A 230686-nucleotide genomic window follows, 5' to 3' on the forward strand; every position below is an offset into this window, starting at 1 on the left:
CAATTCTTTTAACGAACCATTAATTATTCCAAACCATTTGATTATGAATCTAACGCTATCAGCCAAGCAATGGGTGGCGATCGGGATTGTGTTGATGACGCAATCCTCGCGGGTCGTGCATTCACAGGTCATTGCCTTTGCGTCGGTGCCTTCCAGGCAGCATATGTCCATCGGGCAGGAAATGAAGCTCAAAAACGTGCTCCTCGATCTGCAAAGACATTACGGGGTGGAAATTATCTTCGAAGACCGTCTGGTAGGTTCCGTCAATGTCGCTTCGAGCAACCTGGATTTTAACCAGCCAATTGAGAAAAACCTCGACCAGCTGCTGCGGCAGAACGGCCTGAAATATAAAAAGACCAGAAAGAATACATTCGTGATCACCGAGGGCAAAGGAAAGGAAGCCCTGCCGGGAAAGGATAACCGGGAAGAGGCGCTGGCGCTTCCCGAACAGGCGCTGAACCAGGAGAACCTGACGGCCCAGGCATCGGCGGGCCAGGAGGCGGTGGACCGGACGATCAAAGGGAATGTGACCGATGAGGGCGGCGCTGGCCTCCCCGGCGTGAGCGTGGTGTTGAAAGGCACGCAGCGCGGTACATCCACCGGCGCATCCGGGGAATTCAGCCTCGAAATCCCCGATGGCGGACAGCCGGTGCTGGTTTTCAGTTTTGTGGGATACAAATCGCAGGAGGTGACGGTGGGAAACCAGTCGGCCGTGAATGTGACCATGGCGCCGGACGAGAATGCATTGGAAGAAGTGGTGGTGGTAGGTTATGGTACGGTTAAAAAGTCCGATCTGACGGGCGCGGTAGGGACCCTCAAAGCGGAAGTTTTGCAGGAACGCCCGGCGTCGTCCCTCAACCAGGGGCTTTCGGGCCGCATTACAGGCGTGAACGTGTCGTCCAACTCGGGCCGGCCGGGTGGGCGCGCGAACATCCGCATTCGCGGGGCGAGCTCCATCAGCGTGTCCAACAACCCGCTTTACGTGATCGATGGCGTGATCCTGAATGCGGTTGACCTGCAAAACGGCAGTACGCCCATCGACTACCTCAACCCGAACGACATCGCGTCCATCGAGGTGTTGAAAGATGCTTCGTCAACGGCCATTTACGGTGCGCGCGGTGCAAACGGGGTAATCCTCGTAACAACCAAACGCGGTACATCGGGCGGCGGAAAGGTGACTTACGACACTGATTTCAGCATTGGTGTGGCTCCCCGCAAGCTGCCTGTTTTGAATTCGAGGGAATTTTTGCAGGTAGAAGAAACCCTTTATGCCAATGCAGCCAAATATGATCCCGTGGGCTGGGCTACCGGCACCAAATACACCGATCCCAAACTGAAACGGACCAATCCGCTGCTTTTCGACTCGAACGGCAACCCGCTTTACGACACCGACTGGCAGAAAGAAGCTTTCCAGAAGGCATTTACTCAAAATCACCAGCTGGGCTTTACCGGCGGCAACGAAAAAGGCAGCTTCGGGGCGTTCCTGAACTACCGCAACGAGGATGGTATCATCAAAGAATCGTGGCAAAAGCGCTTCTCAGGCCGTTTGGTGTTTGATTCCCAAATCAAAAGCTGGCTGAAAGTGGGCGGTACGCTGGGCTACACCGATCAGAACGAAAAGCAGATCGACCAGCTGGGCGGCGGTGGTATCACGGCCATGCGCCAGGTGCTGGAAGCGTTGCCGATCATCCCGGTGAAATATCCCGACGGAAGATGGGCCAGCAACCGCGATTACCCGGGAATGGAAGGCGGCGACAGCCCGCTGCGCGTGGTGAATGAGCGCCTTTTTTACCTCAAAACACAAACCATGCTGGGGAATATGTATGCCAATATCCGTCTTGCCGACGGTTTGGAACTGCGTTCGACGGTGGGTGCCAACGTGATCAACCAGCGTAACGACTATTTCGCGGCTGCCGGGTTGCAGTACATTACCAGCAATGGCGAGGCCTGGGTGATCAATAACCGCTATAATTCGTGGCAATTTGAAAACTACCTGACGTATTACAAAGACTTCGGCAAGATCCACTCGATCAATGCGATGGTCGGTTTGTCGTGGCAGCACGTCGATCGTTTCGATAACCAGGCACGCGCCCAGAACTTTACGGACACTTATTTCCAATACAATAACCTCTCCGCGGGGGCCATCGCCATAGCACCGACTTCCCGCGCCGAAGCGTACGGTTTGAACTCTTACTTCGCCAGGATCAATTACAGCCTGATGAATAAATACCTCGTAACGTTTACAGGCCGTATGGATGGCTCGTCCAAGTTTGGTGATGCCAACCGGTATGCATTCTTCCCGTCGGCGGCAGTGGCCTGGCGTGTGAATGAGGAAGAGTTTCTCAAAAACTCGAACTCGATCTCCAACCTGAAAATCCGCGCGAGCTACGGTGCTACCGGTAACTCTGAAATCCCCGCCTACCGCGCGCTTGCCGGTATGGCCAGCTCGGATGTCATTTTTGGCGGCACGCGTAATATCGGTATCGGCGTAGGCCGGATGTCGAATGCGAACCTGCAATGGGAAAAAACACAGCAAGTGGATTTGGGGATTGAATTGGGATTGTTTCAGAACCGCGTGAGCTTCGAACTCGATCTCTACCGCCGCAAAGTGAATGAAATGTTGCTGGATGCGCCACTACCGTCGAGCAGCGGCTACACGAGCATTTTTACCAATATCGGCAGCATGGAAAACAAAGGGGTCGAATTCGCGGTGAACTCGACCAATATCAAAGCCGGGGACTTCTCTTGGAATACCACATTCAATATTTCCGTGAATAAAAACAAGGTGCTGGCGCTTTCGGGCGGCAGCGATATCTTCTCCGGCGCAACGGTAATACGCGTAGGTGAGCCCGTCGGGTCGTTTTTCGGACGCGTGCACCAGGGAATCTGGTCTACTTCGGAAGCGGAGGAAGCCAAAAAATACAACATGCTGCCCGGTGACGTGAAGTACGCAGACCTGAACAAGGACGGCGCGATCAACGACAACGACCGTGCGATCATCGGTAAAGGTATTCCCGACGGCTTCGGTACGTTCCTGAACACATTCAGCTACAAGCAATGGTCGCTGACCGTCGATTTGCAATACATGTACGGCAATGACGTGCTCGACAGAAGTATCCACTCCGCGGAGGACCGCCAGGGTATCGCTAACAGCTACAAAACAGTGCTGAATGCATGGACGGAAACCAACCAGAACACGCCGATTGCACAGGTACGCCCGATTAACGCCTACTACACGACCAACAACGACAGCCACAAGGTAACCGACGCTTCGTTTATCCGCGGCCGTAACCTTCTGTTGGCCTACGTGTTCCCGACCAATGTGGTTTCGAAGTTGAAGCTGGACCGTCTGAGAGCTTATGCTTCCATTCAGAACTTCTTCGTGGCGACCAAGTACAAAGGCTATGACCCGGAAGTGTCCAACTCCTCATCGCCTTTCGACCAGGGATTGGGTTTGTATGACTATCCAAAACCAAGAGTATTTATGCTCGGCTTGAATATCGGTTTATAACAATATTGACTCTTACCGACGGCAACAATGACAATCCTATCAAAAAAAATCGGCCTGCTCGCGATATTGAGCTTATTTGGGGCAACCAGTTGCTCCGACTTCCTGGACGAGTCCGACCCCAGTAACTTCACCGAAGAAAACTACTTTACGCAGCCTGCGCACGCGAGAAGTTCGGTGAACGCCATTTATACACCCCTGCGCGAACCGATGGTGGGCAGTTTCAACGGGTCGGCGTGGATGATGCCCGAGTTTGCAACGGGCCTGGCCAATACCGACCTTGGTCAGGCTGTGAACAGTTATTTTATCAAGGACCTGCGGAACACTTCCGACAATACTTACGGACAAACCTACTGGACCCAATACTATAAGGGAATCGCCGGTGCCAACCTGTCGATAGCCAGGATTCCGGGCATTACGATGGATGCCGCCGAAATGAAGCGGGTGCTTGGCGAGGCTTATTTCCTTCGCGCATTTTACTACTTCCAACTGGTGCAGATGTTCGGCAACATTCCGCTGATCACCGAGCCTGTAAACCTGCAATCGGAGCAGCTGCGTCCGGATGCGGCTACGCCGGAGGCGATTTATAACCAGATCGTCGAAGACTTGAAAACTGCCGAAGCATCGGGCTTGCCCATGACCGAAAACAGTGGAAAAGTAACCCTCGGAGCGGTGAAATCGCTGCTGGCGAAGGTGTATCTCACCATGGCCGGTTATCCATTGCAAAAAGGCGCGGCCTACTACGATCTGGCGGCGAAAAAAGCGGAAGAAGTGATCGATTCCAAGCAGTTTAAGCTGTTTGCGAGCTACGACGACCTTCACAACCCCGCGAAAAAGAACATCGAGGAAAACATTTTCATGATCCAGTATAAAACCGGATTGATTGCTTCGAACTGGCAGGTTTCCATTATTCCCTACAACAAAAATATTTCGGCCTATTCCGATGAAACAGGCGGGATTTACGCCACGGGCGATTTTGTGAAGTCTTACGATGCCAACGACCTGCGCATTAAGGAAAAGCAATTTTTCTTTACAAAATTCACCAACGAGTCCGATCGTAACAAGGAGGTGGATCTGGGAGGCTATTTTATCTACAAACACTTTGATAATGTGGCACAAACCAGCTCCGCAAACAGCGACCTGAACTGGCCGATCCTGCGCTATGCCGATGTGCTGCTCATGTACGCGGAGGCATCCAATGAGGTATCGGGACCGTCGGCGAAGGCCTACGAGGCCGTGAACGCGATCCGCACCCGCGCGCAGCTGCCTGCATTGGCCGGGCTCACAAAGGATACGTTCCGCGAGGCAGTTTGGAAAGAACGCTGGCATGAGCTGTGCTTCGAGAACATCACCTGGTTCGACATGGCGCGCCTGCGGAAAGCATTCAATGTGAAGACGAAAAAGTTTGAAAATTACGTAGGTCACAAGTTTTCATACGGCCCGGAACTGACCGAGCGCGAACTACTCTTCCCGATCCCGACCGCCGAAATACGTAATAACACCAAACTGAACCAGAACAAAGGGTATTAGCAGAACAGGTTAATCATTAAACTTAGTCAGTTTAATAGTAGATAGTAATGAATAAGCCGCCGGAGTTTTCCGGCGGCTTATTTGCTTGTAAGCTGTTTTCGGGAGGTTATTTAACAACCATAATGTCTTCCCAGCGGTAGAGGTGGAATGTCTTATCGTCGCTCATGGCCACGAACAATCCGTTTTTGAATTGGGCATTGAGCGGAACCGATACGACGTCGGAGCCGTCGCTATGGTTGGCACTCACGGTTACTTTTCGCAGCAGCGGATGTGTGTGGGGTTGGCCGTCGGTGCCTTCGCGGGGGAAAATGTGAAAACTGTTGGCTCCCTGGTCCGATACCAGAATGTACCCCGTGCTATCCGTAAGCTGGTAAATCGAAATGCCTTCGTGGTCTTCCGTGAAACCGGTGGTGGCGAAAAGGGCGAGTTCTTCGTTGCCTTTTTCGGGGTCGGCGTAGTATTTGCGGACGCCCTGGCCTTCGTCGGAATAGTAAACGTAGCCTAGCTGGTCGTCCACCACTATGGCCTCTATTTCTTTCAAACCACTGTATTTTCCGAACTTACGCACCAGCGAAGCCTTCACGCGGCCTTTGCCATCGTCTTCCAGCAGGTATTGCCAGAGGTAGGTGCCGTCGGTAGGGCCAGCTTTGCGTCCCACCACGGCATATATTTTGCCGGCCTTGCTTTTGTAAAGGGCTATACCCATCAGATCGCGCATGTTTTCGCCCTTTTCTCCTACAAAAACTTCGATACCGCCATTGTCGACCGGCTGCATGTCCGGCAGGCTGTAAATGCGGAGCTTATGCGTGAACCGCTCGGTGGTAACGGCAATGTCGGTCGGTCTGCCGCCCAGCATCAGGCCATATTCTACGTCCACATTATCGGGGCGTTTCAGGCCGGTTACGGTTTTGTCGCGCTGCACCTTGCCTTGCAGATCGAACACGTACAAGCCGCCGTCCTGATCCTTATCGGTGCCGATGATCAGGCTTTGGGCGGGGTCGGCAGGGTTGATCCAGATCGCGGGATCGTCGGTGTCGTGGGCGACGGTATCGGTGATGAACACCGGCTGAACGACCGCATTAACGGTGTCGGCCTTTGCGGACTGGATCGGCGTGCCGGTATTGGATTGGCAGGCCACGAGCGATGCGGCCAGGCCAATGGCCGGGAGAATGAATGCTTTCACTGGTGTTAGAATAAAAGTATGATTAGAAGCGATGCACGTTATGTCATGTTGAGCGCACCGGGCCGCCGGGCGGTCGAAACATGGCTTGCATTACGCCAATTGTCTTCGGCGGCCCGGTGCGCTCTGGCTGACATTACCGTCGTGCCGTGGCTAAAAATCTGAATGGATAAGATTACTTCGCACCAAACGCCCCGATGTAATCGGCCGGTGCTGGGGATTTGTAGGTGACGCCGTTTACCACGAGGCCGTCCGCATACAAGCGTGAGAAGCCCGTTTTGCCCTTGCCCAGCGCGGGCGAGCCTGCCTGCACGTGGAAATCCCAGGCGGTGTTGAAGGTGGCGTTTTTGCTGTCGGTCGTTAATGGGTAGTTCACGAATTTCGGGTCGTTGTCGCCCACTTTGGCGGAAATAAGGTCGTTTGCGCCTTTCAGGATTTCGGCCGACGGCTGGAACTGCTTCACGCCTTCCTCGGTAGCGCCGTAGTATAATGTATTGGCAATTACCGAACGGTCATCCACAGACTTGTCCACATTCTCCGTCTTGATACCGAAGCGGTCGTTGGCGAGCAGGTTGTTGTAAAGGTCCGCGCGGACGCCTTTTTCAAGCCAGATGGAACCGCCTTTGGTAGTGGGCCTTCTCCAACCGGCGTTGATGATCGTGTTGTTATAACCCACCACATATGCCTGCGGCGAGCGCTCGCCGGAGTTCGAGAGTTTCAATGCATTGGTATTGGGGCTGTAAATGAGGTTGAATGCCACATCCGCCTGCACGCCCGATTTGATATTGATCGCATCGCCGCCCGATACGCCCGTAGTGTTGAACGTGTTATTGGCGATGAGCACCTTGCCGCCTTCGATGTAGAAGCCGTCTTCATTGAAATTGCGGATAATGCTGTTTATAACTACCAGCTTTCCGTTGATGTTGGAATAGTAGATAACCGGCACGTGCTCGCCCGCTTCGGCTTTGTACAATTCCGCTTTCACCGACGGCGATTCTTCCGTGGTAACGGCGCCGCCATATTCGAGTATGGTGTTGCTCAACACGAATTCAGCCGAGTTCGGACCGGCGATCAGACCGCCCCAGAGGTTACCAAACTCGTTGGCCGGCGTTTTCCAGGCATCGGGCACAGTGAATTTCACAGGCGCCGCGGCTGTGCCAAGGCTGTACAAGTTGCCTTTTACAACCACTTCCGGCTTAATGATCGAGTCGCTGAAAAGCACTGTCACGCCTTCCTCGATCGTGAGTGATTTGCCGTCGGGGATCTGGATGTGGCCGGTTACTTTGTAGGTATTGCCTTTGGTCCAGGTTCCGGACACTTCGCCGGATACCGATTCTTCGGTGGGCTGTGGGTTTACCGGCGTGGGTTCTGATTTGTCGTCGCTGCAACCGGTGATCAGGAATGCGGCAAGCGCTGAGAGCATAAATAGCTGTTTCATTCTGGAATTGTTCATGAGATTTAAAAATTTTGATGACTGATTAAAATTTGTATCGCACACCAAGCAGATAGGAGCGCTGGTAGCGGTCGCGGCGGATGAGTGTCTTGCCCGGCAGGTCCTGGTTCGGAATGCGGGCATTGGAGGCATTCACATTGTTGATATACACTTCCATCGGGGTGTTGAGCAGGTTATTGGCTTTCACGAACACGCCCAGGCCATTACGGAATGTCTTTTCGAGGGAGGCATCCATTTGGATAAATCGTTTTTGACAGAGGTCGTTGTCGATAAACTGCGAAACCGTGTTGATACGGTCGCCCGTGTATCCACCGGCCAGCTGGGCATCGATGCCATTCTGCTGGTTTTTATATAGTACCGAGAGGTTGGCTACATGCGCCGATTGTCCGTAAAGCGGCCGCGTTTGCTCGACATTAATCGTTTCGAGGTCGCCGCTTTCGTTGCGGATGCGCCTGGATTTCGTGGTGGCAATGCGCGAATGCGTGTAAGTGTAGTTGGCCTTGATCCCGAATTGCTTCACGTATTTGATGTAATCGATTTCCAGACCATAGTTTTTCGCATTCCCGAAATTGCCCGGCGAGTAGTAAATGTCCTGCCCGCGAACGGCGTCGCGCCGGAGGGTGTATTCGATCGGGTCTTTAATCATTTTGTAAAAAACACCCACCATAAATTGCTCCGAAGCGCGCGGGAACAGCTCGTAACGCAGGTCGATATTGTCGGCAACGGCGCGTTTCAGATCCGGGTTTCCGCGTTCCTGGTATTCTTCCAGCACAATGCGATAGGGTACGATTTCGAAGAAGCCGGGGCGGTTGATCGACCGGAAGTAGGAGGCGCGGAGGTTTACATTGCCTTCCGGCTTGTATTTGAAATGCAGGCTCGGCAGGATGTCCGTGTATTGCTGGTTACCATTCGGCCGGTCTTCACCGATCGGGAAAAGCATTGAATAGCCCTGGTGGGTCGCCTCGGCACGCACGCCGCCGAGGATTTCGAGATTTTTCGTTTCTGCTTTGAATTGAATGAAACCCGCTTTGATCTGTTCGGTAGCGTTGTAGTTCAATGCACTCGCTACCGAGCCGCGTGGGTTTTGGATTGTCCAGCGGATCTGCGTGTAGTCCGTGAAATCCTTTCCGAATTCGGCAAATGGGTCGGCCGGGCGGAGCTGGTAGTTGTTGTAAAAATTGGAGCGGGACTTGTCGCGGAACAAGCCGCCGGCCGTCCATTCGAGCTGCGTGGAGCCGATGGTGGTGTTGTAGGTCAAATTGAGATAGGCCGAAAGGTCCCGGTCGGAGTTGTGCTCCCAGCGCCTGGATGCGTCGCCTACGGTTGTCTTCCTTTCCCGGAAATTCTCCCGGAAGCCAATGAGCGGCACGGTTACATTGTCGGGAACCTCGTTGGTGGCTTTGGAATACACCGCCGACCATTGCAATGCGAGCGCGTTGAGCAGCTGGTGCTTGCCCTGCAATGTGCTGTTGAAGATCTGCTGCCTGGTCAGCCGCGAGCGGGTAGAGAAGCCGAGGGTCGCATTGCCCGCTACCGGATCGTAGCCGCCAATGGTAAGCTGGGTCGATTTTACATCCCGGACCTGCACATTCGTCAGGTTCATAAATGCATTGTAAAGCTGGATTTTATGCTTGTCATTCACCCGAAAATCGATTTTGGAATGCAGTCCATAGCGGATCTGCTGTTCGGAATACCGGCGTTCGCTCATTTTGGTGAGCGCTTCGCCGCGCAGGGTGTCCACGGTTTCGGAGTCGAAGAAAAGGCTGTTGCTGCCGCGGTGGGTGTTTTGGTAACTTCCCGCGAGGAGAATGCCGAGTTTGTCGTTCAGAAAACGGTTCCCTACCGCAATGCTGCCGAGCAGGTTGGGGGCCGGTGTTTTGAGCTTGTAATCCACGGTGGCGGTAGAAAAGTCGGCCGCGGTAGCATTGTAGAGGTTGCCGTTCCGCTCGTAGGGTGATTTGGATTGAATGTTTTTAAAATCATAACCCATGAACTTACGGTCCACAAACAGCTCGTTGTAGCCGGTAGACACGTTTGCCGAGAACGTAAATTTGTCGGGTGCGTCTTTCATCACCATATTCACCGCCCCGCCGATCGCGTCGCCTTCCATGGCGGGCGTGAGGGCCTTGTACACTTCGAGGCGGTCGAGCAGGTCGGAGGGGAAGATATCCAGCGGCACGTAGCGGTACTTGTTATCGGGGCTCGGGATTTTGACGCCGTTTACGAGCGTGTAGTTATATCGTTTGTCCATCCCGCGCAGGATCGCATGCTGACCGTCGCCATTGCTGTTGCGTTCAATGGAAATGCCCGAAATGCGCTGGATCACATTGGCGACGGTCAGGTCGGGTGAAATCTGGATAGTTTTGCCGGAGACGATATTCATGACCTGGCTGGCATTGCGCTCCATGAGCCGCGCCGTATTGTCGCTCGCGCCGTCGCGCTTGCCGGTCACGGCCACTTCGGCGAGCTTCACGTCGGCAGCTTCGAGGGAAAGGTCCATTTGGATTACCTCGTTGCCATTCACCGCAAATTCCCGTTGGACGGGTGCATAGGAAATATGCCGGATCGTGAGCCGGTAGGAGCCCTTTTGCAGGTTCGGGATGGAGAACGAGCCATCGAGGCCGGAAATATCGTGGAGGCTCGTACCTTCGATCGAGATCACCACGCCCAGCGCGGGTTCGCCGGTGGCGGCTTCGAGCAGCTTGCCTTTGAGGGTGCCGGCTTGGAGCATGGTGGTGCTCGAAACGAGCAGCAGGATATGGAGTAATGTACGGATCATCGCATCAAAAAATACTGGTCGGGTCGACCGGTTATACTGTCAGCTGGCCGCCGTGCCGGTTGACGATGCGAATGTGTGCAGAACCCAACGAGTGATCCAAATCAGGCCCGTTAACAAAAGGGCAACAGGCAGTTTTCAGGCGTTACATCAAGGCAACAAGTGTTAAAAATAAGCGTTAATCGTTTAATATCCAGGGATTTAAATCCCTGGTTGGTGGCATTATGTTTGCGTTACGGCACTGTTAAGAAATCGTTAACGGCTCAGATGGACTGGATGTAGGCGGAAAGATTGTCCCCGGCGGTGAGGTTCAGTTTCTTGCGCAGGCGGTGGCGGATCACGCGCAGGCTGTCCTGCGATATGCCGAGTAGCGTGGCAATGTCGGCGGAGGTCAGGTTCATTTTAATCAATGCGATCAGCCGGAGGTCGTTCGCGGTGAGCGGGCCGGTTTGCTGTTGCAGCCGGTCGAAAAACGACTGGTGTACCTGCTCGAATATGCCCCGGAATTCTTCCCAATGCTGGTTGTCCTGCAAGCCTTCGCCGATCTGTTCGGACAGCGCCCTGATTTGCTTCCGCTGGTCGCGCTTATCGTCTTTGATCATCTCCTCGAGCTTCGTGCGGAGGTCTTCGAGCAATTGATTTTTGCGGATCACATGCAGGGTGTAGCTGCTCAATTCCTGGGTTTTGGTTTCGAGCTGCTGTTTGAGGTGCTCTTCTTCGAGCTTTTTGTTTTTCAATTCAACCTCCATCAACTGGTTTTGCGCTTCGTACACCTGCTTGTGCTGCGCGCGGAGCTTTTGTTCATTTCGGATTTTGAGCCGCTGCCGGCTAATAATCAATGCGGCGACTACGATAACCAATATGATTACAACACCTGTTGCAATAGAAATCAGCGTGTCAATGCGCCGGGCCTGGGTGAGCTGGGCTATTTCACTATCCTTTTTTTCGATTTCGTAGAGCGTTTGGAGCAATGCAAGTTGCTTGTTGCTTTCTTCGGAATAAATATCGTTGAGCAGGCTGCGGCTCAGCGCCAGATAGTGGAATGCGCTGTCGTTGCGGTTCAGGAGGTTGTAGGCTTTGGAAATATCATAATAGGCGCTCGAAATCTGGTAGCGTTCGCCATGCGTCCGGGCGAGGTTCAGACTTTGGATGCTATGCGCCAGCCCTTCGCGGAAGCGGCCGGTTTTCCGCAATACATCGCCGAGGTTATTCACCACTTCCACCTGGGCGCGTGCATTGTTCGTTTGCGCATTCAGCACGTAGGCTTTGTTGAAATAGAAATAGGCCGAGTCGTATTCTTCGAGGTCTTCGTAAATGCTGCCAATGTTTTCGTAAATCTTCGCGGCGCCATCGGTGTGGCGATCGAGCTCGTAGGATTGCAGGGCTTTTCTCTGAAAATAGAATGCGCTGTCGTACATCTCGCGCTTTTCGTAAAGGTGGCCGATGCGCCCGTAAATTTCCGCCTTGCCGGATTCCATTTTAAGGCTCTGGTAAATGCCCAGGGCCTCGTCGTACTGTTTTCGGGCAAGCTGCGGCCGGCGCGAGCGGTAGTAGAGCTCGCCGAGCATATCCAGGTTGGCGGCGAGCATTTTTTTCCGGCCGGTGTGGCGGTAGGTTTTTTCGGCTTGCAGCAAATAGTCGAGCGACTGCGGGTAATGTCCCGAAATAAACAGCAGCCTGCCGATCTGCTGCAAATAACCCGCCGCTTCCCCCTCGTTATTTTTCGCGATTGCCGCGTAATAGTTTGCTTTAAGGCCGATCAGCAGGGAATCCGGGTTATGCGGACTGGCGGGAATGCTGTGCTCGGGCTCTGGCAATGGGTGGGCGCTTTGTGCAAACAGGTGTTGGGTAACGAAAAGAAGGAAAATAGCCGTCCCGCTCAGAATCCGGATGGCAGCGGAATGGGTAGGAGGGGAAAAACGCTTTCGGGCGCGGCCGGTATGCATGGCTGGTAGCGCTGGGTTAATTTCACGCAAGTTACGCCGATGCCCCCGCTATGAATGCCAAAAGCCATTGAAATACATCAATGGCTTTTGAAAAATAATATTGAGGTAATATTGGGGTTACACTCAAAGGAAACGGTTGATCAGGTTTTCGAGGTACTCCTGCTTGCCGGAAGTCGTTGCAGGCTCGCCTTTTGTAGCAGCCAGTTCAAACAGGTCTTCCAGTTTCAATGCACCTTTTTCGAAATCTGCACCTTTGCCGCCGTCGAAGCTTGCGTAGCGGTTTTTGCGGATTTCGTCGTAAGCGCCGTTCTGGATGATCTTGTCGGCGATTACCAGCGCACGTGCCACGGTGTCGATACCACCGATGTGCGCATGGAATACATCGTCTACGTCGGTCGAGTTGCGGCGGCGTTTCGCGTCGAAGTTGATACCGCCTCCCTGCAATCCGCCTGCATTCAGGATCACGAGCAATGCGCGGGTCCATTCGGCGATGTCGTTCGGGAACTGATCGGTATCCCAGCCGTTCTGGTAGTCACCGCGGTTGGCGTCGATCGAGCCCAGGATGCCTGCGTCGGCAGCAACTTGTAGTTCGTGCTCGAAAGTGTGGCCGGCCAATGTGGCGTGGTTTACTTCGAGGTTCAGGCTGAAATCGGCCAGCAGGTCGTGCTGACGAAGGAAACCGATTACCGTTGCCGCATCGTAGTCGTATTGGTGCTTGGTAGGCTCGCAAGGCTTCGGTTCAATGAAGAATTTACCTTTGAAGCCATTCGCACGGGCATAAGCCACGGAGATTTTCAGCATTTGGGCAAAGTGCTCCTGCTCACGCTTCATATCGGTGTTCAGAAGGCTCATATAACCTTCGCGGCCACCCCAGAACACATAGTTTTCACCGCCCAACGCGATGGTAGCGTCCAGAGCCATTTTGATTTGTGCACCTGCATGTGCTACCACGTCGAAATCAGGGTTGGTGGAAGCACCGTTCATGTAGCGGTGGTGACCGAACAGGTTGGCAGTTCCCCAAAGGAGTTTCACGCCCGATGCCTTTTGTTTTTCACCCAAATAGGCAGTCAATGCTTGCAGGCGTTTTTCGTTGGTGCGTACGTCGTCGTCGTAGTCAACTACGTCCACATCGTGGAAACAGTAGTAGGGCAGGCCCAGCTTCGTGATGAATTCGAATGCGGCGTCGGCCTTGTCTTTGGCGCGGTCAACGGCGTCGGCCTTCTTGTCCCAAGGGTAGAAAAGCGTCGGTCCGCCGAATGGGTCCAGACCTGCGCCACAGAATGTATGCCAGTAGGCCACTGCGAAGCGCAGGTGATCTTTCATCGTTTTACCGGCTATAACGCGGTTTTCATCGTACCAGCGGTAAGCCAGTGGGTTGTCGGTTTCGGGGCCTTCGAAAGAGATCTTTCCGATACCCTTAAAATACTCCTGTTCTCCGAGTAGAATGCTCATTTTAATGTAGTTAATCGTTTTCTAATGGTTAAATAGATAGTCCGGTGCAGTAGGACGAGAAGTACATCCTCCGTTCCTCCATCCTCCTTTCTCCCTTATTGATTTAATAAGTGTAAAATTGACATTTCATACTGCAATACTATCACTTTTTTCTGAAAAATTTGCAGTGCAAATAAAAAGAGGAGCAGATTTAATTTCTGCTCCTCTTTTGGCAAGTTATTCCAGGAATTTGATCAGAAGAATTTCGCGCGGCGGTCTTCGATTTTGGCGTTTTCGCGGATGGCTTCGTTCACCAGGTACGACATGCGGCTTTCCAGCGATTGCGTTACCTGCGTTTTATACTGCGTGAAGTCGGCGATTTTCGGAGCGTCGGTCTTGTTCACCAGTTCCATGATGAACACGCCGTTTTCGCCGGTGAACACACCTGATTTCTGGCCTGCTTTCAAGCCGAATGCTTTTCCGAGTGCGATAGGATCGAAACCTGCGCTGGTCAGGAAGCCTGTTGCGAGTGAAATGTCGCTGGCCGATTCCACCAATGCACCTGCACCGTATTTTTTCGCGATGTCTTCGAGTGAGCCGGTAGCGCCTTTGAGTTTGGCAGAGATCTGCTCGGCCTTGATCTGGTTGCGCACTTTGGTCGTGAGCTCGTCGCGGAAGTCATCCACTTTTACATCTTTCGCGTCCGATTTGCCTGTCAGCACCGCCACTACATATTGTTCTTCGGTTTCGAACACGGGAGAAACGGTTGAAGGCTTGGTATCTTCCTTGAAGGCCCATCTCACGATTTCACGTGCATTCTGGATGGCGTTGATATTCGTGGCCGATTCCGGAATGCGGTTCGCATTAGCCAGTACCAGCGCTTTGTTTTTCTTTACAGCCTCTTCGAATTGCTCACGGCTTTTCACGGTGTTGGCAAATTCATCGGCTCTTCTGTAAGCTTCGTCACGGGTTGCCTGGCTTGGAGCGATCGTTTTACCGATGGTAGCGATGCGGTACAGGGTGTTCGATTTCGGAGCGGTTACTTTAATAATGTGGAAACCAAACTGGCTTTCTACCAAACGCGGGATCAGGCCGGGAGCAGAAGCGGAGAAAACTGCTTCTTCGAATGGCTTCACCATCGCGCCGTTGTTCTGGAAGTAACCCAGGTCACCGCCACGCTGTGCCGAACCGGGGTCCGCGCTGGAAGTAGCAGCCAATGCTTCGAAGTTAGCACCTGCTTTGATTTGCGCCAGGATGCCTTCCGCTTTGACGCGAGCCGCCGTTTTCGCCGAGTCCGACTGGTTTTCAGCGCGGATCAGGATGTGGCTTGCTTTGGCAGAAGAAACGCTATCGCTGCGTGTGCCGCCGTATTTGTAGATATAATAGGTATTGCCTTCACGGTATGGTCCGTAAACACCGCCCGGAACGAATGTCTTCACGGCTTCTTTCAACTGGTCGCTCATGGTAGCGTACGACTGGTTGATCGGCGTCGGGATGTCGGTGTTCATGGCCGCAAATGCAGAGTCGCTCTGAGCGGTAGCAAGGCCGCGTGCGAGTTCTTTGATCTCGTTATACAGCGCCGCGCTGTCGTCTTTCGCAGGCTGAACAGGGAACGTCACGTATTCGATCGAGCGGGTGTCGGTTCCTTTGTATTCTTTTTTATGCGCGCTCAGGTATTCTTCGAGCTGCGCGTCGGTTACTTTAATGGTAGTATCTACAACCGAGAAATAAGGTACGTAGAGGTAACGCAGGTTGGCTTTGGTGTTTTGCGCTACGTATTCTTTTTCAGCCTGTGCTTTTGGCGTGTAGGTCGAGAGGCGAAGCATGTTTTCATATTTCGCACGGGTACGCTCTTCCCGAAGGCTTTTTTCGAAGTTCTCCCAGGATTTTTGCTGTTCCAATGGAAGGGTTTTCAGGTTTTTCAGGTAGTTAACCACCGCATTCTTGTCGAAGCGGCCAGTGGTAGGGTCTGAAAATGCTTGCAGAATCGAAGGGCTGATGTGGTTACCCTGTACCATGTCGTACAGTTCCTCGTCGGTTACTTCAAGGCCCAGTTTGTCGTATTGCTTTTTGTAGGCAATGTCCACCACGAACTGGTTCCAGGCCTGGTCTCTCAAAGAAGCCAGCTCGCCTTCGTTCAGGCTGCGGCCCGACTGCGCCTCGTAGTTTTGACGGAAACCGTCCACCCGGCTTTGAAAATCTTTGATATTAATTTCTTTCCCGGCAATCTCTCCCACAATCTGGTTGTCATTGCCGCCCAGAAGGGAATTAGGGCCCAGCAAATCGCCTCCAACCATAAAAAGAATTAAACTGATAGCGATAACCGTGACGGCTACCCCGGATTTTTCTCTGATTTTGTTAATTAAAGCCATTTTCTCGATTCAAATTAGTGCGCAAAATAAAAAGTTTTCTTCGTGGAATGCAAGACCTTACATTCCTATTTACAATTATTGGTAGCATCCGGACGTTGCGCGGCGCGCCGGAGCGATCAAGAGGATGGTTTTGAGGCTTTAATACATGTGTTTCAGGTTGAAAGCGTAGAGAATCGCCATGAATACGCTGAAAAATATGCCGGCCATGGCGGTGATAGCGCCCATCCAGCCACCGATCATCAATAAAGGTGCCAGAAATGCGACCGCCATGCCGCCCAGGTAGAGGTAATAACCCCGCTTTTGCAGGTTCCACATCAGATAGGCCGCGTACAGCGAAAGCGATTCGAAAATGAGCATGATAATGGCGCCGGTTTTGATGTTCTCGGCGGTGGTTTGCTCGATCATGGCTTCAAACATCTTGTCCATCGAGTTATCCTTTGCCGCGGCGGCCTGGTTTTCCAGGTTTTCGCGCACTGCTTCGAAGGTCTCCCGCGTTTTGTCGGCGGTGATGCCTGGGTTCCATAGCCGTTCGGATTGCGTCCAAAGGCCGGAAACGGCGCTCATAAATGTAAGAAAACACAAAATAGTAAGGAACGTGGGGCGATTCACAGGTGCACTCATTCAGTTGAATATGACTCAGCAGGTTTTCTGATGAAGAATGTAAAATTTGTCGTTTTCGGTGAAAACACCAAAGGCATTTGAATATTCTTCCGGTGCGCCTACATTTGTCGTTTTTTAATCCAATAAAACTCAAACTTTCTAACAAACGGTACTTATGAGCCTTCAAATTCTGACTGATCGCATTGCAAATATTCTGGGAACGGACAGCGGACTCGATGCCACAGCCAAGTTTGTAACCGACGAGGGCGTGTTGTTCGTGGACGGCAAATCGGTACCCAACAGCGTTTCCAACACCGATGCCGAAGCCGATTGCATCTTTGAAGTATCGGTAAAAAATGCATTGAAACTCATTGACGGCGACCTGAATGCCATGATGGCCCTCATGACCGGCAAGTTGAAAATAGACGGCGATATGGGCGTAGCGATGAAGATCGCAGAAACGTTCGGACGGCGATAGTAGGCTTTCCCGCCGGGTGCCTTTTTTCGTTACCAGCAGTTTTCAACAAACGATCACACCAGCATGGATAATCACGAAAAGGCATCCGGAATTACTACAAAAAGAAGGGATTTTATCAAAGCAGGTGCATTGGCAGCCGGCAGCTTCATGATCGTCCCGCGCCACGTGCTGGGGCGGGGTTTCACCGCTCCGAGCGACAAGCTCAATATCGCCGCGGTGGGGTGCGGCGGCAAGGCGGATTTCAATATCAAACAAGCCTATAATAATGGTACGGAAAACATCGTGGCGCTCTGCGATGTTGACGACCGGCAATCCGAAAAATACCGGAAACAATTCCCCAAAGCCCCTTACTACAAAGATTTCCGGAGGATGTTCGAAAAGGAGGCGAAGACGTTTGATGCCGTCATTGTCACCACGCCCGACCATATGCATTACCCGGTGGCCATCGCCGCCATGGAGCTCGGGAAGCATGTGTATGTGGAAAAACCTTTGACGAAAGATATCTGGGAGGCTCGCATGCTCACCGAAGCCGCCAAAAAATACAAGGTGGTAACCCAAATGGGCAACCAGGGGAGCAGCAGCAACGGCACGCGCAACACGGAAGCGCTCGTACAATCGGGCGCGATCGGCGATGTGCATACCATTGAAGTCTGGACCGACCGGCCCGTATGGCCGCAGGGCGTGCAGTCGCCGAAGGATAAAGGTGAGTCGCAGCCCGTACCTGCGGGCGTGGACTGGGACCTATGGCTCGGCACCGCCCCGAAACGCGACTACCACGAAGCCTACATGCCGTTCCGGTGGCGCGGTTACTGGGATTTTGGCACGGGCGCATTGGGCGATATGGGCTGTCACTTCCTCGACGTGCCCTTTCGTGCATTGAAACTCGGCTATCCCACATCCGTAGAATGCAGCGTAGGCTCCGTGTACGCCGATTTCTTTCAGCAGGCATTCTTCGACGACGTTGCGCCGCCTTCCGCCAATATCCATTTAAAATTCCCTTCCAAAACCGCCGGCAAGGAGATCAATCTCAACTGGTACGACGGCGGCATGCGCCCGCAGCTGCCCGACGGCTGCGATTACAAAACCGTTTTCGGAAGCGTCGATGGCGGGATATTATTTATAGGTACAAAAGGCATTATCAGTGCGGAAATGTTCGGGGAAAACCCGCGGCTGTGGCCCGAGAAGAAATTCGAGAACGTGCGCATTGCCACCAAGCCAAGGGCATTGGTGCAGGGCGGTTGGGAAGGGCATCAGCAGCAGTTTGTGCAGGCTTGCAAAAAAGGCTTCGGAGCGTACACGAGTTCGTCATTCGACCAGTCGGGGCCTTTGACGGAGATTGTGCTCATGGGTAATCTGGCGGTGCGTTCGTACCTGCACCGTGAGGCCAAACCTGATGGGAAGGGTTTCAATTTCCCGGGTCGCCAGCGGTTGATGTGGGATGGTACCAATATGAAGATCACCAATTTCGACGTGGCGAACCGGTTTGTGAAAAGGGAGTATCGGACGGGGTGGTGACAAACCCTGCATTGTTGTTGCATGCCTACGGCATTCGCGATCAGCGGTTATTTATTTTCCTACCAACGTTACGTCGCTAACGCGACTGGGCACCTCACAGCGAAGTGCCGCTAGGCACGTAATATTGGTAGAACGGTAATGTTAACCCACAAACTTAAATCCCGTAGGGATGTAACATCAATACGAATTTTACAACTCCAACTCCCGCAAATACATCTGGATCGTATTTTCCAATCCTATATATAATGCATCGCAGATCAATGCGTGGCCAATGGATACTTCATCCATCCAGGGAATGCTTTGTTTCAAAAAATGCAGGTTGTCCAGGCTCAAATCGTGCCCTGCATTTAATCCCAAACCTACTTCGCGCGCTTTTTCAGCGGCTTTGACAAACGGCAGCACGGCTTTCTGACGGTTTTCGAAATAACCTGCCGCAAATGGCTCCGTGTAAAGTTCCACGCGGTCTGCGCCGCAGATTTTCGCGCCTTCCACCATGTCTTCATCCGGGTCCACAAACACCGACACGCGGATACCGGCGGATTTGAATGTTCCTACGAGGTCGGTGAGGACGGAGCGGTGGGTGATCGTGTCCCAGCCTGCATTGGATGTAATGGCGCCGAGCGCGTCGGGTACGAGCGTTACCTGGTCGGGTTTGTTGGCTAAAACCAGTTCTACGAATTTCTTTTCGGAAGGGTTGCCTTCGATATTGAACTCCGTCGTGACAAGTTCGCGGAGATCGTACACATCCTGATACCGAATGTGGCGCTCATCCGGCCGCGGATGCACGGTAATGCCCTGTGCCCCGAACCGCTCGCAGTCCAGCGCTACTTTCAATACATTAGGATTGTCACCGCCACGGGAATTGCGAAGGGTGGCGATCTTGTTGATGTTGACGCTTAGACGGGTCATATTTGGAATGATTGAATGAGTGAATGATTGAATGGGACTTTGCTAATGAGTGAATGTGTGAATGAGTGAATGTGCCGCCGTGGAACGGGGAATGAGTGAATGTGCCACCGTAGAACGGGGAATGTGCGAATGATTGAATGATTGAATGATTGAATGATTGAATGATTGAATGATTGAATGACCGAATAGATCGTTTATAAAACCGAGTTTTCAAGTGAATCACTAACTTTGCCGGTCTGTTACAAATTTAGCATTCGAGTGTAGAAAAACACTTTTAGTGCCAATTTTTAACCTAAATCAATAAAACAAACAACAAATGACCGAATGACAATACCTGACTTTCAACATTCACTCATTCCCCGTTCCACGGCGGCACATTCACTCATTCGCTCATTCGCTCATCGCACCGGCGACCCGGTCAAAATTCTGACATTCAATCATTCAACCATTCAATCATTATAGTCCCATGTCACTAAAAACCCAAGTAGAATCCGGTATCAAAGACGCGATGCGTGCGAAGGATCAGGATACATTGCGTGCGTTGCGCGCTATTAAGTCGTTGATTTTGTTGGAAGAGACCAAAGGCGGTGCCAGCGGTGAGCTTTCGGCGGACGATGAGCTGAAACTTTTAACCAAAGCCGCGAAGCAACGCCGCGAGTCTGCGGACATTTACAAAACACAAGGCCGTGCCGACCTGCTGGAAAAAGAAGAAGCGGAACTCGCCGTGATCGAGCAATTCCTGCCCAAGCAGCTGACCGAGGACGAAGTGAAAGCCAAATTGCAGGAAATCATCGCCCGCGTGGGCGCGTCGGGGCCTTCTGATATGGGCAAAGTAATGGGCGTTGCCACGAAAGAACTGGCCGGACAGGCTGAGGGACGTGTCGTTTCAACCTTGGTGAAGGCATTGCTCGCATGAAATTACTGGATGTTCTCATCCTTCTTCCCCTGCTATGGGGCGCATTACATGGCTACCGCAAAGGCCTGCTGATCGAGATTATCGGGATTCTGGGTATGGTGGTAGCCATGGTTTTGGGTTTCAAATTCCTGGGCCTGGGGATGGAGATTCTCACGCCGTATTTCAGTGAGGGCGTCGCGCGGAGAATCCTCCCTTATGTGGGTTTTTCGGTGATTTTCTTTCCCACCATTTTTTTGTTGAACCAATTCGGTTACACTATCCGGCGGTCGCTGCGGTACTCGATACTCGGTACATTCGACAGTTTCGCCGGCGCGATGGTGGGCGTTTTTACTTGGGTTTTCGGCATCAGCGTGTTCTTCTGGCTCGTGGATGCGATTGGCGTGAAAATCCCCGCGCACCGCACGGACGATACTTATCTGTACCCGCTCGTGGTACCCGTTGCGCCCACGGTAATCACCAAAGGATTGTCACTCATGCCCAAAGGCACCGACATTATCCGCGACTGGAAACGCGATTACCTCGAAGATTGAACTTTCGATTTTCCTCTTGGGTTAAGCATTCGTTATTGACTTTCAGTACCTTTGCAGAAAATTTACAGTTGAATGCCCTGTGTGTTTGACAGATTATAGCAGAAAATGACCACGATACAGCAAAAGCAGGACATCCGTAAACTGAATGTCGACCAGATCAAAACCTGGATGACCGAACACGGAGAGAAGGCTTTCAGGGCAAAACAGATATATGAATGGATCTGGAAAAAATCCGCCCATTCATTCGACGAAATGACCAACCTCTCGCTCGCTACGCGGGAGCTGATGAACGAGCATTTCGTGATTCACTCACTCGACGTAGCCAAAAAACAGCACAGCAACGACGGCACGGTCAAATCCGCATTCAAACTATTTGACGGAAACCTCGTGGAAGGCGTGCTCATTCCCGCCGCCGACCGCATGACCGCCTGCGTGAGCAGCCAGGTAGGATGCTCGCTCACGTGCAAATTCTGCGCGACAGGCTACATGGACCGCAAGCGCAACCTCGAAGCCGGAGAGATTTACGACCAGGTGGTTGCCATTGCGCGGCAGGCGGAGGCGACATTCAATGCACCATTGACCAACATTGTATATATGGGAATGGGCGAGCCGTTGCTGAATTATGCGAATGTGCTCAAATCCATCGAATACATTACTTCGCCGAAAGGTTTGAACATGTCGCCGAAGCGGATTACCGTTTCCACGGCGGGCATTGCGAAGATGATCACCAAGCTGGCCGACGACGAAGTGCGGTTCCGGCTTGCATTGTCGCTGCACGCTGCGAACGATAAAAAGCGTAACCAGATCATGCCGATCAATGAATCGAACTCGCTTGATAACCTGGCTGACGCATTGAACTATTTTTATAAGAAAACCGGTAACCGCATTACGTTCGAGTACATTGTTTTTAACAATTTCAACGATAGTTTGCAGGACGCCAAAGAGCTTTGGGAATTTTGCAAGCGTGTTCCGGCACGGGTGAACATCATTGAATATAACCCGATCGCCGAGGCTGATTTTAAAAATACGGAGGCCGACCGCCTCGATAAATTTGCCGCATTCCTGGAAGATAGGGGCGTTTCGGTGCACGTGAGGAGGAGCCGGGGCAAGGATATCGACGCTGCTTGCGGGCAGCTTGCTAACAAAGAAACAAACTGAGATAACTCCGGCTTAACAATTTCTTAACATTGCGTAGGCCGATTATAAGTAGTTTTGTGCCAATTAAATCACCTATCATCTGCTTCTATGTTTGGTCTTGAAACCGACATTTTCATCCTCCTCGCGTTTAGTATTTTAGCGGCCTGCGCATTCGAATTTGTCAACGGTTTCCACGATACCGCCAATGCGGTGGCGACCGTGATCTATACCAACTCGCTGAAACCCAATGTGGCGGTGGTATGGTCCGGCTTTATGAACTTCTGCGGGGTTTTCTTCGGCGGAATTGCCGTGGCAATGGGGATCGTGAACCTGCTGCCGGTGGAACTGCTGATCGATCAGAACGTCTACCATAGTGCCGCGATGGTCTTTGCATTACTTTTCAGCGCCATTATCTGGAACCTGGGAACGTGGTACTTCGGCTTGCCGAGTTCCAGCTCGCATACGCTCATCGGCTCTATCCTCGGCGTGGGCCTTGCATTTACATTAATGCCTGAAAACACGCAGGGAACCGGTGTGAACTGGTCGAAAGCGCAGGAACTGTTTATGTCGCTCCTTACTTCACCGATATTCGGTTTTGCGCTGGCGATCATCATTATGTTTATTTTGAGAAGATCGCTGTCCAAGCCGCTCCGCGAGATCGTTTTCAGCGAACCTAAGAAAAACGAAGCGCCGCCGATCTGGATCCGCGGGATTTTGATCCTTACCTGTACGCTTGTAAGCTTCTTCCACGGTTCGAACGACGGCCAGAAAGGGGTGGGGCTCGTGATGCTCATCCTGATCGGTATCGTGCCTGCCCACTTTGCATTGGATAATTCAAAAGACCCGATCGAAATGAAAACCGACCTCGTCGGTATTGAGCGGGCTGTCAATACCATTGACTCGACGCGCCTTTCGATCTCCGACCGTGCGCATTTGCATACCATTAAAACCGAACTCACGCATTTGCAGGCGCAGATCAACCATCCGCTGCCTGAGCACCGCCTTCCCAAAGAAGAGCGTATGGAAGCACGCCGCTCGTTGTTGCTCGTGAGCCGTAACATCAAAACAATCCTCGACAACGGCCAGGCTAACCTGAATGCGGCCGACTTCGCATTCCTGAAAAAGCAATCGGGCAGCGAGCACGGTATCAGAAGGTACACCGACTACGCGCCTGACTGGGTTATCCTCATGATCTCACTTTCGCTTGGCCTGGGTACCATGGTGGGCTGGAAACGCATTGTGGTGACGATCGGCGAGAAAATCGGAAAGCAGCATTTGACTTACGCACAGGGCGCTTCGGCTGAGCTTGTGGCGGCGAGTACCATTGGCGTATCGTCCTACCTGGGCCTTCCGGTAAGTACCACGCACGTGCTTTCTTCCGGTATTGCGGGGTCGATGGTGGCCAGTAAGGGTGTGAAAAACCTGCAAGGCGGCACGATCCGTAACATCGTGATAGCCTGGGTTTTGACATTGCCCGTAACGATGCTGCTATCGGGTACGTTGTACGCATTTTTCCGTTGGGTGTTGTAGGACATTCAAGGATAGCGATATGAAAAAGCCGCCGGGACCGTTCCCGGCGGCTTTCGTTTTCATGCGGCAGCCGCACTTTCTTTGCTTTTCATTGGTTTAATATCGTAAATTCGGCATGGATTTTAGTGTTAAATAAAAGCCAATTATTCACCATAATGACTACAATTGAAGCGCAGGTTAACCGCTACGGATATGTGACGGAGGCAGTTGCGGACGATATCGATCTGGTTGCGGAGATCAACCGCCTGAAAAAAGAGAAGAATGCGGTCATCCTCGCACACTATTACGTGAACGAGGATATCCAGGACCTGGCCGACTACATCGGCGACAGCCTTGGCCTGTCCCAGCAGGCAGCGGCCACCGACGCCGACATGATCGTTTTCTGCGGCGTGCACTTCATGGGCGAAACGGCCAAGGTACTCAGCCCGCAAAAAAAGGTGGTAATCCCCGACCTGAATGCCGGCTGCTCGCTGGCGGATTCCGCGCCGGCCGACAAGTTTGCCGCATTCAAAGCGCAATATCCCGATCATATCGTGATCAGCTATATCAACTGCTCGGCGGAGATCAAAGCTTTGACAGACATTGTTTGTACTTCCTCCAACGCATTGCAGATTGTAGAAAGCCTGCCGAAAGACCAGAAGATCATCTTCGCACCGGATGCCAACCTGGGCCGCTATGTGGCACATAAGACGGGCCGCGAAATGGTGCTTTGGGACGGAGCGTGCATTGTACATATTGATATTTCAAGGGAAAAGCTCGCGCAGCTGCGTGAAGAACACCCCGATGCATTGCTGATCGCCCATCCCGAATGCAAAGAGGACATTTTGAAGCAGGCTGATTTTGTCAGCTCCACAACCGGTCTTTTGAAATTTGTGAAAGACTCGCCGCACGACAAGTTCATCGTGGCCACGGAAGCGGGTATTTTGCACAAAATGAAACAATCGGTGCCAGACAAAAAGCTGATCCCGGCTCCCGGCTCCGACAACAATACCTGCGCTTGCTCCGAATGCCCGTATATGAAAATGAACACCCTCGAAAAGGTCTACAACGCGCTGCTTTATGAGCAACCGGAGATCTTCGTGCCCGAGGACATCCGCCTGAAAGCCTACGATTCGGTAGCGCGTATGCTGGAACTGAGCAAAGGCATCTGACACCCGATATAAAACCCTATTCCTGAAATTATGCCCCAATTTGATTTTCTGATTATCGGTTCGGGAATTGCCGGACTTAGCTACGCAGCCAAATTAGCCCGCCATTTCGATGACCTGAAACAGGAAGTGTCCATCGCCGTGATTACCAAGGTCCAGGCCGATGAAACCAACACCAAATATGCCCAGGGAGGCATTGCGGTGGTATGGGCGGAGTCCGATTCGTTTGAAAAACACATTCAGGACACGATGGACGCGGGGGATGAGGTCAATAAAAGGAATATTGTCGAAATCGTGGTACGGGAAGCGCCGCAGCGCATTCAGGAGCTGATCGATTACGGAACGCGGTTTGACAAGGAAAAAGACGGGGAATATGATCTGGCCAAAGAAGGCGGCCATTCCGACCATCGCATTCTGCATTTCAAGGACATTACCGGTGCGGAAATCGAGCGTGCATTGCTGGAAGAGGTGAACCGTCACAAAAGCATTCAGATCTTCACGCATTACTATGCCGTAGAACTGATCACCCAGCATCATCTGGGCGAAACCGTCTATCGCTACCGTGAAGATATCAAGTGCTTCGGGGCCTACGTGTTGAACCGCCAAACCGGCGAAGTGGAGAAGTTTTTAGCCAAAACCACCCTGCTCGCTACCGGCGGGATCGGCAACATTTACCAAAGCACCACCAATCCCACCATCGCCACCGGCGACGGTATCGCGATGGCCTACCGCGCTAAGGGCATTTGCGACAATATGGAATTCATCCAATTCCACCCCACGAGCTTTTACCAGCCGGGGCAGAAGCCTTCATTCCTCATTTCGGAAGCCGTACGTGGTTTTGGGGGAATATTGAAACGGGCGGATGGCAGCACATTCATGGAAAATTATGACGCCCGCCTGTCACTCGCCCCGCGCGACATCGTGGCCCGCGCGATCGACTCCGAAATGAAAAAGAACGGGGTGGATCACGTGTACCTCGACGTGCGGCACTGCGATTACGAAAAGTTTCTCGAACACTTCCCCAACATCACCGAATACTGCCTCCAACAAGGCATCGACGTTCGGAAGGACATGATCCCGGTCGTACCCGCGCAGCATTACATGTGCGGTGGCGTGCGGGTGAATGAATGGGGTAAAACCAATATTGAATTTCTGTACGCGGTAGGCGAATGCGCCTGCACGGGCCTGCACGGCTCCAACCGCCTCGCTTCCAACTCCCTGCTCGAAGCCGTCGTTTTTGGTCACCGCGCCTACGAAAGTACCATCGTACATTTCGAAAATGCGGTGATCGCCCAAAACATTCCCGAATGGGACGATTCGGGCACGACACACCCGGAGGAGCAGGTGCTGGTAACCGAAATGACCCGCGAGCTGAACAGCATCATGTCCAATTACGTGGGCATCGTGCGCACCGACCGCCGTCTTAAACGCGCCTACGACCGCCTCGAACTTCTGCATCAGGAGCACGAGGAACTGTACCGCGAATCAAAAGTGTCGGTAGCGATTTGCGAGCTGCGGAACATGATCTCGGTTTCCTACCTGATCATCAAAATGGCCATGGCCCGCCGCGAAAACATCGGCCTGCACTACAACGCCGATCATGTGCCTGCTTAGAGCTTAGGGCTTATAGCTTAGAGCTTAGGGCTTATAGCTTAAAGCTTACCTCAGGGCTTAGGACTTTGCGCGAGAGTGTTCCGGCTCCGGCGTGTTACTGCGCGCTGCCAGACGTTTGTACCGATTTTTTCGCCCAGATGGGTGCCTTCTTCAACGCCGTCGCGGTAATGGATACCGCCGTAAACGCGGCTGATGGACGCATCCCAATAGGCCTCTTCAAACGATTTGAAGGATTTGACGCCGTGGCCGTATTTCTTCTCGGTCGTATCGGTAAAAGCCACATTGCTTCCCATCAGTTGCGTGAGCACCACGCCGCAGGCTGCTGAAATGGAGCTATGCCCGCTCACGTATTCAGGAAATGCCGGGGTTTCGAGAAAGGGGCGCCAGTTAGGGTCCCAATTGTTGTTGATCACCGTTTCCGGGCGGATGCGCACCGTGCGGTACTTCTCGTCCCAGCAGGCTATGAATGCGTCGTAAATGGACAATGCCCCGAGCGTATATGCCTCCACCGATTGCATCAGGTTCAGCTTCTTGTCCGTCGCGACAGTTCTGACGATTGCCATCCAGTGACCGGCAGGGGTCATTTTTTTATTGGCAAACATGGCATGACCCACCACATTGGTTACAAATGCATTGTCGTCCCAGAAGTATGCGGTAGCCTTCTGGGCATCCGTCAGTCCATTTCCGATGTTGTACACTTCCATGGCGAGCTGCATAAACTTACTGCTTTTGGCGAGGTCGTATTGGGCCGGCGCCGGGCAGCGGAACTGCGTCACCGAGTCGAGCGTGAAAGTTCTGACGGTATTCCATTTCGGCTCGCACGCGTCCGCGTAGGCGGGAGGGGTGGGGACCCATGTGCCCGGTTTGTTGGTCACCGTATAGCGGTAGCCGCGTATTTCCTTGTAATGATCTTTGGCCGAATAGGCCAGCACGTGTTTGGCTACCGTATCTCCGTATGTGATAGAGCGTTCATATACGTCCTCCGGAATGCCCATTTCCTGGTACTTTTTGAAAAGCCCCTTTTCGTAATCGTCCCACATGTTGCCGGAAAAAGTGAGCGTCCTGGCAATAACGGTAAACGCCCGGATACTCGCGAGCGGGTAGCAATATACGAGCGCAGTATCCGGCTGCGGCGGCGTTCCGAATTTAACTAGTTGGTTTCCAAGTGATTGGTATTCAGGGTAGCCGGGTGCCAGTGCCTCGTAGGCTGCCAGGAACGAATATCCGTAAATGCGGCTCGCCACAGGCGGTTTGAAAATATCGTGAATGATGACGTCGGTGAGGTGAGTTGCCGTTTCATGAAACAGTTTCGGATCAGCGGCCCTGGCGTTGTATTCATCCGGCGACGATTCTTTTTTACACCCGAAAATGAGCAAAACGAACACGATGGAGAGTAAACGAAATTTCATTCGATGTAAAGGGGGATTTTGTAACTGAATTGCTTCACGAATATAATAAGAATTGAAAGTTTGCCGGCATTAATGGATAAAAGAATGATTTTTTGTAACTTATATATCACTAAATCATAAAAATTGTTCGATTGGTACCAATATTTATTGTTATTTTTTAAGAATGCATATTCATTAACCGGGAAATCTTTTTTTTGTAAAAAAATTAATATCTTTTTGTACAATCAAGCGAGTGTATAGAGTCTCATGGTACTCCCCCAACATAGAAATGGAGTATCTGAATACGCAAGAAATTGTGTACGATATACACTGATTGGATGTCCTGAACTCTTACTCGATGAAAGTGATCACCCTAACTGCTAAAATTATTCTATGCCAAATTTCTCCTAGCTACAACTTTACTACTCCGCCGCAGCAGATTTCCGGAATGGAAATCCCAGCCTGACGCTACGTTCCGTGCTTACACGGTTAAGCATTCTTTATTACTTCAACTTAATTTAACTATTAATCTATGAGATTTTCTACTGGATGGACGCCTCGTGCTGTATCACGAAGTGTTTTTTCTCTTTGTCTCGCGCTGGTGACCGTCATGGGAGCATTCGCCCAGAACAGCATCAAGGGTAAGATCAAAGACGAACAGGGACAACCGCTGCCTGGTGTGAGCGTTGTCGTGAAAGGAACCACAGCAGGTACAGTGACCGACAATGAGGGGCTTTATACAGTTAATGCCGACAAAAATGCTACGCTTGTTTACTCATTTATCGGTTACCTCACGCAGGAAATTTCGGTAGGTGGCAAAAGCATTGTCGATGTAACCCTCCTCGCCGATACCAAAGCACTTGAAGAAGTGGTGGTTGTGGGTTATGGTACTGCTAAAAAAGCAACACTGACCGGCTCGGTAACCGCTGTAAAAGGGGCCGAACTGCAAAAAGCGCCTGCGGCCAACTTATCCAACACGCTGGGCGGACGCTTGCCCGGTATTTCGGCGGTACAATCGAGCGGTGAGCCTGGCTACGATGGCTCGGCGATCCGTATCCGCGGTACCAACTCACTGGGTAACAGCAATGCGCTCATCGTTGTGGATGGTGTGCCCAACCGTTCCGGTGGTTTGGACCGTATCAACCCGGCCGATATCGAAAGTATTTCCGTATTGAAAGATGCTGCCGCGGCGATCTACGGTTCGCGTGCAGGTAACGGCGTTATCCTGATCACCACCAAGCGTGGTAAGTCGGGCAAGCCGCAGCTTTCTTATGATATGAACCTCGGTGTGTCGCAGCCAACGCGTACGCCGGAAATGTCGAACGCAGCTGAATATGCGACGATCCGTAACGAGTTGCAGATCTATGATAACCTGCCCGTAGGACAGTGGCAGGGCGCATTGCAGGGCTTCAATACGAATGGCTCTTACACCAGAACGGATAACGGCAACGTCATCAACGCGGTATTCAACCCGGATGATATGCAGAAATTCCGTGACGGTTCCGACCCATTCCTGCACCCGAACACCGACTGGTACGGCTCTGTGATCCGCAATTGGGCACCTCAGCAACGCCACAACCTGCAACTCACAGGTGGCAGCGAAAACATCAAGTACCTTGCATCTGCGGGCTACATCAACCAGGATGGTTACTATGTGAATTCTGCGACGGGTTACAAGCAATATGATTTGCGTTTGAACCTTGACACGAAGATCAACAAATACGTAACTGCCAATTTGGGTGTGACTTTGCGTGAAGAATACCGCCACTTCCCAAGCGGCGGCAACAGCGCGGGAGCGATCTTCCGGATGCTGATGCGTGGTAAACCGACTGAAATTGCTATCTGGCCGGACGGACGTCCTGGTCCTGACATCGAAAACGGTCAGAACCCCGCGGTAATCACCACCAATACAACCGGTTATAACAACGACAAGCGGGATTACATTCAAACCAACGGTGGTCTGGAAATCCTGATCCCGGGTGTGCCAGGCTTGAAAGTGAATGCAATGGCTGCCATCGATAAGCAGCTGCGTCGTCAGAAAAACTTCGAAACGCCGTGGACATTGTATTTCTGGGATAAAAAGACTTACGAAGCAGACGGCAAAACGCCATTCCTGACAGGAACCGTTCGTTCGACATTCAAAGATCCCCGTTTGAGAGAAAGCTCTTCACAGGAATTGTCTATCCAGCTGACTGGTCAGGTTTCCTACGAAAAATCAATCGACGGTCACAATTTCAACGTAATGGCCGGTATCCAGCGTGAGAAAGTAGATGCAGACGGTTTCTTCGCATTCCGCCGCTACTACATCTCCGACGTGGTTGACCAACTCTTCGCGGGTGGTACGCCTGAGCAGGATATGAACAACTTCGATTTGTTCAAAAGAGCACGTTTGAGCTACTTCGGTCGCGCGGGTTACAACTTCAAGGAAAAATACCTCGCCGAGTTCCTGTGGCGTGTGGATGGTTCCTACGTATTCCCGAAAAACGGCCGTTTCGGTTTCTTCCCGGGGGTATCGGCCGGATGGCGTATTTCGGAAGAAGGGTTCTGGAAAAACAACATTTCGCGCTACGTAAACAATGTGAAGCTGCGCGGTTCGTGGGGACAAATGGGAGCTGAGCCTTACTTCCTCGGAACGGAAACATTGGCTGAGTACCAGTACCTGTCGACCATGGGCTTCGGTACCTACATTATCAACGACCAGGTGGCTAAAACCCTGCTCGAAACCCGCGTAGCCAACCCGAACTTTACCTGGGAAGTGGCGAACAACTCCAACTTCGGTATCGAAGGAACGTTGTTCAACGACAAGCTGGCATTCGAATTCGACTACTTCGTAAACAACCGTTCGAAAATCCTGATCCCGAAAGCAGGCTCAACGCCTTCGTCGGCAGGTATCGACGGCAAGCTTCCACCTCAAAACCTTGGTAAGCTGCAAAACAAAGGATGGGAATTCAAAGTGAGCTACGACGGCAATGCAGGCGATTTCTCTTACTCTGTGAGCGTGAATGGTGGTTATGCCAAAAACAAAATCAAGTACTGGGATGAAACTCCGGGCGCACCTGTGTACCAGCAGTCGACCGGCATGCCTTACGGCTCGTTCCTCGTGTATCAATTTGATGGCGCATTCAAAAGCCAGGAAGAGATCGACGCCAACAAAATCGACTACGGCCCGATCACCGGTAACCTTCGTCCGGGTGACATGAAGTTCAAGGATGTGAACGGCGACGGCAAAATCAGCGCTGACGACCGTATCCGTTCCGAAAAAGTACAACGCCCATGGTTTACAGGTGGTGCTTCGGTGAACCTCGGTTACAAGCAGTTTGATCTTTCATTGTTGTTCCAGGGTACATTGGGCGGTCTTCAGATCGTAGGTCTGACCGAATCCGGCGACATTGGTAACTACCTGAAATACGATTTCGACCACCGCTGGACGATCGATAACCCAACCGACAAATACCCACGTCTGACCAACCGTAACAACCGTTACTACACCAACACAGGCCAGGCGGGTATCAACAACTACTTCCTGAAAAGCAACAACTACCTGCGTTTGAAAAACATCGAACTCGGCTATAACCTGCCTTCGGAAATCGGTTCGAAAATCGGTTTGAGCAACCTGAGAATTTATGTGAATGGATTGAACCTGCTGACTTTCGACAAAATCAAAGTTTGGGACCCGGAAGCAACCACCAACAGTGGCCAGTACTATCCACAAGCAAGAGTTGTCAGCGCAGGTGTACGTCTAGCATTTTAACGAATAAGAAACATGAAATTGAGATATAAAAGTCTATTGCTCATAGCGCTGCTGGCCGGAGGACTTTCGTCATGCGATACAGAATTTCTGGATGTAACGCCGCCAACGGAAATCCCGAGCGAAGAAGCATGGAAAGACGGCGCATTGGCCGAAGGTTTTGTAACAGGTATTTATGCAGGTTTGCAACAGGGCGGTTTCAGTGAGCAAATGCTCGCGTCGCTTACCGACGAAGCTGTATTTACCCACACAGGCCGTAACATCAACACCGTGACAGAGGGCAGTTTGAGCCCTTCTAACCTCGGCTGGGTGGATGCGACCTACGGGTGGAGCCAGATGTACCAGTTTATCCGCGCATCCAATATCGCGCTCACCAACCTGACAACGGCTACATTCGCCGACGAAACGCTGAAAGCCCGTTTGAAAGGCGAAGCCTACTTCATGCGTGCATATTACTACCAGCAGCTGGTTCGCTACTATGGCGCTGTGCCGATCATCAAGAAAGTGTATGCCCTGAACGAAGATTATTCCGTTCCTCGTAACACTTTTGATGAATGTATCAAACAAATCGTAAGCGATGCCGACAGTGCTGCGTTGCTGCTCGACGGCAAAACGCTGGCCAAAGGCCGCGCGACGAAAGCAGCCGCATTGGCATTGAAATCACGCGTGCTGTTGTATGCAGCCAGCGATTTGTACGATGTTCCTACTGCGAAAGCGAAATCTGCCGTCCTTGCCGGTTTCTCGAATCCTGAATTCATCGGCTACGTTTCCGGCGACCGCAAGGCGCGCTGGACAGCCGCACAAGCTGCTGCAAAAGCTGCATTGGATGCGAGCGGAGGCGGTTACAAGCTGAACCTTACCGCACCCGTAACCGCGGAACAAGGTAAGATCAACTACATTTCAATGGCGATGGCCGGCGCGAGCGGTGACAAAACCCTCGACGCATCTGGAGCAAGCGAGCTGATTTTTGCCCGTTACTTTACCCCAAGCCAGAACGAAGGCGCCCGCCAGACTGGTTTGAACAACGGTCCGAACGGTTACCACAACTGGGCGGGTAACACGCCGATCGGAACGCTGGTGGACGATTACGAAATGATGGACGGAACGAAGTTCTCATGGACCAATCCTACTCACAAAGCCAGCCCGTACACTGGCCGCGACCCGCGTTTCTACGCCACCGTTATGTATGACGGTGCACCGTGGAAACCACGTCCTTCCGATGCGAAAGACCCTGCTAACCAGATCCAGACCGGTGCCTATGACCTGCTGGATGACAAAGGTGCGCTGTTCAACCGCAAAGGACTCGATACCCGCAGCAGCACGATCGAAGACTGGAACGGTAGCCGTACCGGTTACTACATGCGCAAGTTCATTGATCCGAACCCTGCATTGTACGACAACACCGACCGCCAGAACATCCCATGGCCGTTCCTGCGCGTGACCGAGCTCGTATTCAACTACATCGAGGCGAGCATTGAAGTGGGTGACGAAGCCATTGCATTGGAATGGCTGAACAAAATCCGCTTCCGCGCCGGTATGCCTGCATTGAAAGTTTCAGGTGCCGCTTTGAGAGATGCTTACCGTCACGAAAAACGCATTGAAATGGCTTACGAAGAGCAACGCTACCACGATGCACGTCGCTGGATGATCGCTTCCACTACATTGGGACGTCCATTGCAGTACATCAACGTGATCGGCAAGTTCAAGGCAGGCAAGTCGATGAAGGAACCATATCACTACGACCCAACGGTTTACGATTACACTTACACTCCGGTGGAAGAGAAATCGCACGAAAACCGCACTTGGGTGGACAAAATGTACTTCCGTCCATTCAGCCGCGATGAAATGAACCGTAACTCCAAACTGGTTAACAACCCCGGTTACGATAAATAGTTATATTTTATTGACTAATTTTACTGAAACTATGCCTTGGCGTACAAGGCATAGTTTCTTTTTTATCCTCTAAAACTCTTCATTCCTGTCATGAAGCAATTATGGCCCTGGAAAGCGGGCAGCATTGTTCTGATCGCTGGACTGGTACTTTCCGGTTGTGACAAATCCTCCGATTCCACCAAAGACGAAAAGAAAGACGGCCCGGCGCTCTTCACGCTCCTGGGCCCGGAAAAGACGAAAATCGATTTCGCCAATACACTGACCGAAGGTTTAAATACCAACGTATTGATGTATGAGTATTTCTATAACGGCGGCGGCGTAGCGGTGGGCGACCTGAATGGCGATGGCCTGGAAGACATTTACTTCACCGGGAATATGGTACCCAACAAGCTCTATCTCAACAAGGGCAGCATGGTGTTCGAGGACATTACGGCCATTGCGCAGGTAGGCGGGCATGAGCGGCCCTGGAAAACGGGCGTTACCATGGCCGATGTGAACGGCGATGGTAAGCTGGATATTTACGTTTGCTACTCCGGCGCGGTGTCGCCCGAGAGCCTCAAAGACCAGCTATTTATCAACAAAGGCAACAATGCTCAGGGCGTGCCGCAGTTTGAAGAAGTGGCGGAGCAATACGGCCTGGGCGTTTCGAGCAACAGCACACAAGCGGCATTTTTTGATTTCGATAAGGATGGGGACCTGGATATGTTCCTCCTTAACCACAACCCGAAAGCACTCCCGATCCTCGACGAAGCGAGCACCGCCGATATTCTCAAAAAGGAAGATCCGGTAACAGGCGTAAGGCTGTTCCGCAACGACCCGCAAAACGGCGTGCCGCATTTTACAGACATTACCAAAAAAGCGGGCATCCACAGCTCGCAGCTGACCTACGGCCTCGGTATCGGCATTGCCGACATTAACCAGGACAGCTGGCAGGATATGTACATTTCCAACGACTATTCGGTCCCCGACTTTTTATATATCAACAATGGCAACGGCACGTTCACCGACGCGCTCGATGCCAGCATCGGCCACACGTCGCATTCCTCGATGGGTAACGACATCGCCGACTTCAATAACGATGGTCTGCCCGACATTTTTACGCTCGATATGCTGCCCGAGGATAACCGCCGCCAAAAACTGCTGACGGGCCTGGACAACTATGAATTGTTTGATTTTAATGTCAAAATGGGCTTCCATCACCAGTATATGCGCAATATGCTGCAACTGAATGAAGGTATCACCAAAGGCGCCAAACACCCGGTATTCTCCGAAATAGGCCAGCTTTCGGGCGTGTCGAATACCGATTGGAGCTGGGCATCGCTCTTTGCAGACTATGATAACGACGGCTGGAAAGACCTTTTCATCACAAACGGCAACCTCCGGGACTTCACGAATATGGACTTCGTGAAATTCATGGGCGATCATTTGAAGCGCATCGAAGGCCAGGTGAAGCGGGAAGATGTATTGCAGCTGGTGTATCAGATGCCTTCTTCCAACATGAAAAACTACCTTTTCCAGAATAAAAAAGACCTCACTTTTACCAATGTCGCCGACAGCTGGGGCTTGGGCGAAATCTCCAACTCAGGCGGAGCCGCCTATGCAGACCTTGATAACGACGGCGACCTCGACCTGATCGTCAACAATATCAATAAACCCGCATTCATTTATCAGAATGACGGGGACAAGCATTTGAAGAACAATTACCTGAAAATCAAGCTGACCGGAAGCCGCCAGAATACCCTGGGCCTGGGCGCCAAAGTGACCATTTACCAAAAAGGCCAGCACCAGTACCTCGAACAAATGCCGACGCGCGGTTACCAATCCAGCGTGTCGCCCGTGCTGCATTTCGGTCTGGGCAAGGACGCGGCCGTGGATTCGCTGGTGGTGACCTGGCTGAGCGGCATGCAGGAAAAAGTCATTAATCCCAAAGCAAACACCACACTCGCGCTTTCGGAAGCGAACGCAAAAGCAGGCCCGGGTGCCCGCAAAGGAGCGGCGCCGCTGTTTGCTCCCGTGGCTTCGCCGGTCGCATTTAAAGGCCCGATAGTGAAACTGAACGACTTCAAGCGGCAGCCGCTGCTCATTAATCCGCTTTCATTTTCGGGGCCATGCCTGAGAAAAGGGGATGTAAATGGCGATGGGCTGGAAGATGTATTCATCGGCGCGACGGCCGGAGAGGCTGGTAAACTGTACATCCAACAGAAAAGCGGCGCATTTACGCCCAAGCCAGTGCCGGCGTTTGAAGCCGACAAGCAAAGTGAAGATACCGACGCATTGTTTTTTGATGCCAATGGCGACGGTGCATTGGATATTTTCGTCGCCAGCGGTGGCTATGCGAGCTTCATGCCCGAAGATCCGCTGCTGCAAAGCCGCCTCTACCTGAACGACGGCAAAGGGAATTTTACCAAAGCCGCAGGTGCATTGCCCGCCATGCTCACCAGCACGAGCTGCGTGCGCTCCGCCGATGTGAATGGCGACGGTAAGGCCGACCTTTTCGTGGGCGGTCGCGTGATTCCCGGCCGCTATCCCGAGGCGCCGCGGAGCTACCTGCTCATCAATGACGGCCAAGGCAAATTCACCGACCAAACCGCCTCCATTTCGAAGGAACTGGAACGCATCGGCCTGGTTACGGACGCTGCGTGGACGGACCTGAACGGCGACAAGAAAGCGGACCTCATATTGGTAGGAGAGTGGATGCCGGTTACGGTGCTGATCAACAACAACGGGAAGCTGGAAAACCAGACAACCACCTATTTTGACAAACCCTACAATGGCTGGTGGAACAAAATCCTTGTCGAAGACCTCAATGGCGACGGGAAGGACGACCTCGTGATCGGAAACATGGGAACCAACACCCAATGCAAAGCGAGCGACGCCGAGCCGGTGGAAATGGTTTACAAAGACTTCGACGACAACGGCTCCGTTGACCCGATCATGAGTTTTTACATTCAGGGCAAAAGCTATCCGTACGTCACACGAGACGAGCTTCTGGATCAGATGAGCATCATGCGCACCCGTTTTCAGGATTACAAAAGCTACGCCGATTTGACGGTCAACGAGATTTTTACCAAAGAAGAACTCGAAGGCGCGAAAGAGCTGAAAGCCACTCACCTTCAAACAGCCTATTTTGAGCGGAACGCAAATGGCAAGTTCACCGAAAAAGCATTGCCGCTGCAAGTGCAGGTCTCTCCGGTGTACACCATTACTTCGCTGGATTACAATGCCGATGGTAAAAAAGACCTGCTGCTCTGCGGCAATGTAAGCAAAGCCCGGCTTCGTTTCGGGAAATACGATGCCAACTACGGCGTATTGCTGCAAGGCGACGGCAAGGGCGGTTTCACGTACGTCAACCAGTACAAATCGGGTTTTGCCTTGAAAGGCGATGTGCGAAGCGTGCTGCCGCTGGGAGATAAACTGCTGTTCGGAATTAATCAACAGGAAATAAAAGCGTATCAAATTGGTAAAGTTCAGTAACCTTCTTCTGGCAATGCTACTGTCCCTGAGCTGGGCGGCTTGCACGAAAAGTGAATCTAATAAGGAAATCAGCCCGTCTGTAATCGGGCAGGTCACGTTGCAAATGACCGACGTGATGGTACACGACGTGACAAATCCGCCGCTGGGTGCGCGCTTCTATTCTTATGCCTGCCTGGCGGGATATGAAGTGGTTGCGCTTCATGACAAAGCGTACCCAAGCATGCACGGGGTCCTGAACGACTTTCCGGCGATAGAAAAGCCTCAGGTAGCAGATTATTCCTACCAGCTTGCATCGGCGCTCGCCATCCTTGAAACAGCGAAAAAAATGCAGCCTTCGGGCGCAATGCTTCAAAAGTACCAGCAAACCCTGGTCGATTCGTGCAAGAAGAACGGTTTTACGGACGCGGTGATCGCTGGTTCGCAGGAATATGCATTGGCGATCAGCAAGCAGATTTTGAAGTATGCCAAAGCCGATCATTACAACAAGATCAGCAACTTTCCCCGGTACGAGCCGCATGGCGGGCCGGGCACATGGTATCCAACGCCTCCGGGCTACTTCCCGCCCGTGGAGCCGTATTTCAAAACGGTACGCCCGTTCACCCTCGATTCGGCAGCGCAGTTCAGGCCCGCGCCGCCCGTTGCATTCTCGGAAGCCGAAAATTCGGAGTTTTTCAAACTCATGAAGCTGAATTACGACGACGACCAGTCGGCACAGGAACACCGGGTGATCGCCGCATTCTGGGATTGCAACCCGTTTGCGCTCGAAAATAAAGGACATTTATTGGTAGGCATGAAGAAAATATCGCCGGGCGCGCACTGGATGGGCATTACCGATATTGCGTGCCTGAAAGCCAAAACGGATTTTTCCAAAACCATGCTCATCAATACCGCTGTGGCGATCGGCCTGATGGACGGTTTCATGGCCTGCTGGGACGAAAAGTACCGAAGTAACCGTATCCGCCCCGAAACCGCCATCCGCAAGTACATCGACCCTACCTGGAAGCCATTCCTGCAAACCCCGCCATTTCCCGAATACCTGAGCGGGCATTCGGTGATTTCCACCGCGGCGGCCGTGATCCTGACGCATTATTTCGGCGATAACTTCGCTTACACCGATACGGTCGAGGAACGCTTTAATCTGAAAGCCAGGCCATTCAAGTCGTTCATGGCTGCGGCGGAGGAATCGGGCATGTCGCGTTTTTACGGAGGCATTCATTTCATGGACGCCATCGAAAACGGCCAAAAGCAAGGCCAGCAAGTGGGCCAATGGGTGGTGCAAAAGCTTGGAAACAAAGCAGTGGCCGTGTCAGGGAAATAACGTACCGGGCTGTTCAAGCAAGGTTTCGGTATAAGTATAACCAGCCTCGAAAAGCTGATCAGCCTTCCTGAAATCGAAAATACTGAAACGGCTTAATACCGGTGGCTCAATGAGTAAATCGCATTGGGCGCACCGGGATTTGGTTTTGGTGTGCATCGCGAGAATGAGGCTGCGGTACACGATTTCGGTTGTGCGCCGCAAAGGCCTGTCGAGGCCGAACGGATTGCAATGGCTGCCAATGAGGTAGTCCGCCTCGCCGAGCACCGGTTCCACGGGCAGGTTGTTCAACACCCCGCCGTCCACAAGCTCGTGGCCATTGTAATGCATCGGACTGAAAAGCCCGGGAATGCAGCACGACGCCAGTACGGGCAGCGCCAGCTCACCGCTGCGAAAGCGAATCTCCTCGCCCGAGACGATGTCGGTAGCAGTCACCACGAGCGGTGTTTGGAGTATTTCAAAACTGTTTTCCGGGATGAATTTGCAGAAAACATCCTCCATTTTCCTCAAATGCAGCAACCCGCTCTTCCCGATCGCAAACCGGAAATAGGGGAAAAAACTCGTTTCACGAATAATCTTCAAAACATCCGCCGGCTCATAGCCATAAGCCAGCAAAGCCCCCACAAACGCCCCCGAACTCGTAGCGCTGATCACATCCGGCCTCACGCCCCGCTCACGCAAAGCCTGCGCCACCCCCAAATGCGCAATCCCCCGAGCCCCCCCGCCTGAAAGGATAAGAGCTGTTTTCATGATGCTATGAAATCCCGTAACGCCCCCCGTTCGTGAATCCGGATTCCCTTCTCCGTTTGCTCCACCAATGCAGCTTCATAAACAGGGTCGTGCTCGAAAAAGAGGATGCATTGCTCGTCCAGGGCCTGTTGAAGGACGCGCTGTTTTTCTTCCATTGTTTGAAGCGGCCGCATGTCGTAGCTCATAATCCAGGGAATGGGGACGTGGTAGGACGAGGGGAACAGGTCTGCGCAGTAGATGATCTTCTGGTTCTTGTACTGAATTACGGGCAGCATCATTTGCTCGGTATGGCCGTCGACGTGCAGCAGGCCGATGTTTTCAAAAGGCGATTCGCCTTGCCCGATAAACCTTAGCTGCCCCGATTCTTCCAATGGAAGGATATTCTCTTTCAAAAAAGAAGCCTTTTCGCGCGGATTTGGATTGGTAGCCCATTGCCAATGCGCTTCGTTGGTCCAGTACACGGCATTCGGGAAAGTCGGGTCGAGGCGGGAGCCGTCGCGGCTGAATTGTACCGCGCCGCCTACGTGGTCGAAATGCAGGTGGGTCAGGAGCACGTCGGTGATATCGGCAGGGCTGAAACCTTTGTCCTCAATCGAAGAAAGCAATGTGGCGTCGCCGTGCAGGTCGTAATGGCTGAAAAATTTATCGTCCTGTTTGTTACCCATGCCGGTGTCCACGAGTATCAGCTTTTCACCGTCCTCGATCAGCAGGCAGCGCATGGCCCATGAGCAGAGGTTTTTTTCGTCGGCCGGGTTTTGTTTGTTCCAAAGCGTTTTGGGGACAACCCCGAACATCGCTCCGCCGTCGAGTTTGAAAAAGCCGGTATCGATGATATGGATTTTCATAGGGTTTTTAGGATTTAATTCGTCTTTTTCAAAGGAATATCAACATTCTGTCGACCTAACATACCATTATTTTTTCGATCTTCCGCCCATAATTGATAACAACCCTAACTATGCGCGTACCTTTCCTTCCTGTCGGTTTACTGTTTTTATCGACGCTTTTTATTGATAATCAATCCCATGCGCAGAAGGCACCGGTGGACTATGTAGCCACGATGATAGGCACTGCACCGTCGGCAACGGAGAGCGCCAGGGCGCATAGCGAGGCGGGCAGCGAATTGAAGGGACAGACGATTCCGGCCGTGGGCGTCCCGAACGGGATGACGCAATGGACCCCGCAAACCCGCGCCACCGAAACCAAATGCATTGCGCCATTTTATTATAACGACAACCAATTCCAGGGATTCCGCGGCACGCATTGGCTCAATGGCTCCTGCGTGCAGGATTACGGCTCTGTGACAATCATGCCGCTATCGGGCGAACTCATCACCGATGCGGAAAAACGGGCCAGCGTTTTCAGCCACGATAAAGAACAAAGTTTGCCCGACCATTATAGCGTGTGGCTGCCTGATCATCAGGTCAATGCCGAGGTGACCGCCCTTGCGCGCACGGCCATCATGCGTTTCAGGTATGATAGCGGCGAAGAATCATTTCTCCTGATCGAGCCCAACAGCGATGAGGGAGAGGGCTTTGTGGAGGTCCTGCGCGAACGTGGCGAGGTGGTGGGCTACAATCCCGTACACCGCATTTACCAGGGATCGGGCCAGCCTGCGGGTATTAGCGGTTATTTTGTGATGAAGTTTGATAAAAAAATCATTCAGTCGGGCGTTTGGCTGGGCGATACGATCACTCCTATGGGCCGGATACTCACCGGAACCGGAAAACGGGAGAAACTGGGCGCCTATGTGGGCTTTGGCGACGCGAAACAGGTGGTTACCGTGCGTATCGGCACGTCGTTCACGAGCATTGAAGGCGCGCGCGCGAACCTTGAAAAAGAAATGGGCGACAAGAGTTTTGAAGTGGTTCAAAAGCTGTCGCGCGATACCTGGAATGCATCGCTCGGAAAAGTGAAGGTGAGCGGAAGCGACAATGACAAGGTGCTTTTTTACAGCGCATTATATCGCACAAAACAGTCGCCGAGGCTGCTATCGGATGTGGATGGGAGCTATCCCTCTTTCGCAGGCGGCACCCCGGTGCAGAAAACCGACGGCTTCGATTACTACTGCGATTTCAGCCTCTGGGATACGTTCCGCGCCGCCATGCCGCTGGAAATACTGCTCGAACCGAGGACGGCGGGCGATATGGTCCAGTCGCTTGTGAAAAAAGCGGAACAGGGCGGTTGGATGCCCATTTTTCCCTGCTGGAACCATTATACGGCGGCTATGGTGGGCGACCACGGCATGTCGGTCGTGGCGGATGCCTATGCCAAAAACATCCGGAACTTCGATGTGAACAGCGCTTACAATTACCTTCGGAAAAATGCATTTGAAGTAAATACCAATGCGAAAAGCTACGAAGCCGGACAAGGCCGGAGGGCATTGAAATCATACCTTCAATATGGCTATGTGCCGTTGGAGGACAGCGTTTGGCAGGCATTCCACAAGCGCGAGCAGGTATCGCGCACACTCGAATACGCGTACGACGATTTCTGCCTGTCAATCCTCGCGAATGGCCTCAGTAAAAAGGAAGACGCGGCCCAGCTGCGTGAAAGGGCGCTCAATTACCGCCACGTGATCGACCCGTCGACCGGCTACGCGCGCGGGCGCCATGCGGACAGCCGCTGGATCGGCAATTTCGATCCGTTCGCAAAGCGTGTAAGCTTTATCACAGAGGGCTCGCCGGCGCAGTACACGTGGTTTGTGCCGCAGGACATGGCCGGATTGCAGAAAATAATGGGAGGAAAAGACCGGTTTGTCCAAAAGCTCGACACACTGTTCGACCAGGGGCATTACTGGCACGGCAACGAGCCCAACCATCAGATCGCCTATTTGTATGCATTCGCAGGCGAGCCGTGGAAAACCCAGCAATGGACGCGCACGATTATCCGCAACGAATACGATAGCAGCGTAGGCGGACTGAGCGGAAATGAGGACGGCGGGCAAATGTCGGCCTGGCTGGCATTCAGCATGATGGGTTTTTACCCGGTTGCACCCGGCACGGATCAGTATGTGCTCGGAAGCCCGGTATTCGAGGAAATGTCGGTGGAAACGGGCAAGAACCGGAGGTTTACCGTCACGGCCAAAGGTGTTTCCGACAATGCACGCTACATTCAGTCGGCTACTTTGAATGGAAAGCCCTTCACGCGTACTTACCTCACGCACGGTGAGTTGCTGAAAGGCGGCAGCCTGGTGCTTCAAATGGCGGAGGAGCCCAACAAGCAATGGGGCGCACAGGCAACGGACCGGCCATTTTCGCTTTCTAAAAACTGATCGGGAATAGGTAGTTTAGTTTCATAAAATTGTATTTTATGAAAGAATATTTCGACATTTTTTAATACTACAATACAAAATTTGCATTCATAACGGTTGGTTCCTAAATTCCACAATCCCATTACTTTTCACTCCAACCCTTATGAACCGCAGAAATTTCTTCGAAAAAGCCATCCCGGCAAGCTTCGCGTTAGGCGCAGTAGCAACTTCCTGTGCCCCGAGGACCGAAATGAGGTATCCCGACAAGCATTTCCACATCGGCAGAGGGTATCACCAGATTCCCAAACTGCGCCTGTCGATGGACCGCATCGTGAAGGAAACCGTAGGGTTGCGGCCATTCCGCGCCTCGGGACCGCGGCTTGACGTGGAGCAGCTCGGCAACAAAACGATCGTTCACAACTATGGTCACGGCGGCAGCGGCTGGTCGCTCTCGTGGGGGACGGGCAACATTGCCCGCAAGAACGTGCTCGCTACGGGCGAGAAGCAAATCGCCGTACTGGGCTGCGGCACGGTGGGCATTGCCACGGCGCGGCTGTTGCAGGAAAGCGGCTGCGAGGTGACTATCTATACGAAGGACGTGCCGCCCAATGTCACGAGCAACCTCGCTACCGGCACCTGGTCGCCGGCGTCGCGGGTGTGCGATAAGACAGTAGCGAAGCCCGAATTCCAGGCCATTTGGGAGGATGCCACGCGGTTTTCCTTCCGACGGTTCCAGTTTATGCTCGGTATGAACGACATTGCCTGCTGGGCCGAAGAATACGGCGTTTTCAGGGAAGCGCCGGTGTACATTCCCGGAGCGGGCGGGGAAGATTTTGAGATAGAAGGCTTGCTGCCCGAGCGCGTGCGGCTGACTAAAAAAGAACATCCTTTTAAAGCCGATCACGTGACGCGGCGCACGAATATCATGTTCAACATCCCGACTTACCTGCGGCACCAGTTGCAGGATTTTACCATGTTTGGCGGGAAAGTAAAGATCCAGGAGATCAAAAAACCGGAAGATATCGACGCATTATCCGAAAAAGTGGTCGTGAACTGCATGGGGCTGGGCGCCAAGCCGGTTTTCAACGACCAGGAGCTGACGCCCGTGTCAGGCCAGCTTTCCTGCCTTATTCCGCAGGGCGATGTGAACTACAAGTTATACACGAAAGGCGCCAACTTCATTTCCCGGAAAGACGGCATTTACATTGGAAGCAACGGGATTGTCGGCAACTGGGACACCACGCCGAGCAAGGAACAAACCGAAAAGACCGTCGGGATACTGATGAAACTGATGGAGGAAATGAAGGGGTAAGCCTATTCCTCTTTGAGAAGGTAACGTCTGCGTGTTTCGTTGATCAGGAATTTTTTGTGGGCCGTGAAACTCTCGGGATGCATGGTTTCAAAAAGGCCGCTCCATTCCCGGTAGCGCAGCGTATCGCCTTTCCGGAATGCTTCCGCATCTATTTTTTTCGATTTGAGGTATTCTTCGAATTCCATATTGCTTGAATTTGGGTGCAATATACCCGTTTAAAGTAAGCAATGCCCGCCCGCAAATCAGCTTTAAGCATTAATTTCGGCCAAAATTGCACTGATCATCCCTTGAATGCTTTTGAAATGAAAATAGACCTGCGCAGCGACACCATCACCAAACCTACCCGGGAAATGCAGGAAGCCATGTGGGCGGCAGAAGTGGGCGATGATGTTTTCGGCGACGATCCAACCGTGAATGCATTGCAGCAAAAGGCGGCTCAGCTTTTCGGAATGGAGGATGCGCTTTTCTGCCCTTCCGGCACCATGACCAACCAGCTCGCTATCCGCGTGCACACCCGGCCCGGAAGCGATGTGATCTGCGATAAGTATTCGCACATTTATCTGTACGAAGGCGGGGGCATTATGCTCAACGCGTTTTCATCGGTAAAACTTCTCGACGGCGATCGCGGAAGGCTGAGCGCAAGCCAGGTGACGGAGGCGATCAGTCCGGAACACGATGTGCATTCTACGGTCACGCGGCTCGTTTCGTTGGAAAACACGATGAATAAGGGCGGCGGCTGCTACTATGATTTCAGCGAGATAAGGGCGATCCGCGATGTTTGTCGCGAGCGGAACATCCCGCTGCATCTGGACGGCGCCCGGCTTTTCAATGCATTAGTCGAAACGGGCGAGACGCCCGCACAATACGGCGAAGCGTTCGATAGTATCAGCATTTGCCTTTCCAAAGGTCTGGGATGTCCCGTTGGGTCGTTGCTCATAGGAACGCGTGCGCTGATCCGCGAAGCACGGCGCTTCCGCAAGGTAATGGGTGGCGGCTGGCGCCAGGCTGGTTTTCTTGCAGCGGCCGGCCTTTACGCGCTCGATCACCATGTAGGCCGCCTGAAAGAAGATCATAGCCGCGCAAGGTCCGTGGGCGAATGCTTTTCGGCGCGGGCGGAGGTTGCGGAAGTTTTTCCGGTGGATACCAACATCGTGATCGTAAGGCTTCACGACGACATTTCCGAAAAAGAATACGTCAGCCGCCTGGCCGATGCCGGAATACTGGCTGTCACTTTTGGAAAAGGGCTCGTCCGGTTTGTCACGCATCTCGATTTTACCGACGACCACCTCGACATCATGCGGAGCAAAGTGAGAAACCTTTAAGCTTCCGGGATCATTTCCTCGTATTCGTATTCCGAATTGGGGCCCTGGTAAATCACTTTCATGCCCGTGAGATCGGCTACGTAGGTATGAATGCCTGCGGCGCCGATCTCGTGCAGGAAAGTAGGATAGTCGGTAAGGCCATCCTGTGTGCGCTTGATAGCCGCCTTGACCTCTTCCAGTTTGAATGCTTCCGCACATTCGAATTCGGGCAGGTCGCCGGCGAGGATCAGCTTGTCGCCGTTAACGGAAGTATAGGTACGTTTGCGGTTTTTTACCTTCACCTCGTAGTTATCGACACCGATCGCTTTCAAATTCTTGACAAGTTGCGGGTAGGGCAGGCCGGCAGACCGTTGCTCGGCTGATTCAATGAGTTCTTCGGTCAGTTCGATCATTTCCATGGTCAGTTCACTTTAATTGTCGGTATAAAAATTTAAAATACCCATGCCAGGCCGCTGAGGGTAGTTTTTTGATGATTTTTTCAAATATAAGCACAAAAAAATGTTGCTTCGCCCGTCGGTCAAAGCAACATTTGTGCATCGCTAAAACAGCAGGCTGATCAATGAGCCATATCGTCGTCTTCGGGATGATGAACGATGAGGGAGCTCCGCGTGTCCAGTTTCTTGATCATCTCGTTGGACATCGCATCGGCATACACGCCGTAGCTGCTCACCAGCGTCCCTTTCAGCCCGTCTTTCGATTCAATTGCGTACAGGATCGACATATCCGATGGGTCGGTCATGCCTTCGAAGCGGTAAACCTGCACAATATCGAAATCTTCCGGTGACAATGTGAGACAAATTCCGTCGTCTTTATGTACTTCCAGGGCATGGGCCGTGAGATTGAAATCGTATGTATAGCCTTGCTCCTGTAAGTCTTCAAGCGTTTCGATGAGTGTGTCGGGCTCACTCATGTTTTTGTTGGAGGGATGCGGCTTCTTAGCCTTATCCCGGTCTGTTCCTTGCAAGTCCATAGTATTGTTATTTTTAAGATTGATGTTCGGCTCAATGGAACACTGATATCAGAATGATCATGCAACGGGAAAAAAGCATGCCTTGTAAAACCGCGGTTTTCAGTCGTAAAAACGTAATCCGGCGATGTACATTTTGAGGTACTTTGACCTCAATTTGCCAGATTTTGTAGAACCAGAATAGGAGTTAAACCAGATTATTTGGGACGATATATTAAATGCCCGGAATTGTATGCGCCGAAGCAGCCCAGGCCGCCGTTGACGTTGGTGTAGATCAATGAAGGCTCTACAAACGGATTGTCTGAATCGCCGCGCGTTTGCACCGAGCGATGGTATCTGAAATAATGCTCATCGGTGTGGTAAACCTCCATGGTGACGGAAACAATCTTGTTTTTTGGATAAACAATGTATTCCCTGCCATTGAAATTGTAATACAGCGGATCGGGCAGGTTGACGCGCCCGATGGGCGAATTGAAAGTGGTGCCGTCCAGGTTTACGTCGTTCCGGTAATCGTTCCGCCCGATGGTGTCGTCCCAGTTGAAATTGAACCGGTTCCTGATCCTTTTCTCCGTCAGCGGACTGGTATTGTCGTGAAGCCGGTCGGCGATGCTGTATTCCAGATCGAGCGAGGCGCGCACGCGGTAATAGTTGGCCTGGCCCGGAATGTCGTTCCAGGTCATTTTAACGGTGAGCGACGTATCCCGCGCCGACAAGCTGCCCGAATAGGACGTGTCTATTTCATAAGAAGCCGGAACAACAGCGTTGGAAGGCACGGTGCACGTGGCATCCACCTTGCGGACGCCCTGAGTTACCGAAAGGAAATATGTTTTTCCGGGCAAAATAGCGAGAGCTCCCTTCTCGATGGAATAGAGCTGGTTGGCGGTATCGAACGGAAACACCACTTCGCGCACTCCATCGGACATTTTAACGACAGCATTGGGGATCACGCCGCCTTTCAGGTCGGGCTCGGCAAATAGCGGAATAGATTCCGTAACCACCACATTGATGCGCGCGGCCTGCGGGGAAATAAACGATTGCACGACAAGCTTCGACTCGATCTGCGGGAGATCTGCCTTGTCGACATCCGTTACAAGCGACTCGCATGCTGTAAGGAACAATGTCAGTAAGAACAAAATGACGTATCGGGGAAACATGGCCGCTTGTTAGAATTTGAAATTATAGCTGAAATAGGGCAGTACCGGAAACAGCGAGTAACGTTTCAGCGTGTATTTCGGCACCGGCGTCGCGGGCATTACATTCGGCAGGATCACCATTTCCTCGTCTATGTTGTAGAAAAACGGGTTCCTGCGATTATATGCATTGTACACCCCAAACTCCCACGTGCGTTCATGTCGTTTCTTCTTCTTGTGGAATTGAATGGCGATATCCATGCGGTGGAACGGTTCGGCGCGATAGCTGTTTTTTTGGCCATATTCGTTTACCGTGGGGCCAAACCAGCTGATGGCCGGTTTCCCTTCGGACGTTAGCCGGGTCACGAAATTATCGGTAGCGGCCCGGTAGCTCGACACGGGCAGCGTAAGCGCATTGCCGGTTCCGTACACCCACGTGGAGGACAGCGTAATGCGCTTACTGATTTCGTAAATGCCCACCACCGAAAGGTCGTGGCGGCGGTCGTAGCGCGGAAAGAAGGTTTGGCCGAAATTCAATTCACGGAATTTCCAATAAGTCCATGATAATGTATAACCGATCCATCCGGAGAATCTGCCGGTTTTCTTCTGTATCAAAAACTCTCCGCCGTACGACCAGCCCTTTCCCGAAGTTACATTGTCCTCCCAGCTCAGTTCGTTGGCATTTTCGCCATTCAGGCTCAGGAACGACGACCCTTCCTTGTAGTTCAGGATGTTGTTCATTTTTTTATAATAGCCTTCCAATGTAATGGTGAGCGCCGGCTGTTCGAGGTCTTTGGCAAAACCCGCCGCCACCTGCTCCGACTGCTGGGGCGCTACCTTCGCGGTGGTGGGCACCCAAAGGTCGGTAGGGAGGCCAAGGCCGGTGTTGGAAAGCAAATGCACATACTGGTTCATGCGCGCGTAAGAGGCTTTGAACGAAAGGTTTTCGGCCAGGCGCAATGCGGCCGAAAGGCGAGGCTCGGGGCGGACATAAGTTTTCACGTCGGTCTGAAACGTGCTAAGCCGCAGTCCCGCATTGATTTTCAGCGCGTCCAATGCCTGCCAGGTATCTTCAATGTAAAGCCCTGTTTCCAGAGAATAAACCGGCCTTACCGATCGCTCAATCGGATTGTCTGTAAATGTACCCGCAATGGCCAGCGCGGACGGGACGAACTTGTGAAAGGTGGCCTGCCCGCCGAATTTAACGGCATGTTTGGGAGATGGGTAAAAATCGAAATCTGTTTTAATGCCCAGGTCGCGGATGCGTGAATCGTATTCGAGGCTGAACTCGTCGTCGAGCGAGCCGTCGCCGTTCAATTCTTTGGAATAACTGGATACGCCGAACTTGAAGTTGCTGAAAATGAAGGAAGTATTGACGAAGAGCTTCTGATTCAAAACATGGTTCCAGCGCATGGTGGCTGTTGCATTGCCCCAATCGAGGCCGGCGCGGGTTTCGGACGTGCTGCTTTTCTCATTGGCGTGGAACTTGTCGCGCCCGAAATAACCACTGATGTAAAGCTTATCCTTTTTGCCCAGATCGTAGTTCATTTTGGCATTAAGGTCGTAAAAATAATAGCCCGGCTTCACCTGGCTGTCTGCGCCCCGCTGCTCGCGCGCGATGAGCGGAGCCGCGAGGACATCAATGTAAGTCCGCCGCCCCGAAATGAGGAAGGAAGATTTGCCTTTTGAAATCGGCCCTTCTAGCGTCAGGCGGGAGGAAATGAGGCCGATACCGCCTTCGCCGTGTAGCTTTTCCTTGCTTCCCTCTTTCATATTCATTTCCAAAACCGACGACAACCGGCCGCCATAACGTGCCGGAAAGCCGCCCTTCGTGAGTTCCACACTCCTGAGGGCATCCGAATTGAAAATGGAGAAAAATCCGAAAAGGTGGTTGGCATTGTACACCACGGCATCGTCGAGGATGATCAGGTTCTGGTCGGGCCCGCCGCCGCGTACGTAAAGGCCCGTTTGGCCTTCGTTGCCTTTTTGCACGCCGGGCATGAGCTGCAAAACGCGGAGGACGTCTTTTTCGCCGAAAAATGCAGGTACTTTTTTCAGTTGCTGGATCGGGATCTCAACCTTGCTCATCTGCACTGTGCGACTCACATAATCTTCCTGGCGGCGCGCCGAAACCACCACTTCTTCGAGCTGGGTAATGGTAGGAAGCAGGATATTCAGGTCGGTATCGGCGCGAAGGGCCACCCGCTTCTCCTGTTTTTCATAGCCGACAAATGAGAACGAAACCGTTGCGGAGTCCTGGGCAGGCAATGTAAGCGAGTAAAATCCGTAGGTGTTGGTCACTGCGCCGTAGGGTGTGTTCCCGATGTACACATTCACGCCGGGGAGCAACTCCTGGCTGCCTTTTTCCCGCACGAAACCGCTGATCGTGACGCGGTCCTGGGCCCATGCGGTGATATGTAAAAGCAAGAGGAAAGCCGTAAAAATCAGACGCATAGAAGGACGTGTGGGTTAGTTTTGTAACGAGCCGGCCGGGAATCTAGTATGAATTGTTGTATTTGAACTAGACGATATATGGCCCGTTTCCGTTGCAGAAAGGCAAAAAAGAATGGCGGAATTTGCCGGTACACCCGGAAAATGCCGCCATTCGAAAGGTTAAGCTGCAATTATTTTACACCTTTAACCTTCATTTTTAAACCATACACAGCTGTTTCGGCCGTGATAAAGAGCAGATCGCGGTTTTTTCCACCGAAGCAAACGTTGGCCGTCCAGCCCTTATGCACGGGAAAATGGGCGATTTGTGTGCCCGATTTGTCGAACACCGTCACGCCGTCGCCGGTAATGTACAGGTTGCCTTCTTCGTCCAGGATCATGCCGTCGGACCCTTTGGAGACGAAAAGCTGCCGGTTGGTAAGTTTGCCGTCCTTCTGGATGTTGTACACATAGGTTTTGTTATCACCGATGTCGGCTACGTACAGTTTTTTGCCGTCGGCTGTTCCGATAATGCCGTTGGGCTTTTTCAGCTTTTCATCCACGCGGATAAACTGCTTCCGGTCGGGACTGAGGTAGTACACATGCTGGCCGTCCTGCTGCATTTCGGGATCACGCTTCCAGTAATCGCGTTTGTAGAGCGGATCGGTAAGGTAAATACCGCCTTTGGCGTCGATCCAGAGGTCGTTGGGGCCATTGAGCAGCTTGCCTTCGTAATCCTTCACGAGCACGGTCGGGTTACCGTTTTTGTCAAAAGACCAGACCTGATTTTCTTCATCTGAACAGGCAACGAGGTTGCCTTTCTGATCGAAGTACATGCCGTTCGCACGGCCTGCCTTGTCTGAAAATGTACTGAATGCGCCCGTTTCGGCATTCCAGCGAATGATTTTGTTATTAGGCTGATCTGTAAAAAACACATTACCGTCTTTATCGGGAACAGGCCCTTCGGTGAATTTGTACCCATCGCCGAGTTTCTCGACCTGCGCGCCGGGCGCAACGATTGACTTCGAATCCATAATTTGTGCGGATAGTAAAACAGGAAAAAACAGTGCAGCGAGCCCCGCCAGCACCGGAATCATGACTTTTGATTTTTGCATAATAAAACCGGGCCCGGTGTTGCGTTCGAACCGGGTTATTGTTTAAAAGTCTTTGTAGGGGGCTGCTTTACTGATCTGAGGTGCGCAGGTTCAGGTGTCGCGAGGTTCCATCATTGCCGGAAACTGGGGCAAAAATGCGTCTTTTGCAATCACTGGCAAGGAATGTTCCTTTCCAAACCATGGTTCGATGTGTACCTTTGCGACGTAAATCGCGTTGCTTTGGTTGCTGGTAAATGCCTCGTAGCTGTCTTTGGGAATTTGGGAAAAGTACCGGTCGAAAAAGTAGCTCATTGCCTGCATTCGCTCCTGCTCGTTTTCGATGATGCTGATTGTTCCATAAATAATTACGCTTTGGTACTCACAGCCAAAATCAACTGCCTTGGCCGCTGTATAGAGCCTTCCATATTTATAAACTGAAATGCTCGCTTTCTTCTCGTCGGTGATTTCCTCGCCCGCGTGACCGTACTTTGAGAAATGAAAGATGATATCATTATTCGCCTCATCGAAATGATAAAATGCGACGTGGGGCAAAGGGTAACCATTCTTTTCAATGGCTATCGAACAAGAAACGGTATTGTTCAGCATTTCATGAAGAACGCGATGTCGGTTTCCTGGCGGTCCTTTCTTCTGACGGACTGGGGATAATCTTTCATGACTTAGATTTTGACGGACACATTATCAGGGGCACTAGCTAATAGCTTATTTAAGACTTCCATAATTCAATTGTTCGCAAGGAAGTCTTAAAAACTGATTTAAAATTTTTGTGGTATTCAGAGTTTTCTAGAAATAATGGGATTGTTTTCCAATGTTCAAATGACTTGTCTCCGCTCAAAAAAGTGTTAAATAGTATTGTTCGAAATAAGAATGGAAAGCTGTTTTCGTAAGCGTCAACAACTCCATTAGATATCCCCACCGGTAGAATGAATTCGTTCTTCATTTTTTTTTAAACAGGTAATAACTCTGGTTCGCTGATCAGAAAATCAAGAAGCCCACCTCCCCGGGCATTTTTATAACAATCAAATGACTCAAAAAGCCAATTTATACCCGGCCTGTAATTACTGTATAAATGGTATTCGTATAAATCTAACGACTTTGCTAGTTGTCTACGGAAATCCGGATTTTTATGCCCAAAATCGACAAGGTTTTTGACTACTTGTGGCGTTTTTTTGGTATGTGGACTAAGCGCTTGCTCATAGAGATCTGCGAGACCCGTGTAACCCATAAATGCAGCTACCGATCTTCGCAAAGTAGTATCATTAAAACACATTAACAATAGCGGGAAATGATCGGGAAGGGTAGGGAGTCTCCGTATAATGTCTTGTTGGTATCCGCACTTGATGAGTATGTAGAGAAGGTTTGCGAAAATTCCTCCGGTTCCATAATATATCTGTCGATCTGTGTTGACAAGTAAATTTGTTCCAACGAGAGATGCTACGGACTCTGTGTGCAATGGTTGAGCCAAATAAGGCGTAGGATGAACGGGAGGATTGGCAATAATTTGCAATATAGCATCCAGATCAAATCGATCCAGTTGATTCCAGAAACTGCTTACAAGTGGATGAGTATAGTCTGTTTTGAATGCGTAGTCGTTTAACCGATAACTATTGGACCTATAATTCTCGATATTCAGCATAGCTGACTTATTGCTGTTTACAGCATCTCCATGAGCAAAAAAAGTATTACTTGGGGTGTCATGAGAGCCATTGAAAAATTGGAACTCGTATACTGGTTCACCCTTTTTTAGTTTCTTTTTAGAAATGTAACACCTTACATTTTCACGACGAAGCGGAGCCTGCCGAAGTAAGCAGAGAGGTGTTTGCGTAATGTCAAAGCCCCATGGAATTATTTGAACAGAATAATGCTGGGCTATCCATTTCTGAATTTCTGTATTGTGATGTATCGGGTTCAATAAGATATAGTCAGGATCAGAATGGTCTACCCAAGCCTTCGAGTTGCGATCAAACTTCCAAAATGTTTTAAATCCATGAGATAACGCTTTTTGAATAGTGGATAAACCACCATTCAAATCCTCATTCATAACATTTGCTAGCGCTTTGTATACGATAAAGTCGCTGGCATTATCTGGTAAATCAAATTGATCAACTTCTTCAATGAAGGTGAGTGCCTCGGTAACTTCTTTGCGAGCTAAGTAGGTTTTTAATTTCTCCGTGTAGCCTTTCCACGTCGATACTAAGGTTGGGTCGAGATTGAGCGCATCCATTTGAATATCCCTAATGATTTGAGGCTCAAAGTAATCGTCGACTATGGCGGTACCGAAAATAATTATTTAGTGGTAGATATGAATTAATCAATTTCTGATAGCAACGATGTATCGGCGTCGCGTCGCAACTTTACCCAAAGTTGTATCGGTTTTATCCTGCCAGCATAATCTTCGCCCCGCCTTTCCGGATGGATTCATACACAGCGTCCACCACGATCATGTCCTTCAATCCTTCCTCGCCGCTCACGTTCGGGTCGGGTTTGTTGTTGAGGATAATGTCGGCGATGCCGTCCATTTGAAGGGTTTGGTGCGTGATGACGGGCTGGTTCATCGGGCCAAGGTGCGTGCGGCCTTTGATGGGGCCGTAGCTGAATGCAGGGCTGAGTTCCACGAATCCTTTTTCTCCCACCACATACAGCCGCTCGTAGTTGTTGAATGCGTAGGTGGTGCCGCAGCTGGCCACGACGCCGCTCGGGAAGCCGAGCTGGAACATGATCGTTTCGTCCACCTCTTTGAATTTCACGGGGTCGTTCTTCGTTTCCTGCGCCGTAACCCAGATCGGCTCTTCGCCGGTGGCGTAGCGCGCGCCGTTCAATGCGTAAATGCCCACATCCATCATCGCACCGCCGCCTGCCAGCGCTTTTTTGAGGCGCCATTGGTTGGGATCGCCGGATTTGAAGCCCATGTAGTTGTTGACATGCATGATCTTACCCAGCTCGCCAGACTCGCGCATGCGGATGAGCTCTCGCGTGTGAGGCTCGAAATGCATTCTGTAACCGATATAAAACTTCACGCCGGCCTTCTTGCATGCAGCGATCATCTCGCGGGTTTGCTTGGCATTATCTGCGACGGGTTTTTCACAAAGTACGTGCTTGCCCGCGGCGGCAATTTGCAGCACGTGCTTGTAATGCAGTGAGTTCGGTGTAGTGATATAAACCAGGTCGATATCCGGATTGTCCTTGATTTTACTGACGGTATCGTAATTATAGGTGTTCTTTTCGGGGATATTGTACTTCTGTTTCCAGGTATCGAGCTTGGAAGGCGTGCCGGAGATTGCGCCGGTAAGCGTGGCCATTTTGCAGTCTTTCATAGCCTCGGCCACGCGGGTTGCATAGCTCCCCAGGCCCATCAGCGCCACACGTAATTGTTTATCGGCCTTTGGACCGGTATAAAGCTCACGCGCCGACGCAGGAAGGTCGCTCAATGCCGTAACTCCGAGGCCTAGTGTCATTTTTTGCAAAAAATCCCGACGGGTATCCATGTGAATGAGTGATTTTCAGTGAGTATCTAAATGGCAAAAAGTGGTCAGGTCTGATGTTCTAACCGGTGATTTGTAACTCATTTATTTGAAAGTGATAATTTGGTATAAACGTGTTCTTCATTTCCGGCTTCTTCGTGCGCATCTTCGTCAAACCAGTCATCCGGTAGTAAACCCTTTGCCACCGGGCGATTCGCGAGCGTTTCGCGCAGCGTTTTGGCCTTTGGATTCAAGGACGAGATTTTTTCTATCGCATTTTCCAACCGGTTCAAGGTCTCCTGCGATGGAATGGTAATGATGAGATCGGTTAGCGGAATTTCGAACAGTAAATGAATCATTTTCAGGTCATTCGTCGAAAATGGCCTGATTCCATTCAGCAATTCGGACGTGTAGGATTTACTGTGATTCAGCAAAAGCGCAAGGTCTTTTTGTTTCAATGAAAGCGCTTGAAGCTTTGCAATGATCAGCATATTCCGTTTCCAGAGGAAGGCATATTCTCTTTCAGCCTGAATCTCCGCAGCCTCGCTCTCTTCCATTTTGGCGTCGGTTACCAGGTTTTCGTCCGACCAACATCTGGATTCATATTCCACTATCATATCGCTTATAGCTTTCCGGGTAGCCCGGAGATCAGGTTGTGTCTTTTCCTGGTGCATCAACTCCCTGTCCGCCAGTGAGATTCGTTCCAGGTCCAGCTCCGTTTTAATCCGGCCAGCTTCCAATATTCTTCTGATATCCGGTTCGCTTAATTCAGCAGTTTTTTTTCTCTGAGCCATTTTTCGATTGTGTTTGTATTGTTTTTGAAAGTCCTCACATATTCATCGTGGGTTCCTACCCACACAATTTTTGCTTGGTTTTCAACCAGCTGAATGAGTACCAATGCCCTGTGTGCATGGAGGTCAAAAAAATAAAACCCCTGACTGTGAACTCGATCGGCATCTTTTCTGAGTTTAAGTAACTCGTCTATATCATTGATAGAACTTACTTCAAGATCAAAGATGAGCTGGTCGATTGCCTGACCTAACCGCTTATTTCCGAGATTTTTCTTTTTAAGCTGTGTAAGCTTCCTTTTACCATCAATAACCATCACTCGCCAGTACAATTTAAAAAAGTTCTACTAAAAAGTGAACTTTCAGTTTTGGACTTTCTTTTAATACGGCGGATTTGAAAAAGGTAACGGAGAAATTATTCTGAGGTTAAACAAAAAGCGGCACCTCCCGCAATGGGAAGGTGCCGCTTCAACGGATATGGTGAACCTTAATTAACTGTCAGGATACGTTCCACTTTCTGTTCTGCCAATTCGAATGTTTTGGTCTGGATCTCATTGCCGCTGATGATGTCCAGCTTGTATTTGCCGGGTTCCATGGCGTCGAGGTTCAGGGTGCGTCCGAATTTTTGATAGTCTTTCGAAATTGTTTCGCGGTATACGATGCTTCCTTCGGCGTTTCTGAGCAACAAAGTGGTTTTGGAGTCGGAGTTGGCTTTGTCGATCAGGACGTTGATTTTACCTGTTTTGGTGGCGTAAATGCCGGTTCCGAATGTGGAAGCTTTTTTGGCTTCTTTGTCTGCGGCCTGGGCGGTGAAAGAAGCGGTAGCAAGCGCAAAGGCGCAAATGAAGGTTTTAACTGATGTTTTCATGGCTGTTTTTTATTTTTTATGGCTATTGATTTTGTTCTATTTCAAGAACACGACAAAAGTAAGAGTGGCGTGGCGTTCCGCGGCACGCAAAGTACACGAGCGGAATTTCAGGTGGGACAAGTGGTTGATTCCCAGCATAAGCAATTAAGCGGTTTCTCATGGCTATTTGAAATTGGTAACCAAGAGATGGAGATCGGTGCCGGAGCGTTGCTTGGAAAAGTGTTAATATTTGTAAAAAAAACGGCCCTCCATCTGTGGGGGCCGCTTTTAACTAAAACTAAAACCGAAACTATTCTTTTTCTACAAAGTCCATGTCCTTTGTAAACGTCTCTTCGAGGAAGTACAAGGCCAGCAATGCGATTACTGCCGTGGCAACCCCTATCACTAAACCGCTCTGGATCACGCCCAGGTCGGGTCTGAAACTCACAAACAATGCGGCCAGCGGAATCGTCGCGCCGCGTACAAAGTTGGGAACCGTGGTGGCTACCGTCGCCCGGAGGTTGGTGCCGAACAGTTCCGCGGCAATGGTGATGAACAATGTCCAGTAACCATTGCAGAATCCGAGCAAGGTACAAAGCAAGTAGAACGAGAACAAATCCTGCATCGGAATTAACAGGTAACCGACCACCATCGCCAGTGACAGGATGATGAACAACCGGATCACTTTCTTCCTGCTCCGCATATACTGACTTAGTAAACCACTGACGATATCTCCGCCTACCTGCCCTGAAAACGCCAGCATTACCGCCTTGCCCGCATTAATGCCCTCGATGCCCTTTGCCGAGCCGAATTCCGGCGAAAATGTGATCAGGATACCCACCACAAACCAGATCGGAAGTCCTACGATGATCGCCATCAGGTATTTACCGAGGCGTTTGCCGTTGAGCAGGATCATCATAATGTTACCGCGATCCACCGAACGTTCCTTGGCGTGCTTGAACATCCCGGATTCAAATACATTGAAACGCAGTACCAAAAGCAGCAAACCCATGCCGCCGCCCACGAAATATGAGATACGCCAGGCAAACAAGTCGGCAACAAAGTAAGCCAAAATCGCACCCAATACCCCTAATGTAGCCACCAATGTGGTTCCATAGCCGCGTATTTCTTTGGGCAAAACCTCGGTAACGAGCGTAATTCCCGCACCAAGCTCTCCCGCAAGTCCCACACCCGCAATAAAGCGAAGAACTGCATACTGATCAAGCGATGTGACGAAACCGTTGCCGATATTGGCCAGCGAATACATGATAATCGATCCGAAAAGCACCGAAAGCCGACCTCTTTTATCCGCGATCACCCCCCACAATACGCCGCCGATCAGCATTCCAGCCATTTGGTAATTCAATAAACTAATGCCCTCGGTGAGCAGCTGGTCGTCGGGGACGTTCAGCGCTTTGAGACTGGGCACCCGCACCACACTGAACAAAAACAGGTCGTACATATCGACCAGATAGCCCAATGCAGCCACTATTACTGGCACTTGCAACAGCTGCGAGAGCAGCGAAGGTTGCGAATTGTTGGTTGTTGACATAGGGTTAGGTTTTACTTCGGCTTTCGGCTGTCAGCCGTCGGCTTAGGGTTTGTTTAAATGTCAATCAAATATTTTTGACCGCCGACTGCCGACCGCCGATGGCCGAGGTCACAGCCTGTCGATCAGCATCCCGCCGTCCACGCCGATCACCTGGCCGGTGGAGTAGGGGAAGTCGCCCCGCGTGAGCGACGCTACCGCCTTGCCGACGTCCTCGGGCGTGCCCCAGCGCGGCTGTAATGCAATCCCGCTTTCGAACAGGTTGTCGTATTTCTCCTGCACTTTGGAAGTCATGTCGGTGGAAATAATACCCGGGCGGATCTCGTAAACCGGAATGTTGTACTCGGCCATTCTCACAGCAAAAAGCAGGTTGGTCATTGCCAGTCCTGCTTTTGAAATACAATATTCCCCACGGTTAATGGACGCCACGGTGGCCGAAATAGAGGTCACGAAAATGATCATCGCCTCGAATGCATGGTTGTTCTCCTTCGCATGGGCCATTCTTTTTCCAATGGCTTGTGTAAAAAAGAAGGGGCCTTCGAGGTTGGTTGTCATCACTTCCTGGTAATTCTCGACGGTCGTTTCGAGGATGTCGAGCCGCACTCGAGGGGCTATGCCGGCGTTGTTCACGAGCAGATGGATCTGCCCGAATACGGAATAGGCCTTTTCGATAATGGCTTCGCGGTCGGCGGCGCTGGCGATGCTTCCCTGGCAATAGGCCACTTCGGCACCGAGCTCACGCAGTTCGTTGAGGGCATCGGCGGCGCCCGCTTCGTCACGGACGCCATTGATAGCCAGATTATATCCTTCTTTGGCAAGGGCTTTGGCAATGCCAAAACCGATGCCGCGACTTCCGCCGGTGATTAATGCGGTCTTTTTCATAGTTCCTGTACGTCAACCCATTGGCGTTTCTCCCAGCTTTCGAGGCCTTTTTCGGCCAGTTGCACACCGCGAGCACCCGCTTTCAGGTCCCATGGGAATGGTTCGTCTTTCACAATATGTTTCAGGAAAAGCTCCCATTGCGCCTTAAACGCATTGTCGTAAATCTCCTGTTCAGGCACTTTCGACCACCCATCGAAGAATGGGATCGGCTGAGGAATGTCGGGGTTCCAGACAGGCTTTGGCGTATTCCCGTAATGCTGAACGTAGCAATCGCGCAAACCGGCCACCGCCGAGCCGTGCGTGCCGTCCACTTGCAGCGTAAGCAGGTCGTCGCGGCGCACGCGTACCGTCCACGATGAGTTGAAATGCGCGACCACGTCGCCTTCCAGCTCGAATGTGGCGTAGCAGGCGTCGTCGGCGGTACATTTATAGGTGTTGCCATTCTCGTCCACACGCTCGGGAATATGCGTGGCGCCGAGGCAGGATACCGCCTTTACTTTTCCAAACAGGTTATCCAGCACATAACGCCAGTGGCAGAGCATATCTACGATGATACCGCCATCGTCTTCTTTGCGGTAGTTCCATGATGGGCGCTGTGCCGGAATGCTGGTTCCTTCAAAAACCCAGTAACCAAACTCGCCGCGTACGGAAAGGATCTTGCCGAAGAAGCCGGCTTCCATCAGTCTTTTCAATTTTACCAAGCCCGGCAGCCACAGCTTATCCTGCACCACGCCGTTTTTCAGGCCCGCTTTGGTAGCGAGGTCATAAAGCTCCAATGCCTCCTCGGTAGTAGTACCGGTCGGTTTTTCACAATAAATGTGTTTTCCGGCTTCGATTGCCTTCTTCACAGCCGCAGCCCGGCGGCCGGTCACCTGCGCATCGAAATAGATCTGGTAATGCGAGTCGGACATCACCGATTCGAGGTCCGTTGTGTACTTCTGCACGCCCGATTGCTTGCAAAGTGCCTGCAATTTTGCTTCGTTGCGTCCTACGAGAATCGGGTCGGGCATGATCACCTCGTCGGAAGAAATTTTCACGCCGCCTTGCTCGATAATGGCTTTAATAGAGCGCAGCAAATGCTGGTTGGTTCCCATACGGCCGGTTACGCCGTTCATGATAATGCCAATGGTATGTGTCGTCATTGTTTGGATATGTTATAATTGAATGGCGCGAAGCTGCTGCTTTGCGCATTAAACCGTTCTTACAAATGCTTCGGTAATCTCGCTGAGGAAGAGGTGCTGGTCCTTTGCCCAATGGATATTCGAGAAAATCTCCACCTCGCAGAAGCCATTGAAGCCCGTTGCTTCCACCCAGCCCCTGATTTTTTTCAGATCAATACATCCTTCACCCATCAATCCGCGGTCGTTGAGCAGGTCGATCGTATTTACCTTCCAATCGCACACGTGGTAGGCGAGCAGGTTGCCGTTGGCGCCACAGCGGGCAATCTCTTTTTCCAGATCACCATCCCACCACAAATGGTACACATCCACAGCCACGCCGACAAACGGCGATTTGAAATACTCTGCCATGTCGTTGGCCTGCGCCAGCGTGTTAATGGCCGAGCGATCGGCGGCGTACATCGGGTGCAGCGGCTCGATGGCCAGCTTCACGCCCAGTTTTTCGGCCAGCGGCAGAATAGCGGCAATGCCTTCGCGGATCTGGTCGCGCGACGTTTCCAGCGACTGGTCGGGTGACGCCCCGCATACGAGCACGATCATGGGCGCTCCCAAAGCCGCCGCTTCTTCGAGCAGCTTGCGGTTGTGATCAATCGCCTGTGCGCGCCCGGCACTGCTGGTGTGCGGGAAAAAGCCGCCGCGTACGTAAGAGACTATTTCCAGCCCGGCCGCCCGGATGATCTCGCCCGCACGGCGCGGCCCGATGCCTTCCGTGGCATTTTGCCAGACGCTGATGCCTTTTACACCGGCAGCAGCGTAGTTTTCCACCGCCTCCGCAAGTCCCCAGGGCTTGGTCGTGATGGTATGGATGCAGCACCGGTCGAGTGTTATGTTTTCCAATTCGGAGATTTGGTTATTGTTGTGGTGAGATTGCTTTTTGAAAAATTAAATATGCGGGCTCCTACCGTCAGGCTGACAGTAACATTCTGGATTACAGTTGTATTTTACTTCACCGCGCCCAGATACGTGTAATAAGGCAACCCCTTATTGATCCGGTGGAGGTAAAGCGCCACTTCTCGGGCGTGGTAATCTCCCCACATGCTCGATTCGCCATTCGGGATTTTCTGTCCGGCGGGCACATTGTCCCAGCCATTCGGCCGGTGGTAAATCGAATGCAGGATCAGCCCCTGGTGTGTTGGGTCGGTGGAAAGGTAAGGCTCGGCGAAAAGCGTATCCACGGCGGTGAGACCAGCCTGCCAATAGCGGTTTCCAGCTTCGTTTTGACCTTTTTCATTCAAATATTTACCCAAACGGAGCAATCCCTGCGCGCCAATGGCCGCCGCCGAGCTGTCGATCGGCTCGAAATCATTGTATGGATCGGACGTTCTCGATGTGTAGTCGCCGAGTTTGTGCAGGTGCGGAGCGCCGGTATCCCAGTAAGGAATGCCGTCGGAAGCGGTGTTTTCAATGTAAAAATCACAAGTGGCTTGCGCGGCTTTCAGGTAAATGCGCTCGATTTCGGCGCGGCCGCCCAGCGGCGCCAGTTCGTCGTCGGAGAAGCTGGCTAGCGGCTCGAGCTGTTCGGCAAAACCCAGCATGGCCCATGCGAGGCCGCGCGTCCAGGTGGTGAAACCCGAGAAGCCCTGCTGCGAGTTGGGGCAGCGGTAATTGCCGTCGTTGGTGTTGAAAACGCTTTCGTGCGCCGTGCGACCCCAAAGATCGTAGCTGTCGCGGCCCTCGCCGTAATACACCGAATAGTTGGCCGTAGCAATAGAGTGCAGCGTTCCGCGTTCGAGCAGGCTCGTTTTCAGGTCATTTTCGCCCATGTAACTATGGCCGAGCAAATGCGAAACCATCAGCGCTCTTACCGACCGGATTGTATCCACAAACAACGAGTGCGGCCCGTTGAATGAATGGATGAAGCCCTGGCCGTTTTTAATGCTCGTCCAGCGACGCGCCTGCACCGCTCCCGATACTTTCAATGCGATTTCGTAGAAGTTGCGTTCCCATTCGTTTTCCGGGATCACCCCTTCGTTCATCAGGCGCAGCAGGTTGCCGTACGTGCTCACATTGTTGAACCCATGATCGTGCACGCCGAAATGCCCCACGTGCGAGGCCATGAAACCAACCGTATTTTTACGGGCACTGGCGAGGTAGCTTTCGTCGCCGGTGGCATCAAATTGTAGCACTTCGGCACCATACTGGAAGCCTTGGGTCCATTCGGTCCAACCGCGCAGGGTGTACTTGCCGTTCACGGTGAATACGGGCGTCCCTTTCGAGTTGTCGTATTCCCTGTTGATGAGCTTGATTTTTTCACCCGAAACCTCCCAGAACCGGTCGAGTTTGGCTTGGAGCGACGACGCATTCAATTCATTTTTTATCTGCATAATGGATATCGATAGTATTATTTAGCCATTTTAATTTTGGATAATACAAAGATATTTGCGGATAAAAGGGATAGCAAGGTACAAATTTGCTATTAAATGGTACTTTTCCGAACATGCTCGCGGTACTCATTCGGGGTCAGTCCGGTTTTCTTTTTGAAGATCCGGCTGAAATACGAAGGGTCGTCCATGTGGATGTGGTAGGCGATTTCCTTACTGCTGAGATTGGTGAAAACGAGTAGCCGTTTCGCTTCGAGGAGGAGTTTTTCGAGGATGTATTCCTGGCAGGAGATGCCCAAAGATTTCCGGATGATTTTACTCAGATAATCGGGCGTTACCGCAAGCTGGCTGGCATATTGCTGCACCTCGTGCATTTGCCTGAAATTCTTTTCCACCAGTTCCTGAAAACGGCCTGCCAGTTCAGGAACAGAAAGCGCGGGCGACTCCGCCGGCTGCGCAAGATGGTGAGTCAGCAGCGCACATTTCTGCAACAACAAACCCAGATACCGCCCGATGAGCGTCTGGTCGGTTTCTGCATTCAAATGGTCGGTGACCATGTTTTCAAGGATATTGTGGAAATAGTGCTTGTCGCTTTCGGAAAGCGTAATAATGGGCTGTCTGCGCGCGGGCTGAAAAAACGGTAGCTGCGAGAGTGACGGGTTCATAGGATTATAGAACGTGTAAAAATCCTCCGAAAACGCGACGATATAACCCTGGAAAGAGCTCGAAAAAGTGAGCAAATGCACCTGGCCGGGCGTGAGGAAATGCAGTCCGGCGCCGTGGATATTGTAGGAATGAAAGTCGATTTCGTGAAAACCTTCGCCTTCTTCGATAAACAGGATTTCGTAGTAAGTATGCCGGTGTGGGGTGTCGGTCGGGAGCGGCGTGATGGGCAGAGACACCGGGCCGTCCTTCAGGGCGCCGGGGCTATTACCTAGGCTGTTTTTGAACCGGAATATCTTTAATGCGGGTACCTGGCTGGGCGTTTTGGGAAGCGAATGGACCGGGATTGCATCAGACACGAAAACCATGCAACTAGACTTTTTCAGGTTCAATAATCGTTTCAAAAGCAGCAATATCACGAAAACTACCAGTAACAGCCAGACCGGTTACCAGTTTTTTTACACCCTCTGTGACATTTTCTACCTTTGCATTGTTGATCCAAAACAACCACTGTACTACCCAAAAAGCTACCCGGTGAACCAGGAAACCAAAAGCGGCCAGATATTCGATCTTCCTACTCTAAGGCGTCTATACACATTCGTTCGACCTTACCAGAAGCAGTTTTACCTGCTTATTGCCATTATATTGCTCAACGCGGTACTCGCGCCGCTCACGCCCCTGCTGATCAAATACACGATCGACACGCCCATTGCGAACGGCGATTACTCGCAGCTGACGGTAATGCTCGTGGTAATGCTGGTCGTTACCGTTTTGCAAGGTATTGCGCAGTTTTGGAACACCTACATGTCGGGCTGGCTCGGGCAGTACATTATCCGCGACATCCGCGTGCAGTTGTACGAGAAAATCATTGGTTTAAGGCTCAAATTCTTCGATAACACGCCCATAGGCCGCCTCGTAACGCGCACCATTTCCGACGTCGAAACGCTTTCCAATGTGTTCAGCGACGGTATGGCCGCCATTGCCGGGGACATTCTGCAACTGGTGCTGATCATCGCCGTCATGTTTTACACCGACTGGAAACTTTCGATCATCAGTCTGTCGATGATCCCGCTGATGCTTTTCTGTACCTATATTTTCAAGGAGAAGATCAAAGATTCGTTCAATGAAGTGCGGGCAGCGGTTTCCAACCTTAATGCATTTGTGCAAGAGCACATTACCGGGATGGGAATCGTGCAGATTTTCAGCAGTGAGGACATAGAATACAAGAAGTTCAGGGAGATAAACAAGGTGCACCGGAATGCGAACATCCGGTCAATTCTCTATTATTCCGTGTATTATCCGGTGGCGGACGTGATCGCCGCGGCGGGTACGGGTCTGGTGGTTTGGTACGGGTCCAAGCAAATCCTGGGGGCAGAAATCACATTCGGTACGGTTACGGCATTCGTGATGTTCATTAATCTCTTCTTTCGCCCGATCCGTCAGCTCGCCGACCGTTTCAACACCCTGCAAATGGGTATCGTGAGCACCGACCGCATTCTGAAACTGCTCGACAGCGACGAGTACACGGCCAACGAAGGCACATTTGCGCCGGATTCGATCAAAGGGAATGTGGAGTTTAAAAACGTGTGGTTCGCTTACAATGACGAAGAGTACGTTTTAAGGGATATTAATTTTAATGTAAAAGAAGGGGAAACGATCGCCTTCGTGGGTGCTACCGGGGCCGGGAAATCTTCGATCATTAACCTGCTTACCCGCTTTTACGACATCAACAAAGGCAATATTTACGTAGATGGCGTTGAAGTGCATGATTATGAGCTGAATGCATTGCGCAAGCACATCGGTGTGGTGTTGCAGGACGTGTTCCTGTTTTCAGATACCATTGAAAATAATATCCGCCTCGGCGATCAGAGCATTACCCACGAAAAAATCGTGGAAGCGGCCAAATTGGTGGGCGTCCATGACTTCATCGAGCGCTTGCCCGGCGGCTATACCTATAATGTAATGGAACGCGGCGCGACGCTCTCGGTAGGGCAGCGGCAGCTCATTTCTTTCGTCCGTGCAATGGTCCACGAACCTAAGATCATCGTGCTCGACGAAGCAACTTCGTCGGTCGATAGCGAAACGGAGGAATTGATCCAGCACGCCATTGAAAACCTGATGCACGGTCGCACGGCGATCGTGATTGCGCACCGGTTATCGACGATCCAGGAGGCTGATAAGATTATTGTCGTGGACAAAGGGCGCATTGTGGAGGAAGGTAACCACGAGCAACTGCTTGAAAAAGAAGGCGCTTATGCAAACTTGTACCGGATGCAGTACAAGGAGGTGCATAAGATTGGGACTTTGTAGCAGTTTGGCTTTAAGCATTAGGCTGTAAGCTTTAAGCAATAGGCTATAAGCTGTAAGCATTAGGCTATAAGCTGTAAGACTAGTGCTTGTGGCTTAATGCTTACAGCTTATAGCTTAATGCTTATAGCTTACAGCCTCTATCAATTCCTCTTCCCGGTATCCAGAGGAATCGGCGGCGGGCCGATCAGGAATTCGTCTTCGACGTTCCTGCTGGCAGGGGTGCTATCGCCTTCAATGCCCAGTGAATCGCTTTCGGCAGGCGCCCATTGCGTAGGGCAGTTGTATGTTTTGGAAACTTTGAAGCTCGGTTTCGGGAACGGGCCGGGTTCGATTGATTTGTTTTTATATACTTTTTCCAAAAATGCGCCCACCAGCGGCAATGCGGTTTTGGCGCCTTCGCCAAGGTTGGTCGTTCGGAAGTGAATGCTGCGGTCGTCGCCGCCTACCCACGCGCCTACTACGAGGTCGCGCGTGACGCACATGAACCAGCCGTCGGAGTTGTTGGAAGTCGTTCCGGTTTTACCGCCCAGCTCATTGCCATTCATCGTCACATTGAACCGCCAACGGATGCTTCCCGAGGTACCGCCCGATTCTTCGACCCCGGCGCGCAGCATTTGCAGCATCAGAAACGCCGACTCTTCGCTGATAGCCTGCCGGTGTTCCGGCTGGAATTCCTCGATCACTTTTCCATTGCTATCCTCGATTTTAGTCACCAGAATAGGCTGCGTGTAAGTGCCATTGTTGGCAAACACACCGTAGGAAGCCACCATGTCGTAAAGCGACACATCAAATGGCCCCAGGCCGATGGACGGAACGGGTTTCAAAGGCGTATTAATACCCATTTTCTTGGCATAGCGCACCACATTTGCCGCGCCGACCTGGTCCGTCAGCTCTGCGGTAACCGAGTTGATAGATTGCGCCAGCGCTCGCCGGAGCGTCATAGGCGCGTAGGTGTAGGTGCCGGTGGCATTGCGTGGTTTCCAGGTTTTCTCCTCGCCGTCCTCTTCATAGGTTTTTTCAAAAGGCTTATCTACAATCTCGTCGCAGGGCGCCATGTTGAATGTCGAGTCGTCGATGGCGGTTGTGTATACAAACGGTTTGAAAGTTGAGCCGGGCTGCCTTTTGCCTTGCTTCACGGCGTCGTATTTGAAATAATTGTAATCCAAACCGCCCACCCAGGCCTTGATCTGGCCGGTTTGCGGGTTCATGGCCATCATGCCGGCGCGGAGAATGCGCTTGTAGTAATCGAGGGAGTCCATGGAGCTCCAATATTTCTTCATTTCCCCGCTGTTCTTCCAGTCGTAGACCGTCATCGTGTCTTTTTTATTGAGGTAATAGGTCACGCTGTCGGGGTTATTCGGGAATTTGGCGGCCAGCGAGCGGTATTTGCTGGTCCGTTTCACGACGGTCGGGAGGAAGTCGGTAATTTCGTTGCCCTGCTCGTCTCGCCAAGGGTTCTGATTGCGCCAGTGGTCTTCGAAAACGCGCTGCAATTGCTTCATTTTCTGTGTCATAGCCTCTTCGGCATCCTCCTGCATCCGCGAGTCGATGGTCGTGTAGATTTTCAAGCCATCGGTATAAAGGTCATAGCCATTCTCGTCGCCCCATTTTTTGACAAAATCCACCACCGCATTCTTGAAATAATTGGCATTGCCGTCGTATGGTGTCTCGAACTTGGTTTTCAGCTCAATGGGCAATGCGCTGATAGAATCGGCCTGTTTGGCGCTCAGATAGCCATATTTACGCATCTGGTCGATCACCACATTGCGGCGTTCGAGCGAGCGCTTCATATTGCGGATCGGGTTGTAGGTCGTGGTTGCTTTTTGAAGACCTACAAGCACCGCCGATTCCTGGACGTTAAGACTATCCGGCGATTTGCTGAAATAGGATTTGGCGGCGGTGTTGATCCCGTATGTATTATTCCCGTAATCGACGGTATTGAAATACATTGTCAGGATCTCCTCTTTCGTAAAGTTCCTTTCGAGCTTGATGGCCGTGAGCCACTCTTTGGTTTTATAAATCAATGTGCTTAGTCCGGGAACGTAGCCCAGTAAACCTCTCGCGCCCGATTTCCGCGTTTTGAAAAGTTTCTTGGCAAGCTGCTGGGTAATGGTGCTGCCTCCGCCACGGTCGGTAGCGCCGGTGGCCAGTCCCCAGGCAACGCTCGCCATGGCCTTGTAGTCGATGCCCGAATGGCGGTAGAAACGAATGTCCTCCGTAGCAATAAGCGCTTTTACGAGGTTGGGTGATATTTGTTTGTAAGGAACGGGCGTCCGGTTTTCGGTGTAAAACTTACCGATCATGACGCCGTCGGCTGTGTATATTTCCGAGGATTGCGCCACTTTCGGGTTCTGCAGGTCTTCTACGCTCGGCATGCTGCCCATGAGCCAGAGGAAGTTGGTCTCGACGCAAAAAATGTAGAGTGCAAATGCGACAAATCCGTAAACGATTGTTTTCCAGACCGCCATAATCGGGCGGTAATATCTCGAATTGGTGTCGACCTTATTCTCCCACCAGCTGCGCGCGGATTTCTTGTTCTGCCGGTACGAATGGAAGAGCCGGTCGGCCTTCGCTTTGCCGGTGAAAAGCGCGGTAATTTTATATGCAATCCTGTTGATGAGTGAGGCGAGCCATGCTCTGAAAGCCCGGAACAGCGTTCTGATTTTGGTAAAAAACGATCGGATAACTTCCATCAAACGTTTTGGTTCGTAATGGGTCAAAGATAAGAAAAGCCGGAAAGATATGATTCAATCCGGCTTTTTCTGAATTTATTCTATTCTGCTTTATGGAATTTCAATGCGGCGCCATTCGTGCAGTAGCGGAGGCCGGTGGGTTTGGGGCCGTCGTTGAAAACGTGTCCGAGGTGCCCGCCGCAGGTTCTGCAAACGACTTCCGTGCGGATCATTCCGTGACTTTTGTCCACTATTTCTTCCACATTTTCTTTCGCTACCGGCATAAAAAAGCTCGGCCAGCCCGACCCGGAATCATACTTCGTTTCCGAGCTGAAAAGCGGCGTGCCGCAGGCGGCGCATACGTACGTGCCTTCTTCTTTGTTGTCGTTATAAGGATGTGAAAACGGCCTCTCAGTGCCTTTTTCGAATAGCACGAAACACTGCTGGCTGCTCAGTTCCTGCTGCCATTCTTCCCTGGTTTTTTGAACTTCTCTCATGGATTTGTTTTTTAGGAATGGTCTGAAAAATCGTACCATATCCTCTCATAACGTTGAAGCGGAAATTATCGTTTGGAGAAAATGCGGCGAAGCCAGGAGTCTTCCGGCGGCCAGCATTTGTTCTGCGATTCGGGCGGTCGGCGGAACAGTCCGCCGGAGATGCCGAAGTAAAGGTTAAATGCCCTGGGATTACCGATATTGAGCAGACCGGTGAGGTGGTCCGTACCGATCCACAATGGTCCGATCCGTCCGGCAAGGCCGATGGCCGGCGAGCGGTAGCGGTTCATCAATGAAATCGGCACCGATACTTCGTACCACTTATGCTCATAGCGCGGCGTAATGCCGACGTACGATTCGGCCTTCATTCCGAAAGCTCCCTGCGAGATCAGGTTTTGTACCCATAATCCATTCACGTACACATTCGGCTGCACATTGTAATCCACACTGGCCTGAAATGCCATGGGCAGCACCGATTTGAAGTTCGGGGCGATCGGCGGTCCGCCGTCGAGCGACGAGTTGATCGCATTGAAAATGCCTTCCGAGCCTTTCAGTTTCTGAAATGTATCGTAGCGGAATTCTTTGTTTACCGTGTGCGTCTCCTGTTGCAGAATGTACGCCGGGTTTTTGAAATGCACGCGGCCGATGTCGGTGAGCGAAACGGCTATCCGGTAGAGGTATTTGTTTTTCGACGCATCGCGTTTCCGTTCGCCTCTTTCGCGGTAGGTGGCTTTGTGAACGTCGGGCCGGTACTCGTACACCGCGCCAAGGTCGAAGCCCCAGCCGCTGCCCGGAGGTGCGTCGCCGAGCAGCCAGGCGGGCGAAGGTTTCACATTTTGGAAGCCCTCGTCGCGCGTGATCGCGTAGCGCACGTTGATTTCGTTTACATTAATGTACTGCCGTTTGTTCTCCCAGTTCTCATCCGGGCGGATGTCATACGACGAGTTTTCGATGATCGCATGGGCATTGTAGAGTCCGATAAGCCTTTTGACCGTAAAGCCGACTTTCAGGTAATCGGTTTCATTGTCGAAAACGGTGCCACCGAGCGTTAGCGCTACCTCGCCGAGGCCGTTCAGGTGCAGCTGGCCCGACTGGTTTTCAAATACCTGCTCTTGCAGCTCTTTCAACTGCGTGGTTTTGCTGATCAGCCTCGCCAGCGGTTCGGTAACCTGGCTGGTGTTGAGCATATAGCGCACGCGTGAGGAAACTCCGACCCCGATTTTGCCTTTAAACATATTGAACATGATCGACGGCAGGCGCGTGTCGCCACCGGCATTCAGGTACTTTTGGTTGCCGTTCAGCTTTTCGCCCAGGTACGAGCGCGGGAAGAGGAGCATTCCTCTTTCATTGTGGTATTTGGCCGGGACGGTGTTGGTGATCAGGCTCAGAAACGAATACGGGGCTTCGTACTTGACGTGGTTGTTAGCCGTGTAAAATTGTGTTCCCACAAGATTTACATATACACTGTATCGACTATCGGCGACAAACGCCGGGTTGTGGTATAGCGCATTGGTTCCGGCAAAATTGCTCATGGCGGTGCCCGGCAGATGCTGGGCTTGGGCGTCGATGGTTAATCCGCAGACCAGTCCTAATATGGATAACCAGCTTTTTTGCATAGGGAACGTGATTCGGTGGGGTAGCCGACAATTAGATCAGGTTACAAAGAAAATGCTAACGGCATTGACTTGCAACATTGTTTACTGATTGGATAAATAATATTGCATAACGTTTGTCGGCACGATTTTAATACGGAGGGAGAGCGTAAAGGGTTGCCTGAGGCAGCCAACGCGGCGAATGTGATCTGGCGGCAGTTGTACTTTTCGTGGAACGCGGAAAGTACAAGCGGGTGCAGTGAGGATAGGTATTTGTTTTGTTAATTCATACATTGACCATATATTGTTCTGTGAACTACCGGTATTGACTTATTCAAATTTTGAATTGTATGAATTTTTCATTTTCAAATTATCAAACAGAGAATTTCTTCGATGAGATGTTCGGCCCGTCGGGTGAAATACGTCCGGGTTACGAGCATTTGAAGAATAAATTTGAAAACCTCACGCACGAAGACCTTACCAACCGCCAGCTCGCGACGGAGCGGGCGCTGCTTTCGATGGGCATTACCTTTAATGTGTATTCGGAAGGCGAGGGGACCGAGCGGATCATGCCGATAGACATTATTCCCCGCGTATTGTCCAATGCCGAATGGGAATGGCTGGAAAAAGGATTGAAACAGCGCATTAAAGCGCTGAACATGTTTATCGACGACGTTTACAACGATCAGAATATCCTCAACGACGGCATCGTGCCGCGGGAGCTGATCGAGTCGAGTAAATGCTTTCTCAAACCGTGCATCGGCCTGAAACCTCCCAAAGGCATTTGGTGCCACATTACCGGCACCGACCTTATTAAAGGCGACGACGGCACTTTTATGGTGCTGGAAGATAATCTTCGCTGCCCATCTGGTGTCTCCTATATGTTGGAAAACAGGGAGCTATCGAAGCAGATTTTCCCCGACGTGCTCGCGCGTACGGGCGTGCGTCCGGTGTCCGATTACCCCACGCGCCTGCTGCAAATGCTGCAACACCTCGCCGATCGTCCCAACCCGACCGTCGCCGTACTGACTCCGGGTAGTTACAATTCCGCCTATTTCGAGCATTCCTATCTCGCGCAGCAAATGGGCGTTGAGCTGGTGGACACCCGCGACCTTGTGGTTTCTGACGGCTACGTGAAAATGCGCACCACCAACGGATTGCAGATCGTGGACGTGATCTACCGCCGCATCGACGATACTTTTATGGACCCCGACGCATTCCGCGAGGATTCGCTGATCGGCATTCCCGGCATTTTCGAGGTGTACAAAAAAGGACGCGTGGCATTGGCCAATGCGCCGGGCACCGGCGTGGCCGACGACAAGGTGGTGTACGCCTACGTCCCGCGTATTATAAAGTATTACCTCGGCGAAGAAGCCATTATCCCCAACGTGCAGACGTACATCTGCGGGGAAGAGGAGGATATGCAATACGTTCTTGAGAATATTTCAGAACTCGTTGTGAAAGAAGCGAATGAAGCGGGCGGTTACGGCATGCTCATCGGCCCGAAAGCAACCGAAGAAGAGCACGAACTTTTCCGCCAGAAAATAAAGGCCAATCCGCGGAATTATATTGCGCAACCAACGATTTCACTATCAAGAGTGCCTTGTATGGTGGATGGACACGCCGAAGGACGCCATGTGGACCTCCGGCCCTACATTTTATACGGCGACGACATCAGCGTGATCCCGGGTGGACTCACCCGTGTAGCGCTGCGTAAGGGGTCACTCGTGGTGAACTCGTCGCAGGGTGGTGGCGGAAAAGATACGTGGGTATTGTATTAAGTTATCATTAACAGTTACTGGCAGGCTGTTCGTGATAACGGTTTATGGATTTTGGATAAACCTTATTTGAACTGCCTGAATATTACTTGAATAGTCAGTAACTTAAATGATTAAACAATGCAACGCCATATAACCGGATGGTTCAGTCCGGCGCTTAACAAGGAAATGGAAATTGCCGTATACGGGCATTATGGAGTTGCCCTCCTGCTCATTCCCACGGCGGCATCCGATTACCTGGAATACGAAAGACATGGGTTGATCGACGCCATCGAGCCTTACATCTATGCGGGCAAGGTGAAAGTGTATTGTATCAACAGCATCAACTCGGAGAGCTGGCTGAATCCCTACATGCATGGCTACGACAAAGCCGCGCGCCACCAGGCATTCAACGATTATGTGATCAAGGAAGTGGTGCCGTTTATCAAAGAGGATTCCAGCCCGAACAACGAAATCATCGCAGGCGGAGCATCGTTCGGGGCGTTGCATGCGGCTAACCTGTTTTTCAAACATCCCGATTACATCCACGGCGTGATCGCGATGAGCGGCTGCTACGACCTGAGTGTGTATACCGACGGTTATTATGATGATAATGTGTATTTCAATTCGCCGGTGCATTATCTGCCGAACCTGAAAGCCGAGTGGCACCTGTCCATGTACCGCGACAGTCGGCATATTCACTTCATCACTGGCTCGGGCGCGTATGAAGTGCCGGAATATTCAAGGCACATTTCCTCGATCCTGGCGTCCAAGAACGTCCCCCACGAGCTCGACATCTGGGGAAGCGACGTCCCGCACGAATGGGATACTTGGAAGAAAATGCTTCCTTATTATCTGGAAACACGGTTTTAATATTCCTTGAAAAAGCAAAAGCCCTGAAATGCGATCATTTCAGGGCTTTTGCTTTTTGTATTTCAAATCAGGCGCCTTCGAATTGCCGAAGGAACCTCACGTCGTTTTCTGTGAACAAACGAAGGTCGTTGATGCCGTAACGAAGCATCGTGATCCGCTCGATACCCATTCCGAATGCAAAACCAGTGTATTCTTCGCTGTCGATGCCGCAGTTTTCGAGCACGTTCGGGTCGACCATGCCTGAACCGGCGATTTCAACCCAACCCGTGTGTTTGCAAACATTGCAACCTTTTCCTTTACATATAAAGCACGATACGTCAATTTCCGCACTCGGTTCTGTGAATGGGAAGTAGGAAGGGCGGAGGCGGATTTTAGAATCCTTTCCGAACATCTCTTTCGCGAAATGGTATAACGTATCTTTTAGATCTTTGAAACTCACATTTTTATCCACATAAAGCCCCTCAACCTGGTGGAAAACGCAATGCGCGCGGGCAGAAATGGCTTCGTTGCGGAATACGCGGCCGGGCATAATGCTGCGGATCGGCGGTTTCTGGCGCTCCATGAGGCGCACCTGCACGTTGGATGTGTGTGTGCGCAGGAGCACATCGTCTTTTACATCGCCCTCGCTTTTGGAAATGAAAAAGGTATCCTGCATTTCACGCGCCGGGTGGTTGTCGGCAAAGTTTAATGCGCTGAAGTTGTACCAGTCCTTCTCGATTTCCGGGCCGTAGGAGACATTGAAACCCATTCTTTCGAAAATCTCGATGATCCTCCGGCGAACAATAGTTAGCGGGTGGAGGCTTCCCTGCAAGTTCGGGGTAACGGGCAGGGTGAGGTCGATGAGCATCTCGGGATTGCTGTCGGCAGCATTTTCGAGTGCAGCCTGGAAATCCTGGAAGCGGTTCTGCGCCAGGTTTTTCAGCGTGTTCAATTCCTGTCCCACAGCGCGGCGGTCTTCCTGCAGGATATTTTTCAAGTTGTCGAAAAGCTCGGTTACCGCGCCTTTCTTGCTGATATATTTTAATCGGAAAGCTTCCAGTTGCTCTTTATTGCTAACTGTCGCTTGCTCAATTTCAGAAACTAACTCTTTTACCCGGTCGGTAATCATAAAAGCTGTTGTTATTGGTGACTCATCTGCGCGCGGGGCAGCAGGGGCGGTATTCAAGGGCCGCGAAATTCGTGCAAAGATAAGGAAAGTTAGCGCGCAGGCGGAAGTGAAATGCCTGGTAATGGCTTAATGCGCAGATTTATTAGAATAGTACACCTTTTTGGTACTACGTAAAATTACGCATTTTACTAAGTTCCGTTACGTCATTTGATATATTATCAATTTGTTAAAGTATTGATTATGAGATAAATATATCGTGATGCGTACTTTTACGTATTTTCTGGACACTACTCAATGTGCTAATTTTGAAACAAGAAATCACAACAATATTAGCGTAGTTACCATGAAAAATTATCCCAGCTTTACTCGCCCCAACCTGTCAGAAAGATCTTACAACGACAGCCGTTCCTACATTTCAGTCCAGTCAATGGGCAGAACGATCTTTTTGACTCCCGATGTCATCACTTTCCTGGAAGGTGAAGGAAACTACACTTTTATATATACGAACACGGGGAAGAAGTACCTGGTTTCAAAAACGTTGAAGTCTCTTGCGGAACAGTTGAACGCTAAATTTCTCCGCGTTCACAAATCTTACCTCGTTAATGCCGATTACGTGGTGGAACGTCTGGAAGACGATCGTATGCTGAAACTATCCTGCGGTAAAGAAGTAGTGGTTTCACGTAGAAAAATCAAAGAGGTGTCCGGTCTGCTCGACCACACCAACCTCATCCGCATCAGCGCATAAAAGATATTTGGTGAATTAAATTAGTGGGTTATTCATAAAAACAGCAGCCATCGCTCCGATCGAAGGCTGCTCGTTTTGTTTTTGGGGAATTTGAATGAGTGAATGAGTGAATTTCGAATGATTGAATGACTGAATGATTGAATGATTGAATAAAAACCCTGCTAGTGATATTTTGCGCAAGCAAACGAATTATTCACTCATTCACTCATTCGGTCATTCACTCATTCACCTATTCAATCATTCAATCATTCAATCATTCAATCATTCAAAATTAAAACAACTTCAACCCCAGCGTCACCTGCCAGCTGCTCACTTTTTGCTTTACGGAACCGCCGGCTGCTTGTTGGCCGCTTACCTGAAATGAGGCCAGGTTGGTGAAGGAGCCTTCTTTTCTTACGTCGAGACTGAAACTGCCCAAATCCAGGCCGGCCCCGAGCTGGTAACCGAATGTCGCTTCCGACATCGCATTGTTGAGATCGGAAGTGTAGTAACGGAATGCATCGCGCAGGCGCTGGTTGTCGCCGATGCGGAACGACGTTACCGGCCCCGCGAGAATGCGGAACGGCCCGCCTTTCAGACCGATGAGCAACGGTACATCAATATTGCTGTATTTGATGTTCACTGTTTTTTCAACTGGTATTTCCTGGTCATTCTGGATTATTTTGAATGATCCGCCTTTTGTAGAAACCAGCACTTCCGGCTGGATAAATATCGTCCGCCCGAAGCGCATCCACACGCCGCCGACCGCGCCGGTCCTTGTATTAAAACTCTCTTTCAGGTTATCTCTCACCTCTTTACCATCGTACCCGAGGTATGGATTGCCACTGTCGTCATAGCGTGTCGTAAACACATCGCCCATGGTTAGCCGCGACAGGTTCACCCCTCCCTTGATACCGAACGCGAAACCTTTTTTCTGGGCCTGCACATTGGTGAATGCCAAAATGCATAGCAGACAGCCGCAGGCCACTTTTGTCAGGATGTTCATGGATAATATGATTTTTTAAGTAAAACAGGTTAATAACGCCAATTTGCAAAAAACTATACCCATCCTACATTTTTTTTGATTTTATGGCCAAAACATCCAGATATTGGATTAATATCGTCGGAAATACGTTAGTCACCACGGGAATCTAAATTAGACTATTCTATTATGGCCAAAGCCAAAACGGCATATTTTTGTCAGGAATGTGGGTATAATTCGCCAAAATGGGTCGGCAGATGTCCGTCGTGCGGCGAGTGGAATACTTTCGTTCAGGAAGTGATCGAGAAGGACGACAAGAAGACAGCGGTGTCGTGGAAATCGGTGAACCTGGCGAACAAGCCACGGTCGATTGCCGAAATTGTCTACGAAAATGAGCCGCGCATCCGCACATTCGATGAGGAACTGAACCGTGTGCTGGGTGGAGGTATCGTGCCAGGGTCGTTGGTGCTGATTGGCGGAGAGCCGGGCATCGGCAAATCTACGTTGATGCTGCAAATCGCATTGACGCTTTCTAATAAGAGGGTTCTGTATGTTTCCGGCGAAGAATCCGAGGCGCAGATCAAAATGCGGGCGGAGCGAATGGCGGCCAAAAGCGACAACTGCTTCATCCTCACCGACACACAAACGCAAAATATTTTCAGACAAATAGAAGATTTCCAGCCCGAAATCCTGATCGTCGATTCCATTCAAACCATGCAATCGACCTACATCGAGTCGGGTGCGGGCAGCGTGTCGCAGGTGCGGGAATGCACGGCGGAGTTTATGAAATATGCCAAGGAAATGGGCGTGCCGGTGTTTTTGATCGGCCACATTACCAAAGACGGCTCGCTGGCCGGCCCGAAAGTGCTGGAACACATGGTGGATACCGTGCTGCAATTCGAGGGCGACCGGCACAATACTTACCGCATTCTGCGAACGATGAAGAACCGCTTCGGAAGTACCTCCGAGCTGGGTATTTATGAAATGCAGGGAAATGGCCTCCGGCAGGTGAGTAACCCTTCGGAAATCCTCATTTCGCAGCGCGACGAGCCGGTGAGCGGCATTGCGATCGGCTCGATGATGGAAGGCAATAGGCCATTGCTGGTGGAAATTCAGTCGCTGGTGAGCGTGGCGACTTACGGCACGCCGCAGCGTAGCAGCACCGGTTTCGATGCCAAACGCTTGCAAATGCTGCTGGCCGTGCTGGAAAAGCGCGGCGGTTTCCGGTTAGGCGTGCAGGATGTGTTTCTCAATGTGGCCGGCGGCTTGAAGGTCGAAGATCCGGCGATTGATCTGGCGGTGATCGCCTCGCTGGTGTCTTCCTATGAGGATAAATTCATCCCGCCATCGGTATGTTTTGCGGCGGAAGTCGGGCTGGGTGGGGAAGTTCGTGCGGTGAATCGCATTGATAGCCGCGTTTCGGAGGCGGAAAAGCTGGGTTTTAAGAAGATTTATATTTCAAAATACAACAGCAAAGGGCTGGATTTGAAGCGGGGTAAAATTGAAGTGATCCCGGTGGCGCATTTGGATGAACTTTTTATGTCGCTCTTTCTGAATCAGTAGCTGAGCTTACTGCCATTAACACGGCATGCATCAGCGCATTTTAGAGTGCTTCACCAGATAGGCGAGCAGTACAGGGTCGAAACCTTTGGCAATATCCGCTTCGATGAAGTCGATTTTGTATTGCCCGCATTTCAGTTTCAGTTTTTGATAAAAATCGCCCACAAACTGCTGGTACGATTCGCGCACCTGGTCCGGCTGGACTTTGATTTTTTCGCCTGTTTCGAGGTCGATAAACTCATAAGGCCGGTTTTCAAATGCAAAGTTTTCTTCCGTTTCGCGGTCGGTGACGTGGAAAAGCAGTACTTCGTGCAGGTTATGGCGTAAATGCTGTAAGGCGGAGAAAATCCTTTCAGCTTCTTCAATATTATCGAACATATCGCTGAAAATGACCACGAGCGAGCGCTTATGGATCTTTTCGGCGATCTGGTGCAGCACGTCGGCGACCGATGTTTTCATCAATGGCCGTTTGGTCTGCAACTGTTGTTCCAGTTCGAGCATGATTTTGTGCACATGCGAGGGCGTAGATTTGACGGCCGTTTGCACTTCAATCTGCTCTGTAAACGTGCAGAGGCTCACGGCGTCTTTCTGGCGTTGCAGCAAATACGTAAGGCTCGCAGCCGCCATCACGCTGAACGTCATTTTGCCGAAATTATCTTCCGGATAATACATCGAGGAAGATGTGTCGAGCAGGATGTGGCAACGGAGGTTAGTCTCTTCCTCGTAGCGTTTGACGTAAAGCCGGTCGGTTTTGGCAAAAACCTTCCAGTCGATATTCCGCGTGGATTCGCCGGTATTGTAAAGCTGATGTTCGGCAAATTCGACTGAAAAGCCGTGAAAAGGGGATTTGTGAAGACCGGTGATGAAACCTTCTACCAACTGTTTCGCAAGAAATTCCAGGTTTCCGAATTCTCTGACCTTGGCCAGATCCAGTTGGCGGACACTCATGTTAGCATCAAGGCTTACTTCATGGAAATGACTTTGCCCGATTTAGGGTCGATTTCTTCGTTGGGGGATAAGAGCACCATTCCTTCCATTCCGACCACCCTCACCGACACATTAGCGACACCTTTGGCAAGAATGCCCAGCAGGCGGGCTGCTTCTTTGCTGAGATCGATAACCCGGTGTTTGGAAAACGGGCCGCGGTCATTGACTCTAACAATCACCTTCTCGTCATTTTCAAGATTCGTCACTTCAAGCATCGTGTTGAGCGGGTAGCTCCGGTGGGCGCAAAGCAGCTCGCTGCTTTTATGTACTTCGCCGAAGGAGGTTTTCCGGCCATGGAATCGCGCCGAGTAGTAGGAGGCGTTTCCGGTTTCCGTCTTGCCTAACTTTACCTGTGCAAATGCTTCTGGTAACAGCGCGGCAAACGCTAACATGGTGAGAATCAGAATCCGACGATAAGTCATTTTTCTGGATTTAAGTGAAACATAATAAGGTAAATGTCCCTTATTTCATATCTTAACTTTGGTGTTTCAGGTCAATTTTAAAACCCACGAATTTCAAAACTAGTGAAAAGAATTTAAACATCCAGCAAAAGTTGCACTTAATTTGAAGGCAGTTAGCCCATCGGATTGTAACCCGCGTATAACAAACAGGTAATATATTCCGGTTTTTTTGGAACCAGCAATAAACTTTATATTTTAGCGTTTGGAAACCTATTTAAAACTAAACATAGTGGAAGACAGAGAGCAAATCTACTCCAAAAGGGTCAGGGCGGGAAAACGGACTTACTTCTTCGATGTTCGCTCTACGCGATCTAACGATTACTATCTTACCATCACAGAAAGCCGTCGCCACCCTCAGGGAGACGGATTTACGTACGAAAAACACAAAATGTTTTTGTACAAAGAGGACTTTGACAAGTTCGTGGAGGCATTGAGAGAAGCGGTTGATCACGTGAAGACGGAATTGATGCCAGAGGTTGACTTCTCGCAATTTGAATCCAAAGGAGACGAGGTAGACGTAGTAGGAGAGTCGGACCTAAAGTGGGATTAATAATTTAAGATATTGGATAGAAGCCTTCGCAATTGATTACGAAGGCTTTTGGTTTTTGTACCTGCTAAATAGTAATTTTGCCAAAATTATTATTCAGCAGGCGGGCATGCTTTGCTTCACCGATCGGGCATGCGGCCGCCATTCACTGCTTACCATTCAAATATGAGTCTTCAATGTGGGATTGTCGGATTGCCGAACGTTGGGAAATCCACCCTTTTTAATGCCATTTCTACCGGCAAAGCCGAAGCTGCCAACTATCCATTTTGCACCATAGAGCCCAATGTGGGCGTTGTGACCGTTCCCGACGAACGGCTGGATGTCCTCACCAAGCTGGTTAATCCCCAGAAAGTGATCCCGACGATCATCGAGTTCGTGGACATTGCCGGCCTCGTGAAAGGAGCGAGCCAGGGAGCAGGTTTGGGAAACAAATTTTTGGCTAATATCCGCGAGGTAGATGCGATCGTGCACGTGGTGCGCTGCTTTGCAGATGATAACGTTGTGCACGTGGAAGGCCGCGTAGACCCGGTTTTTGACAAAGAAATCATCGACGCAGAGTTGCAGCTGAAAGACCTGGAATCGATTGAAAAGAAAATCCAGAAGACGGAAAAAGGTGCACGCGCCGGGGATGCCAAAGCCAAAGCAGAGCTCGAATGGTTGAAAAAATATAAGTCGACGCTGGAAGAAGGCAAGAATGCGAGAGCCGTTGAAATCGACCCCGAAACAAGGGAATCGGTGATCGGCGACCTGCAATTGCTTACTGCTAAACCGGTTCTTTATGTAGCCAATGTGGACGAAGGTTCGATGCTAACCGGTAATGAGTATTCGGAAAAGCTCCGGGAAGCCGTGAAACACGAAGGTGCGGATGTGATTGTGCTTTGCGCGGCCATTGAATCGCAGATTTCGGAAATCGAAGATCCCGAAGAGCATGAAATGTTCCTGAGCGAGTACGGCCTGGCAGAATCGGGTTTGAGCAAGCTGATCAAAGCTTCTTACGCGCTTTTGAACCTTATTACCTATTTCACAGCAGGCGTAAAGGAGGTTCGCGCCTGGACGATCGTGAAAGGCTGGAAAGCCCCGCAGGCTGCCGGCGTGATCCACAGTGATTTTGAAAAAGGTTTTATTCGCGCCGAAGTAATTAAAATTGCTGATTATGAGCAGTATAAAACAGAACCCGCGGTGAAAGAAGCCGGTAAGATGGCGGTGGAAGGCAAGGAATACGTGGTTGCGGATGGTGACATTATGCACTTCCGGTTTAATGTGTAGTTGCTGATCATGCATTCAGATACAGAAAGAGCGGCCATCGGCCGCTCTTTTGTTTTGCAATCCAGTGTCTTATAATCCAGGTATTTACCGCCGCCTGTTCCATTCGACCGTCCGGTAGCCGATCAGCAAATCGGCGCGGCTGGCTGGCGGACGGTGGTAGATCAATATGTCGTAGTCGTTTTCGGTTGCGGCAAAATCCCCTTCCAGGGCCGCTTCGTCGGGCTTCTGGTTGCCTCTCACGACGGTGTAGTTGTAGTTGATCACGCCCTGTTTCACCATCAATTCGGCCTGGTATGCCTGTGCCGTCGCGTCGTAAGTCATTTTGTTGCGGTCGGTGAGCTGCCACAGGTTGAATGCGCCGTTCACATAAAACGTAGCCTCGGGATCTTCTTGGGTTTTTAATGTAAATACGACAGGCGTGTAATCCGCCTCAACGCTGCCGCGGCCCGATTCGCGCTGATCTACAATGTACTGACCATTGAAATCGTCCATTTGCACGTACGGCACGTGTGCCCGCGGCTTGTCGGGAAAGAGAAAGAGCTTCGTGTATTCGTCTGTTCGCTCAATTTCATTTACCCCATAGCCGCGCCCGGTGAGCGACCGGCTGTCGAAGTACCTGAATTCGTTTCCGCCTTTGAAGGTATTTTCGAGGTCGAAGAAAGTGTATTCCAATAGCTGGTCGAACGGGCGGACGTTGGAAGGTTTGAAATTTGTCTTGGCCTCGTCCCAGCGGAAATTTTTGCGGATCACCACTTTCAGGTCGGTTTGCGGCGCGATGAGCTGATAACCTTTGTAATCGACCGAAAAATCAATCTGCTGATCCGAAAATTGCTGTTCGATGCCCTGAGAAAAGCGCGCCTTCGCCGCCACATTCACGCGCGTTTGATAATGCATAAAGCGCCGGCTGATCATTAGTTTTCGATCCCGCTCCGAAAAAACATAGATTACATAATTCCCCGGAAGTTTCAATTTGGGCAACTCGAAGCGGTAGTGCGTGTAAGGCACCTTCGTGCTGAACGACTGCTCGTACACGCTGATCGGGTATTCGTTGAACTCGAATGTGAACTCGATATCGTTCAGGTTGGACTTGGTCCAGTCGGCATTGCAATGGACGATTTTGGCACGGTAACCCTCCGGCTGGCCGCTCATATCGTCGAATTCCAGCACCAGCGGAGCCGGATTGTTGAGCGGTGTGATGGGTGGTGTGAGCAGTCGGGTGGGATTTTCGGGATCGTCCAGGGCCGGGTACAGCAGTACGGTTTTGATCTTGTCCTGATAAATAAAATCTTCCAGGCGGAGCCCCTGCGGCTGCGCGTAAGCGTGTGTGCAAATGAGAAAAAGAACGATCAGCAGTATGGGACGCATTTCGGGATTTTTAAATGGGTAACGTAACTTTTTACTGAAAGGTACATATAGTTTATAAAAGGTGATTTGAACATTATTAACTATTTTTGATTAGAAACCATGACAGCAGTAGCGATCAAAATGTACACGCAGGAAGAATATCTCGAACTGGAACGCGCCGCCGAGTACAAGAGCGAGTACTACCGCGGGGAAATTTTTGCGATGTCGGGAGCGAGCAGGTATCACAACCGGATCACGGAGAATTTGTCCATAGAAGTTGGCGGATTTCTGAAAGGGAAGCCATGCCAAAGCTTTTCCCGCGACATGCGCGTCCACATCCCTGAGAATACGCTCTATACGTATCCGGACCTGCTTATTGTCTGTGGCAAGCCGGAGTTCCTGGATAACCAAACAGACACATTGCTCAATCCATCGGTAATTATCGAAGTGCTTTCACCCAGTACGGAAGGCTATGATCAGGGAAAGAAATTTCATTTGTACCGAAGCCTCAAAACGCTTACTGAGTATGTGCTGATCGATTCTCAGGAGGAGAGAGCTGAGGTGTACCGAAAGGGAAGCGACGGTGTGTGGCGTCTGGCGTCGGAGGCGGATGATTTGGAAGGTAGCATTGAAATCGCACATATCGGGCTGACACTCAAAATGGCAGACATTTACTCCCAGGTCGACGCGCTGAGGCAATAAAAAAGGGAGCCATTGGCTCCCTGCATATTCTTTCTATTTCCCCGAAAGCTCTTCCACTTCGAGCATCAGATTTTCCCAATCCTCCGTGTTCTTTTCCAGCTTCTGCTTGATGTCCGTATAAAACCGGTTCATTTCTGCGAGTGCAACGGAGTCATTGTAAATGCCCGGCTCGGCCAGTTTTCCTTCGGTTTCCGCTTTTCTGATTTCGAGGTTGTTAATGGTCTCTTCCAGTTCCTCAATCTGCTTTCTCGCTTTTTTGAGCTTTTGTGCGTCTTCGTTGGACTGCGGTTTGGACTTGGTCTGATTGGCGGGGCCCGGCTGGCTTTTCTGCGGCGGGGCGCTGCTTACCTGCACTTTTTCGCTAACCGCCGATTGCAACCCGCGCTCTTCTACCCAAATCTCATACTCCTCATAAGTGCCCGGATATTCCTTGATCTGATGGTCTTCGATATACCAGATCTTGTTCGCAATGTTCTCCACAAAGTAGCGGTCGTGGGAAACGACAATGTAGCTTCCTTCGTACTGCTGTAACGCCTGGATCAGAATATTGACCGACTGCATATCCAAGTGGTTCGTTGGCTCATCGAGCAGGAGGAAGTTTGCTTGTGAAAGCAATACCTTAGCCAATGCAACCCGCGATTTTTCACCCCCGGAAAGCACTTTGATTTTCTTGAAAACATCATCCCCCGTGAATAGGAAACAGCCCAACACCGTTCGCAATTCGGTTTCCGTTTTTGTCGGGTTGGCGTATTTCAATTCCTCAATGAGGTTATGCGCCACATTCAGCGATTCGAGCTGGTGCTGGGCGTAGAATGTAAACGATACATTATGTCCCAACCGACGCTTACCCTCGATGGGCTCGGTGCCGGCCACAATGCGCAGCACGGTAGATTTACCGCGACCGTTCGCCCCGATGAGCGCAATCTTGTCACCTCGTTCCATGCTGATGTTCGTCGCGTCAAGGATCACCTTGTCGCCATAAGCCTTCGAGGCGTCTTCAAGCTGGAACACGTGGCGGCCCGGCTGGGTCGTAAACTGGAAGCGGAAATGCACTTTGGCATTCTCGTCAATAACCTGATCCACCACATCCATTCTATCCAATGCCTTTACGCGGCTTTGTACCTGGCGCGATTTGGTCGCTTTGGCCTTGAACCGCTCGATAAACCGCTCGGTCTGACGGATTTTGGCCTGCTGGTTTTCGTAAGCACCGCGCTGAATGTCGTTGCGGAGCGCTTTTTCTTCCAGGTAATAGGAGTAGTTTCCGGCGTAATAATTGAGTTTTCCACCCGAAACTTCCACCGTCGTGTCGATCGTATTGTCTAGGAACTGGCGGTCGTGGGAAACGACGATCACCGCGCCTTCGTAGTTCTGCGTGTATTTTTCCACCCACTGGATCGACGGAAGGTCAAGGTGGTTGGTAGGCTCATCGAGCATGAGCAGCGATGGTTTTTGTAAAAGCAGCTTCGCGAGCATCACGCGCATACGCCAGCCCCCTGAAAATTGCCGCAGCGGCAGGTTAAGGTCGGCTGTCGAGAAGCCCAAGCCTTCCAGAATGGCTTCTGCCTTTGATTGAACCGAATATCCGTCCAATGCCTCGAATTCTTCCTGCACGCGGGCGAGTTTGTCAACGAGGTCGTCGGTATAATTATGCTCCATGTCGTGCAGGATTTTATCCATTTGCACTTGGAGAACGTTCTGTCTTTCAAATGCCTGCATGGCTACCGAAAGGATCGAATCTTCGGTTTGGTAGGAGAGCAGGTCCTGGTTGAGGAAGCCGATCGTACAGTCGCCGGCCTTGGAGATCGAACCGCCGTCGGGCTGGAATTCTCCGTTGATCATCCGCAGGAGCGTCGACTTGCCGGTTCCGTTAAGCCCGATAAGCCCTATTTTTTGTTTGGGCTTGATATGAAGTGAAGCGCCGTCATACAATGCACGGTCGCCCAGAAAATAGCTGAGGTTCGTAATCGCGATCATGGTGCAAAGGTACGCCGAAAGAAGCAGATAGTAAAAGTGTGATGTTGGAATAGTTATAAAGGCGCTGAGTGCATCACAATGAAAGGGTTATTTGTGTAAATTTGATCAATGAACAATCTCTTCCCGATATTCCTGAAACTTGAAAACCTGCACACGCTCATTGTAGGCGGCGGCTACGTAGGTTTGGAAAAAATCACTGCTGTGCTGGACAATGCACCGCTCGCCCTGGTCACGCTCGTGGCGCCTGAAATCCGTGAGGAAATCAGGGACATCGCTGCGGCCAATTCTCGAATAAATCTAATTGTGCGAAGGTTTGAAGACGACGATTTGCTGGAAAAAGACCTGGTGATCGTCGCCACGAACGACAAACCGGAAAACAAGCGTATCTGGGAAACCGCACGTGCCCGGCACATGCTCGCCAACGTAGCCGATACGCCCGATATCTGCGATTTTTACCTCTCTTCGGTTGTCAGAAAAGGGAATTTGAAGGTGGCTATTTCTACCAACGGAATGTCCCCGACCTTCGCGAAACGCCTCAAAGAAGTGCTCGGCGAAGCGCTTCCCGACAATCTCGATACCGCCATGGAGCAGCTCAAAGCGGTACGAGATATGCTCAAAGGTGATTTTGCATCCAAAGTCGATGAATTAAACCGGATTACGTCGGTTTTGACGGAAAAGAAAAAAGATGCTTCGTAAGACACCTTTAATCCTGGTTTGGAACAATAAAATGTGATTACCAGGTGTTTTTAGAAGGATAATTTGTTAAAATCGCGCTGTACCCCTCCACAGTACCGGCATCCGGTGCGTAACAAATATATTCTTCCGGATTTGCGAAATTAGTAGCTGTTAAATTTTGTCACCGCTGGTGGTAGAATGTTTTCGCTTTTCGTGCGATAATACGTATTATTGAATGTAGGATTTTAAACCCGCCCCGGGCGGAACGGCAAATATTTGGAGTTAGACTTATACTTATTTATATGAATCTTTTCTATCGGATCAGTGGCCCGAGTCGGCTGGTTGTGTTGCTCCTGGGTGTCTTCTTTCTGTCCGTTTCCGCCTCTCCGTTTTCTTCTTTTGCATTTGCCGCCGATATCGACGTGCGGGGCGTGGTGAAAAGCGTGGCCGGCGAGCCGCTGATCGGTTCCACGGTGCGGGTGAAGGGCTTGCAGAAAGGCACAGTCACCAATGAGAAAGGCGAGTTTTTGTTGCAGGGTGTGAATGAAAATGCGACGCTCGTCATCACCATGATCGGTTTCCTGCCGAAAGAAGTCAAAGCCGCCCGTAACCTGACGATCGAGCTTGCCGAAGATGCCGTAGGCTTGCAGGACGTGGTCGTGACCGGTTTTCAACAAATCGACAAGGATAAATTTACCGGATCGGCTGTGACGCTGAAAACGGATGATGTGAAGATCGACGGTCTGCCCGACGTGAGCCGGATGCTCGAAGGCCGTGCCGCAGGCGTGTCGATCCAGAACGTTTCCGGCACATTCGGGGCGGCGCCCAAGATCCGTATCCGCGGGGCCACTTCGCTGAATGGCGCCAACAAGCCGCTCTGGGTAATCGACGGCGTGGTGCAGGAGGATATTGTGAACATTTCGAACGATCAGCTTTCCAGCGGCGACCCTACCACCTTGCTGGGCTCGGCCGTAGCGGGCCTCAACCCGAATGATATCGAAACATTCGACATATTAAAGGATGCCGCCGCCGCCGCATTGTACGGCGCCCGTGCGATGAACGGCGTGATCGTGATCACCACCAAAAAAGGAAAGAGCGGCAAGCCGGTGATTACCTATTCGGGAAATTTCAGCACGCAGCTCGTGCCGTCTTACCGGAACTTCAACATCATGAACTCGGCGCAGCAAATGTCGGTGCTGGGAAATTTGGAACGGGACGGTTATCTAGGTACGAATGTCCTTTCCAAGCCCGACTACGGCGTGTATGGGAAGCTTTATAATCTGATCCAGGTAGGTAACGACCAGGGCGATTTTGACCTGATGAATAACCCGGCCAAGAGACGTGAGTTTTTGTTAGGCTACGCGAAAGCCAATACCGACTGGTTCGATGTCCTTTTCAAGCAAAATTTTATTCATGAACATTCGCTGAGCGTTTCGTTTGGGACGGATAAGTCTAATTCGTACGCCTCGGTAAGTTACCTGGACGATAACGGCTGGACGATCGCGGATAAGGTTAAAAGATATACCCTCAATTTTAATAACAACTACCAGCTCTCCGACCGCCTCAGCATTGGCTTGACCACGCTGGCCTCGGTAAGGCGGCAACAGGCGCCAGGCTCTTTGAGTAGAAGAAGTAACCCGGTCGAGGGCAAGTTCGACCGCGATTTTGACATTAATCCGTTCAGTTATGCATTGAATACGAGCCGAACGCTCACTGCTTACGACCAGAATGGCAATCTTGAATTCTTTCGGAGGAACTTCGCTCCGTTCAATATAGTCTCCGAGCTGGCCAACAACCGGCTTAACCTGACATTGGCCGACATTAAATTGCAAGGCAACCTTTCCTATAAGATCACGGATAACCTGAGCTACGATTTCCTGGGCGCATTGAGGTACATCCAGACGGGCCGTGAGCACATGATCACCGAGCACAGCAATATGGCGAATGCTTATCGCGCGGCCGACAATGCTACCATTGCAGCGGCTAATAAGTATCTCTACGTCGATCCCGATGACCCGAATGCGAATCCCGTGGTGGTGTTGCCAAGCGGGGGGTTCTACAACCGCAATGAGGACCAGATGCTTTTTTACAACGTCAGGAACAACCTGCGCTACAACCAGAAGTTTGGTGAAAGGCACGAGGTCAATGCATTGGTGGGCCAGGAAGTGAAATTCACTAACCGCCAGAACTCCAATAATACCGGTTACGGGTTCCAGTACGATCAGGGCAGCACCCCATTTGTGGACTACCGCATTTTGAAACAAACCATTGAAACCAACTTCCAATACTACGGAATGCAGATGGACTATGAGCGGTTTGCAGCATTCTACGGCAGCCTTGGTTACACGCTGGACGGAAAGTATAACGTGACGGGTTACGTTCGTTACGACGGATCGAACCGCTTCGGCAAGTCGGCTATCGCGCGGTGGCTGCCTACCTACACCATTGCCGGTTCCTGGAACTTCGATCGCGAGAATTTTTTCAAAAACCTCAGTTGGCTGAGCATGGGGCGCTTGCGGTTGAGCTACGGGCTTTCGGCGGATACCGGTCCGGCGACCAATGCAGCAGTATTATTGCAAAGTATCATCACGCGCCGGCCGTATGCGGACGAGAAGGAGTCGGCGATACAGCTTGCTGCGCTGCAAAATACCCAGCTTACCTGGGAAAAATTGTACAGCGGCAACGTCGGGTTGGACGTTGGATTGTTCGCCAATCGCATCAATTTCACATTGGACGGCTACATTCGAAACAGCTTCGACCTGATCGATCAGATTAAAACTTCCGGAATCGGTGGGCAGATTTACAAGGTCGCCAACTACGCAGATATGGAGTCCTATGGTGCCGACTTTTCTGTGGATGGGGTGCTGTTGAAAACCCGCGATTGGGATTTCCGCTCCCGCATTACGTTCGGCTACTCGCACACGCTCATCACGAATGTGGATAACAGCCCGGGCATATTCGATCTCGTGAAAGCCGAAGGCGCGAATGTGCAGGGCAAGCCGGTGCGCAGCCTTTATTCGATCGATTATAATGCGCTGAACCCTAAAACAGGTGTGCCGATTTTTATCAATGAAAAAGGAGAAGTAAGCCAGGATGTGTATTTGCAGGATCAGAATATTCAGTACCTCAAATACGAAGGTCCGGTGGACCCGCCATTTACCGGTGGCTTTAATAATACATTGACTTATAAAGGATTGACGCTGAACGTATTCTTTACCTATCAGGCAGGTAATAAGATCAGGCTCAACCCGCTGTTCCGCGGCACATTCAGTGACCTCGATGCGACGCCCAAAGAGTTTTACGACCGTTGGGTAATTCCAGGCGATGAGCGTTATGGCGCCAATCCCTCGATTTCGGATCAACTGGAAATGCTATATCTGCAAGGTACTTATCCCTATAACGTCTTTAACTATTCGACCGAACGTGTTGCGAAAGGGGATTTTGTGCGGTTGAAATCGGTTTCGCTGGCGTACAAGCTGCCGTTGCAGGTGATTTCCCGCTACGGATTTTCAGCGGCAAGCATTCAGCTGTCGTCGATTAACCCGTGGCTGATTTATTCGGATAAAAAACTGAAAGGGCAAGATCCTGAGTTCTTCAATTCGGGTGGTGTGGCGCAGCCTGTGCAGAAGCAATTCACGGTGGCTTTGAAATTGACATTGTAAGGTTTGAGGATGATTATTCGGAATGATATGACTACCATCAAAAAAATAAAGACAATCGTGCTCATCCTCCCACTGCTGGCGCTGGCCGGCTGTGAAGATTTCCTTTCGAAAGAACCGGACAGCACCAGGGCAATTATCAACACGCCGAAGCAGGTGTCGCAGTTACTTACAACGGCTTATCCACAGGCTGGCTACATTGTATTTTCGGAAGGAATGAGTGATAATGTGGCCGATAAGGGCGTCGGGGAGGATGACAAGACCAACCGCGCTTCGTTCTTTTTCGAAGTGGTGGAAGCGACTGTGGATGAACAGGATTCGCCAGACCAGTACTGGGCAGAATGCTACCGCGCGATTTCCGTAGCGAATGAAGCGCTCGATATTATCAGCAAAGTGGCCGACCCCGACAAATACAATGCACAGAAAGGCGAGGCATTGCTGGCCAGGGCGTACGCGCATTTTATGCTGGTAAACTACTATTGCCAGTTTTTTGACCCGCAACAATCCAACAATAGCCCCGGCGTACCTTATGTAACGGTACCGGAGGATGTCGTGATCAAGCAATACGAGCGCGGGACGGTTGCCGGCGTGTACCAGATGATCGAAAAGGACCTGCTGGAAGGACTTCCGTTGATCAGCGACGGCTCTTATACCGTGCCGAAGTACCATTTCAATATCGCGGCTGCGAATGCATTTGCAAGCCGTTTTTATTTGGTTAAAAGAGATTATCAAAAGGTGCTGCAATATGCAAATGCGGCAATTCCCGCCAATAGTTTGGCTGAAAACCTCCGTCCTTGGAACACCACTTATTCCAGTCTTTCGCCGGAAGAGTTGTTCAGGCTCTATTCCCGTGCAAATCAGAATGCCAACTTGCTGCTCATCGAAACGTCATCGACCTATGGACGTTATGTAGCCAATTACAGATATGGCCTGACATATCCGAAATGGCAGGAGATTTCGGACAGTGAACGCATTATCACAGGAAATGCGGGATGGACTTATCCGCTTTACTATCGCGGGGAGAACAACTACTTTATTCCAAAATTGACAGAATATTTCGTTCGCGAGTCTGTTAATGCAGAGATCGGGCTTCCTTATGTGATGTTGCCTGCTTTTACGGTCGAGGAAGTACTCTTCAATAAGGTCGAAGCCAATGCATATCTCGGCAACTCTGCCGCTTCCCTGGCGGACCTGAATACTTATGTCAGTAAGCGGGTCGATAACTACGATGCGTCAGAGCATAAGGTTACCGCCGCCAGTATGCAGAGTTATTTCCGGAAAAATAACGTGAGGGACAATATTGTCGAAACCGTACTGGCCTTCAAACGCGTCGAATTTGTACAGGAAGGAATGCGCTGGTTTGACATTCAGCGTTACAAGAGAACGGTGACACACGAAGCCCGTAACGGATCAGTTATTTCGGTTCCGGCGGGGGATAATCGCAGGGTATTGCAGATTCCGCAGACAGCCGCACTTTCAGGTATAGCACAGAATCCCAGGTAAGAAAGCCATTCAACCATGAAAACGATATTCAGACATTTTACCCATTACATGATCGCCGCATTGCTGCTTGGCATGACTTCCTGCAAAGAGGAGGAGCTGGGCAATGTAGACGATATTCCCGGGCTGGGCGGCGACGTTTGGGCTGAGGGGCCGATCGATAAATGGATTCAGGATAGCCTGGTTGTTCCTTACAATATCTCCGCAAAATATAAGTGGGATCAGTTTGAGTTCGGGAATATGACCAAAAACCTGGTGCCGCCGGATGAAGCGCAAGTGGTTCCGTTGCTTAGCACAATTAAAAAAGCGTGGACAACCCCTTACGTCGAGGAGGCGGGAAAAGTGTTTTATAATAAATATTCACCCAAATTCTTCATTCTATCGGGTAGCAACGAGTACAATGTTGAATCAGGTTCTATTACGCTCGGAACGGCGGAAGGCGGCCGAAAAGTAATCCTGTACGGAGTAAATCTGTTCAAAATCAAGGGAATGGCCGGGTATGATCCGGGGCGGGACTCGTCTTTTGTGAAAGATTGGTTCCTGCATACCATCCACCACGAGTTCGGCCATATTCTGCATCAGACGGTGTTCTATCCTGTTGAATACAAAAACATTTCAAAAGCATATTACCAGGGTGGAAACTGGATCAACTGGAGTGATGCCGATGCGCGTCGCGACGGCTTTATTACCGCTTACAGCTCATCTTCCTTTGATGAGGATTTTGTGGAGATGATTGCGATGATGCTTACCGAAGGCAGGGCGGGTTTCGACAAAATCGTGAACTCGATACCGGAAGGAACGAGCCGCAGCGGCGTAACAAAGGCGCAGGCGCAGGCCGCGTTGCGGCAAAAAGAGGCTATTATTGTAGCCTATTACAAGAATACGTGGAAGATTGATTTTTACAGTCTGCAAAACAAAGTGCGGACTTCGATGAACAAATTGTTTTAATGCCAGATGAAGAAATCATATTTATACCTGTTGTTTCTAGCCACTGTTTTCTTCTCGTGTGAAAACAAAGATGATACGGTTTTTGAAGAATCGGCGGACGTGCGGCTGAACGCGGCTCTGGCTTCATACGAAAAACAACTCGTGGAGGCGCAGTATGGCTGGAATGCGGTCATTTATCCTGGCGGAGGCGGTAGCTACGGGTTTTATTTCAAATTCGACGATAAAAACCGGGTTACGATGTATTCCGATTTCTCGGACGAAGCAGCCGGCAAACCGAAAGAAAGCAGCTATCGGTTGAAGGCGATGCAAACACCTTCGCTGATATTCGATACCTATTCTTACCTGCACGTGCTGGCCGATCCTGACGATGCAGTCAATGGCGGGGTACTGGGCGAAGGCCTCAAATCCGATTTCGAATTCAGCATTTATGGCGATTCTCTGACTGAGGACCGGATGGCATTTGTGGGGCGCAAGAACCAGAGCCGTCTCGTGCTCACCAAAGCGACACAGGTGCAAGCAACCGCGTATGCTAAGGGGGATATGGCCAAAGGATTGGCTTTCAATAATATTGCCAAATACATTCCCTATTTCAAACGGGTGACGCTGGGTGCCAATACTTATGAAATTACGGTTAACCAGAGCGCCCGGACGATCATGCTTACCTGGCTGAATGGAAATGTACCCAAAACTTTCAGCACGAAATACTACTTCACGCCGACGGGTGTGGCATTCGTGTCCCCGCTGGTAAACGGCTCGCAAACGATCACGGGTTTCAGCAACATCACCTGGAATGCCAATTCGACGCAGGTCGGTTTCAGTGGCGGTGGTGCAAGCGGGGTAGTGGTGAGCGCGATAAAGCCGATATCGGTCGATCTGGCGGCGGCGAGAAGATGGTGGCAAGCGCCCGTGGAGTCTGGTGGAGACTGGCGCTCGGATAAGGGATTTCACGTGAATGGTGTGGACGATGCATTCAAGGTGAAGGACCTTAAAAAAGATAACTTGTCTTATGCATTCTACATGTACGCGCCGGCTTACAATTCCCGGTACGACGCCTTCGCTCCGATTTTCTATGACGAGGACGGCATTTACCTTGATTACGGACATGCTCCCGCAAAGCCGAACTTCACTGCCGATGGCCGGGTGATTTTCACTGAATACGGGAAATTCGGGCAAATACCGGCGGGAGGCGCGGCACAGAAATCTGCGGACATTCTGTTTGATCCAAGCGGCTTTTACCTCATCCAGACATCGGACGAAACATACGACATGGTTAGCGCCAAGGATGCGAAGGCGTGGATTACGTGGGAATAGTCGCTGAATGTGCTGCTACCAGTATTTTCCGTTCTTTTTGGCAAACCAATATCCCCGCCAGAATATGCGCAGGTGGTTGAACAGCGTCGTTATCAGCCCGAAATGCTTTCTGAGCACAATAAACCGGTCGGAAAGTGAGCGGCGATGATTTTTCACAGACAGCCCGCCCAAAAGGTACCGGCAAAGCACGAACGGCAGGAAAGTGAGCGTTTTGGCGCGTTTCAGGCATTCGATTTCCCAGTCAATATCGGCGCTGAGGTTTTGATATTCATAAAGCGGCGCAATGGCTTTGCGGGCGATAAATGCCTGATGGCACACTTTCATGCCCAATGCAAAATGCTGCCAGCGCAGGTCCGCAGGTAGGGTATGAGGCGTGAAACGGCTGCGCAGCCCCACTTCCGAGCCATCTTCACGCACCATCATGGCATCGCTGTAATACACGTCGGCACCGTTCGAAAGCGCCGGCAGGAGGTTTTGCAATGTGTATTCGTCAAAAGCCTCGTCGCCTGCATTCAGGAACCACACATACTTTCCCGAAGCGAGCTGCAAACCTTTGTTCATCGCATCATAAAGGCCATTATCTCTCTCGGAAACTACGCGGGAGACGAAATGACTGTATTTCGCTGCAATGCTGAGCGTCTGGTCGGTTGAGCCGCCGTCGATGATCAGGTATTCGAGAGCCGCTGGCTCTTGTGCATGCAGCAATGCCCTTTCAATGCTTTTCAGGGTCCGGTCGAGGTACTTTTCGGCCTGGTAGGTGACGGTGACGATCGTGAGCAGCGGGGTGTTATCCATGAAGCAGCGATTGGTAAAGTTGGGAATACTGCGCGGCTATCACTTCTTCCGAATAGTTCAGCAACACTTTCTGGCGGGCATTCTGTGAAACTGCGCCGCCGGCATTATGCTTCAAAATCCACTGAATGCCTTCCGCCAGCGAAGTCGCCGACCTGGGCACGGACACGAAGCCATTTTCCAGGTGGTCGATCATCTCGGGAATGCCGCCGGTATCAAAGCCGGCCACGGGAGTTCCGCACGCCATTGCCTCCATGATCGTGTTGGGCAGGTTATCTTCCAGCGACGGTACAATCAGCATATCAGCGGCATTGTAGGCTTGCACCATCCGCTCGGTTTCGGAGATTTTGCCCAGGAAATGCACTTTCACAGGCATATCCGCAAAGTTTTCGGGCTTGCCTTTTCCCAGTATCAGTACTTCCACATCTGCCAGGCGTGGATCGCGCACCGCCTCCCGGAAATACGTAAAACCCTTGCGCGGGTCCTGTGTATTGGCACCTGCGAAGAGCAGCAGCTTCCGGTCGGGTGGGAGGCCTAATGCGTTCCTCGCTTCGGGCTGGCTGCCCGGTTTGAAAAGTTCGGTGTCAATGCAGTTCGGGATGGCCTTTGAAGGCATTCCAGTCGTGAGTGCGGCTTTTTGCACGAGGTTATCCAGCCACCGGCTTGGCGAAATGAGCGTGAGCGGTGTATGGTTGTATAAGCGTTGTTTTTGTACAAATTGGGTAAATGCCATGTCATACTCACCCGGTTTTTTGAGATAGGGGCAGTATCGGCAATGCGAAAGGTAATGGTCGCAACCGCGGTTGTAATGGCAGCCGCCGGTGAAAGTCCACATGTCATGCAGCGTCCACACAATCGGTTTCCCCAGCGCAAACAGCTTTTCGAGGGAGCGGAGCGAAAGAAATCCGAAATTGACCCAGTGCAAATGAATGATGCTCGCTTGCTGAACGAGCGGATGTTCGCTGATATCCGCGCCGGCGGCAGCGGGAGAAAATGCGAAGCGAACGGACTTGTCTTTTTCCTGCGGGAGAAAATGCAGCCGTTCCAGCACAAAATTTCCCCACGCTTTCTTCGATTTCCAGGGGGTGTCGGCCCAGGCGCTGGTTTGCGGGCCGGGCCGGGAAATTTGCGAGACCATGAGTTGCGAATCGATCCCGGCGTTCAGCAATGCCTGGTGTAATCTTGCCGCAGCCACTCCGGCGCCACCTTCCCAATGAAAAGTACTGAGTTGTAGCACCATTTGTTCGCTGTGGTTGATTGGTCTCTTTGGGTTATGATTTCAGACGGGTAAAATTAATAGTTCTGCCTTTAAATAATTTTTATTCGATGAAACTATCTTTATCACCAAATCACTTGAACCGAGAAATGTCCAACGAAAAACGAAGCCATGAAGCGCATTCGGAATGGTTTGAATTGCAGTTTAATACCCCGGAGGCCAAAGATAAGGTCTTCGAATTGTGGGAATATGATAACCAGCACCAGACCATTGCCAACTGGATTCATGAGCGGATGCTCGCGCTGAGTGACCCGTTCGTGTCGGAGCGCAAGTCGTGGCTCACGGTAGGTGATGCATATGGTTTCGATGCCCATCATTTTTACAAAAAGGGCCTTAACGTGACGGCGACCGATATTGCCGGGACTTTCCTTCCATTATCCCGGGAGAGAGGTTTTATCGAGCAATATGCGATCGAGAATGCCGAACAGCTCTCCTTCGCCGACGGCAGTTTCGACTATGTGTTCTGCAAGGAGGCCTACCACCATTTCCCGCGCCCCTACCTGGGCGTGTACGAGATGCTGCGCGTTGCGCGCGAGGCCGTGATACTGGTGGAACCCCACGATCCGATCTCGAAAATGCCGGCATTGCTGGCGTTGCGGAACATTTTCGACCGCTTTGATACCAATGCATTGCAGAAATACTGGAAAAACAGGTATTCCTTCGAAACGGTGGGGAATTACGTATTCAAACTATCGGAGCGCGAAATGGACAAGCTGGCCAATGGAATGGGCCTCCCGGCGGTGGCTTTCAAGGGGATTAACAACAGTTACTATCACGCATCCTACGGGCGCGAAAAAGCCAACGATTCGTCGCCTGCATTCCGGAAGATCAAGCGCAAGCTCGCCTTTCATAATTTCCTGGTGAAGGCTTCGCTGATGCCCTCGCAGCTGCTTTGTGCCGTTATTTTCAAAAAACTGCCGTCCGAACAGGTTAGGAAAGCCATGGAGCGAGACGGCTTTCAAATACACCTCTTCCCTCCGAACCCGTACGCGCATTGAGGTAAGGATCTGAATGCGCCGGGATAACTGAAAGGCTATTTCAGAAGCTCTTTCGGCCGAATACGTTCATTTTTTACTTTGGTAACGCCGGCAGAGATAATTTTTTGGAAGGCTGAAATATGCCTAGTTTTATGCCCCAACATTAATAAAGTACCTTCCATGTTACCTGGATCAGACGTCAGAATCGCCGTTATCGGGCTGGGCTATGTAGGCTTGCCACTCGCAGTGGCGTTCAGCAGGCGGTATGCGGTGACGGGTTTTGATATTAATAAACGGCGCATTCAGGAGTTGAAGGACGCCTACGACACGACCAAGGAGATTTCCCGGCAGGATTTGCGCGAGGCCGCAAACCTGACGTTCTCATGGGACGAAGCCACGCTGAAAGCATGCCAGGTGTTCATCGTTACCGTGCCTACGCCCGTCGATCATTACAAAAAACCCAATCTGACCTATCTGCTCAAAGCCAGCGCGATGATCGGGCAGGTGTTGAAAAAAGGCGACCTGGTGATTTACGAATCGACCGTTTATCCCGGCTGCACGGAAGATGATTGCGTGCCGGTGCTGGAACGGGAAAGTGGTTTGAAATTCAATGAGGACTTCTTTTGCGGCTATTCCCCGGAGCGGATCAACCCGGGCGATAAGGTAAATACGTTTACGAAAATCAAAAAGGTGACGTCCGGCTCGACGCCCGAAATAGCGCGAATTGTGGACGAACTGTATGCTTCGGTGATCGAAGCGGGCACGCACCGGGCATCGAGCATCAAGGTGGCGGAGGCTTCCAAGGCAATCGAAAATGCGCAGCGCGATGTGAATATCTCGTTTGTGAATGAACTGGCGCTGATCTTCGACCGGATGAACATTGATACCACCGAAGTGCTAGAAGCGGCCGCTACCAAATGGAACTTCCTGCAATACAAGCCGGGGCTGGTCGGCGGGCATTGCATTGGCGTTGACCCCTATTATCTGGCTTACAAAGCGGAATCGCTGGGCTATTACCCGCAGGTAATTCTCTCCGGCCGGAGGGTAAATGATATGATGGGCGTATTTGTGGCCAACAAGCTGGTGAAACTGATGATCCGCAAAGGGCACAAGATCGAAGGCAGCAGGGTGCTTGTGCTGGGTATTACATTCAAGGAAAATTGTCCTGATATCCGCAACACGCGGGTGATCGATGTGTACCGCGAGCTCACCGATTTCGGAATGCAGGTGGAGGTGCACGACCCGTGGGCATCAGGCGAGCAGGTGCTGGCCGAGTACGATATTGCTTTGCTCGACAAACCCTCAGGAAGGTATGAGGCTGTGATCCTGGCCGTTGCGCATCAGGAATTCCGTTCGATAGAATTCTCCGAGTTCACCGCTGCGGACTCGGTGATATTCGACCTGAAATCGGTGTTGCCGCAGGAAATGGTCGATTCACGGCTGTGACGGCGGCTACTCCCGCCAGCCGAATATGTTCAGTTGCAGGTCCATAACATCGTTACCGCGGTAGCGATGGTTCACGAATGGTTTGAGCCGGTGCTGGTTGGTATCCACATAATAGCGAAAGCCATTTTCTTCGAAAACCTTCATAACATCCGCCAGTCCCTGCGCATTGCCCAGGTACGAGTGAAACTCCACAAAAAGGTGCTTGACATGCGAAAGCGAGCCGCGGCAATCGTTCAGCACGTCAATTTCAGCGCCTTCTATATCCATTTTGAGAAAGTCAATGCGGGCTTCTTTTTCCAGGTAATCTTTAAGCCGTATGGAATCGATTTTCCGTTTTTGGGAGGTGGAGTAAATGGAAGATGAATCGGCCGACTCGCTTCCGAACCAGATCCCGTTTTCATCCGTCCAAACTGCCTTATCCACGATTTGCACATCATGAATACCGTTTCTTTCCAGGTTTTGGCGCAGAAGCGACGCAATCGCCGGCTCGGCTTCGAAAGCCAGCAGTCGCGCTTTGGGAAACAGTTTCTTGAAATACAGAACGCTCATTCCAATATTCGCACCGCAGTCGAAAATGACCGGCTGAGACTCGTTGCTTTCAAAAAAATAGAATTCGTCGGCAAAGATTTCCTTATGCTGCCAAAGGAATGACATTGCATCAGGCACTTTCAGTTTATAGCCCCCAAATGCCACCTCGGCCAGCTGGTAGCGCGCGTGATCGCCGTATTTGAGCAACAGTGACATGAACTCCCGGTTGCGTGCGGAGCCGAGCGCATGATAAGGTTCTTTAAGCAGATAGCGAAGCCAGTACATATCGATAATAGGTCAAATGCCGTATTTGACCTTGTTTTTTAATTTTAAAAGAAGCGGCAACCGGTAGTACCGGCCGAATGCGTGAATCATCCCGTCGTCAGGCCGGAGGTCGGGAGGCATCGTTACGGCCCCTTCCGACAGTTCATCCCCATATTCACCCGACTTAAAAGTAAAGTTAGTCCCGGTGCCGTCCGTTCCGATGTTTTTTATTTTGGAATGCACGGGATACAAGCCGTAAGCCCCGGTGCGAAACTGCGAATAAGTCCAGCGAATAGCCCACGAATCGATCACGCCCTGTTGCTGCTTGGCGAGCATAGGCCACAGGTCGTTCCCGCCCTTGTTGAATGCATCGCGCTGGGCTGCATCCGTTTTCAGCGCGACGAAGTCGCTTACCTGCCAGTCGGCTTCGGCCCATTTATCGGCCCAGGTGCCCCAGCCCCAGGAACTGGCCCGCGGCGCCAGGTAGACGTCGTGCGGGTAGTGCCCAGGCACAGCAATGGGCGGCGTGTAGCCGGTAACCGAAAAAATGTCGTCGCGGGAAGCGTAAGTATCCAGTGCCTGGTTCATGAACGACAGGAAATCCTTTGTGCTCAGCATGTCATCTTCAAGCACGATCACCTTCGGAAATTGGGAAAGGACAAAACTGACGCCTTCGATCACCGAGTTGGCCAGGCCCTTGTTCGTTTCGGCTTCGCGCACATGTACGGACCGGAAGCCTGTGACACCTGCCAGGTAGGTCCGTACTTCGTCCACACGCTGGCGGTCGGCCGTGTTTTTCGGACCATCGGAATATACAAACAGCTCACTTTCCGCTGCCAGCGTGTTCATCCGCAGGCTTTCCACCGTTTGCCGCAAATGTCCGGGGCGGTTATAGCAAAACAGGATGATGGGGGCGTGGGTGCGCATGCAGGCTATGGCAGTCAGATTTTGAATGGCAAAAGTATGGGATCGTTTCTAAATCACAATGCGTACATCCGTTGGTAAAAAGGCGAGGCCGGGAACTTTGGTGGCAAAACTGTGCTAAATTTGCAGGTCTACTGTCATTCAAATCATTTGAAGATCATCTGCGTGATGGGTGCCCGCCCGAATTTTATGAAGGTGGCTGCCCTGTACCGGGCTTTTTCGAAGCATCCGGGGTTTTCGGTAAAGCTGTTGCACACCGGCCAGCATCACGACGATGCGATGTACGGCGTCTTTTTAACACAGCTCGGTCTTCCGCACCCCGATTTCGCGCTCGGCATCCACGGCGGCTCGCATACCGAGCAGACGGCCCGGATCATGCTTGCATTTGAAAAAATAGTCAAAACGGAGCGCCCCGATGCCGTGCTCGTGGTAGGCGACGTGAATTCGAGCCTCGCCTGTGCGCTCGTGGCAGCCAAGGAGGGAGTGCTTTTATTTCACGTTGAGGCGGGGTTGCGGAGCGGCGACAGGACCATGCCCGAGGAAATCAACCGGCTGCTGATAGATCGGATTTCGGACGAACTGTTCGTATCGGAGGCGGGGGCGATGGCTAACCTGCTGGATGAGCACATTGCGCCTGAGCGGATGCATTTTGTCGGGAATGTGATGATCGATACGCTGGCGGCGTGCCGGGAAAATGCATTGAATAGGAATGTATTTGAGCAATTAGGACTGGTTAACAAAGGCTATGTGCTGATGACCATGCACCGCCCCGCCAATGTCGACACCCCCGAAGCCCTGGCCGCGGTAGTGGAGCTGATAGGCGCTGTCGGCAAGATGCGAAAGGTCGTTTTCCCCCTCCATCCGCGGACGAAGGCCAGTCTGGTGCGGAACGGGATGTTCGAAGAGTTCGAAAAAGCCAGCGGATTGGTCCTGCTTCCTCCCCAGGGATATTTCGAGTTCATCAACCTGATGGCGCATTCGGCTATGGTTATCACGGATTCGGGCGGGATTCAGGAGGAGACCACTTTTTTGGGAATACCTTGTGTAACATTGCGAAATAATACGGAACGACCGGCGACGATCGGGGAGGGGACCAATTATCTTGCCGGAGATTTGGCAGTTGATAAAACGATAGCACTTGTCGAACGGATTTTGAGCGGGAATGTAAAGAAACACGCACTACCGGTACTGTGGGACGGCCGCGCATCCGCGCGAATCGTTGAAATAATTGAAAGAAAATATTTAGTTAAAATATAGTGGGAATAATAGTTCGACAAAGCTTAAAGGCAGGAATAGGTTCCTACATCGGGGTTGGGATTGGTATTATCAATCAAATGTATGTGTCTACCAAATTTTTGTCGGTAGAGCAACTGGCCCTTACCCGTCTTCTGTTTGAGAATAGTTTGCTTTTTGCCGCTTTTGCGCATTTGGGTACGCCATTTATTGCGGATAAATTCTTTGGGAATTTTCGGGATGACGAGGAAGGGCATAATGGCATATTGCCTTTTTTATTAACGGTTCCGTTTATTGGTGGGATATTGTTTGCAATCCTCTATCTCTTATGTGCGGATTGGATACGCGAATATTACTCCACCAATTCGCCATTACTCATCCAATACCACATTCTGGTGATACCGCTTACATTTTTTTGGATGTACATGGCGGTTCTGGAATCCTATTGCCGGAACAATGCGCGAATTGCCGTCCCGAATTTCATTCGGGAGGTTTTTCTGAGGCTCGGGAATATGCTGCTGATCCTCATTTTTGGGTTTGGATGGATCAGCTTTGACCTGATGCTTTATTTAACCATCGCATCGTACGGGCTGAGCGTTTTTACATTGGCTATTTACATTAAACACCTGGGAAGATGGTATTGGCGAATGCCGAACAGGAATATCCTCACCCGTGGATTAATGAGGAATATGCTGGCTTACGGCAGCTTCACATTGCTTGGCGGAATAGGCGTGAACCTCATGCTGTTCATCGACCGATCCATGCTGGCCGGCGAGCGCGGACTCATTCAAACGGGGATTTTTATCATTGCAGCATACATCGCGGGCGTGATCGAAATTCCGAAAAAAGCTATTTCCCAAATTTCAATTCCGCTGCTTTCGACATCACTTACTAAGGGTGATTTCGAGCATGTGCGGTTAATTAACCGAAAATCGGCGCTCAACCAGCTGATTGCTGGCGGGCTGTTTTTTTTACTGATTTGGAGTAGTATTGATGAAATTTTTTACCTGATTCCCAAAGGTGAAACTTACCGGGAAGGAAAACTGGTCGTTCTTTTTCTGGCAATGGTAAAAGTATTTGATACAGCAACCGGCCTCAATACGGAAATCATTCTTTATTCGAGATTCTTCAAATTCGCGACCTATTTCATTATTGGTTCTGCTATTCTCGGCTTCTTTTTGAATGTATGGCTAATTCCGATTTACGGTTTCATCGGAGCGGCGCTGGCCACGATGTTAACCACATTAATATATTCACTCGTAAGGCTTTTCTTCGTGTGGCGTAAATTTCAGGTGCAGCCATTTACAATTGGTACTTTGAAAGTAACTCTGGTTTTAGCACTGCTTTACCTGACTACTTTCCTTGAACCGGAATATACTTTTACGAAATGGTCTGCGATGATGGCAATAGCCGTCCGGTCGGCAGTGTTTTGTCTGGCTTATGCGATACTGATTTTAAAATTGAGAGTGTCCGAAGAAATCGAGGGGATTTTTAACAACCTGAAAGCCCGCTTTTTATAATGCATTCAAATTGAAAAATGCATTCGGCTGCATCAGATCAGTTGTTTACGGAAACTGATTTTTCTGCCCATCTGAATGCGGCTTTTCACAAATTCAATATCTTTGAGATAAATCGTATTCTGAGGATTGGTGGTTGCCAGTTTTTCTAACTTCCTTTTAAAGGGATCGTAGCTGTATGGTGCAAATCCCAGGCTAAGCAGCTTATCGTGCAGGTAATTCTGCCCGAATTCGTATTGATCGGATAGGCCATTGGTTTCCATGATAATGACCCGCAGCTCCGGTCTGGCCAGTACTTCCGGCGCACCGTTTATCACATTGGCTTCGAACCCTTCCACGTCGATTTTGAGGAAGTTGACGTGTTTTTGGGCTAATAAACGGTCCAGCGAGTTTACAGCCACCTCGGTGGTATCCCCGTGAAAGTCCTCGCCGCTGCTGATCACGTGATTGACGGCATCCAGGCTGTTGGAAAAAACGAGTACTTCCTCCTTGTCGCCCACGCCCATATTCAGCAGCTCGGCACGGTCCTGCAAGCCATTATAAGCAACATTCCGCGAAAGTTTGGAATAGGTAGACGGGATCGGTTCAAATGCAATCGCTTGTGAGCCGGCAACGCCCGCGGCCAGCACGGTATACACGCCCACATTCGCGCCCACATCTACAAAAGTGTCCTCCGGGCGCAGGTAATGCATCAGGAAAAACATTTCGTACAGGTCATACAAGCCGGTGTAGACTTGAAGTTCCGCACTGGACATGCCTTTTTCAACAACCAGCGAAGTATTTTCGACAAACGGGTAGACAATCGGATGGCGGTGCAGGCGGATGACCACGCCCCTTGTAAAGAAGGTCAGGAGCGCACTGATCTTTTTATTCTGGTTAAGCGGGTGACTCAGTATGGTCTTGATGGTCTTTAACTTCATTCGAATGTCAACGGTTTTCAGGCCGCGCTGGGAAATTTGAGGCTACTAATGTAGCATATTTGGCTGCTGTAAGCAAAATCCCGCCGCCAGCCACGGCCCGGCCAGCTAGTAAACGACCATCACGCTGCCTTTTTGGATCAGCTTTTCACCCGACAGAATTCTGAATGCGTAGCTGCCCGACGGAACAACTTTGCCCCGGTAAGTACCGTCCCATTCGTGGCCGCCGCTTTTGGAAGCGTATATCACTTCGCCCCAGCGGTTGAAGACCATTAAACGGAAGTCTTTGATGCTGTCGGTGTTATAAATCTTCCAACTGTCGTTCTTGCCGTCCTCATTGGGAGTGAAAATATCGGGAACGTGTAGCCGGGAAGTTTCTTCGGGAGGATTGGCACAGGCATTCACTTCCAGAAGTGAAATCACTTCGAATGGCTCCGGCTGGACGAAACACGAGCGATCGAAATCGACTTTAAGCCCAACGTGGATGGTGTAAGCGGCGCCTCTGTCTTCGGTGGCGAGCATGAGCTGCGCCGATGATTCCGACTGCTCCGCTCCGTCGACTACCCATTTGAAAATTCCTCCTGGCCGGTCGGAAACTGCATTCAATGCAACCGTATTTCCGCCGCATATCGGCTTATTGTCTCTCAGGATTCCTCCTTTAACGGGTTCCTGCTGAACTTCCGGCCCCTGATAAAGGGCAGCGATTTCTTCTTCGTTGAGCGGACGGTTGTACAAGTGAATATCGTCTATCCGCGCATGTGCCGCTTGTCCTTCATTGTTGCGTGCGCCGATCGTAGCGCGGACGACGCCTGTGCCGTAAAAAGCCTTCTGGCCGTTCACGCTATTGGAACAAACCATCCGGCCATTGATATAAAAGAGGTAATCCGTCTCAGTTTTGACCAAAACCAAGTGGTACCACTTGCCTATCGGTTCAATCGAGGCGCCGGAGCAAAGTACATTGTTGGCAACGCCGAGGTAGGAGCCATGTGAAAAGCCGGTATGCCTGGAATCGGAATAATGATCGCCAAACAGAATGTGCTGGTCGCCGAAGCTGCTGCCGACGGAAAAGAGGAACAATGCGGTGGACGGTGCCGGAATTACGTCTGGATTTACCCAGATAGAATAGGTGAATGTGTTGATTTGTAAGTCTTTCGGGCTGATCTCGATCACGTCATCGATCCCGTCGAACTGGTAGGCAGCGTCGGGATTGCCAAAACGGTCGGTGGCGAGCTGCGCGCCGCGGACGGTGCCGTCGTTGCCCATCGGGCTGAAATCCCTGGCGTTCCCGGAAAACGGATAGCAACCGATCAGGCCGCGGTTCAGATCGACCTCTCCGTGTACGGAAATGGCGGCGCAAACCGTCAGAAACATGGTCAGGATTCCGCGCAATAGGTTCATAACAATAGCAAGGTCGTCAAATAGGGAGGAATGCGGACGCCGCAGGGTGCGTCCAATCAGACGGAAATTTAATGGGAATTTAGCGGTTACAAAAATGTTACAGCAAAGCCTTGTAAATAATCTTCACACACTCCCGCCCGCCGATATTCTTTTTAAACCTGGCAAGCGATGGCTTATGATTTCCGTGGTGATCGAGCGAAATCCCGAGGTCTAGGATATCTATACCATTGCACCGGCAGTAGTCATATGCGGCTTCGAAGAGCGGCAACGACGGGCTTAGTGACCGCAGTTCTTCAAGGTACGCCGAAACGAAAGTGTAAAGGATCTTATCGCTCACTTTTACAGCAATCAGGACGGCTTTGGGCGCAGTGCCCTGCCAGGCGCTGAATACGAGCATGTCCGCAGCCAAATGGTGCGCAAGATCAATCAGCCGCTCCGCTGATAAGGATAGCTGGTAGTGGTGCTGGGCGAAGCAGCGGGAAAGAAGCTGCGCGAGTTCGGGGCGGAAAATGCCCTGGTCGACGGTGACGAGCAGTCCGCTTTTTTTGCCTTTTGATAAACGGCGCCGCTCCGGTGGCTCAATTATTTGCATAAAAGCCTCACCTGCAATAGGAATATAATGATTAGAATAGGTATGATTGGGGAAAAAACCGGCTGACACGTAACTGTGGTGGCAGGTTTCATGGTCGGTTGGCGCGTAACATGCGGGCGCGGTTTTGATCACAATGGACTGTCCGCCCTGTTGCGCAATCCACTCGCGGGCGCACCGGAGCAGGAATGCCAGCCGGGCTTCGCTGCAAGGTTGCAGGGGCAGTACTCCGCCGAAAGGCGCCGAAGGTGGCGAAATCCATTCATGAACGCCTGAGAGGCAGTGGAATACGGCCAAAATGACGGCGGATTCTTTGGAAGTTAGAATAAATGAATAAATTACGTCAGAACTCTGGAAAAGGAGATTTTCCCTGTGGAAGAAGAGCCACGGTACCGTAGCGGAAAAAGGGGCGTGGGGCGCCGGGAATACATCCACGCGGCTGTCGCCGTCGGTCCAGGAGCTTAATGAAGTGTGTGTAAAATTATTACTGACCGGGCGCAAAAGTTATAAGATGTGTGTTAAATGTGCTCAGATCAAGGAATTTGATAAAATATTGATATACTAATTTGATATTTTTTATGTTTAATACAATGCTGATTACTATTTTTGTTAATTCATCAAATCAGTTCAATGAGAATGTACAAGATTGTACTGGTTGGTAATCAGGATATTCAAACAAGGGCAATCATCATGCTGGAAATTGATTGTCCGGATTCATTTGACACCAGTAGTTTTTTACATCCATCGGACCCAACCCATCCATGAAACACATACTGATCGCCGAAGACCACGCAGTGGTAAGAATCGGTACCAAACACCTCCTCAAATCACTAATTCCGGATTCAACTATTTCGGACGTTGACGATTTTGACAAAATTCTTCAGGAACTGGAAACAAAGGCCTATGACCTCCTGATCCTGGATATCAATATCCCGGGCGGCAATACCACCAAAATGGTCGAAACGATCCGGACCAAATCGCCCGGTATCCGAATCCTGATGTTTTCGAGCTATGACGAACAGCTGTACGGCCTGATGTACCTCCAAGCAGGTGCCGACGGATACCTTTCGAAAGATGCGCCCGAAGAAGAGTTCAAAACCGCCGTTATGAGCGTTTTGAACAATAAAAAATACATGAGCGAAGATATGCAGCAAATGAATATCAATCGCCTCATCAATCCGAAGGAATACATGCCGGACCCGATCGTGAGCCTCTCGCCACGCGAAACCGACGTGATGAACCTTTTGAAGGAGGGACTAGGTACCGCCAAAATCGCAGAAAAACTGAATTTGCAGCTTTCTACCGTGAGTACCTACAAAGCCCGGATTTTTGAAAAACTGGGTGTGAAAAACATCGTAGAATTGATTACAAAGATCAAGTAATTGCATTAATGCATACGAAAAAAGGTTTCTGTACCCCGTGCAGAAACCTTTTTTTATGAAATCAATAAGCGTAAAATGCGTAAGCTGAGTGTAGATGAAATGGGCCGGATGTCGGTCGATGAGTTCAGGGAATCGGAGAAGTTCCCATTAGTAATTGTTTTGGATAATATCAGAAGTTTGAATAACATCGGATCGTTTTTCCGGACTGCCGATGCGTTCAGGGCTGAAAAAATAGTGCTTTGCGGATACACGCAGCAGCCGCCTCACCGTGAGATCACGCGGAGCGCGCTGGGCGCCGAAATGGCGGTGGCGTGGGAGAAAAACCCGAGCGCCGTCGACGCGGTGAATGCTTTGAAATCCCAGGGCTACAACGTGTGGTGCGTGGAGCAGGCCGAGGGTAGCGTGCTGTTGCAGGATTTTGAGCCGGCAGCGGGTGACCCCTACGCATTTGTATTTGGAAATGAGGTGGAAGGCGTGGCTGACGAGGTGATCGCGGCATCGGATGGTTGCCTGGAAATTCCGCAGTTTGGAACCAAGCATTCGTTCAACGTTTCGGTGTCGGCGGGGATCGTATTATGGGACTATATCAGGAAAAAGATAACAGAAAAATAATATGAAAAATTTGCTATTTATAAATTAATAATTGGTATTTGTAGGTTATTGTCTGGCCACAATTCAGACGCGAATTCCTCCCGTTCAGAGGGCTACGCTCCATGTATTATTAATGAATTCTTAATATCAGATTTATGAAATCCGCGACCAAGAAGTTATCGACAGAGCTTGCTGAAACACTTACCGGAAAAATTGAAGCAGTATCTGCCGGTTCGAAAAAAATAAAGAAATCGATCGAGAAAGCGGCTGCGAAACTGGCCAAAAAAGTAGCCAAATTCGAAAAGGAAAACCAGAAGAGAAAAGCGAAGGAAGCTAAAAACGCCGAGAAGAAATCGAAAGACAAAAAAGAAGGCAAGAAAAGTAAAGCCGAGAAGGCCGAAAAAGTAGCTGCATTGGTAGCAGCGGCATCGTCCAAAGCGCCGGTAGCTGCGCCCGCTAAGCCGACCGTCGGCAAGGAAGCCAGCGCGCCGAAAGTTGCTGCAAAACCTGCCGCAGCGAAAGCTGCACCTGCCAAACCGGCCGTAGCGCCGAAAACAGATGCCCCTGCGGCCGCTCCCGCTTCCGACAACGCATAATCAGCAGAACATTCCGTGCAAACGACCAGCAGCGAATCCGTTGCTGGTCGTTTGGCATTATAAGGTCAATGTATCCGGCCTATCGTCACCAGCAGGCGGCCCGTCAGGCCTCGCTCGGCGCGGTGAGAGAAGTAATCGTGGTTGTGAATTACGGTTGAATAGGGCGATACTTCGATGTTCCCGGGCCTTACGCCGCTGCGTATGAGCTGGTCACGGTTGGAGGCTTTCAGGTCCACGAAAAATTTGCCGGTGGCATCGTCCCGGCGCTTGTAGTGCGCCGCGAAATGCTGCGCTACATCGTCGCCGACCTCAAAACTGCATTCATCAATACAAGTACCCACATAGCCGAAGCAATCGTCGGCCTTCGTGCCGTAGTTGGCGCTCATCACCGCCACCGTCTTTTCCACGATTCCGCCCACCGTCCCGCGCCAGCCGGCATGAATGGCGGCCACGGCGCCTGTTTTGGGGTCATAAATGAGGATCGGGGTGCAATCGGCCACGGTGACGGCCAGCTGAATGCCCGTTACATTGGTGACGAGGGCGTCGAAACCTTCAAAACGTGCGGGCTCGGTGACGGTCACAATGTCGGTCCCGTGCACTTGATGCGCCTTCGCAACCTGCCCGAACTGAATGCCCAATGCGCCGAAGAAAATCAGGTTGTTTTGCATGATGTTCTCGGGCGAATCCTGTGAGCCGCCGAGGTTGAGCGAGGCGTAATGGCCCGTGCTTACGCCACCGTGCCGTGTACTTTCAGCGGCAACGAGTTCAGGGAATTGGTTGAATATCTGTGGTTTGCGGAATAATGGTTGTGGGTCGGTCGTAGGAGAAGCAGGCATTCGTCAGCATTTATGGGGAAACGGTACCAAAATTAAACGATCGCGACGCCGGTTTCATGCCGTACCGAATTTATTTTCATGCATCGGGGTTATCTGCGCGGGAGCACCGCCGCAGGAGCATTCCGAAATCACCGTAAAGTAGCCGGGAGACAGAATTTTGCCGATAATTAAGCTAAATTTGCCTTCGGCGACTCCGCTTATTCAATGATACAGTGACTATGATAAAAGTGAGCGTGTGTGTAGTCACCTACAACCACGAAAAATTTGTAGCGAAAATGCTGGACTCGATCCTGATGCAGCAAACTACATTTGATTTCGAGATCGTGGTGGGGGATGATTACTCCAAAGACAACACCCGTGCGATATTGACCGAGTACCAGCAACGCTTCCCCGATAAGATCCGGCTCTTGTTACACCCGAAAAACATGGGCCTCAACGGAAAGTTCAACGCATTATCCACCTTTGCCGCGGCGAAGGGGGAATACATTGCGCAGTTCGACGGCGACGACTATCTGCTCGTTCCGGATAAGCTGCAAAAGCAGGTTGAAATGATGGATGCTAACCGGCATTACTCCGCCTGTTTCCACAATGCAAGGGTGATTTACGATGACAATGCTGCGCCCCCGCACCTCGTCAATTGGATTAATAAAAAAGAATTTACGGTGGACGACCTCATCGGTGAGGACGAGCTTTGCTTCATCGCCACGTCGAGCCTGATGTTCCGCCGGGAGGATTTTGCGAAAAATCCTGATCCCGAATGGACCAACCGCTCCACCAGCGGCGACATTCCCCGCAACATCATGCTCGCAACCCGCGGACCGATCGGTTATATTGATGAAGTAATGTCGGTGTACCGCAAGCAGCGCGGAGGGGCCAGTTTTGCGGATAATCACTATGGGAAGGACTTTCTTTTCAACCGCATTGAGATGTATTCCAATATTGATAAGGAGTTGAAATACCAATACCACGACCGGCTCACGAAGAATATCGCGACGTACTACTACAAAATGCTGTTTTCGAGGGAATACGGCCACACTTACTGGCCGAGGGTCAAATATGCCGTGAAATACCTTTCAATGGCCGATCCCGCGCCCGAGCGACGGAAAGAGGTGATCAGGGACTTCATCATCCCGCCGGTTTTTATGAAGATTTACAGCTTTTTCGCGCTGAACCTCTACAACCTGAAAAGTAAGGTTTCGGGGCAGAGCTGATAACAAAACGGCCGCTTTCGAAGCGGCCGTTCTCATCAGAATAACTTCTCTTTCGGCGGAGTGGCGCCTTTCATGCGGATGTACGGCGTGGTTTGTCCGCGGTGGTGCGTTTGGTGTTCGAATGCCTTCTCAAACGCGGTGCCGGCTTTCATGTCCATTCCGAATACTTTCACATCCTTTGCCAGATCGGCGTCCGTCATACCTTTCAATGCGGCAATTACGAAATCGTAACTTTCCAAAACCCCTTTCGTGACCGCGGCCTTGGATTGATCGGCCATTTTTTCGAGCGAGCCTTCGGGTTTTGCCTTGCCTGTTGCCGACGATACGAATAGATAATTAGCATCGCCGAGGTGGTCCATTTGCTGGGCAAATGACCGGATTTCAGGGGTCGGTTTCAATGCATAACCGTCTTCGGGCATTGCGTCAAGGTATTCTTTCGTGTAAGCTTTCGCGCGCTCCCAGTCGGCCAGGTACTTCGCGGTCATCGTTTGGGCGGATGCAACTTTGCCCGCCATTAAAAACAGACAGATAATAGCAATTCTTCTCATCCGATTTTTTTGTTTGGTGGTTGATTAATTTTCGCGAAAGGTAGCGGGAAGGATTACGATTGTCAATATGTGCGGGAATATTTAAAGAAACGATTATGTATCAATGGGTTACATATTTCAATTTGCTTTTCAAGAAAATCAGGCACGATCGTTGCCCTTGTGTGGCATATTGTTTTAATTAACACCCATACCATGCACTAATCCTGCTGATATGCCCGAAAACCCCGAAGAACGCGCCCAGAAATACCTCGACCTTGGCCACAGCGAAGCCGAGAACCATGCCAAAACCCAGTTGGAACTGTACGAAAAACGCGTGCAGCAAACGTCGTCGGTCACCAACGTCATCTCCGAATTTTTCAAAACCAATCTCATCGGCTTTGCCTGGCATTACCTGCGGAGCCGTTTCGGGGCGAGGCATCCTTACCAGGCCTACCCGCGCAATGGCGACACCGGCATTTATCCCTTGCAATCGTCGATCGCGGCGAGGGAGGAGATCAGCATTGCATTGCTTTCGGATTGGGCCAGCGATACGGCCGAATCCGATGCCGTGGCTAATCTCGTTTCCAGGCATGCACCCGACTACACCATTCACATGGGCGATATTTACTTTGTAGGCACGCCGAAGGAAATCGAAGAGAATTTCACGGCGCCTTATGCATCGTGGTATTACGGCGCTTCGGGCAGCCTTGCATTGTCGGGTAATCATGAGATGTATTCCAATGGCAATGCGTTTTTTCAACACCTGCTTCCCGCTATGTACGCGCAGGTGGGCGAGGTGCGAAAAACGCAGCAGGCCGGGTTTTTCTGCCTCGAAAACGAATACTGGCGCATTATCGGGATTGATACCGGCTACACATCGGTAGGAAGGCCGTTTTTCGAAATCCTGTCGCCGCCGGATTGCCATTTGCGGAAAGAGCAGGTTGCATGGCTGCGCGACGTCGTGAAGCTGGGCGATCCGCTCGATACCCGGGGCATTGTTTTCCTGAGCCATCATCCGTACATGTCGGCGTTTCGGGAAGAATACAAGCGGCCGGGCGAGCAGCTGCAAAAGCTGATGGGCGATGCGCAGCGGCCGGTAGTGTGGATGTGGGGCCACGATCACCGGCTGGTGGCCTACCGGTTCGACAGGAACGGCAATGGACCGCAGGCTTATGGCCGCTGCATCGGTCACGGCGGGCTACCCGTGGAGGTGAGGCCGCCTGATGCGGGGGAAGCGCATAAGATCGAATTTTACGATACGCGCGTGCGGAAGCAGATCAAAAGACACGCGCTGGGCTACAATGGCTTTGCCAGACTGCTGCTGCGGAATGAAAAGCTGATAGCCGAGTACCGCGACCTCGAAGATACCTGTGTAATGGAAGAGAGCTGGACGGTAAACAAAGCAAACGGCCAACTCGATTGGGAAGTTGTTAAAACCCTTCCTGAGCTGGCCGTTCGGTAAATATAAAAAGCCCTTGCGGGCGCAAAATCAATGGTGATCGTCGTGGCTTTTATCTCTGTAAAATGCTGCGAAAGTCACAACCAGACCGATGGTTCCGAGGATGAATGTGAACAGATCGCCAAATACTGCCAGGAGGATGAAAAGGATAATGAACGCTGCAATGTAAGCGAAACTTGGCAGCGATGTGGATTCGGTATGTGATGTTTCAGACATATTCGGAATGAATTAATAGCTTTCGATGCTGCGAAAATAATAAATCAATCCCAAAATCCATACTTTTGTTTCAGTAATCACAGGTCGCCATTCTCCGGCGCGGGAATGCGATTTTTGCCTCTAAAACAATTTCCAATGCCCTATATTATCGGTTGTGATATCGGCACAACGAACGTCAAATCAGTTGCTTTCGATACTATTTCCGGCGAAATACTCGCCTCGCATAGTGAAAGCTATGAAATGAATCATCCGCAGCCGGATTGGAGTGAACAAGACCCGGAAGAGATTTTTCAGGCGGCCGGCAAGACGTTGAAAACAGTGATTTCCGAATGCAAGGCCGAAGGTGACCCGGTCGGGATCAGTTTCAGCGCCGCCATGCACGGGGTGCTGGCGCTGGATAAGGACGGCAAGCAGCTCACCAACCTGATCATCTGGGCCGATAACCGCAGCGCCGACGTCGCTACGAAGCTGAGGGCATCGCAGGTCGGCAAGAAGATCTACAACAACAACGGCACGCCCATTCATGCCATGACGCCCGTGTGCAAGTTGTTGTGGATGAAGAAGAACGAGCCTGAACTCTACCGCAAAACCGCCCGCTTTGTGGGTGTTAAAGAATACATCGTATACCGGCTTACGGGCGAATTTCTCGTCGATTATTCCATCGCTTCGGCCACGGGGATGTTCAATATCCGCGAGTTGCAATGGGACGCCTACACTTTGAAGAAACTGGGATTAAAAGTTGAAAAACTGCCCAAAGCCGTTTCGCCTTATCACATTGTAAAATTGCCCGAAAGCAATGCCGCCGGGTTGCCCGAAGGCATTCCGCTCATTATGGGCGCGAGCGACGGCTGCCTGGCCAACCTGGGCAGCGGGGCCATCCGAACAGGCTCTATGGCGGTGACGATCGGGACGAGCGCGGCGGTGCGGATTTGTTCCGGCAAACCTTACTCGGACCCGCTGATGCAAACGTTCTGCTATGTACTCGACGAGAAAACCTACATCGTCGGCGGCCCGTCGAACAACGGCGCAGTGATTTTCGAATGGCTCATGAACACTTTTTTCCCAAAGGAGGAGTATGAGGCGGTTTTCAAGGAAGCGGAAGGCATTAAACCGGGAGCGGAAGGGCTATTATTCTATCCTTACCTCCTGGGCGAGCGTGCGCCGCTGTGGAGCTCGTCCGTCCGCGGGGGATTCTCCGGCCTGGACATCACCCACACGCGTGCACATTTTGCGAGGGCGGTGATGGAAGGCATTCTGCTTAATTTGTTCGGCATTGGCAAGGTGCTCATGGAGATGCAGGAAATCGATACCATATATGCCAATGGCGGCTTCGCGCGGAGCGCTACCTGGGTGCAAATGCTCTCGGATGTGTTCGGGAAGGCGGTGAAGCTCAACGAAACCGTCGAGACAGGAGCCGTAGGAGCAGCCATGATGGGCCTGAAAGCCTTGGGACTGGCCAAAAATTTCTCCGAACTCACCGCATTCACACAGGTAGGAAAGGAGTTCGACCCCGAAAAGAAGGTGCACGAACAATACGACGCTCTGTCACAGAAATTTGCCAAAGGCGCCCAGTTAATGCTGGCCCACGCCGTGTAACATCAAATACCATTAACGCACAAAAAAGGCTTCCGATTGGAAGCCTTTTTGCATTTGATCAACTAGCTGTTAAAACTTATAGGTAACGCTCAAACGATAGTTTCTCGGAGGATCTGCCTGCCAGTAGTAGGCTTTCAACCAATCGTAGTAACCGCCGCTATACAGGTATTTGTCCAGGATGTTGAACACGTTCGCAGTGAGGCGGATATTGTTTTTCTCCCAGAAAACCCCACCGTCCAGTTTGAAATAATCGGGTTGGTTGAGGGCAGTGTTCGTGGTCGACCAGTTGGTGGTGGCGCGGCCGGCGAGGTATGTGAAACCTGCGGAAATACCGGCGTTTTTCAACGAACCGTGCTGCACTTTATAGCTCAGCCATGCATTGGTAGTATGTTTGGCATAACCCGGAACCAGGTCGCCCACTTTCATGTCTGTGATACCTTCGGCAAGCTTCGTCACTTCGGCGATGGTGTAGGCATAGTTAGCAGTAAGGTTCAGGCCATTAATGATCGTACCGCGAAGGTCGAATTCCACACCCTGGGCCCTTTTCTGGCCCAGCACAATGCTCAGCCCAGACGCTTGGCTCTCAGGATCGCCTGTGAGCTCATTATTTTTCAAAATCCGGTAGAATGCCAGCGTTGTATTCCAGCGGCCTTCCGCCCAGTCGCGTTTCACACCAAACTCGGTGTTGTTACCCGTGATGGGTTTTACGGAACCACCGTTCTTCAAACGGCCCGATTGGGGGATGAATGCCTGGTCGTACAATGCATATAATGAAGTGTTTTTAGTCAGCGAAACGCTCAATCCAACGCGCGGCGTGAAATGTTTGGCCTCGTCGTTCGGGCCTCCGTATGCCGATTGTTTCACGTAGGTATACCGACCAGCCAATGTCAGACGGATACGGTTATCCAGGAAGCCGAGTTCGTCTTGCAGGTATAGGCCTGTATAATCCTGGTTCTGCAAGCCGCCGCCTGCCGCTGCACGGGATTCGAGGTTCATAGCGCGATCAAATACCGGGAAACCCATTACCGGCGTGCCGTAGTAAGGATTTTTCGGATCAAATTCGGCACCGGCTGAGTCCAGCGCGTAGGATTGCGACCAGTCGGCGAAGTAGTTTTTGCTACCCAGATCGATTCCGCCGAGAATGCGGTGCCGCACAGCGCCGGTTTTCACGTCACCGTTAACAAACACCTGGCCAAGCGTCATTTCACTTTTTGCATCCCAAAGGCCTACGCCGCGGTACATTAGTCCGCTCGGTTTGATAGAATCCGGCCACATGCTGCTGCCTGCCAGTTGGTAATTGAAATAACCCACTTGCGCAGTCAATTTCCAGTCTGAATTAATCTGGTGCTGCAAGTTCACGAACACACTGTGGTCGTTGATCTTGGTAGGAGCCAGGCCCTGAGGCATCGTGGTGAAATCACGCGGCAATGTGGCGTAGCCATCCGGCGAGAACACGTAGAACGACCCTACGTTCGACATTTTCGCGTATTGCAATGTGTATTCGGCCGTCAGTTTGGTCTTTTCGTCGATTTGGTAAGACACCACCGGCGCGATGCTGTAACGGTTGTTGTATTCAAAGGGGCGGAAAGAGCCTTTGTTCTGTGCCGCCACATTGAGGCGGTAAAGGAATTTGCTATCCTTGCTCAGTTTGCCGTCGAGGTCGAGGGTGGCGCGGTATAGGCCGAAGCTGCCCACACTGAATGCCACCTCACCTTTATCCTGGCCGGTCGGCTTTTTGGTAACCACGTTATACAATCCGCTCGGATCGCCGTTGGCCAGCATAAAACCTGCCGGGCCTTTCACGAATTCAATATGGTCCACGAAGCTCATATCTTCTGTCAGCGGGCCCCAGTAGGAGTTTACCACATTGAAACCGTTGCGGAAAGCCTGGATTTGCGAGCCGCGCATGCTGATATTGGCATACATATCGCCCCAGTGTTCCAGACGAACGGCGCCGCTCACGTTGCGAATCAGTCCGTCGCTCATGCTGATGATCTGCTGGTCGGCGAGTACTTTGGATGTTACAACCTGTACGTTCTGAGGAGTTTCCAGAATGGGTGTGAGGAGTTTCATGCTGGATGAAAACTGGTCCGATTTGTAGCTGGTACCGCTCTTTACGATCACTTCCTGCAATTCGTTCGCATTTTCGGAGAGTGTGAAGGAAACGTTCACCGTTTCGCCCGCAGCGACAGAAACTTCCTTCTCCTGCGTGGCCACGCCTACAAAGCTTACGAGTAGAGTGTAGGTGCCAGGTTTTACCCTTTCAATTGTGAATTTTCCTTGATTGTCGGAGATCGCACCACGAGCGGTTCCTTTAATTCCCACCGAAACCTGCTCTGCCGGTTGCCCATCCGAGCTCAGTATCTGTCCTGATATTCTGCCGTTTTGCGCGAATGCGGACACGCTCGTCAGCAGGACTAGGATTAAAATATAAAAGTTTTTCATTTTATTTAAAATTGGACTAAATAGTTAACGAGCCGCAAATATCAGTCGGGAAATTTTATGAGGCAAGGTTTTATTTAGATTTATTTAAAATAGTATCTAACGACCACTTATTCACTAATTTAGGCCATTAAAAAAGCCGCATTGTCCATTCAGACAATGCGGCCAGATCAGGGTTCGGAAGCCTATTTCTTCTCCTTTACTTCCTCCACCATTTTCTCGGTAATCATTTTCTTTTCGGACGAGTTGCCCCAGGAATTCATGATGTAATTCATCACATCGGCAATTTCATCGTTGCCCAGGCCGGGGTTCGGCATCATGTTGTCGTACTCCACGCCATTGACGGTGATTTTGCCCGCCAACCCGAATTTAACCGCCCGGATCGCATTTTCGGGCGTTTTCATGAGGTAATCCGACTTTGCGAGCGGTGGAAACGTGGCAGTTACACCTTCACCTGTGCCCATATGGCAGGTAATGCAGTTTTCGGAATAAACCATCTTGCCCCGCTCGATGCTTTTGGCAAGCTCATCGTCCTGCACAGCCGGGATCGCAGCATAGAAAGTCGCTGCCGAAAGTATTGTGAGTAATAGTTTCATGGTGAAAATTTTGAGTGGAAGATGGGGCTCCCGGGTACACGCCGGCCATTTGCCGATCGTCTGATATTATTCGGAGGCCCCGGCCGGCCGTTTTGTGCGAAACCGGCCAAAGGCCTCCGATATTCGGTACAAAGCACGCTTCGCACCATTAATGAACTACTTTAATCAGCCTTTAGGCGTCAGGCGCACCACTTTGCCCGAGTTTTCCAATACCACGTACACATTGCCGTCCGAGCCCATGCGCACGTCACGCACGCGACCGATCTTATCGAAAATCACCTCACGCTTGGTCACCTTATTGCCGCGCACGGTGAGGTGTTGCAGGTACATGAATTTCAGCGAGCCTACCAGGAGGTCGCCTTTCCAGTCCTTGTATTTGTCGTTGCTCAGGAATGTCATGCCGCAAGGCGCGATAGACGGTTTCCAGTAGATAACCGGTTGTTCAAGGCCAGCCTTCGCGGTATCTTTTGAAATGATGCTATTGTCGTAGTCGATTCCGTAGGTGATCAGCGGCCAGCCGTAATTTTTACCTTTTTCGATGATATTGAGCTCATCGCCGCCCTGCGGGCCGTGCTCGTGCTCCCAGATCACGCCCGTAGCCGGGTTGATGATCAGGCCTTGCGGGTTACGGTGTCCGTAGGTCCAGATTTCCGGTCTTGCGCCGGCTGTTTTCACAAACGGGTTGTCGGAAGGGATTTTACCATCTTCATGCAGCCTTACTACTTTGCCCTGGTCGCGGCCGAGGTTTTGCGAGTTTTCTTTCTGCCCGCGCTCGCCGAGCGACAGGAACACATAGCCTTTTTTGTCGAAAACAATGCGGCCGCCGAAGTGGACATTGCCTTTTACATTCGGGATAGCCTTGAAAAGGTGCTGAATGTCGGTCAATGCGTTGCCTTTCAGTTTAGCGCGCATTAATGCGGTGTTGGCGCCGCCGTCGTCACCTTCTTCGCCTTCCTTTTTAGGAGAAGAGTAGCTGATGTAGATCCAGCCGTTGGATTTATAGTCGGGGTGGAGTGCGATATCCAGCAAACCGCCTTGTCCTTTGTACCAAACTTCGGGAATGCCGGTAACTTCCTGGGCATCGAGCTTGCCGTTTCTGACAATGCGCAATTTGCCGCCGCGCTCGGTTACGAGCAGCTCGCCGCCGGGCAGCAATGCAGATGCCCAGGGCATGCTGAGGCCGGTAGCCACGGTATCAACCTTGAAACTGGCTTCAGAGAATGCTTTCGAATCGCGTTTATCGTCCGACGAGCTGTTGCTCATCAGCCCGATCGAAGCGGTGAGCAACATACCGCCCAATGCGACGGGGAGGTATTTTTTGAGCTTAGAAATGTTGGGGTTCATAGATCAACGGTGAATAATGGTCTGTGCAATGGATAGTAAAGGTAACGGCTTCGGTAAAAAGCCCAAGTTTTGATCAATATTAAGCAATCATCTTCAAAAGCATTTACTCATTATTAGAAAAGTCGGGCTCCGAAGAGGCATTCGACGGCCGGAAGACGAGGCTCCCGGCCGGTGTCGGTGTTATTTGGTCAGCGAGAACGGCGCCGCTTCCGGCTTGGTTCCCCAGTTGTTGGAAGCCTTGTCGGTGAGGTCGAATTGTACGGTTCCGCCTTTCTGGATGTCGCTGTGTTCGAGGTAAGTTTTGTCGTACGACTTGCCGTTCAGTTTAGCGCCTTTAATGTACAAATTGGTATCGCTGCTCGCCGGCGCTTCGATGGTGAATTTCTTGCCGTCTTCCATCGTGAGCGTCGCTTTTTTGAATAATGGCGAGCCGATCACATACTGCGTGGTGCCGGGTGTGACGGGGTAGAAGCCGAGGGATGAAAACACGTACCAGGCCGAGGTCTGACCGTTGTCCTCGTCGCCGCAATAGCCGTCGGGTGTGGGCTGATACAGCCTTTTCATAACCTGGCGCGTCCAGTATTGGGCTTTGTCGGGGGCGCCGGCGTAGTTGTACAGGTAAATCATATGCTGGATCGGCTGGTTGCCGTGCGCATAGTTACCCATGTTCATGATCTGCATTTCGCGGATTTCGTGGATCGGGAAGCCGTAATAGCTGTCGTCGAATACCGGCGGCAATGTAAACACCGTATCGAGTTTTTTTACAAAAGCCTCACGGCCGCCTACGAGGTTGATCAGCCCTTTCACATCCTGGAACACCGACCAGGTGTAGTGAATGCTGTTCCCCTCGGTAAATGCATCGCCCCATTTGAAAGGATTAAATGGCGTCTGGAACTTGCCGTCCTTGTTTTTGCCGCGCATCCATTTCGTTTCCGGGTCGAAGAGGTTTTTGTAGTTTTGGCTTCTTTTCAAATACAAATCCACTTCCGATTGCGGCTTTTTCAGCTCTTTCGCCAGTTGGGCAATACAGAAATCGGCATAGGCATATTCCAGCGTCCGCGCGGCATTCTCATTGATTTTTACATCATAAGGAACATAACCCAGCTCATTATAATATTCATGCCCGAAACGCCCTACCGAGCTTACTGGGCCTGCATTCTCGGTGTTTTTCAGTATGGCTTCGTACAGTTTGTTAATGTCATAACCGCGGATGCCTTTAATGTACGAATCGGCGATCAGCGAGGCCGAGTTCGAGCCGATCATACAATCGCGGTGGCCGGGGCTGGCCCATTCGGGGAGGAAGCCGCTTTCGTCGTATGCATTGGCGAGGCCTTCCATGATCTGCCCGTTCAGGGTCGGGTACATGAGCGTGAAGAACGGGAACACGGCGCGGAATGTATCCCAGAAGCCATTGTCGGTAAACATGTAGCCGGGGCGCACCTCGCCATTGTAAGGGCTGTAATGCACGACCTTGTTGGCCTTGTCCATTTCAAAAAACTTCCTCGGGAATAACAGCACGCGGTAAAGGCACGAGTAAAATGTGCGGATCTGGTCGATGTTGTCGCCTTCTACTTTAATGCGCGAAAGCTCCGTGTTCCAGGCCTGTTCGCCTTTTTTCATCGTTGCATCGAACGAGTCGTTGCCCAGCTCGCGTTGCAGGTTCAGCTCGGCTTGTTCGGGGCTGATGAACGAAGAGGCTACCTTGATACCGACCTGCTCGCCTCTTTTGGTTTTAAACCCAACCACTGCACCTGCATGCGCTGCGCTCAGTTCGAGCGTGTCTTTGGCGAGCGTCTTTCCGTGGAATGCAGACGAGAATGTGAAGGGTTTATCAAAAACCAAAACAAAATAATTCTTGAAATTGGCCGGCACACCGCCACTGTTTTTCGTGGTGTAACCGATGATTTTACGCTCTTTCGGCAGAACTTTCACATACGAACCTTTGTCAAATGCGTCCACAAGCACGTAGGAAGTGTCCGCCTGCGGGAAAGTAATGCGGAACTGAGCGGCGCGCTCGGTTGGTGTGATTTCGGTGGTAATGTCGTGGTCGGCCAGGTATACCTTGTAATAATGCGGTTTTGCTGTTTCGGCCTTGTGGGAGAACCAGCTCGCGCGGCTTTCCTCGTCGATTTTCAGCTTGCCGGTGACGGGCATAATGGCAAACTGGCCGTAATCGTTGATCCACGGGCTCGGCTGGTGCGTTTGCTTGAAGCCACGGATCTTTTCGGCGTCGTACATATAAGCCCATCCGTCGCCCATTTTGCCGGTTTGCGGCATCCAGAAGTTCATTCCCCAGGGCAGGGCGATGGCCGGATAAGTGTTACCGGCAGATAAGCTGAATTTGGACTGGGTGCCCATCAGCGGGTTCACGTAATCGACCAGATTTGCGGTACCTTGCCCGTAGGATAATTGCATGGCGGCAATAATGGTAAAAAGGCAGGTCAGGAGTTTTTTCATGTCAGGGACAATTCTTTTTTATATTGGTTTCGGTATTATAAATGCAGGGACAAAAGTAATCGAAGGGCAGAGAACAAAAAGTAAAGGCGTCAAAGATTTCCCAACGGTACGTTTCCTGCCATTTTGTACCGGCATAGTTCTTTTTAACGTTAACGAACGAAGGCTGCAGACAGCCTTCCCGAAATTATATCACATGAATTCTAAATCCGCGCACGGGGCTGTCTTACAACCCGGTGCGGTGAATGAGTTTTGAATCCAGATCAATCCAAAATGACAGAACACCTTAACCGCCTAACACCGCGTCAGATCGTTTTCGAGCTTGACCAATATATCATCGGACAAAATGACGCAAAGCGCAACGTCGCGATCGCGCTGCGGAACCGGTGGAGGCGAATGAACAGTCCGGAGGACATTCAGCGGGAAATTATCCCGAATAACATACTGATGATCGGCGCCACGGGCGTAGGTAAAACCGAAATTGCCCGCCGGCTTGCCAAAATCGCGGACGCGCCGTTCGTAAAAGTGGAAGCATCGAAATTTACGGAAGTTGGGTATGTGGGCCGCGACGTCGAAAGCATGGTCCGCGACCTGGTGGAGCAGGCCGTAGGCATGGTACGCACGCAGAAAAAGGAAGAAGTGAAAATCAAGGCGGAACAGGCCGTGGAAGACATTATCCTTGATGCATTGATCCCGCCCGTACACGGCTCAGGCGGCACAAGGCCTTTGCCCGACAATGGCTCCGAAGAAATGCCTCAGAGCGATGCCGAACTGAACCAGCGCACGCGCGAGCGTTTCCGCGAGAAAATCCGCAATGGCGAACTCGACAGCCGCAAAATTGAAATCGAAGTACAACAGAACCAAATGCCAAATGTAGGCATGATAGGCGGTGCCGTGGACGACGTTTCTATGATGAATATCCAGGAAATGATCGGCAATATGATGCCGCGCCGTGGTAAAAAGCGCAAAGTGACCGTGGAAGAAGCGCGTAAGTTGCTGCTGGACGAAGAGGCGTCGAAACTGATCGATATGGACGAGGTGAAGCTGGAAGCCATCAAAAAGGCGGAAAATCTCGGTATCATTTTCATTGACGAGATCGACAAGGTCGCATCCAGCCGTTCCGGCGGAAGCGGTCCCGATGTGAGCCGCGAAGGCGTGCAGCGCGATTTGCTCCCAATCGTGGAAGGAAGCTCCGTGAATACCAAACACGGTGTGATCCAGACTGACCACATCCTGTTCATCGCCGCAGGCGCATTCCACGTGTCGAAGCCATCCGACCTCATCCCGGAACTTCAAGGCCGCTTCCCGATCCGTGTGGAGCTTAACAGCCTGACGGAAGGTGATTTTTACCAAATCCTGAAAGCGCCTAAAAATGCATTGACGAAGCAATATGGTGCGATGATGGAAGCGGAAGGCGTGGAGCTGGATTTCGAAGACGGCGCGCTGCGCGAAATCGCCCGCATTGCATTCGAGGTCAATAGCGAAGTAGAAAACATCGGTGCCCGCCGCCTGCAAACTGTCATGAGCTCACTCCTCAACGACTTCATGTTCGACATCCCCGACATGATCGGCGACGGCTCGCAAATCACCATCACCGCCGAAATGGTAGAGCAAAAGCTATCCGCACTGGTGAAAAATAGGGATTTGAGTCAATATATACTTTGAAAAATGGAAGGGGGGAAACGGAAGGAAGGGTAGCGGCGCGTTTGGAATGAAATAAGAAGCCACAGAGTGGCTACCTGTTTGTAGCAATCGAATGCCGATTTAGCGGCTGGCCCCGGAGGGGCCTCCTGCGCATTGATTAGGCGGCTCCTACGGAGCCAGAACGTGGGTCGTATTTGGATTGCTATAAACAGGATGGCCCGCCAGGCCATGTTTTTTCGTCCTTTTGCATTGTTTCATCCAAAGCTTCAAACTCCATTACTTCCGAACTCCCTTTTCGCTATTTCTTCCCATTCTTCCTTTTATTCAAAAAACAACCATTCAAAAGCCTTCGGAAATTCTTTGCTCCATTGCTTTTCTTCGTGTTCGCCTTTGGCGTCGACGGATGATTTGATTTTGACGCGGCTGTAACCGAAGCTTTGGGTTTCGAGCGTTTCTTTGAGTTTGTTGACGTTCGGGATCATATGGGCGCCTTCCTTGCCGCCGGCATAGAGGTAAATGCGCGTTTCAAACGGCTCGAAGAAATGGATGGCGTCGAAATACACTTTTTCTGAAATCCACAGCGCTGGTGAAAACACGAGGAATTTACCGAATGTCTGCGGGAACATCAGCGCGGCGTAAGCGGCCAGCAGCCCACCTACCGAGCTTCCGCCAATGCCCGTATTGAGCCGGTCGGTTTTGGTGCGGTATTTCGCGTCGATATGCGTTTTCAGGGGGCCGGCGATAAATTGCAGGAATTTGGCACCGTGGCCCTTGCCCAGCTTCGGATTGTCGTAAGGCGATAGTTCCTGAATGCGGTCTTCTTCACCGTGGTCCAGCGCCACCACGATAACGCCCGCTCTGCCGATTCTGGCAAGTTTTGCAAGGCTTTGGTCGATTTCCCAGTTGCCATATTCAGACCCTTCTCCGAAAAGATTCTGGCCGTCGGTCATGTACAGCACCGGAAAGCGCTGGTCGGGATTGTCGTAATATTCATGCGGCAGCAGCACGCGCACGCGGCGGGTTTTGCTGAACTGCGCGATCTCAAAGTGTTCCGAAACAGTTTCAATGATCGGCGATACGTCTGATTTGGCCAGGAGGTCGGTTTGCCAGCGGATCACGCTGTCCCGGATGAGGGTTTCCCCGGCTTTGATGAAACGGTTGGCATAAGGTCGGCCGGCACGGTCCAGTTCCACCTGGTTCCAGCCGCCGCGGGTGTATTTATATTCGATGGGATCGGGTAGATCGGCATCATCCTGGAACTGGTAGCGATAATGTCCGGGGCTCACCATTGTCATGCGGTATTCTTCCAGATCGGGAAGCCATTTGCAGAAATTCCCGGTGATGAATACCGGGCGGTCATCAGATGGAACGGTGCTTAGTTCAATGGTAAGGGTTTCAACTTCTACTTGCATTCTACTCTTATACTTTCATTGAGTCACTATGGGTTACGAGCTACAAAAGTACTTATTTATCAGCTTTTTTAATATAATTTATGAATTCAAACGGAAAAATATGACGTTCGTCAGGCTCATGACTGATGCGTTCGGTTTCCGTCCAGGCCTCCGGTTCGCGGATTGAAAAGAAGGTATCGCCCACTACGGACGTGTGCACTTTGGTAAGGTAAATATGCGTGGCAATGGCCTGCGACTGCTCATAAATTTCCCCTCCGCCGACAATACAAACTTCTTGACTGTCAATTTCTTTTGCCTTTTCAAGCGCCTCGTCGAGGGAATGCACCACCACCACGCCATCGAACGCGAAATTCGCATTCCGCGTAATGACGATCGACGTCCTGCCGGGCAACGGTTTCCCGATGGATTCGAACGTTTTCCGGCCCATGATCATCGGGTGGCCTAAGGTGAGTTGTTTAAACCGTTTGAGGTCGTCGGACAAGCGCCAGAGAAGCTGATTATCCCTGCCAATCGCGCCATTTTCGGCGGCGGCTACAATGATGGAAATTTTCATTTGGGTATTGATGTTTTTGCAAAGATGAAACAATATGCGTTGCCAACGCATTGTTGTTTCATCCCTGACGGATTTACGGAAGCATTGGGCACTTTATCGTTGCTACCGATATTACATCGCTAACGCGATTTGTATCTGATGTTCGGCGATGCGGTTATTACGATAGCAGCAATGCCGTCAGGCATGAAATATTGGTAGCAGATAGCCATAACCGACTTGTTAAAATGCCCTTGGGCATGTAACGACAGTGTAATGCTGACGCATTGTTGTTTCATCCCTGACGGGATTTACGGAAGCATTAGGCACTTTATCATTGCTACCGATATTACATCGCTACGCGATTTGTATCTAGCGTTTGGCGATGCGGTTATGATGATAGCAGCAATGCCGTCAGGCATGAAATATTGGTAGCAGATAGCCGTAATCCAATTGGTAAAATGCCCTTGGGCATGTAACGACAGCGTGATGCCGACGCATTGTTGTTTCATCCCTGACGGGATTTACGAAATCGTTTGCGATTCACAATTGCTACCGATATTATATCGCTAACGCGATTTGCATCTGATCTTCGGCGATGCGGTTATGATGATATTAGCAATGCCGTCAGGCATGAAATATTGGTAGCAGATAGCCGTAATCCAATTGGTAAAATGCCCTTGGGCATGTAACGACAGCGTGATGCCGACGCATTGTTGTTTCATCCCTGACGGGATTTACGGAAGCATTGGTCACTTTATCATTGCTACCGATATTACATCGCTACGCGATTTGTATCTAGCGTTCGGCGATGCGGTTATGATGATAGCAGGAATGCCGTCAGGCATGAAATATTGGTAGCAGATAGCCGTAACCCAGTTGGTAAATGCCCTTGGGCATGTAACGACAGCCTAACGCCTATGCATTCTTGTTGCATCCCTGACGGGATTCCCGAAATCATTTGTCATTACTGCTACCGATATTACTTCGCTAACGCGATTTGTATCTGATGTTCGGCGATGCGGTTATGATGATAGCAGCAATGCCGTCAGGCATGTAATACTGGTAGAAAGCCGCAACCTGGTACATAATGCCCTTGGGCATGTAACAGCAACGCATTGCCGGCCAGGTTACGCGATTTCGTTATTCCGGCATTTTGAAAACATACCGCTCATCAAACTTCACTTCAAACTTTTCCAAAAATGCCTGATACTCTTCCTGAAACGTCATTTTTCGATGATGTTCTTTCTGTGTTTGAATGTAACGGATAACGTCGGGAACTTGTGATTTGGAATAAGAAAACACCCCATATCCCGATTGCCATTCGAACCGGCTTGCACAAAACCGATTTACGTTGATCCATTGCGATGAATCCGCTTTGACATCCTGCATCAAATCTGCGATCGACTGGTGGGTGCGGAATCCAACGAGCATGTGCAAATGATCGCTCATGCCATTGATAGCGATCATTTTGTGCTTACGGGCCTCTACGATGCCCGTTATGTATTTGTACAATCCGATTTCCCAATCCGGTCTGATCAGGGCTTGCCGGTATTTTGGCGCAAAAATGAAATGTAGGTGAACCTGCGAATACATATTTGCCATGGTATAGTGGTGTAAAGTGTATATGTAGGTGGGAGGTGTTACAACTTATACCCCCTCAAAAAATCCCCGATCGCCATCCGCTTCTTCCCCTCAATCTGCAATTCCTCGATCGCTAGCCAGCCGTCGCCGGTGCGGAAATGCAGGTAAGTTTTGTTATCGGTAGTGTATTCGCCCGGCTGCGCGTTGCCTTCGAAATCCACCATTTTTGTTTTAAATACCTTGCATGAAAACGCATTCAGCGTGGTCCAGGCGGCAGGGTAGGGCGAGAGGCCTCTTACGAAGTTGTGAATGTCCGAGGCCGGTTTGTTCCAGTCGATTTCACAGGTCTCGCGGAAGATTTTCGGTGCGGCTTTGATATCGTGCGGTTCGTCCTGCGGTTCCTGCGGATAGGAGCCTTGTGCAATCGCTTCAACGGTCTTCACGACCAGGTCCGCGCCCTTGCGCATGAGCCGTTCGTACAGTGTGCCTGCATTGTCGTCCGGAGAAATGGGTTCTTTGTCCTGAAAAATGATTTTGCCCGTATCAATATCCTTTTCGATGAAGAATGTGGTGACGCCGGTTTCGGTTTCGCCATTGATCACCGCCCAGTTGATCGGCGCCGCGCCGCGGTACTGGGGCAAAAGAGAGCTGTGTAGGTTGAATGTCCCTTTCGCCGGCATGTTCCACACCACTTCCGGCAGCATCCTGAACGCGACCACCACCTGCAAGTCGGCGTTGTACGATTTAAGCTCTTCCAGGAATGCCGGGTTTTTCAGCTTTTCGGGCTGTAACACGGGGATACCCTGCGATTCGGCATATACTTTAACGGGCGATGACGTCTGCTTCTGGCCCCGGCCCGCAGGCTTGTCCGGAACGGTCACGACGGCCACGACATTAGATTTGTTCTCTACCAGACTTTGTAAACTCGGGACGGCAAATTCGGGCGTCCCCATAAAAATAATTCTCAAAGGATTTGACATAAGAAGATGCCGCTTTTGGATAAAAATGGTGTTACCATTCACAAATATTGTTATTTTTGTCGTTCTTACCAGAAAATTATGGTGAACACAAAATCATATATCAACCGAAAAGAAAAGGTCTTCTAGCCTTCTACGAGAGTATCGTTAACTCTGTAGAGCGGTCTTCGAGCCGTTCTTTTTTTTTATGTAGAATTTCAAAAATCAAAAAGACTTATAAACTAAATAAAGGTCATGGCTAAAATTTCATACTACACGGAAGAAGGACTAAACAAGCTGAGGAACGAGCTGAATGAGATGAAAACCAAAGGCCGCACGGAGATTGCACGACAAATTGCAGAGGCGCGGGATAAAGGTGATTTGAGTGAGAATGCAGAATACGATGCGGCGAAAGACGCACAGGGCATGCACGAAATGAAAATCGCCAAACTCGAAGAAATCCTGTCCAACGCACGCGTGATCGACGAGTCGTCCATGGATACTTCCCAGGTTTCGGTACTTTCCAAAGTGAAGATCAAAAACCGTAAGAATGGAATGGAAGTCACGTACACACTCGTTTCGGAGGAAGAAGCGGATCTTAAAGCCGGCAAAATTTCCGTAGGTTCACCGATCGGCAAAGGGCTTTTGGGTAAAAAAGTGGGCGAAACCACCGAAATCAAGGTGCCTGCCGGCATGATGGAATTTGAAGTACTGGATATCAGCCGTTTCAGCGAGTAATCGTTTACAGATACAGAATGCGTTGGGTTGCGGAATGGACGACATTTCGCAACCCAACTTTTTTGTGGTAATTTGATAACCGGCCAATGCCCGGCCGGCAGTAATCCGTTCCCCGAACACCGCAATGTCACGATGCGCTTCAAAGGCTTTTTGCTAAATATTCCCTCGCTATGGGTCGATGGCATGGCCCTGTTCCCGTTCATCCTGTCGCGCCGCAAAACGCCGTCGCGGTATTTCCTGAACCACGAGCGAATTCATTTAAAGCAACAGCTTGAACTCGGGCTGGTTATCTTTTATGTCTGGTATTTTGTAGAATATTTAATCCGATTGGCCCAATACAGAAAGCATTATTTAGCCTATCTTCATATTTCGTTTGAAAAGGAAGCCTACACGCACGAACGCGACCTCGGGTACCTGCGGAAGCGTCGGTTTTGCGCGTGGTGGAAGTATCTTTAACAACACATTATCAGTAGTTATTTAAATTAAATCTATGTCAGATCAGAGCACAGAGTTTCTTTATAAGTACCTGAACAATGCGTCTCCTACCGGCTTCGAGTCGACCGGTCAGCAGATATGGCTCGACTATATCAAGCCATATATCGAAGAACAGATTATCGATGTATACGGAACGGCCGTAGGCGTGATCGGCCCCGGCCAGGACTACAAGGTGGTGATCGAAGCCCATTCCGATGAGATTTCGTGGTTTGTGAACTACATTTCCGAAGACGGCTACATCCACGTGCGCCGCAATGGCGGTTCCGACGCGGCCATTGCCCCATCCATGCGCGTAAACCTGCACACGGCCAAAGGCGTGGTGAAAGGGGTTTTCGGCTGGCCGGCGATCCACGTGCGCGAAGTGGCCAAGGACCAGGTCCCCAAAGTGCACGAGCTGTTCATCGATGTGGGTGCTGCCAAAAAGGATGAGGTGCTTGAAATGGGCATTCACGTAGGTACCGTGGTCACTTTCGCGGACGGGCTGGATGAACTCAACGATAAATATTACCTGGGCCGCGCGCTCGACAACCGCATGGGCGGTTATATGATCGCCGAAGTGGCGCGCATGCTGCACGAAAACAATGTGAAGTTGCCGTTTACCTTATATGTGGTGAATGCGGTGCAGGAAGAAATCGGCCTCCGCGGTGCGGAAATGATCTCCCGCCGCTTGAAACCCGACCTGGCGATTTGTACTGACGTGACGCACGACACACAGTCGCCGATGTACAATAAAAAGGAGCAAGGTGACCTGAAATGCGGCAGCGGCCCGGTGATCTGCTACGGCCCGGCGGTACAGAACAATGTCCGCGACCTGCTGATCCGCGTGGCGGAGGAGAAAAAGATCCCGTTCCAGCGTCAGGCGGTGAGCCGCTCCACCGGCACGGATACGGACTCATTTGCCTACTCCACAGAAGGTGTCGCATCCGCATTGATCTCATTACCATTGAAATACATGCACACCACCGTGGAAATGGTTGCCAAAGAGGACGTGCAGAACGTAATACAACTGATGTACGACGTACTGCTTTCGCTGAAAGGCGGGGAGGATTTTCGTTACATTAAATAATGCGTTTTCAGGGCCGGGATTCCGGCCCTGAAAACAACACACACTTTTCGTTAGATACTTCATAACTTCATCAACTTACTGGAAAACAATGGACAACAGGGCACGCGGGCGCGGGGCCGCAATCAACACGCGCAACAAATTCTTCAAGCACGAGCTCGAATACACTTCCGAAGACTGGCAGCAGTGGGAAGATCCCGAGGTAAATCCCAAAACACAATTCATTGAAGAGGAATCCAAAACACTCATGAGTGTCTCGGACAGTCCCGATTTACCTAACTTTCATTCGATTAACCCCTACCGCGGCTGCGAACACGGCTGCATTTATTGCTACGCCCGTAACTCCCACGAATACTGGGGCTTCTCGGCGGGCCTGGACTTTGAGACCAAAATTGTGGTTAAAAAGAATGCACCGCAGTTGCTGGAAAAGCTGTTCAATTCCAAAAAATGGGTGCCGCATCACATTCATATTTCCGGCAATACCGATTGCTACCAGCCCGGTGAAAAGAAGTACCGCATTACGCGGCAGCTACTGGAAATCTGCCTGCGCTACCGAAATCCGGTAAGTATTCTCACCAAAAATGCGCTGATACTTCGTGACCTGGATGTTTTGGAAAAAATGGCGAAGCTGAACCTCGTGCACGCGGCACTGTCCATCACGTCGCTCAACGAAGAGCTGCGCAGTGCCCTCGAACCGCGGACGGTAACCGGCAAAAGGCGTTTGCAGGTGCTGAAAACATTGAGCGAAGCCGGTATTCCGACGGGCGTGATGACGGCGCCGATCATCCCCGGCCTGAACGACCAGGAAATACCGGCGCTGATCCAGGCAATTGCCGAAAATGGCGCATTATGGTCGCATTACACGGTGGTGCGGCTGAACGGCGCCATTTCAACGTTGTTCGACGAATGGATTCACCACCACTTTCCGGACCGTGCGGCCAAAGTGCTGAACCAGATCAAAGAATGCCACGGCGGCGCGGTGAACGACTCCCGGTTCGGGATCAGGATGGTGGGAGAGGGGAATTTCGCGGAGCATATCCGGCAGTTGCACGAACATTGCTGCCGGAAATACCTTTCTGGGCGTGAATTGCCGCCTTTGGACACGTCGCAATTTATGCGGGCTGGGCAGATGCGGCTGTTTTAACTGAAAAACCCTATTTTAGTCTTCCTAATCCCAACCAGATGAAAACACTAGCATTAGCCCTGGGCCTCACCGCCGCATTAGCCACGAACAGCAACTGCGTCAACTCCGCATCCCAGAAAAGTCCGGCAATGGCCGATTCGCTTTCCGCGGCACCCGAAGACCTCGCCAAAGCCAAAGCCCCCACCACCGGCGCCGATCAGATTTCGCAATATCTCGATTATCTCAAAGGCAAGAAGGTAGGCATTGTAGTAAACCAAACCTCGATCATCGGCAAAAAGCCAATCGTGGACAGCCTGGTTGCACTGGGCGTTAATATTGTCACGATTTTCGGTCCCGAGCACGGTTTCCGGGGCACGGCGAGCAATGGCGACAAGGTGAACGACAGCGTCGATCAGAAAACCGGTATCCCGGCTATTTCGCTTTATGGAAAGCTCAAAAAGCCCACGAAAGAGCAAATGGCGGCGATTGACCTGATGGTTTTCGATATTCAGGATGTAGGTGCGCGCTTTTATACGTACATCAACACCCTAGGGCACGTGATGGAGGCCTGCGCGGAGAACAACAAGGAAATGCTCATCCTCGACCGTCCCAATCCGAACGGCTTCCTCGTGGACGGGCCTATTCTCGAAGATCACCTGCATTCGGGTATCGGGATGTACAAAATACCGATTTCGCACGGCCTTACGATCGCCGAATTCGCGCAGATGATCAACGGCGAAGGCTGGCTGCCGAACAAAATGCAATGCAAGTTGAAGATCATCAAAGTGGCCAACTACACCCACGACACGCCCTACGTTTTGCCGGTAATGCCTTCTCCGAACCTCAACACCCAGCAATCGGTGATGTTGTACCCGCACATTTGTATGTTCGAAGGCACGATCCTGAGCCAGGGACGCGGCACCTATATGCCGTTTACAGTCCTCGGCGCGCCGCTGCTGAAAGGTAAATACGATTATTCATTTACCCCGCACAGCATCAAAGGCATGAGCGAAACACCGCTGCACCAGGACAAGGAATGCTTCGGCCTCGATTTGCGGAAATACGATTTGAAGGATATCCGGAAAAGCGGCAAGCTGCACCTCGGCTGGCTAATAGAACTTTACAAGGCTTATCCCGACAAGGAAAGGTTTTTCGACATGAGCCAGAGCAAGCAAATGGGGAGTTTTGATAAACTCACAGGTACCGAAAATCTCAAAAAGCAGATCATCGCGGGGGCTTCCGAAGCGGAGATTCGTAAAAGCTGGGAGCCCGGCCTGGGGCAATACAAGGAAATGCGGAAGAAATACCTGATCTATCCTTAACCAGTGCTAAAACAAAACATCCCAGGGATAATTTCCCGGGGATGTTCCAATTATTCTCAACGATATTTAATTAAAAACTGATAGACGATTTAGTTTAGGTCTGATATGTTGTGTGCGTTTGAGTAACAAATGTGTGCATAATGCTCAATATCATGCAAAAATGCTCAACCGACTGTAAATACGTTTTTGGGATTGAAACAGATGCCTGGGCTTAAAAAAAAATTGTTACTTAATTAAGCCCAGGCTTTCTGCTCGGGGTAAAAAATATATAAATCAATAGAAGAGGGTGTTTACGTGCTATAAAATTACTTCGCAGGTAAATCCCCGACAAATCAAAGGGGTGAAGTGTAACTTTTTTGGGGTGAAGCCGGGGAAACGGTAAGTAACCGTTTTCGCGCGTTTGATAAATGGTGTTACGAAAAAGTTTTAATGCGGCTCAGGAGCTCCGTCCGGTTATCGTTCGTGATGGGGATTTCAATATCGTTGATCATTACATGCACATAATCAATGGCTGTAATGGCATTCAGGTTGATAATGAACGATTTATGTACGCGGAAGAAGTAGTTGGTGGGAAGTTGCTGAAGCATGTTTTTCAGCGTCTCGCGGATGGTGTATTTCTTCTTGGTAGTATGTAACTCGAGGTAGTTATCGTCGCTGCGGATATACAGGATGTCAGTAAGCATGATCTTGGTGAACATGTGCTTTTCCTTGATGAACAAAGCGTCCGTGATCACCGTCGTGTCTTCTTTCTCTTCCGAAGTAGTTTCACCCGCAAGCGCTGCCAGGCGGTAATTTTTCAACGCTAGTTTTACAGCCGTGTAAACGGTGATTTTCTGAAAAGGTTTTTGCAAAAAGGCGTGCGGCGCGGCTTGTAATGCAGCATTTACAACGGCGATATCCTCGTGCGCGGACAGGAACAGGAAAGGTATCTTGACGTTTTCCCGGATGTAGTCCGCCAGGTCGATGCCCGTTTGATAACCGTTCAGATTAATATCCAGGACGGCCAGGTGGAATACCTTGCTGTTGAGAATCTCTGTGGCTGTCGTATAGTCCGTTGCGATATCGTTGGCTTCATAGCCAAAGCCATTGAGCAAGAATTGGAGATGTTTCGCAATGATAAAGTCGTCCTCAACGATTAGAATATTCATCTTAGCTTTAAATAGACAGCCTACGCCCGCTTTAAAAGTGAATGTAAATGGTTTACGATTACAAGCAACTATCCGCCCATGTGCAGGCAGGTTAAAAATAATGGATAATATACGAATTAATTACAAAGTAGATCGTACGACACATGTCGAATTATCTATCAATATGAGGGCGGTGGAATATTCAGGCTTTAAAATAAATGCAAAAAGCGGTCTCGCACAAGCAGTTGCCCCAGGGTGAACTACACCGCTTACCGGTGGATAAATGACGGTACTAAGTTTTTTGAGGCGTAAGTCCGGTAATGGAAAATGCAGGTAAGGGGCCAGAACGTTAAGCTTGGCGCTGTTCTTCTGACTGTTGCAGGTTCTCCATGGTTTTGTGGCGGCCGGCTACTACGAAAACCAGTGAAACCACAGCCAGCCCGCCAAAAAACCAAAGGCTGAGCGTAAAATTGTAGTAAACGATCGCGATGAGGCACAGCGCGGATAATGCAAGCGCAATAGCCGGAAAATAGGGAAAGGCAGGCACAGCGAACGGCCGTTCGAGCTGCGGCTCGCGGACACGCAATGCAAACAGCGCGACCATGCTGATAATGTACATCACCACCGCACCCAACGCAGCAAGGATAATCACCTGGTCGGTAGTGCCGAGGGAAAGCGCCACGCATCCAGCCACGCCGCCCGCCACGAGCGCCCAATGCGGGGTTTGAAAGCGCGCATTGACATTCCCGAGAAACGACGGGAGGTAACCTTCCCGCGCCAATGCGAAAATCTGGCGGGAATAACCGATAATGGTCCCATGAAACGAGGCAATCAGTCCGAATAGCCCCAGGCTGGCGAAAAGCTGCGTAAGCCCGCTGTCGCGCCCGAGTACAATGCCGAGGGCTGCCGGCAAGGGATAATCGATATCGCTCAGTTCCTGCCAGGGAGCGATGCCGCCCGTGAAAACCATCACGGCCAACGCAAGTATCACCAATGTGAGAATGCCGTAAATGTAGCCTCGTGAGATAGTTCTTTTCGGGTCTTCCACTTCTTCTGCCACCATTGCCACACCTTCAATAGCCAGGTAAAACCAGATCGCGAACGGCAGGGCTGCAAACACGCCGGCCCAACCAAAAGGCATCGGCTCGGCGACGAAGGTTTCATAAGAAAAATGCGGGGCTACGATGCCGACGTAAATCAGCAGCTCACCCACCGCGAGCAGGGTTACCACCAGCGAGAACGTGGCCGACTCTTTAATGCCCAGCAAATTAATGGCTATAAATATAGCGTAACACGCGAAAGCGACTTCCAGCACCTGCAAATTGGGATATAAAAAATGCGTGTAACTGCCGAGTGCGAATGCGATAGCCGGCGGCGTCACCAGGAACTCCACCAATGTGGCATAACCCGCAATGAGCCCTCCCCACCAGCCAAATGCCCGGTAGGCGTAGGAAAACGGCCCTCCTGCCTGTGGAATGGAGGTAGTCAGTTCGGTGAAGCTGAAAATGAAAGTCACGTACATGACTGTCACCACGAGCGTCGCGATGAGGAATCCGATCGTGCCCGATACGCCCCAGCCGTAATTCCAGCCAAAATATTCGCCCGAAATCACAAGCCCCACGGCGATGGCCCAGAGGTGGATCGGTTTGAGGACTTTTTTGAGCGCAGCAGTTTGTTCGGCAGACATGGAGGCAGGTTCGACTAATTGATGACAGTACAATATAGTCTATAACTGCTCCAAAGCCTTTTGATACTACTGAAAAATTATCCGGCGCCGTATTTTGTTTTGCAAAACTACCGTGGTGCAGTACGAAGGTAATCGCCGAGCTGCTGAACTTTATCGGTATTAATGTAATCGACGCCCAGTGCCATCATAGTTTTCCAGGAATTGATATTGTCCGGCGTAGCCCATATCCTTACTTTTTTGCCCAGATCGTGCACGTCGTTGACCATCTTCCGGATTTTTCTCTTGTCTTTTTCCAGAATAGGCCCTTCGCCGTTCCATTTGGAATATTTCTGAAACGCCTGGCTGATCAGCCCCACATGGGCCATTTGCGCCGGTGTATAAACGTTCTCGGGGCGGCCGTCGAAATAAATGAAGTCGGGATATTGCTCGAAGAGGGAAGGATCGGGAACATTGCCGCTCACGACGATCCGGACGCTGCCGGCCGGAGCGAAAATCTTCTTATGCGGTTCCAGCACTTTCACGAGCGCCGCCAGGGTAGGCTCGCCTTCCGTTTTCAGGTCGATGAGCAGTTGCAGGGGAACGTTGTCCTGCGGGTAGATGCGCCCGCCGTTTTGTTCTACTTTTTGAAGAATAGGAAGCAAATATAATGCTGAGAAGGTGCGCTCGCGGCGAATGTCTTTGAGGTTATGCGCTACATAAAGCGTATCGTTGACGAGGAAAACATCGGCTTCCACCGATCCGAATTGCTGCTCGTAAGCCTCTTCGAAAGGCCGCGACCTTTCATAATCATTGTGGGAATGCGCCTGGGCGGTTGAATAGGAATTAACGCTTTGGGCTGCAATGAATTGGATGGACAAAAGAAAGCTGATGAAGAAAGTAGCGGTTTTTTTCATGGACAATCTGTGGAACGGTATAACGGGGATCAGTTCGATAACGCAATCTTTACTGGTTTGATTTCGCGTTCAAAGAATTTTCTACGGATTTTTTGGGATAAAAGGAACAAATTTTCGGGCGATGCCGGGATGATTTTAGAATATCACTATTTTTAGCCCTACTTATTACAAACTGATACCTGATAAATTGAAGCCTGCATGAGCCAGAATTCTCCTCTTTTCCGAAAAAAATCCGTCGACCAGATTCTGAAAGATGCCCATTCGGGAAGCGAGGGAGAGCTTGCCAAAGTGCTCGGTGTCCGCGACCTTGTTTCGCTGGGCATTGCGGCGATTGTGGGCGCGGGGATATTCAGCACGATTGGTCTGGCGAGCTACAATGGCGGGCCGGCGGTGTCGCTGCTTTTTGTTTTTACGGCCATAGCCTGCGTTTTCACGGCGCTTTCGTATGCACAGTTCGCCAGCACCGTGCCGGTGTCGGGTAGCGCGTACACCTATGCTTACGTGGCTTTCGGCGAGCTGTTCGCGTGGATCATCGGCTGGGCGCTTATCCTGGAATATGCCGTTTCCAACATGGTAGTGGCCATTTCGTGGTCGGAATATTTTGTGAGCATGCTCAAAGGCTTCGGCATTTCCTTGCCGGGCTGGCTTACGATCAACGGCGAATCGGCACGAGAAGCATTTTTGAAATTACAGAGCTCCGGCATGGCGGAATTGTCTGATTATGAGCGTTTCGCGGCATCGGCATACGCCTCGGCCCCCACGATCGGTGACATGCATATCCTGCTGAATTTACCCGCAGGGCTGATCACATTGCTCATCACGGCGTTGGTTTATATCGGAATCAAAGAATCGCGGACGGCCAGCAATATCATGGTGGTGCTGAAAGTGGGCGTGGTGCTGCTGGTAATCCTGGCCGGGGCCTTTTATGTGAAGCCGGAAAACTGGTCGCCATTTGCCCCCAACGGCGCGAAAGGGGTGCTCAGTGGCGTGGCGGCAGTATTCTTCGCATTCATCGGTTTCGATTCCATTTCGACCACCGCCGAAGAATGCCGGAACCCGCAGCAGGATATGCCGAAAGCGATGATTTACTGCCTAGTCATTTGTACTGTATTATATGTACTTATCACGCTCGTGCTCACAGGCATGGTGAACTACACCGAACTGAAAGTAAGCGACCCGCTGGCATTTGTATTCCAAAAGAACGGGCTCGATTTTATGGCCGGGGTGATTTCGGTCAGCTCGGTGATCGCCATCACGAGTGCATTGCTGGTGTACCAGCTCGGCCAACCGAGGATCTGGATGACCATGAGCCGAGATGGCCTGCTTTGGAAGCGTTTCGCCAAAATCCACCCCAAATACCGTACGCCGTCCTTCGCGACGATCATCACCGGTGTGGTGGTAGGGATTCCCGCATTGTTTTTCAAAATGGATTTCTTCGTCGATCTCACGAGCGTGGGTACTTTCTTCGCATTCATCCTCGTGTGCGGCGGCGTACTCTATCTGGATCACAAGGGCATTTCGGCCCGCTCCAAATTCCGCGTGCCTTACATTAATGGCAAATTCCTCGTAGGAGGTTTGTTCGCCCTCGCCATTGTGGGCCTGCTTACCTATGGCCAGGAGGTTATTCTTGAATGGCGGATGCTGAGTTTTGCGGAGATTATGGAGCACAAGCTGCTCACCATTATTTTCTGGATCACCTGGTGTACGCTATCGATTTTGAGCTACCAGCATAACTTCTCGTTGCTGCCCGTGGCCGGTATCCTCACCAATTTGTACCTTATGACCGAACTCGGCGCATCCAACTGGCTGATTTTCGTGATCTGGCTTGCGATTGGGCTTGTGATCTATTTCAGCTATGGCTACAAGAAGAGTAAGCTGGCGCAGCAATAGCCGATGGTTGATCTGCTTGATTTAGAAAAAACTCTAAAATACCAGCGTAAACACAGTTCCTTTACCCACCTGCGACTCTACATTGAGCTGCCCGTTATGCTGCTGCAGAATCTGGCGCGAAAGGCTTAGCCCGATGCCGGAGCCGGTTTTTTTGGTGGTGTAAAAAGGAATGAAAATGTTCTCCAAAGCTTCGGGCTCGATGCCGTCGCCATTGTCGCCTACTTCGATCATTACCGTCCCGTCGACCTGGTAGGCCGATAGCGTAATGAGGCGGTCGGTCTGGTGCGAGAATGCCTCGGATGCGTTTTTGATGAGGTTGATCAACACCTGCTGGATCTGGCTGGCGTCGGCCTTGACGGTCAGCGTTTCCGGCTTCACAGACAGTTTCCAGAGCACGCCCGATTGCGTGAGGTCCGTTTGAAGCAACTGTATAACTTCCTGCAAAAGCTCGGCCACGCCGATGCTGGCAAATACCGGCTTGGGCAATGTGGTAAAATCGCGGTAGGCATTCACGAACTGCATCATGCCTTTGCTGCGCTTTTCGAGCGTGGATAATGCTTCTTTCAAATCATTTACCGCTTCCTGGTCGTTCGTGGAACGCTCGATATCCTCATTCACGATGAGCCGCATGGTGCCTACGAGCGACACAATGGGCGTCATGGAGTTCATGATCTCGTGGCGCAGCACACGTGTAAGGTTCTGCCAAGATTCGATTTCCTGCTGCTGCAACTCGGTTTGAATGTTTTGCAAAACCACAATTTTGACCCACATGCCGCGGAGCTGGATGGCGGCTGCCTGCAAAGCGAGCGGCTGGTCGTTGGGAGTGCGATAGAGGTCGCGCACGCCGCTGTCGAGGTTGGAAAGCAGGTCATAAAGGCGCGGGTGCTTTTCTTTAAGTTCAATGAGCTGATGCAGCCGGTAAATGCCCAGCATGCGCAGCGCCGCGTTGTTGATCAGGTTCACCTGCCCGTTGCTGTCGAATGTGATCAGCCCCGTCCCGATGTGCTGGACGATCGTGTTGAGGTATTGCAGATTGGCCTCCTTCTCGGCCCGCGCCTGCCGGAATGCCAGCAGCACTTCGTTGAACTGCTGGTTGAGCTCCTTAAACGTGCGGCCCATTTTATTGTCCGACCGGAAATTGATCGTAAAATCCGAATAACGCACGGATTCGAGGAAATAGGTCAGTTTCCGGTTGACGTTCGTCACGTACTGGTACAGCAGCGACCCTTGTATGAATATGAAAATCGTCCCCAGTACGTAAACCAGGGTTTGATTGGTGTGCCGGGACGCCAGCCAGGCGAGGGCGATCACGCTCAGGACAATCACGGCGATCCTGATCATGATCATAATACTGAAATGCCGGAGTCCGATCATACGGTCAGCGAATTGGGGGTCGAGGTTTAGTTTTCGATCACGCTTTGCGGCACACCCGACATCTCGCGGAGAATGTATTTTTCCAGCGACGGGATTTTGTAATGTGCCATATCAAACTTTTTATCTTCAAAAACCTCCGCGGCAGGCACCGAAATCGTGATCATGCCCGCTGCATGTGCCGCGCGCAGACCTGCGTGAGAATCTTCAAAGGCAATGCATTCGGCAGGCAAAACGCCCAGTTTGCGGGCGGTGGTGAGGTACACGGCCGGGTGCGGCTTGGTGTGCTCTTCGAGTTCGCCGGAATGCCACGTGTCAAAATAGTCAATAATTTCCAGTCTTTTTAACACGCCCTCAATCAGCTCCATATGCGACGCCGACGCAACGGCAAGTTTAAGACCTTCCTTTTTCAGCGCCTGAATGAGCGCAATGGCGCCGGGCATGGCTTCGGCATTGGCAAGGATGTCGTGGTGGGCCTTTTCCAGAATTTCTGTTTCAAGCTCTTCAAACGACGGCGTATTCCAGGGCTGTATTTTGTGACAATAATCAAGGAAAAGCTTGATAGACAGGCCAGTAGTTTGGATGCGAAGTGCTTCGGAAAGCTCAAAATTTACTTTTTGCATGACGGAACGTGCTGCTTCGGTCCACATCGGTTCGGAGTCGATGAGAAGGCCGTCCATATCGAAAATTGCTGCTTTAATCATAATCAGGGAGTGTGGGTGGCTAGATGCCGCTTTCGGCGATACGATTTTTGATAACCATTCAAAACTACTACATTCGTCGGTGAGGTGGAAGGAAAAAGGAGTAAAGGGAAAATCATTAACAAATGACGATTCAACTGGAAGCGAATTTGCAAAACCTGCGTGCCAAGGCGCCGCTGGTGCATAATATTACCAATTTCGTGGTGATGAATTTCACCGCCAATGCATTGCTGGCCATTGGTGCTTCGCCGGTGATGGCGCATGCGGTGGAGGAAGTGGAGGACATGGTTTCGATAGCGGGTGCGCTGGTGGTCAACATCGGCACGCTTTCGCCCCTCTGGGTGGAAGGCATGCACAGCGCTATGGCGAAGGCGGCGCAAACCGGCAAACCGATCGTGCTCGATCCGGTAGGTGCCGGCGCGACGCCCTACCGCAATAATGTGCTCACCGCATTGCTCGAGGCAGCCCCGCCGGCCATTATCCGCGGTAACGGCTCCGAAATCCTCGCACTCGCAGGTGCCAGCATTCAAACCAAGGGTGTGGACAGCACCGCCGATTCCACCGACAGCATCGGCGCCGCACGGGCATTGAGCGAGCGTTTCGGCTCGGTGGTGAGCGTGAGCGGCGCGGTGGATGTGATCGTGCATGGCAACCGGACGGCCTGGATTTCGAACGGTGTGCCGCTCATGACCAAAGTCACAGGCATGGGCTGTTCCGCGTCGGCGCTTGCCGGCGCATTCGCGGCGGTGGTAACCGATCCGTTCGAAGCCGCGGTGTCGGCGGCTGTCACGATGGGCGTTTGCGGCGAACTGGCTTACCGGGCTGCCAAACTGCCCGGATCGTTCCAAATCGCGTTTCTGGACACTTTATCGGACATTAGCCCGGCGCATCTGGCGGAATTGAGCAAAATCAGACTGGAATAGCGATGGTAGCAACAACCAAGATGCATATGAATTCAAACCTCGAACTATACCTGGTAACCGATGAAGCCGCGTGCCTCGGAAGGGACTTTTACTGGGTGGTGGAAGAGGCGGTGAAAGGCGGTGTGACGATGGTGCAGCTGCGGGAAAAGTCGCTTTCGACCCGGGCGTTCATCGAACGCGCCAAACGTTTGAAAGCAATCCTGGAAACTTATAATGTGCCTTTGATCATCAACGACCGGCTGGACGTGGCCCTTGCCGTGGACGCCGACGGCGTGCATATCGGGCAAAGCGACATGCCGTTCCAAACCGCCCACCGCCTGCTCGGCGAAGGCAAGATCATCGGCCTTTCGGCTGAAAAACAGGATGATGTGCTCGAAGCGGAGCAATGGAACCTGTCGTACCTCGCGGTGAGCCCGCTTTTTGCAACGCCTACTAAAACAGACACGGAAAAACCCTGGGAATTAGACGGCTTGCAATGGGCACGGCAGCAAAGCCGGCATCCGCTGGTAGTCATCGGCGGGCTTCATCCCGAAAATGTACACGACGCCATCACCAACGGTGCGAACGGCGTAGCGGTCGTATCGGCCATTTGCAGTGCCCCGTCGCCGCGGGAAGCCGCACAAGCGCTCAAATCCATTATCCAGAATTCGATCTTATGGCCAGCGAAAAATTTCTAGCTACACCTGTCGATTCCTGACCATAAAAAACATTCAATATGAACCGTTACCCAACCGTACTTACCATTGCCGGATCCGATAGTGGAGGTGGCGCGGGCATTCAGGCCGATCTCAAAACGATCGCGGCACTGGGCGCCTACGGAACTTCGGCCATTACCGCACTCACCGCGCAGAATACGCAAGGCGTGCGGGCCATTCACCCCGTGCCGCCGGCTTTTTTGCAGGAACAGCTGGAAGCCGTTTTCGAAGACATTACCGTCGATGCCGTCAAGATCGGGATGGTGAACACCGTGGAAGTTGCGCGGGTGATTGCCGACATGCTCGACCGGTTTAAGCCCGGATTCGTCGTTTTCGACCCGGTAATGGTCTCTACCAGCGGATCCAAACTGATCCAGGATGAGACCGTCGCCGTGCTGTGGCAGGAGCTTTTTCCCCGTGTGGACCTCATTACACCTAATCTCGACGAAGCCGAAATCCTCATCGGTGGGCAAATCCGCACGCCTGCGACGATGAAAGGAGCGGCCATTCAAATGGTGGAAAAAGGGTGCAGGGCGGTGTTGCTGAAAGGCGGCCATCTCGTAGGATCGACGATTTACGATGTGCTTGCGCAAAGCAGCCAGGAGCCGCTGATCCTCGAATCGGACTACATTGAAAGCCGGAATGTCCATGGCACGGGATGCACGCTGTCGTCGGCCATTGCCACTTACGTTGCGCGGGGCAATTCACTGGCGGAGTCGATCATTTTTGCCAAAGAATACATTGCGGGGGCAATCCGGTCGGGGGCCGATGTGGTGACAGGCTACGGTCCGGGTCCTTTGAACCACTCGTTTTCACCAGTTTCCATGCAAATCGTATCATGAAATTTACAGAACTGCTCTGGGCAGAAGCATTACCCATATTTGAAGAGATCAAACGGCATCCGTTCAACCAGGAGTTGAAGGAAGGCACATTGCCACTCGAAAAATTCAGGTTCTACATTTACCAGGATTCCCTATACCTCGCCGATTTCGCCCGCGCATTGGCCGTCGCAGGCACCAAAGCCGGCAACAGCCACGAACTGCTGGATTTTCTGCAATTTGCCCAAAATGCTATTTTGGTAGAGCGGGCTCTGCATTTAGGGTATTTTAAGGAATATGCCATTGATTATCAATCGGGAAAAGCGCCGGGCTGTTTTGCCTACACCAATTATCTGATGGCAACGAGCGCGTTCGAGTCCTACGAAGTAACCGTGGCTGCATTGCTGCCTTGCTTCTGGATCTACAAGCAGATCGGCGATTACATTTATGCCAATCAGGCCACGCCCAATCCTTACCAGAACTGGATCGACGCCTACGCCGGCGAAGATTTCGCGCATTCGGTGCAAAAGGCGCTGGATATTTGCGATCAACTGGCCGCCAACGCGTCAGAAGCCACCCGGGCCCGCATGACGGAGGCATACGTGACGGCTTCGCGATTGGAATATGTGTTTTGGGATAGTGCTTACAGGTTGGAGCGTTGGGCGGTTTAGCGGATTGCTACGATCACCGGAAGTATCCGTTTAAAAATTTTTCCAAAAATTTTTAGGGGCATCATCGGCTGAGTTGTCAGAATTACAAAACAGCCAGCCATGAAAAAATTTATCTTGACCTTAGTGGCCGGGGCCGTGAGCGCCCTGGCCTTTGCGCAGCCTGCACAGACCGTCAAAGGACGGGTCGTCGATACCGAGTCGCAGCAGCCGGTGATCGGCGCGAATGTGATCGTTACTTCTACTACGCCCATTATCGGTGGTGTAACGGATACGGAAGGCAATTTCCGCATTGAAAAAGTGCCCGTCGGCCGACATTCGTTTAAGATTACGAGCCTGGGTTACGACGATGCCTTTATCCAGGAAATCAACGTCGGCTCCGGCAAGGAAGTGGAGCTGAATATCAAACTCACCGAGTCGTTCAAAGCGCTTAATGAGGTGGTTGTGAAAGCGCAGAAGGAAAATGGCGCGCCGCTGAACGACATGGTGAGCGTGAGCGGCCGCTCTTTCACGGTGGACCAAACGAAGCGCTTCGCGGCGTCGGTGAACGACCCGGCGCGGATGGCGATGTCATTCGCCGGCGTGGCCGCAACCGACGACGGCAGTAACCAGCTCATCATCAGGGGAAACAGCCCGAAAGGCATGCTGTGGCGCATGGAAGGCGTCGAGATCCCCAATCCCAATCACTTTGCGCAGGAAGGAGCAAGCGGCGGCGGCATCAGCGCGCTGAGTGCCAATGTGCTCGGTAACTCCGACTTCCTTACCGGCGCTTTTCCAGCGGAATACGGCAATGCGACTTCCGGTGTTTTTGACCTCAAACTCAGAAAAGGGAACAATGAAAAACGCGAATATGCAATGCAGGCCGGCATTCTCGGGCTCGATTTTGCTGCCGAAGGACCCATTGGTCCCAAGGGCGGCGCTTCTTATCTGGCCAATTACCGCTATTCTACTCTTTCCGTTCTTAATAAGGTCGGCGTTAACCTTAATGGCGATGCTTCGATTGATTTTCAGGACGGTGCTTTTAAAATATATATCCCTTACGACGACAAGGTGGTTGTGAGCGTGTGGGGAATGGGCGGCCTGAGTACATCGAAAGTCGATGACGACGACTGGAGAGAGACTTTCAAATCCAACCGCGGCATTGTGGGCGTCAATTACCTTCGCTATATCAACAACAAATCGTATATGGAGAATGTCGTTTCCTACTCGGCGACGAGCCAGACGGGCGATTTCTACGATAAAAACATCGACGCGACTTATCAGCAAAAGTTTGTGAATCAGGCATTAAGGCTCTCCTCTCTCTATAATTATAAACTCAATGCACGCAACACGGTGCGGCTGGGCGTGATCATTAACCACCTGGACTTCAACCTCTACGACAAGGATAATGAGGACGGCCCCTACGAAGTGAATGTGGACCGGAAAGGCAATACCCAGCTGTTTCAGGGCTATGCACAATGGAAGTCGCGTTTAACGCCTACCGTTACGCTCAATGCCGGCTTGCACGGAATGCTGCTCGCACTGAACCATCGTTTCTCCATTGAACCGAGAGCTGGACTGAAATGGGCAGTGGCACCGCGGTCGACCGTGAGCTTCGGCGCGGGGCTGCATAGCAAAACGGAAGCCATTTCGATGTACCTGGCCCAGGTGAAGGTGTCGGAGGATAAAACAGAATTGTTTAATAAAAACCTGAAACTCACCAAATCGGCGCATTTGGTGGCGGGGTATGAGTTCAGGCCGTCGGCGAGCTGGCGCATTCTCGCTGAAACTTACTACCAGCATCATTACAACATCCCGATCGGCCCGGCGAATACCACAACGCCCTATCTGCTGCATAACTCGCAGCTGAACGAAATCAGCGGTTTTGTGAGCGATTCGCTGACGAGCGATGGCAAGGGCCGCAGCTACGGGCTGGAAATAACCGTGGAAAAATCGCTGACCGCGGGCATTTATGTCATGAGCACCACGTCCCTATATCAGTCAAAATACACCGGGCGTGATGGCATCGAGCGTGACAGCCGCTTCAATGGCCAGTATGTGCAGAACTTACTCGCTGGGAAAGAATGGCGTGTCGGAAAAAACAAAACCAACATTTTCGCAGCCAATATCAAGCTTTTGGCTGCCGGCGGCAACCGGACAACGCCCATCGACCTGGAAAAATCACGCGAAAAGGGACGTACCGAAAGAGATTGGTCACGCAGCTATTCGGACAAGCTTCCCGACTATTTCCGCGCCGATCTGCGTGTGAGTTATACCAAAAACAAACGACGCACGACGTCCACGATCTCCCTCGACCTCCAAAATGCAACCAACCGCCTGAATGCATTGGAGCGCTACTATAACAAGAAAGAGGACCGCGTAAAAACCGTGACTCAAACCGGGCTGCTGCCGGTGCTGAACTACCGCCTTGAATTTTAATGAAATAGCGGACGCTTCGTCTGCTAAATAATGTCCTTCGTCCGGCTAATCCCGCACTCCATCGGGTTCGGCTGGAATGGGCTGAATGGGAAGGTTATTTTTAATTATTATTCAGTTAACCTTAAACAGACAGCATCATGGAAACGCCACGCAACGAATTCCTTTGGAGGAAAGCAAAAAAGAGAGCCGGTTTCAAAATGCATTTACGCACATACCTGATCGTGAATGCGGGCCTGTGGTTGATATACCTCGTTTCTACCTTTTCGTTTGGGAAGCATCATGTATTCCCATGGCCGGTTTTTCCGATGCTAGGCTGGGGGATAGGGTTGATCATGCATTATTTTACAGCCTATTCGGGGCTGGATGAGAAGGCATTAGCAGAAAAGGAATACGACAAACTGATCCGCGGCTAAACCGGCTCTGTCTCCGATCCTTGGAACGGTTGTTTTACAGATTTGGATTCAAACCAAAATTTCAACAGATCTAAAAATAACGTTATGGAAAAGGATTTTGAAGATAATCAGGCCACTCAAAAACTGAAATCGCTGGCGGAAGACATCCGGTTTTGTATGTACACGACGATTGAAAACGGCAAAATCGTATCTCGGCCGATGACCACGCTGGATATCGACGCCGAGGGCAATATCTGGTTCTTCACCAGCCGCCACACCGAGCTCGTGAAGGACGCCAGGCTGGGCGACGCGGTGACATTGATATACTCCGACCCTGCCAATAATACTTACCTGAGCATCTCGGGCACGGCCTCGATCGTGGAAAGCGAGCGCCGGAAAGACGAGCTCTGGAACCTCATGTCGAAAGCCTGGTTCCCGGGCGGAAAAGACGATCCCGATCTGGCAGTGCTGAGGGTTACCACGCAGGAAGCAGCCTACTGGGATAGTACTTCTTCGAAAATGGTCGTATTCTTCTCGATGCTCAAAGCGGTGATTACAGGCACCACACCGGATGGTGGCGATCACGGCAAGTTGAATCTGGTGTAGATGTATATATTGAATGCAAAAGAGGCGATCGGGTTATCCGATCGCCTCTCTGCTTTTTATAAAAGGCAGAAGCCCCTACTCAACGCTTGCTTCCTCATTCACATAGGCCTCTGCCAGTTCCGTCAGCTTGTGGTCGGTTTCCCCTTCCTGGTCAAGCGTTTGTTGCAGCAAATCAGCCACCTCATTGTGTCCCAGCGTGCGCGCGATGTTGCGCAGCGTGCCGTACGACGCGATTTCGTAATGCTCCACTTTCTGAGCGGCCATAATAAGTCCGCAGTCGCGTACCATGGTGCCTTTATCGGTGCTTTCGATGATTTCGTTCGCTTCTTCGATCAGGCCTTCCATAGCTGCGCATTTTTTGGCCTGCGCTTTCTCACCGATCATTTCAAAAACCTGTTCCACTACCTTCGCGTGTTCTTCGGTTTCCGTGGTATGTTGTTCGAAAGCTGCTTTCAGTTCTTCCGAAGTGGCATTTTTGGCAAGTTTGGTTAATGCTTTTGCAAGATTCTTTTCTGCCCAGTAAATGTCTTTCAGTCCATCTACAAAGAGCTCTTTCAATTTTGCGCTGTCCGTTTCGGTGATCTGTTTACTTGCCTTTTTGCTTTTAGTCGCTTTCATGATCTTGTAGTTTTAATGGTCGTGGTATTGATGATTGCTAATGGCAGCTGCCATTGTTTTGACGCACCCTTTTTAAAAATCCATACCAAAACCAAAATGCCGCCTGCCGGAAGAGTTGGGCTGCCGGCTGACGAGATTCGTACACATATACGTGTGGCGGCGGGACAAAAGCGGCAGGAATGCTTTTTGAGATGGGGCTGCAAATCAACTGACACTATGAAACAACGCAAGCCCTTTAAACTGATCATCATTCTTCTGATACTCGCGGGTATTGGACTCGGCGTATGGTATTTTTTCAAAAAAAGCGACCGTAACCCCGTCTCGGGACTGAAACCGCGTGTGGAAATGAGCGTCGGGCGCATCAGCGACATTACCGATAGTACACTGAAAATGGAGCTCAAAACGCTCGTACATAACCCGCTGCCGGTGGGAATGCGTTTGAAAGCCCTTCATTATATGGTTCAAATGAATGGCCGGACGGTGGTAGAGGACCGCTATGGCGAGCCGCTGGAAGTGAAAGCGGCCGATAGCTCGGTGCTCACGCTGCCCGCAAAAGTGAAGATCCGCAACCTGCGGATGGAAGGCGACGAGGAAGCGGCCAAAGGCGAGGACAGCGCCGATTACCATTTTCAAACCGTGCTGCATTTCGAGAAAGCGTTCCTGGGCAAAGATTCGCTCGTGCTCGAAATGGACAAGCGCCTGCCGCTTTACCGGCTTCCGATGATGAAAATGGCGGGTTATGATTTCAAAAAGCTGGGCTTGAAAGAGTCGGACATTGTCGTGAAAGTGGAAGTGACGAATCTGAACCCCTTTTCGCTGGAATTTCAGAACCCGACTTACGCAATGGACCTGGGCAAACAGAAACGCTTCGCGGAAGGGGCCGTGACGGGCATTACGAAAGTCAAATCGAAGAGCAAGGACGTTTACGAAATTCCGCTTTCGGTGAGTTTGGGTAAAGTCATCAAAGCAGGCGCACAGATGATCGGGCAGGGAAAAGAGCTTCCCTTTACATTTTATTTCAAAAGTAAAATCAAATCTGAGAGCGATGTTTTGGACAACAGCGACATTAACCTCGTGATGAACGGCGAGCTGAAAGACATCGAAACATTCCAGCAGAATTTACAGCGGAAATAATCCGGATGTAAGCATTCTTACTGCCTGTCGAACCAGATCTGCATTTCATTGGCACCGCGGTTGGCCCAGGCGTAGTACGGGATTAGGGTAATGTTCTGCTCCTTGGATTTCAGGACGTTAATGCCGCCCAGCATTTCCTTTTGGTAAGCGGGGGTAAATTCCTGTGTTCCGGACATTCTGATCGAGAGCGCCTTTCCGCCATTGTCGTGACCTTCGGCGCAATACAGCACCGGCCCGCGTTCTATGGCTACTTTGCCTTTGTTGGCCGTCAGTTTTTCATTTGAAATGACCCTGCGCACGGGCATATCCAGCACCAGCTCCACCACATCGCCCTTTTTCCAGGTGCGGTTGAGTTTGAGGTAACCGTTTTCGATGGCAGCGTCGGCCTTCTTGCCATTGATCTGCACGGTTACCGGTTTGGCTAGCTTGTCTTCGTAGCTGTACAAATCTCCGGGAATAGCCTGGCCCGTGGCCCAGCCGGGAATGCGGATGTGCAGCGGAAATGCGCCGCTTTTTTCGGGATCAACCTGAATGCGGATATTTCCCTGCCATGGATATTGCGTCTGCTGGGAGATCTGAACGGCCGTGGCAGGTAAGGTAATGTTTGCTTTGGTGTCTCCAAAAAGGTTGACAACGAGTGCATTGCCTTGCGTTGCATACATATAGCCCGGCATTGAAGGCAAAAACCGGGACACGTTCGTAGGGCAGCACGCCGTCCCGAACCACTCGTGCCGCACAGCACCGGAGCCTTTGTTGAAATCATTCTTGCCGTTGGACGACATCGGGTTTACATAAAAGAACGTATTCCCTTTCACGCCCATACCGCCCAGGAAGCCGTTGTAAAGCACCCGTTCGAACACATCCATATACTTCGCCTCGCCGGTGCGCAGGTACATTTTGTGGTTCCAGAGCATATTGGCAATGGCCGCGCAGGTTTCGGCGTAGGCATTGTCGTTGGGCAGTATATAAGGTTTGTCGAACGCCTCGCCGTCTTCCCGGGCGCCCATTCCGCCGGTTACGTACTGTTTGCGGTGCGTCGCATCATTCCAGATCGCATCCACGGCGGCCTCGTCTTTCGGATCGGGGCGGAGCGTGAGCAGGTCGGCTACGCTCGTGTACAGGTATTGCGCACGCACGGCATGCCCTACGGCTTCGCGCTGACGTACGAAAGGCACCTGGTCCTGGAAATAGGCCGGGCCGAGTTTGTGTTCGTCGAGGAAGAGCGTGCGCTTGTCGGACCGGCCGCGCATGTCGATGAAGAACTTGGAAAGATCGAGGTATTCTTTTTTGCCGGTCACGCGGTAGAGGCGGATCAATGCGAGCTCAGTTTCCTCATGGCCGGGAACGACCACCATTTGTCCCGGTTTCGGGCCAATGGTTTTCACAAGATGGTCGGCATTTTTGATTGCCACATTCAGCAGGTTTTTCTTGCCCGTTGCTTCATAATGCGCCACGGCGGCTTCGTACAAGTGGCCCACGTTGTATAATTCGTGGCTGCCGTTCTCGAATGAATAGCGATAGGGACCCGCGATCCAGTCGTAGGAGCCCGTGGTGTCCTTGTTAATGGTGCGGATCGTGTAAAGATAGCCGTCCGGTTCCTGCGCAGCCGCGAATAGCGTGATCAGCGAGTCAAGGTATTTGTCAAGTTTAGGATCATATTGATTTTGAAGTACATAAGAAGCGCCTTCCACGACTTTGAACACGTCGGAATCGTCAAATCGTGCACCTTTGAATACCCCTTTTTTCAAACCGCCTGCGACGGCGAAGTTGTCCAGCCGCCCCGATTCCTCGCATTGATGCAATGCATGAGGGACGGTCACGGCGCGGGCGAGGTCTACGCGGTCGTGCCAGAAACCCTGCGTGGTTTTCACGTTTTTGAGCGGTACGGGCTTGATGCCGCCCCTTTGGGCGAATGCGAATTGAGCGAAAAAAACAAGGATGAATATAGGAAGCGATTTGGTCATCGGAAGTACAAAATTGGATAGCAGTTGAGCTTTTTAATTGATGTAAACCCAAAAAACATGCCAAGTTCGTACTTCCGGCGGTTTGAAACGGTGGTAATGCGACTCGTCGTTCGCTTACAAACCGTATTTCTCCATACGTCGGTAAAGCGCTGCGCGGCTGAGACCCAGCTCGCGGGCCGCATCGGTGATGTTTCCGTTGAAGCGTTTCAATGCTTTGATGATCATCGTTTTTTCCATGTCTTCCAGGTCGAAGCCGGTGGCGGTGGCAGGCTGCCCGGCCGAACTTTTGAGGAAAAGGTCATCAGGTTGCAAAGTTTTTTCCTGGGAAAGGATCACGGCGCGTTCCACGGCATGTTGCAGTTCGCGGATATTGCCCGGCCAGTTGTACTGCTGCATTTTCTTCACCAATGCGTTGCTGATGTCGTTAACGGGCCGGTTGTATTTTTTGGCGTATTGTTTGAGATAATAATCGGCGAGAGCGCTAATATCCTCGGGCCGGTCGCGCAGCGGAGGCAGTTCCAGCTCGATGGTATTGATCCGGTAGAGCAAATCCTGACGGAAGGTTTTGTCTGTCACCATTTTTTCGATGTTCATGTTGGTCGCGCAAATGAGGCGCACGTCCAGCGCGATGGGCTTGTTGGAGCCCACGCGGGTCACTTTGCGTTCCTGAATGACGGTGAGCAGCTTGGCCTGCAAAGGTAAGGTGAGGTTGCCGATCTCGTCGAGGAAAATCGTGCCGCCTTTGGCTTCTTCAAAACGCCCGGCGCGGTCTTCCTTGGCGTCGGTAAAGGCGCCTTTCACGTGTCCGAAGAGCTCGCTTTCGAAGAGCGTTTCGCTGATCGCCCCGAGGTCCACGGCCACGAATGGCTTGTCGGCGCGTTTGGAATGCTGGTGCACGTGCCTGGCGAGCTGCGTTTTGCCGGTACCGTTTTCGCCAAGGATGAGCACATTGGCGTCGGTGGAGGCTACACGTTCCGCCGTGAGGAGCACCTGGCGCATGCTGTCGCTGGTGGCTACAATGGTGTCGGCCGCGGCTTTGCTGTTCTTTTTGGGGTCGTCCTTGGTTTTTTCTTCCGCTACGGGCGCCACTTTGTCCTTGCCGCCTTCCAGCGCCGTCGCGATCGTCGCGAGGAGCTTGTCATTTTCCCATGGTTTCAGCACAAAATCGATCGCTCCGGCCTTAATGGCCCGGATTGCCATTTCGATATCACCATATGCGGTGATCATGATCACTTTCGCGGCTGGATTGATGTCCAGAATGCGGTCGAGCCAATGGAACCCCTCACGTCCGCTGTTCACATCGCGGGTGAAGTTCATGTCGAGCAGGATCAGGTTGTAATCGCCGTTGGTGACGAGAAATGGCAGTTTTTGGGGGTTCTTTTCAATGTCGACGGCCTTGGCGTGGCGTTTCAGCAAAAGTTTGGCTGCACTGAGTACGTCAACATCGTCGTCGATAATGAGGATCTTGGCTTCTGATAGTAGCATGGCTGTTTTCTTGTGGTGCGCAGGCGGGTCGGCACTGCCGGATAAGGACTTAACGGAATTGTTTGTCAAGATAAGGACGCAATTTGAAATATTATTTCCTACAAAGCTAAAATGTCACTATTTTACCTTCAAAAGGCCACGAAAACCGGCTTGTCCGCGCCCGAACAAATTTGTCCGATAACGGACATTGATAGCCGTGTTGTGAATGCAAATTGCTTTGATATTCAAGTGATTAGACAGCTCTACCTGCTTTGGCATAGTGATTGGATTATAAAAGCCAAATACAAAAGGCGAACTCAATCACTAGCATATAATGGAAGTTAAGACACCTAACTCGACAAGCACCAGTAACGGATTTTCCGGAGGATCAACCATGGACCGAGTTAAACCCAAGAAATTCTGGAATACCAAACGCATCAGCATGATCGGTGGCGGTGTTTTGCTGGCCGCTTTCCTGGTCTATCAGTTCTTTTTTGCCGATACGAGAAGCAAACTGAACGTGGAGCAGGACAAACTGACCATTTCGGAAGTGAGACAAGGTAAATTCGACGAATTCATCGTCGTGACCGGCGTAGTGCAACCCCTGAAAACGATCCAGCTCGACGCGATCGTGGGTGGCTATGTGACGGAAAAACTCATCGAAGGCGGCAACATGGTGAAACAGGGCGACGTGCTCCTGCGGTTGGAAAACCAGAACCTGAAATTGAGCTTTCTCCAATCGGAAACCGAGGCCAGCCGCCTGGTAAACGATCTTCAAAATACACGTCAGAACCTGAAAGTGGCGCGTTTTACACTCCAAAAGACATTGAGCGACCTGGATTTCCAGCTAGACCAGGCCAAAGACGCACATGACCGCAACGTAAAACTTTTCAAGGACAAGGTCATTCCCGAAGCCGATTATCTGAAAACGAAGCGCGATTACGAAAAACTGGTAAGACAGCGTGAAATCGAGATCGAATCGCAGAAATACCAGGAAGAAAATGCTAAAATGCAGATTACACAACTGGAAGGCACATTGGCCAGCACGCAGAAAAACGTGGGACTCTGGCGCCAGACGCTCGACAACCTGGTGGTGAAAGCGCCGGTATCCGGCCTGTTGTCATCCATGAATGTGGAAGTAGGATCGAATATCAACCAAGGGCAGAATATCGGGCAGATCGACGATTTGAACGGTTTCAAAATGCGCGTCAGCGTGGATGAGCATTATATTTCACGGATTTTTGTGGGTCTGCAAGGCTCGATGGAGTTCAATGGAAAGGATTACGGCCTGAAAATCATCAAAATTTATCCTGAGGTGCTCAGCGGCCGGTTTGAAGTGGATATGCAGTTCGATAAGGGCGCGCCGGAGCTGATCAAACGCGGGCAGTCTGCCCCGATCCGCCTGCAACTCGGTCAGCCTTCGCAGGCGACGTTGCTGCCGGTGGGTGGTTTCTTCTCCGAAACGGGTGGAAACTGGGTGTACGTGGTGGGTGACGATGGCAAGCGCGCCTCGAAACGCAACATTACCCTCGGTCGCAAAAACCCTGAATATTTCGAAGTCCTCGAAGGCTTGAAGCCTGGCGAGAAGGTGATTACCAGCTCGTATGAGAACTTTGGAGACAATGAAGTGTTGGAATTTTAGAAGACTTCGGCTGTCGGCAATCGGCAGTCGGCTTTTTTTGAGAAAACTTTTGATTGACAGATTTGATAGTACAATGGCCGACAGCCGACCGCCGACAGCCGACCGCCGAAAGCCGAAATTTAAAACCTTTTACCATAACCCAGGCCGATAGCCGAAAGCCGATAGCCGACAGCCAGAAAAAACAAATGATTAAAATTAACAACATGCACAAGGTGTTTTCTACCGAAGAAGTAGAAACAACTGCCCTCAACGGGATTGACCTGGAAATTAAGGATGGCGAGTTTGTGGCCATCATGGGACCTTCCGGTTGCGGGAAATCGACGCTGCTGAATATTCTCGGACTGCTCGATAACCCCAGCGAAGGTTCTTACGAATTCTACGGAACGGAGGTCGCCAAAATGTCCGAACGCCAGCGGGCACAGATCCGCAAGGGCAATATCGGCTTCGTTTTCCAGAGCTTCAACCTGATCGATGAGCTGACGGTTTATGAAAACGTGGAGCTGCCGCTGCTTTACCTCAAAACGCCCCCGGCAGAAAGAAAGGAAAAGGTGGAGGCCGCGCTCACCCGCATGAATATGATGCACCGCCGCAACCACTTCCCGCAACAGCTATCGGGTGGTCAGCAACAGCGTACCGCCATTGCCCGCGCCGTGGTAGCAACCCCGAAAACAATCCTGGCCGATGAGCCGACCGGTAACCTCGACTCTAAAAACGGCGAGGAAGTAATGAACCTGCTCAGCCAGCTGAATGCAGCCGGAACGACGATCCTCATGGTAACGCACTCGCCTTACGACGCCGGCTTTGCACACCGCGTGGTGAACCTGTTCGATGGCAAGATCGTGACCGAGAAAATACATGTTTAGAAAACCTCCGGCTATTGGCGACGCTTTATAGCAGGAACTTTTGACGCCGGGGCCAACCGCCCTTTGGAATGCAATGTGGGGCCCTGTGCCAAAGCGAGTTCGTACAATATGCCAAATCTAACCATGAGAAAAATCTTAACCATCCTACTGGCCGGCGTAAGCACGCTGGCCATCGCCCAGAAAAGGGCTTACCTGAGCAGAAGCATCGATGACGACGGTAAAAAGCTGTCGATTAAAGTATCCGGCGTACTCGACGGCAAGGAAGTAGATGTGAACAAGACGTTCGATGTGGACGGTATGAGCCAGGAAGACCGCGAGGCGTTGCGGGAACGCGTGCTATCATCCATTGCCGAAGGTAACCTGGATTTGCCGGCACCGAAGGGCATAAGCCGCGAATCGGTGGCGACCGTGACCCCCAAGCCGCCCGTACCGCCCGTTGCCCCCGAACCGTCGGAAGATGAGCCGGAGACGATGGCATTCTCGTCCAATGAAGTGAATGCGGAAATGATCTCCTCGGGTAAGGGATTTATCAAAGAACCTGTTTCCAAAGATCCTAAGGGCTTTTCCAAACATGTTCGCTACAATTCCGAAACGGGCGAAATGTTTATTAAATACAAATTCATGAAGGATGGCGATGAGTATATCTACGAAAAAACCGTGAATGCCGCCGAGAAATCGGAGAAAGAGCGGTTGAAGATCATCCGGAACTTTGAAAGCGAAATGGGCTTGCCGGGGAACGGCATGGAAATGTAAACGCGTGAAGGAATGCTTAAAAACTATCTGAAAATTGCCTGGCGGAATCTGCGTAAACACAAGTTTTACTCGTTTCTGAACATATTCGGTTTGTCGCTCGGGCTGGCGAGCTGCCTGCTCATCACGCTTTATGTGGTGGATGAGCTCAGCTACGACCGCTCGTTCGCGCATGCCGAACGTATTTACCGGGTTAATGCAGATATCCGCTTCGGCGGTGCCGATATGTCGCTTGCCGTAGCGCCCGACCCGCTGGCATTTACATTAAAAAAAGACTATCCGCAGATTGAGCAGGTGGTGAGGCTGCGTGAAAACGGCAGCCAGCTCGTCCGCAGAGCGGATGCGACTGAAAACCTTAAAGAAGATCGCGTATTCTTTGCGGATTCGACGTTTTTCGAGGTGTTTTCCCTGCCAATGCTGCAAGGCGATCGCCATTCAGCGCTCCGCAATCCTAACAGCGTCGTAATTTCCGAAACGGATGCCCGCAAATATTTCGGCGAAACAAACCCGATGGGCAAGGCGCTGATGATTGATAACAACACGACGTATACTGTCACCGGCGTCATGCAGGATATTCCTGCGCAGTCGCATATGCGCGATGTGCATATGTTGCTGTCGATGAGCTCAACCGACGAAAGCCGGATGAACGCCTGGGGTAGCCATAACTTCAATACGTATATTCTTTTCCGCGAGGGGATTAATGCCAAAGATTTTGAGAAGAACTTCGAAACGATATTGCAGAAATACACTTCGAAATGGATTCAAAGCTTCCTGGGCTCTTCGCTGGAAGATGTGCGAAAGTCGGGTAATTACCTGGTCTACACCTTAATGCCGCTCACGAACATTCACCTGCATTCCGATCGCACGGCGGAGGTCAATGCGAATGGCAACATTCAATATGTGTACATTTTTGCGGTGGTAGCGATCTTCCTGCTGGCGATCGCGTGTGTGAATTTCATGAACCTCGCCACCGCACGCTCGGCCAACCGGGCCAAAGAGGTGGGCGTACGCAAAGCATTGGGCTCGGAGCGTTCAGCGCTGGTGAGCCAGTTCCTGACGGAGTCGGTGCTGCTGAGCTTTTTTTCATTGACACTCGCCATTGTGATGGCTTACCTGGCCTTGCCGCTGTTCAACAACCTCGCGAGCAAGCAAATCACCTTTCCGATCGCCAATATGTGGTTTTGGTTGATTTTAGTGCTCACCGCGGGCGTCGTGGGCGTGCTTGCGGGAAGTTACCCGGCGTTTTTCCTGTCTGCCTTTCAGCCACTGAAAGTTTTGAAAAACACCATTCACCTGGAAGGAAGGGGCAGCGGATACCTTCGTAATGCGCTGGTGGTGTTCCAATTTGTGATCTCGGTGATGCTCATCGTCGGCACGGGCGTCATTTACCGCCAGCTGGACTACATTCAAACCAAAAAGCTTGGGTTTAACAAAGATCAAATGCTGATTGTGAACGATGCGTATGCATTGAACAACCAGGTAAAGGCATTCAAAGAACAGGTGATGCGGCTTCCGAATGTGGCAAGCGCAACGGTTACGAGCTTCTTGCCGACACCATCTTCACGCACGGACCATACATTCTTTCCTGTCGGCCAGATGCAGCAGGATAAGGGCATTAATATGCAGAAATGGGCCGTGGACTACGATTTTGTGAAAACAATGCAGCTTCAAATGGCCGGCGGACGCGCATTCGACGAAGCATTTCCTTCCGACTCGACGGGCATTGTGATCAACGAAGCGGCGGCGAAGGTGCTCGGCTACAAGGACCCGGTCGGGAAGAAAATATTCGGTTACGAGGACGCCGCATTGACGAAGCGCGTCGATTATACGATCATCGGGGTGGTGAAAAACTTCCATTTCGAATCCCTTCGAAAAAACATCGGCGCATTAAGCCTGATCCTATACAAAAGCTCGGGTTCGGTGGTGTTCCGCATGAAAGGCGGCGACGCTCCGCAAACGGTGGCGCAGGTGGAAGCTCTTTGGAAGCAAATGGCGCCGGGTCAGCCATTCAACTACCGGTTTATGGACCAGGATTTTGACAATGTTTATCGCAGCGAGCAGCGGGTAGGGCAGATATTCATCACTTTTGCCGCCATTTCGATCATGATCGGCTGTCTGGGCTTGTTCGGGTTGTCTGCATTCACGGCGGAGCGCCGCACGAAGGAAATCGGCGTACGGAAAGTGCTGGGCGCGAGTGTTGTGAATATCGTGGCGCTGCTATCTAAAGAATTTATCAAACTGATCATCATTGCGATCCTGATCGGCAGTCCTATCGCATGGTTCGGCATGAACCACTGGCTAAGCGACTTCGCCTACCACGTCGATCTGGCCTGGTGGATGTTCGCCGCCGCCGGTCTGCTGGCAGTCGTCATTGCATTGCTCACGGTCAGTTTCCAGAGCGTAAAAGCTGCGCTGATGAACCCGGTGCGGTCATTGAAGTCGGAGTAAGTTATTGGAAGTCTAAATATGGGTTAATGATGGTTAGCTGATTTTCGACGACCATGCAATGTTGAAAATCTTCTGAGTAAAGGATATTACATCCGACTTGTAGTGCCGATGCAACTATAATGCTGTCAAAAACCTGGAAGTCATACCTGATGACTAGTTCCCTTGCTTTAAGAACTGTTTGATGATCCATTCCAATCACTGTGCAGCATTCGGTAACGATCAGGCAATGATTGATAAGGTCAGTTTTGGGAGCACGAAGCAATCGGTGTAATACATTAATATATTCAGAGATTACCTGACTCGATAAAATTGGTACACCCCGGACTATCTTTTGAGAAATCTCACTCTTATAAGTTGCGGTGTCCTCATGGAGATAAACAAGAATATTGGTATCGACAGCAATTTTGTCAGTCGTAATTGTTTGCTTCATTCCTATCAAATTTCCAGTTAGTAAGGTCTACTTTCAGTTTGGATAGGGAATCGTTGAGTTTTTTCATTCTGGTATCAATATCGATCGGATCTGTGGATCGGATTTCCATAGCGCTCACCTCGATCTGCTTTCCTACCATGTTTCTTGGCAGGGTTAGCACAAGCGAGTTGGTTTTCGGGACAATGATTTTCCTGACCTGTTCCATAACATTCGAATTAGCAGAAATCAAATATATCCAATAACACATCGCACATCCTATTTATTCCACCATCAATGAACAAACGGTATGCTTAGAAATTATCTGAAAATCGCGTGGCGGAATTTGTTGAAAAACAAGACGTTCAGTTCCATTAATATCCTCGGCCTGGCGCTAGGGATGGCTTGCAGCCTGCTGATCATGCTTTGGGTCCAGGATGAGATTAAAATGGACCGTTTCCATGAGAACGATGCCCGGTTATACTCCGTGATGGAGAACCAGCATTATTCCGGGGAGATTAACACCTATCCGGCCACACCGGGCATTCTGGCCGAGAATATCGTGAAGGATATTCCCGAAATAGAAAAGGCAAGCCAGATCCTTTGGGAGGAAACCCCGGTTTTGCTCGTAGGAAATGTGTTCGACAATGAAAAGGGACGCTTCGTGCAGGGTGATTTCCTGACGATGTTTTCGTTTAAACTCACCCACGGCGACGCGAAAACGGCATTGAAGCGCCCCGACGGTATCGTGATTTCGCAGAAAATTGCCGATAAATATTTCAAAGGCGTGGACCCGATCGGAAAAGCCATGCGTGTGGATAATAAGCATGACGTGGTGGTGACCGGTGTGCTCGACGAGGTTTCGCGTTACTCTTCAATGAAGTTCGACTTCCTGATGAGTTACGACGTATGGCAGAAAGGTGCCCCGTGGTCCAAAGAGTGGGGTAATAACGGCCCGCGCTGCGCCGTGATGCTCGCGAAGAATGCGGATATCGATAAGGTGAATGCCAAAATCGAGGATTATATCAAAACCAAAAACAAAGACAGCAACGTGGATCTTTTCCTGATCCATTACGGCGAATCGTATCTCTATTCAAACTGGGAAGCCGGCCAGCAGAATGGTGGCCGCATCGAGTACGTGCGCATGTTTACGGTTGTGGCGGTGTTTATCCTCATTATTGCCTGCATTAATTTCATGAACCTCGCCACGGCGCGCTCCGTGAAACGCGCGAAGGAGGTGGGGCTGCGCAAAGTGGTAGGTGCCTATAAGGCGAGCCTGATCGGGCAGTTTATGGGCGAGTCGGTGCTGATTACCTTGCTCTCGCTCGTGGTGGCGGTAGCGATTGTGCTCGTGTTGTTGCCTGGCTTCAATTCGCTGACGGAAAAGCAATTAGCGCTCGATTTTCTCGATCCTACGCTCTGGGCATTGCTGCTGCTGCTCACGCTCATTACGGGGCTGATCGCCGGCAGTTACCCGGCATTGTTTATGTCGTCGCTCAACCCCGTTACGATCCTCAAAGGTGCATTGAAATTCAAACCGAGCGCCGCCTATTTCCGGCAGGGGCTGGTGGTGTTCCAATTCGGCCTCTCCATCGTGCTGATCCTCTCGATGATCGTCATTTACCGGCAAATCGACTTTATCCAGCACAAAAACCTGGGTTTCAGCCAGGAGAACCTGCTTTACATTCCGGATATTGAAAATACCATGACTACCAACTTCGATGCATTCAAACAGGCGTTGGAAAGCGAGCCGGGAATCAAATCGGTGGCACGGTCGCAGGCGAACCCGCTCGCGTACGGCAGCTCCACCATGGGCGTGAGCTGGCCCGGAAAGGATACCACCAAGCAGTTGCTTTTTAATGTGAATCCGGTGGGTTTCGATTTTATCAAAACAATGGGTATCAGGCTGCTCGACGGCCGCGATTTCAGTCCGTCGTTCGGGACCGATACTTCCAACTACCTCGTGAACGAGGCCGCTGCTAAAAAGATCGGTTATAAAGACCCGGTAGGCAAAGAGCTTACCATGTGGGGAAGGAAAGGGAAGATCATCGGATTAATGAAGGACTTTCATATCGGTTCGCTGCACGTGGCCATTGAACCGCTCATTATCAACCTGCAACCTAAAAAAGAGGCCTGGGGCGTAGGTATGATCCGCGCGGAGGCCGGCAAAACGCAGCAGGCCATCGAGAGTACCGAAAAGGTGTTCCGGCGGTACAATGCGGGTGTGCCATTCAAATATTACTTCGCTGATGAGGAGTTTGCGAACTTGTATAAGGCGGAAATGGTCGTGAGCAAGCTATCCAACTACTTTGCATTTCTGGCCATATTCATCTCCTGCCTGGGCCTGTTCGGATTGGCGGCATTTACAGCCGAGCAGCGCACGAAGGAAATTGGTGTCCGCAAAGTGCTGGGCGCCAGCGTGACCAACCTGGTGGGGATGCTCTCGGCCGATTTTGTGAAGCTGGTCGGGGTGGCGGCGGTTATCGCGTTCCCGGTTGCCTGGTATTTCCTGAACGGGTGGCTGGAAAAATATGCCTTCCGGATCGATATGGAGTGGTGGTATTTTGCTGTTGCCGGCATTGCCGCATTGCTGATCGCATTGTTTACCGTCAGCTTCCAGGCTATCAAAGCTGCGCTGATGAACCCTGTTAAATCGTTGAAATCCGAATAAACGCCGCCAACCGGCACCATTAGCCATGCTTAGGAATTATTTCAAAATCGCCGTCCGGAATCTGGCGAGAAACAAGGTTTTCTCGTTTATCAACATCGCCGGGCTTTCCCTTGGACTGACCTGCTGCATGCTGATCGTCCTATACACGAAAGACGAGGTCAGTTTCGATCGCTTTCATCGGAACAAGGACCAGCTGTACCGCGTGATGGTCACCAGCCTGGATGGTGATGATACCCGCACTTTCGGTAGCACGAACGCCATTCACGGACCCACTTTCAAGCAGGATATTCCTGAAATCCGGGAGGTGATCCGGGCGCAGAGCAATTCATTTGTTGTTAAAAAAGGGAATGAGATCTTGAAAGAAGATATGCTGTTCGCCGACGCGCCGTTTTTTTCGGTATTCTCCATGCCGCTGCTGTCCGGCGATCCCGCAACCGTCCTTTCCGACATTCATTCTATCGTGCTGAGCGAGGACCTGGCGGAGAAATATTTCGGCACAAAAAATGCCGTCGGGAAGACAATGATGCTCAAAACCGGAGATGACTTCGAGCCATTCATTGTGTCGGGCGTGGCGAAGCGCTGCCCGCAAAACTCGTCGATCCAGTTTAATGCCGTGCTGCCGTTTGCATACCAGGAAGCAAAGGGTTGGACGGACAGCGAATGGATGGGTTTTTACATGAATACCTTTTTGCTACTGAACGAAAAGGCCGATTTCAATGCGGTAATCGCTAAAATGAACCAGGTTTCTAAAAGCAAGGTAATCGCGGAGCCCGGTAAGGAAAAAGACTTCAAAAACCAGGTCGTGTTTGGACTTATGCCCTTCCTGGACGTGCATTTGCAAAGTGCGGGCGACCTTCGTAATGGCCTCGATCACGGCAGCAGCCCCATTTATTCATACATTCTGTCGGGGATCGCCATCTTTATTTTGCTGATCGCCTGCATCAATTTCGTCAACCTGACCGTGGCGCGCTCACTCAACCGCTCGAAGGAAATCGGCGTGCGGAAAGTTGTGGGAAGCCTGCGGAAGCAGCTTATTTACCAGTTTCTTGGCGAATCGTTTCTGCTTTCCTTTCTCGCATTTACCCTGGCTATCGTATTTACTCAAATCGCATTGCCCGTTTTCAACGAGCTCGCCAACAAGCAGCTGGCGCTGTCGTATTTGCTGGATACCGGCCTGGTATCGGGCTACGTGGCACTGTTTGTCTCGACGGCATTGGTTGCGGGAATGTATCCGGCACTGGTGTTGTCGGGTTTCAGTCCGGTGCAGACGCTCTACAACCGTACAAAGCTGTCGCGGAAGAATTATCTCACGAAGGGCCTGGTGATTTTCCAGTTTGCATTATCCGTTTGCCTCGTGATCGGCACCATTGTGATCTATTCTCAATTCCAATATCTGACGAGCAAGGACTTGGGCTATAACGATGAAAACGTGCTGATTTTCAGTGTAGGCCGCGGCGCGCCGGGCGCCAACCTGACGGAGGTAATCCAGAGTGAGCTGAAAAATACGGCCGGAATAGCATCGGTGGCCGCTTTCAATGGTAATTACAACGGGACGCGCGCCAAGGTGGGCGAGCAGGAGATGGACTTCGGCTACATTGGCGTGAGCGACGATTTTCTGAAAATCCTGCAAATTCCGGTGCTCAAAGGCCGGAACTTCTCGAAAAGCTTCTCCACTGACCCCGAAGATGCGATCGTTGTCAACGAGGCATTTGTTAAGCGTGCCGGGTTACAGAATCCGATCGGTCAGGAAGTGAATTTTGAGTGGAAAAACAAGAAAATGAAGATCATCGGCGTGATTCGCGACTATCACTATGCTTCATTAAAAGACACCATTAACCCGCTGGTGCTCACCCAGGACCCGAAATATGGCATCAATACGATCATCGCGAAACTGGATAGCAAGGACATTCCGGCGACGATCAGGGCCATTGAAAAGATTTTCAGGTCGCATGTCAAAAACCAGCCTTTCGAATACAGGTTTGAAGACGAGGCCAATCTGAAACGCTACGAATCGGAGTCGAAATGGAAACAAATGATCACACTCGCAGCAGTATTGTCCATTTTCGTTTCGTGCATTGGTCTGTTCGGACTTGCCACTTTCAATGCCGAAATGCGGGTGAAAGAGATCGGTATCCGCAAGGTACTCGGGGCTTCGGTGGCGAGCATTACCACGCTGCTTTCGATGGATTTCGTCAAACTCGTGCTCATCTCGATCCTCATCGCCTTGCCGATTTCCTACTATGGCGCCAACTTCTGGTTGCAGGATTTTCCTTACCGCATCGCCATGTCGTGGTCCTACTTCGCCATAGCCGCCATCCTGGCAATCGCCATCGCAGTCTTCACGGTAAGTTTCCAAAGCATCCGGGCCGCAATGCTCGATCCGGTAAGGTCGTTGAGGTCGGAGTAAATCGGGCAAAATATGGTTCGCGAATTTCGAGTGACCACTTCTCAGGTCCGCTAGAACGTTAATTGCCGAATATTGATTAAGTTAGTGTTGTGTTAATGCAGGCATTCCAATGCCACTCTCTTAATTGATCTTCTGAAAATGAGCACAAAGTCGATAGATTCAGAAATATTAAGCTACCTGCCATTACTAGGCGAGGGCGAAAAGAAATCGTTGCTGGGTGTTATCGAAACATTTCTGAAACTCAAAAAGCCCGACCACGGCGAGCGGGTATCGATCGAGCAATACAATGCGGAACTGGATGAGGCACTAGCGAGAATCAAATCCGGACAATATCACACACAGGAACAGGCAGAAGCTGAAATTAATGGATGGTAAACAAGCATTATCAAATCCTCTGGGATACCGTTGCGCTGGTTCAGTTCAAGGAGATTTTTGTGTATATCCGTAAAGATTCCTACCAGAACGCCTTGAAAGTAAAGAATAGAATCGTCAAATGCGTTGACAATCTCAAATCGGAACCCAGGCGATACAAGCCTGATCAATTCAGACTGGATGGCGATAAAGCTTTTAGGTCGTTCGAGGTGTATAATATCAGAATCACTTATTTCATCGACGACGCCAATCTGAAAGTGAATATCATCCGGGTATGGAGCACGAAACAAGAGCCGTTAACATATTAATCACGCAGTCCATTACTGAACAAAGGTGTCCACTTTCGGACACCTTTGTTACTTTATATGTATGGTAACTAACTGATTCATAGAGCTATAAATTGCATTTTGCATCGCTGGTACAATTATTCATTTTCAAAGTCGAGGAATGCAATCCCTAACGTTAGCCATGATTAGAAACTATCTTAAAATTGCTTGGAGGAATGTCTTGAAGAACAAGATGTTTTCCGTTATCAATGTCTTCGGCCTCTCGGTCGGGATGACTTGTTGCATGCTCCTGCTGCTGTATATTTTGAGCGAGGTTTCGTTCGATAAGCACCAGGAGCATGTGAACGAGCTGTACCTGGTCCGGTCGGAAAATGTGCAGCCGAACGGCGAAAAAATGGACAACCCCCGCGCGCCGGCGCCTTACGCGCATGCATTGAAAGCCGAATATCCGGAAATCGTGCAGGTGACGCGCGCGTGGCAGAATTTCCTGGAAGATAAGGCGCTGCTCACCGTGGAGCGGCCCGGCAATGCGCCGCTCTCTTTTTATGAAACCAAAGGCACACACGTCGATTCGACGTTTTTTGACGTTTTTACCTACCAATTCCTGGAAGGACACCCTACCGCGGCGCTTAACGATCCGCATTCGATCGTGCTGTCCGATGTGCTGGCTAAAAAGCTGTTCGGCGATCAGCCGGCATTGAACCGGACAATCCGCGTCGGCGGGAAAACCGGGCATAACCAGAACTTCAAAGTCACCGGCGTGGTCCGCGACGAGAGTGCCCGGTCGCACATCGACGCCCGCTATTTTGTGACATTCCAGGTCGGCTGGATCGGCGATTACCTGCGCCAGCCCGAGCATGATTTCACCAGCAACAACATGTTTTATCATTACCTGCGCCTCAGGCCAGGTACCGATCCCGCTTCATTCGAGGCGAAACTGCCGGCATTCATCGAAAAATATGCCCGGAAAGACCTTAAAATCGCCGGATATGATAAAAAGCTGGTATTGCTCCCCGTCCGCGACATCCACCTTTTCAGCCAGATCGACCGCATCCTGTCCGCAACCACGAGCGCTACTTACCTGTACGTCCTCGCCAGCATTGCAGTATTTACGTTGCTGATCGCCTGCATCAATTTCATGAACCTCGCTACTGCCCGCTCCGCCAAACGCGCGGCCGAAGTAGGCATGCGTAAGGTCATGGGCGCCAACAAAAGCAGCCTCATCGGTCAGTTTTTGGGTGAGTCACTGGTGCTTACGTTTCTCGGACTGCTGATTGCCGTGGCGGCGGTGGCCTTGCTGCTGCCTTTTTTCAATCAGCTGGCCGACAAGACGCTTACCGTGGACGATCTGCTGCAAGCGCACATTTTGGGCGGATTCGTGCTTTTGGCATTGCTCACGGGCTTGCTGGCAGGAAGTTACCCCGCGTTTTATTTGTCGGTTTTCAACCCGCTGGACGTGATCAAGGGCCGGTTTGTCAACTCGGTATCTGCCACGGCATTGCGGCGCGGGCTGGTAGTATTCCAATTTGTGATTTCGATCGGCCTCGTCGTCGCCACGATCGTGATCCAGGGGCAGATCCGGTTTATGAAAGAACAGCCGCTGGGCTTCAACAAGGAACAGCAGATCGTGATCCCGTTCCGCAGCGCGGAGTCGAGAAAGGCTTACACAGCGCTTAAAAACGAACTTTTGCAGGATTCCCGCATTACTGCGGCCTCCGGCACCGCATATTATCCGGGTATCCTCAATCCGAGCGATATGTCGGTGTACTTGCCCGGGCAGACGGTGAATGAAGACAATGTAGTGAAAACCAACTGGGTAGCGCCGGATTTTATGTCGGCAATGGGCTTCCAGCTGGCGGCCGGACGCATGTTCTCGAACGAGTTTCCCGGCGATACCAATTATAAAATGGTTGTCAATGAAGCCACTTTGCGGAAGTTTGGCGTTCCGCTGGAAAAGGCCGTGGGGCAGCGCTTGTTGTTCAACAATGGCGGCGACACACCCGGCAGCGTCGAGGTGGTGGGCGTGGTGAAGGATTTCCATTTCCAGGATTTGCACAAGGCCATCGAACCTTACGCATTCTTCCTCAATTTGAAACCTGAACACAACTACCTGATCGCCCACATCGAAGGAAAGAATGCGGCGGCCACGTTGCCTTTTATTGAAGGTAAATGGAAGTCGCTTGTGCCCGACGAGCCTTTTGCCTACACTTTCCTGGATGAGGATTTCGAGAAGAACTACGCTGCCGATGCCCGCACTTCCAGGCTTGTGAATGCATTTACAATCATTTCCATCCTGATTTCCTGCCTCGGACTGTTCGGTCTGGCCGCATTTGCTGCCCAGCAGCGGATCAAGGAAATAGGTGTGCGAAAAGTACTTGGCGCGTCGGTGACCAGTATCGTAGGATTGCTATCGGGCGATTTTGTGAAGCTCGTAGTCATTTCCATCGTGATAGCCACGCCGCTGACGTGGTACCTCATGAACCGCTGGCTGGATGATTTCGCCTACAAAATCACCCTGCAATGGTGGATGTTTGCCGGCGCCGGTGCATTGGCCGTCGTTATCGCATTGCTGACGGTGAGCACACAGGCTGTGAAAGCCGCCGTCACGAATCCTGTAAAGTCATTGAAATCGGAATGATGAATCGGGAGGAAAGGGAGGAAGTCCTCCATCCTCCCATAAAAAAGCTTTCATATGTTCAAAAACTATTTCAAAATCGCGCTGCGGAACCTTTGGAAAAGCAAGGGTTATGCATTTATCAATGTCGTGGGCCTGGCCGTGGCGTTTTGTGTGAGCGTTTTCCTATTTCTCACGGCCTACTTTGCGCTTTCTTACGACAACTTTCATGCCGACAAGGACAGGATTTACGAGCCGTATTTTTTCGCCAACGATCCCGAACGGGTGAACCGCACGGCCTCGATGCCGTTCCCGATCACCCCGGCATTAAAGGCCGAATATCCTGAGATTGAAGCCGTCGCACGGGTAGTCAACGGATCGGACGTGGTGGAGTACAAGGGCAAGTATCTGGATAAGAATATCAAGTTCACCGAGCCCGATTTCTTCAAAATCTTCTCGTTTCCATTTCTTCAGGGCAATGCGCAAACGGCTTTCCAGGACCTGAGCAGCATTATCATCACTGAAAACATGGCGAAAGCGGTTTTCGGAGCGGAAGACCCGATGGGCAAAAGCGTGCAGATAGGGTTGGAGGGGAGTAAAAAGAGCTACGTCGTCACGGGCGTGCTGGCGGATTTTCCTGCCAACTCGTCCCTGCAATTCGATGCATTTTTGCGCAGCGAGAATGCAGGCGGCTACCAGCAGCAAAAGGACCAGTGGGACGCATTTTCGCATAATATATTCCTGAAATTGAAACCCGGTGTGGATAAGCTGGCATTTGAACGAAAGCTGAAACCTTTCACCGCCAAATATTTTGCCGAAACGGTCACGAAGCTTAAAAAGAAAGGTGCAAAGCCCGACGAAAGAGGCGATTTGTATGCATTGCGCCTGCAAAAACTGGAAGATGTTCATTTTAACCGTGAAATATCCGGCGGTAAGGAAGGCTCACTGATTTATGCGCTGATGGGCATCGGGCTGTTTATTTTGCTTATCGCTTGTATCAATTTTATCAACCTGAATGTAGCGCGGTCGTTCATCCGTGCGCGTGAGGTGGGCGTGCGCAAGTCGCTGGGTGCATTGAAACAGCAGCTTTTCTTCCAGATCTGGGGCGAAGCGGGCGTGGTGTGTTTTCTGGGTTTCCTTGCCGGTGTGATACTGGCCGTCCTGCTTGTGCCGTCGTTCAACGCAACATTCCGGTCCAAGCTGACGCTGGATTACATTTTCGAACCCGACAAAATCGCATTGCTCGTTGGCCTGTTCCTTTTTGTGACCCTCATCGCCGGCGGTTATCCTGCCCTGCAAATGTCGCGGTTCAATGCGGTGCAAGTTTTGAAAGGCAAAGTATCGCTCAAAAAGCCTGGGATTCTCAGGAATTCGCTGATTGTGGCACAGTTTGCGCTTTCGAGCCTGCTTATCTGCTGCACGATCATCGCCATGCAGCAGGTGGATCACCTGCGTAGCCAGCCGCTTGGTTTTCAGAAAGAAGAGGTGATCAGCATTCCGGTCGGCAACAAGGTCGACGGGCAAACTGCGCTGCGCCGGATGAGAAACCGCCTTGCCGGCGATCCGAATGTGGTAAGTGTTACAGGCTCAGGCGTGAACCTCGGTATGGGCCTCGACAGAAGCAGTTCCCGCAGTTCTATTGGTTTTACATTTAAAGAACGTGAGATTGAAACCGACTGGCTGCATATTAGTTATGATTATCTCAAAACATTGAATATCAAATTAATAGCCGGCCGCGAGTTCAACCCTGCATATCCAACCGACTCCATGGGCCGGGTGATCATCACCGAAAGCATGGCCAAAGCCATCGGCGAGCAGGACCCTGTCGGCAAATTCTTTCAGACAGATACCGCGGGCATCAAGCATCAGATCATCGGAGTGGTGCCGGATTTTAACCTGTATTCATCCAAAGCCGAAAAGAAACCGGTTACAATGTACCTTTCGAATAACGAAGGCATCGGCTACATCTTTGTGCGCGTGACGCCGCAGAGCCTGGCCACTTCGATGGATAAGCTGAAAGGCATTTGGAAGGAAATTACGCCGGAATCGGAGTTTATCGGGTCGTTCATCGATGAGAACACGAACAACTGGTATATGGAGGAGCAGCGGCTTTCGCAGATTTTCAGTCTGGCATCCGCGGTGGCGGTGATATTGTCCTGCCTGGGGCTGTTTGCAGTAGCGCTGATCGTCATGGAGCAGCGTACGAAGGAAATCGGTGTGCGCAAAGTGTTGGGCGCGAGCATCGGCAGCCTGGTGTTCGTACTGTCCCGGGATTTTGTAAAACTGGTGCTCATCGCCATTTTGATCTCCACGCCCGCCGCCTGGTATCTGATGCAATTGTGGCTCGATCACTATCCTTACCGCATTGAAATCAGTCCGCTGGTTTTCGTAGGAGTAGGGTTGGTGGCCGTGCTGGTAGCCATCGCCACGGTGAGTTTCCAGAGCATTAAAGCCGCATTGATGAACCCGGTGAAATCGCTGCGGAGCGAGTAGCGGACCATTTTGACATCTATTCAGAAGTAGAAACAGGAAGCCATGATCAAAAATTATCTAACGACTTCATTCAGAAACCTTCGGCGTAACTGGAATTTTACGCTGATCAACATCACCGGCCTGACCCTGAGCCTGGCCTGCTGCCTGCTGATCTTTTTTACAGTCCGGTACGAGTTGAGCTTTGACAGCCATCACCAGCATGCCGACCGCCTTTACCGGCTTCTCAATCAGAATGTTAATGATGGGGAAAAAGGGTTCTCGGCCGGCATTCCGCTTCCTGCATTGGCTGCTCTCCGCAACGACTATCCCGAGATCCGGGAGCATGTGGCCTGCACATACGGCATGCGTGAGACGCTGATTACGGTGACGGACGGAAAGGAAAAGAAGAAGTTTTCGGACCCTGGCTATAATGTGGCGTTTGTCGGTCCCGAGTATTTCACGATGTTCGATTACCGGTGGCTGAAAGGTTCGCCGTCGCAAGCGCTCAAAAACCCCGGCTCGGTGGTATTGACGGAAGGAGACGCGCTAAAATACTTTGGTAATGCCGATCCGATCGGGAAAACCATCCGGGTGAGAAACCAGATGGACTTCGTCGTGACGGGCGTCGTTGCCAACCCGCCTGCAACGACCAATTTGCCTTTTACCACCATGCTTTCGTTCGGCTCGCTGAAAGAATTCGGCGCGTTTACGAACTGGGACGATTGGATATCTTCCTACGGCGGCGGACAGATGTACATCATGCTGCCCGAGCATGTGAGCGAGGCGCAGTTTGAAAAGCAATTACTCGCATTCAACAAAAAATACCGCGATCCCAAGGATGCCGAAACGCTGCGGTTCGTTTTGCAGCCGTTGAAAGACATTCATTTTGCCACCAAAATGGGCAACTACGCGAACCGCTCGATCAGCAAGGGAATGATCTGGACCATGTCGCTGGTCGGGATATTTATCCTTGTTATCGCCTGCGTGAACTTTGTAAACCTCGCCACCGCACAGGCGCTACGCCGCTCGCGCGAGGTGGGCGTGAGGAAGGTACTGGGAAGCACGAGAGGGCAGTTACTGCGCCAATATTTCTCCGAAACGGGCATTATCACCACCTTCTCGGTGATCGTAGCACTCATTGCCGCGCAGTTATTACTTCCCTACATCAGCAATACGCTCAACATCAATGCGGACAATGTGGTGTTCTTCAAAGACCCGTGGATATTGCTGTGCTGCATCGCATTAACGCTTGTTACGACTTTCCTGGCGGGTTTTTACCCGGCGCTGGTGGTATCGGGTTACCAGCCGATACTCGCATTGAAAGGTAAAATGACCAAGAATGGGAGCAGCCAGACTAATCTGCGGAGGGGGCTGATCGTACTGCAATTCTCGATTTCCCAAGTGATTCTGATCGGCACGCTTATCGCTTACAGCCAGATGAAGTATTTCAGATCCATGGACCTGGGTTTTGAAAAAGACGAGATCGTGACCATCGCGATCCCGGATGAAAAGCAGCTGGAAACACTGAGCCAGAAGGTAACGGCCATTCCCGGAGTTAAATCCATCACGTACAGTGCATTCACGCCGATGTCGCGAAGCAATTGGCAAACCGGGTTCAAATACGAAAATGATCCCGAATTCCTGGAATTTGATATCGTAATGCGCCCTGCGGACACGTCGTACTTCCACACATTCGGACTGAAAATGGCTGCGGGAAGGATGTACCTTCCGTCGGATACGGCGCGGGAATATGTCGTGAACGAGGCATTTGCCCGCAAACTCGGTTTTAAAGACCCCGAGGGCATCATCGGCAAGCGGCTGACGATCGGCGGCAGCGACTTCAAGTTGCCGATCGTGGGCGTTGTGAAAAATTTCAATACTTACACATTACACCAGGAAATCATTCCCTGCGTAATGGCTTCGATGCGAAACAATTACCGCCTGCTGAACGTGAAACTGGATCGGCACGCGGGGCTCGACCAGGTCCACCGCATCGAAAAAGCCTGGACGGAATCATTTCCGGATTATCTGTTCAAATACACTTTCTACGACCAGACGCTCGACAGCTTTTACGAAAAAGAAGCCAAGCTCTTTTCGCTCTTCCAGATACTGAGCGCCATTGCAATATTCGTCGGCTGCCTGGGCCTTTATGGCGTGGTAGCGTTTATGGCCGAGTCGCGTACGAAAGAAATGGGCATTCGGAAGGCCATTGGCGCATCGGCGATGAATATTTTCGGCCTTTTCTCGGTCGATTTTATCAAGCTGGTGGTGATTGCGCTCGTCATTGCTTCACCTATCGCCTGGTATTTTATGGACCAGTGGTTGCAGGATTTTAGTTACAAAGTCAATATCAGCTGGTGGCTGTTTGTGGCTGCTGGTGTGGCGGCGGTGCTTATTGCACTGGTTACGATCAGTTTCCAAAGCATCAAAGCGGCGCTTACGAATCCCGTAACGGCCCTAAGGAGTGAATAATGAGTGCATTAGGATGCAACTTGGAAGTACGATTTTACATCTTTCGGCAAATGCATTTCTAAACTCAATTTCAACCTGGCCATGATCAAGAATTACCTCGTAATCGCGCTCCGCAACCTTCTTAAAAACAAAGTTTATTCCCTGATCAACATCGTAGGACTGGCAGTGGGCATTGCCGTCACGATGCTGATCGGGCTGTGGGTTTGGGATGAACTCTCTTACAACAAGTACCACAAAAACTACGACCGCGTCGTGCAGGCGTGGATCAGCCAGACTTTCAACGGGCAAACGGGCACGGGTACCGCGGTTTCGATTCCGTCCGTAACCGAAATGGCCACAAAATACCCGGCCGATTTCAGGCATACCGCGCTGGCTTCGTGGAATTTTGGGCATTTGCTCACCAATGGCGATAAGAAGATCAACAAAACCGGGATGTGGGCGCAGCCGTCGTTCCCGGAAATGCTGGGCCTGAAAATGATCCGCGGCGATTATGATGCATTGAAAAACCCGGGTTCGGTGGTGATCTGCGAGTCGCTGGCCAAGGCACTTTTCGGTGACGCCGACCCGCTGAACAAGGCACTTAAACTGGATATCAAGAAGGACGTCAAGGTGACGGGCGTTTATGAGGATATTCCCTTTAATTCAAGTTTTAACGAACTGTACCTCATCTTGCCGTGGAGCGATTACCTGCAATCCGAAGGTTGGGTGAAAAATGCACAGACCCAATGGGGTAACCACTCGTTCCAATGGTTTGCACAGGTGGCCGACCATGCCGATATCGCGACGGTTTCGCGAAAAATCCGCGACGTGGAAATGCCCCACGCATTCTCCAAAACCGACAAGCCGCAATACATGCTCCATCCAATGAGCCGCTGGCACCTGTATTCCGACTTTAAAGACGGCCAGAATGTCGGCGGGCGGATTCAGTTTGTGTGGCTTTTTGGGATTATCGGAGTGTTTGTGCTGCTGCTGGCCTGTATCAATTTCATGAACCTGAGCACGGCCCGTTCCGAAAAGCGCGCGAAAGAGGTCGGTATCCGCAAGTCGATCGGTTCGCTGAAAAGCCAGCTGGTATTTCAGTTTCTCAGTGAGTCCTTTCTTGTGGTCATGTTTGCGCTGCTACTGGCGATCCTGATCGTACTCATATCGCTGCCTGCATTCAACGACCTGGCCGGCAAGCATGTCCGGTTTCCATTCTTCTACTGGCAGTTTTGGCTGGGGCTGGTGGCATTTGCATTGCTTACGGGCCTGGTAGCGGGCAGCTATCCGGCTTTTTACCTGTCGTCGTTCAATCCGCTGTCGGTGCTGAAAGGGACATTCCGGGTAGGCAAGTATTCGGCCGTTCCGCGCAAGGTGATGGTGGTCATGCAGTTCACAGTTTCCATCACGCTGATCATCGGGACGATCATCGTTTTCCAGCAAATCCAGCATGCCAAGGACCGGCCGGTGGGTTACGACCGGCAGGGACTTTTGCAAATCAATATTTCGCCTAATATGTGGGGCAAATATTATCCGCTGCGTGACGAACTGCTCAAAACAGGGGCTGTTTTTGAAATGAGCGAATCGTCGAGCCCTACTACCGGCATTTATTCGAACCAGATCGGCTTTGAATGGGAGGGCATGGAGCCCGGCTCGGTGCCGCTGTTCGGGACCATCGCCTGTACGCACGATTTCGGCAAGACCATCGGCTGGAAAATCATAGAAGGCCGCGACTTTTCCCGCGATTATTCAACGGACACTTCTGCCTTCGTGCTGAACGAATCGGCCGTGAGGCTGACCGGAATTAAAAGCATCATCGGTAAAACGATCCGATACAACGGCAAACCGATGCATGTAGTGGGGGTGATCAAGGACATGGTGATGCAATCGCCCTACGAGCCGGCGGTGCCGACGATTTTTATGGTCAATTATGAATGGGCCAACCTGATCAACGTCAAACTTACACCCGGCACGCCGGTGGACAAGGCACTGAAAAAAGTGGAAGCCGTTTTCCGCAAACACGATCCCGACTCTCCGTTCGAATTCAAATTTGCCGATGAGGAATACGATGCGAAATTCAGGGCCGAAGAGCGGATCGGGAAGCTGGCGCGGGTGTTTGCGGTGCTGGCGGTGTTCATTTCGTGCCTTGGATTGTTTGGCCTGGCAGCCTACACGGCGGAGCAGCGCACGAAGGAAATCGGCATCCGCAAGACCCTGGGCGCGAGCGTAGCCCAAATGTGGGCGATGCTGTCCAAAGAATTTATTTACCTCGTCATTATATCCTGTGTTATCGCTTCGCCGATCGCCCTTTACTTCCTGAACGACTGGCTCAAAAAATACCAGTACCACATCGAGCTGAGCTGGGTAGTGTTCGTCGTGGCAGCATTCCTTGCGGTAGCGATCACCCTGCTAACCGTCAGCTTCCAGGCGATCAAAGCCGCATTAACCAACCCGGTAAAGTCGTTGCGGAGTGAGTAGCGTATTCCGTTTACCAGATGATTTGTGCCGCGGGGTATAAAGGGAATTTGGGATCGTTCGAAATGATGCTAAGGCTATCTTTTAATGCAGTAGCAATTATCAGGCGGTCAAATGGATCGCGATGATCTTCGAAGAAAGGCAGTGCCTGATATGCGGTTAGCTGGGGTGGTGAGAGGTGTATCGTTTTAATTTGGTTTTCAATAGCTTTTTCAAAAATGGACTCAATCGGATCGGGAAGCACCAGTTTCCAAATCGTCCAACGGTTCATCGAAATCATCAGACATCCATACTTTTCCTGACAGTACGCCTGCTTTGCGCTTTTGAAGGGTTTTGGGCTTCTCGTCCGGAAACGTGACAGTTACTTCCGTACGCGAATGGACCGGTGGGCTGCCGGAGATCGTTACTTTGCCATTTTCATAAATCCCTTTGATTGTCGTCAACATAGCTTTCAGTTTTGACCTTACTCAAATTTAAAAACAATAAGTTCATTTAACAATTCCAACCAGCCTGCGGTAAAGCCATTTCGTCGATCGAAATGGGGTGGCCGTCTACTGGCAGTGACATTTCGCAGATTGTGTTTCCTGTGCGTTAAACTTGAAGGGGAAAAGTGCCTCTAAAAGACCTAAACAAACAATTTAAACACTGGAAACCATGAAAAAGCTCATTTTCGCCATCGCCGCAATCGTAACTTCCTCAGCCGGAAATACCTTCGCTCAGCGATATAACAGACCCAACCCCGCGGTGATCGACGCCCGTGCCGACAATGCCTACGAGGAGTTCAAGATCAATAAGCTGGATGAGATCGTGAAGCTGTCGCGCAAGCAGGAGAACCAGATCAAAAAGATCGAAAATAAATACGATCGTCTGACCGGCAGAAACAAGCGGTACCAAACCTACCAGGGAATGAAGAGACTGGAAGAAGACAAGCAAAGAGAAATCCTGTCCGTGCTGACGCCCGTACAACGCCAACGTTTGTTTGCTTACCAGCAGCGTTTCGAGCACCGTTATAATCGCAGAGGATAAGCAATAAAGAAATAGCCATGAACGCACGGCCGGGTCTTACGATCCGGCCGTTTTATTGACGGGCATCCGGTTGTTCCGAAGGAAATAATCGAGCAGCAGGAGGGAAGAAAGGGCGATGATCGTGGCCGTAACGGGCTGCGGGATTTCGCGGACCGTGCCCGCTAAAATGTCATTGGAAACCAAGAGGGCATTTATCCGGCCTGCCAGAACAGATTGCTCATTGCCAGGAACCAACAGGCATGCCACCAGCAGAACGGCCCAGCCAGCGGCGATCCAATACCAGGCTTGCCGCGAAATGACCGGCCGTGGTGCGGCAGGCGCGGGCACAGGCGCAATTTGCGCCATAATATGCTTGGTGAATGCTGCCGATGGCGCCTCCACGGCGCTGTTACGCACCAATGCACGCAGCGCGGCATCCTCCTCCACGCGCCGCATTACCGCGCCGGTGAAGTCGGCGGCTGGCTTGTCGGCACCGGCTTCGCGGAGGAGTTGCTTGAATTTCGGTTCGTTGGGTTCTTCGATCTGTTCCATTGTGCCTGCATTATAACAAAAAATGCAATTCTTTACCCAGCATCTTCCTCGCCCTGAACAGCTTCACTTTCACATTGCTGTTCGAAAGGCCGGTGATTTGTTCGATTTCCTCGATCGGGCTGTCATTGAGATAATATAATGTGACGATCAGCGCTTCCAGTTTGGGCAGTCGGTTGATCGCATCCTTCACAAACTGCTCTCGTTCACGTGTTTGCAGCGCTTCCAGCGGCGGCGGGCTGTATTGGTAATCGTAGTTTTGTTCCAGTTCTTCATCAATGTGCTGCAATGCCAGTTGCCGCGCCTGTAATTTGGAAACCGCCGTTCGGTAAACAATCGTGTAGAGCCATGTGGAGAATTTCGACTTGCCCTCAAAGCTGCCGATCTGCATGTAGGCCTTCACGAAACTTTCCTGCGCCGCATCCTCGGCGTCCTGCGTATTGGGCAGGATTTTCTTCGCCACGGTGAATGCCATGTTCTTATACTTGTCGACCAAGTAGGTATACGAAGCCAGGTTTCCCTGCTTTACCTGCTCAATATGAATCCGGTCGTCCTGGTTTTTCATGCATGCTGTGGCTACTTTCAGTTAGACAGCCCGGCGGGTAAGCCGGTTACAAGCGTGGCCGTTTATTTTTTTGAAAAAAAATCTGACCTGGACTGTAACCAGGAAAGCGGCGCGGCTGTCCAATGGGTAACATTCGAAATTTAACCATCTTTGAGCCATGAGCGGTGTTCTTATTTCAGTTGCGGCATTTCTGAGCATATTCGGGATCGTTTACGTTTTCCTGATGACGCGCCACCGCGAACGTATAGCCCTGATCGAGAAAGGTGCCGACGCTTCCATTTTTACGGATAAAAACCAGGCATATTATCCTACACTCAAATTCGGAATGCTGTTTGTGGGCATCGCCCTCGGCATTCTCACCGGTAACTGGCTCGATAAAATGTATGATTTCAGCAAAGGGGTAGCTTACCTCGCCATGGTTTTTTTGTTCGGCGGCCTTAGTCTTATCCTGAATTTCCTGATTGAAAGGTATTTGAATAAACCTGCGAATCGGGAGTAGCCAGCTACTGCCCGCCGATCAGCCTTGATATTGTGCCATTCATCACTTAATACTAAAAATCAGGCCTAGTACCTTGCATCACAAAGTACCTTCCAATACATTTGTTTCGTAAATCGATCGTAGTGAATCAGTCATTATGCTGATGCAAGGCATTGATGTACTGATGGTTGTCTAAAAGAGCCTCAAATCTCTTGCTGGAATTCCTATGCCTTTTCAAAAATCTATTAGCCATGAATTTTACCTCGATGAAAACTTTACTTCAACTACTCATGTCCATTCTGATCCCGGGGCTGATCTGCTGCCAGGATTCATTTGCCCAGGTCGCTCCCGCGGGCGGGAGTATCAAAGGCATCGTGGCCGATTCCGCTTCCGGTAAAACGCTGGATTTTATTACCATTAACCTCATGAAGGACAAAACCACCGCCGTGAAAGCCGATTTTTCCAAGGGCGACGGTTCTTTTGTTTTCGCGAACCTGAAACCGATGAAGTACATGGTGGTGCTCGTGGGCGTGGGATACAAAAGCAGGTCCATCGACGTCGATCTTGCAGACAGCACCCGCCGGCATGTCGATTTGGGCCAGGTTACCATCAGTCCGCAGGCCGTAGGGCTTAAAGAAGTGACGGTTACCGCATTGAAACCCATTGTAAAGCAGGAGGTCGACCGCATTAGTTACGACCTCGAAGCCGATCCCGAAAGCAAAGTGTACAGCGTGCTGGATATGATGCGGAAAGTGCCTTACCTGTCGCTCGATGCCGAGGATAACATTTTCCTGAAAGGCAATGCAGATTTCAGGATATTGATCAACGGGAAGCCGTCGAGTATGGTCGAGCGGAGCTACAAGGACGTGCTGCGGAGTATGCCGGCATCGTCTATCGTGCGGATCGAAGTGATTACTACGCCGCCGGCAAAATACGATGCGGAAGGGCTAGCAGGAATTATCAACATTATTACCAACAAAAAAATCGACAACGGGTATAATGGTACCCTCAACGTCAGTGAACGGTTCCCGACAGGCGGGCCGGGAGTCGGTGGTTCGCTCTCGGCCCAGCTCGGGAAGGTGGGAATGTCGGTAAATGCCGGTTTGAGCCAGTATATCAACCCTTCCACACAATCGATTACCAACCGGGTCACGACGGGCATTGACCCAACGGAGCTCAACCAGCGCGGGTGGAACAAGGTGAATAACAAAAACGGCTACATTGGCTATGAGATTACCTATGAGGTTGATACGCTCAACTTGCTGAGCGCGCAATTGAACGTCAATGGCGGCCGGAACCGGGAGAATGGCTACCAATCGTCGCTCCTGAACGGCGGCGACGAAATCCTGGAACGTTATAATGTCACCAATGCCAGTTCCGACCGCGGCACAGGCCGGGATGCGGCCGTGAATTATCAAAAGGGTTTCAAAGCGGATAAGAACCGGTTGCTCACCTTTTCTTACCGCTATTACGGCTACGACAACAAGCAAAAAGGCAACCTCAACATTTCGGACCGCATTAATTACGAGCGCCCGGATTACCGGCAGATCAACGACCAGAGCTTTTCGGAGCAGACATTCCAGGTGGACCTCGTGTACCCGGTCAAAAAGCTCAGTATCGAAGCCGGTATCAAAGGCATTGTGCGCGACAATAAGAGCGATTTTCAATACCAGGTTTTCAATGCAGAAACCAATTCCTACGACCTGGATGCGGGCATGAGCAACAAATACAACAACATGCAAAAGGTGTTCGGGGCATACAATACTTACCAGTATAACTGGAAGAACTGGGGCATTAAGGCAGGCGCACGGGTGGAGCAGACGATCATTGATGCGGACTTCATTTCAACGGATTCGAAAGTGAAGCAAAACTATTTCAACCTGATCCCCTCCGTATCGGTTAACCGGAAGCTTAAAAACAATGCGGGTATCAATTTAGGGTACAGCCAGCGCATTCAGCGGCCGGGCATCTGGCAGCTCAATCCGTTCGTCGACCGGTCGAACCCGAGTTTCGAACGCACGGGTAATCCGGACCTCCGGCCGGCATTCGTGAACGATCTGCAATTGAGCTTCAACAAGGCCAAAAAAGGAAATATCAACTTCGGCGTCGGCTACACCCATTTCAAAGACCTCATTTTCCAGATCGCCGTATTTGACCCCGAAACACAGATCACGCGCAGGTCTTATGGCAACACAGGCCGCGCCAGGCTCATCAGCGGTTTGCTGAATGCCAATTATCCGATCACAAAAAACTGGAATTTCAGCACCAATCTGCGCATTGCGCACGGCAAGGTAACGGGGTTGGTGAATGGCGTGGAGATCACCAATAGCGGATTGATGTACCAGTTTGCGCTCTCCACCGGCTACCGGTTGCCCAAAGACTGGCGCGTGAATGCCAACTTCAATGCAAACGGGCCGAGCGTGAACCTGCAAGGCACCTCCAATTCCATCCAGAGCACGTCGTTCAGCGTGAATAAGGATGTGGTGAAGGATAAATTGTCGGTTTCGGCTGCGGTGAGCAATCCTTTTACGAAATTCAGGAGGTTCCACAATGTAACATCAGGCCCGGATTTCGATCAGTTCAACGATCGCTGGAGCTATTTCCGGTCGTACAATTTCAGTGTGAACTACAAGTTCGGAAAGCTGAAAAATGGTATTAAAAAGAACAAAAGAGGCATTCGCAACGACGACGTGCAGAATGGCGGAAACTGACAATGGCCGAGCACGACTGTCCGATTTTGAACAGTGTTCTTAGGGTAAATGTCTGATAAATAATGGTTTGGGTTATTGGTATGAAATTGTTGCCGGAACAAGCGCATCCATAGCCAAGCGACCTGACAGCCATGTTAAAGAACTATTTCAAAATTGCCTTCCGGAACCTCTGGAAGCACAAGGTATTTTCACTGATCAACATCCTCGGACTCACCGTAGGGATGTCGGCCTGCCTGCTGATTTCCATGTACGTCCATTTCGAGCTGACGTACGACGCGTTCCACAGCAAGGCCGATCGCATTTACCGCGTGGTGACGGACATTAAAACGCCTTCGGAGACGATTCATGCGGGAATCACGTCGTGGGCTTACGCGCCCGCCATGAAGCAGGACTTCCCAGAGGTCGAATCCTTTGCGCGGATCAATGGCGGGAGCTTCCTGGTCCGAAAGGGTGATATCAAATTTCAGGAAGAAGCGACGGTCTTTGCCGACTCGTCGCTTTTTCGTGTATTCGACTTCAAATTAGTCAAAGGCGATCCCGGAACGGCGTTGAAAGAGCCGCTAAGCATTGTTTTTACGGAAAAAGCGGCCAAAAAGTATTTCGGCGACAGCGATCCGATCGGCCAAACACTGCTGCTCTCGGGCGATAGGCTTCCCGCCAAAGTTACCGGTGTGATGCAGGATATGCCCGAAAATTCGCAGATCAAGGGCGATATGTTCATTTCGATGGCCACCATGACCCAGCGCTTCAACCGGGGCGTCGACGAGGAATGGGGAAATTTCGGCGCTACGTCCTATGTGCTGCTGAAACCCGGGACAAACAGCAAAGCATTTGAAAAGAAGCTGCCTGCATTTATGGAGCGCCGCGCGGGCAAGCTCATGCAAGAGGCCAAAATGCGCTACACGCTTTTCCTCGAACCGCTGCGCGACGTGCATTTGCATTCGACCCGCGACGTGGCTGAAAAAGGAAGCATGAACAACGTGTATGTGTTTTCCGTCGTGGCGGTCTTCATTCTGCTGATCGCCTGCATCAACTTCGTTAACCTCACCACCGCACGGTCGGCCGAACGGGCGCGCGAGGTAGGGATACGGAAGGTCGTAGGCGCCGCCAGGTCTTTGCTGGCGCGGCAGTTTGTGAGCGAATCGGTGATGCTGTGCCTCATTGCCTTCCTGTTTTCGGTAATGCTTTCGGCCGCGCTTGTGCCGCTTTTCAATAATCTGGCGGGAAAGGTGGTCGTTACCGGCCTTTTTGCCGATCCGTCGTTCCTGGTCTATATGTTTTTGGCGGCGATCGTGATCGGTGTGCTGGCGGGCATTTATCCGGCTTTGGTACTGTCGTCGTTTGAGCCGGTCACAGTGCTGAAAGGCCGTTTTACGACAAGTGTGAAGGGTATTTTATTAAGAAAAGGCTTGGTAACGGTCCAGTTTGCCATTTCCATTGCCCTGATCATCGCCACGATGGTCGTTTTCATCCAAATGCGCTACATGCGCAACCGCGATCTGGGTTTCAGCAAGGATCAGATGCTGGTCATCAATACGGAGGGCGACCCGAAACGGGCGGCTTTCAAGGAATCGCTGGTGGGTCTCGCGGGCGTGAAATCCTCGGCTGCGTCGTCCAGCGTTCCGGGAAGCTTTAATCCAGGCGCTTACTCCGAAATCGAGAACAAAAGCGGTGATTTGCAGGTCGCAAACCTGGATCTGTATTTCGTCGATTTCGACTACATTCACCAATTTGGGCTCAAAATGGCTGCCGGGAGGGCATTTTCCAAAGATTTTGGGACGGATACCACGCAGGCTATGGTCGTGAACGAAGCCGCATCCAGGCTGCTGGGTTACGCCAGGCCGGAAGAGGCGCTGGGCCGCCGGTTCAGGCAATGGGGGCGCGAGGGGACGATCATTGGTGTGGTGAAAGACTTCCATTTCAGGTCGTTGCAGGAAAATATCAAACCACTCACGATGCGGATCGAGCCGCGTAACTCCGACCTCGTATCCGTAAAGATCGAGGGCGGACGGCTGAAAGAAACCGTGGCGGCCATCGAAGAGAAATGGAAGGGACTGATGCCCGACCGGCCATTCAGCTACTATTTCATGGACGAATTTTTCGACCGGCAGTACCGCAGCGAGGAGCGCTTTGAAAAGCTCTTCCTCAACTTCGCCATCCTGGCCATATTCATTTCCTGCCTCGGATTGCTGGGCCTGGCATCGTACAGTACCATGCAGCGCACGAAGGAAATCGGCGTGCGGAAAGTAATGGGTGCGTCCGTTGCCAGCATCGTGGCCCTGCTTTCACGGGATTTTCTCAAGCTGGTCCTTATCGCATTTGTGGTCGCCTCGCCGGTTGCTTACTTCGGGATGGAGCGTTGGTTGCAGAATTTCGCCTATCGCACAGACATTTATTGGTGGGTTTTCGCCCTGGCGGCGGTGTTGTCCACGGCCATTGCATTTGGGACTGTAAGCTTCCAGAGCATCAAAGCGGCCATAATGAACCCGGTGAAAAGCCTTCGAAGCGAATAGAACTCAGTCTCTCCTAAACTCTTGGTGCCATGTTGAGAAACTACCTGAAAATCATTTTCCGTAACCTCTGGAAAAACAAGGGATACGCCGCGATCAACATCGGCGGGCTGGCGATCGGCATGGGCGTGGCCATGCTGATCGGCCTGTGGATTTACGACGAGCTCTCTTTTAACCGCTATTTCAACAACTATGAACGGATTGGCCAGATCCATCAAAATCAGACCCGGAATGGAGAAAAGAAGACAGTGCCTTCATTGCCTGTCCCATTTGTCGGGGAGTTGAAAACACATTATGCGGGTTATTTCAAACACATCGTCGCCTCCACGCAAACGGGAGAATATATACTGACGGCGGGTGACACCAAGTTGTCGCGCAGCGGCCATTTTATCGATGCCGCCGGACCAGAACTGTTTTCCCTCCGCATGCTGCAAGGCTCGTGGTCGGCGCTGGAAGACAAGCAGGGCATTATCCTTTCGCAGTCGGCCGCCCGGGCGCTTTTCGGCGTCGCCGACCCGATGAACCAGATTGTGAAGGTGGACACCGATCTCCACCTCAAAGTCACCGGTGTTTACGAGGATTTTCCACAAAACACGAAGTTTAGCGATGTCCAGTTCATGGGCTCTTGGGACTATTTTCTCGAAAAGAACCGCTGGATGAAGGAGAAGAAATGGGATAACCACGCCATTTGGGTGTTTACGGAGCTGGCTGAGAATACCAGTTTTGAAGCAGCGAGTACGGGTATCAGGCTGTCGGAACTGAGCGTGATCCGCAGAATGGACGATATGAAGGAAGAGGCCGCCACCCGACCTGAAATGTGGGTGCATCCGATGAAAAATTGGCATTTGTATTCCGAATTCCGCAACGGCGCTGTGGGTGACGGGCCGGTGAAATACGTTTGGATGGTTGGCTTGATTGGTTTTTTTGTGCTGTTGCTGGCCTGTATCAACTTTGTAAACCTCAGCACGGCGCGGTCGGAGAAGCGTGCGCGGGAGGTGGGCGTGCGTAAGGCGATCGGTTCGTTGAGGACCCAGCTCATCGGGCAGTTTTTCAGCGAGTCGTTGCTTGTGGTGACGGTGTCTTTCCTGCTGGCGCTGGCCGGCGTGGTGCTGGCATTGCCGTGGTTCAATAATCTGGCGGCGAAGCAAATGATCGTTCCCTGGGACAATCCCTATTTCTGGATCTCCTGTGTGGGCTTTGTGCTGATCACTTCGGTGCTTGCGGGTAGCTATCCGGCTATTTATCTCACGTCTTTTCAGCCTGTAAAGGTCCTGAAAGGCGGAGGCGCTTCTCTCAGGACGCATTTCGGGCGCTTTGCCTACACGCCCCGTCAGGTTCTGGTTGTTTTGCAATTCACCATTTCGGTGACGCTCATCATTTGTACAACGATCGTCTATCGCCAGATTCAGTTCGCGAAACAGCGGTCGGTGGGTTACACACGGGAAGGATTACTGATGATACCCATGAAAACCGACGATTTTTATGGAAAAGCCGGGATTTTCCGGGCAGAACTCAAAAATACCGGCCTGGTGGAAGAAGTGGCCGAGTCGCAAAGCCCGGTAACCGGTGTCTGGTCGGCTAATGACGGTTTCAGCTGGAACGGAATGCCGGAAGGATTTACGGAAACTTTCGCAACCCTCACAGTTTCCGCCGACTATGCGCGAACCGTCGGCTGGCAATTCGTGCGCGGACGCAATTTTTCTGCCAGTTTCGCCTCCGATACTTCCGGCTTTGTGATCAATGAGTCGGCGGCGCGCCTGCTGGGCGTAGCGGATCCGGTCGGGATGGTCGTTTCCTGGAAAAGTCAATGGATGACGGACAACATCCGGAAGCAATTCACGGTGCTGGGTGTGGTGAAAGATATGGTGATGGAATCCCCGTTCGAGGCTGTGCGGCCCACCGTGTTTTTCCTTTCCGGTTCTCCCAACTGGATCAATATCAGGCTTAATGCCCATGTAAGCGCGGCCGAGGCATTACCGGCCATTGAAAACGTATTTAAAAAACTGGTGCCGGCCGCGCCGTTCGAATACAAGTTTGCCGACACGGAATACGACACCAAGTTCAGGAACGAAGAGCGGGTAGGGAAACTGGCCGGTTTTTTTGCGGCGCTGGCGATCGTCATCAGCTGCCTCGGACTGTTTGGACTGGCTTCCTTCACCGCAGAGCAGCGAACCAGGGAAATAGGCATCCGGAAAGTACTGGGCGCGTCGGTAACCGCGTTGTGGCGCATGCTTTCAAGGGATTTCGTCCTGCTGGTGGCGGTAGCGAGCGCCATCGCCGCGCCGCTGGCGTGGTATTCGATGAGCGAATGGCTGAAAAACTACCAGTACCGCACCGAAATAAGTTGGTGGATATTTGTCCTCGCGGCAGCAGGCGCACTCGTGCTCACGCTCGTGACGGTAAGTTACCAGGCGGTGAAAGCAGCCTGGCTCGATCCCATTAAAAGTCTGAAAACGGAATGATAGGCAGCTACTTAAAATTTACGCTTCGCAGCCTGTTGAAAAACAGGGTGTACACGGGAATCAACCTCGCAGGCCTGGCTGTGGGCATGGCAGGTGCAATCGTGATCTTTCAGCTGGTGAAGCACCACCTGTCCACCGACCGTTACCATCAGAATGCCGCGCGTACCTACCGGGTAGTGGTGGACCTGCACCTGGACGACGGCTCGGTGGAGCAGGAGCGCGGTTCGGCTTTTGTTTTGCACGAAACATTGAAAAAGGATTTCAGCTCAGTCGGGAATGCTGCTTACGTGGCGCGCAAAGAAGTTACGATACGCGTTGATAGCGGCGGGGCTTCGAGGAAGTTCCTGGAAAAGGACCTGGTTTTTACCAATGCTGATTACTTCAAAATATTCGACTATCAATGGATCAGCGGGAATGCCTCGGCGATGTCCGCACCGAACCAGGCGATTGTGACGGAGCGTTATGCCCGGAAATATTTCGGGAATGGCCAGGCATTGGGCAAAGTGATCCGTGCCGATAACCGCGAAAACCTCGTGATTGCAGGCATTGTAGCCGACTATCCCGCGCAAACCGATTTTCGTTATGATATTTTTGTTTCGCTCCCAACCATCCGAAAGATCGTTCCCGAGTATGGCTACGAAGACTGGGGCTGGATTGACAGCAACCGTGAAACCTACATTACACTCCGGTCGCCGGACGATAAGGCGGCATTCGAGGCACAGATGCCGGCGTTCGCGCAGAAATATTACGGTCCCGACGACCGGGTGTTCCATTACCGTTTGCAGGACCTGTCCGATGTGCATTTTAATGTCGCATATGGCGGGAAAATCAAGTATAACACCATCATTGTCCTCGCAACGGTGGGCATTTTGCTCGTTCTCATCGCGTGTTTCAACTTCATTAACCTATCCACGGCCCAGGCATTCAAGCGCAGCAAGGAAGTGGGCGTGAGAAAAGTGCTCGGCGTATCGCAGGCGCAGGTATTCTGGCTGTTTATCCAGGAAACCGCATTGCTGACTGTCGTCGCCGGAGCGGCATCCATTGGCATAGCCTGGCTTTTTGCGCCGGTACTGAGCCGGTGGCTCGGACTAGGTCTACGGGTGAATGTGCTGACAGATCCGCTATTGATGGTATTTTTTGCCGCGCTGCTGCTTTTTGTAATCGTGCTCGCGGGTATTTATCCGGCATTCGTCATTTCAAATTTCAATCCCGTAAAGGCGATCAAAGGCTTGCTGAAAGATCATAACCGCAGCTTTTTCTCCGTCAGAAAAGGGCTTGTGGTGACGCAGTTCAGCATTTCGTTTGTCCTGATCGCCGTTTCTACACTGATATTCCTGCAATCCGAATTTTTGAAAAACAAGGATTTGGGCGTCGACAAAAATCTGGTGCTGCATTTGAACCTGCCGGAAGCCGAAACAAGCAAGCTATCGGCATTGCGCAATGAGCTGGCGGCATTGCCGGAAGTAGCGGAACTGTCGTTCTTCCGCAGCGCGCCATCGGTGCAGACGAGCGGCGGCGGCACCATTAAGTTCGAAAACCGTGACTGGGAGAAATTCGTGGCACGTTCCAGGGCAGCGGATGCGCATTTTGTAAAAACCTACGGCCTGAAACTGGTCGCAGGACGGGCTCCGGCGCATTCGGACACGCTCAATGAACTGCTGATCAACCGGAAACTGGTGAAAGCACTCGGCCTGAAATCGCCCGAAGATGCATTGAACCGGCGTTTGCACGTGGGCGATGCGGGTAAAACGGGCACTATCGTGGGCGTGCTGTCGGATTTTAACAATGGCGACCTCTACACCGGCATCGAGCCGACGATCGTCTATGCCGACCAGAAGCGCTACCGCCGGGCGGGCGTCAAGCTCAGGCTTATCAGCGCGCCTACCATCCCGCGGATCGCCGCCGTTTGGCAAAAACACTTCCCTGAAAATGTTTTCGAGTATACTTTCTACGACGAAGAGATAGCGGCATTCTACCAGCGCGAGGAACTCGCGACGCGCCTGACGACCACTTTTGCATTGCTGTCGGTTTGCCTTTCATGCCTGGGATTGTTCGGGCTCGCCATTTTCGCAATTGAACAGCGCACAAAGGAAATAGGCATCCGCAAAGTGCTGGGGGCTTCGGTGGCGGGCATTACGGCCATGCTGTCGATGGACTTTCTGAAACTGGTGATCGTCGCGATTGTGGTGGCGAGCCCGGTAGCCTGGTATTTTATGGAGCGCTGGTTGCAGGACTTTGCATACCGCGTGCCGGTCCATTGGGGCATCTTCGTTTGGGCAGGCGCGCTGGCTGCAGGCATTGCCCTGGCGACCGTCAGTTTCCAAAGCATCCGCGCCGCATTGACCGACCCCGTGAAGAGTTTGAAAAATGAATAGAATCGATTAGCCATGCTGAAAAACTATCTTAAAATCGCATTTTGTAACCTTGTCAAGAGCAAGGGTTAGTCGGCTATCAATGCGGCGCTCTATTTGTGACCCTGGCCACGGTGAGTTACCAGGCGGTTCGCGCCGCATTGCTCGACCTCGTGAAAAGTTTGAAGACAGAGTAAAGTAAAAACGCACCGGTCGTAGCGATATCGCCTCGCGGTCTTTATCTTGCAGGGAAATCCTTCATAAACTGCACTCCCTTGCCGAGATCCTTTACTTTCAGTGTTGCTGCGCTTCTTGCGATTATCTCAGGGCCGGTTTTTGCCCAGAAAAGCACGCTTATGTCGCAGGTGGAGGCAAGTGCCGAAGCGGGTGCCTACTGGTCGTCCAACAACGAAACGCCGTTTTGGCTTAAAACAAACCAGTTTGGCGCGGTCCCCGACCGCACCACCTCGGGCGTGGTACAAGCGTCGGTGCGGAGAAATTATGTTTTCTACGACAGCCTCTCCGCCCGGCCAAGGAAGCTGGACTGGAGTGCCGGCGTGAGTCCGGTAGGGATTTATAACAAAGACAATCGCTTCGAATTCGTCTTGCCCGAGGCACATGCCAGTGTGCGCTTTAAGCGTGTGGAGCTGTGGGCCGGGCGCAGGCGCGAGGTAATGGGGCTGGGGGATACTACATTTTCTTCCGGTTTCTACGCCATGTCGGGCAACTCGCTGCCGGTACCCAAGGTGCAGATCGGAACGGTGGGATTCACCCCGCTGAAATTCACACGGAATTTCATAGCGGTCCATGCCGGATTTGCCCACGGCTGGTTCAATGCCGATTATATTCAGGGCGTGCGGCTGCACCAGAAGTTTCTTTACCTGCGTTTCGGGAAAAACAAAAGCAAGGTGTACGCCGGATTGAACCATAATGTACTTTGGGCCGGGCATTCGGATTACCTCAAAGAGCATCCGGAGCTTGCCGTGAACGGGGAACTGCCCTCGTCGTGGTCGATTTACCCGAATGTGGTGTTTGCTTTCACGTCCAAAAAATGGTTTGAAAAGAACGGTTACGGGGCTTTCGATAGCTATCGGGTTGGTAATCACCTGGGGAGCTATGACATTGCATTTGAAACAACAGTGGGCAAATACCGGCTGTTTGCCTATCACCAGCATCCTTTCGAAGATGTGTCGAGCATGCTTTTCAAGAACATTCCCGACGGACTTTACGGCATTAATTTGAAACTTAATGGCAAGCCAGGCCGCTTTGCCATTACGCATCTCACCCTGGAATTCCTGAGCACGAAAGATCAGTCGGGGTCGGAGTTTTATATTCCCGGGAGCAAGTACCAGGGCGCGGACAACTATTTCAACCACACGCAGTACTCGGAAGGGTGGTCGTACCAGGGCCGAACGGTGGGAACGCCGTTCATTTCGCCCGGAAAGGATATGGACCAGTCGAAGCTGAGCAACTACCGGTATTTCCCCAACAACCGGGTGAATATGTGGTACCTGGGCATTCAGGGCAAGGCGGGCAGGCTGCTGACGCTCTCGCTACGAGGCTCTTACAGCCGGAATTTCGGGACTCCGGGGGCCGACTTCGACCCGCCGAGAGGGCAGTTTTCATCGGTACTGGGCGCGCAATATTTGCTTCCCCGCGGCAGGAACCTCAGCATCATAGCGCGCGTAGCCACGGATCAGGGCGATGTGTTTACCCGGCGGACCGGCGGGTATATCGGTATCCGTAAAGACTGGTAACCCGGCCTGGCTCAATGCCTTGTCCACCGGTGAACAAGGCTGTCCGATTTCGGACAGTAGGCACTCGTTTCATCTCTTTAATGTGCTGATTATTAAACCGTTGTTTGTGCTGGCATACATTTGTTGCCGGAGGCTTATACAGTCATTGTCAGGGAATTATGTTTTCTGGCAATTGTTGTTTTTAACCCTTTCCAGCACATCGGCATGCTCAGAAATTACCTCAAAATCGCCCTCCGGAACATCTGGAAGAACAAGGCTTTTTCGGCCATTAACATCGTTGGACTTGCGGTAGGAATGGCTGCCTGCATTGTGATTATGCTGTTCGTTTCGTACGAGCGCAGCTTCGATCGGATGCATTCAAAGCATATTTTCCGGCTCAACGAAGTGCAGACGTTCGACGGCATGACTTCACAGAATGTCGCATTGAGCATGTACCCGATGGGGCCGACGTTGAAACAGGAATTTTCGGAGGTCAAAAGCTTTGTGCGGATCAACGGAACGGGGAAAATGCCGGTTTTTTACAATGGTAAGCGGGTGGAGCTGAACCAGTCGTTCCTGACCGACCCGGATTTTTTCAGCATGTTTGATTTCAAACTCGAAGAGGGTGACAGCCGTAAAGTGCTGACTGAGCCGAATTCGGTGGTACTCACGCGCACGACCGTTTCCAAACTGTTCGGCAATGAGGACGCGATAGGCCGGAATATCCACCTTTACGCCAACGACACCCTCACGCTCAAAGTGACGGGGATTATGGAGGATGTGCCGGGCAACTCGCATTTGCAGTTTGATGCGCTGGTATCGTTCAATACCATCGCCAAGCCCGATTTCATGGAAAACTGGGGAAGTAATTACCTCAATACTTACCTCGAACTGGCCGCGCAAACGGACGTGGCAGCTCTGGAAAAGAAGTTTCCGGCTTACCTCAAAAGGCACATGAAGGACGAGCACTGGAAGCATTTCAAGCTCTTCTTGCAGCCGTTAAAGGACATCCACGCCGGCTCTACGGACATTACCCATGATTACATCAACTTCCAGAAGTTCGACGTCCGGTACACCTATGTATTTTCAATCATCGCGGCGATTGTGCTCATTATCGCCTGTGTGAACTTCATGAACCTGTCCACCGCCCGCTCTGCCGCACGTGCGAAAGAGGTGGGCATTCGCAAGTCGATAGGGGCGAGGCGGGCCGAACTGGCGAGGCAATTTATCGGCGAATCGGTGCTGCTGGCATTGCTCGCGCTGGTGCTTGCGGCGGGGATCGTTTGGCTGGTGATGCCGGCAGTGGCGAATTTCAGCCGGCGGCCGCTGGATTTTTCCTTTATCGAAAATCCGTTGCTGCTGCCGGTGCTGCTTACGGGAACCGTGCTGATCGGTATTGCTTCGGGCGTTTATCCGGCATTCTTCCTCTCGGCCTATGAGCCTGTGAAGGTGCTCAAAGGTTTGGTGCGTTCGGGCAAAAGCAGTTTCAGGAATGCCCTCGTGGTTGCGCAGTTTTCAAGCGCCGTGTTCCTGATCATCGCTACGGCATTTGCCGTAAAGCAATTGAACTACATGCTGGACAAGCATCCGGGATTTGAGAAGGACCAGGTGGTCGTTATTCCGCTGGATTCGCGGTCGGATACGAAATATGAGGCATTGAAACGGGAAATGCTGCGCAGCGCATTTGTCGGAAATGTCACCGGTTCGCAGCAGCGGCTGGGTAATAACCTGCACCAAACGGCTGTCAATTTTCAGGGAACGGGCGCCAAAAGGGAGCTCACCTCGTCGCAAATCATTGTCGATCCCGACTTTTTAAGCCTTTATCAAATTAAACTGATCGCAGGTCGTGACTTTACCGATAACCCGGCCGATAACGGGAAAACCTACATCATTAACAAAGCATTGGCCAAAGAGCTGCTCCTGAAAGAGCCGACGCTCACGATGGAAACACTGATCGGCAAACGCTTCGGTTTCTACGGAATGGATTCGTTGTCGAGCATTGTGGGTGTGGTGGAGGATTTCAACTTCAACTCTTTGCACCACCAAATCGAACCTTTGTGCATTTTCAACCAGAAAGACTGGATGTACTCCGAAATGTCGGTGCGGATCAAAGGGAAGGATGCCCGGCAGGCAGTTACGGCCATGCAGGCTGCGTGGAGCAAGATCCTTCCGCAGGAGCCCTTTAGGTACTCTTTCCTGGACGAGCATTTCGCGGAAATGTACCGGGCCGATAGCCAGGTGAGCGAAATCGTAGGCATTCTGGCGGGACTTGCGGTGTTTATTTCGTGCCTCGGACTGTTTGGGCTGGCGTCGTATTCGGCCGAGCGGAGGATCAAGGAAATCGGGGTGCGAAAGGTCATGGGCGCCTCGGTAGCGGGCATTGTGGCATTGCTCTCGCGTGATTTTCTCAAACTCGTGCTCCTGGCCATTCTGATCGCCTCGCCACTCGCTTGGTTTGCCGTGCGGGCCTGGCTGAAAGATTTCGCCTATCGCATCGACATCGAGTGGTGGATGTTCCTGCTGGCGGGCGTGCTGGCCGTGCTGGTAGCATTGCTCACGGTGAGTTTCCAGAGTATCAAAGCGGCGCTCATGAACCCCGTTAATTCGCTCAGGACCGATTAGGGCTGATTGCTTCGCACCTTTTAATGCATTGATTTTTAAACACATAATCCCATGAGCCACATTGCCATTCCCATCCCGCCGCTTCAAGGTAAGCAGGAGATCAAAGTAGAGGTTACGATCAACGGAATCAAGCAAAACCTGTTTTACCGGGTGGAGCTGTTTTATTGGGAAGATTGTACCAATCCGGTTGCGCACCGCGCCGATTGCATCAGCGAAATGCTGTCACATCACGATCCGGAATGGACGGTCTATTACATCGGTGCGCCTAACGACGAATTTGTGCCAATCACTTTTGTCAAAAAGGAAAGCAGGGCCCTCTTGCGTGAAGCAATAGCCTGACCCAGGTCGCAAGGGGGCTGATTAATTCTTTTTTAATCTTTATCTGCAACAGTGTTGCAATTGTGGTTTTCTTGAAACTACATTTGCATCAATGTTGCATGTAAAGATTTTTTTATGAAAAAGCATTTATTCAAAGTATTGCTTTCTGTTTCGATGGGCGCCCTGCTGGTGGCCTGCGACGACAAGGAGAAAGATGAGGTAACGCCCGTTGAGGAAACCGAATTCAAGTTTATCCGCGTGATGGTGAATGACGAGACGTCCAAAGAGCTGTCGCTCGTAGACCCGGTGAAGCTGTCGGTGGAAAAGTTTGACGCGCAATTTCCGAAATCGGCGCTGTATGGCACGCAGGGAGGCCGTTTCGGCGCGCTGGTGAATGGCGCCAACAATTTTGTACAGCTCTTCGATAGCGGTTTCGAAGGTCACGGCGACCATGTGGATGTGAAAGGCACACCCAAGTTCGGCGCGCTCACAGGCGATGGCAACAGGCCGACGCATTTCAAGAGCAAGGGCGACGAGATTATCACGTTCAACGACGGCGACGGTACGCTCAGCATCGCCCGGGAAGCCGATTTTCACACGGCTGGCAAGAAAATGACGGCTATCAATGCAGGCAATGTAGCGCACCACGGCGCAATGACGAAGTTCGACAATGGCACGTACGCCATTACCGAAAAGGACGGATCGGTGGCCGGCACGTTGCCTGAGCGCGTGAAGATCATCGACGGTTCAGGAAAAACGCTTTTTGCCTCTACGGTTCAAACAAAAGGCATCCACGGAAACGCTACGAATGGCAGCATTTCACTATTCGGCTCTTCGAGCGGCATTCTGGCTGTGGAACCGAGCGGTAATCAGCAGCTGATCCCGCATCCCGCTGATTTCGGTGAAGCCTGGTTCGGGTCTATCCTGGAAGCGAAAGGCGCCGGCAAATTCCTGGGCTACACCGCCGCGAAAGGCGTGTATATCATTGATGTAGCTGCCAAATCGGTGACGCCCGTGCTGGCAAGCACCGACATTATGCAGGCAAAGGTGGATTACGCAGGAAATAACCTGGTGGTATTGCTGCACAGCGGCGAGCTCCGGATTTATGATTTGAAATCCAACACATTGAAAATCAGTGGTTCGGTGACGGGCGCTACGGCCAAAGACGAAACACAGAAGCCTCAGCTGGAAGCGACCTCGCGGTACGTTTACATTACCCAGCCCAAAAGTGGCGAACTGCTGGTGGTGAGCACAAGCAATTTGTCTAAAATCAATAAGGTGAAAGTATCGGCTACGCCTTACCGGCTGGCTATTCTCGGCCTCGAGTCGAGCGAAGGACATTGATATCCGAAACCCGGCAGGCCTTGTGGTTTGCCGGGTTTTTTAAAAACTATTTTGCCTTTCCTACTGCCTCGCCGCTGAAATGCAATTTGCCCCAGTACTCGGGATAATGCATATTGATAATGCCTTGCGGCGACCATACCCAATTGTATTCAGGGATAACCTTCCCGGTTTCCGCGTTGCGCTTCCGGGCGTAGCGGCCTGTCTCGTCCACCTCGTGCTGCCAGTTCACGCGTGAGAAATTAATCCGCCATTCCGAACCGTCCGCCGGTATCAGCGGTTTGACCGTCTCAGTGGAAAGCGATTCAAAAGGAATCGCGATTTCGACGAACCAGCGCTTGTCTTTATCCTTCGCATTGTTGACCGTCCCAACGATCGAAACGGCCGTTTTCAGCCCCTCAATGTCCCATTTGATCTGCGCTTTTCCGCCTTTGCGATAAGGTTTGGGCAAAAACAGGTCGAAGGTATTGTTGATCGCATTCACTTCCAGCTCATAATAATTGTCGGTATCGCCATCGGGGTCGATAAATACCTCGAAATCGTTTTCCAGGTACACAATCTGGTCTTTCTTGTCCTGATAAGCCCATATATGCTCCTCCTCGATTTGGGCCGCGATGTAGAGGTAACGGTCGTCCCAGAGCATTTTTACCCGCGTTTCTTGCAAGGGAAGTGGTTTTTTGTCCCCTTCAATATCGACGAATGAATCGGTCCAGGCGGCTTTTTTCCAGGACTGTTCATTCAGTTTTCCATCAATGGTCATGTCCTTTCCGGCCCGGTAGCAGGTGTAACTTTCGGGAGTAGGGAGTGATTGTGCCTGGGAGTCCGAAGTGCTTATGCAGGCGATGGCGGCGAGTGCGGTGGTCGTTCGTAAGAAGGTAAATCTGTTCTTTCTGCTGAATAAATTAAAGTTTTTCAAGACCGGTAAAGGGAGTAGTTAAAAGAAGTTCAAGATAGCGCATTGCCACGGAATTTGCAGCAAATGCGCCGATTTTGATCCTGTCGTTTCAACTCCCTAACTCAATTCGCAGCCGGTCGCTCACTGGTTCAGCAGATCGCCCGCTTTGCTTTCATTACTGAGCAATTGCTCGAACAGCTTCCATCTCTTGTCCGGGTCCGTGCCGCCATCCTGCGATTCGATGTACTTTTTGACAATGTCCTGCCCGTAATTGTAATTGATCACGTAGCTTCTGTATTTCCGGATGAAGCGCAGGTAATCCGTGGCGCCTTTTTCCGGCAGAAGGCAATAGTCGGTCAGCCACCGCTTTGCTTCCTTATCGCTCATACCGCGGTCGAGCATACCGCGGGCCACCTCGTTGCGGGCGTAGTTGAGCGCCGAGCGGATCGCCAGCGCTTCGAAATACACCCCGATTTGCGCGGTGTCCAGCCCGGCCAGCGGTATCAGCACTTTTTTGCAGAACTCCTGTTGCTCGTTACCGGGAAATGCCATCGAAATGCCGTAGTTGGCACTTCCCTCGGCGATCAGCGATTGCGGGCTGAATAACGGGTACAGCGAGATCTCGGTCCAGCCTTTATCACGGAAAAGGTTTTTCTCCAACAATGCATTATAAACATGGTGGCCCGGATAGCCCTCATGGCAAGCCAGGTCGATTGCACGCTCGATGTAAATCGGCTGGCTGACATTGATCTGGATCACGCTTTTGTAATTGCCCTTGTACCAGTTGTACCCCGACCACGGCTTGTCCTCCACATATTCCAGCCTGAAATCCTCCCCGGCCGGCAAGGTGTAATGCACCATCGTGCGTTTGCGGGCTTCGGTAATGGCGGCGCGGAATACGGTGTCGATCTTGTCCTTAGGGATCAGGAAGCGGTTGGCCAGGGCCTGGTATCGGTTCGGGATAGGCCCTTTGCCGGGCAGCAGGGCGTCGAGCCGGGTGATGAGTTCGCGGAAATGCTGCTCTTCATGCACAGGTGCCACCGCATCGAAAAGCGCTTTGGATTCGGCATCGAATGGCACGAATGTACCGGAAAATATGTGCACGCGCCGCTGAAATGCCGTGAGCTGGGCGGACATCCACCGCGCGCGGCGGGCAGCCGTGTCGTTTTCCGTTTGCGACGAAAACTCGGTGAGTGCCTTCTTCAAGCCGGCGATCTTCCGCAGAAACGCTTCTTTGGGAAATTGTGAAGTGTCTGTTTTTGCCGGCCGCAGCGAATCCGGCCCGTAATAGGCATCCACGAAATCGCCGTCGTACCGTCCGATCGAGAGCCCGAGCTTCACGTACTCGTGCGCAATGCTGTCGAGGTGGCCGGTGTGGGTGGCAGGTTTGCTTGGCCGGCTGCACGAAACGGCGATGAATGCGGCGATCAGGATCAGACAATTTTTTAGCATAACATATGGATATTCAGTGTGTAAGCCGGTACGGGAGATTTATGAATGGGAGCGCGGGCAGGCAGCTTACGTCCGGATAGCACGCCCCAATTCGAGCTTAAAATACACAGGTTATCGCGAAAGTGGAGCTGGAACAGAAATATTAACAGTCCACTTGCCAGGAAATATCTCGTGGCACGTACTTGAAAAGGGGGAACAATGAACAGGGTCGATGTCCGATACAGGGAAGATGAACTCGTTATGATGCTCAAAGCGAACAATCGCAGTGCTTTTGAGTTCTTGTATGACCACTATTCGGCAGCGCTGTACGGGGTTGTTCTCCGGATCGTCAGGGAAGAGGAGTGTGCTGCCGACGTTTTGCAGGACAGCTTTCTGAAAATCTGGCGTAATATCGGCAGCTATTCGGCGGAGAAAGGCACGCTGTTCACCTGGATGCTCAACATTGCGAGAAATACCGCCATCGACAAACTCCGTGTTGAAGCCAAAATAGAGCGGAATGTCGTTCGGCTGGATTTGCCCGGCGGTATTGCTCACGAGGTGGCCGACGGCTCGAACTACGCACTATTTGAAATCGACGTGAAGACGTGGGTCGGGCGGTTAGCGCCGGACCGCCGCATGCCGATCGAGCTCGTGTACTTACACGGGTACACGCATGAAGAAGCCGCAAAGGTACTATCGATCCCGCTCGGCACGTTGAAATCGAGGGTTCGTAAAGGTCTTCAGGAACTCCGTTCGGTGTTTTCTACCCCGGAAATCCAACTAAAAATTGCCTAAAATCCTATTTATGATTTGATGCCTTTTGTAAAAATAACTCGAGAGTTATTTGGCGTCACCGCATTTTCACGGCCCGATTATTCTGCCGGACGTGTTAAATGGCGGTGTTTTTTATTGCTATGCTGCGGTAAAATGAGAAATTATTTGGCACAAAAACGCATAAATCCGAAGAGGATGTAGCTAAAATGCTGGAACACAGTAATAAATTGATTGTATTTTGTTCGTAGTCGCAATAAACCTTGTAGAAGTGACCATTTGAGTGAAAAAAAGTTTTGTCGAAATTCTTCAGTGAAAACGCTCATTCGGCGACAGCAAGTCATAGACGCGACGAGTGCCATTAGTTCCTCAAAACACGCATTTAGTACCTCAAAATGCGCCTTTCGATAATTTTAAGTGTAGAAGTTTTACTTCCGCCGCCGTCACGATTGCGACTAAGCGATGATTTTGGAATAGCAGCTAACCTGTACGAAGTGCGTACCCGATTTCCCATGTAACTGACCTTTACGGCAAAATAATGTTCTGTTCGGATGTAACCGATCGACCTGTGCGTTGTTGTTGTCGATGTGCCGCTGAATTGGAAAAGTTATATTATTAGTTTTAGCGAATGTTGCAACCACTTTGAATTCATCTTAAAAACTATTTTCTGAATTATCGCTTATTAAAGCTAATTAATTCATCTATTTTTTGTAGAAATAATTATTGAAACTGGAATAGAAATATTTGAAAATTGCTGTTAAACATAATTATTACGTAACTGTCATATAAAAAAAGTGCTATTTTCTCTTGATCTAATTTTTACCTTTGCAGCGTACATTTTGTTGGCAAGCGAATCAGCTAATCAATTACTAATCAATTATGTTATGAAAAATTTTACGTTTCTCTTTACCCTTTTACTCTTAACCCTGGGCTTCGCCTTCCAGGCCAGCGCAACGAGTTATTGCGATTGCGAGAACAATAAGCTTAACAATGGCGGCTTCGAAAGCGGGACTAACGGCTGGACAACGGTCTTCGGAAGCTTCGGAACCAACGACTATTACAAGATGTGTGGTTGGAAAGGCGGTGTCATTGGCGATAACAAGGACAACGCGGCAAAGATTTATCAGGATGTTAACATCACCGGCGGTAGCGAAGTAACGCTCACCGTATATGGTGGTACGCACAAGAGCCGGTACGACCATACATTCTCACTGATCTTCCTCGACTCCAACGGCAATCCTGTGGGTGATGCGGTGGTTAAGCAGGTAGATTACGTGGTTAATAACAGTAATTTGCAGAAGTATACGCTCGTCGGAACGGCACCGTCCAATGCGGTGAAAGTTCGTTTCCAGGCTTACGCGCAAAAAGATTATCTGAAAATTGACGCGGCATGTATGAAGGTGAAGACTAAAACACCTGTAAGCTGCGAGTGCGTTGAAAACAACCAGTATATCAAGAATGCAAGCTTCGAAAACGGCACGGCTGACTGGCAATGGGTTCCAGGACAGTCACAGGCTACATTCACGAAGGACGAAGGCTACAACATGTGCGGTGATAAGAATGGTTTGCTCTACAAAAAAGGAAAAATCTATCAGGACATTTCCTTGGTGCCGGGTTCATCCATTCAGATCAGCGCCTACGGCGGTACCCATACGAACGACAATTGGAACAGACATTATTTCAAAATCACTTTCTACGACGGACAAGGTAACTTGCTGGGTGATTCATCCCGCGTGCTCATGGATCACATCGTAGGTAGCGACAAGCAACTGAAAAAATTCGATCTGTCCGCAACTGCCCCTGCGGGTTCGGTAAAGGCACGTTTCACGGTTGAGTCAACCGGCGATTATTTCAAGGTAGATGCGATTTGTACGACTGTAACGCAGCCTATTACCTGTCTGGAATGTAATGGCAACACGCTCAAAAACGCGAGCTTCGAGGATGGTACGAACAACTGGAGCGTAACCGGTACATTGTCGGTAGATGCGCTGTACGCTGTGTGCGGTTCGAAAGGTGCCAAACTGACCGGCGCGGGCAAGTTCTGGCAGGATGTGGAAGTTCAAACGACTTTCGGAAGCCAGGTGAGCCTTACCATCTATGGCGCATTCGACAATGCCAATAGCCAGGTTTTCCAACTATTGTTCCTGGATGAAACCCAGTCGGAAATCGGCCAGGTAACCAAAGAGGTGACCAAATCGCTGACGACAAGCCCGTGGGGCCTTGAAAAATATACATTGTCCGGAACGCTTCCGAGCAATACCAAATACGTTCGCGTGCTTGCATCATCGGCCGGTGGAACATTTGTGGCAGACAATGCATGTCTCGTATTCTCGGGCCCTCCATTGCCTGTAACACTGTCGGCATTCTCTGCAAAAAAAGAAGGTGCTACCGCGCAACTGACCTGGGCAACTACTTACGAAACCAACTCGGCTTACTTCGAAGTGCAGCACAGCCAGGACGGCAAGAAATGGACGGCGCTGACGCAACTGGATGCCAAAGGCGAAAGCAAGCAGCTTGAAACTTACACTTATACGCACACCAATCCATTTGCCGTGAACCTGTATCGCCTGAAAATGGTGGATCTTGACGAAACTTTCGCTTACAGCGCGATCAAGAGCCTGAATTTCGATGGCCAGGAGCAAATGAACGTTTATCCGAACCCGACTGTGGATCGTATTAAAGTGAGCAGCAACCAGCTCGTTACCAATGTGAAAGTGTACAGCGCGAACGGTGTGCTGGTACTCAACACGAAGCCTGATCCTGCCAGCGAAGTGGATCTGACGCGGCTTTCACAAGGCACGTACTTTGTGAAAATCAATGACGGCCCGCTGATGCGCAAAATTCTGATCGTGAGGTAATCTTCCGATAACCATACCGGTCAATCTTAAAGCCCTTCGTCCGCAGTTTCCGGACGGAGGGCTTTTGTTTACATATTAGTTTTAACTTTCGTACATAAAAGCTAATCGGTTACGGGTTTGACAACGCTTATTGATCATCATATAAAGGATTCGGGGTATGAGCAGGCGGTAGCAGGGCCATTGTCGCGGGCCAGCTTCGGAAGCGATTTTAAATGGGGCGTAGCCACGGCGGCCTACCAGATCGAAGGTGCAGTGAACGAGGATGGCCGCAGTGATTGTAACTGGGATGTTTTTACCAGAAAGAAAGGTAAAATCAGCAACGGCGACCATGCGCGGCATGCCTGTGACTTCTACCATCGCTACGAGCAGGATCTGGAACTCGTGAAGGAATTAGGCTTTAAGGTATTTCGTTTTTCGCTTTCATGGTCGCGGATATTGCCTGATGGCCATGGACGGGTGAACCAGGCCGGGATCGATTTCTACAACCGGCTCATCGACCGCTCCATTGCGCTTGACATTGAGCCCTGGATCACATTGTACCATTGGGACCTGCCGCAAATCCTCGAAAAATCGGGCGGCTGGAAAAACCGGCGGGTCGTTGAATGGTTCGCCGAATACACGGCCGTGTGCGCCCATGCATTCGGCGATCGTGTGCGGCATTGGATCGTGCTGAACGAACCGCTGGCCGTGGCGGGCCTCGGCTACACCACCGGTGAGCACGCGCCGGGAAGTAAAGGCATTCATAACTTTCTTCCAGTGGTGCATCATCTGGCGCTGAGCCAGGCGGAAGCAGGCCGGGTATTGCGGGCAATATTGCCCCACGCACGGATCGGCAATGCGATTTCCTGCTCCTATGTGCATCCCAACAGCCAGAGCGCGGCGGATGTGCGTGCGGCAAGGCGCGCCGATGCGATCATGAACCGGCTTTTTATTGAACCGGCACTAGGCCTGGGTTATCCCAAAGATGCATTTCCGTTTTTGTCCAATATCAAAAGGTTTATGCGTGAGGGCGACCGGGAGAAGCTGAAATTCGATTTCGATTTCTGGGGGTTGCAAAACTATTTCAGCGTAGTGGTACAGCATTCGTACCTCGCGCCGGTGTTGTGGTTGAAAGAAGTGCCCGCTACGCTGCGCAACGCGCCCACAACGGCGCTGGGTTGGGAAATCAGCCCGGCCGGGATGTATGAAATACTGAAACAATTCAGTCGCTATGAAGGCGTGCGGGAATTGGTCATTTCGGAAAATGGAGCGGCTTTTAAGGACAAATTAAAAGACGGAAAAGTGGACGATACCGCCCGCCAGGCCTATTACCATGATTACCTGGGCGCAGTGCTGAAAGCCCGGAACGACGGCGTGAATGTGACCGGCTACTTCGCCTGGACGCTGCTCGACAATTTCGAATGGGCGCACGGATACTCCGCCCGTTTCGGCCTGGTGTATGTCGATTTTAAAACGCAGGAGCGTATTGTGAAGTCGTCAGGCCGATGGTTTGCCGACTTCCTGAATCAGGAAGAAAAGTAGCCTGGCTTCCAACTATTTCTGAAAACGGGGTGTCTAACCGACATATTTAAACCCGTAAAAACATGAAAATCCTGATCGTCGTTTTCGGTTTGCTGGCCTGGATAGGCTGTCACGACGAAAGCAAAGACATTAACCTGGAAATATACGAAGCCGAGGCAACCTGGACCAACATGCTCGCGGTGGACGGCTGCTCCTGGCATTTCAGCGTCGCTTCGGGCGACTCAACTGTATCGCTGCTGCCCGACGAAGCCTCCAAAGTCAAAATCGAGAAGGAACTGGGCAAATCCGAAGACTATTACAGCTTTACCAAAGTACGCCTCAAATACAGCCTCACCGGTGCCAAAGCAACCGTTCCCTGCGGCTGGGGCGCCACCGGCACTTTCGATGAGATTAAAATCGTTGAAATCAAGAAACAATAATCCTTACAATTGGAGGATCTTTTTCGCCTCCTGTTCCGAGTAGTAAGGACCCAATTCCGCTTCATCAATAATCTCCTGCACCTGCTCATCCGTGGCAGGTGTAGCTGCTTTAGAGGTAGCCTCCGGGTGCTCTTCTTCGAACACGATCGTGCCTTTTCTCTGAAGTGTTTGCAGGATTTCAAATACTAATGTCTCTTCGGACTCGCTGACGGCTTTTACGCGAAATGTTTTCATATCAATAACTGATTTAGAATTGAGAAACTGCAAAAATTATACCGTCGCAAACTTTTAATTTATGCCATGCAACTTCACGGCTAAGTTTGGCATCATTGGGTGGAACAAATCCCAACGACCATGAAAATTAAACAACTACTTACGCTCGTCCTGTCTGCGTTCGCTTTCGTGAGCGTGTGTGCGCAAGGCGATAATGACAAACCTTACGTTACTAAAAACTTCAACGGCTCATCCCTGAAAGCATTACAGGTAGAAACTTCCGGCGGCTCGATCTCAGTGCTCGGCGGACAGTCGGGCGGATTCAAAGTGGAAATGTACGTTCGCGGCAACGGCTGGAACAGCAATAAGGAACTGACAAAAGAAGAAATCGAGGACCGCCTGGAAGACTACGACATCCTGATCGGCACGGAAGGCGACAAGGTAGTGGCCACCGCCCGCCGGAAAAATAACCTGCAATGGAATGAGAAAAGAAACATTTCCATTGCATTCAAAGTAACCGCGCCGCGTAATGTCGCCACGAACCTGAAAACGAGCGGCGGCAGCATTAAAATCGCCTCACTCACCGGCGAGCAGAATTTCACAACCAGCGGCGGAAGCCTGAAAATCGAGGATCTGGATGGCGTGGTCAATGGCCGGACTTCCGGCGGCAGCATTGATGTGGCGCGTTGCAGCAAGGAAATCAACCTGCACACCAGCGGCGGAAGCATTAAGGCGAATGAACTGAAAGGTAAAATCGAACTGAAAACTTCGGGCGGAAGCATTGAACTGGCGCAGCTGAATGGCGATATCGTGGCGCACACCAGCGGCGGGAGCATCCGGGGTGAAGGCGTGGACGGTTCACTGGATGCGGGTACTTCGGGCGGGTCGGTGCGGCTGGCCAACGTGTCGGGCAGCGTGCGTGCGAGCACCAGCGCAGGAAGCATTGAACTGGAACTCAAATCCCTGGGCAAGTATGTAGACCTCTCGACTTCTGCCGGAAGCGTACGCGTTTCGATGCCGTTGGATAAAGGAGTGGACCTGAATCTGAAAGGTAACAAAGTAAATATCCCGCTGAAAAACTTCGACGGTTCGGTTGAAAAAGACCGCGTGCAGGGCAAAATGAACGGCGGAGGCATTCCGGTGACATTATCCGCAAGCGCAGGAAGCGTTTATGTGAATCAGTAAAATATATTTGAATGCAACACAAATGAGCAGGCGGTTTACCGTCTGCTCATTTGTGTTTAAAAACCTGTTACCAAAAGACGGTTCGTACGTCAAAATGGGAAAACAAAAGCCCAGGTATGTACCGTAAAATTTTAAATGCACTACAGGATTTTTTCGGCATATCCCGAAAAGAAGCCCGGGGCGCGCTGGTAATGATGCTATGCTGCGCCGTGGTCATCTGGACGCCCTTTGTATTTCGCCGCTGGGTGCTGCCCCTCGTTCCGGCCGGCGTTCCACCGGAGCGAAAAGTGCTGGACAGCATTGCCGTGCTACTCGAAAAGCAGCAGGCGGCCGGTTACCGTAGGGGAAAACGGGCTGGTGGTGAGCCGCGGCCATTGCCTCCGAAGCATATCGTGCTCGCCCGGTTCGATCCCAACGAAGCATCCGAGGAGGTGTTGATGGGTGTCGGCATTCCGGCGTTCATCGCGCGGCGCATCGTCAAGTTCAGGATCAAGGGCGGGCGATTCGCGCGGAAGGAGGATTTGATGAAAATATACGATTTCCCGCCGGAGCTCTATGCCCGTTTGGAAAGGTTTATAGTCATTGAAAATGCTCCCGCGGCGGTGCAAAGCGGCATTTCGGAGACGCGCACCTATGCCAGGCAGCAGGTTAAAGTTAATATTGCACCGTTCGACATTAACCAATGCGATACCACGGCGCTCATTCGGCTGAAAGGCATTGGAAGCAAGCTGGCGCAGCGGATACTGAAATTCCGCGACGGCCTGGGAGGGTTCCACTCGGCAGACCAGTTTGCCGAGGTCTACGGTCTGGATTCGCTCGCGTTGTCGGAGTTGAAGCGCTATGCGAAAGTGAACAGCGACGTGCGAAAGGTGCCCATTAACACAGCCACCGCCGAGGAAATGGGCAGGCATCCGTATCTACGAAACCGGAAGCAGGTGCAGGTGTTGCTCAATTATCGCGCGCAGCACGGGCCTTTCAGGTCGCTGGACGATCTGCGTGCGGTGAAGGTGCTCGACGAAGCCACGATACAAAAAATAGGGCCATACCTGTCTTTCTGACGGCATGGCCTTTTCGAAGAATGCTTTCGTTGCTAGAAGTTGGGTTTCAGCAGGTATTTCGAGTAGAATGTGTCGATCACTTTTACGGCCTCGTCGGGCGTGTCTACTATGCTGATCAGTTTCAGGTCTTCCGGATTGATATTGTGTTCGGTGAGCATAGTCCCTTTGATCCAGTCGAGCAGGCCCGACCAGTAGGTGCTGCCCACGAGCACGATCGGGAAGCGGCCGATTTTTTTGGTTTGGATGAGCGTCATCGCCTCAAATAGCTCGTCGAGCGTGCCGAATCCGCCGGGCATCACGATGAAGCCCTGCGAGTATTTGACAAACATGACTTTCCGCACGAAAAAGAAGTCGAAATTGATGCTCTTGTCGTGGTCGATGTAAAGGTTGCTGTGCTGTTCAAACGGCAGTTTTATATTCAATCCGACCGACTTTCCGCCTTGTTCGAAAGCCCCTTTGTTACCGGCTTCCATGATACCCGGCCCGCCGCCGGTGATCACGCCATATCCGTGGCGCACGAGTTTGGCGGCAATGTCTTCCGCGGTTTTATAGTAAGGGTTGTCGGGCAAAGTACGGGCAGAACCGAAAATGGAAACGCACGGGCCGATTTTGGCCAGTTTATCAAATCCTTCCACAAATTCGGCCATTACCTTGAAAACAACCCACGAATCGGCACTCTTGATCTCGTTCCAGTTGCGGTCTTCAAACGCCTCCTTGATCCTCTTCTCATCCTCGGGAACGGCCGGGTTGAGGAGAGAAACGTCCACTAATTCTCCGTTGGTAGGTTTTACTTCTTCACTCATATTTAGGAATCCATTGAGTTGTTGATAAGTATAATGGTAACTTTGTACCATTCATACCAATAATAAAAAACTTTTCACCGTGCCCGCCGTATTTTATCGACCGGTGGGTTGTAATTAACAAAAAAGTAATGAGAAAAATTGCTATCGGCTCCGATCACGCAGGTTTCCCCTACAAGCAACCGGTTATCGACTGGCTTACCACGAATGGTTTTGAAGTAAAGGACTTTGGGACATACAGCGCCGACTCGGCCGACTATGCGGATTTTGCGCATCCTGTGGCGAGCGGAGTGGAAAGCAAGGAGTTCGAAAAAGGGGTGTTGCTCTGCGGAAGCGGCCAGGGCGTGTGCATTACGGCGAACAAGCATCAGGGCGTGCGCGCTGCGCTCGTGTGGGATTTGCCTTTGGCCCCGTTGGCGCGCCAGCATAACGATGCGAATGTGATCTGCTTCCCCGTGCGTTTCATCGAGCTGGAAACGGCATTGGCTAGTCTGGAAGCATTTTTAAGCACCGAGTTTGAAGGCGGCCGTCACCAGACGCGCGTCGATAAGATTTCCTGCTAGTAAGCCCTTTGGTAAATACCTTTCCAGGGGCTCTGGACATATTGTTTCTTCAATGCCGGAACCCGGTTCAGGAGTTTCGGCATGATATTTACCTTATCGATCACGTACTCGGGCGGATCTTTGCGGAAATTGTTGTAGACGTGGATCACGCTGTCGAAATTATCGAGGTTTTGGACGTCGTAGCTTGCCAGCTCCCAGTTGAGGTAGGGTGTGGCGGTGAAATTATTGATATACTCCCCTGAATTCTGCCCCAAAACGAGGATACGCCTGTTCCGGATCTGATCGGGCAGGTTAGCCGGCTTGGCGCGCAAGTTTTCCAGCTTTCCCATTGCCACGCCTGGCAGCACGCCGCGCAATCCCTGGTATTGAATGAGCACGATCATCGCGCCCATAAGCGTAAACTGCAATTCGTCGGCCCAGCTGTTCTTCTTGAAACTCTGAAAGTAATGCGTGGCGAAAAACGCGGCCGGCGGGATGAAAATGACAAACTGCATCGGCGCGAGAAACTGCATGAGCGGAATGGTGAACACCGCCGCGATGAACCAGAGCGCCATTACCTGCTGAATGCGCGTTTGGTAGTTCACAAACCGCAGCGTTGTGAATATCCGCATAAAACCCATGACCCCGAAGCCCAGCGGCAGCAACAGCGATGCAAGCAGGGACGAGAAGTCGTTGAGATTATATTGTTTCACCTGAAATACCGACGTGAGCAGGTTTCTGTTGAGGCTTTCCATGCCATTGTTCAAATAAAAGAACAGCACGACCATCAGCAGCGGAAACACCGACCCGAACAGGCCCAGCAAATGGTGCCGGAACGTGGAACCGGTGTAGAAAAGCAAAGCCAGAAACGCCCAGATCATAAACAGCGACGCCGGCAGGTAAAACAAAGTGGCGATCCCGATGTAAAGCCCCAGCTCGAAAACCTGCGTCGTAACCTCCCGTCGGACCAGCATTTTAACAATGGACCCGAATGCGAAAAGCAAAAAGGTATTGGCCAGCAGCATAGGCGACAGTGTGCCCATGTCGAAGGAAATGTTCAGAAACAGCGCATACAATGCGCCCGGCAGGTAGGTGCGCTCGGGAAAAACGTCGCGGGAGTGGATTACGTAATTGAAATACAGGATCTGCACCAGCGAAACGCCCATGGCCGCGAGCTGGTAAACCCATTGCGCCCGGCCGAAAAGGCTGTCGATAAACCAGTAGGTGAGTCCCGAAAATGGGCTTACATTATCCCAAACGTCGCGATAAAGCATGAACCCGCGGCCCATTTGCTCGCCCACCAGCATCCAGCTAAGCTCGGGTATCAGCAGCGGCGCGCCACCCAGAAAAAAGGGGAGACGAAGCAGCAGGAAGAATACTACTAGGCTGATGGTCTGGTACCGTGCATTTACGCGAAAAAAACTAAGCAAGCGGCAGGTGGATTAGGTATCTGACGGGAAATAAGTTTCACGAAATTACAATGCGGGCTTCTACAAAAACAAAATAAGTACGGATATTTGTACTTATTGAAAGGAGAGAGGGAATGACGTTTATCATATGGAATCCAAAAGACAACAAAAAGTAGGCAGACAGATACAAAAGGACCTGGGGGAAATATTCCAGAAAGATGCGCAGCACCTTACCCATGGCTCGTTTGTAACGATCACTGCCGTACGGGTCACGCCCGATTTGAGCATCGCCAGGGCTTACCTGAGCTTTTTGCCCGATAAAAATAAAACCATGCTGCTGGAAACGATCCGGGAAAATACCCGATTCATCCGCCAGAAACTCGCCGAACGCGTCCGTCACCAGCTGAGGATCGTTCCGCACCTGCAATTTTATATCGACGACACGGCCGAATACGCAGCCAAAATGGATCAGTTGTTTGCGGACCTGGTGATCCCGCCCGCACAGCCCGACGAGGAGGAAGATACCTACTGATTTCAAGTTGAGCCATCATGGATATTTCCTACCGGATTGCCGTTCGCTACTTTTTTTCGCGTAACAAACGGAGTTTCATCAGTCTGATCGCGCGCATTGCCATGGCCGGCGTGGCGGTCGGGACGATGGCTATGGTGGTGGTATTGTCTGTGTTCAATGGAATGGAAGATCTTAACCGTAAGATTTTCAAGACATTCGACTCGGATGTGCGCATTACGCCTGCGGAAGGCAAGCGCTTCAAGGTCACGCCGGGCATGCTGCAAGCGGTGCAGACTGTGCAGGGCGTGAAACTCGTGACGCAGGTGATCGAAGACAATGCGCTGGCCCGCTACGGCAACCAGCAAACCATTATCCGGCTGAAAGGCGTGGATAGCACTTTTGAAAAGCAAAAGCAGCTCGACACGGCGATGGTGGAAGGCACACTTCGGCTGATCGGCGACAATGGAACGCCCTACGCCATTATTGCCGAGGGTGTGCGGAATGCATTGTCGATTTCACTCGAAGACATATTCACGCCGCTGGAACTGCTTTATCCGCGCACGGGCACGAGAACGCTCAACCTGACATCGCCGGAGGCATTCAACCAGCTCAATCTGCGCCCGGGGGGTATTTTTTTTATTGAAAACCGCTACGACGACTACATCATCGCGCCATTGAAGCAGGTGGAAGGGCTGATGGGCTACAATCAGGAGCGCTCCGCCCTGGAAGTGTACCTGCGGCCCGGCTATGCGGAAAAAGACGTGAGCGACCAGATCGGCGCAAAGCTCGGAAAAGCATTTGTGGTAAAAGACCGCGACTCGTTGAATGCCGATTTGCTCCGTGCGATAAAAATGGAAAAGCTTTTTGTGGCAGTGACCCTTTCGCTGATTATTTTAGTGGCTGCAATCAATATCTTTTTCTCACTCAGCATGTTAGCGATCGAGAAAAAGAACGATGTGTCGATGCTCTTCGCAATGGGCGCCACGCAGTCGCTGATCCGCCGGATTTTCATCGCCGAAGGTGCTATCGTGGCGTTTTCGGGCGCTATTGCTGGGCTTTTGGGCGGGATCGGGATTTGCTGGTTGCAAATGCGGTACGGCCTGGTGTCGATGGGCATGACCACCTCGCTGGTAGATGCCTATCCGGTTAAATTAATTTGGGAAGACATACTCTACACAGGCGTGATTGTCGTTATGATAACTATGGTTGTTTCGTACATCCCGGCCAGAAGGGCCGCAGCAGCCGGTGCGCTACTGCGGGTGTAGCCTTGGCCCGATACCGTCAGAAAATCGTTTATTAATTCATTTACATTGACTTACTTCCTAGCAATCAATCAGAAAGCGGATATGACCGGTGATAATACAAGACCTTTTTTGAACCGATTGATTTTTACAATTCTTGGAATACTTTCTTTCGCATTCAGTACGCCGGCGCAGGCCGGAACCGATGCCGACACACTTTACAGAAGAAATCCCGGAACAATCACCCCAAAAGGCCCCTACCGGCCGGAAAGACCCCGCAAGAACGACATTTTATACACTCGACTGGACGTTCAGCTGGATTGGGCGAAGCAGCAGGTGCCCGCGTCGGCCATATTGAAGTTCAAACCGCATTTTTATCCCCAAAACACCCTCGAACTCGATGCCAAAGGCTTTGAGATCAAGGGTATTTCAATGCTCGACACGACCGGTGAATACGGCGATCTGACGACGGAGGAAATCGCGGGGAAGGTGAAGAAAAAACTGGAATTCAGCTACGACAAACGGAAGCTGACCATTAAGCTGGGCCAGGAGTACACCCGCAAAGACACGCTTTTTGTTAAAATAGATTACATCGCCAAGCCTAACGACGTGCCGAGAGGCAAGGAAGACGACAGCGCTTCGGATAAAGGGCTCTACTTCATCAATGCCGACGGCCTCGACGAAGGCAAGCCGCGCCAGGTGTGGACGCAAGGCGAAACCGAAGGCAGCTCGTGCTGGTTTCCGACGATCGACGCGCCTAACCAGAAATTTACCCAGGACATTTACATCACCGTCGACAGTACCTACAAAACGCTCTCAAACGGCCTGCTGGTAGGGCAGGAGGAAGGCAAAAAGGGCACGCGCACCGACCACTGGAAGCAAACCCTCCCGCACGCGCCTTACCTGGCCATGATCGCCGTGGGTGATTTTACGGTGGCAAAAGACATGATGCCCAACGGGCTGGAACTGAGCTATTACGTCGAACCGAAATACGGCGCCGATGCACACGCCATTTTCGGGCGCACGCCGGAAATGATGGGCTTTTTTACGAATGTTTTCGGGGTAGAATATCCCTGGGAAAAATACGCGCAGATCGCCGTAAGGGATTTTGTGGCCGGAGCAATGGAGAACACGACTGCCACTGTGCACGAAGAAGGCGTGCAGAATGACGCCCGTTCGCTCGTAGATGGCAACTCAGATGCCGTAATCGCCCATGAACTGGCCCACCATTGGTTTGGGGACTACGTAACCGCCGAAGAATGGGGCCAGCTGCCGCTGAACGAATCATTTGCGAACTACGCCGAATACCTTTGGAGTGAATATAACGACGGTCGTTTTGAGGCGGACTGGGGCAACTTGCAGGAAATGAAGGAATATCTGGCCGAATCGGAAACCAAGCAGGTGCCGATGATCCGGTACTTTTACAAAGACCGCGAAAATATGTTCGATGCGCACTCCTATGCCAAAGGTGGGCGCATATTGCACATGCTGCGCTCGCTCGTGGGCGACGACGCGTTTTTTGCCGCATTGCAGCACTATTTGAAAGCACACGCATTCGGCACAGCGGAAATCGATGACTTGCGCAACTCATTCGAAAAGATAACCGGCCAGGACCTGAACTGGTTTTTCGACCAATGGTTCCACAAACCCGGCCACCCCGTGTTGAAAATCGACCAGCAATATGTGGCCGCGCAGGGAAAAGTGATTTTGAAAGTAAAACAGGCGCAGGACACCGTAGCAACGACCGTTTACCGATTGCCTGTGAAAGTGGATGTGTGGGTTTCGGGCAAAATGAACCGGTACGACGTAGTGCTGGACAAAGTGACCCAGACGCTGGAGTTTCCGGCCGCCAAAAAGCCGGAACTGGTGGTATTCGATGCCGACGCCCAGCTGCTGGCCGTTGTGGAGCACGACAAGAACCGTCCTGAAATGGAATTCCAATACCTGCACGCCGATCGTTTCTTGCATAAATATGAGGCGCTGGCATCGCTGGAAGGCGCTTTGGCCGATACAACGGCGAGGAAAATACTGGTGAAAGCCATGGACGATCCGTTCTGGAAACTCCGGCAGATGGCGATCAGCAACTTTGCGGAGTATGCCGGCGAGGGTTTCGCGGACATTGAAAAAGTAATCCAGGCCCGCGCGCAAACCGATCCGCACCCGCAGGTACGCGCGGAGGCGATCATTACCCTGGCCTCATTCGGCGACAATAACAGCGACCAGATATTCAAGGCGGCATTGGCCGACAGTTCGTACCTCGTGGCTTCGGTGGCGATTGAAAAATACCTCATGAGCCAGCCTAACGACGCCGCCGAAATAGCCGCGCAGTTTGAAAATTCGCCTAATGATGCCATTATCACCGCCGTGGGTAACTATTATGCGGGCCTCGCTGAGCCCGAGCGTTTCGATTGGTTCCTGACCAAAATGAAGGCGATGAAGCCCGGCGATAAATACAATTTCCTGCAAGTATTCGGGAAATACCTGATCAAATCCAAGCAGGATGTGCAGCGCAAAAGCATTCCGGTCCTCGAAGGCCTCGCGCGCGACAATTCTTCGTATTTCGTGCGTTTCGGCGCATTCCAGGCGCTTGGGTTGCTTACCGACATTCAGGGCGTATCGGCACTTCGCAAGGACATCCGCGCGAAAGAAACCGAGCCCAGGCTGAAAGAAATGTACAGCCAGTTCGGCGATTTGTAGTCGCTACTGGGGATCGAGGTAGTAATCCAGGTTTTCTTTCGTGATAATGTCAAGCGGAAGGAACTTGATAGCCGGGATCTCTTTCTTGAAAATCAAATGGTTGGCCAGTTGGTGAATGCCCCAGTATCCCTGGCCCAGCGGGTTCTGGTTGATCAGGAAATCAATAATGCCCTTATTGAGGTATTGCTGGTTATGTTCGATCAGGTCGTAACCTACGAGTTTAATGTCCGTTAATGCATTCTTTTCGAGGTAGGCGGCCACTTCAAATGCCTTCGAATTGGTGACGTACACCGCGCCGAGGTCGGGGTATTGCTGGCGGAGCTCGTCGAGCTGCTTGTCCGGCCCTTCTTCATCGGGGAAATTAATCTCCTTACTGATTACTTTAAACGTATCGTCCAGCTTTTCGCCTTTGAAATAGTCGCGGAAGCCGTCTTCTTTGGTAATCAAATGCGCCGAATTGGAAATATCCTCGTTCACGTGCGCAACCAGCACCGTTCCGGGCGAATGCAGTCCGAACCGAAGGATTTTAGCCGCCAGCGAGCCGCTACGGTAAGAGTCCTGGCCAATGTAGCACAGCGGGTTCACATGTTCGATCTGCGTGTTGAAAAGCACATAAGGAATGCCCATTTCCTCCCATTCCTTAAAAAACGGCAATGCTTCCTTGTAAAAGATAGGCGCAATGAGCAGTCCGTCCGGATGCTCGCGTGTAACTTCTTTGGCTTTCGCGATGAACGACGGCTCGGCATGTGAGTTGAAAATGAACTTGCTGATATGCACACCATATTGCCGGAGCTCTTTCTCGGCCTTTTCGAGGCCATCATGCGGCGCTTCCCAGTACGAGTCGAGGTTGGGGTCGGGGATGAGGGCGGCGAGGTTGAATGCCCGTTGCGATTTCAGGGATTGCGCTATCAGGTTGGGCTCATAGTTCAGCTCCTTGATGATCGCCAGGATTCGTTCACGCACATCGTCGGCTACCCGCCCGCGGTTATGTAAAACGCGGTCCACCGTGCCTTTGGAGGTCTGTGCCCGCTCCGCAATATCTTTAATTCTGACAATTTTCTTTTTCACACTCGACTATAATTCAGGGATTTTTGGTACCAGTTCAGCAAATCTAACAAGTAATTGGCAAGATGGGCGAAATAGTGCATTTCTAGTAAAAGCCGACTATTCAGAACAAAATGATTCAAATTTTTTCTATAATAAATTTGAGATTCTGACCGCCGGCCATTAGTTTTACCTGACAGAAAACCACTATAAGAAGCCCATGTCGTGTACGAACCCGGCGTGTCTTTTGTAATGCGTGCTCGAACACTTTTTTAAATTTTGTTAGGAAAATCCGATTTGGCAAGTAATTTTGTAAATAAGATAAGAAAGAAAATTTTATTCTTTAATACTCCTAACCTTTAACCTTTTCAGGAATTCAATCATTGAAATTCCTCTAATCCTAAACCTAACAGAAGCGTACGGCATCGTCTGTGCGCTTCTTTGTTTTTACTGCTGCCTGAATTCAACCACTACATTATCGCTATCCACATACGCCGAGCAGGTAAGTATCCAGCCTTCCGCGAGGTCGCGGTCGGTGAGGACTTCGTTTACACTCATATGCACGGTACCTTGTGTGCACACCGCGGCGCACGAGGAGCAGCGGCCGCCTTTGCAGCTGTAAGGCAGCTGAATCCCTTGGGCCAATGCGGCATCCAGCACGGTAGCATGCGCCGGAACGAGCAGGTTGTGAACGTTGCCATCGTAGCGGAGCGTGATATGGTGCGGGTGCGAAACCGGCGGCGGTGGCGGGGGAGAGGTGATCACAAAGTTCTCCTTGCGGATTTGTGTGCCGTGGAAGCCCATGAAATGCAGCGTGATGCCAGCGGACCGCATTAGCTCGAAAGGCCCGCAAATGAAGAAACGGGCGTCCTCGCGCCTGTATCGAATGGATTTCGCCACGAGTTGTTCCAGTCGCGTGTTGTTGATCCGTCCCTGAATGCCGGCCCATTCCTCGGTAGGCTGGCTGTGAATGTGAACGACGTGGAGCCGCTCGGGAAACCGTGCCTGCCATTCGATAATGTGATTCCAGAAAAGTGTGCTGCGCACATTCCGGCTGGCGTAAATGAGCGTTACGTGGCTGTCCGTTTCCTGGGTAAGGGTTTGTTTCAAAAGTGAAAACAGCGGTGTAATGCCGCTGCCCGCGCCGATCAGCACGATGTCGCGTTCGCCTGCATCGTCTTCTTCCAGTACAAACCGGCCCGACGGTGCGAGTACGCGAAACGTGTCGCCTGCTTGGACGAGATCGATCCAAAACCGGGAAATCTCGCCATTAGGCACTCTTTTTACGGTGATCGCCGGAAATTCATCCACGCCCGGCGCCGAGCTCATCGAGTAGGAGCGGCGGACCTCGTGCCCATGCATGTTGATCAGGAAAGTGAGAAACTGGCCTGCCTTGTAATGCAATGTGCTACCGTCGAGTGTTTCGAAGACGAACGTTTTGGCATCGTCGGTTTCGCGGATGATCTCGCGGAGTTTCAGTGCTATCGTGTGGTCTGCCATCGTTCGTTGCTCGTGTTGGATATTTATAAAGCGCCGCGGGGCTGCTGCTGGTTCCAGAGTGCCTCATATTCGGCCAGGAGCGTCCAGCAATGCGCCTCGCATGTCCAATGCATATGCACCAGCGGGTTTACCGACAATTTGTATAAAAGCGGATGTTCGTAGGCCGTGAGCAGCCCGGCTATGAAAAAGTAAAAGCCCTTGAAATCCCGTTCGGTAAATGTCTCCACCGGAATGCGTTCCTTGCGCACCCCAAAGCGCATGAGTGATGTGGATAGCAAAACCCGGTCCATGCGGTTGCGGGTATTTTTCAAAAGGTTTTCGGTATCGAGGATCAGCTGCTTGCGGATGGGCTGTAATGCGGGCGGATCGAAGGCCGCTACGAGCCTGGACACGTGGTAAATGATCAGCGGCGTGCGCGGATATTGGTGTGCGCATCGAAATGGGGCAGTAATGTACCGTCGCGTTTCAATGACCGAACGGATGTATTCCAAGCTCGCCTCGTCGTGCACATTCAGCGGTAATTTGTAGTGCAAAATGCAATACAGCATATTGGTGAGCACGCTCACATCAAATTCGACATACATATTCTTGCCAAACCACGTCGAGTACGCCGGCAGCCGTTTGTACTCGGGATAGGTGTTCCTGATCCACAGTTTGGCGCCATTGGCGTGCAGCGTGAGTTTATCTTTTAGCCAAAACAACTCCTCCTGCGAGGGCCGGGTGGTGAGATAGGCAAATGCCGTGTCGTCGATATCGTCCGGAATGCGGAAGTGTTCGAAGCGCCGGAACCACTTACCGTTCGGAAAGTGGCGCGAAGGTTTGGTTTTCCAGAAGTTGTAGGTTTTCAGGCCGTCCTTGTTCTGGAAATCGGGATAGTTGGCGGTTACCGCGTTGTGGATTTCGTCGATTTTAGCTTGACTTTCCGCGCTGCAAAACGCGCGAATGCATTGCAGTGTGAATGCCGAAATGGCCGAAAAGAACATTGTGGTGTCGGGGCGGCGGTAACCCAGCATGGAGTTGGACCGCTGCGCCGGGAAAATGCCTTTGGGGAACAATGCATTGCCGGTCGATTGCAATGCCCGAATGCGGTCTATAAATGCGTCCAGCGGTGGGTTCATGCGCCGAAACTAACAAAACACGGCAAAAAAAGAAACCCTGCCGCGCTGCGACAGGGTTTTAGATGGATATGTTTGAGGCATTAAACGCCTTCGGCTACTACTTCTTTCACGTCCGGCACCATGCGCGTGAGCAGGTTTTCGATACCGGCTTTCAATGTAAGTGTCGACGACGGGCAGCCGCTGCAAGAGCCTTGCAAAAGCACTTTCACCACGCCCGAACCTTCGTCGAACGAGTGGAAGTTGATCGCGCCACCGTCCGATTCAACCGCCGGGCGCACATATTGATCCAATGCAGCCTTGATTTTCTGCACCGTGTCGGAATCGCGTGCATCGACGATCAGCGTGTTGGTATCGATCGTCTTTTGCTCGAATACCGGATGATTTTCTTCAAAATAGATCTTGATGAACTGCTTCGTGTCGCGCAAGACTTCTTCCCAGGCAATGTCGTCGCCTTTGGTGATGGTAATGAAGTTGCTCGCGATGAATACGCGCTTCACGTGCGGAAACTGGAACAGGTCGGCCGCAAGCGGCGACGCCTTGCCTTCTTCCAGCGCAGCTTCGAGCGAAGGATAGTCAAACGAAAGCCCATCGGGCACCAGCTCGAAATTCAGTACGAATTTCATGGAGTTGGGGTTGGGGCTCAATTCGGTATATACAAAAACGGGTCGTGACAGCATTGGATGGTCGATATTGATAGGGTATAAAACAACTTTCCGGTTTAGAGAACACGGAACGGGTGCTTTTGGTTTGGCGACAGGCGTATTAACCAATAAAAAACCCGTCAAACAAATGCCTGACGGGTCTCTTTTAACTTCATTCGGGAAGCGGACTTCCGGAAGTAATGTCGTTGCGTTGGCTTATGCTTCCGCAGCAGCTTCAACCGCGATCGGTTCGATGTGAACGTAAGATCTGTTTTCACGGGTCTTACGGAACACCACGTTACCATCAACCAATGCGAACAATGTGTGGTCGCGGCCGATACCTACGTTTTTACCTGGGTTGTGCTTGGTTCCACGCTGACGAACCAGGATGTTACCTGCTTTTGCCAACTGGCCACCGAATAATTTTACACCAAGACGTTTGCTTTCCGACTCACGTCCGTTTTTCGAGCTACCTACACCTTTCTTATGTGCCATGATATCTTATACTTAAATTGTAATTTCCTGTTTTGAACTGTTTCAGGCTTCCGCCCAATCATTAGGCAACGATTTCGTCGATGCTGATTTTGGTCAGATACTGACGGTGACCGTTTTTAACACGGTATCCTTTGCGGCGTTTCTTTTTGAAAACGATCACTTTTTCACCTTTCAGGTGTTCGAGAACAGTTGCTTTTACAGAAGCGCCTGCTACTGTCGGAAGACCTACCTGTACTGTGCCTCCGTTGTCAACGAGTAGGACTTTGTCAAATACAAGTGCAGCGTTCACGTCACCTTCAAGCCTATGCGTGAAGATTTCGCGACCCTTTTCAACTTTAAATTGCTGACCTGCGATTTCTACGATTGCGTACATGTTAATAATTATATTAAACTGGATTCAAAATTTGAGGTGCAAAGATAAGTATAGGGTGGCAGAATCACAATGCATTAGGAGGATTATTCGTCTTTTTTTGATATCTCGCGATCGGGCCGCATGCATTTCAGGGTAAAAGGACATTCAGTTGTCTTTTCCACAAGCATCCCGCCGGCAGATTTATCGGCATCCGAAATGGTTATAAATGCTCAAAAAGCTACCTTTATATGATCCGCGGGGGCAGGCGCGTTTAGACATGGAGCGTAATGTGGCTCCTTAACAAAATTTAACGGGTGGCGCTTTTACTTTTCCCTGATATTGGGGTCTAAGAGACAGTAGATTTGGAAAACATGAAAATAAGAATCAGTCTGTGGGTTTCGATGATTTTATGCCTGTCGTTGCTGGCGGGCCCGGCCTCGGCGGAAGATGGCGAGCGGGGAGCGAGCAGGCAATCCCAGAGAGGTTATCAGGTAGGCGATGCGGTGTCTAATTTCCGTTTGAAAAACACCAACGGAAATATGGTGTCGCTCTCGGATTTTGCCAGTTCCAAAGGTGTAATCGTCGTTTTTACCAGTAACCATTGCCCGTTCGCGAAGGCCTACGAGGACAGGATCATTGCTCTGAACAACAAATTCGCAGGCCAGGGCTTTCCGGTGATCGCCATCAACCCGAGCGATCCGGGAACGCACCAGGACGATACATTTGAAAAAATGAAGGAGCGGGCTGCTGCCAAAAATTACGGTTATCCTTATCTTGTCGACGACGCACAGCAGGTAGCCCGGGCATTCGGGGCCGCGCGCACGCCGCAGGCATTTGTGTTGCAGAAAAACGGTGCGCAGTTTGCCGTGCGGTACGTGGGCATGATCGACGACAACCCGCAGGATGCTTCCGGCGTCACCAAGTTTTATGTGGACGAGGCCGTGACCAACCTGGCCGGCGGGAAGCCGGTCGTGACAACGCTCACCAAACCCGTGGGCTGCGCCATCAAGTGGAAAAACCAGTGATTTTTTGATGAAATTGCCCTATGACCAGATTTTTACCTATCCTCCTCTCCATCACGTTGTTAGCACCGGGAATCGGGCAGGCACAGACAAAAAGTAAGAAATTTTCGAACGAAGGGGAATTTACGAGCAATTGCGAAGGCCCCGCCGTGGACGAAGACGGCAATGTGTACGCCGTCAACTTCGCGCGCGATGGCACGATAGCGCAGCTCAGCAAGAAAGGCAATGCCAGCTTTTTCGTGACTCTGCCCAAAGGCAGCACGGGCAACGGGATCCGGTTTGTGGATAAAAACACTTTCTATGTCGCCGACTTCACGGGGCACAATATCCTGAAAGTGGACATGGTTACGAAGGACGTTTCGGTGTTCGCCAACGAGCCGAAGATGAACCAGCCCAACGACCTGGCCGTAACCGCCTCCGGCCATATTTTCGCATCCGACCCGAACTGGAAGGAGGGAACCGGGCAAATATGGCACATTACCCCCGAAGGAAAAGTGAGCCTCGCCGTTGGAAACATGGGAACTACCAATGGCATCGACGTCAGCCCCGACGAGAAGAAGTTGTACGTCAACGAAAGCGTGCAGCGCAATGTGTGGGCGTTCGATCTTGCGCCGGACGGTACATTGTCCAACAAGAAACTGCTGCATCATTTCGAGGACGGCGGCATGGACGGCATGCGCTGCGATGTGGCCGGTAACCTCTACATCACCCGGCACGGCAAGGGCGAAGTGGCCGTACTTTCGCCCGAAGGAAAAGTGATCCAGACCATTCAAACAATAGGCAAGAAGGTTTCCAACATCTGTTTCGGGGGCAAGAATGGCAAAACCTGCTACATTACCCTGCAAGACCGCGGCTGTCTGGAAACGTTTAAAGCCAAAACTGCCGGTCGTGAATGGGCCATGATGAAGGCATTCATCGCCAACAGCAAGAAGTAGCCGTTTCGACCGCGGACGCATTCCTTATGTAACCTTTTGATTTTAAATGCAGCAGACTTGCTTGCAGTTTCCGTTTGTTTTACATTAACTTTGCATTTCAAAGTACTTTAAAACAATTAGACAATGCTGAGAAACCTGGTCAACTATCTGGAAGGCAATTTGAAAGTTGCGCTCCTTGCATTTGTTTCTGCCGCTGCAATGGCATTATTGTCAGTCAGGATTCTCCTGGAAAGCTGGCATTTCGTTTTTCTTGCCTGGAACCTCTTTCTGGCCTGGGTGCCGCTGCTGTTTATCAAATGGGTTTGGGAAATGGAGAAGCGCCGGCCTGCGCCGTTCGGTATCTTGATGATTTACCTGACGGTATGGTTGCTATTTTTCCCTAATGCGCCTTATATCATTACCGACCTGAAACATTTGCGCGGTGTGCCCGAAAATATGATCTGGTACGACGCATTGATGATTTTTACATTCTCACTCGCGGGATTTATGACCGGCCTATACAGCATCCGCATCGTGCACCGGATCATCGCCCACCGCTGGAACGAGCGCCTGGCATGGTTCGCGATCCTGAACTCGATGATCCTGAGCGGATTCGGGATATTTCTGGGACGCTACGGACGCTGGAACAGCTGGGACATTATCACGCAGCCCGGCGCGCTCGCCAAAGGCATTTACCGCAGCCTGCACGACCCGCTGGCGATCAAACACACCATTACGTTTTCGTTCGTGCTCATGTTGTTGTACTTTGCGTTCCATATTTTTGCCGAACTGAAACAACATGAACGGACCCATCGATATTCTTAAAGCCGTCCGAAGCTTCCGTTACGCAGGGGCGGGCATTTACAGCCTGTTCCGCTACGAAAACAATGCCCGCATTCACCTCATCGCCTGCGTGGTGGTAGCCATAGCAGGCGTATTTTTTGATCTCTCAGCTACCGAATGGTGCATTATAGTGATCCAGATCGGGCTCGTCTGGGCGGCCGAGGCCTTCAATACGGCCATCGAAAAACTGGCCGATCTCGTGTCGGCCGATTACCATCCGGTCATCAAAGTGGTGAAGGATACAGCGGCCGCCGGGGTGCTGCTGCTGGCCATTTCGGCGGTAATAGTGGGAGGGATCGTATTTATCCCAAAAATCGCATTGCTGTTTTAACACCGAAGCCGCTATGTCTGACCACATCCGATAATTCTTGACCACGCGTGACCATTTCTGACTGCATTCAACATCAGTGGACACGCCCGACTATTTCTGACAATCTCTGACTGCTACTTTACATTGTGATACATTTATGAGCCCGAATCAGGATTCTTTGCATACTTTGAACGAGATCCGCAACCTGATGGAGCGGTCGTCCAAATTTCTTTCACTTAGCGGGTTAAGCGGCGTCTTTGCCGGTATTTTTGCGCTTATCGGAGCCGGAGCGGCCTACATCCGCTTCAAAACGGACTGGCTGGTAGATATTCTGGTGCCTCTGGGAAGCTATCAGGGGGAATCGCGGCAGGATGTGATCGGTTTCTTGCTCGTCGACGGCATTTGCGTGCTGGTATCGTCGCTCGCGATAGGCATTCTCCTCACGGTGCGCAGGGGACGCAAAAAAGGCCTGACCGTTTGGAACGGCAGCTCGAAGCGGCTGCTCGTAGCCATGCTGATACCGCTCGTAACGGGCGGTGTGTTTGCATTGGCAATGCTGCATTACGGCTTTATCTGGCTGGTTTTCCCCGTAACGCTGCTTTTCTACGGTCTGGCGCTCGTGAATGCAAGCCGCTTTACTTACCCGGAAGTGTTTTACATGGGTATTTCCGAAATCGGAATCGGTTGCGTAGCGCTGTTTTTGACCGGCTATTCGCTGATATTCTGGGCAATCGGGTTTGGTCTGTTGCATATCGTTTACGGCCTCACCATGTATAACCGCTACGAAAGGGAGAAGCTGCCGGGCGGCCAGCTGCCGGGCGGGCAGCATCCTGGCGGGAATATGCCCGGCGGAAAATCCGGACTTGCCGTGGTGACGCTGCTATTGATCGCCGGCTCGGTTTGCCAGGCGCAGGTGCGTATTCCTTCGGACAGCACGGTGGCAAAAGCGAGAAAATGGTATGATAAGGAAACCATTTATTTGAGAAATGGGAATAGTTTTGTCAAAAACAATGTCCTTTACACGGGGCAGAAGGCTTTGCGGAACGAATTTATGGTGTCACCGGAAGGGCTCGGCCTTTACCTGAAATCCAGAAACACACGCAGCATCGGCCTGGTTATTTCGCTGGCCGGCTCGGCAGGGTCAATCGTTTCGTTGCTTTCGGGCAAACGCGACAATCTGAAAACGTTTTTCTGGGTATCGGTAGGAACGGGTCTGGTCGGCTCGGCATTCACCATGGCGGCCAACAACCAACGCGACCAGGCTGTGTGGCTCCGTAACCGCGACGCAATGCTGTTTTTGGAAGCCAATCAATAGCGGGGCGACCCATAAATCAACGCCCGGCGTAAGGCGCCAGGCACTCGACGTCCTCGTAACAGGGAACCAATAATGGAGTGGTTAGAAAAGTTTAATAAGGTATTCGAAAGCAAGATCAGGCTCGGGCTCATGTCCGTGCTCGTGGTAAACGATTCCCTCAGTTTTAACGAATTGAAAGAGCTGCTGCAACTCACCGACGGCAACCTGGCCTCGCATTTGAAGGCATTGGAAGAAATCAAATACATTGAATTCCAGAAACAATTCAACGGTCGCAAACCGCTGACGACCTACAAAGCCACCGAAGACGGCCACAAGGCATTTACGGAGCATTTGCAGGTTTTGGAGAATATGATTAAGCAGAATTTATAGCTAGGGAGGATGGAGGAAGGTAAAAGGGACGGGGTGCTATTTTTGGTAGCACCCCGTCCCTTTTTACGGTAAATTCATTTTGTTACTTCACAGGCACGGAGAAGCCGACTTTATCCCATTGGAAGTCCAGGGAGTTGTCTTTGACGGTGAAAGTCAGTTTTTCTTCCGAGTTCGGGTAAGTTTTGTTGGGAACGGTGATTTGCGCTACGTCTTTGCTTTTGTATTGGTCGTATTTGTAAGCGCCCCACTGGCCGAGCTGGCTGTTCAGGATGATGGTCCACTCTTTTTCGTTAGGCGTAGCGAACATCGTGTAAGTACCCGCTTTAACAGCCTTTCCGCCGAATGTAACGTCTTTCTTGAAAGTGATCGTCGTTGCGCTGTCCGCGCCGATGCGCCATGGCTTGCCGTAAGGTTCGAGACTGCCGCTGCCCTGCTTGCCGAAGAGCACGCGTCCTTTCTTAGATGGCTGGCCGTAACGGACGCTCAGGTTCTTGCCGTCGGCAGTCACGTGCGGGCTTTGCGCGGAGGCCCAGGTGAATGCAATCAAGGTCAGGAAAAGCGATAACAAGGTGGTTTTCATAAGTCGTGTAGATTTTGGTAATGGTTTGGTGGTTTGAGAAATACGAAGCAGCAAGTAAAGCATTAGCAAGTTGTGAATCAAGCGGGTTGTAGCCAAAAACGGAAGAATAGCTACTCCGTTAACAGAGATTAACATTTGCACCCTGCAAACCGGGTTTTTGGGGATTTCAGTTTATATTTGAATAATGACTTCTGCAACAAACCCATCCGTTAGAACCCGTTTTTTCGACACCAAGATCGAATTCCTGAAAGGCGTGGGGCCGCAAAAAGCTGCCTTGCTCAATCAGGAACTGAGTATTTTTACCTTCGGCGACCTTATCCAGCATTATCCTTTCCGGCACGAAGACCGTAGCGTGTTCCACAAGCTCAGCGACCTGAACGAACAAATGACCGCCGCCCAGGTGAAAGGCCGTTTGCGGGAATTTTCCGTGATTGGGGAGGGAAGCAAAAAGCGGCTGGTCGGTACATTCCAGGACGGGACGGGCTTTCTCGATTTGGTTTGGTTCCAGAGCATTTCGTGGTATGAAAAGTGGCTGAGACGCGGCGGGGAATATATCGTTTACGGAACGCCCGTGCTGTACGGCGGGAAATGGAGCATTACCCATCCAGAAATAGAAGTGCTGACGCCGGAAAACGCGTCGGCGGGCTATTGGCAACCCATTTACCCGCTTACCGAAAAGCTGCGCAAGAAGTTTCTGGACAGCAAGGCGCTGAGCAAAATGATGCGTAACCTGCTGGAAATCGCGCATACGCACATCCGCGAAACGCTCCCCGCGCCGCTCGTCGAGAAATACCGGCTCGTGTCCAAAGCGCAGGCATTGTGGCATTTCCACTTGCCGCAGGATAACCGAACACTGCACCAGGCGCAGCGACGGCTGAAATTCGAAGAGCTTTTTTACAACCAGTTCCGGTTAATCAAAAACAAGCTGCTCCATAAGACGGAGTACCCGGGACTGATATTCGATAAAACCCTGCTCGTGAAGGAATTTTACGAACAGCATTTGCCATTTAAACTCACCGGCGCGCAGATCCGCGTGCTGCATGAGATCCACGAAGACCTCAAAACAGGTAAGCAAATGAACCGCCTCCTGCAAGGCGATGTGGGCTCCGGAAAAACCATTGTGGCGTTCATTACCATGCTCTTTGCATTGGATAACGATGCGCAGGCCTGCCTCATGGCACCCACCGAAATCCTCACCGACCAGCATTACCAGGGCCTCAAAAAGTTTGCCGACCTGCTGGGCGTGAACATCGCGAAGCTGACGGGCTCCACCAAGAAAAAGGAGCGCGAGGTAATCCACCGCGAGCTGCTGAATGGCACTTTGCACATCATCGTTGGCACGCACGCATTGATCGAGGACGCGGTGCAGTTCAAAAACCTCGGCCTGTGCATTATCGACGAACAACACCGGTTCGGGGTCGCGCAGCGGGCCAAGCTTTGGGCTAAAAACAAACGCATTAATCCCCACATGCTCGTGATGACGGCCACGCCCATTCCCCGGACGCTCGCGATGACGCTCTACGGCGATCTCGATATTTCGGCGATCAACGAGCTTCCTGCCGGACGCAAGCCCATTAAAACGGTCCATCGCTTTGATAAAAACCGTTTGCAGGTCTTTGGCTTTCTGAAAGAAGAAATCGCCAAGGGCAGGCAGGTTTACATGGTGTATCCGCTGATCGAAGAATCGGAGAAAATGGATCTCAAAGACCTGATGGATGGTTATGAAAGCGTGGCGCGGGCATTCCCAGGCGTGCCGCTGAGTATCGTGCACGGCAAAATGCGGTCGCAGGACAAAGACTTCGAAATGGGCCGCTTCGTGCGCGGCGAAACGAAAATCATGGTCGCGACGACGGTGATCGAAGTGGGCGTGAATGTGCCGAATGCGTCGGTGATGGTGATCGAGAATGCGGAGCGCTTCGGATTATCACAGCTGCACCAGCTGCGCGGCAGGGTAGGGCGAGGCGCGGAGCAATCGTATTGCATTTTGATGACAGACTACAAGCTGAGCAAGGATACCAAGCTGCGCATCGAAACCATGTGCCGCACCAACGACGGTTTTGAAATAGCGGAAGTAGACTTGCAGCTGCGCGGTCCCGGGGATATTTCGGGAACGCAGCAAAGCGGTCTGGTGGATTTATTGGTAGCCAACCTCGCCCAGGACGGCGAGATTCTGAAGGCGGCACGGGCATCGGCAGAGGAAATTCTCACCACCGATCCCGATCTGCTCCAGCCGGTTCACCAACCCATTCGCAGCCATTTGGAAAATCTGCGTAAGGAAGAAACCAACTGGAGTCGGATCAGTTGATCATCAAGGTTTTATTTCACGGATTTCACCAGCGAACTCGTAGGTCTGCGGGCGTGTCACGTGCAATGCGGCGCCGAGTGAAGTCGCGTAAGGCAAGTCCGACACGTATACTTTATGGTTCGGATAGTGCCTTGCCAGGAGTTTTGTGAATATTTCGTTGCGGGCAAATCCGCCATCGACGTAAATGGCATGTACATCCTTGATATTCACCAGGTCCAGCGATACGAAAAGCAGTTCGGTGAGGCCTTTCAGCAAATGGTGGTAAGCCGCCTCAGCCGAAGAAAATGCGCTGATCTGCCATTCCTGGGTGTTCGGTTCGGGGAAAGGCCCATTGCCGGTCATGCAGGCAGTGTAGAATTTCGGTGTGTCCTGTTGCAGGATTGCTTCGTCGAAAGCTACATTTTTGTAGAAATCAGGGGCTACTTTGAAATATTCTACAATGCGAGCCACCTGGTAATCATGCTCACGACCCATGAAGAGGCGTGAAGCGGTAACACCGCTGCCTTCCGGCGTAAGGTAATTCATGCAATCGCGTTCCAACTGATAGGAAGTCAGTGGTTTAGATGCAAACGAATTGAAATTGATACACCAGGTTCCCGTCGAAAGCAATACGAACGGCTTTTTAACAGCCATGCGGTAAGGGATCAGCGCCGAGGAGCTGTCGTGCAGCCCGAAGCCCGACTGAATGCCCTTGTCGCCATGCCGGTAAATGAACGACGACGACGCCAGCACGGGCGCAAGTTTCTTATGGATGCCTTCCTGCTTCACCCACTCGTGGTAATCCCACATTTCGAAGCTCCACAATGCGGTGTGGCAGCCCAGCGAGGTGTAATCGCTCACTTTGCGGCCGGTGAGCAGGTATAATATGTATTGCGGTAAATGCAAAGTGGTGGCGATCTGGCTATAAATCTCCGGTTTGGTGTGTTTGAGCCAGTACAGCTGCATGCCCGAGTTGAGCATACCCATCGCCGGTGAGCCGGTTTGCAGGGAAATACGCGTAGGGTCGCCGTAGGTGCTGTAAAATTGCTTCAAAAGTTCTTCCGGGAACGGTTTGAGGTACGAATACAGCGGGGTAAGCGGGCGGTTCGCGGCGTCGAGATGCACGAGGCTCGCCCCGTAACCGGCTACGTTCACGGCCTTGATGTCGAATTCCGGGTTCGCCAGCAGTTCGGCCCAGCGGTCCTGCACCCATTTCGTCAACAATTCACAATCTTCGGTAGGAAAGCCGTCTTCGTCAACTGTTTCGGGGAGGGATTCTGAAAACTCGTGAACGATGTCATACTTTTCGTTGAAAAGTACATACTTCTTATTGGTCCTGCCAATATCAAAAACCGCTGTTACTTTCATTAGTGGAATATCACTTTTTTACCCGGAAATGTATTTTTTCGGTCAATATAGTGACTTTACGTTAAAACCAATACCCTTATCTGTTCTTTTAAAATCTTTCCGAAAAACCGTAAAGTGCAGGATACTTTCAGACTGATTTTTCCAGTATCGGGCGGAACACTTTCGTCCATCTTTTGTAACCTTCCTCGTTCATATGCAGGCTGTCGCTCACGAAGATAGCGCCGTCCGGGCGGCCGTCTTTGAGCATCACCGGCCACACGTCGATGTAATGGTGGTTCTTATCTTTTCTAATATAATCCTGGATCAGTTTGTTGGCCTTGATCACATCCTCCCGCTTCGCCCACCGCGACGGCGAGGGTTTCAACGACACGCCGTAAAGCTGCACGTCCGGCTGTTGCGCGCGGAGCTTTTTTACGAGCGTCACATACGCGTCGCGCACCTGCTCGGGCGATTTTGGTTTTTTACCGAACATATCGTTTTCGCAATAGATCACGACCGTTTTCGGCTTGTATTTGGAAATCGTGCGATCCGAATAATGGATCACTTCGGGTAATGTAGAGCCGCCGAAGCCGCGGTTGATGATCGGCAGCGGCGCAAGATCTTGCGCGGCACCCTGCCATTTGGTAAATGAAGAGCTACCTGTGAAAACTATTCCGCCCGGTGCAGGCATTTGTGCGGCGTCTTTTTTCTCGAATTCCTTGATCGCATTTTCCGAACGGGTAACATCATAGTCCGGCTCCCACGGCGCGGCAAGGTTGGTTGTCTGGGGTTTATGGCAGGCGCTGAATGCCGCGAAAAGGACAACTAAAAAATGTTTTTTCATTATAAATAAAAAGTGGATATGGCCTTAAAAGCCATATCCACGGGGTTTTTAATGTGTTTTAAGCGATTATCTTCAATTATTTCATGCCATAAAAGTACCGGAATCCCAGCCCGATCGAACCGGACGACAGGTCCGGCGCGAACCGGTAGCTGAGCGCGCGCGAATCGCTCTTTGCATATTGTCCGTCCGGAAGAGGATTGGCGGTTTGCTTTGAATACCCGAATCCATACGAAACGTTAATGGGGCTTAGGAAGGCAAAGCTTCCGTAAATGGCCCATTTGGGTGCAACGCGCCACGCGATCCCGGCGCTCACTCCCAGGTCCAGCGAAAATACGTTTCCGTGCAGCTCTCTTACGATTACATTGTTATTGAATTCGACCTCGTTTTTCACCGCATAAGTCACCCCAGCGGACGGACGCGCATACAATGCGAACTTGTCGTTCAAAGGTTTGTAAAATTCCCAGAACCGGTTTACACCAAAACTGAGTGATTGGATCGGCTTCGGATCGACGTTGAAATTCCTGAGTTTTTGATGGACAAGTCCGTGGTTAAAGCCCCAGCCCGTGGCAAATGTGCTGCTTTTAAACTTTCCCACTGATACATTTATATTGTGAGAGTACCGTTTGTTATGGCTATCGAAGTTCTTCGCTTTGGAGTCGTAAGCATTCAGGTAGAACGAGCCGCTCACGAATGATTCGCCCTCCCGGAATTGCGCCTGCGCCATCGAATGAACCATTATTGATGCGACGATTAAAATTTTGGTCGTAAGGTTTTTCATGGCCGATTAGTTTTTAGGTTGGATATAGCGTGCAATGCGGAGGGAGAAGTAAGACGGGAAGTTTGTATTCAGGCCAGATGAAACCGTAATTTCCCTGCCGTTGTCCCTGGGGAATGGGAAATAGTTGAAGCCGAGGGAGAGAAAGTTGGTGTAGGCCTCCACCGACCATTTTTTGTTCGGAAAAGTGTAAACCACTCCTGGCTTAACAGTGAGCCCATACTGCCAATAGTCGTTTTTGTCGGTATCTATACTCTTATTTATCACCTTCGACCAGGAATAATTCGGCCCTAATTCGCCGTGGATGAATATCGCCCATCGGTCGTTCATACTGAAATACCGGCGAATGAAAGGTAACAATTGGAGGTTCTGGCTCAACGAGCGCGACTCGAAGTCGGAGGATTTGATAGCGGTCTTTTGATAAGTCAAACCATACCTTAATCCAACACCCAGCATGACTTTGTCGGACACGAACCATCCCAGCTGCGCCTCAGGAGAAATGGCCGGGCGGGAAGTTTTATTGACCTCATTATCGTATGCCGGAACTTCATCCCTGGAAAACTCGCCGGAAAAATTAACCGTCGCTCCCCAGTACTTCATCCCTTTTTGCAACTGCGCATGCGCGCTTCCTGCGCCCAACGCGAGGGCTGGCAGTAACAATAGAAAAAGTTTTTTCATGGTCATTCATTTTTAAATTTGGTTACCAATATACATTCCTTAATGTAACCACCTAATCATTTAAATTTATTTAACAAAAAAAGAAGCAGCCAATGCGCCTGGCTGCTTCTAAGAATTACCGATACCAAATTTAACCTAACAGTCATTAGGGCTTTAAGCTAAGCCTTAGGCCATAAGCTGAACCCGATTAATGTCTTCCTGCATAAAGCTTATAGCCTATCGCCTACTGCTTACAGCCTAAAAAATCCCCTGCCAGTTGCCCTGGCGGTAATATTGTAACAGTCTTTGTTGCATCAGATAGTCATATTTCGCCTGAATGGCGGTGCCCTGGGCTTGTGCCAGCTTGGCCTTCGAGAGTGTGTATTCGAAAATACTCGAGACACCGGCGTTGAACTTGCTCTCGACCACCGCAAATGCCGCTCCCAGTGATTCTACCTGCCCTTCGGCCGCCGCGTATTTGTCGGCCATGGTGTTCAGGCTGAGCACGGCGGCTTCGATCGCCTGGCGGAGTTGCTGGTTGGCGATGTCGAGGGTATTCTGGGCCTGGCGCTCCTGGACTTTCGCCAGTTCCACACGCGGCCGGGTTACCCAGCGGCCCATGATCGGGATGTTTAGGCCGAGCGTGATAGAACCATTCCGCGTCGCATTCAACTGGTTGAAATAATCAAGGTTCTTGTTGGTGGAAGCGTAAAACGCACGCACATTGGTGTTCAGGTCCAGCGACGGATAGTTCAATGCCTTAATCGACTTCACCAGGTACTTAAAACTCTCGCGGTTCAGTTCGGCGCTGCGTATTTCCGGGAATGCTTTCGAAGCATGATCATACAATTCCGTGGCATCCGCCGCAGCGGGCGTAATGTTCTCCTTCGGCAGCAGCGGTTCGAACTCTACCTGGTCGTCGGGCGTGATGTTCATCCGCTGGAACAATGCGAGCCGCGCCGTACGGTAATTGCTCAATGCCGTTACCTGCAAAAATTTGTCATTGGAAAGCTGAGCTTTAATCTCCGCAAGAAGGTTGTTACCGGCGGTCCCGGCGTCTACCTGCCTCTGTACCTTGTCCACCTGCTGCTGCGACGAAGCCAATTGCTGGTCGGCTGCTTCGAGCAATGCCTTGGTTGCCAGTACATTCACGTAGCCTTGCATGAGCAGGATCGTTTGCGCATTCAGCACGGCAATGCGGTTTTCCATCGCCGACTCTTTGAGCAGTGTCCCCTGGCGTGCCTGGTTTGCAAGTCGCCCGGCCTGGTAAACGGGTAACTGGAATCCCGTACTCACCGAGTTATAGGTATAAAGCTGGTCGATATACTCGTTGGTGTACTGGTCAATGCTCCGGCCGAGGTTAAGACTCTGGTTGGCCGAAATATAGATTTGGGGAAGAATTTGTGACTTTGTCTGCCGTAGCTGCGCCTGCGCCGCTTCCGCCTGCAATGTGCCCTGCTGGTAAATGAGGTTGTTTTTGGCCAGCAGGTCCACGCATTCGGCGAGGCTCAGTCTGGTCTGGGCCTGCCCGAGGAGAGGCAGGAGGCAGAAAAGTAAAATAATGCGTTTCATGGCTAATAGATTGATTCAGGTCACGCCAGCCAGCCGTCCTTCAACCGGACGATCCGGTTGCCGTAGCCCGCGTTCGTTTCGGAATGGGTTACCTGGACGATGGTGACTTTGTCTTCCTGGTTAAGTTTTTGAAATAATTCCATAATCTCGATCGCCTGTTCCGAATGGAGATTTCCGGTCGGTTCGTCGGCGAAAATCACTTTCGGGTTGTGCACGATTGCCCGGGCAACACCCACCAGCTGCTGCTGGCCACCCGAAAGCTGGTGCGGGAAAAGGTCTTTTTTGGCAACCATATTGAAGCGGTCGAGCAGCTCGGCCACGCGACTTTTGCGTTCGGAGGACGACGTGCCTTTGTACAAAAGCGGTGTTTCGATGTTTTCATAAACCGTCAGCTCGTCGATCAGGTGGTAGGCCTGGAACACGAAACCGATGTGGTGACGGTGCAATTCGGTGCGTTTCTTTTCGGAGAGCTTCTGGACCGGCTCGTCGAGGAAAAGGTATTCGCCTTCGGACGGCTCTTCGAGTAAGCCGAGAATATGCAGGAGGGTGGATTTGCCGGAGCCGGACGGGCCCATTATCGACACAAACTCACCTTCTTTAATGTTCAAATCAATGTGGCGCAATACATAGGTTTTGCCAAAACCTGCCGGGTAATATTTGGATATCTTTTCTAACTGGATCATAAAAAGTTGGAGTTTGAGATTTGGTATGTAATAACGGACAACATGTCCTAAAAACAAATGCGTACATCCGCGTCTCTTATGCCAGTCCTATTTTAAAAAGGCTTGCCAAAAGTGTAAAGAATTGACTGTCAGTTAATTTTGAATTAAACCTGCCTGCCTCGCGTCCGATACCGTACAAAATGTGTACGCATTCGGACGCGGTACGGACGGACGTTCGCCGGTGCAGAAATCCACCTATTCCGACCGCAGAACGCGGACCGGATCGGCGGCCGACGCGCGCATGGCCTGCGCGAATACCGTCACCAGCGCCAGCCCGAGCGCCGCCATACCCGGCGCCGCGTACATCCACCACGACATTCCCGCATGATAGGCGAACTGGCCGAGCCAGGAGTGCATCAGATAATGGCCCGCAACCGACGCCAGCGCAATGGCGACTGTTATGGTCCTGATGAAATTGCGGGAAAAAACAATGGCAATATCGAAACCGGTAGCACCCAGCACCATCCTGATGCCCGTTTCGCGCCTGCGCTGGGCAATGGCCAGATGTGCCAGTCCGAATAGCCCCAGGCTGCAAATGAGAACGGAAACGATCGTGGCGGCATTGATGATCCGTTGCCAGCGCAGTTCGGCCGCGTAGGCCTTTGTATTGGCGTCGTGTAGGAAGGTGTATTCAAAAACAGCGCTGGGTAGAATGGTTTTGAACGTTTTTTCGAGCTTCCGGACCGCGAAATGTTCCTCTCCGCGCGCTATTTTGACCCATAATGCATCGCCTCCGTGATGTGCGCTCATGGGCATGACCAGCGGTCCGATGCGTTCTTTGAGGGAGCTGAAATGGAAATCGCTCACGACGCCGATAATGGTAAGCCCCTGCGCGCCGAAACGCTCATCAGGCATTAGTGTTTGCCCGATCGGGTCGGTCATGCTGGTTTTCCGGACGAACGCCTGATTTACCAGCACGCCAAACTGCCCATCGGAAGCAAATGCGGGTGAAAAGTTGCGGCCTGTAAGAAGCTTCATTTCCAACATCGGCAGATAATCAGCATCTACCGTACGCACATTTGTCAAAATTTTTTGCCCCTTCACCACTACATCACGAAGCCCGAATTCGCCCGAAAGCGACACCGGCCCGAATGCGGGATCACCGGCCAGTTCATGTTTGAAACGGTCGTAAATCTGCTGAACGTTACGCGCGCCACCAATCCCGATTTTGACGATCCGGTCGGGATTGTAGCCAAGATTTTTGGAACGGATAAAGTCCATTTGTGTGTAAAATACGACGCTGGCAATGCCCAGCAGCACCGCCATGGCAAACTGGAACACCATCAGCACATTACCAGCCGGATTGCTGCCCGCCAGCCGGGCTTTTGCATAAAGTGTTTCAATGGGGTTCAGTCGCGAGATTAGCCAGGCGGGGTAAAGCGCCGCCAATGCAATAGCGACAATAAATATGCCTGCGATCCAGCCAAGCAATCCGGGGCTCCACAGGCGGTGGAAGGGTATATGCTTTTGTGCCAGCTCATTAAATGCCGGCAGGAAGAGGATCATGATCAGCAATGCAAGCGCCATCGCTATGCCCACGACGATTGCCGATTCACCAAGAAATTGCGCGATAATAGCGCCGCTTCCACTTCCCGTAGCCTTCCGAATCCCAACTTCCTTCGCCCGCTTCATCGACGACGCGATTTGTATGTTGATGAAATTAATACTCGCCATTAGCAGAATAAAGCCGGCCATACCTATAAAGATGTAGGAGTAAATGGGCCTGCTCGTCATCACAATGCCCGATTCGATATTCTGGTTAGGGATTGCCTGACCATTCAAATGAATGTCAGTCATTTTTTGCAGGCCATAGGTGATCGCCGATGCCTCAGGCTGGTCTTTGCGCTGGGTTTGGGACAATGCGTGGGCAATGCGATTGAACTTTCGCACCACTTCCGTTGCACGCGCATCGGCACGGAGGACGATAAACGTGCCCAGGTAGGCATTCAGCCAGCTCGTATCCTCGAACGACAATTTCATGAATTCGAACGGAAAGAGTACGTCGAACTGAATAGAGGAGTTGGTCGGCGGATCTTCCGTTACGCCGGTAACCACCAGCGGCTTTCCAAGTCGCATGGCCGACGGGTCGGCGTCCATTTCCAGCAACTGGCCCACCACGTCCGTGCGGTTGAAAAACTTCAGGGCCGTGCGCTTCGACATAACCACCGAGTTGACATTCCGCAATGCCGAGCGCGCGTCCCCGTGCAGTAATTTGAATGAGAATACATCAAAAAACGACGAATCGACGAAGAGGAGCTGCAATTTGAATGCATCGTGACCGTGCCGTACATCGCCGTAAATGTCGCCGCCCATCACGCGTGCATAATGCGTAATCTCGGGCATACGTGCCTGAAACGCCGGTCCCTGCACCTGCCCGGTGCCGCCAGTGGAGATGGTCTGGCCGTGGTCGCGGTAGGTGCTGGTGATGCGGTAGAGATGCGGATTGGTCGCATGAAAGCGATCGAAACTTTGCTCGTCGTGAATGTAAAGCCCGGCCATAAGCGCGCAAGCGGTAGCCACCGCCATCCCGGCTACATTAATGACCGCATACAGCCTGCCCTGCCAGAGCTGCCGCACTGCAATTTTAAAGAAGGTCTTGAACATGGATTTTGTCAGGAATGTACTTCCATTTTGTAGCCTACGCCGTGAATGGCGATGATTTTAACATGCGGATCAGCCGCCAGCAACTTGCGCAGGCGTGACACGAACACGTCCACACTGCGCCCGACCGTAACGCCCTCATCCTCCCAAACCGATTTCAGGATTACATCCCTTTCCAGCACCTGATTGCTGTTTTTGGCAAACAATGCAAGCAGCTTGGCTTCTCGGAAGGTGAGCGTTTGGATACTTTCGCCGTTGAAAAGCGTCTGATTAGCCGTATCGAGCCACGAGCGGCCCATTGCAATCCGGGAGGAACCGGCGGGCGCTTCTTGCGGAGGGTTCTCCGGCTCCCTCTTGTTTCTCGTCCGGTTCCAGGCGATGAATCCGAGCCCGGCCAATGCACCGCCGGCGGTGAGCAGCAGCCAAGTGTTATTGGCGGCCTCAGGCCTGGGAGCAAGCTGCTCGAAGCGGATTTGCAACGTGTAGCAGCTTTCTTCCCGTGACCGGCCGCCGCAGGGCACGCCGCCGGGTTGTTTCAGGTCGAAAAGCTGGTAACCCAGCTTGATTTCGCCGGTCTGGCAATCCAGCAGCGTGACGGTGTAAGGGCGGTCGATGTAGTAGGCTTCGAGTGAGCGCTGCAAGGTTTCGGGTAGTTTGTCGTAGTCGAATAGCCGCGCTATTTGTACGGAAAACGTATTGGCGTCCGTCTGCTTCACCGGCGGGATCTGCGAGAGCGAGTCGCCATTGGCCCGGAGCAGGATGTCGGCCGTCCGGCGGAGCGACAGGTTCACATTTTCGGAAAACCGCGTTGCGTCGCTGTTGCCCACGGCAATGCCGGAGAGCCCCGCGCACAAGCCGGTGAGAAGAGCGATTTTTCTGAAAATGACCTCGAAATACCTCATAAGACAACCGCGAAGAGATGCTCAAATTTAATGAATTTCAGCAATTGTCCTTTTTGGTTTTCGGAAGATAAAACCACTGGTACTGCGTTACCGGCTGCGTCTTTTTGGTGTCAATGACTTTTTTGACGGCAGGTTTTTGAGAAGCGGGAACGATTTTGGCGGGCGTGGCCGCTCTGGCGGAATCGGCTGCGGTATTGGAATCGGCCGCGTTCGGCAATGCGACCGACGCCTGCAATGTGCAAAACAGCACTGCGGCCATTGTGATGCGGATGGTTTGGGATTTCATAAAAGGCATGATTTTGGTGAAAAATGAACCTCGTCAAAAATACCGGGGCGCCTTATCACGCCTGGCATGGCCGCTGTAAAACATTGTAAACGAAATGTAAAAGATTGGTTATGGCATTCCACCAGCGTTTTGTTGAACATAAACGGGTAATCGAATTAATTTTCAGTTAAAGCAGAACATTATCGGAGATTCCGGATGTTAGCTTTTTATAACTCCATAACACTCACTTGAAAACAGTAGCTTCCAACGATCCTTACGTAGCACTCCGCTATTCCGATTTCCGGTTTTTTGTATCCAATTCCTTTCTTTTTTCTGCCACGATCCGCATTCAGGAGGTCATTGTCGGGTATGAGCTTTATAAAACCACCCACGACCCGCTCGCGCTGGGGCTGGTGGGCCTGGCCGAGGCGATCCCGTTCATCGTTACGTCGCTGTTCGGAGGCTACGTGGCCGATCAGAAAAACAAGATTTCCATCATGCATATCAGCCTGGTGGTGATCCTGCTGGGTTCGGGTATTCTGTACACGGCTTTTCAACCGGGCGTTTACAATAAGCTGGCGGAATGGCAGCATCTGGCTGTTATTTATGGTGTTTTTGGAATAATAGGTTTTGCCAAAGGCTTTTACTCGCCGGCAGCGAGCTCGCTCAAACCGTTCCTCGTGCCCCGGACGATTTACCATAACTCCTCCACTTGGAGCAGTTCGTTTTCACAGGCGGGCGCCATTATCGGTCCGGCCGCGGCGGGTTTTATGTATGCTTACCTGGGGCTTACGCAAACGCTGCTGATCGTGATCGTCAATTTCCTCGTTTGCTGGGTATTGCTGGGCATGATCAAAACGCGCCCTGAGTTTCCAAAAATCGTGACGCCGATGATGGAGAGCCTGAAAGAGGGTTTCAAATTCGTTTTCAAAACCCGCATTGTATTGTATGCCATGACGCTGGATTTGTTCTCCGTGCTTTTCGGCGGGGTAATTGCATTGCTGCCCATTTT

At 51.4% G+C, this 230686-nt stretch carries 187 protein-coding genes (2 of these 187 cut by a window edge); 97 read left to right on the forward strand and 90 right to left on the reverse strand.

The features are described 5' to 3' along the window. The 3 genes in view from DFER_RS23485 to DFER_RS23495 are tightly spaced (at most 27 nt apart) and all read left to right on the forward strand, a layout consistent with a single transcriptional unit that may run on beyond the window. Positions 1-23, forward strand: the final stretch of a protein-coding gene (locus DFER_RS23485; protein WP_015814158.1) for a FecR family protein. It extends 997 nt beyond the left edge of the window; 23 of the gene's 1020 nt are visible here — the last part of the coding sequence; the start codon falls outside the window, past its left edge; its stop codon occupies positions 21-23. 20 nt (positions 24-43) lie between these two features. Further along, positions 44-3511 carry a SusC/RagA family TonB-linked outer membrane protein gene (locus tag DFER_RS23490; RefSeq protein ID WP_015814159.1) on the forward strand — a complete coding sequence of 1156 codons (3468 nt, stop codon included), beginning with the start codon at positions 44-46 and terminating at the stop codon, positions 3509-3511. A 27-nt stretch (positions 3512-3538) separates the two neighbouring features. Further along, positions 3539-5038 carry a RagB/SusD family nutrient uptake outer membrane protein gene (locus tag DFER_RS23495; RefSeq protein WP_015814160.1) on the forward strand — a complete coding sequence of 500 codons (1500 nt, stop codon included), beginning with the start codon at positions 3539-3541 and terminating at the stop codon, positions 5036-5038. Positions 5039-5144: 106 nt separating this feature from the next. Here the strand turns inward: DFER_RS23495 and DFER_RS23500 are convergent, their stop codons facing one another. The 7 genes from DFER_RS23500 to DFER_RS23530 all read right to left on the reverse strand — a co-directional run bounded on the left by DFER_RS23500 (position 5145) and on the right by DFER_RS23530 (position 16760). Continuing rightward, positions 5145-6221 (reverse strand): phytase, encoded by a 1077-nt coding sequence (locus tag DFER_RS23500; RefSeq protein WP_015814161.1) that lies wholly within the window; start codon positions 6219-6221, stop codon positions 5145-5147. A 172-nt stretch (positions 6222-6393) separates the two neighbouring features. Further along, the gene (locus DFER_RS23505; protein WP_015814162.1) at positions 6394-7671 is read right to left on the reverse strand and encodes a right-handed parallel beta-helix repeat-containing protein; all 1278 of its coding nucleotides are present in this window, start codon (positions 7669-7671) and stop codon (positions 6394-6396) included. 25 nt (positions 7672-7696) lie between these two features. Then, entirely contained in the window at positions 7697-10450 is a 2754-nt protein-coding gene (locus DFER_RS23510) for a TonB-dependent receptor (RefSeq protein ID WP_015814163.1), read from the reverse strand. A gap of 260 nt (positions 10451-10710) precedes the next feature. Next, positions 10711-12036, reverse strand: coding sequence for a tetratricopeptide repeat protein (locus tag DFER_RS23515; protein ID WP_374754567.1), 1326 nt, complete (start codon positions 12034-12036; stop codon positions 10711-10713). 480 nt (positions 12037-12516) lie between these two features. Further along, positions 12517-13845, reverse strand: coding sequence for a xylose isomerase (gene xylA / locus DFER_RS23520; protein ID WP_015814165.1), 1329 nt, complete (start codon positions 13843-13845; stop codon positions 12517-12519). A 233-nt stretch (positions 13846-14078) separates the two neighbouring features. After that, positions 14079-16196 (reverse strand): peptidylprolyl isomerase, encoded by a 2118-nt coding sequence (locus DFER_RS23525; RefSeq protein WP_015814166.1) that lies wholly within the window; start codon positions 16194-16196, stop codon positions 14079-14081. A gap of 138 nt (positions 16197-16334) precedes the next feature. Continuing rightward, entirely contained in the window at positions 16335-16760 is a 426-nt protein-coding gene (locus tag DFER_RS23530) for a hypothetical protein (protein ID WP_015814167.1), read from the reverse strand. Positions 16761-16971: 211 nt separating this feature from the next. Here DFER_RS23530 and DFER_RS23535 point away from each other — a divergent pair, with 211 nt between their 5' ends. After that, positions 16972-17274 (forward strand): SCP2 sterol-binding domain-containing protein, encoded by a 303-nt coding sequence (locus DFER_RS23535; protein ID WP_015814168.1) that lies wholly within the window; start codon positions 16972-16974, stop codon positions 17272-17274. A gap of 63 nt (positions 17275-17337) precedes the next feature. Continuing rightward, positions 17338-18789, forward strand: a complete 1452-nt coding sequence (locus tag DFER_RS23540) for a Gfo/Idh/MocA family protein (protein WP_015814169.1) — start codon at positions 17338-17340, stop codon at positions 18787-18789. A gap of 189 nt (positions 18790-18978) precedes the next feature. On the opposite strand, the gene DFER_RS23545 is transcribed toward DFER_RS23540, so the two are convergent. Then, entirely contained in the window at positions 18979-19698 is a 720-nt protein-coding gene (locus DFER_RS23545) for a pyridoxine 5'-phosphate synthase (RefSeq protein WP_015814170.1), read from the reverse strand. A gap of 466 nt (positions 19699-20164) precedes the next feature. Here DFER_RS23545 and DFER_RS23550 point away from each other — a divergent pair, with 466 nt between their 5' ends. From DFER_RS23550 to nadB, 6 genes are all read left to right on the forward strand, one after another. Next, the gene (locus tag DFER_RS23550) at positions 20165-20614 is read left to right on the forward strand and encodes a GatB/YqeY domain-containing protein (RefSeq protein WP_015814171.1); all 450 of its coding nucleotides are present in this window, start codon (positions 20165-20167) and stop codon (positions 20612-20614) included. Further along, positions 20611-21144, forward strand: a complete 534-nt coding sequence (locus DFER_RS23555; RefSeq protein WP_015814172.1) for a CvpA family protein — start codon at positions 20611-20613, stop codon at positions 21142-21144. Before DFER_RS23550 ends, DFER_RS23555 begins: the two co-directional genes overlap by 4 nt. 105 nt (positions 21145-21249) lie before the next feature. Continuing rightward, positions 21250-22302 carry a dual-specificity RNA methyltransferase RlmN gene (gene rlmN, locus DFER_RS23560; RefSeq protein ID WP_015814173.1) on the forward strand — a complete coding sequence of 351 codons (1053 nt, stop codon included), beginning with the start codon at positions 21250-21252 and terminating at the stop codon, positions 22300-22302. A gap of 87 nt (positions 22303-22389) precedes the next feature. Further along, positions 22390-23811 carry an inorganic phosphate transporter gene (locus DFER_RS23565; RefSeq protein WP_015814174.1) on the forward strand — a complete coding sequence of 474 codons (1422 nt, stop codon included), beginning with the start codon at positions 22390-22392 and terminating at the stop codon, positions 23809-23811. A 155-nt stretch (positions 23812-23966) separates the two neighbouring features. Then, the gene (nadA, locus tag DFER_RS23570; RefSeq protein WP_015814175.1) at positions 23967-24962 is read left to right on the forward strand and encodes a quinolinate synthase NadA; all 996 of its coding nucleotides are present in this window, start codon (positions 23967-23969) and stop codon (positions 24960-24962) included. A gap of 30 nt (positions 24963-24992) precedes the next feature. Continuing rightward, positions 24993-26573, forward strand: a complete 1581-nt coding sequence (nadB, locus tag DFER_RS23575; RefSeq protein ID WP_015814176.1) for an L-aspartate oxidase — start codon at positions 24993-24995, stop codon at positions 26571-26573. A gap of 50 nt (positions 26574-26623) precedes the next feature. On the opposite strand, the gene DFER_RS23580 is transcribed toward nadB, so the two are convergent. Further along, a complete protein-coding gene (locus DFER_RS23580) occupies positions 26624-27982 on the reverse strand; it encodes a vanadium-dependent haloperoxidase (RefSeq protein WP_015814177.1) in 1359 nt (452 codons plus the stop codon). A gap of 589 nt (positions 27983-28571) precedes the next feature. Here DFER_RS23580 and DFER_RS23590 point away from each other — a divergent pair. The 4 genes from DFER_RS23590 to DFER_RS23605 all read left to right on the forward strand — a co-directional run bounded on the left by DFER_RS23590 (position 28572) and on the right by DFER_RS23605 (position 38394). Then, positions 28572-31712 carry a SusC/RagA family TonB-linked outer membrane protein gene (locus DFER_RS23590; RefSeq protein ID WP_015814178.1) on the forward strand — a complete coding sequence of 1047 codons (3141 nt, stop codon included), beginning with the start codon at positions 28572-28574 and terminating at the stop codon, positions 31710-31712. Between the two features lie 12 nt (positions 31713-31724). Beyond that, positions 31725-33602, forward strand: coding sequence for a RagB/SusD family nutrient uptake outer membrane protein (locus tag DFER_RS23595; RefSeq protein WP_015814179.1), 1878 nt, complete (start codon positions 31725-31727; stop codon positions 33600-33602). Positions 33603-33692: 90 nt separating this feature from the next. Then, positions 33693-37076 carry a VCBS repeat-containing protein gene (locus tag DFER_RS23600; protein WP_015814180.1) on the forward strand — a complete coding sequence of 1128 codons (3384 nt, stop codon included), beginning with the start codon at positions 33693-33695 and terminating at the stop codon, positions 37074-37076. A 13-nt stretch (positions 37077-37089) separates the two neighbouring features. Further along, positions 37090-38394: a vanadium-dependent haloperoxidase gene (locus DFER_RS23605; RefSeq protein WP_015814181.1), complete on the forward strand. Its 1305-nt coding sequence runs from the start codon at positions 37090-37092 to the stop codon at positions 38392-38394. On the opposite strand, the gene DFER_RS23610 is transcribed toward DFER_RS23605, so the two are convergent. Then, positions 38383-39141 carry a patatin-like phospholipase family protein gene (locus DFER_RS23610; RefSeq protein WP_015814182.1) on the reverse strand — a complete coding sequence of 253 codons (759 nt, stop codon included), beginning with the start codon at positions 39139-39141 and terminating at the stop codon, positions 38383-38385. The genes DFER_RS23605 and DFER_RS23610 overlap by 12 nt on opposite strands. Further along, the gene (locus tag DFER_RS23615) at positions 39138-39986 is read right to left on the reverse strand and encodes an MBL fold metallo-hydrolase (RefSeq protein WP_015814183.1); all 849 of its coding nucleotides are present in this window, start codon (positions 39984-39986) and stop codon (positions 39138-39140) included. The genes DFER_RS23610 and DFER_RS23615 overlap by 4 nt, the downstream gene beginning before the upstream one ends. Before the next feature lie 110 nt (positions 39987-40096). Here DFER_RS23615 and DFER_RS23620 point away from each other — a divergent pair, with 110 nt between their 5' ends. Both DFER_RS23620 and DFER_RS23625 read left to right on the forward strand, forming a co-directional pair. Next, the gene (locus tag DFER_RS23620; RefSeq protein ID WP_015814184.1) at positions 40097-42412 is read left to right on the forward strand and encodes a GH92 family glycosyl hydrolase; all 2316 of its coding nucleotides are present in this window, start codon (positions 40097-40099) and stop codon (positions 42410-42412) included. 142 nt (positions 42413-42554) lie between these two features. Beyond that, positions 42555-43703 (forward strand): FAD-dependent oxidoreductase, encoded by a 1149-nt coding sequence (locus tag DFER_RS23625; protein ID WP_015814185.1) that lies wholly within the window; start codon positions 42555-42557, stop codon positions 43701-43703. A 2-nt stretch (positions 43704-43705) separates the two neighbouring features. Here the strand turns inward: DFER_RS23625 and DFER_RS23630 are convergent, their stop codons facing one another. After that, the gene (locus tag DFER_RS23630) at positions 43706-43888 is read right to left on the reverse strand and encodes a hypothetical protein (RefSeq protein ID WP_015814186.1); all 183 of its coding nucleotides are present in this window, start codon (positions 43886-43888) and stop codon (positions 43706-43708) included. 117 nt (positions 43889-44005) lie between these two features. Here DFER_RS23630 and DFER_RS23635 point away from each other — a divergent pair, with 117 nt between their 5' ends. Next, positions 44006-45025 (forward strand): threonine aldolase family protein, encoded by a 1020-nt coding sequence (locus DFER_RS23635; protein WP_015814187.1) that lies wholly within the window; start codon positions 44006-44008, stop codon positions 45023-45025. Here the strand turns inward: DFER_RS23635 and DFER_RS23640 are convergent. From DFER_RS23640 to DFER_RS23690, 11 genes are all read right to left on the reverse strand, one after another. Then, a complete protein-coding gene (locus DFER_RS23640) occupies positions 45022-45423 on the reverse strand; it encodes a DUF1398 domain-containing protein (protein WP_015814188.1) in 402 nt (133 codons plus the stop codon). The genes DFER_RS23635 and DFER_RS23640 overlap by 4 nt on opposite strands. Before the next feature lie 158 nt (positions 45424-45581). After that, a complete protein-coding gene (locus DFER_RS23645; RefSeq protein WP_015814189.1) occupies positions 45582-45995 on the reverse strand; it encodes a hypothetical protein in 414 nt (137 codons plus the stop codon). A gap of 194 nt (positions 45996-46189) precedes the next feature. Beyond that, positions 46190-47146 (reverse strand): DUF4249 domain-containing protein, encoded by a 957-nt coding sequence (locus DFER_RS23650; protein WP_015814190.1) that lies wholly within the window; start codon positions 47144-47146, stop codon positions 46190-46192. Between the two features lie 9 nt (positions 47147-47155). Next, complete coding sequence (locus DFER_RS23655) at positions 47156-49576, reverse strand: TonB-dependent receptor (protein ID WP_015814191.1); 2421 nt, start codon at positions 49574-49576, stop codon at positions 47156-47158. Positions 49577-49746: 170 nt separating this feature from the next. Further along, a complete protein-coding gene (locus DFER_RS23660; protein ID WP_143828799.1) occupies positions 49747-50586 on the reverse strand; it encodes an SMP-30/gluconolactonase/LRE family protein in 840 nt (279 codons plus the stop codon). A gap of 171 nt (positions 50587-50757) precedes the next feature. After that, entirely contained in the window at positions 50758-51252 is a 495-nt protein-coding gene (locus DFER_RS23665) for a pyridoxamine 5'-phosphate oxidase family protein (RefSeq protein ID WP_015814193.1), read from the reverse strand. Positions 51253-51610: 358 nt separating this feature from the next. After that, positions 51611-52888, reverse strand: coding sequence for a hypothetical protein (locus tag DFER_RS23670; protein WP_015814194.1), 1278 nt, complete (start codon positions 52886-52888; stop codon positions 51611-51613). 151 nt (positions 52889-53039) lie between these two features. Further along, positions 53040-54149 (reverse strand): Gfo/Idh/MocA family protein, encoded by a 1110-nt coding sequence (locus tag DFER_RS23675; RefSeq protein WP_015814195.1) that lies wholly within the window; start codon positions 54147-54149, stop codon positions 53040-53042. Positions 54150-54226: 77 nt separating this feature from the next. Beyond that, positions 54227-54919: a helix-turn-helix domain-containing protein gene (locus DFER_RS23680; protein WP_015814196.1), complete on the reverse strand. Its 693-nt coding sequence runs from the start codon at positions 54917-54919 to the stop codon at positions 54227-54229. Continuing rightward, entirely contained in the window at positions 54889-55230 is a 342-nt protein-coding gene (locus DFER_RS23685; protein ID WP_015814197.1) for a type II toxin-antitoxin system HigB family toxin, read from the reverse strand. The genes DFER_RS23680 and DFER_RS23685 overlap by 31 nt, the downstream gene beginning before the upstream one ends. 170 nt (positions 55231-55400) lie before the next feature. Continuing rightward, on the reverse strand, positions 55401-55781 hold the full coding sequence (locus tag DFER_RS23690) for a DUF3244 domain-containing protein (RefSeq protein ID WP_015814198.1): 381 nt from the start codon (positions 55779-55781) through the stop codon (positions 55401-55403). 18 nt (positions 55782-55799) lie between these two features. Between DFER_RS23690 and DFER_RS23695 the strand changes: the two genes are divergently transcribed. After that, the gene (locus DFER_RS23695) at positions 55800-56105 is read left to right on the forward strand and encodes a hypothetical protein (protein ID WP_041735468.1); all 306 of its coding nucleotides are present in this window, start codon (positions 55800-55802) and stop codon (positions 56103-56105) included. Here the strand turns inward: DFER_RS23695 and DFER_RS23700 are convergent. The 6 genes from DFER_RS23700 to DFER_RS23725 form a co-directional block, all read right to left on the reverse strand. Next, positions 56071-57312, reverse strand: coding sequence for an MFS transporter (locus tag DFER_RS23700; RefSeq protein ID WP_015814199.1), 1242 nt, complete (start codon positions 57310-57312; stop codon positions 56071-56073). The genes DFER_RS23695 and DFER_RS23700 overlap by 35 nt on opposite strands. A 108-nt stretch (positions 57313-57420) precedes the next feature. Further along, positions 57421-58191 carry a 3-ketoacyl-ACP reductase gene (locus DFER_RS23705; protein WP_015814200.1) on the reverse strand — a complete coding sequence of 257 codons (771 nt, stop codon included), beginning with the start codon at positions 58189-58191 and terminating at the stop codon, positions 57421-57423. Next, positions 58188-59333 carry a Gfo/Idh/MocA family protein gene (locus tag DFER_RS23710; protein WP_015814201.1) on the reverse strand — a complete coding sequence of 382 codons (1146 nt, stop codon included), beginning with the start codon at positions 59331-59333 and terminating at the stop codon, positions 58188-58190. The genes DFER_RS23705 and DFER_RS23710 overlap by 4 nt, the downstream gene beginning before the upstream one ends. A 48-nt stretch (positions 59334-59381) precedes the next feature. Beyond that, positions 59382-60206, reverse strand: coding sequence for a sugar phosphate isomerase/epimerase family protein (locus DFER_RS23715; RefSeq protein ID WP_015814202.1), 825 nt, complete (start codon positions 60204-60206; stop codon positions 59382-59384). Between the two features lie 104 nt (positions 60207-60310). After that, on the reverse strand, positions 60311-61693 hold the full coding sequence (locus tag DFER_RS23720; protein ID WP_015814203.1) for a glycoside hydrolase family 88 protein: 1383 nt from the start codon (positions 61691-61693) through the stop codon (positions 60311-60313). 92 nt (positions 61694-61785) lie between these two features. Continuing rightward, the gene (locus DFER_RS23725; protein WP_015814204.1) at positions 61786-62721 is read right to left on the reverse strand and encodes a helix-turn-helix domain-containing protein; all 936 of its coding nucleotides are present in this window, start codon (positions 62719-62721) and stop codon (positions 61786-61788) included. 166 nt (positions 62722-62887) lie between these two features. Here DFER_RS23725 and DFER_RS23730 point away from each other — a divergent pair, with 166 nt between their 5' ends. Continuing rightward, the gene (locus DFER_RS23730; RefSeq protein ID WP_015814205.1) at positions 62888-64663 is read left to right on the forward strand and encodes an ABC transporter ATP-binding protein; all 1776 of its coding nucleotides are present in this window, start codon (positions 62888-62890) and stop codon (positions 64661-64663) included. Positions 64664-64803: 140 nt separating this feature from the next. Here DFER_RS23730 and DFER_RS23735 read toward each other — a convergent pair whose 3' ends face one another. The 3 genes from DFER_RS23735 to DFER_RS23745 all read right to left on the reverse strand — a co-directional run bounded on the left by DFER_RS23735 (position 64804) and on the right by DFER_RS23745 (position 69445). Beyond that, on the reverse strand, positions 64804-67356 hold the full coding sequence (locus tag DFER_RS23735) for a penicillin-binding protein 1A (protein WP_015814206.1): 2553 nt from the start codon (positions 67354-67356) through the stop codon (positions 64804-64806). A gap of 80 nt (positions 67357-67436) precedes the next feature. Beyond that, positions 67437-67832, reverse strand: a complete 396-nt coding sequence (msrB, locus tag DFER_RS23740; RefSeq protein ID WP_015814207.1) for a peptide-methionine (R)-S-oxide reductase MsrB — start codon at positions 67830-67832, stop codon at positions 67437-67439. Between the two features lie 65 nt (positions 67833-67897). Next, the gene (locus DFER_RS23745; protein ID WP_015814208.1) at positions 67898-69445 is read right to left on the reverse strand and encodes a DUF5723 family protein; all 1548 of its coding nucleotides are present in this window, start codon (positions 69443-69445) and stop codon (positions 67898-67900) included. Between the two features lie 326 nt (positions 69446-69771). Between DFER_RS23745 and DFER_RS23750 the strand changes: the two genes are divergently transcribed. Then, positions 69772-71202 (forward strand): circularly permuted type 2 ATP-grasp protein, encoded by a 1431-nt coding sequence (locus DFER_RS23750; protein ID WP_015814209.1) that lies wholly within the window; start codon positions 69772-69774, stop codon positions 71200-71202. A gap of 117 nt (positions 71203-71319) precedes the next feature. Then, positions 71320-72051, forward strand: a complete 732-nt coding sequence (locus DFER_RS23755) for an esterase family protein (RefSeq protein ID WP_015814210.1) — start codon at positions 71320-71322, stop codon at positions 72049-72051. Positions 72052-72118: 67 nt separating this feature from the next. Here DFER_RS23755 and pheS read toward each other — a convergent pair whose 3' ends face one another. Beyond that, positions 72119-73159, reverse strand: a complete 1041-nt coding sequence (pheS, locus tag DFER_RS23760; RefSeq protein WP_015814211.1) for a phenylalanine--tRNA ligase subunit alpha — start codon at positions 73157-73159, stop codon at positions 72119-72121. Positions 73160-73502: 343 nt separating this feature from the next. Here pheS and DFER_RS23765 point away from each other — a divergent pair, with 343 nt between their 5' ends. Continuing rightward, positions 73503-73904, forward strand: coding sequence for a LytR/AlgR family response regulator transcription factor (locus tag DFER_RS23765; protein ID WP_229206097.1), 402 nt, complete (start codon positions 73503-73505; stop codon positions 73902-73904). Positions 73905-74175: 271 nt separating this feature from the next. On the opposite strand, the gene DFER_RS23770 is transcribed toward DFER_RS23765, so the two are convergent. Continuing rightward, positions 74176-74889, reverse strand: coding sequence for a porin family protein (locus DFER_RS23770; protein WP_015814213.1), 714 nt, complete (start codon positions 74887-74889; stop codon positions 74176-74178). Positions 74890-75054: 165 nt separating this feature from the next. Between DFER_RS23770 and radA the strand changes: the two genes are divergently transcribed. Further along, on the forward strand, positions 75055-76428 hold the full coding sequence (gene radA / locus DFER_RS23775; protein WP_015814214.1) for a DNA repair protein RadA: 1374 nt from the start codon (positions 75055-75057) through the stop codon (positions 76426-76428). A 30-nt stretch (positions 76429-76458) separates the two neighbouring features. On the opposite strand, the gene DFER_RS23780 is transcribed toward radA, so the two are convergent. Both DFER_RS23780 and DFER_RS23785 read right to left on the reverse strand, forming a co-directional pair. Then, positions 76459-77373, reverse strand: a complete 915-nt coding sequence (locus DFER_RS23780; RefSeq protein ID WP_015814215.1) for a DUF58 domain-containing protein — start codon at positions 77371-77373, stop codon at positions 76459-76461. 14 nt (positions 77374-77387) lie between these two features. Continuing rightward, on the reverse strand, positions 77388-77804 hold the full coding sequence (locus tag DFER_RS23785; RefSeq protein WP_229206098.1) for a septal ring lytic transglycosylase RlpA family protein: 417 nt from the start codon (positions 77802-77804) through the stop codon (positions 77388-77390). A 271-nt stretch (positions 77805-78075) separates the two neighbouring features. Between DFER_RS23785 and DFER_RS23790 the strand changes: the two genes are divergently transcribed. Further along, a complete protein-coding gene (locus tag DFER_RS23790; RefSeq protein ID WP_015814217.1) occupies positions 78076-78423 on the forward strand; it encodes a DUF3276 family protein in 348 nt (115 codons plus the stop codon). Positions 78424-78585: 162 nt separating this feature from the next. Continuing rightward, positions 78586-79686, forward strand: coding sequence for a redox-regulated ATPase YchF (gene ychF, locus DFER_RS23795; protein WP_015814218.1), 1101 nt, complete (start codon positions 78586-78588; stop codon positions 79684-79686). Positions 79687-79770: 84 nt separating this feature from the next. Here the strand turns inward: ychF and DFER_RS23800 are convergent, their stop codons facing one another. After that, complete coding sequence (locus tag DFER_RS23800; RefSeq protein WP_015814219.1) at positions 79771-81051, reverse strand: type IX secretion system plug protein; 1281 nt, start codon at positions 81049-81051, stop codon at positions 79771-79773. A gap of 99 nt (positions 81052-81150) precedes the next feature. Here DFER_RS23800 and DFER_RS23805 point away from each other — a divergent pair, with 99 nt between their 5' ends. After that, complete coding sequence (locus DFER_RS23805; RefSeq protein ID WP_015814220.1) at positions 81151-81732, forward strand: Uma2 family endonuclease; 582 nt, start codon at positions 81151-81153, stop codon at positions 81730-81732. Positions 81733-81765: 33 nt separating this feature from the next. On the opposite strand, the gene DFER_RS23810 is transcribed toward DFER_RS23805, so the two are convergent. After that, the gene (locus tag DFER_RS23810; RefSeq protein WP_015814221.1) at positions 81766-83706 is read right to left on the reverse strand and encodes an ABC-F family ATP-binding cassette domain-containing protein; all 1941 of its coding nucleotides are present in this window, start codon (positions 83704-83706) and stop codon (positions 81766-81768) included. Between the two features lie 108 nt (positions 83707-83814). Between DFER_RS23810 and DFER_RS23815 the strand changes: the two genes are divergently transcribed. From DFER_RS23815 to DFER_RS23835, 5 genes are all read left to right on the forward strand, one after another. Further along, positions 83815-84402 (forward strand): precorrin-2 dehydrogenase/sirohydrochlorin ferrochelatase family protein, encoded by a 588-nt coding sequence (locus tag DFER_RS23815; RefSeq protein ID WP_015814222.1) that lies wholly within the window; start codon positions 83815-83817, stop codon positions 84400-84402. A 281-nt stretch (positions 84403-84683) separates the two neighbouring features. Then, positions 84684-88043 (forward strand): SusC/RagA family TonB-linked outer membrane protein, encoded by a 3360-nt coding sequence (locus tag DFER_RS23820; protein ID WP_015814223.1) that lies wholly within the window; start codon positions 84684-84686, stop codon positions 88041-88043. A 27-nt stretch (positions 88044-88070) separates the two neighbouring features. Then, positions 88071-89543, forward strand: a complete 1473-nt coding sequence (locus DFER_RS23825; RefSeq protein ID WP_050774773.1) for a RagB/SusD family nutrient uptake outer membrane protein — start codon at positions 88071-88073, stop codon at positions 89541-89543. 15 nt (positions 89544-89558) lie between these two features. Next, entirely contained in the window at positions 89559-90488 is a 930-nt protein-coding gene (locus tag DFER_RS23830) for a zinc-binding metallopeptidase (protein WP_015814225.1), read from the forward strand. Positions 90489-90494: 6 nt separating this feature from the next. Beyond that, complete coding sequence (locus DFER_RS23835; protein ID WP_015814226.1) at positions 90495-91799, forward strand: DUF4302 domain-containing protein; 1305 nt, start codon at positions 90495-90497, stop codon at positions 91797-91799. A gap of 15 nt (positions 91800-91814) precedes the next feature. Here the strand turns inward: DFER_RS23835 and DFER_RS23840 are convergent, their stop codons facing one another. Then, a complete protein-coding gene (locus tag DFER_RS23840) occupies positions 91815-92594 on the reverse strand; it encodes a glycosyltransferase family 2 protein (RefSeq protein WP_015814227.1) in 780 nt (259 codons plus the stop codon). Next, entirely contained in the window at positions 92587-93831 is a 1245-nt protein-coding gene (locus tag DFER_RS23845; RefSeq protein WP_015814228.1) for a glycosyltransferase family 4 protein, read from the reverse strand. The genes DFER_RS23840 and DFER_RS23845 overlap by 8 nt, the downstream gene beginning before the upstream one ends. 125 nt (positions 93832-93956) lie before the next feature. Here DFER_RS23845 and DFER_RS23850 point away from each other — a divergent pair, with 125 nt between their 5' ends. Both DFER_RS23850 and DFER_RS23855 read left to right on the forward strand, forming a co-directional pair. Continuing rightward, positions 93957-94865, forward strand: a complete 909-nt coding sequence (locus tag DFER_RS23850; protein ID WP_015814229.1) for a class I SAM-dependent methyltransferase — start codon at positions 93957-93959, stop codon at positions 94863-94865. 159 nt (positions 94866-95024) lie between these two features. Continuing rightward, positions 95025-96290, forward strand: a complete 1266-nt coding sequence (locus DFER_RS23855) for a nucleotide sugar dehydrogenase (RefSeq protein WP_015814230.1) — start codon at positions 95025-95027, stop codon at positions 96288-96290. Positions 96291-96296: 6 nt separating this feature from the next. On the opposite strand, the gene DFER_RS23860 is transcribed toward DFER_RS23855, so the two are convergent. Beyond that, on the reverse strand, positions 96297-97103 hold the full coding sequence (locus DFER_RS23860) for an FkbM family methyltransferase (RefSeq protein ID WP_015814231.1): 807 nt from the start codon (positions 97101-97103) through the stop codon (positions 96297-96299). Positions 97104-97115: 12 nt separating this feature from the next. Next, positions 97116-98009: a glycosyltransferase gene (locus DFER_RS23865; RefSeq protein ID WP_015814232.1), complete on the reverse strand. Its 894-nt coding sequence runs from the start codon at positions 98007-98009 to the stop codon at positions 97116-97118. 147 nt (positions 98010-98156) lie between these two features. Between DFER_RS23865 and wecB the strand changes: the two genes are divergently transcribed. After that, complete coding sequence (wecB, locus tag DFER_RS23870) at positions 98157-99263, forward strand: non-hydrolyzing UDP-N-acetylglucosamine 2-epimerase (protein ID WP_015814233.1); 1107 nt, start codon at positions 98157-98159, stop codon at positions 99261-99263. Between the two features lie 77 nt (positions 99264-99340). Then, positions 99341-100759 (forward strand): MATE family efflux transporter, encoded by a 1419-nt coding sequence (locus DFER_RS23875; RefSeq protein WP_015814234.1) that lies wholly within the window; start codon positions 99341-99343, stop codon positions 100757-100759. 32 nt (positions 100760-100791) lie between these two features. Here the strand turns inward: DFER_RS23875 and DFER_RS23880 are convergent, their stop codons facing one another. The 3 genes from DFER_RS23880 to DFER_RS23890 all read right to left on the reverse strand — a co-directional run bounded on the left by DFER_RS23880 (position 100792) and on the right by DFER_RS23890 (position 104161). After that, the gene (locus tag DFER_RS23880; protein ID WP_015814235.1) at positions 100792-101676 is read right to left on the reverse strand and encodes an FkbM family methyltransferase; all 885 of its coding nucleotides are present in this window, start codon (positions 101674-101676) and stop codon (positions 100792-100794) included. 105 nt (positions 101677-101781) lie between these two features. Then, positions 101782-103071 carry a LamG-like jellyroll fold domain-containing protein gene (locus tag DFER_RS23885; protein ID WP_015814236.1) on the reverse strand — a complete coding sequence of 430 codons (1290 nt, stop codon included), beginning with the start codon at positions 103069-103071 and terminating at the stop codon, positions 101782-101784. A gap of 97 nt (positions 103072-103168) precedes the next feature. Beyond that, a complete protein-coding gene (locus DFER_RS23890; RefSeq protein WP_015814237.1) occupies positions 103169-104161 on the reverse strand; it encodes a GNAT family N-acetyltransferase in 993 nt (330 codons plus the stop codon). Between the two features lie 260 nt (positions 104162-104421). Here DFER_RS23890 and DFER_RS23895 point away from each other — a divergent pair, with 260 nt between their 5' ends. From DFER_RS23895 to DFER_RS23905, 3 genes are all read left to right on the forward strand, one after another. Further along, entirely contained in the window at positions 104422-105042 is a 621-nt protein-coding gene (locus DFER_RS23895; protein WP_015814238.1) for a response regulator transcription factor, read from the forward strand. A 75-nt stretch (positions 105043-105117) separates the two neighbouring features. Continuing rightward, positions 105118-105654, forward strand: a complete 537-nt coding sequence (locus DFER_RS23900) for an RNA methyltransferase (protein ID WP_015814239.1) — start codon at positions 105118-105120, stop codon at positions 105652-105654. Between the two features lie 134 nt (positions 105655-105788). Beyond that, complete coding sequence (locus DFER_RS23905; RefSeq protein ID WP_015814240.1) at positions 105789-106229, forward strand: hypothetical protein; 441 nt, start codon at positions 105789-105791, stop codon at positions 106227-106229. Positions 106230-106294: 65 nt separating this feature from the next. Here the strand turns inward: DFER_RS23905 and pgeF are convergent, their stop codons facing one another. Continuing rightward, positions 106295-107065: a peptidoglycan editing factor PgeF gene (gene pgeF, locus DFER_RS23910; RefSeq protein WP_015814241.1), complete on the reverse strand. Its 771-nt coding sequence runs from the start codon at positions 107063-107065 to the stop codon at positions 106295-106297. Between the two features lie 218 nt (positions 107066-107283). On the opposite strand from pgeF, the gene DFER_RS23915 reads away from it, so the two are divergent. Next, positions 107284-108276, forward strand: coding sequence for a glycosyltransferase family 2 protein (locus DFER_RS23915; protein ID WP_015814242.1), 993 nt, complete (start codon positions 107284-107286; stop codon positions 108274-108276). Between the two features lie 35 nt (positions 108277-108311). Here DFER_RS23915 and DFER_RS23920 read toward each other — a convergent pair whose 3' ends face one another. Next, complete coding sequence (locus DFER_RS23920; RefSeq protein ID WP_041735470.1) at positions 108312-108824, reverse strand: DinB family protein; 513 nt, start codon at positions 108822-108824, stop codon at positions 108312-108314. Positions 108825-109035: 211 nt separating this feature from the next. On the opposite strand from DFER_RS23920, the gene DFER_RS23925 reads away from it, so the two are divergent. After that, entirely contained in the window at positions 109036-110265 is a 1230-nt protein-coding gene (locus DFER_RS23925; protein WP_015814244.1) for a metallophosphoesterase family protein, read from the forward strand. Between the two features lie 27 nt (positions 110266-110292). On the opposite strand, the gene DFER_RS23930 is transcribed toward DFER_RS23925, so the two are convergent. Continuing rightward, positions 110293-110478, reverse strand: a complete 186-nt coding sequence (locus DFER_RS23930) for a hypothetical protein (RefSeq protein WP_015814245.1) — start codon at positions 110476-110478, stop codon at positions 110293-110295. Between the two features lie 135 nt (positions 110479-110613). On the opposite strand from DFER_RS23930, the gene DFER_RS23935 reads away from it, so the two are divergent. Continuing rightward, positions 110614-112074 (forward strand): gluconokinase, encoded by a 1461-nt coding sequence (locus tag DFER_RS23935; protein ID WP_015814246.1) that lies wholly within the window; start codon positions 110614-110616, stop codon positions 112072-112074. Between the two features lie 69 nt (positions 112075-112143). On the opposite strand, the gene DFER_RS23940 is transcribed toward DFER_RS23935, so the two are convergent. From DFER_RS23940 to DFER_RS23955, 4 genes are all read right to left on the reverse strand, one after another. Next, positions 112144-114519, reverse strand: coding sequence for a TonB-dependent receptor (locus DFER_RS23940; RefSeq protein ID WP_015814247.1), 2376 nt, complete (start codon positions 114517-114519; stop codon positions 112144-112146). A 182-nt stretch (positions 114520-114701) separates the two neighbouring features. Further along, the gene (locus DFER_RS23945; protein WP_015814248.1) at positions 114702-115112 is read right to left on the reverse strand and encodes a c-type cytochrome; all 411 of its coding nucleotides are present in this window, start codon (positions 115110-115112) and stop codon (positions 114702-114704) included. A 165-nt stretch (positions 115113-115277) separates the two neighbouring features. Next, positions 115278-116456, reverse strand: a complete 1179-nt coding sequence (locus DFER_RS23950; RefSeq protein WP_015814249.1) for a PQQ-dependent sugar dehydrogenase — start codon at positions 116454-116456, stop codon at positions 115278-115280. 180 nt (positions 116457-116636) lie between these two features. Continuing rightward, on the reverse strand, positions 116637-118913 hold the full coding sequence (locus DFER_RS23955; RefSeq protein ID WP_015814250.1) for a GH92 family glycosyl hydrolase: 2277 nt from the start codon (positions 118911-118913) through the stop codon (positions 116637-116639). A gap of 270 nt (positions 118914-119183) precedes the next feature. On the opposite strand from DFER_RS23955, the gene hslU reads away from it, so the two are divergent. Next, positions 119184-120575 carry an ATP-dependent protease ATPase subunit HslU gene (gene hslU, locus DFER_RS23965; protein ID WP_015814251.1) on the forward strand — a complete coding sequence of 464 codons (1392 nt, stop codon included), beginning with the start codon at positions 119184-119186 and terminating at the stop codon, positions 120573-120575. A gap of 299 nt (positions 120576-120874) precedes the next feature. On the opposite strand, the gene DFER_RS23970 is transcribed toward hslU, so the two are convergent. The 4 genes from DFER_RS23970 to fmt all read right to left on the reverse strand — a co-directional run bounded on the left by DFER_RS23970 (position 120875) and on the right by fmt (position 125059). Continuing rightward, the gene (locus DFER_RS23970) at positions 120875-121966 is read right to left on the reverse strand and encodes an alpha/beta hydrolase (RefSeq protein ID WP_015814252.1); all 1092 of its coding nucleotides are present in this window, start codon (positions 121964-121966) and stop codon (positions 120875-120877) included. A 52-nt stretch (positions 121967-122018) separates the two neighbouring features. Continuing rightward, positions 122019-122519, reverse strand: coding sequence for a dihydrofolate reductase (locus DFER_RS23975; protein ID WP_041735472.1), 501 nt, complete (start codon positions 122517-122519; stop codon positions 122019-122021). Positions 122520-123638: 1119 nt separating this feature from the next. Next, positions 123639-124100: an IS200/IS605 family transposase gene (gene tnpA, locus DFER_RS23980; protein ID WP_015814255.1), complete on the reverse strand. Its 462-nt coding sequence runs from the start codon at positions 124098-124100 to the stop codon at positions 123639-123641. Positions 124101-124138: 38 nt separating this feature from the next. Next, positions 124139-125059 carry a methionyl-tRNA formyltransferase gene (gene fmt / locus DFER_RS23985; protein WP_262485288.1) on the reverse strand — a complete coding sequence of 307 codons (921 nt, stop codon included), beginning with the start codon at positions 125057-125059 and terminating at the stop codon, positions 124139-124141. 231 nt (positions 125060-125290) lie between these two features. Between fmt and greA the strand changes: the two genes are divergently transcribed. The 5 genes from greA to DFER_RS24010 all read left to right on the forward strand — a co-directional run bounded on the left by greA (position 125291) and on the right by DFER_RS24010 (position 129776). Beyond that, positions 125291-125773, forward strand: a complete 483-nt coding sequence (greA, locus tag DFER_RS23990) for a transcription elongation factor GreA (RefSeq protein WP_015814257.1) — start codon at positions 125291-125293, stop codon at positions 125771-125773. 132 nt (positions 125774-125905) lie between these two features. Continuing rightward, positions 125906-126229 carry a hypothetical protein gene (locus DFER_RS23995; protein ID WP_015814258.1) on the forward strand — a complete coding sequence of 108 codons (324 nt, stop codon included), beginning with the start codon at positions 125906-125908 and terminating at the stop codon, positions 126227-126229. A gap of 34 nt (positions 126230-126263) precedes the next feature. Next, a complete protein-coding gene (locus DFER_RS24000) occupies positions 126264-127334 on the forward strand; it encodes a M42 family metallopeptidase (RefSeq protein ID WP_015814259.1) in 1071 nt (356 codons plus the stop codon). Positions 127335-127422: 88 nt separating this feature from the next. Continuing rightward, complete coding sequence (locus tag DFER_RS24005; protein ID WP_015814260.1) at positions 127423-128475, forward strand: PA0069 family radical SAM protein; 1053 nt, start codon at positions 127423-127425, stop codon at positions 128473-128475. Between the two features lie 38 nt (positions 128476-128513). Beyond that, positions 128514-129776, forward strand: coding sequence for an exo-beta-N-acetylmuramidase NamZ family protein (locus DFER_RS24010; RefSeq protein WP_015814261.1), 1263 nt, complete (start codon positions 128514-128516; stop codon positions 129774-129776). Between the two features lie 413 nt (positions 129777-130189). Here the strand turns inward: DFER_RS24010 and DFER_RS24015 are convergent, their stop codons facing one another. The 3 genes from DFER_RS24015 to DFER_RS24025 all read right to left on the reverse strand — a co-directional run bounded on the left by DFER_RS24015 (position 130190) and on the right by DFER_RS24025 (position 133483). Next, a complete protein-coding gene (locus DFER_RS24015) occupies positions 130190-130924 on the reverse strand; it encodes a LytR/AlgR family response regulator transcription factor (protein ID WP_015814262.1) in 735 nt (244 codons plus the stop codon). Between the two features lie 328 nt (positions 130925-131252). After that, positions 131253-132590, reverse strand: a complete 1338-nt coding sequence (gene eat, locus DFER_RS24020; protein WP_015814263.1) for an ethanolamine permease — start codon at positions 132588-132590, stop codon at positions 131253-131255. Positions 132591-132697: 107 nt separating this feature from the next. Further along, the gene (locus DFER_RS24025; protein ID WP_015814264.1) at positions 132698-133483 is read right to left on the reverse strand and encodes a phosphatidylinositol-specific phospholipase C/glycerophosphodiester phosphodiesterase family protein; all 786 of its coding nucleotides are present in this window, start codon (positions 133481-133483) and stop codon (positions 132698-132700) included. 198 nt (positions 133484-133681) lie between these two features. Here DFER_RS24025 and DFER_RS24030 point away from each other — a divergent pair, with 198 nt between their 5' ends. Further along, positions 133682-135373 carry an amino acid permease gene (locus DFER_RS24030; RefSeq protein WP_015814265.1) on the forward strand — a complete coding sequence of 564 codons (1692 nt, stop codon included), beginning with the start codon at positions 133682-133684 and terminating at the stop codon, positions 135371-135373. Positions 135374-135406: 33 nt separating this feature from the next. Here DFER_RS24030 and DFER_RS24035 read toward each other — a convergent pair whose 3' ends face one another. Together DFER_RS24035 and hxpB are read right to left on the reverse strand one after the other, a co-directional pair. Continuing rightward, positions 135407-136747, reverse strand: a complete 1341-nt coding sequence (locus DFER_RS24035; protein ID WP_015814266.1) for a sensor histidine kinase — start codon at positions 136745-136747, stop codon at positions 135407-135409. Positions 136748-136773: 26 nt separating this feature from the next. Next, positions 136774-137448, reverse strand: a complete 675-nt coding sequence (gene hxpB, locus DFER_RS24040) for a hexitol phosphatase HxpB (RefSeq protein WP_015814267.1) — start codon at positions 137446-137448, stop codon at positions 136774-136776. 122 nt (positions 137449-137570) lie between these two features. Between hxpB and thiM the strand changes: the two genes are divergently transcribed. The 7 genes from thiM to DFER_RS24075 all read left to right on the forward strand — a co-directional run bounded on the left by thiM (position 137571) and on the right by DFER_RS24075 (position 143965). After that, the gene (gene thiM / locus DFER_RS24045) at positions 137571-138368 is read left to right on the forward strand and encodes a hydroxyethylthiazole kinase (RefSeq protein WP_015814268.1); all 798 of its coding nucleotides are present in this window, start codon (positions 137571-137573) and stop codon (positions 138366-138368) included. A 26-nt stretch (positions 138369-138394) separates the two neighbouring features. Then, complete coding sequence (gene thiE, locus DFER_RS24050) at positions 138395-139045, forward strand: thiamine phosphate synthase (RefSeq protein WP_229206099.1); 651 nt, start codon at positions 138395-138397, stop codon at positions 139043-139045. 38 nt (positions 139046-139083) lie between these two features. After that, positions 139084-139905, forward strand: a complete 822-nt coding sequence (gene thiD, locus DFER_RS24055) for a bifunctional hydroxymethylpyrimidine kinase/phosphomethylpyrimidine kinase (RefSeq protein ID WP_015814270.1) — start codon at positions 139084-139086, stop codon at positions 139903-139905. Then, on the forward strand, positions 139902-140552 hold the full coding sequence (tenA, locus tag DFER_RS24060; RefSeq protein ID WP_015814271.1) for a thiaminase II: 651 nt from the start codon (positions 139902-139904) through the stop codon (positions 140550-140552). Before thiD ends, tenA begins: the two co-directional genes overlap by 4 nt. A 99-nt stretch (positions 140553-140651) precedes the next feature. Beyond that, a complete protein-coding gene (locus DFER_RS24065; protein WP_015814272.1) occupies positions 140652-142967 on the forward strand; it encodes a TonB-dependent receptor in 2316 nt (771 codons plus the stop codon). 137 nt (positions 142968-143104) lie between these two features. After that, on the forward strand, positions 143105-143380 hold the full coding sequence (locus tag DFER_RS24070; protein WP_015814273.1) for a 2TM domain-containing protein: 276 nt from the start codon (positions 143105-143107) through the stop codon (positions 143378-143380). A gap of 84 nt (positions 143381-143464) precedes the next feature. Further along, positions 143465-143965, forward strand: coding sequence for a pyridoxamine 5'-phosphate oxidase family protein (locus tag DFER_RS24075; protein ID WP_015814274.1), 501 nt, complete (start codon positions 143465-143467; stop codon positions 143963-143965). A gap of 75 nt (positions 143966-144040) precedes the next feature. Here the strand turns inward: DFER_RS24075 and DFER_RS24080 are convergent, their stop codons facing one another. Further along, positions 144041-144583, reverse strand: coding sequence for a YciE/YciF ferroxidase family protein (locus DFER_RS24080; protein WP_015814275.1), 543 nt, complete (start codon positions 144581-144583; stop codon positions 144041-144043). A gap of 216 nt (positions 144584-144799) precedes the next feature. Here DFER_RS24080 and DFER_RS24085 point away from each other — a divergent pair, with 216 nt between their 5' ends. Beyond that, on the forward strand, positions 144800-145717 hold the full coding sequence (locus DFER_RS24085; RefSeq protein ID WP_041735473.1) for an LEA type 2 family protein: 918 nt from the start codon (positions 144800-144802) through the stop codon (positions 145715-145717). A gap of 17 nt (positions 145718-145734) precedes the next feature. On the opposite strand, the gene DFER_RS24090 is transcribed toward DFER_RS24085, so the two are convergent. Next, entirely contained in the window at positions 145735-147681 is a 1947-nt protein-coding gene (locus DFER_RS24090; protein ID WP_015814277.1) for a glycoside hydrolase family 127 protein, read from the reverse strand. A 114-nt stretch (positions 147682-147795) separates the two neighbouring features. Beyond that, the gene (locus tag DFER_RS24095) at positions 147796-149166 is read right to left on the reverse strand and encodes a sigma-54-dependent transcriptional regulator (protein ID WP_015814278.1); all 1371 of its coding nucleotides are present in this window, start codon (positions 149164-149166) and stop codon (positions 147796-147798) included. Positions 149167-149539: 373 nt separating this feature from the next. On the opposite strand from DFER_RS24095, the gene DFER_RS24100 reads away from it, so the two are divergent. The 4 genes from DFER_RS24100 to DFER_RS24115 all read left to right on the forward strand — a co-directional run bounded on the left by DFER_RS24100 (position 149540) and on the right by DFER_RS24115 (position 154848). After that, positions 149540-150787 (forward strand): efflux RND transporter periplasmic adaptor subunit, encoded by a 1248-nt coding sequence (locus DFER_RS24100; protein WP_015814279.1) that lies wholly within the window; start codon positions 149540-149542, stop codon positions 150785-150787. Positions 150788-150972: 185 nt separating this feature from the next. Then, positions 150973-151650 (forward strand): ABC transporter ATP-binding protein, encoded by a 678-nt coding sequence (locus tag DFER_RS24105; protein ID WP_015814280.1) that lies wholly within the window; start codon positions 150973-150975, stop codon positions 151648-151650. Between the two features lie 123 nt (positions 151651-151773). Then, on the forward strand, positions 151774-152403 hold the full coding sequence (locus DFER_RS24110) for a hypothetical protein (protein ID WP_015814281.1): 630 nt from the start codon (positions 151774-151776) through the stop codon (positions 152401-152403). 12 nt (positions 152404-152415) lie between these two features. Beyond that, positions 152416-154848: an ABC transporter permease gene (locus tag DFER_RS24115; RefSeq protein WP_015814282.1), complete on the forward strand. Its 2433-nt coding sequence runs from the start codon at positions 152416-152418 to the stop codon at positions 154846-154848. A gap of 1 nt (position 154849) precedes the next feature. Here DFER_RS24115 and DFER_RS24120 read toward each other — a convergent pair whose 3' ends face one another. Beyond that, a complete protein-coding gene (locus DFER_RS24120) occupies positions 154850-155278 on the reverse strand; it encodes a PIN domain-containing protein (RefSeq protein WP_015814283.1) in 429 nt (142 codons plus the stop codon). Next, positions 155256-155483 (reverse strand): hypothetical protein, encoded by a 228-nt coding sequence (locus DFER_RS24125; RefSeq protein WP_015814284.1) that lies wholly within the window; start codon positions 155481-155483, stop codon positions 155256-155258. The genes DFER_RS24120 and DFER_RS24125 overlap by 23 nt, the downstream gene beginning before the upstream one ends. Positions 155484-155564: 81 nt before the next feature. On the opposite strand from DFER_RS24125, the gene DFER_RS24130 reads away from it, so the two are divergent. From DFER_RS24130 to DFER_RS24165, 8 genes are all read left to right on the forward strand, one after another. Next, positions 155565-157925, forward strand: a complete 2361-nt coding sequence (locus DFER_RS24130; protein WP_015814285.1) for an ABC transporter permease — start codon at positions 155565-155567, stop codon at positions 157923-157925. A gap of 25 nt (positions 157926-157950) precedes the next feature. Continuing rightward, a complete protein-coding gene (locus tag DFER_RS24135) occupies positions 157951-160332 on the forward strand; it encodes an ABC transporter permease (protein ID WP_015814286.1) in 2382 nt (793 codons plus the stop codon). Positions 160333-160470: 138 nt separating this feature from the next. Then, on the forward strand, positions 160471-160707 hold the full coding sequence (locus tag DFER_RS24140) for a hypothetical protein (RefSeq protein WP_015814287.1): 237 nt from the start codon (positions 160471-160473) through the stop codon (positions 160705-160707). Then, positions 160701-161012 carry a type II toxin-antitoxin system RelE/ParE family toxin gene (locus DFER_RS24145; RefSeq protein ID WP_015814288.1) on the forward strand — a complete coding sequence of 104 codons (312 nt, stop codon included), beginning with the start codon at positions 160701-160703 and terminating at the stop codon, positions 161010-161012. The genes DFER_RS24140 and DFER_RS24145 overlap by 7 nt, the downstream gene beginning before the upstream one ends. Positions 161013-161172: 160 nt before the next feature. Beyond that, the gene (locus DFER_RS24150) at positions 161173-163629 is read left to right on the forward strand and encodes an ABC transporter permease (RefSeq protein WP_015814289.1); all 2457 of its coding nucleotides are present in this window, start codon (positions 161173-161175) and stop codon (positions 163627-163629) included. A 54-nt stretch (positions 163630-163683) separates the two neighbouring features. After that, positions 163684-166098, forward strand: a complete 2415-nt coding sequence (locus tag DFER_RS24155) for an ABC transporter permease (protein ID WP_015814290.1) — start codon at positions 163684-163686, stop codon at positions 166096-166098. A gap of 42 nt (positions 166099-166140) precedes the next feature. Continuing rightward, entirely contained in the window at positions 166141-168549 is a 2409-nt protein-coding gene (locus tag DFER_RS24160) for an ABC transporter permease (RefSeq protein ID WP_015814291.1), read from the forward strand. Between the two features lie 81 nt (positions 168550-168630). After that, complete coding sequence (locus DFER_RS24165) at positions 168631-171006, forward strand: ABC transporter permease (protein ID WP_015814292.1); 2376 nt, start codon at positions 168631-168633, stop codon at positions 171004-171006. A gap of 221 nt (positions 171007-171227) precedes the next feature. Here DFER_RS24165 and DFER_RS29710 read toward each other — a convergent pair whose 3' ends face one another. Continuing rightward, entirely contained in the window at positions 171228-171449 is a 222-nt protein-coding gene (locus DFER_RS29710; RefSeq protein ID WP_083769163.1) for a DUF2281 domain-containing protein, read from the reverse strand. A 208-nt stretch (positions 171450-171657) separates the two neighbouring features. Here DFER_RS29710 and DFER_RS24175 point away from each other — a divergent pair, with 208 nt between their 5' ends. Further along, positions 171658-172029 (forward strand): hypothetical protein, encoded by a 372-nt coding sequence (locus DFER_RS24175; RefSeq protein ID WP_015814294.1) that lies wholly within the window; start codon positions 171658-171660, stop codon positions 172027-172029. A 36-nt stretch (positions 172030-172065) separates the two neighbouring features. Here DFER_RS24175 and DFER_RS24180 read toward each other — a convergent pair whose 3' ends face one another. Together DFER_RS24180 and DFER_RS24185 are read right to left on the reverse strand one after the other, a co-directional pair. After that, positions 172066-172560 carry a hypothetical protein gene (locus DFER_RS24180; protein WP_015814295.1) on the reverse strand — a complete coding sequence of 165 codons (495 nt, stop codon included), beginning with the start codon at positions 172558-172560 and terminating at the stop codon, positions 172066-172068. A 10-nt stretch (positions 172561-172570) separates the two neighbouring features. Next, on the reverse strand, positions 172571-173122 hold the full coding sequence (locus DFER_RS24185) for an RNA polymerase sigma factor (RefSeq protein WP_015814296.1): 552 nt from the start codon (positions 173120-173122) through the stop codon (positions 172571-172573). A 157-nt stretch (positions 173123-173279) separates the two neighbouring features. Between DFER_RS24185 and DFER_RS24190 the strand changes: the two genes are divergently transcribed. The 9 genes from DFER_RS24190 to DFER_RS24230 all read left to right on the forward strand — a co-directional run bounded on the left by DFER_RS24190 (position 173280) and on the right by DFER_RS24230 (position 189654). Then, a complete protein-coding gene (locus DFER_RS24190) occupies positions 173280-173621 on the forward strand; it encodes a DUF6249 domain-containing protein (protein WP_015814297.1) in 342 nt (113 codons plus the stop codon). A 245-nt stretch (positions 173622-173866) separates the two neighbouring features. Further along, on the forward strand, positions 173867-176311 hold the full coding sequence (locus tag DFER_RS24195; RefSeq protein WP_229206100.1) for an outer membrane beta-barrel family protein: 2445 nt from the start codon (positions 173867-173869) through the stop codon (positions 176309-176311). Between the two features lie 131 nt (positions 176312-176442). After that, complete coding sequence (locus DFER_RS24200) at positions 176443-178824, forward strand: ABC transporter permease (RefSeq protein WP_015814299.1); 2382 nt, start codon at positions 176443-176445, stop codon at positions 178822-178824. Between the two features lie 29 nt (positions 178825-178853). Then, positions 178854-181283 (forward strand): FtsX-like permease family protein, encoded by a 2430-nt coding sequence (locus DFER_RS24205; protein ID WP_015814300.1) that lies wholly within the window; start codon positions 178854-178856, stop codon positions 181281-181283. Continuing rightward, positions 181280-183658: an ABC transporter permease gene (locus tag DFER_RS24210; protein WP_015814301.1), complete on the forward strand. Its 2379-nt coding sequence runs from the start codon at positions 181280-181282 to the stop codon at positions 183656-183658. The genes DFER_RS24205 and DFER_RS24210 overlap by 4 nt, the downstream gene beginning before the upstream one ends. A 251-nt stretch (positions 183659-183909) precedes the next feature. Then, positions 183910-185391 (forward strand): capsule assembly Wzi family protein, encoded by a 1482-nt coding sequence (locus DFER_RS24215; RefSeq protein WP_229206101.1) that lies wholly within the window; start codon positions 183910-183912, stop codon positions 185389-185391. A 204-nt stretch (positions 185392-185595) separates the two neighbouring features. Further along, complete coding sequence (locus DFER_RS24220) at positions 185596-187992, forward strand: ABC transporter permease (RefSeq protein ID WP_015814303.1); 2397 nt, start codon at positions 185596-185598, stop codon at positions 187990-187992. Positions 187993-188043: 51 nt separating this feature from the next. Continuing rightward, positions 188044-188331, forward strand: a complete 288-nt coding sequence (locus tag DFER_RS24225; RefSeq protein ID WP_015814304.1) for a hypothetical protein — start codon at positions 188044-188046, stop codon at positions 188329-188331. A 114-nt stretch (positions 188332-188445) separates the two neighbouring features. Beyond that, complete coding sequence (locus DFER_RS24230; protein ID WP_015814305.1) at positions 188446-189654, forward strand: hypothetical protein; 1209 nt, start codon at positions 188446-188448, stop codon at positions 189652-189654. Between the two features lie 46 nt (positions 189655-189700). On the opposite strand, the gene DFER_RS24235 is transcribed toward DFER_RS24230, so the two are convergent. Then, positions 189701-190567, reverse strand: coding sequence for a carbohydrate-binding family 9-like protein (locus tag DFER_RS24235; RefSeq protein WP_041735475.1), 867 nt, complete (start codon positions 190565-190567; stop codon positions 189701-189703). Between the two features lie 120 nt (positions 190568-190687). Continuing rightward, positions 190688-191998: a hypothetical protein gene (locus tag DFER_RS24240; protein WP_015814307.1), complete on the reverse strand. Its 1311-nt coding sequence runs from the start codon at positions 191996-191998 to the stop codon at positions 190688-190690. Between the two features lie 198 nt (positions 191999-192196). Between DFER_RS24240 and DFER_RS24245 the strand changes: the two genes are divergently transcribed. The 4 genes from DFER_RS24245 (at position 192197) to DFER_RS24260 (ending at position 197546) form a co-directional block, all read left to right on the forward strand. After that, on the forward strand, positions 192197-192772 hold the full coding sequence (locus DFER_RS24245) for an RNA polymerase sigma factor (protein ID WP_015814308.1): 576 nt from the start codon (positions 192197-192199) through the stop codon (positions 192770-192772). An 860-nt stretch (positions 192773-193632) separates the two neighbouring features. Beyond that, positions 193633-195606: a T9SS type A sorting domain-containing protein gene (locus DFER_RS24250; protein ID WP_015814309.1), complete on the forward strand. Its 1974-nt coding sequence runs from the start codon at positions 193633-193635 to the stop codon at positions 195604-195606. A gap of 117 nt (positions 195607-195723) precedes the next feature. Continuing rightward, positions 195724-197127 carry a GH1 family beta-glucosidase gene (locus DFER_RS24255; protein WP_015814310.1) on the forward strand — a complete coding sequence of 468 codons (1404 nt, stop codon included), beginning with the start codon at positions 195724-195726 and terminating at the stop codon, positions 197125-197127. A 62-nt stretch (positions 197128-197189) separates the two neighbouring features. Beyond that, on the forward strand, positions 197190-197546 hold the full coding sequence (locus DFER_RS24260) for a hypothetical protein (RefSeq protein WP_015814311.1): 357 nt from the start codon (positions 197190-197192) through the stop codon (positions 197544-197546). A 3-nt stretch (positions 197547-197549) separates the two neighbouring features. Here the strand turns inward: DFER_RS24260 and DFER_RS24265 are convergent, their stop codons facing one another. Further along, the gene (locus tag DFER_RS24265; RefSeq protein ID WP_015814312.1) at positions 197550-197780 is read right to left on the reverse strand and encodes a hypothetical protein; all 231 of its coding nucleotides are present in this window, start codon (positions 197778-197780) and stop codon (positions 197550-197552) included. A gap of 120 nt (positions 197781-197900) precedes the next feature. Between DFER_RS24265 and DFER_RS24270 the strand changes: the two genes are divergently transcribed. Both DFER_RS24270 and DFER_RS24275 read left to right on the forward strand, forming a co-directional pair. After that, a complete protein-coding gene (locus DFER_RS24270; protein WP_015814313.1) occupies positions 197901-198944 on the forward strand; it encodes a DUF4097 family beta strand repeat-containing protein in 1044 nt (347 codons plus the stop codon). Positions 198945-199060: 116 nt separating this feature from the next. Beyond that, entirely contained in the window at positions 199061-200002 is a 942-nt protein-coding gene (locus DFER_RS24275) for a ComEA family DNA-binding protein (RefSeq protein WP_015814314.1), read from the forward strand. 32 nt (positions 200003-200034) lie between these two features. Here the strand turns inward: DFER_RS24275 and DFER_RS24280 are convergent, their stop codons facing one another. Beyond that, positions 200035-200805, reverse strand: coding sequence for an LOG family protein (locus tag DFER_RS24280; protein ID WP_041735476.1), 771 nt, complete (start codon positions 200803-200805; stop codon positions 200035-200037). Positions 200806-200933: 128 nt separating this feature from the next. Here DFER_RS24280 and rpiB point away from each other — a divergent pair, with 128 nt between their 5' ends. Further along, positions 200934-201365 carry a ribose 5-phosphate isomerase B gene (gene rpiB / locus DFER_RS24285; RefSeq protein ID WP_015814316.1) on the forward strand — a complete coding sequence of 144 codons (432 nt, stop codon included), beginning with the start codon at positions 200934-200936 and terminating at the stop codon, positions 201363-201365. Here rpiB and DFER_RS24290 read toward each other — a convergent pair. After that, the gene (locus tag DFER_RS24290) at positions 201362-202774 is read right to left on the reverse strand and encodes a hypothetical protein (RefSeq protein WP_015814317.1); all 1413 of its coding nucleotides are present in this window, start codon (positions 202772-202774) and stop codon (positions 201362-201364) included. The genes rpiB and DFER_RS24290 overlap by 4 nt on opposite strands. A gap of 127 nt (positions 202775-202901) precedes the next feature. On the opposite strand from DFER_RS24290, the gene rbfA reads away from it, so the two are divergent. The 3 genes from rbfA (at position 202902) to DFER_RS24305 (ending at position 207202) form a co-directional block, all read left to right on the forward strand. Next, positions 202902-203285: a 30S ribosome-binding factor RbfA gene (gene rbfA, locus DFER_RS24295; protein WP_015814318.1), complete on the forward strand. Its 384-nt coding sequence runs from the start codon at positions 202902-202904 to the stop codon at positions 203283-203285. A gap of 17 nt (positions 203286-203302) precedes the next feature. After that, positions 203303-204529 carry an FtsX-like permease family protein gene (locus DFER_RS24300; protein ID WP_015814319.1) on the forward strand — a complete coding sequence of 409 codons (1227 nt, stop codon included), beginning with the start codon at positions 203303-203305 and terminating at the stop codon, positions 204527-204529. Positions 204530-204637: 108 nt separating this feature from the next. Continuing rightward, positions 204638-207202 carry a M1 family aminopeptidase gene (locus DFER_RS24305; RefSeq protein ID WP_229206102.1) on the forward strand — a complete coding sequence of 855 codons (2565 nt, stop codon included), beginning with the start codon at positions 204638-204640 and terminating at the stop codon, positions 207200-207202. A 3-nt stretch (positions 207203-207205) separates the two neighbouring features. Here the strand turns inward: DFER_RS24305 and DFER_RS24310 are convergent, their stop codons facing one another. From DFER_RS24310 to rplU, 6 genes are all read right to left on the reverse strand, one after another. Next, positions 207206-208270 carry a substrate-binding domain-containing protein gene (locus DFER_RS24310; protein WP_015814321.1) on the reverse strand — a complete coding sequence of 355 codons (1065 nt, stop codon included), beginning with the start codon at positions 208268-208270 and terminating at the stop codon, positions 207206-207208. 423 nt (positions 208271-208693) lie between these two features. Next, on the reverse strand, positions 208694-209746 hold the full coding sequence (locus DFER_RS24315) for a ferredoxin--NADP reductase (protein WP_015814322.1): 1053 nt from the start codon (positions 209744-209746) through the stop codon (positions 208694-208696). Positions 209747-209769: 23 nt separating this feature from the next. Continuing rightward, positions 209770-210864 carry a hypothetical protein gene (locus tag DFER_RS24320; protein WP_015814323.1) on the reverse strand — a complete coding sequence of 365 codons (1095 nt, stop codon included), beginning with the start codon at positions 210862-210864 and terminating at the stop codon, positions 209770-209772. Positions 210865-210944: 80 nt separating this feature from the next. Then, positions 210945-211541, reverse strand: a complete 597-nt coding sequence (locus DFER_RS24325; protein ID WP_015814324.1) for a NifU family protein — start codon at positions 211539-211541, stop codon at positions 210945-210947. 180 nt (positions 211542-211721) lie between these two features. Beyond that, positions 211722-212000 (reverse strand): 50S ribosomal protein L27, encoded by a 279-nt coding sequence (gene rpmA / locus DFER_RS24330; protein WP_015814325.1) that lies wholly within the window; start codon positions 211998-212000, stop codon positions 211722-211724. A 61-nt stretch (positions 212001-212061) separates the two neighbouring features. Further along, positions 212062-212373 (reverse strand): 50S ribosomal protein L21, encoded by a 312-nt coding sequence (rplU, locus tag DFER_RS24335; RefSeq protein WP_015814326.1) that lies wholly within the window; start codon positions 212371-212373, stop codon positions 212062-212064. Between the two features lie 350 nt (positions 212374-212723). Here rplU and DFER_RS24340 point away from each other — a divergent pair, with 350 nt between their 5' ends. The 6 genes from DFER_RS24340 (at position 212724) to DFER_RS24365 (ending at position 217125) form a co-directional block, all read left to right on the forward strand. After that, positions 212724-213377 (forward strand): thioredoxin family protein, encoded by a 654-nt coding sequence (locus DFER_RS24340; RefSeq protein ID WP_015814327.1) that lies wholly within the window; start codon positions 212724-212726, stop codon positions 213375-213377. 20 nt (positions 213378-213397) lie between these two features. Beyond that, complete coding sequence (locus DFER_RS24345) at positions 213398-214309, forward strand: SMP-30/gluconolactonase/LRE family protein (protein ID WP_015814328.1); 912 nt, start codon at positions 213398-213400, stop codon at positions 214307-214309. A 123-nt stretch (positions 214310-214432) separates the two neighbouring features. Next, on the forward strand, positions 214433-215113 hold the full coding sequence (locus tag DFER_RS24350) for a DUF1361 domain-containing protein (protein WP_015814329.1): 681 nt from the start codon (positions 214433-214435) through the stop codon (positions 215111-215113). Further along, positions 215088-215462 carry a diacylglycerol kinase family protein gene (locus DFER_RS24355; RefSeq protein WP_015814330.1) on the forward strand — a complete coding sequence of 125 codons (375 nt, stop codon included), beginning with the start codon at positions 215088-215090 and terminating at the stop codon, positions 215460-215462. The genes DFER_RS24350 and DFER_RS24355 overlap by 26 nt, the downstream gene beginning before the upstream one ends. Positions 215463-215598: 136 nt before the next feature. Further along, positions 215599-216756, forward strand: coding sequence for a hypothetical protein (locus DFER_RS30795; protein ID WP_015814331.1), 1158 nt, complete (start codon positions 215599-215601; stop codon positions 216754-216756). Positions 216757-216828: 72 nt separating this feature from the next. Continuing rightward, the gene (locus DFER_RS24365) at positions 216829-217125 is read left to right on the forward strand and encodes a winged helix-turn-helix domain-containing protein (protein WP_015814332.1); all 297 of its coding nucleotides are present in this window, start codon (positions 216829-216831) and stop codon (positions 217123-217125) included. Between the two features lie 82 nt (positions 217126-217207). Here the strand turns inward: DFER_RS24365 and DFER_RS24370 are convergent, their stop codons facing one another. Continuing rightward, complete coding sequence (locus DFER_RS24370; RefSeq protein WP_015814333.1) at positions 217208-217705, reverse strand: DUF2911 domain-containing protein; 498 nt, start codon at positions 217703-217705, stop codon at positions 217208-217210. 184 nt (positions 217706-217889) lie between these two features. Here DFER_RS24370 and recG point away from each other — a divergent pair, with 184 nt between their 5' ends. Continuing rightward, positions 217890-220010 (forward strand): ATP-dependent DNA helicase RecG, encoded by a 2121-nt coding sequence (gene recG / locus DFER_RS24375; protein WP_015814334.1) that lies wholly within the window; start codon positions 217890-217892, stop codon positions 220008-220010. A 3-nt stretch (positions 220011-220013) separates the two neighbouring features. Here the strand turns inward: recG and DFER_RS24380 are convergent, their stop codons facing one another. The 9 genes from DFER_RS24380 to DFER_RS24420 all read right to left on the reverse strand — a co-directional run bounded on the left by DFER_RS24380 (position 220014) and on the right by DFER_RS24420 (position 229695). After that, entirely contained in the window at positions 220014-221357 is a 1344-nt protein-coding gene (locus DFER_RS24380; RefSeq protein ID WP_015814335.1) for an FGGY-family carbohydrate kinase, read from the reverse strand. A gap of 127 nt (positions 221358-221484) precedes the next feature. Next, positions 221485-222180, reverse strand: a complete 696-nt coding sequence (locus tag DFER_RS24385; RefSeq protein ID WP_015814336.1) for a GDSL-type esterase/lipase family protein — start codon at positions 222178-222180, stop codon at positions 221485-221487. Between the two features lie 76 nt (positions 222181-222256). Next, entirely contained in the window at positions 222257-222958 is a 702-nt protein-coding gene (locus tag DFER_RS24390) for a hypothetical protein (protein WP_015814337.1), read from the reverse strand. Positions 222959-222964: 6 nt separating this feature from the next. Further along, on the reverse strand, positions 222965-223633 hold the full coding sequence (locus tag DFER_RS24395) for an outer membrane beta-barrel protein (RefSeq protein ID WP_187293403.1): 669 nt from the start codon (positions 223631-223633) through the stop codon (positions 222965-222967). 237 nt (positions 223634-223870) lie between these two features. Then, a complete protein-coding gene (locus DFER_RS24400; RefSeq protein ID WP_015814339.1) occupies positions 223871-225184 on the reverse strand; it encodes a TolC family protein in 1314 nt (437 codons plus the stop codon). 20 nt (positions 225185-225204) lie between these two features. Beyond that, the gene (locus DFER_RS24405) at positions 225205-225867 is read right to left on the reverse strand and encodes an ABC transporter ATP-binding protein (RefSeq protein ID WP_015814340.1); all 663 of its coding nucleotides are present in this window, start codon (positions 225865-225867) and stop codon (positions 225205-225207) included. A gap of 234 nt (positions 225868-226101) precedes the next feature. After that, positions 226102-228510 carry an ABC transporter permease gene (locus tag DFER_RS24410; RefSeq protein WP_015814341.1) on the reverse strand — a complete coding sequence of 803 codons (2409 nt, stop codon included), beginning with the start codon at positions 228508-228510 and terminating at the stop codon, positions 226102-226104. A gap of 8 nt (positions 228511-228518) precedes the next feature. Beyond that, on the reverse strand, positions 228519-229409 hold the full coding sequence (locus tag DFER_RS24415; protein ID WP_015814342.1) for a winged helix-turn-helix domain-containing protein: 891 nt from the start codon (positions 229407-229409) through the stop codon (positions 228519-228521). 37 nt (positions 229410-229446) lie between these two features. Beyond that, positions 229447-229695 carry a hypothetical protein gene (locus tag DFER_RS24420; protein WP_041735477.1) on the reverse strand — a complete coding sequence of 83 codons (249 nt, stop codon included), beginning with the start codon at positions 229693-229695 and terminating at the stop codon, positions 229447-229449. 227 nt (positions 229696-229922) lie between these two features. Here DFER_RS24420 and DFER_RS24425 point away from each other — a divergent pair, with 227 nt between their 5' ends. Beyond that, positions 229923-230686, forward strand: partial view of an MFS transporter gene (locus DFER_RS24425; RefSeq protein ID WP_015814344.1) — the 5' portion only. Its footprint extends 481 nt past the window's final position; the window shows 764 of its 1245 coding nt (coding positions 1-764); it begins with the start codon at positions 229923-229925; its stop codon lies off the right edge, out of view.

It is taken from the genome of Dyadobacter fermentans DSM 18053 (assembly GCF_000023125.1).
In the GTDB taxonomy this organism is placed as follows: Bacteria; Bacteroidota; Bacteroidia; order Cytophagales; family Spirosomataceae; genus Dyadobacter; species Dyadobacter fermentans.

Coding starts and splice junctions, on each gene's coding strand:
- DFER_RS23535 (WP_015814168.1), top strand. CDS start 16,972: ATGAGCCTTCAAATTCTGACTGATCGCATTGCAAATATTCTGGGAACG.
- DFER_RS23825 (WP_050774773.1), top strand. CDS start 88,071: ATGACTACCATCAAAAAAATAAAGACAATCGTGCTCATCCTCCCACTG.
- DFER_RS23780 (WP_015814215.1), bottom strand. CDS start 77,373: ATGAGTGTCCGCCAACTGGATCTGGCCAAGGTCAGAGAATTCGGAAAC.
- DFER_RS23920 (WP_041735470.1), bottom strand. CDS start 108,824: ATGAGAAGAATTGCTATTATCTGTCTGTTTTTAATGGCGGGCAAAGTT.
- DFER_RS23765 (WP_229206097.1), top strand. CDS start 73,503: ATGAAAAATTATCCCAGCTTTACTCGCCCCAACCTGTCAGAAAGATCT.
- DFER_RS23975 (WP_041735472.1), bottom strand. CDS start 122,519: ATGAAAATTTCCATCATTGTAGCCGCCGCCGAAAATGGCGCGATTGGC.
- DFER_RS24420 (WP_041735477.1), bottom strand. CDS start 229,695: ATGAAATCCCAAACCATCCGCATCACAATGGCCGCAGTGCTGTTTTGC.
- fmt (WP_262485288.1), bottom strand. CDS start 125,059: ATGTCAAATCCTTTGAGAATTATTTTTATGGGGACGCCCGAATTTGCC.
- DFER_RS23865 (WP_015814232.1), bottom strand. CDS start 98,009: ATGCGCACCCACGCCCCCATCATCCTGTTTTGCTATAACCGCCCCGGA.
- DFER_RS24400 (WP_015814339.1), bottom strand. CDS start 225,184: ATGAAACGCATTATTTTACTTTTCTGCCTCCTGCCTCTCCTCGGGCAG.
- DFER_RS24390 (WP_015814337.1), bottom strand. CDS start 222,958: ATGAAAAACCTTACGACCAAAATTTTAATCGTCGCATCAATAATGGTT.
- DFER_RS23810 (WP_015814221.1), bottom strand. CDS start 83,706: ATGATCGCGATTACGAACCTCAGCTATTTTCTGGGCGACCGTGCATTG.
- DFER_RS23905 (WP_015814240.1), top strand. CDS start 105,789: ATGAAATCCGCGACCAAGAAGTTATCGACAGAGCTTGCTGAAACACTT.
- DFER_RS23705 (WP_015814200.1), bottom strand. CDS start 58,191: ATGAAAAAGACCGCATTAATCACCGGCGGAAGTCGCGGCATCGGTTTT.
- DFER_RS23895 (WP_015814238.1), top strand. CDS start 104,422: ATGAAACACATACTGATCGCCGAAGACCACGCAGTGGTAAGAATCGGT.
- DFER_RS23805 (WP_015814220.1), top strand. CDS start 81,151: ATGACAGCAGTAGCGATCAAAATGTACACGCAGGAAGAATATCTCGAA.
- DFER_RS29710 (WP_083769163.1), bottom strand. CDS start 171,449: ATGTTGACGACAATCAAAGGGATTTATGAAAATGGCAAAGTAACGATC.
- DFER_RS23640 (WP_015814188.1), bottom strand. CDS start 45,423: ATGGAAATGATCGAACTGACCGAAGAACTCATTGAATCAGCCGAGCAA.
- DFER_RS24180 (WP_015814295.1), bottom strand. CDS start 172,560: ATGGAACAGATCGAAGAACCCAACGAACCGAAATTCAAGCAACTCCTC.
- DFER_RS23900 (WP_015814239.1), top strand. CDS start 105,118: ATGCGTAAGCTGAGTGTAGATGAAATGGGCCGGATGTCGGTCGATGAG.
- DFER_RS23860 (WP_015814231.1), bottom strand. CDS start 97,103: ATGTACTGGCTTCGCTATCTGCTTAAAGAACCTTATCATGCGCTCGGC.
- DFER_RS23955 (WP_015814250.1), bottom strand. CDS start 118,913: ATGAAAAAACTCCTGACCTGCCTTTTTACCATTATTGCCGCCATGCAA.
- DFER_RS23610 (WP_015814182.1), bottom strand. CDS start 39,141: ATGAAAACAGCTCTTATCCTTTCAGGCGGGGGGGCTCGGGGGATTGCG.
- DFER_RS23670 (WP_015814194.1), bottom strand. CDS start 52,888: ATGGATGCGCTCAATCTCGACCCAACCTTAGTATCGACGTGGAAAGGC.
- ychF (WP_015814218.1), top strand. CDS start 78,586: ATGAGTCTTCAATGTGGGATTGTCGGATTGCCGAACGTTGGGAAATCC.
- DFER_RS24075 (WP_015814274.1), top strand. CDS start 143,465: ATGGAAAAGGATTTTGAAGATAATCAGGCCACTCAAAAACTGAAATCG.
- DFER_RS23590 (WP_015814178.1), top strand. CDS start 28,572: ATGGGAGCATTCGCCCAGAACAGCATCAAGGGTAAGATCAAAGACGAA.
- DFER_RS24210 (WP_015814301.1), top strand. CDS start 181,280: ATGATAGGCAGCTACTTAAAATTTACGCTTCGCAGCCTGTTGAAAAAC.
- DFER_RS23550 (WP_015814171.1), top strand. CDS start 20,165: ATGTCACTAAAAACCCAAGTAGAATCCGGTATCAAAGACGCGATGCGT.
- DFER_RS23770 (WP_015814213.1), bottom strand. CDS start 74,889: ATGAACATCCTGACAAAAGTGGCCTGCGGCTGTCTGCTATGCATTTTG.
- nadB (WP_015814176.1), top strand. CDS start 24,993: ATGCCCCAATTTGATTTTCTGATTATCGGTTCGGGAATTGCCGGACTT.
- DFER_RS23940 (WP_015814247.1), bottom strand. CDS start 114,519: ATGAAAAACTTTTATATTTTAATCCTAGTCCTGCTGACGAGCGTGTCC.
- DFER_RS24085 (WP_041735473.1), top strand. CDS start 144,800: ATGAAACAACGCAAGCCCTTTAAACTGATCATCATTCTTCTGATACTC.
- DFER_RS24415 (WP_015814342.1), bottom strand. CDS start 229,409: ATGAGGTATTTCGAGGTCATTTTCAGAAAAATCGCTCTTCTCACCGGC.
- DFER_RS23540 (WP_015814169.1), top strand. CDS start 17,338: ATGGATAATCACGAAAAGGCATCCGGAATTACTACAAAAAGAAGGGAT.
- DFER_RS23565 (WP_015814174.1), top strand. CDS start 22,390: ATGTTTGGTCTTGAAACCGACATTTTCATCCTCCTCGCGTTTAGTATT.
- DFER_RS23755 (WP_015814210.1), top strand. CDS start 71,320: ATGCAACGCCATATAACCGGATGGTTCAGTCCGGCGCTTAACAAGGAA.
- DFER_RS24280 (WP_041735476.1), bottom strand. CDS start 200,805: ATGAGTGAAGAAGTAAAACCTACCAACGGAGAATTAGTGGACGTTTCT.
- DFER_RS24135 (WP_015814286.1), top strand. CDS start 157,951: ATGCTTAGGAATTATTTCAAAATCGCCGTCCGGAATCTGGCGAGAAAC.
- DFER_RS23885 (WP_015814236.1), bottom strand. CDS start 103,071: ATGAACCTATTGCGCGGAATCCTGACCATGTTTCTGACGGTTTGCGCC.
- rpiB (WP_015814316.1), top strand. CDS start 200,934: ATGAGAAAAATTGCTATCGGCTCCGATCACGCAGGTTTCCCCTACAAG.
- DFER_RS23995 (WP_015814258.1), top strand. CDS start 125,906: ATGCGCTTCAAAGGCTTTTTGCTAAATATTCCCTCGCTATGGGTCGAT.
- DFER_RS24130 (WP_015814285.1), top strand. CDS start 155,565: ATGCTTAGAAATTATCTGAAAATCGCGTGGCGGAATTTGTTGAAAAAC.
- DFER_RS23745 (WP_015814208.1), bottom strand. CDS start 69,445: ATGCAAAAAAGCTGGTTATCCATATTAGGACTGGTCTGCGGATTAACC.
- DFER_RS24405 (WP_015814340.1), bottom strand. CDS start 225,867: ATGATCCAGTTAGAAAAGATATCCAAATATTACCCGGCAGGTTTTGGC.
- DFER_RS24410 (WP_015814341.1), bottom strand. CDS start 228,510: ATGTTCAAGACCTTCTTTAAAATTGCAGTGCGGCAGCTCTGGCAGGGC.
- DFER_RS24155 (WP_015814290.1), top strand. CDS start 163,684: ATGTTCAAAAACTATTTCAAAATCGCGCTGCGGAACCTTTGGAAAAGC.
- DFER_RS23720 (WP_015814203.1), bottom strand. CDS start 61,693: ATGCAGATAAAAAATGAATTGAATGCGTCGTCGCTCCAAGCCAAACTC.
- DFER_RS23660 (WP_143828799.1), bottom strand. CDS start 50,586: ATGGATTCGAAGTCAATCGTTGCGCCCGGCGCGCAGGTCGAGAAACTC.
- hxpB (WP_015814267.1), bottom strand. CDS start 137,448: ATGATTAAAGCAGCAATTTTCGATATGGACGGCCTTCTCATCGACTCC.
- DFER_RS23820 (WP_015814223.1), top strand. CDS start 84,684: ATGAATCTTTTCTATCGGATCAGTGGCCCGAGTCGGCTGGTTGTGTTG.
- DFER_RS24345 (WP_015814328.1), top strand. CDS start 213,398: ATGACCAGATTTTTACCTATCCTCCTCTCCATCACGTTGTTAGCACCG.
- DFER_RS23665 (WP_015814193.1), bottom strand. CDS start 51,252: ATGCTGAACAATACCGTTTCTTGTTCGATAGCCATTGAAAAGAATGGT.
- DFER_RS24245 (WP_015814308.1), top strand. CDS start 192,197: ATGAACAGGGTCGATGTCCGATACAGGGAAGATGAACTCGTTATGATG.
- pgeF (WP_015814241.1), bottom strand. CDS start 107,065: ATGCCTGCTTCTCCTACGACCGACCCACAACCATTATTCCGCAAACCA.
- DFER_RS24340 (WP_015814327.1), top strand. CDS start 212,724: ATGAAAATAAGAATCAGTCTGTGGGTTTCGATGATTTTATGCCTGTCG.
- DFER_RS23710 (WP_015814201.1), bottom strand. CDS start 59,333: ATGACGACACATACCATTGGCATTATCATGAACGGCGTAACCGGCCGT.
- greA (WP_015814257.1), top strand. CDS start 125,291: ATGGCTAAAATTTCATACTACACGGAAGAAGGACTAAACAAGCTGAGG.
- radA (WP_015814214.1), top strand. CDS start 75,055: ATGGCCAAAGCCAAAACGGCATATTTTTGTCAGGAATGTGGGTATAAT.
- DFER_RS23675 (WP_015814195.1), bottom strand. CDS start 54,149: ATGGATACCCGTCGGGATTTTTTGCAAAAAATGACACTAGGCCTCGGA.
- DFER_RS23830 (WP_015814225.1), top strand. CDS start 89,559: ATGAAAACGATATTCAGACATTTTACCCATTACATGATCGCCGCATTG.
- DFER_RS23580 (WP_015814177.1), bottom strand. CDS start 27,982: ATGAAATTTCGTTTACTCTCCATCGTGTTCGTTTTGCTCATTTTCGGG.
- eat (WP_015814263.1), bottom strand. CDS start 132,590: ATGTCTGCCGAACAAACTGCTGCGCTCAAAAAAGTCCTCAAACCGATC.
- DFER_RS30795 (WP_015814331.1), top strand. CDS start 215,599: ATGAGCCCGAATCAGGATTCTTTGCATACTTTGAACGAGATCCGCAAC.
- DFER_RS24150 (WP_015814289.1), top strand. CDS start 161,173: ATGATTAGAAACTATCTTAAAATTGCTTGGAGGAATGTCTTGAAGAAC.
- rpmA (WP_015814325.1), bottom strand. CDS start 212,000: ATGGCACATAAGAAAGGTGTAGGTAGCTCGAAAAACGGACGTGAGTCG.
- DFER_RS24095 (WP_015814278.1), bottom strand. CDS start 149,166: ATGCTACTATCAGAAGCCAAGATCCTCATTATCGACGACGATGTTGAC.
- DFER_RS23600 (WP_015814180.1), top strand. CDS start 33,693: ATGAAGCAATTATGGCCCTGGAAAGCGGGCAGCATTGTTCTGATCGCT.
- DFER_RS23855 (WP_015814230.1), top strand. CDS start 95,025: ATGTTACCTGGATCAGACGTCAGAATCGCCGTTATCGGGCTGGGCTAT.
- DFER_RS24320 (WP_015814323.1), bottom strand. CDS start 210,864: ATGAACCCACCGCTGGACGCATTTATAGACCGCATTCGGGCATTGCAA.
- DFER_RS24365 (WP_015814332.1), top strand. CDS start 216,829: ATGGAGTGGTTAGAAAAGTTTAATAAGGTATTCGAAAGCAAGATCAGG.
- DFER_RS23840 (WP_015814227.1), bottom strand. CDS start 92,594: ATGGATAACACCCCGCTGCTCACGATCGTCACCGTCACCTACCAGGCC.
- DFER_RS24025 (WP_015814264.1), bottom strand. CDS start 133,483: ATGAAAAAAACCGCTACTTTCTTCATCAGCTTTCTTTTGTCCATCCAA.
- DFER_RS23595 (WP_015814179.1), top strand. CDS start 31,725: ATGAAATTGAGATATAAAAGTCTATTGCTCATAGCGCTGCTGGCCGGA.
- DFER_RS24065 (WP_015814272.1), top strand. CDS start 140,652: ATGAAAAAATTTATCTTGACCTTAGTGGCCGGGGCCGTGAGCGCCCTG.
- DFER_RS23750 (WP_015814209.1), top strand. CDS start 69,772: ATGAATTTTTCATTTTCAAATTATCAAACAGAGAATTTCTTCGATGAG.
- DFER_RS23505 (WP_015814162.1), bottom strand. CDS start 7,671: ATGAACAATTCCAGAATGAAACAGCTATTTATGCTCTCAGCGCTTGCC.
- DFER_RS24160 (WP_015814291.1), top strand. CDS start 166,141: ATGATCAAAAATTATCTAACGACTTCATTCAGAAACCTTCGGCGTAAC.
- DFER_RS23945 (WP_015814248.1), bottom strand. CDS start 115,112: ATGAAACTATTACTCACAATACTTTCGGCAGCGACTTTCTATGCTGCG.
- DFER_RS24380 (WP_015814335.1), bottom strand. CDS start 221,357: ATGAAAGTAACAGCGGTTTTTGATATTGGCAGGACCAATAAGAAGTAT.
- DFER_RS23700 (WP_015814199.1), bottom strand. CDS start 57,312: ATGTCAACAACCAACAATTCGCAACCTTCGCTGCTCTCGCAGCTGTTG.
- DFER_RS24165 (WP_015814292.1), top strand. CDS start 168,631: ATGATCAAGAATTACCTCGTAATCGCGCTCCGCAACCTTCTTAAAAAC.
- DFER_RS23930 (WP_015814245.1), bottom strand. CDS start 110,478: ATGTCTGAAACATCACATACCGAATCCACATCGCTGCCAAGTTTCGCT.
- DFER_RS24275 (WP_015814314.1), top strand. CDS start 199,061: ATGTACCGTAAAATTTTAAATGCACTACAGGATTTTTTCGGCATATCC.
- DFER_RS23680 (WP_015814196.1), bottom strand. CDS start 54,919: ATGGCTCAGAGAAAAAAAACTGCTGAATTAAGCGAACCGGATATCAGA.
- DFER_RS23530 (WP_015814167.1), bottom strand. CDS start 16,760: ATGAGCGCCGTTTCCGGCCTTTGGACGCAATCCGAACGGCTATGGAAC.
- DFER_RS23785 (WP_229206098.1), bottom strand. CDS start 77,804: ATGTTAGCGTTTGCCGCGCTGTTACCAGAAGCATTTGCACAGGTAAAG.
- DFER_RS24105 (WP_015814280.1), top strand. CDS start 150,973: ATGATTAAAATTAACAACATGCACAAGGTGTTTTCTACCGAAGAAGTA.
- DFER_RS23815 (WP_015814222.1), top strand. CDS start 83,815: ATGAACAATCTCTTCCCGATATTCCTGAAACTTGAAAACCTGCACACG.
- DFER_RS23510 (WP_015814163.1), bottom strand. CDS start 10,450: ATGATCCGTACATTACTCCATATCCTGCTGCTCGTTTCGAGCACCACC.
- DFER_RS23620 (WP_015814184.1), top strand. CDS start 40,097: ATGCGCGTACCTTTCCTTCCTGTCGGTTTACTGTTTTTATCGACGCTT.
- DFER_RS23525 (WP_015814166.1), bottom strand. CDS start 16,196: ATGGCTTTAATTAACAAAATCAGAGAAAAATCCGGGGTAGCCGTCACG.
- DFER_RS23635 (WP_015814187.1), top strand. CDS start 44,006: ATGAAAATAGACCTGCGCAGCGACACCATCACCAAACCTACCCGGGAA.
- pheS (WP_015814211.1), bottom strand. CDS start 73,159: ATGATTACCGACCGGGTAAAAGAGTTAGTTTCTGAAATTGAGCAAGCG.
- DFER_RS23490 (WP_015814159.1), top strand. CDS start 44: ATGAATCTAACGCTATCAGCCAAGCAATGGGTGGCGATCGGGATTGTG.
- hslU (WP_015814251.1), top strand. CDS start 119,184: ATGACAGAACACCTTAACCGCCTAACACCGCGTCAGATCGTTTTCGAG.
- DFER_RS23630 (WP_015814186.1), bottom strand. CDS start 43,888: ATGGAATTCGAAGAATACCTCAAATCGAAAAAAATAGATGCGGAAGCA.
- DFER_RS24385 (WP_015814336.1), bottom strand. CDS start 222,180: ATGAAAAAACATTTTTTAGTTGTCCTTTTCGCGGCATTCAGCGCCTGC.
- recG (WP_015814334.1), top strand. CDS start 217,890: ATGACTTCTGCAACAAACCCATCCGTTAGAACCCGTTTTTTCGACACC.
- DFER_RS24395 (WP_187293403.1), bottom strand. CDS start 223,633: ATGAAAAAACTTTTTCTATTGTTACTGCCAGCCCTCGCGTTGGGCGCA.
- xylA (WP_015814165.1), bottom strand. CDS start 13,845: ATGAGCATTCTACTCGGAGAACAGGAGTATTTTAAGGGTATCGGAAAG.
- tenA (WP_015814271.1), top strand. CDS start 139,902: ATGAAATTTACAGAACTGCTCTGGGCAGAAGCATTACCCATATTTGAA.
- DFER_RS24325 (WP_015814324.1), bottom strand. CDS start 211,541: ATGCTGTCACGACCCGTTTTTGTATATACCGAATTGAGCCCCAACCCC.
- DFER_RS24140 (WP_015814287.1), top strand. CDS start 160,471: ATGAGCACAAAGTCGATAGATTCAGAAATATTAAGCTACCTGCCATTA.
- DFER_RS23800 (WP_015814219.1), bottom strand. CDS start 81,051: ATGCGTCCCATACTGCTGATCGTTCTTTTTCTCATTTGCACACACGCT.
- rbfA (WP_015814318.1), top strand. CDS start 202,902: ATGGAATCCAAAAGACAACAAAAAGTAGGCAGACAGATACAAAAGGAC.
- DFER_RS24005 (WP_015814260.1), top strand. CDS start 127,423: ATGGACAACAGGGCACGCGGGCGCGGGGCCGCAATCAACACGCGCAAC.
- DFER_RS24090 (WP_015814277.1), bottom strand. CDS start 147,681: ATGACCAAATCGCTTCCTATATTCATCCTTGTTTTTTTCGCTCAATTC.
- DFER_RS24230 (WP_015814305.1), top strand. CDS start 188,446: ATGAAAAAGCATTTATTCAAAGTATTGCTTTCTGTTTCGATGGGCGCC.
- DFER_RS24225 (WP_015814304.1), top strand. CDS start 188,044: ATGAGCCACATTGCCATTCCCATCCCGCCGCTTCAAGGTAAGCAGGAG.
- DFER_RS24125 (WP_015814284.1), bottom strand. CDS start 155,483: ATGGAACAGGTCAGGAAAATCATTGTCCCGAAAACCAACTCGCTTGTG.
- msrB (WP_015814207.1), bottom strand. CDS start 67,832: ATGAGAGAAGTTCAAAAAACCAGGGAAGAATGGCAGCAGGAACTGAGC.
- DFER_RS24220 (WP_015814303.1), top strand. CDS start 185,596: ATGCTCAGAAATTACCTCAAAATCGCCCTCCGGAACATCTGGAAGAAC.
- DFER_RS24315 (WP_015814322.1), bottom strand. CDS start 209,746: ATGGCAGACCACACGATAGCACTGAAACTCCGCGAGATCATCCGCGAA.
- nadA (WP_015814175.1), top strand. CDS start 23,967: ATGACTACAATTGAAGCGCAGGTTAACCGCTACGGATATGTGACGGAG.
- DFER_RS23880 (WP_015814235.1), bottom strand. CDS start 101,676: ATGAAGTTAAAGACCATCAAGACCATACTGAGTCACCCGCTTAACCAG.
- thiD (WP_015814270.1), top strand. CDS start 139,084: ATGAACCGTTACCCAACCGTACTTACCATTGCCGGATCCGATAGTGGA.
- DFER_RS24185 (WP_015814296.1), bottom strand. CDS start 173,122: ATGAAAAACCAGGACGACCGGATTCATATTGAGCAGGTAAAGCAGGGA.
- DFER_RS23935 (WP_015814246.1), top strand. CDS start 110,614: ATGCCCTATATTATCGGTTGTGATATCGGCACAACGAACGTCAAATCA.
- DFER_RS24030 (WP_015814265.1), top strand. CDS start 133,682: ATGAGCCAGAATTCTCCTCTTTTCCGAAAAAAATCCGTCGACCAGATT.
- DFER_RS23845 (WP_015814228.1), bottom strand. CDS start 93,831: ATGGTGCTACAACTCAGTACTTTTCATTGGGAAGGTGGCGCCGGAGTG.
- DFER_RS24350 (WP_015814329.1), top strand. CDS start 214,433: ATGCTGAGAAACCTGGTCAACTATCTGGAAGGCAATTTGAAAGTTGCG.
- DFER_RS24200 (WP_015814299.1), top strand. CDS start 176,443: ATGTTAAAGAACTATTTCAAAATTGCCTTCCGGAACCTCTGGAAGCAC.
- DFER_RS23545 (WP_015814170.1), bottom strand. CDS start 19,698: ATGACCCGTCTAAGCGTCAACATCAACAAGATCGCCACCCTTCGCAAT.
- tnpA (WP_015814255.1), bottom strand. CDS start 124,100: ATGGCAAATATGTATTCGCAGGTTCACCTACATTTCATTTTTGCGCCA.
- DFER_RS23735 (WP_015814206.1), bottom strand. CDS start 67,356: ATGGAAGTTATCCGATCGTTTTTTACCAAAATCAGAACGCTGTTCCGG.
- thiM (WP_015814268.1), top strand. CDS start 137,571: ATGACGATTCAACTGGAAGCGAATTTGCAAAACCTGCGTGCCAAGGCG.
- DFER_RS23495 (WP_015814160.1), top strand. CDS start 3,539: ATGACAATCCTATCAAAAAAAATCGGCCTGCTCGCGATATTGAGCTTA.
- rlmN (WP_015814173.1), top strand. CDS start 21,250: ATGACCACGATACAGCAAAAGCAGGACATCCGTAAACTGAATGTCGAC.
- DFER_RS23645 (WP_015814189.1), bottom strand. CDS start 45,995: ATGGACTTGCAAGGAACAGACCGGGATAAGGCTAAGAAGCCGCATCCC.
- DFER_RS24260 (WP_015814311.1), top strand. CDS start 197,190: ATGAAAATCCTGATCGTCGTTTTCGGTTTGCTGGCCTGGATAGGCTGT.
- DFER_RS23650 (WP_015814190.1), bottom strand. CDS start 47,146: ATGTTTCCCCGATACGTCATTTTGTTCTTACTGACATTGTTCCTTACA.
- DFER_RS24100 (WP_015814279.1), top strand. CDS start 149,540: ATGGACCGAGTTAAACCCAAGAAATTCTGGAATACCAAACGCATCAGC.
- DFER_RS24270 (WP_015814313.1), top strand. CDS start 197,901: ATGAAAATTAAACAACTACTTACGCTCGTCCTGTCTGCGTTCGCTTTC.
- DFER_RS23925 (WP_015814244.1), top strand. CDS start 109,036: ATGCCCGAAAACCCCGAAGAACGCGCCCAGAAATACCTCGACCTTGGC.
- DFER_RS24070 (WP_015814273.1), top strand. CDS start 143,105: ATGGAAACGCCACGCAACGAATTCCTTTGGAGGAAAGCAAAAAAGAGA.
- DFER_RS23615 (WP_015814183.1), bottom strand. CDS start 39,986: ATGAAAATCCATATCATCGATACCGGCTTTTTCAAACTCGACGGCGGA.
- DFER_RS24115 (WP_015814282.1), top strand. CDS start 152,416: ATGCTTAAAAACTATCTGAAAATTGCCTGGCGGAATCTGCGTAAACAC.
- DFER_RS23695 (WP_041735468.1), top strand. CDS start 55,800: ATGGCTATTGATTTTGTTCTATTTCAAGAACACGACAAAAGTAAGAGT.
- DFER_RS23685 (WP_015814197.1), bottom strand. CDS start 55,230: ATGGTTATTGATGGTAAAAGGAAGCTTACACAGCTTAAAAAGAAAAAT.
- DFER_RS24120 (WP_015814283.1), bottom strand. CDS start 155,278: ATGAAGCAAACAATTACGACTGACAAAATTGCTGTCGATACCAATATT.
- DFER_RS24250 (WP_015814309.1), top strand. CDS start 193,633: ATGAAAAATTTTACGTTTCTCTTTACCCTTTTACTCTTAACCCTGGGC.
- DFER_RS23915 (WP_015814242.1), top strand. CDS start 107,284: ATGATAAAAGTGAGCGTGTGTGTAGTCACCTACAACCACGAAAAATTT.
- DFER_RS23655 (WP_015814191.1), bottom strand. CDS start 49,576: ATGCGTCTGATTTTTACGGCTTTCCTCTTGCTTTTACATATCACCGCA.
- DFER_RS23850 (WP_015814229.1), top strand. CDS start 93,957: ATGTCCAACGAAAAACGAAGCCATGAAGCGCATTCGGAATGGTTTGAA.
- DFER_RS24000 (WP_015814259.1), top strand. CDS start 126,264: ATGTCAGATCAGAGCACAGAGTTTCTTTATAAGTACCTGAACAATGCG.
- DFER_RS24300 (WP_015814319.1), top strand. CDS start 203,303: ATGGATATTTCCTACCGGATTGCCGTTCGCTACTTTTTTTCGCGTAAC.
- rplU (WP_015814326.1), bottom strand. CDS start 212,373: ATGTACGCAATCGTAGAAATCGCAGGTCAGCAATTTAAAGTTGAAAAG.
- DFER_RS23690 (WP_015814198.1), bottom strand. CDS start 55,781: ATGAAAACATCAGTTAAAACCTTCATTTGCGCCTTTGCGCTTGCTACC.
- DFER_RS23875 (WP_015814234.1), top strand. CDS start 99,341: ATGTATGTGTCTACCAAATTTTTGTCGGTAGAGCAACTGGCCCTTACC.
- DFER_RS23970 (WP_015814252.1), bottom strand. CDS start 121,966: ATGCAAGTAGAAGTTGAAACCCTTACCATTGAACTAAGCACCGTTCCA.
- DFER_RS23625 (WP_015814185.1), top strand. CDS start 42,555: ATGAACCGCAGAAATTTCTTCGAAAAAGCCATCCCGGCAAGCTTCGCG.
- DFER_RS24080 (WP_015814275.1), bottom strand. CDS start 144,583: ATGAAAGCGACTAAAAGCAAAAAGGCAAGTAAACAGATCACCGAAACG.
- DFER_RS24240 (WP_015814307.1), bottom strand. CDS start 191,998: ATGCTAAAAAATTGTCTGATCCTGATCGCCGCATTCATCGCCGTTTCG.
- DFER_RS24145 (WP_015814288.1), top strand. CDS start 160,701: ATGGTAAACAAGCATTATCAAATCCTCTGGGATACCGTTGCGCTGGTT.
- DFER_RS24195 (WP_229206100.1), top strand. CDS start 173,867: ATGAAAACTTTACTTCAACTACTCATGTCCATTCTGATCCCGGGGCTG.
- DFER_RS24010 (WP_015814261.1), top strand. CDS start 128,514: ATGAAAACACTAGCATTAGCCCTGGGCCTCACCGCCGCATTAGCCACG.
- DFER_RS24015 (WP_015814262.1), bottom strand. CDS start 130,924: ATGAATATTCTAATCGTTGAGGACGACTTTATCATTGCGAAACATCTC.
- thiE (WP_229206099.1), top strand. CDS start 138,395: ATGAATTCAAACCTCGAACTATACCTGGTAACCGATGAAGCCGCGTGC.
- DFER_RS23605 (WP_015814181.1), top strand. CDS start 37,090: ATGCTACTGTCCCTGAGCTGGGCGGCTTGCACGAAAAGTGAATCTAAT.
- DFER_RS23515 (WP_374754567.1), bottom strand. CDS start 12,036: ATGCTCGCCGCCAACCTGGATATGCTCGGCGAGCTCTACTACCGCTCG.
- DFER_RS24110 (WP_015814281.1), top strand. CDS start 151,774: ATGAGAAAAATCTTAACCATCCTACTGGCCGGCGTAAGCACGCTGGCC.
- DFER_RS23835 (WP_015814226.1), top strand. CDS start 90,495: ATGAAGAAATCATATTTATACCTGTTGTTTCTAGCCACTGTTTTCTTC.
- DFER_RS23725 (WP_015814204.1), bottom strand. CDS start 62,721: ATGGTTTTCGTGTCTGATGCAATCCCGGTCCATTCGCTTCCCAAAACG.
- DFER_RS23555 (WP_015814172.1), top strand. CDS start 20,611: ATGAAATTACTGGATGTTCTCATCCTTCTTCCCCTGCTATGGGGCGCA.
- DFER_RS24205 (WP_015814300.1), top strand. CDS start 178,854: ATGTTGAGAAACTACCTGAAAATCATTTTCCGTAACCTCTGGAAAAAC.
- DFER_RS24190 (WP_015814297.1), top strand. CDS start 173,280: ATGAGCGGTGTTCTTATTTCAGTTGCGGCATTTCTGAGCATATTCGGG.
- DFER_RS24035 (WP_015814266.1), bottom strand. CDS start 136,747: ATGATCGGACTCCGGCATTTCAGTATTATGATCATGATCAGGATCGCC.
- DFER_RS24265 (WP_015814312.1), bottom strand. CDS start 197,780: ATGAAAACATTTCGCGTAAAAGCCGTCAGCGAGTCCGAAGAGACATTA.
- DFER_RS24175 (WP_015814294.1), top strand. CDS start 171,658: ATGAAAAAGCTCATTTTCGCCATCGCCGCAATCGTAACTTCCTCAGCC.
- DFER_RS24370 (WP_015814333.1), bottom strand. CDS start 217,705: ATGAAAACCACCTTGTTATCGCTTTTCCTGACCTTGATTGCATTCACC.
- DFER_RS23950 (WP_015814249.1), bottom strand. CDS start 116,456: ATGAACCCCAACATTTCTAAGCTCAAAAAATACCTCCCCGTCGCATTG.
- DFER_RS24355 (WP_015814330.1), top strand. CDS start 215,088: ATGAACGGACCCATCGATATTCTTAAAGCCGTCCGAAGCTTCCGTTAC.